Raw genomic sequence first — 229480 nt, 5'->3', positions numbered from 1 at the left:
GCTGGCCGCGAAATGAGCGGGCGTAACCGGCCTGAATGTCTTCGTTCATGGTGCACTCCTTGAATGGCGTTGAGGAAGTGCACTCTGGCGCCAGGGCTGGGCAGCCCATCAGATCGAAAACATTCCCCGCTGGCCTCAGGTGCCGGCTTCACCTTCCAGCAACATGAACAGGCGATACAGCACCACCGTGCTGAACAGTTGCAGGAAGCCGCTGAGGCTGTCCATGGCCAGTTCCATCCCAGGTGATGGCTCGGGGAAGGCCATCAGCAGCAGCCCGTCGATCAGCCAGATCGGCGCCAGCACGCTTACAACGCAGATCATGATGCGCATGAAGTGCCCGGTGGTCATGCTTGCGCTTTCGCGCATCGCCTGCACCACCGGCCGGCCGCGCAGTACCAGCAGGTACTCGGCGAACACCAGGTTGATCATGATCCACACCCCCGGGAAGATGAACAGCGCAAGGCCGGCCATGATCAATAGCGAGCTGATCAGGATCAGCAGGGCCAGTTGCGGCCACAGCTGCAGGGCGCGGGCGAACAGGTCGCGCTTGGCGATTTCCTGGCCGTTGCTGCGTGTGTCCAGGTACAGGATCAGGGCTGCGCTGTACAGCGGGTAGAACAACAGGCTGACCAGCATGCCGTAGGCCGGTGATGCCTGGTCGCCCATCTGCCGGTACAGCAATTGGGTGAGCAGGGCTTCCACCACCACCAGCGGCAGGCACAGCTGGAGGATGTTTGGCAGGTGACGGCGGAAGAAGTACAGGGAGTCGCGCAGAACGCTCAGCGGATTCATCAGTCAACATCGCATGGCAGTAAAAACAGGGGCCTAACTTTAGCCCAAAGCAGGCCTGGGGCTGTCACTTGCTGAAAAAAGTTTCACCGCAACAGTGATTGAATCCCGCGCCTGTACGCCCCATCTTTGACGCTGTCCGTTGTCCCGCTACCCCACGAGGTCGCCCCATGAACACTGAAGAACAAACCCTTATCGACGGCCTGTTCGGCCGCCTCAAGCAAGCCGAAGACCCGAGCCAGCCGCGTGACGCACAAGCCCAGGCGTGCATCGAGCAGCATGTGCGTCAGCAACCGGCAGCGCCTTACTACATGGCCCAGGCGATTCTGGTGCAGGAGGCCGCGATCAAACGCCTCGACGAACAGAACAAGCAGCTGCAAGCCGAGCTGCAACAGGCCCGTGCCCAGGCTCAGGCGGCACAGGCTGCCAGCAGTGCGCCGAGCAATGGCGGGGGTGGTTTCTTGTCCAGCATCTTTGGTTCGGGTGGGCGCAACGCAGCGCCGGCGGTGCAGCCACAGCGTCCTTCGGCGCCCCCGGTAGCGTCCGGTGGTGGCTGGCGCGAGCCGTCGGCACCTGGTTTTGGCCAACCTCAGGCGCCGCAGCCTGGCTATGGTGCCGCGCCTGCGCGCAGTGGGGCCAGCAGTTTCCTTGGCGGGGCCATGCAGACCGCTGCCGGCGTGGCCGGTGGTGTGTTGCTGGCGCAGGGTATCAGCAGCCTGTTCAACCACAACTCGCAACCGGAAGAAGTGGTCGAGGTCATCAAGGAAGAGCCGGTGCCAGCCAGCGACAGTGGCGGCTGGAACGATCAGGGCGGGCAGCAGCAAGTGGCTGATAACGGTGGCTGGGGTAACGACCAGGGCAGTTACGCCGACAGTGATTATGGCAGCGATGATGGCGGGTTCTTCTCGGACGACGATTCTTACGTCTGACAGGTCTGGCATACTGCTGGCATTTCCGGGGGCGCTTTGCGCCCCTTCGCGGGCACGCCCGCTCCCACAGATATACGCGTGATACCTGTGGGAGCGGGCGTGCCCGCGAAGGGCTGCGGAACTGCCCCCCAGCACTCCAGGCCATAAATAAGGTTCCCAGGTGAAAAAGATCGCGTTGTTCGCCGATGTGCAGAACCTCTACTACACCGTGCGCCAGGCTCACGGCTGCCATTTCAACTACACCGCCCTGTGGGCCGACGTCAGCCGCGAAGGCCAGATCGTCGAGGCCGTGGCCTATGCCATCGACCGTGGCGACAGCAAACAGCAGCAATTCCAGCAGATCTTGCGCAACCTCGGTTTCGATGTGCGCCTCAAACCGTTTATCCAGCGCAGCGATGGCTCGGCCAAAGGCGACTGGGATGTGGGCATTACCCTGGATGTGATCGACGCGGCCAGCCGGGTCGACCAGGTGGTGCTGGCCTCCGGTGACGGTGACTTCGACCTGCTGCTGGAACGGGTAATCCAGCGCCATGGCACCGAAGCGGTGGTGTATGGCGTGCCGGGGCTGACGGCGTTGTCACTGATCCGTGCTGCCACCCGCTACGTGCCCATCGAAGGCGCGCTGTTGCTTAAACACTAAGGTCTTTTTCATGGAACGTATCGCTGTCATCGACTTTGAAACCACCGGCATTTCCCCCGCTACCGGCTGCCGTGCCACCGAGGTGGCGGTGGTAATGCTTGAGGGGGGGCGCATTGTCGAGCGCTACCAGAGCCTGATGAACGCTGGCGTGCCGGTGCCGGCCTTCGTCGCAGGGCTGACCGGCATCACCACCGCCATGCTGCGTAGTGCGCCGTCGGTGGACAAAGTGATGAACGAGGTGGCCGAGTTCGTTGGGAGCACCCCATTGTTGGCGCACAACGCTGCTTTCGACCAGAAGTTCTGGGACTATGAGCTGGGCCGTATTGGCCGCAGCCGCAGTCAGCCCTTCGCGTGTTCCTTGTTGCTGTCACGGCGCCTGCTGCCCGCGGCGCCAAACCACAAGCTGGGCACTTTGACGCGCTGGGCTGGGTTGCCTGCCACGGGCACCGCGCACCGGGCCATGGCCGATGCCGAAATGGCCGCCAACCTGCTGCAGCATCTGGCGGGTGTGTTGCACCAGGACCACGGGGTTCAGCAGCTCTCGCACGATCTGCTTTGCCGGCTGCAGAAAACCCCGGCTGCAAAGGTGCGCGAAGCGCTGGCCAAGTACCGTCAGGGCTAGCAGGTGATCGTCTGGGGTGTCGCCTACGCCGCACGCCCCCGAATTGTGCCGCTCATTTGCACCCGTTCTGTAACGTCCCTTCACCCAGGCAGGCCGTTAAACTGAGCCACCCGTAAACGGATTTCGAGTTTTCCCCATGCCTGCCTCCCGTCGTTTCCCGCTGTTGCTGATTGGCGCCTTCCTGGCCCTTTATCTGGTCTGGGGTTCCACTTACCTGTTCATTCGCATCGGCGTCGAGAGCTGGCCTCCGATGCTCATGGCCGGGGTGCGCTTCCTGATTGCCGGGGGCCTGCTGTACGGTTTTCTGCGTTGGCGCGGCGTGCCGGCGCCTACCTGGCCGCAATGGCGGGCGGCAGGGGCGATCGGTTTCTTGCTGCTCAGCTGTGGCAACGGCGGGGTGACCGTGGCCGAGCATGCCGGTGTGGCTTCGGGCGTGGCGGCTTTGGCGGTGGCGACGGTGCCACTGTTCACCTTGCTGTTCGGCCTGTTGTTCGGGCACCGTAATTCGAAGCTGGAATGGGCGGGGATAGCCCTTGGGCTGGTGGGCATCGGCCTGCTGAACCTGGGCTCCAACCTGCAGGCAAGCCCGATAGGTGCGGCGCTGATCATCTTCGCGGCGGCGTCCTGGGCATTCGGCTCGGTGTGGAGCAAGACCTTGCCGCTGCCCCAGGGGCCGATGGCCAGCGCAGCGGAAATGCTGGTCGGTGGTGCGGTGCTGTTGCTGGGCAGTGTGCTGTCGGGCGAACGCATGACCCAGCTGCCGACCGCCGCGGGCTGGGGTGCGCTGGCCTACCTGGTGTTCTTCGGTTCGATCCTGGCGTTCAGTGCCTACATGTACCTGCTCAAGCACGTGCGCCCGGCAGCGGCCACCAGCTACGCCTACGTCAACCCGGCGGTGGCGGTGCTGCTGGGTATCGTCTTTGCCGGTGAGCAGATTGGCGCTGAAGAGTGCGTGGCAATGGCCGTGATCATCGGCGCGGTGGTGCTGATCGGCCTGCCACAGTGGCGCAAGGCGCCTGTACCTGTGCCACCGTTGAAAGGTGAAATCTGCAAGTAGGCAGGGGCGATGCGGTAAACTTGCCGCCTTCGCTGAACCCCCTGACGGTATTGCCATGAATTTCGCCAAACTCGGCCTGATCGAACCGCTGCTGCGCACGCTGCAGCAACTGGACTACACCACCCCGACCCCGGTGCAGGCCAAAGCCATCCCCGCCGTGCTGGCCGGCCGCGACCTGATGGCCGCAGCCCAGACCGGTACTGGCAAAACCGCAGGCTTCGCCCTGCCTGTGCTGCAGCGCCTGGCGCTGGAGGGCGAGAAGGTGGCCAGCAATTCGATCCGCGCCTTGGTGCTGGTACCCACTCGCGAGCTGGCCGAGCAGGTGCACAACAACGTGCGCGAATACGCCGAGAACCTGCCGCTGAGTACTTACGCGGTGTATGGCGGGGTCAGTATCAACCCACAGATGATGCGCCTGCGCCGGGGTGTCGACCTGCTGGTGGCTACCCCTGGCCGCTTGCTCGACCTGTTCCGGCAGAACGCCGTGAAGTTCAACCAGGTACAGACCCTAGTGCTGGATGAAGCCGACCGCATGCTTGACCTGGGCTTTGCCGAAGAACTGCAGTCGGTGTATGCGGCACTGCCACGCAAGCGCCAGACGCTGCTGTTCTCTGCCACTTTCTCTGATCAGATTCGCATGCTGGCGGGGCTTGCGCTGAATGACCCGCTCAGTATCGAGGTGAGCCCGCGTAATGCCACGGCCGCCAGCGTCAAGCAGTGGCTGGTGCCTGTGGACAAGAAGCGCAAGGCCGACCTGTTCTGCCACCTGCTGCGCAAACAGCGCTGGAAGCAGGTGCTGGTGTTTGCCAAGACCCGCAATGGCGTCGATCAACTGGTGGAGCGCTTGCTGGCCGAAGGCGTAAATGCCGACGGCATCCACGGTGATCGCCCACAGGCGACCCGCCAGCGCGCGCTGGACAGCTTCAAGGCCCGTGAGGTGCAAGTGCTGGTGGCGACCGATGTGGCGGCCCGTGGCCTGGATATCGATGACTTGCCGCTGGTCGTCAACCTCGATCTGCCGATCGTTGCCGAAGACTACGTGCACCGCATCGGGCGTACCGGGCGGGCGGGCAACAAGGGCGAGGCGATTTCGCTGGTGTGTGCGGATGAAGTGCAACTGCTGGCGGCTATCGAGGTGCTGACCCGGCAGACCCTGCCGCGTCATGAAGAGCCGGATTTCATCCCCGAGCACCGGGTGCCGATGACCGATGCCAGCGGGCAGGTTATCAAGAAACCGAAGAAGCCCAAGAAGCCGAAAGAAAACAGCGCCAAGCGCGGGCTGGGGCGCTGGATGGACAGCAGTGAAGCTGGCAGTGCGGAGCCAGCGGTGAAGGCTGTGCGCAAGGTGCCGAGCTTCAATAGTGGGCCGCGCAAGCGTAAGCCTTGAGGTTTTGGGGCCGCTTTGCGGCCCCGCAATCCATCAGGCTGACCGCATCAGCCAGTTCGCCGCTGCCCGCCCGGCGCGCAAGCCGCTGGCAAAGCACGCCGTGAGCAGATAACCCCCGGTCGGCGCCTCCCAGTCCAGCATCTCGCCGGCACAGAATACCCCCGGCACGGCCTTGACCATCAACCCCTCATCCAGCCCCTCGAAGCGGACCCCGCCGGCACTGCTGATCGCTTCATCCAGCGGCCGCGTGCGTACCAGAGTGATGGGCAATGCCTTGATGGCTCGAGCCAAGGCATCAACGTCGGTAAAGGTCGCCGGATCCGTCAGCTCGCGCAGCAGTGCTGCCTTGACCCCATCAATCCCCAGCTGGCTGTGCAGGTGCTTGGCCATGGAGCGTGAACCGCGTGGTTTGGCCAGTGCCTGGGCAATCTTGTCCACAGGCTTGTCTGGCAGCAGATCCAGCAACAACACCCCGCGGCCTTCACGGTGGATGGCCTCGCGTACCGGTGCCGACCAGGCATACACCAGGCTGCCTTCCACACCTTGAGCGGTGAGGATGAACTCGCCCTTGCGCGGTGCGCTGCCCGGGACGCTGAGGGCGATGTTCTTCAGCGGTGCGCCCGCGAACTTGTCCTTGAGCAGCGCGCTCCAGCCCTCTACTTCAAAACCGCAGTTGCTCGGCTGCAAAGGCGAGATATCCACAGCCCGCTCTGCCAGCAGCGGTTGCCAGCTGCCGTCAGAACCCAGGCGCGCCCAGCTGGCGCCACCCAGCGCCAGCACCACGACCGAGGCGTTCACCTGCCGTTCGCCCTGTGGATAAGCAATTCGCAAGCTGCCATCGGTGTTCCAGCCCAGCCAGCGATGGCGGGTGTGGATAACTACCCCGTTGTCGCGCAGGCGCTTGAGCCAGGCACGCAGCAACGGTGCGGCTTTCATGTCGGTGGGGAACACCCGGCCCGAGGTGCCGACGAAGGTTTCGATGCCCAAACCATGAATCCACTGGCGCAACGCGTCCGCATCGAAGTCGCGTAGCAGGGCCTCGATTTCGCCCTGGCGTTCGGCATAACGGGCCACGAACGCCGGGTAAGGCTCGGAATGGGTGATGTTCATGCCGCCGACACCCGCCAGCAGGAACTTGCGGCCCACTGAAGGCATGGCATCGAACACCTCGACCGCCAGGCCTGCCTTGGCCAGTGCTTCGGCGGCCATCAGGCCGGCGGGGCCGCCACCGATGACGACAGCGGGGGGATGGGATGCGGGGTTCAGATCGGGCATGGTGGGCAGCAGGCTGTGGAAAAGAGGCGCATTCTACCGCAGCGCTGCCCACGGAAGCACTGGTCAAAAAATAGACAGTGTCACGCAGGCCTTGCCAGTAAAGGGCTACAGCGCCTTTCGCGCAGGTTATCCACAAGCGGTTCCACAGTCATTGTGAACAACCCATGACACGTGCGGCGCTGTGGTGAAGGATGCCGTGGCGTTTGGCCAGGGCTGTGCGGTCCTTGCTGTAGCCACCGCCGATCACGCCCACCACCGGGATATCGCGGCCCAGGCAATGGCGCAGCACGGCTTCGTCACGGGCGGCAACGCCTGCGTCAGTCAGCTGCAGGTAGCCCAGGGCGTCGTCCTTGTGCACATCGACACCGGCGTCATACAACACCAGGTCGGGTTGATAAAGCGGCAGCAGGTAGTTGAGGGCGTCGTCCACCACTTTCAGGTAGGCCGCGTCGCCCATGCCTCGGGGCAGAGGGATGTCCCAGTCGCTTTGTGCCTTGCGGGCGGGGAAGTTCTGTTCGCAGTGCAGCGACACGGTGATGGCCTCGGGCGTGTCATGCAGGATGCGCGCGGTGCCGTCACCCTGGTGCACGTCGCAGTCGAAGATCAGCACCCGGTGTACCCTGCCTGCTTCCAGCAGGTAGCGGCTGATGACCGCCAGGTCGTTGAAAATGCAGAAGCCGGCGGGGTGGTCGTAATGGGCGTGATGGGTGCCACCGGCGAGGTGACAGGCGATGCCGTGCTGCAACGCCATCTCGGCAGTCAGCAGTGAGCCGCCGACGGCGCGTACGGTACGCCGGGCCAGGGCCTCGCTCCAGGGCAGGCCGAGGCGGCGCTGGTCCTCGCGCGACAGCTCGCCGTTCATGTAGCGCTCGATGTAGCTGCGGTCATGGGCCAGGGCGAGGATGTCGTTGGGGCAGATGTCCGGGCGCAGCAGGGCCTGGTCGGTGGTCAGCCCGCTGCCGACCAGGTGGTCGTGCAGCAGTCGGAACTTGTCCATCGGGAAGCGGTGTTCAGCGGGGAACTCCGGGCTGTAATCTTCGTGGTAGATCAGCGGCAACGGCATGGTTGAGGTCGTAATCAGGGCCAGGTCCTGATCTTGCCATGGCCGGGCCAGCTTTGCTGCTCAATCGCCTGCACGGGATTGCTGTGGCCCGTATCACTTTGCGGCGCTGGCCAGTACCCGTTGCCAGTCCGGTTCGTTCAGGCGCCCCAGGATGCGGGCCTTGCCATTGCTATCCACCGATACGAACAGGGCGCTGGCATAGTTGCTTTGACGTTCGCCGCCGGCAACGTGCTGCTGGCGGGCAAAGTGGTCGATGCAGCCGTTGTGAGTCACCAGCACCAGGTTGTGGCCCGCGCGTTTGTGTGCAAGCGCTTCGTTGGCGAACTGGCTGTCGCAGCTTTCCAGCCAGTCTTCGCTGACCACCGCCTGGCCGAGGATGAAGTGCGCGGTTTGCCGGGTGCGCAGTTTCGGGCTGGTGAGCAAGTCGGCGTTGTTCAGGCCCAGCCGGTGCAGCCCCTGGCCAACGCGGGCAGCGGCCTGGCTACCGCTCAGGGTGATACCCGTAGGGTCGTCCAGGCAAGGGCCGGGGGCGCTATCGCAGCGTTCAGCGTGGCGGATCATCACGATCACCGCACCTTCGGCCCAGTCCTGCAGCAGGCCGCTGTCACTCAGTTGTTGCTCGTTGCCAAGGTCCACGATATGCGTCCTCGTCGCCAGCCAGGTGGTCAACGCCGCCACGACCATGCACAGGCCCAGGGCGGCTCCGAGGGCTTTGCGGGTCAGGCGTCGCTTGCGCCGGGCGTGAATGGCAGAGTGCCCCAGGGTATTGCTCGATTGCATGTGTGGCTCCGTTGGCATAGCCGTGCTTGGCACGGCAGGGATGGCGGAATCCTGCCAAGTGGCCTGTCGGGGGCCGGTGAAGGGCGTGTGAAAATTGCATTCGGCTACTACCGGCTGGGTGAAACCCGCGCCCGCGCCTACGCTGTAAACTGCAACACGGCAAAACCGGAGCAGGCCCGATGACCCCTATTCTTGAACTGGAAAGCGCACGGCTGGTGCTGCGCCAATGGCATGACGACGACCTGCGCGAGTTCGCCGCGCTGTGCGCCGACCCGCAGGTAATGCGTTACTTTCCGGCGCCGTTGACGCGTCTTGAGGCCGCTGCGTTGATCGGCCGGGTGCGTGGGCACTTCAATGAATACGGTTTTGGTTTGTGGGCTCTGGAGCGCAAGGACAGCGGCGCGTTCATCGGCATGACTGGCTTGCTGCACGTGGGCTTTGACGCCGATTTCACCCCCGCCGTAGAGATTGGCTGGCGCCTGGCCCGTCGCCACTGGGGCCTTGGCTTTGCCAGCGAAGCGGCGTGGACCTGCCTGCGTTGTGCTTTTGCCCAGTTGCGCCTGGAGGAGGTCGTGTCATTCACTAGCGAATGCAACCTGCCGTCGCAAAAGGTGATGCAAGCCATCGGCATGCAGCAGGACCCACACGGCAGTTTCGAGCACCCCCGCCTGCCCACTGGCCACCCACTGCGCCCGCATGTGCTGTACCGCATTGACCGCGCGCACTGGGAGCGCACCCTGCGCGCCTGAATGCACGGCCATGCCCGGCGCGAATGACAAACGCTGTATCATTTGCCTACTTGGAAGGCGCTTGCCCGTAACACGTTCAGCGCCTGTGAAATCGAGCGCCGCTCGGGCGGCGCATCGCGAGCTAGGCTCGCTCCTACGGAGATCCCCCGATGAGTCATGTGTTGGACGACCTGGTCGACCTGTTGAGCCTCGAATCCATCGAGGAGAACCTGTTCCGTGGACGTAGCCAGGACCTGGGCTTCCGCCAGCTTTACGGTGGGCAGGTGCTGGGCCAGTCGTTGTCGGCTGCCAGTCAGACAGTCGAGGACGCGCGCCATGTGCATTCGTTGCACGGCTACTTCCTGCGCCCGGGCGATGCCAGCCTTCCAGTGGTGTACTCGGTAGACCGCGTGCGCGATGGCGGCAGCTTCAGTACACGGCGGGTGACGGCGATCCAGAAGGGCCAGACCATCTTCACCTGCAGCGCGTCGTTCCAGTACGACGAGGAAGGCTTCGAGCACCAGGCGCAGATGCCTGACGTGGTCGGCCCGGAAAACCTGCCTACCGAAGTCGAACTGGCCCGTGCCATGGCCGACCAGCTGCCCGAGCGCATCCGTGACAAGGTGCTGTGCGCCAAGCCGATCGAGATCCGCCCGGTCACCGAGCGCGACCCGTTCAACCCCAAGCCGGGCGACCCGGTGAAATACGCCTGGTTCCGCGCCGACGGCAACCTGCCTGACGTGCCTGCCCTGCACAAGTACATGCTGGCCTACGCCTCGGACTTCGGCCTGCTGACCACGGCGTTGCTGCCCCATGGCAAATCGGTGTGGCAGCGCGACATGCAGATCGCCAGCCTCGACCATTCGCTGTGGTTTCACGGCAACCTGCGCGCCGACGAGTGGCTGCTGTACGCCACCGATAGTCCCTGGGCCGGCAATTCCCGTGGTTTCTGCCGCGGCAGCATTTTCAACCAGGCCGGGCAGCTGGTGGCATCGTCGAGCCAGGAAGGCCTGATTCGCCATCGCAAGGACTGGGCATGAGCCTGGGCGAGGTGCGCAACTGGGTGTTCGACATGGACGGCACCCTGACCGTGGCCGTGCACGACTTCGCCGCCATTCGGGTGGCGCTGGACATCCCGGCCGAACACGACATCCTCACCCACCTGGCGGCCTTGCCGGCGGCAGAAGCGGCGGCCAAGCATGCCTGGTTGCTGGAACACGAAAGGGACCTGGCAACGGCTTCCACGGCGGCCACCGGGGCGGTGGAACTGGTGCGCGAGTTGGCCGAGCGCGGGTGCCGGCTGGGTATTCTGACCCGCAATGCGCGTGAGCTTGCGCATGTAACGCTGGAGGCCATCGGCCTGGCGGACTGCTTCCCGGTGGAACACATTCTCGGGCGTGACGAGGCTGCGCCCAAGCCGAGCCCGGATGGGCTGCTGAAGATTGCCAGCGCCTGGGGCGTGGCACCGAGCGAACTGGTGATGGTGGGGGATTACCGCTTTGACCTGGACTGTGGGCGGGCTGCGGGGGCACGCACGGTGCTGGTGAACCTGCCGGACAACCCCTGGCCAGAGCTGGTGGATTGGCATGCGGCGGATTGCCGGGCGTTGAAGGTGATGCTGGGCTGACGCTTGTTTTGGCAATGCGGGCCTCTTCGCGGGCATGCCCGCTCCTACAGGTATTGCGCCCGTCTCGGGGCCTGTGGTGCCCCTGTGGGAGCGGGCGTGCCCGCGAAAGGGCCGGATCTGTCTATGCTGAACCCCATTCTTTGCTCTGATACGGAGACCCACCCATGAGCAGCAAGGCCATCTACGTACAACCCGGCGGCGGCTACGACAAGGTCGAGGTCGGCACCTGCGAGGCCCAGGCCCCCCAGGCCGGCGAGATTACCGTGCGCCTGCACGCCAGTTCCCTCAACTACCACGATTTCGCCGTGGTCAGCGGCATGTGGGGCCCGAGCGAGCGACGCATCCCCATGGCCGATGGCGCCGGCGAGGTGGTTGCAGTGGGGGCTGGCGTCACTGAGTTCCAGGTCGGCGACAATGTGGTCAGCACCTTCTTCCCCGACTGGCTCGATGGCCAGGCCAATGTCGAGGGCTTTGCCGGGGTGCCCGGCGACGGCATCGATGGCTACGCCCGTGAGCAGGTGACTGCCCGCGCCACCGCCTTCACCCTGGCACCTCAGGGTTTCAGCCATGCCGAGGCTGCCACCCTGACCACCGCCGGCCTTACCGCCTGGCGCGCGCTGATGAGCGATGATCACCTCAAACCGGGCGACACGGTGCTGGTGCAGGGTACCGGCGGTGTATCGATTTTCGCCCTGCAGTTCGCCAAGCTGGCCGGCGCGACCGTGATCGCCACCTCGTCCAGCGATGCCAAGCTGGAGCGCCTGAAGGCCCTGGGTGCCGACCACCTGATCAACTACAAGAGCACCCCGGCATGGGGTGAGAAGGTGCGCGAACTGACTGGCAACCGCGGCGTCGATCATGTGATTGAAGTGGGCGGCCCGGCGACGCTGGAGCAGTCGATGATTGCCGCGCGCATTGGCGGGCATGTTTCGCTGATCGGCATCCTTACCGGGGTGGCCGGGCAGTTGCCGCTGGTGCAGGCGCTGGTGCGGCAGATTCGGCTGCAAGGGGTGCTGGTTGGCAGCCGGGCGCAGCAGCAGGCGATGGTGCGGGCGATCGACGCCAACGGCCTGCGGCCGGTGGTAGACAAGCATTTCGAGCTGGAACAGATCGTCGAGGCGTTCCGTTACCAGGAGAGCAACCGGCACTTCGGCAAGATCTGCCTGACTTGGTGAAGTGAGGGCAGGGTAGCTGGATGTGACGGCCACCCTGCACGCCACTCTATTCGTAGCATCAAGCCCGAGTGCCTTGCACTGCCTGACAGTCAGTCTGGCAGTAGCCGGTCGCGGCTGTTGGACAGGTGCAGGCACACCGCCGCCCGCGCCGCATCCGGGTCTTGTCGGCGGATGGCATTGAGGATCGCCTCATGCTCCAGGTTGGCCAGGTACGCTTGCCGCGCCAGCTTGGCCCCCGCGCGCTCGGCCTGGGCCATGCGGTTGCGCGGAATCAGGCCGTTACCCAGTTGCTGCAGCATCTCGGTGAAGTACAGATTGCCGGTGGCCTCGGCAATCAGCAGGTGAAAGCGCCGGTCGGCTTCGATGCAGCTGTCGCCGGCAGCGGCCAGGTCCTGATAGTCATCCAGCGCCTGGCGCATGCGCGCCAATTGCCCCTCATCACGACGCAGTGCGGCCAGCGCGGCAGCCTGGCCCTCAAGGCCAATACGCAGCTCCAGCAGATCGCGCACATTCGCCGCGCTCTCCGCCGCAACGCGCAGGCCGGCCTGGGCCTGGCGCTCCATCACGAACGTACCGATCCCGTGGCGCGGCTCCACCAGCCCAGAGGCCTGCAGCTTCGACAAGGCTTCGCGGACCACTGTGCGGCTGACACCGTGCTCGCGTACCAAGGTGTTTTCCGAAGGCAGTTTGTCGCCTGGTTTGAAGGTGCCCAGCAAAATCTGCTGGGTCAGGCTGGAAACCAGGTCATGGGCGCGGCTATGGCCGCGTTTGCGAGCGTGTTGCGGTTCCATGCGTGATCCGCTTCTTGATTAGCTTGTACGACAAGTTAATCGATAGAAATATTTTTTGCCGATTTTTCGCGCATCCTAATCAGCATGTAGTTGAGCTGTTTTTGCACGTTAGGATCAGATTGGCATTATGACAGCTTGTATTTTGCTATTTTGCCGACGTTAATGATCTTGTCGTACAACCTCGCTGCGCATAAGCTCCTCCCCACTGCCATGTCAGACAACCCGACCCGCACAAAAACAATTAGTGGGAGATCCGCAAGTGAACGACACCCTCGCTCCGTCTGCCCGGCATGAAGGCGACGCGTTGGCCAGTGCCGTGGCCAAGGTCAAGCGCCACGTCCTGCCGCTGTTCGTCATCATGTTCATCGTCAACTACCTCGACCGCGTCAACATCGGCTTCGTCCGCCCGCACCTGGAAAGCGACCTGGGCATCAGCGCTGCGGCCTTTGGCTTTGGTGCCGGGCTGTTCTTCATCGGTTACGCGCTGTTCGAAGTCCCTTCGAACATGCTGCTGCAGAAGGTGGGGGCGCGGCTGTGGCTGACCCGCATCATGTTCACCTGGGGGCTTGTGGCCACGGCCATGGCCTTCGTGCAGAACGAAACCCAGTTCTACGTGCTGCGCTTTCTGCTCGGTGTTGCCGAAGCGGGCTTCTTTCCGGGGGTGATCTACTACTTCACCCGTTGGCTGCCGGCGGCTGAGCGCGGCAAAGCCATTGCCATCTTCCTCAGTGGCTCGGCGCTGGCCTCGCTGATTTCCGGGCCGCTGGCCGGGGCGTTGATGCAAATCCAGGGCCTGGGCCTGCATGGCTGGCAGTGGATGCTGTTCATCGAAGGCATGGCCTCGGTAGCACTGTGCTTTTTCGTGTTTTTCTGGCTCGACTCCAGGCCGCAGGACGCCAAGTGGCTGAGCAAGGCCGAGCAGGACGCGCTGGTCGCCACCATCGACCGCGAGCAGCAAGCGCGTGAGGCCATCGGCGCGGTCAGGCCGTCGGCCTGGAGCCTGCTCAAGGACCGCCAGATCGTGCTGTTCTGCCTGATCTACTTCTGCATCCAGCTGACCATCTATGCCGCGACCTTCTGGCTGCCCAGCATCATCAAGCGCATGGGCGACCTCAGTGACATGCAGGTCGGTTTCTTCAACTCGATCCCTTGGCTGATCTCGATCCTGGCCATGTACGCCTTCGCCGCCGGTTCCGCTCGCTGGAAGTTCCAGCAGGCCTGGGTGGCCGGCGCCCTGCTGGTCGCTGCCACGGGCATGTTCATGTCCACCACGGGTGGGCCGGTGTTCGCCTTCGTCGCCGTGTGCTTCGCCGCGATCGGCTTCAAGTCAGCGTCGTCACTGTTCTGGCCAATCCCCCAGGGCTACCTGGACGCCCGCATCGCTGCGGCGGTGATTGCCCTGATCAACTCGGTCGGCAACCTCGGCGGCTTCGTTGCCCCCACCACCTTCGGCTTGCTGGAGCAGCAGACTGGCTCGATCCAGGGCGGGCTGTACGGCCTGGCGGTGACCTCGGTGCTGGCGGCGATTGCCATCTTCTTCGTACGCATTCGCCCCAAGGGCGTCCCTTCCGATGACCTCAAGGCCCCTTCGGCCTTGGGCCAGACCCACTGATGACTGCGAGACAACAACCATGAATCTGCAGACCAATCCCGCCGTAAATGCCAGCACCCCGGTGGTCACCGACCTGCGCGTGGTCCCCGTGGCCGGCCATGACAGCATGCTGCTGAACCTCAGTGGCGCCCATGGCCCGTTCTTCACCCGCAACGTAGTGGTGCTGCGCGACAGCGCCGGCAATACCGGCCTGGGTGAAGTGCCCGGCGGCGAGAACATTCGCCAGACCCTGGAGGACGCCCGCAGCCTGGTGGTCGGTCAGCCGATCGGCCACTACCAGCGTGTGCTCAATGCCATGCGCCAGACCTTCGCCAACCGCGACTCGGCAGGCCGCGGCCTGCAGACCTTCGACCTGCGCATCACCGTGCATGCGGTAACGGCCATCGAATCGGCATTGCTCGACCTGCTCGGCCAGCACCTGAACGTGCCGATGGCGGCACTGCTGGGCGAGGGGCAGCAACGGGATGCGGTGAAGATGCTCGGCTACCTGTTCTACATCGGCGACCGCCAGCAGACCGACCTGGCTTATCGCAACGAAGCCGACAGCGATGACGACTGGTTCCGCCTACGCCACGAAAAGGCCCTGACCCCGGAAGCAGTGGTGCGGCTGGCCGAGGCCGCCAAGGCGCGCTATGGCTTCAGCGACTTCAAGCTCAAGGGCGGCGTGCTGCGCGGTGAACAAGAGATGGAGGCCGTGACAGCGCTGGCCGAACGCTTCCCCGAAGCGCGCATCACGCTCGACCCCAATGGCGCGTGGTCGCTAAAGGAGGCCATCGCCCTGTGCCGCGACAAGCACGATGTACTGGCGTACGCCGAAGACCCGTGCGGCGCCGAGAATGGTTACTCGGGCCGCGAGGTGATGGCCGAATTCCGCCGCGCCACCGGCCTGCCTACCGCGACCAACATGATTGCCACCGACTGGCGACAGATGGGCCATGCCATTCAGTTGCAGTCGGTGGACATTCCGCTGGCCGATCCGCACTTCTGGACCTTGCAGGGTTCGGTAAGGGTGGCGCAGATGTGCAACGACTGGGGGCTGACCTGGGGTTCTCACTCCAATAACCACTTCGACATTTCGCTGGCGATGTTCACCCAGGTAGCGGCTGCGGCGCCGGGTGAAATCACGGCGATCGACACCCACTGGATCTGGCAGGATGGCCAGCGCCTGACCCGTGAGCCGCTGCGCATTGTCGACGGGCATGTGCGGGTGCCGGCGCGCCCGGGCTTGGGCGTGGAACTGGATGAAGACCAGCTGGCCAAGGCCCATGAGTGCTACCGCAACATGGGGCTGGGGGCACGGGATGACGGCGTGGCGATGCAGTACCTGATTCCGGGATGGCGCTTCGATAACAAACGACCCTGCCTGGTGCGTTGAGGCTGCTGGCCTCTTCGCGGGCAAGCCCGCTCCTACATCAACCGGTGGTGTCGCTACGCACCCTTGTAGGAGCGGGTTCACCCGCGAATAGGCCCGACCTGCCGGCCAATCCCCCCAGTCATCCACCGCCCCCACCGCATTCATCAATCGGTACCGTCGCCACGCACCATCGTAGGAGCGGGTTCACCCGCGAAAGGGCCGGCACAGACAACACACATTCAAATGAAAAACAAAAGCTCCATTTGGGCCTGTGGCGCGTTCGGATATGCCATTCGCGACATTTGGCGTTGATGGAAATGCCCTGTCGTGATCGAACAGTTTCGGGGCGTTCTCGTGTAATTCCCTACAGCCATGCGGGGATTAAATGAAGCCCGCCCTGCACTGACACGTTGCTCTGTGAAGCGCTCCAAATATCAACAAAAGAGCGCGAGTAACGTGTCGACTTATTGATTTCAAAGGAGATATTTTTCGCCTACGCCTGCCCGTCCTTCCTTGTGTCAGCAAAAAGAGAACAACATCAATGAACACCGTGGGATCTGATGGCAACCTTGCACAAGGTTTCAAGCCACGTCACGTAACGATGCTGTCCATCGCCGGCATTATCGGCGCCGGACTTTTCGTAGGTTCTGGCCATGCCATCGCGGCAGCCGGGCCAGCAACCATAATTTCCTATTTCGTGGCCGGAACCTTGGTGGTACTGGTCATGCGCATGCTCGGCGAAATGGCCGTGGCACACCCCGACACCGGATCGTTTTCCACCTACGCTGACCAGGCCATTGGCCGCTGGGCCGGCTATACCATCGGCTGGTTGTACTGGTGGTTCTGGGTACTGGTCATTCCTATCGAAGCATTGGCCGCCGGGCATGTGCTGAACGCCTGGTTTCCGCAGGTGGACAGCTGGATCTTCGCCCTGGCTTCGGTGTTGCTGCTGGCAGGTACCAACCTGTTCAGCGTGGCCAAGTACGGCGAGTTCGAGTTCTGGTTCGCCATCCTCAAAGTCACTGCCATTCTGGGCTTCATCGGCCTGGGCTTTGCCGCGCTGATGGGCTGGCTGCCCAACCGCGAGGTCAGTGGCCTGAGCACCTTGGTTGCCGAGTACGGCGGCTTTGCGCCGAAAGGCTGGTCGGCAGTGGTGGGTGCATTCATCACCGTGATGTTCAGCTTCATCGGCACCGAGGCGGTGACCATCGCCGCGTCCGAGTCCAGCGACCCGTCGCGCAACATCGCCAAGGCCACTCGCTCGGTGATCTGGCGTATCAGCACCTTCTACATCCTGTCGATCTTCGTGATCATTTCGGTGGTGCCGTGGAACGACCCGCAGCTGGCGGTGGTGGGTTCGTACCAGCGTGCGCTGGAAATCATGAACATCCCCAACGCGGCATTCATGGTCGACCTGGTGGTACTGGTAGCTGTTACCAGCTGCATGAACTCGTCGATCTACATCGCTTCGCGGATGATGTTCTCGCTGGCCAAGCGCGGTGACGCCCCGGCCTTCCTCAACAAGACCTCCAAGGTCGGTGTACCGCGTGCTGCGGTGTTCGGCAGCACCTTGATCGGTGCGGCCATCGCGGTCCTCAACTACTTCGCACCGAAGGGCGTGTTCGAGTTCCTGCTGGCCAGCTCTGGCGCCATCGCCCTGTTGGTGTACATGGTTATCGCCATCTCGCAGCTGCGCATGCGCCGCCGTCTGGAGCGCGAGAACACCGAACTGAAGTTCCGCATGTGGCTGTTCCCGTACCTGACCTGGGCGGTGATCATTTTCATTGCCGGGGCGCTGGCGGTGATGATGTACACGCCTGAGCATCGGGCGGAAGTGAGCTCGACATTGGGCCTGGCGATCGTGATTTCCTTCCTAGGGATCGTGACGTCGAGGGGCCATGCGCAACCGGTAGGCGCGCGATCGATGGGGTGATTCAGTTCACCTGGCTGTAAGGCAAAGGGCACCCGAGGATGGGTGCCCTTTGTTTTTTGGGGTTTGAGCGTGCTTTTGGGTTAACAGGTGCTGGCAGGTACCCGCCCGGCAGCGCGTTTCATTGAAAATAAATGAGGTGTTTTCTCATTCTCGTTCGGCAGGTAGAGAAGGCCGGATTACAGGCCAGCCCGCCGACCCCCGACACGGAGCGAGAGAATGAGTTTTACCCCGGTTCCACAGCGCCACCCCTTGAGTCGTGCCCTGCATGCTGCACTGTTGGGCCTGGCAGTCAGCACCTACGCACTGCCGTCGCTTGCACAGCCTTTGAGCGCTGATCACAACAACCCGCTCAAGCAATGGAGCATTCCTGCGGGCCCGCTGGCGCCGGCACTGGACCGCTTTGCGCGCGAGGCGGGTATCAGCCTTTCGTTCGATGCGCAGAACGTAGCCAACCGCAATACCAACGGGGTGCAGGGCGCACTGGATACACGCTCGGCACTGTCGTCGCTGCTGCGCGGAACCGAGTTGCAGATTGAGCCGCAGGGCCCGAATGCCTACCTGGTAATACCGCAGCCTAAACCTGCCGGCCCGCTGGAACTGGGCGCGACCGAGGACTACCGCCTGGCACCTGTCATCATCAATGCCAAGGTCAAGGCCAGCGCCGACGATGACGCCAACTCGGTGGTTGCCAAGGAGCTGTGGGTAGGGGGCAAGGTGGCGACCAGCATCCTCAACACGCCCGCGTCCGTGTCTGTGGTGACCAACAAGGAAATGCAGCAGCGCAGCGTCAGCACCACCGAAGAGGCGCTGCAGTACACCCCCGGCGTGGTCAGCGACTATTACGGTTCGGACGACCGCAACGACTACTTCCTGATCCGCGGTTTCCAGGCCACCACCTATCGAGACGGCCTGACCCTCAGCTCGATGCGCGGTGTGCGCGAAGACCCTTACGCCTACGAGCGTATCGAAATTCTGCGGGGTGCCAACTCCACCCTGTTCGGCCCGGCAGACCCGGGTGGCTCGGTCAACTTCGTGACCAAGCAACCGCGCTTCGAGAAGTTTGGCCAAGGCTACGTGACCTACGGCTCTTATGACCATGCCGAAACCGGGATCGATGTAGGCGATGCGCTGAACGACGAACAAACCTTGGCCGGCCGCTTCACGGCCAAGATGCAGAACAGCGACCGCGAGTACGACCACTCCCAGGACGATAACCGCTTCGTGATGGGCGGCCTGACCTGGGCGCCAACCGATTTCACCTCGGCCACGGTGGTGCTGGATTACCTGAAGACCAACAGCTCGCCGAACAGCGGTGGCTACCCGCTGGACAAGGAGTACGACCGCAGCGACTTCTATGGCGAGCCCGGCTACAACTTCCATGATGTCGAGCGCACTAGCCTCAGCGGCAACATCACCCACGACTTCGACAACGGCTTCACCCTGCGCAGCAACCTGCGCTACAGTGAGCTGACCGATGACTTTGGCTACGTCTACCTGAGCGACAGCGCCTCGCGTGTTGGCACCACCATTCCGCGTTACGTCTTCGGCACCGACAGCGATGCCGATCAGCTCAATGGCAACCTGATGCTGCAGTACGATGCCCAGTTCGAGCACATCGACAGCAGCACACTGGTGGGCGTCGAGTACCTCGACTCGACGACCAAACAGATCTCGGTCTACGGCCTGGCGCCCTCCATCGACATCGCCAACCCGGTGTTCACCGGCGTGCCAGGCGGCATCACGCCCTATACCCGCAAAAAGAATGACGCCACCACCAAGGCGGTTTTCCTGCAGCAGAACCTGTCGTTCTTTGACCGCGTCATCGCGACCGCAGGCGTGCGTAACGACTCGATGGACCTGTCGAGCAAGGAATACATCGGTGGCGAGCAGACGGAAAAGGACAACTTCTCCGAAACCTCCTACCGCGCGGCACTGACCTATATCGTCAACGATGAAGTGTCTACCTACGTGAGCATGGTGGAGTCCGTCTCGCCCCCGCAAGTAGGCGTTACCCCGCAGACCGGCAAGCAATACGAAGTGGGCATCAAGTATTCGCCCATGGGCATGGACGCACTCTTCTCCGCCGCTGTTTACGACCTGACCCAGGAGAACGTCACCATTGCCGTGGTGTTGCCAAGCGGCATCATCGAGCAGCAGACGGTGGGCGAGTCACGCGTGCGTGGCCTTGACCTGGAAGCCAAGGCACAAGTCACGCAGGACATCAGCGTGATTGGTGCTTACTCCTACATGGAGTCCGAGGTGCTGCGCGGATCGCTGTATGACGGCTCTTCCTTGAAGGGCAATGAGTTCACCACTGCGCCCAAACACACTGCATCGCTGTGGAGCTACTACGACATACCGGGCACTGACGTGAGCGTCGGCCTGGGCGCGCGGTATGTGGGGGCGTACTACATGGATGCTGCCAATACCAAGAAGAGCGATGGGACCACGTTGTTCGATGCGGCGCTGAACTACAAGATCGCCAAAGGGACCGACTTGGCGCTGAATGTGAGCAACCTGTTCGATGAGCAGCATGTGGTTGGGTCGGGGACGGCGAATTACTACAACCCGGGGCGGGAGGTGACGGCGAAGGTGAGTTATAGCTGGTAAGGCGGGTGAGGGGCACGGTCTTCGGCGGTGTTCGCGAGTAAGTTAGCCCCACTGGTGTGCCAACCTGAGGGGGCAACTGCCTTGCTCAAAGTCTGAAAGTTTGCGTGATCATTGTGGGAGCGGGCGTGCCCGCGAACACCGGCACAGCCGATGCCAAACACCGCGTCGCGTTTTTTGCGGGAAGGCCAGCTCCCAAGGTTCGTCCCGGGCGACCCTAGTCCAAGCACGGTCACTGAGCTAAACGACCACGGGATAACATGCATCACCCCACAATGTATCCGGGTTATCCAGCATCAGCAGAATGATGACCGGAACCAGCTTGCCGAGCAGGCTGGCGCAGTCGCGCAGTTGATCTCGATTGACGCTGCTGTTCCAAGTGGCACCGCCATGCATGATCTGGTTGCGTAGGGTGTAGATCCGGTTGAACAACACCCCTAGCACGGCCGCGGTGTTGCGGTTGGCCAGAGCTTGCTGCGCGGTTTTACGACCTTTGGCAAAGCGTTCGGTCCAGAGTGGCTCACTGATCTTGCCGTTCTGATAATCCCAGAAACTCTGAAACACATAAGGGTTGTTAAGCAAGACGCGAATACTGCCAGAGAACTCCGACCACACCAGATTTTCGATCAGGTTGCTTTTGTCCAAGGCACAGAGTTTTTCGAGGAATGCCTTGAATGTGGCTTGTTCGGACAGGCGGAACTCTTCATCAATGTCCGTCGCGTATGCCGAGTTGAAGGCGATCCACAGAAAGATAAAGCGCCCATCAATATCATCCGTCTGTTCGGCGCGGTTCAGCCAGCTCAGTGCTCGATGAACACGCAAGGTCAGGTTGGGGTGATGGCCCTCACGTTCCTGGCGGTGTCGGGTCTTGAGTGCTTGATGGTCCATGAGGTGATGATCCTTGAGGGGGCGCACGGTCCGTAAAGAGATGATGTGTGTCTGAAAACTTTACAGTTTAATGAGCGACTCACCGTTGGCGCTGGAAGCTGTCTGGTCGAGGCACTGGAACCTGCTCCAATTGTTTACCTGTATGAACAGACAACGTGGACGCGGCCCGTCATTTTGCTTAGGGTATGGCCATTCGACATTACCCGCAAGGCGGCTGGCATGAAGCGTGATGAGTTCTTGGCACAACCCGAAGTCGAGGCGTTCATTGAATGGCTGGCAGCCAACCTGCCGGTGCTCACCTTCAAACTGCGATTCAAGTCCAGCAAGTTCGTACCCGGTGGTTTGACGGTCGATGTACAGGGGATTGAGCAGGTCCTTGAGCATTACCGCTGGAAAGCAAGCTGGCGCGACAGCCGCCAGAGCGCGGTCGACTCTGAAACCTGGAGGCAGACCCAGGGCTCGCTTGGGCAATTGCGTGAGTGGTTGTCGGCTGGAGTCAGCGCCGGTGATGATCAGCAAGCGCTTCAGGCCTGTTTGCAGATTCTGCGCTGGGGCGGTGTGCGGGGTGCCATTCCATTCTTGCATCGGCTGGCTACCAGCGGCGAGTTGTCGAGCTACCTGAAGAAGATGGCTGGGCTCATGGCGCTCGATGCCGACAATGATCTGGATGACCTTGGCAGTGTCGAGCGTTTCGATTCGGGCCTGACCAAGATTCACGCCTTGCTCGACTTGTCCGGTTCTCCCATCTATGACAGCCGTGTGGGCGCCGCGATTGCCATGTTCTATGCGCTCTTTCGCCAGCAGTGGGCTGGGCGTGGCAAACCTCTGCTGAGGTTCCCGTCCGGCGGCGCGCGTGGCGACCAGATCCGCAACCCAGGAGCGTTTGCCAACTGTCTGGCAGCACCGCAGTTCTCGGCGATCGAGTACGCCGAGTGGGCGCGCTGGCAGGTCCGTTTGGGTTGGATTGTCCGCGCTTTGCTCGGGCGCACAGGCTGGTTTGCCGACCAAGGGGCAATGCCCGCGCGATGCCATGCATTCGAGGCGAGCCTTTTCATGCTTGGCTATGACCTTCGCTGCTTTGGCCTGACGCCAGTACCTGAGGCCCAAGCAGTTGGCGAGCACGGCGATATATCGCTGCGCGAGTCTGGCAATAGCGGCTGGGTGCCCACGGGTCATCCTTTTGGCCAGGTGCTCAGTGACTACCTGGCCTTCCGTCACAGCGGTGCGCCCGACGATAAAGATGCGTTCGTTGACTGGCTGGTGGCTGAGCCGCGCAACGGAAAAACGCTCTCACGCGCGACTGCACAGAGCTACTGCTTCCCGTTTTCTATTGACGAGTTTGACTTGTTCGGCCGCCCGCTTGCTGCCCTTGAGCGCATTGTTGCCGGTGGTGAGGACGGACTGCGGGCAGCCTTGTCTGGCGAAACGCTCGAGCCGTTCACGGTGGGGGACGAGCGCGTCAGTGTCTGCCTGGTTGATGTATTGATCACCGGCAATGCCTATGCCCGCGCGGAGAGCGACAAGGAACGTGTCGACTACGTCGTCAGCGCTGGCTATGCCGGTACCGAGAACTCCGCAAGAACAATCATGGCCGTAGGGCGCAATGTAGGTAAGCACTTCGGCCTGCTCAATGCGCAGCATCTGCCGACGCCCCTGTTCGAGCAGTTCTACCAAGGTTGCTCGCTCGACGCCTGAGTCACGCTGGAGGCAATACAACCATGCAAACTCGAAACGGGACTCGGCTGTATTCCGCCTCGGACATCTGTGGCTTCCTGGAATGCCAGCATTTGACGGCGCTGGACCTGAAGCACCTGGTCGCGCCGATGGAGAAAGCCCCGGCAAGTGAGCAGAACCGCTTGATCCAGGACAAGGGGCTGGCCCACGAAGCGGCATTTCTTGAACAGCTCAAAAGCAGCCATGCCCAGGTAGTCGACGTCGCTGAGGGCAATCCGAGCTTCTCTCGGCGGGTGGAACTGACCATTGAGGCCATGCGCGCCGGCGCGGACATCATATTCCAGGCGTCGCTTCAGGAAGGCGCCTTTATCGGGCATGCCGACTTCCTGCGCAAAGTACCACGGCCGTCGGCGTTGGGGGGCCACAGCTATGAAGTGATCGACACCAAGTTGGCCAAGAGTGCAAAGGCCAAGTTTCTGGTGCAGGTTGCGCTTTATTCGCGGATGCTGATTGCGATTCAGGGCGTACAGCCTCAGTTCATGTACATCGTGCTGGGTGATGCTACGCGTACCGAGCAGGCCTATCGGGTTGCTGACTACGCGGATTACCTAGAGCAGGTGCTGCAGCGATTCAGTGCGTTCGTGAACACTGAGGGGCCATGGCTCACCTACCCGGATCCGTGTGGGCATTGTGGTTTTTGTGGGTGGCGTGATCGCTGTACTGAACAACGCCTGCAGGATGATCATCTTTCGGCAGTCGCCGGTATCAGCCGCTCGCAAATCAAGAAGTTGCAGGTTGGCGGTGTGACCACGCTGGAACAGTTGGCAGCCAGTGGCGATGACTTGCGTATCCATAAGCTGCAAGTGGAGTCGCTGAACAAGCTACGTCACCAGGCGCGCCTGCAGTTTCAGGGGCGCTCCAGCGATACCCCTCTGTACGAGCTGTTGCCGGTCATGGGGCAACGGCGTGGCTTTGGCCGCATGCCTCCTGCGGTCGAAGGTGATCTGTTCTTCGATATGGAAGGTAATCCTCTGGAGGAGGGCGGCCTGGAGTACCTCTTCGGCCTGTATATAGACGAAGGCGGTGAGCAAACTTTCAAAGCTTTTTGGGCGCACAGCCGGGACGAAGAAAAGATTGCATTCGAGCAGTTCATCGACTGGATCATCGCGCACCTTGAGCGTTACCCGAATGCGCATGTCTACCACTATGCCAGCTATGAAGAAACGGCCATCAAGCGCCTGATGAGCCAGCACGGCACTCGCGAGGCGCAAGTGGATTGGCTGCTGCGCAATGGCAAACTGATCGATCTTTACAAGGTGGTGCGCGAAGCGATCCGCGTGTCGGAACCCAGCTACTCGATCAAGAACATCGAACACTTCTACATGGCAAAGCGTGACGGCGACGTTACCAATGCCGGTGCGAGCATCGTGTTCTATGAGCGCTGGAAAGAGACTGGTGACCCAGCATTGCTTGAGCAGATCGAGCGCTACAACGAAGACGATGTGCTCTCTACGTACCTGTTACGCAACTGGCTTGCGAGCATTAGTCCATTGCGCGCAGGGGTTCCTGTCGTGTTGCAAGCCGAAGGCGAGAAAGCCGTAGCGGAGCAAAAGGAGATCGAGGTTCGGCTGGCAAAATACCGTGACCGATTGCTTGCGGGCTTGCCGTCCGACGATTGCGTCCTGAGCGACGAGGATCAGGTCCGGGTATTGACCTTCCAGCTACTCGACTTCTACCGCAGGGCGGAAAAGCCGGTGTGGTGGCAGTTGTTCAGCCGCCAGGACATGACTACCGAGGAGTTGCTGGACGATATCGAGAGCCTCGCCGGTTTGCAGCGCACAAAAACACCGCCGGTACCGATCAAGAATTCGTTCCTGTTCGAATACAGTTTCGAGCCTCAGGAAAGCAAGATGCGCTCCGGCTCAAAAGGTGTCATCCCTGAATCGTTGGCCAGTGTGCACCTGGTCAGCCTGGATAATGACGCATGCCTCGCGACATTCAAGGCCACCGCGAAAAAGGCGCCACCGGAAGCCTTTGACATGATCCCCGGCAGGCCGATCCCGTCAGGCATGCTGCGCGAGGCGTTGTTTCGCTATGCCGACAGCGTATTGTCCGGTGAGCAACGATTTCAGGCGGTGATGGACTTTCTTCATCGACGCGCACCACGGGTGAAAGGTATCGAGCCGGGTGCGCCTTTGCTTGATCCGCACTTGGCAACGACCGATGGCATCAAGCAGGTGGTACGTAACCTCGAGAACAGTGTGCTATTCATTCAGGGGCCGCCAGGGGCCGGGAAGACCTACACCGGCTCACACGTGATTGTTGACTTGCTCAAAGCCGGCAAGCGCATCGGGGTAACCTCCAATTCGCACTATGCCATCAATAACCTTTTGGCAGCAGTCGAGGCGCGTGCACAGGTGGAGGGCGTTACCTTCAAGGGACTGAAAAAATCATCGGAAGGCGAGGGCACGGAATTCAATGGCCGTTGCATCCGCTCTATCGAGGACAAAACGGAGTTACTCGACAACTGGGGCCCGGCTATCGACCTGACTGCCGGCACTGCCTGGTTGTTTGCCGATGCGAGCTTCACCGAACAGTTGGATTATCTATTCATTGATGAAGCAGGCCAGGTGAGTGTGGCGAACCTGGTCACCATGGGCATGGCGGCACGTAACATCGTGCTGATGGGTGACCAGATGCAGTTGTCGCAGCCTGTGCAAGGTGTGCATCCGGGCCGCTCCGGTGACTCCGCCCTCGACTACCTGCTGGACGGCACACCTGCCATTGGACCCGACCGAGGTGTGTTCCTGGCGCAGACCTGGCGGATGCATCCACAGGTTTGTTCGTTCATTTCCGATGCTGTATACGAAGGGCAACTTTCGTCCGCGCCGGGTACCGAGCGGCAAGTATTGCACCTTGATGGGCAGCGGCCAGAAATACCGGCAAGCGGGCTGATGTTCTGCCCAGTAGAGCATGACGGCAACGGCCAGAGCTCCGATGAAGAGGCTGCGTACATCAAGGCGTTGTACATGTACTTTCTGCGCCAGTGGTACGAGGATAAGAACGCTGAGAAACACGCGATTTCCCTCGAAAATATCTTGGTGGTGGCGCCTTATAACTTGCAGGTACAGCTGTTGAAACAAATGCTGCCTGCGGGAGCTCGCGTTGGTACTGTGGACAAGTTTCAAGGACAGGAGGCTGAAATTGTAATTGTCTCGATGACCACATCGAATGAAGACTACCTGCCCAGAGACATTGGGTTCCTTTACTCGAAAAACCGTTTGAATGTTGCTGTCAGCCGCGCCAAGTCGTTGGCTTGCATCGTTGCCAGTCCAGGGCTTACGGCGATTCGCTGCCAGACACCAAAGGACATGAGCCTGGTCAATGGCTTGTGCATGGCAACGCGGTACGGACAACAGCAAGGCCTGCCCTCTGCGTGTGAATAAGGGTCGTGAGGAGTTGGGGCATGAGCTATCCACCTGCCTTGCTTGCCGTGCTAGATGAGACATTGAAAATCTCGCGTTTCAGCGTCGACGATCTGCCCGCGCTTGAAATTGGAGGCTGGCATGTCGCCGTGTTGCTCGATGATCTGGCGCACCTGCGGTCCCTTGCGGCTGCGGCGATGAATGACCGCGACGGCGCCGAGAGCACGCCACTGGACATCGCCTACCAGCTTGGCCGAACTGCCTGGATTGAGCGGTTGGAGGCGCTGGGTGCAGAAGGGGACAAGGAGCTGCTGGACTGGAAAGGCCTTGGCAGCTTCCTGAGCCCGGACAACTTTGCCCGTTTGCCGGGCAGGCAAGGCATCATAAAAACGCTTGTTAGGCGTTATCAGCAAGGCCGTAGTCTGAACGACCGTGACGCGGCGGGTAATACGCCACTGCATTGGCTAGCCGCGAACGGGCATAGCAAGGCGGCGAACTATTTTGCCAAGCACTTCAGCAAGTACTGCCTCGATCTGAATGCGAAGAACAACGAAGGGCATACGGCCCGAAACGTGGCCATTCTGGCGGGGCATCACGATATTGCGGCGCGGCTTCTTATCGGAGAAATCGACAACTATCTGCAGGCGGCACGTACCTGGCAGCAGATGCTCGCCACGATGAGCGGCCACTGGCGCAACTGAGTGAGAATTTCCCGGCCAGCGACGCGGGGCTCCAAGCCCCTCGTCGCGAGTTTCAAAGATTAGTCATTCAACAGCCAGGGCTTCAGTTCCTTGAGATTGCTCACTACCAGTTGCTGCGCCTCAGGGAGAACCGCGAGGTTACGGTGGTCGATTTGGTAACGCTGCAGCACATACTTCACCAGTGCCCTTCGGCTAGGCACTACCAGTTGCCCCTGCGTCATGCCGAAGTCGGTCTCGATGATCGCCTTCTGCGCCGCGTTCAATCGCCCATCAGGCTCGAATATGACCGGTACCTCGACATTCCAGTCTTCATCCTCTTCGCGTGTGTTCGGCGATTGGTCGAGCAAATCCGGCTGGCCTCGCAGGCGGCTGAGCACGAAATCCCGATACTGGCCGTTCTTCTCGCAATACGCCCTCACGTGCCAGCGCATGCCGGTGTAGACCAGCGTGTGCGGAGCAATCAGGCGCACCTCTACGTTCGGAGTGTTAAACGACACGTACTCGGTTTCCAGCCGCAGGCCTTCGCGACAGGCCTTGAGCAAGGGGCGCAGGACTTCCGGCCGGATCGGGCGATCAGGGACTTCCAATACCCGGGTGTGCGCATAGGCCAATGCCAGCCCGTCGATGTGTGGTGCACGTTCATTGTTCTGATAAAGCAGGTGCAGATAAGCGCTGGCACTGTCGTCGATGAACAACGGCTTGAAGTGCTTGCTCGGTACGTAGCCCTTGAGCTGCTTGTCATATGTCAAGTTTTTGGGCGCATGCTCGGTGATGTAGGTATTGATGTCCTTGGAGGCCTGCTGGCGACTGATACCAAAGCTCTGTATCAGGTGGCCCGTGGTCAGCCGGCCTTCCCACCAGGCAACGGTCTCGATCAAACGATAGCGAAGTGCCAGGTCCCAGCGGACCTGCTCGATGGATTGCTTGCGTTTCATACCCGCTCCATGTGCGCGATTACTTTACCTGTATAAGTCTACATTCTAGACCTGTCGTAAATCACTACATATCTTGTCTCTGTCTTCGAAATAATTTGAAGCCAGGAAAGGAAGTGGACATGACTATGTCTGAAGTGGTTTCGACAGGGGCGTTGGTGTTGATCGGGGTGATCCTGGCGGTGCTCCTGTTGCAGTACATGAAGTTGCGCGAGCTCTGGCAGATAGCGCTGGCATGCCGCCACAACGCGCGTTGGGCGCGGATCTGGGAGATGGAGAACCGTGAGCTGCGGTCGGCACGGCGTGCTGACCAGGAGCACATCGCCCAGCTGCAGCGCAAGCTGGTGCTGTTGCAGAACCTTATTGCAGCACAAGAGCGATAAGGAACGGCATGAACAGACTTGAACGGATCAGAGGCTGCCTGCTGGGCGGCGCTGTAGGCGATGCACTTGGCGCCCCGGTTGCTACGCTTGGGTGGCCTGCCATCGAAGCCAGGTTCGGGCCGAAAGGGATAACGGACTTTATCCCAGCTCATGACATTACCGGTGCGATCAGCAGCGCTACGCAGATGACGCTGTTTACCGTTGAGGGCTTGCTACGGGCCTATGTTATTGGGAGTTCAGGGCAGGCATGCCATGTACCCAGTGTTATTCACCACGCGCTGCTGCGCTGGCTGACGACTCAGGACTATCCCCCGGCGATACAAGTCGCCACCGATGGTTGGTTGATCAAGCAGTCGCAGCTATGGTCGCGTCGAGGCCCCGACACAACGAACTTGAACGCACTGAAGGTCAGTGGGCGGTTAGGTGCGCTTGCTGAAAACAACAGCAAGGGCTGTGGAGCCCTAGTGCGGGTCGCACCCTGTGCATTCTTTGCCAATGCGTTTGACTACGCGGCGCAGTCCGGGCGTCTGACGCACGGGCATCCGACGGGTTATCTGGCGGCAGGGCTTTTCGCTGACATCCTCCAGCGGGTTGTCGATCGTCAAGATGGCCTGGAGCACGCTGTGACTCAGAGTCTGGCCAGGTATGGGCACGTACCTGGTATGGAAGAAACGCGCAGTCTCATCGAGCGCGTGCAGTTCTTTTATAACGAGGGGTACATACCTACACCCCAGCGCATCGACGATTTCGCTTCTGGTTGGGCCGCTGAGCAGGTGCTGGCAATTGGATTGTGGTGTGCGCTGACGGCACGGTCGTTCGAGGAGGGGGTGGCCATGGCGGTGAATCACAGTGGCGACAGCAGCACGGGCCTGGTCGCCGGGCAATTGCTTGGTGCGCAATATGGTGCTGCCGCTATTCCTGCTCGCTGGCTCATGCGCCTGGAATTGCGCCGGGTGATGGCTCAGATGGCGGAAGATATCGAGCGCGTGCCGCGGGAGTATTGCGGGGTTGGCGGGGAGTTTGATGAGCAGATTGAACTGGCTTATCCCCGGAGTTGAACGTAGTGGTGACAATGAGTTTGTGCAGTGAACAAGGAGTTTGAAAATGCCGATCAAACCTAGGCCCTTCACTTTTGAATGTGAAGATTGTGGTTGGACGAAAACAGTGGCGCCTCGCAGTGATGCGCTGGCGCCGGGTGAATGGGTCGACCACTGCCCGAAGTGTGGGGGTATGAAGTTGAAGGTGCGTGCTGCGGGGCGGTTGGCCCGCGCGGTGGCGAAACTGCTGGGAGCGCGGCGGTTTTAGGGTGTGGGCGGAAAAACCATTAAACAGGAGCATTCAGCCATGAAGAATATCTTTGCCGTAGTCGGATTTATCGTGATTGTTACCAAGGGGTATGAGTTATACCGGGAATATAGCGAGATGAAACGTGAGAAAGCGGCGCGGGAGGCAGGTGGCAGTTCGATTTGACGCATGTCGAGTAGTGGCATTGACGACTCGTTCGAGGGTGTCGGGATGACGGCACCGCAGCACACCGACTGGGTGCGACCTGATTACGAGTCTATCGCGATGACGAGGGCCTTCTTCGGTGAGTACTGGCCGCAATTGGAGCTGATCGGCACGTTCCACTGCGGGTTATGTCGTTAGCGCCGACAAACGCAAGCTGTGGATCAAGGGCTACACATCCGCGCTGTCCGAAGAGGTCGACGAGGATACGCCCTTCGATGAGGCGCTCATGACGGGAGAGATTGAGATGGCGCGCTTCTACGATGTCTACGAGGATGAAGATGTCCTGTTGGAAATAGCCTCCTTGGAGGCGCGCCTCCGGTATCAGCTACTGCGCAAGTGAACATAAGCTGTTCATGCTGGTAAAACACCTGCGGCTGGCTGGCGAGCACATGAGTCTAGTCTGATCCAGCCGGGCTGGGGCTCATGTTCGAGCCCCTTTTCGCCTGAGCTGGCTAGTGGGCTTATGCAGCTTCGAGCGTTGCCATACGGCCATAGGGCAACGTGAGCAGTAGCTGATTCTCTTGCGATTGAATCAGGTGACGAGCCTTGTCTTCGATGCGCTGCAGGACCACGGTTTTGTCACCCATGTTACCCCGTACCAGTTCGCGATGTTGGGCATTGAGGAATGCTTTGTATTGTTGCATTGCGCCTTGATAACGCTCTGCACCATCTTCCAATATCAGTTGGGCGAGCATCGGTTTGCCTACCCGGGCCGCCAGCAAATATTCTGTATGAATGCCGAGTGGCATGACCTCCAGCATCATGTGCGCGAAGTTGACTACCAGCTCGTAGTGCTTGCTGCTCAACTCGTTGCGGCTCTGCGCCAACGCCAGAATGTTGTCGATGAATGACATCGCATGGTTGCGCTTGGCTGCGGCTGTTGCCAACAAGGGGAAGGCCACCTCCTTGATTTCACTAGCCAAGCTGCGGTCCTTGAGCAAGGTGCGGGCTACTTCGATACTGCCGATGTAGTCGGTGACCTTGTCCATGTAATAGACGATGTTTTGGGTATGCAACTCTTTAGCTATTTCGTCGACTGTGTTCTGGATCTTGTCGAGTTTTGCCGCCAGGTATTTGGTCTGGATGATCAGCGCACCGAGAATCACGCAGGTGGACGCGGCGGTAGCCATCACGGTGGTCATCTGCGCGGCCTTGAGTGCTTCTTCGGCGGACTTGAATACGGTTTCCTTGAACGGTAGGTGCTGGATGACACCCGTCTTACCACTGCCTGCCGCGTAATAAGCCACGCCGTCATGAATGACTGCCTTGCCTGCTGCCAGCGCATCGATAAGGGCCTTTGAAAAGGCGGCCTCGTCGAGCACCCAGATTTTTTCGAGAAGTTCTGCTGCTGCTTGCATTAGAAGTGATCCTCTTTTTCATACTGCCGCCGCATGAACGCGATTTGAATGACAGCCGGGATAGTGACCCGGTACGCCGTACCGCTGAGTAGAGGAACGGTGACGGCGATCGCTGCCAAAGGCCCGGCGATGGCCGCTACCGCGCGCCCACCTACCAGAGCCGCAGCGCCACCGAGGGTTACCCCTACTGCATTGCTGAAAGACGCAGTAGCCCCCCTTGCAAGCCAGGATGACCACTGCAGTGAGCCCAGGCCACCTGCACGAATGGCATTGATGATCGCGACTAGCGGCACCGCCCCAAGCGAGCCGTTCAGGTTCATTTCTTCGGCTGTGCTACGCTGTTGTTCCGGCGACATTTGCTCCCAGCTCTTTGCCACCAGCTTTTCGATGAGCTGGTTTTCGATGGCGTAGGCGCTGGCTTTGTTGTCGTACTTCACGTCAGTCTTGTCGCAGACGTCGCAGAGCATTTCCCTGTATAGGACACCCTGACGTCGGAACAGGTTGACGATTGAGTCTCCAGCGAAATGTTGTAGCTCACCAGCAACCAGTTGCCAGCAGCGCCGCCATTGATCTGGCTGGCCTTGCAGCTTCTTGAATTGCGGGTCATCGGCGATTTCGCTTGCTCTGCGCTTTTCTCCGTCCTTGTCGAACATGAGATAGGCCGCCAGGTTGCGGATATCGTCTTCCCGGCAATATTGCAGAAAGGCCAGGTCGTCATCCGCGCGATAGCTAATACCCATTCTGAAGTCCCTATGGTTGTGTGTCGCAGTTGTCTTTAGAGGCCGAGATTGCTCGGGTGTCCTCGCCAACGCCAAGTGCCTGCAATTGCCTGCACCCGGCTTCGTTGATTCTGACAAACGTTTCCCAACTCATTGCCTGGCGATAATGCAACTCGTACTGCCGATCGACGCGGCAGGCGTCTGGCCGCTGGTCATAAATGCGGCAACCGGCGTCGTTTTCATCCAGGTGCCGGCAGACACCGTCGCCGCGGTCCATCGCGGCGGTATCAGCAAGCAGATACACGCGTCGGCAGCATTCCATGCAGCGGCTGCAGGCAAAGGGAAGGGGAGTGTCAGGCATACTCACCCATTGCGGCTCGGCACTGGACAAGGCGTTCGCGGTCCTCGCTGAGGCGGCGCTGGTCCTGGCCGAGGCTGCCACGCAGGCTTTGCAGCTTGTCCTTGATCTCGGCGAAGTTGCTCTTCAGGTGGGTATCGACCATGGTGTTCAGCGACCGCGAGAATTCCCAGGCAGTCTCATCGGCGAATGCCTGGATCGCCTGGTCGCGACGCTCGCGCTCTTGGGCCTCGCGTTTGGCCTGTTCCTCCAGGCGCTGCTGGTCAGGGTCGCCAGCGAAGGCGGAGTACAGCGTGCTGCCTACCTGGAAAGCAATACCGATGACCGGGATGACCTTACCGACGATCTGCTCGGCAACCTTGCCCATGGTGACCGGGCCGACGCCCTTGAACAGTGTCGGCAGCCACTGCTTGCCAACTTTTAGCACGCTGACGACATGCTCGGCCTTGAGCATGCTGCTGGCCTGGCGGACGCCGGATTCGAGCAGGCTCAGGTCGATGCCCTGCGATGCGGGCGCCTGGTCGTAGAGGGCTTCAGGCGTATCGAGGGCCGGTGCAGCCTGGGCATTGTAGGCCTGTGGCTGTACCTGCACGTCTCGAATGACTTCGTCGAGCATCTCTGAAGCGTCCAGACCAAGGCGAGTGAGTGCGTCTTCGAGCTCGCTGCAGACCTGTTCGTTGGCCTGCCCGATAAGCTGCTCGATCTTGCCCTGAGCGCCATCGATGTTTTGGTTCAGCGCAGTGATCGTGCTCTTGCCGATGTAGGCGGCCTTGGCTTCGATCAGCGATTTCAAACCGTGGCGAATATCGATCTCGCGACGCGCAATTTCGCCATAGAAAGCGTCCAGGCGTTTGATCGAGGCTTGGTCCTGGTGTTTGTCCAGCTCGGCTACCGTTGCATCGAGGAAGCTGCACAGTTCGGTGGCGACACGCGCGACGATGGCCTTCTGCTCCACGGATGCAAAGAATCCGGCCAGATCGCTTTCGAACTTCGGAAAGCCTGAGCTGTTCAGCAGGTTCTGCTTGTTCTCCAGTTTCGCCTTGAGCGCGGAGCGGGCGTTGACCTCCACGATCGGGATATGCCCAAGCACTTTCTGGTTACCGGCCTTCTGTTGAATGCGTTCGCTGAGTTCGTCTTTGATGCGGGCCAGGTCGATGGGGTCGAAACGGCTCTTGCAGTTGAGTACCAGGAAGATCATCTTGCCGGCAAGTACCAGCTCAAGCAGCACATCGAGGGTTTTCTCTTCCTCGACCACGCCCAGCGGATTGACTACGAAGATCACCACATCCGACTGCACCAGCTGCTCTCGGGTGATGGCTTCATGCTCGAGCGGCGCGTCGATGCCGGGCGTATCGAGCACTTCGAAATCGCCCCAGCGATAGCCTTGCACACGGGCGGTTTCCGGCACATCGGCTACCGCGGCCAGCTCTTGGCCGAGCAAGGCGTTGATCAGCGTGCTTTTACCGGCGTTGTAGACGCCGTACACCATGATGCTCGCGCCGGCCTGGGCCTTCTTCGCCCGGCTCAGTTCGCGAATGCTGGCGACAGCCTGCGGGTTGTAGGTTTCACACAGTCCATCCACTTCCTCATAGAGGGCCAGCAGTTGGGTCATCGGGCCTGGTTGGGTCATTGTGCAGTGCTCGTTTCGAGGGTGATGAGTGCCTGACGCAGGCGCTCCATTTCGATCGTCAGGATTTGGCAGTACTCGAGCATGGAGTCCCTCAGCGGCTCGTAGATGCCCCGTACCTGCTCGGTCAGATAATCTGGTAGGGCATTGGCGTACTGCTCGATGGCCACCTGGCGTTGTTCTTCCAGGTTGTCGCCGACGACCACGTTGTGTTTGGCGCGGATGACCTCGGCGCCGCGGCCAATCATGCTAGCGGCACTCCCCAGCGAGGCCCCCGCAGCTGCGCCCGCGGGGCCGCCAACGAAGAAGCCAATGACGCCACCGAGAACCGCCCCGCCAGCGCCCCAGGCAGTTTTGGTGCTGCTGCGGGTGCCGCTGGTGTATTCCTTCTCGACCGTAACTTCCCGGTAAGCAGGGATGGCGCCGAGACGGCTGGTGTCGAACGCACGCTGCAGCGTATTTTGCTGGCTTTCACCGATGCCTTTTATGGCCTCGCCAGTCAGCTTGCCTAGCACCGTGGCCAGGCGCTCGCGCAGCTGAAGCTGCGCGTCGTCGGTGCGGTGCCCGTTGAACAGCTGGTTGACGAAACTGCGCATTTCGGTGACGCCCTTCTGGCTCAGAGTTCGCAGCTCGCGCTCTACCGCCTGCTCCTGCTTTTGGATCTGCTGGTCGAACGTCTCGGTCAGCTCCTTGATTAGGCTCAGGTCGTCGCAGGTTTCAGCTATAGCCTTGCGCAGGTTGTTCAGAGGGGTAGTCAGCTTGAGATCGACACCTGGGCCTTGCGCCAATGCCTTGAGAGTTTGGTACAGGGTACCCAGGCCACTTTCTTGCAAGTTCGAGGGGTGGCGCTCGGCAAAACGGGTCGAGATAGGCAGGATGGTGACATGGTTGGCAGCGTCATGTTGCATCTCCACCAAGTTGCCGGTGACCTCCAGGATTTGCCGCTGCTGGGTTTCCTTTGACTTCATCAATACTTCGGTGACGAGTTGCCCATCGTCGTCCTCGTCTTCATCGGTGATGTCGCTGCCGGTCAGCAGAATCATCAACGTGCGCTTACCATCGAGCAGGCTGCTGACCTCGCTCATGTCGGATTGGCGGCCCGGAGCTTGCGAGTTCATGGTGTAGAGAATCAGGTCCGCCTGGTCGACATACTTGCGCGCCAAGTCGCCATTGGCCGAATTGGTCGAATGCAACCCTGGAGAGTCAACCCAGGTGAACCCAGGCAGCTTGAAGCCTTGAATAGAACTGGTGGCCTCGGTGGCGCCGACCCTGAATTGCTTGGAACTGTACGCCTCGCCTTCTTTGTCGCCGCTGGCGACGTCGGTTCGGTCATGGGAGAAATACGTGGGTTTCAGAGTGGCGTGGTCTTTGAGTTGCGCAGTTGGCTCACTGTGCCCCCAGGCCACGTAGTTGCCCAGCGAGCTCTTGCCCGACTTGACCTTGCCGTACACGAACACCAGCAGGGAATCATTGTAGTTTTCACGAAACTCTGCGCCTTTCGCACGTACCTCGGCGCGTTCTTCCCAAACGCTGAATTGATCCGTCAGGCGTCGCGCCATCTGGGTCGCGCCTTCCTTGAGCGGGTTATTGTCGCTGACCGCGCTAGCCATGCTTTCGGTTTGTTGGCGCAACAGGGTGACGAAGCCCGTGCGCAGCGTATCGAAGCGTTGTTGGGCCTGCGCTAAGTCTTGCTTCTTACTGGAAAACTGACCCTGCAGTTGTTGAAAGACCTGCATCAACTCATCGCGAGTAACAGTGCTCATGGATCAATTACGCCTGAAGGAGAAGTTGACGTTTAAGCTGCTGCAGCCGCTCGATACGTGCCTGGGCCGCTTGCGCCTGGGCGAGCGCTGCCTGGTCGGCGGCAGATGCCTCGGCGGGCGCGGACACGGATTCGAGCAGATTCACGCCCTGCATGAAATGAACGATGTGGCCGCCTTCCATGGCGGGTGACGCCTGAAGAATGGCTTTAACCGTCTTGCCGTAACTCGATGTCGACGATGCGGTGCTGCGGATGCGTTGTTCGAGCTGATCCCCCGGCACCCCTTCAAGCGTCAGGCGGGTCATTTTGCTGATACCTTCAGAGACCGGGTTGTGTTTGTCCGATGAGGCGGCCAGCGTAGATGCCGCACCCCTGAGCTGAGCCTTGAGTTGTTCCCGTCGGTCGCCTGCAAGTGACTGCACTCGGGCTTTCAGGTTTTCGCGTTCCCGCTGGCGCTTGGCTTCCTGCTCCTGCTGACGCCGTTCACTATCGTCGGAGTGCGTGGTGCTGCTCGAAGATGACGGGCTGTCGTCACTGACCGCTTTGGCAATGGCGGCGGCGGCAGCGACTGCCGCAACGCCGATCAACCAGGGTAGAGGCATTGCAAGTCTCCTTACTTGAGGCTGTCGAGTTTGGTGCGTGCTTTTTGCATGTCGGACGTATGAGCTTTGAAGGTGCGGCGAGCGCCGTCGATGTGCTCTACGAAGGCTTTGGCCTTGACCACATACGGCTCGGTGATCTGCTCGATCAGCTTGAGGTCCCGTTCGATCTCAGCGTCGATCCGCTCGCCCAGCTCCAAAGCACGCCGTGCCAGGCGCTTATGCCGGGCCTCTGCCAGAGACTGAGCGAGGCTTTTCGAAAGTGTTTGCAGATGCTGCGCCAACTGTGGAATGCCGCTTTTCTCGCAGAGCCCTTGCTTGTTCTTCTCTACACCGCTTTTGAAGCGCGTGTTGGAGATGACGAAGCATTCAGGCGCCGTACCCAGATGAATCAAGGCCTGGCGTTCGATGGTGTCCTTGACTGCGGCGAGGTCGGCGTCCTGCAGCTTGTCCAGCTGGCTGATCACTAGCACCACCCGCTCGCCAACATCCTGGCCAAAAGCGCTGCGCAGCTGGTCGAGTAGGGCCACTTCTTCCTGGTCCAGTTCACCAGGCGGGGCATGAACGAACAGCACAACATCAGCAGCATCGAGGCCCTGGTTCGCTTGTTGAGTGTCATTCTGGTCATAGCCCAGACCTGGGGTGTCCACCAGTACGTAGTTGTCCAGTTCCAGCGCTTGGTTGGTACGGGTGGTACGCACATCACCGGTTTGGAAATGCTCGTCGCTGGCGTGGCCGCTGAGCATATTGAGCAGGGAGCTTTTCCCTGCCTTGACCAGGCCCCAGGCGGCAATGCGGGGCTTGCTCGGGGGGGCGTTGTCGCGCTGGCTAACAAACAGCTGGTACTCCGCCTCCAGCGCCTCAAGTCGTTTGGTTCGGTCCATCAGCTAGCGTCTCCTGTCGCATCACTGTTGCTGCAGTGCATCTGCCCACTGCCAGGCTTGGGGTGCTGAGCATGATGTCATACGGCTATTAAATATGCATTCTGACTATGTTGCCGAGCGCGATCGGTAGACATTGGCAGGGGAGTTACGGCTTTAACATTGAAATGGTAAGCCCTGGGCAAGCTCACAATGGGTCCGGACTATCCAGCTTCATAGGATTAATGACCAAAACCGTTTGCCTAGTAGGTTGGCGCTGTTGCCCAGTTGATCTGGCATGACGCTGCTGCACCAGGTGGCGCCCCATGACACTAGGTTTGAGGAGGGATGGTAGAGTTTTAACATGCCGTGGTGGCATTATGCCCTCTCAACCGTGCGGTTTTTGCAGGGGAAGGCTGTGGTCGCACTTTGAGCTCATCTCCAACGTTTGCAATCGTGGCAAACCAGCTCGTTATACCCACCCAAGGTCCCGCTCAAGGAATGAAGGCAATGATCAAGAAATCGGTGACGGAGCTCGCGTTCGTCAACAGTAAATCGCCCCTACCCACAGTCGAGGTCGATTCGCAGTCCATCGAGGACGCAGGTTTCAGCATCTACCGCACGGTGATGCAGGTACTCACCCAATTGGCTGAGCAGGACGCATCACTGCGGGCGACTCTCTATATGTACGGTACTGTCAGCGTCAACTTCCGCGAGCCGTGCTGGTCTGAATTTTTGCTGGTTGCAGGTCCAGAAAAAGTGCTGCGTGCCTTGGGGGCTGGCTTTGAACGTTTGCCGGCCGTGAAGTCGCGATTCAGTGATTACGTTCCGTCTTCCGCAGCCCTGCGCACCTTCCATGTCCAGGATGGCTTAGTGTGGGAACAAGAGGATGCCAGCACATGGTACTCCCATGCCCAGACGCTTGCTGCCCTGACCGCTGAGGTCGACGAGGCTGAAGAGGCCGACGACGATGGCGAGCTGATTGAGGAAGATGAAGCGGAAGAGACCTGGGATACCGAGGACCTGGAGGCTTCGGATGACCAAGAAGAAGACTCAACGGTCGTTATTGGAAACCGGAAGGCGGCTCGCTATCGGGCCGCGCGTTCCGATGCGAAAGTGAGCACCATCCGGGCAAGGATCGAAGACGTCTTCGGATTACCGGAAGGTTCTGTCGCACTCTGTGGGCCAGACGGCCGCGCCTTGCGAGGAAACGCGCTGATCAGGACGCTGCGTAAGCGTTGGGACGAAAATTGATCCCGAAATTTCTACACGCCAAGCCGAGTTCGCTTGTATGGGGCAGTACTCTGTCTTTCGCCCAAGCGATTGGCCGCTGGCATTGGACAGCTATCAGCGGGGTTTCGTCTGGGGGCCAGATAAGCTGACGCAACTCGTCAGTGACCTAGCAGCATATGTAGAACAGGCGGATACCACCTTGCCTTACTACAGGGGTGAGCGGCGTTGATGAGCAGGCAATGCGCGGGCTCTGATGGTTTTTCAGCGGGCTGAATTGCGATTATGGAGAAGGAACCAGGATGTCGATTCCGGATTTTCAAAGCGTCATGCGTCCGGTGCTGGAGGCGGTTCGAGACGGTGTAGCAATTCCGCTCAGCGTGTTGCGCGAAAGCATCGCTGAGGTATTCCAGTTAACCGAGGAAGAGCGCAAAGAGCGGCTGCCGTCGGGGCAACAAACGGTGATCAACAACCGAGTGGGCTGGGCCAGGACCTACCTGAACAAGGCCGGTCTGCTGACTATTCCGAGCAAGGGCTTGGTGCAGATCACTGCCCGTGGGCGGGAAGCACTGGCCAACGGCCCGGAGCGCATTACCGTTGCCTGGCTGAAGCAGTTTCCGGAGTTTGCCGACTTCCATGCCGCTAAACCGCAGACCGTTGATGTGCTTGGAGTGCTTGATGTCGAGGCTGCCGAGACCACACCGGATGAGCAATTGGCCGAGGCTCATCAGGCACTGGTGCAATCACTGGCCGATGAGCTGTTGGCGCAGGTCAGGGCGGCCACGCCAGGGTTTTTCGAGCAACTGGTGGTAGATCTGATGTTGGCCATGGGCTATGGCGGCTCGCGCAAGGAGGCGGGCAAGGCAACCCAGTCCACCAACGATGACGGAATCGACGGCATCATCAAGGAGGACAAGCTCGGCCTGGATGTGATCTACCTGCAAGCCAAGCGCTGGACCAATACGGTGCATCGTCCCGAAATCGACAAGTTCATCGGCGCGCTGACTCGGCAGCGGGCACGCAAGGGCGTATTCATCACTACGTCGGAGTTTTCCGCAGGCGCTCGCGAGGCGGCACTAGGCCTGGATATCAAAGTGGTACTGATCGACGGTGTCGAGCTCGCGCGGTTGATGGTCGAGAACAACCTAGGCGTGAGCGTTAAGCAGGTGTACGAGGTGAAGCAGCTCGACAGCGATTACTTTGCTGGAGAGTGACTCACGACCTTGGTGGCTTGGTTCAGTCCGCCGGGTAGTTTGAATCTAATCGGCAAGCTATTGATTTATAACGTCTATTTAGATTTCCATTTTCCGCTGGAATACCAGTTGGAATACTGCTCACCGTTTGCTCACCTGCACTTATGCGATTCGACGAGTACGTATCGGAACCATGCTTGGTAGCGAGGATACGTTGAAGCCTGTCATTAGCGGTTGTAGTCAGCTAGAAAATGCTGCAAGGGTAAAGGTAGGACGATGAGGTTTACCGTCCCAATCGCTACCAATGAAACACCGCGCTTCAGCTGATTCTCAATACGTTGAGAGAAGCTGCTTCTGTGACCGATCAGGCCTGCGCTCTGGCTGTGCACCGTGCCCAAGTAGCTGCTTGGCTGGTTCTGACGTCAATAAGCCACTAGCGTCATCGTGGGGTGGCCGTTATCCTGACTCGAAGATTTCTGTCGTTCTCCCCGGTGCGCACATGAGCCACCTCGACCAAGGATGCGTCATGGAACTTAGGGCTTTCATTGCCGCTGCTATTTTTGTCGGATCATACCTCCCACTTAGCGCGATTTTGCTTGTGCAGGACTTGAAGGTTGACCTCCTCGACCGCCCGTTCTGCTCAACGCTTTGGTCTGCACCTTCGAAGTGCGAGCTGCCCCTAAATAACCCGGGCTATTCCATCGGATTCGTAGTTTTTTGCCTGCTCTGCTTTTCAATTACGCCCTTCGTGATGTCGAGCGGGCAGATTCCACAACGCATTTCTATCAAGGAATCGAAGCAGATTCCTACCGATCTCATAAACTATGTCGTTCCCTACGTCGTCTCATTTATGAGTATTGAATACGGTCAGTTGAACAAAGTTCTGGGTTTCATCCTATTCATGGTCTGGATTTTCTGGTTGTCCTACAAAACCGGGCAAGTTATTCTTAATCCCATCCTAATTATCAAGGGGTGGAAGCTGTATGAGGTCAAGTATACTTACCAGAATAGTACGACTGAGCGAGTCGATAAAGCTTTTGGTAAAACGGAGTTTGTTCCTAAGACGGATGTTGACGTCGAGTTTGTTCAAGAAATCATCATGAAAAAGGATTAGCGATGGCAGTACTACGGGATCTGCACGACTACGACCTCGATCAGGCGGTAGTCAATTTCTGGATTTTTAAACGCTCCACCAAGGGCACCCCTCCTGCGCCTAAATACACTGGCAAGTGGGTGAGTGTGGACGACGACCTCAGAGACGCATTGAAGACCACCGCCCTGGCCTTCAAAACAGCTATCACCGAAACCTTTGAATACAGCCTGCTTGCGGAGAATAACCCTTCTAGCGCACTAACGATCCCGCAGGACGAGACCCATGCTGCCAAGTTCGTAGCGGAGTCCCAAGACCAAATTCCGGCCAAGCGCATCTCCAAGATGGAGGAGCTGGCAAACGCAGATTTCTACGCGGTGAAATTCTCAAGTGCGCAGGGAAACCTATACTGTGTTCGAAAAACTGACTCGACTTGGAAAACCGCAAAGCGAAAAGGCGCCATTCACACCTTCTTCAAGTCCAAAACGCTCAAGCTGGACGAGGCGCCTAGTTTCCATATCGCCAAAGACTTTGATATGGCAGTGCTTGATGACAAGGTCTTCATCAAAAATAAGAAAGGTTTTGAGTCTATTTTGAGCCATAAAGCTGCGCATCAAGAGGACTTCACTCAACTGCTCGGAGAGCAAGCATTTCAAGTACTATTCACAGCCACGGAGCCGGTAAGTAGCTACGTGGGTACCAATGCTATGCAACTGCGCCGAGCTTCAGCCATCAAGATGAAGGGGCATTATCTCGACGAAAGATTTATGAACAACCTTCGAAAGGAGTCCGCGAATTTTGGGCTTAACATTACATTTGAAGCTGACGGCAGAATTACACCGACAGTCGAAAGCTGTCCGGATATTTTCAAAGCGCTGTTAGATCACCGGCTTAAATCTCATTTCTCCGAGAGAATCTACGATGTCCAGAATACCGAGGTGGTCAACTAAGTGCGGCCAATTTTGGTGGAGTTGCGCCTCGTACAGATAAGTACTAAGCCTAAAGCCCGAACGTCCTGTTGAGGTAAGGGTACGGCGATGCACATTGTCCGAACGCTTACGCTGATCTGGCTGGGGCTGCGAGCATTGCCACTGACTGGGGCGCGCAGTCAGCGATTGAAAGGTGCAATGAATAAATTCGCGATCCTTTACGGTGATCGCTTTAGAAGGCCAACCTGGTGTTTTTTGTTATCTGTCAGGACGGGCGTTACACGCCCGTACACTAAAAAATCTGACAGTCTCCACTAAATTTTAACATGCCTCAGTCCAGCATGCCCCTCATGCTCTGCTGTAAGGAAGACTTGAGTGCCGCATCACTGGCTACCAGGCGGTAAAGCTCTAGGTCCTGGCGGCGACGTATTAGCATGACTTCCTCGAAAATCTTCTCGAAGGCAAGTGCACGATGGTCTTCGTCTTGGCTATTTTGGTACTTGGGCTCAAAGTCGGGATGCTCCTGAATGCCCTTCAGAATGCTCAGAAATTTTACGCGCTTTTCTTCCGTGGTAACCCCCCAGCCCTGGAACCAACGCTCGTTGAAACTCTGGATGATTTGGTCCAGCGGGTCTTTTACCTGTTCACCGCCATGCACCCCACGCGGATTGGGGTTTGCTGGGTCCAGCTCGGTTTCTGCGTCATCCAGCCCAATGCTGTGGTTCAACTTAACCCGTTCCAGCCCATAGGACGCCAGGTCAACCGAGTTGAGCAGAGCGTCGATTTCGTCGGAGTCTTTGTGATGAACTTTGAGTTTCGGAATCAGGAACTTAAGGAACCAGAACAGCTTTTCCCAGGCCACAATCTCGTACGGCATGATCGAGGCCATCTGACCGTAGATCTTCACAAACTGCTTGGCCTTGATCTTGAAATCGACCTTGGCCTCATCCTCTAGCTGCAGTTCTACGTCGAAACGCTCAGCGGCGATATCGATCAGCGCAGCCAGCTTTTCAGCATCGACGTTGTCGAAATACTGCGTGGCAAATGCCTCTACTTCTGGCCACTCGTAAACGCCGACCTCGTCCAACTGGTCCTTGAGTTCGTGCAACACATTGATATCCGTTGCTCCGGACAGGCTGGTAGCCGTGTAGAACGGATCGAAGGAGGCTTTGATGTCCTCCACCTGGTTGAAGAAATCGAGAACGAACAGATCTTCGGTCTTCTTGCCCCACTTCGGCGCGGCACGATTAAGGCGCGACAGCGCTTGCACGGCGAGTACGTATTGCAGCTTCTTGTCCACGTACATGGCACACAGCTTAGGCTGGTCGAAGCCGGTCAGGTACTTGTTGGCCACCACTAGCAAGCGGTATTCGTCAGTGTCAAATTTGTCTCGCGTATCCGCTTCGGCGAAGCCGTTGATGCCGGCCTCGGTATGCTCGATACCATGAACCAATTTTTCGCCTGAGAAAGCAATTAGCGCCTTGAACGGATTGCCGCGCGCCGCGAGCAAGCGGCTGATGGCTTTGTGATAACGGATGGCGGCTTCAATGCTCTGGGTGATGACCATGCCCTTGGCCTGGCCCTTGAGCTTTTTCGGCGTGACCACCTGCTCAATAAAATGCTCCAGCATCACCTCGGCCTTAACATCGATGGTCTGCTGGTCGCGTTCGACATACGCGCGTAGCTTCTTCTGTGCTTTCAGCGTGTCAAACAACGGATTGTCCTCGATGGACTTCTGAATTTCGTAGTAGCTGCGGTACGTGGTGTAGTTGGCCAGAACATCGAGGATAAAGCCCTCCTCAATGGCCTGTTTCATCGAGTACAGGTGGAAGGGCGCGAAGCGGCCATCGGACTGCTGCTCGCCGAACTTCTCCAGCGTGCTGTTCTTCGGCGTGGCGGTGAAGGCAAAGTACGAGGCATTGCCGCGCATCTTGCTATTCTTTATGGCGCTGAGGATCTTCTCCTGAGTGTCGTCTTGCTCGTCGCCGCCCATCACTTTGTTCATCGTGCCGTGGCTGCTACCGTCCTGTGAGCTGTGTGCCTCGTCGATGATCACGGCAAAGCGTTTCCCGGCCATGTCGTCAATGCCATCCACGATCACCGGGAACTTCTGGATGGTGGTAATGATGATTTTTTTCCCCTGCTCCAGCGCATGCTGGAGGTCGGAGGACTTCAGCGCCGGAGCGATGATGTTTTTCACCTCGGAGAACTCGCGTAGGTTCTCGCGCAATTGCTTGTCCAGCAGGCGGCGGTCGGTCACCACAATCACCGAGTCGTACAGCGGCACATCCAGAGCGCGCGCGCCGGTAACCTCCAGTGAAACCGGATATGTTTCTATCAACTGATAGGCCGCCCAGGTGATGGAGTTCGATTTGCCCGAGCCGGCCGAGTGCTGGATTAGATAGCGCTGGCCCACACCATGCTGGCTGGCATGCGTCACTAGGCGGCGTACCACATCCAGTTGGTGGTAACGCGGGAAGAACAGCGTACGCTTGGCCAGTGGCATCTTGCTGCTGCCGTCCAGGCGGACAAAGTGCTGGATAATGTTAGCCACACTTTCGCGGCTGAAGATCTCCTGCCACAGGTAGGCGCTCTTGTGCCCGGCGGGATTGGTAGGGTTGCCTGCCCCGTGGTTATGGCCCTTGTTGAATGGCAGGAAGAAGGTCGCTACACCGGCTAATTTGGTGGTCATGTAGACCTCGTCGGTGTCTAACGTCATGTGCACTAGGCAGCGGCCGAATTGCAGCAACGGCTGGCCCGTGTCACGGTCCTGCTTGTACTGCTTTTGCCCGTGATAACGGGCGTTTTGGCCCGTCCAGGGGTTCTTCAGCTCCAGCGTGGCGAAGGGCAAACCATTGATAAACAGCACCAGGTCGATCTCTTCCAGCGGATTACTCAGCGAGTAACGCACCTGGCGGGTGCAGCTAAAGATATTCGCCGCAAACTGCCGTTTGACCCGCTCCGAACTGCTGGCAAGCGGCGCGGGGTGCATCAGGTTGAAGTGCACATCGTCGATGGCCAGGCCGCGCTTGAGCAGGTGCAGCGCGCCGTACTTCTTCGTCAGCCGGTCTATGCGTTCGAGGATGCGCAAATCCCAATCATCGTAGCGCTGCTTGAGACGTTCCAACTCATCGCCCTGACTGGCCTCAAGAAATTGCCACAAGCAACGGCGATCCACGGCATAGCGGGCATCGAAATCCTGAGCGCGGCCCAGTTGATACCCGTGGTTGAGGCCCGTCGGTACGGGCACCGCGCTTTCACGGAGCACCGCCTGCTCTTCTAGGGAAGTGCCGGTCAGGTATTTCTCGATGCTAGCTTCCAGCGCCTGTTCGTTGGTCTTGCTTACCATGCCGGCTTCCTTGTGCCTGTTCTGCATTATCTCTGCCAGGCGAGCCCGGCGCGGGAGGCAAATGTCTAAAATTATCCAGCCAATGGGGGCAGACATTCGCCGCTAGCCACCTGACTTACCACAAACCCATTGATTCACCTGACAGCACAACTACTAACAGAGCTGCGGCTCCACTACTCCCGGCGCCTTGATCTTGCCGGTAACGGCACTATTGATTAGGGTGGACTTGTATTCTTTAAGTTTGGTTATTTGTTGCTCCAGCAGCGCCACGGCTACGTCCTGCCTTTCCGTTTCGGTCTTGATGAGCGCAACGATAGCTCGCTGCTCCTCAATCGGGGGCACGGCCATAAAACGGGAAGCCAGATTATTGAAACGGATGCGGACGGCTCGCTGGCGAACCGCGTTGCAGATTACCTGGATAAACCGAGCCAGGGCCATCTCTCTGAGCAGATAGGCGAAATACTCGGGCAAATAGTCACCAGACCGAGAGTCGCAAACGACATACTCCGGGGTGCATTTTCCATCCGACTCCGAAACGCCAATGGCCCCTTCAAACGCATCCATTGAGTTCAAAACCAACTGGCCTTTACGAACTCCTTGATAGCCACCTTCAAGAATCGCTTCCGTATAGCCTGCAAGTCGACGATTGGAGCGTAGAGTAACCTGCCCATCGCGATACGAGGTGACGACACCATCATCGGGGCGCACAGGTAAGTGGCTCTGTGAAAATAGGTACTTGAATCGTCGCGTTTGCCAATGGGCCGGAATTTCCCCAATCCACTCGATACCGGAATCCCGCATGGAAGCACGCGGATCAAGGCCACGGGTTACTGACTGCTGGATCAGTATCTGCTTACGCTCCTTAAGTAGCTCGATCTGGCGCTCCTTGATTTGAATCGCTTGATCGATTTGAGTTGACTTCTGATCGAGATAATCAGCAATTAGTAGCTGCTCGCTATAAGGAGGTCTTAATACAGGTAAGCGCTTGAAATCATCAAAGCTCAGATTCTGCCTGAGTCCACTGCCCAGCTTATAAATAGCCTTCGAGATATCCAGCAAATGAAGAAGGTAATGTAAATATCGGAAATCAAATCCCTGCTTAGCGGATAAACAAATATAGGCAGAGGTGATTATGCCGCGGTCTTTCACAAGGCCTGAGCGTAAGCTGGATTGATCGTTTTGCAAATCCGTGCAACGGATTATTATGTCGCCCGGCACAGTTAGCTGATAGGTTTCAAAGGACTCCGGTACTAAGCCAGCCAGTTTTTCTTCTGCTTTGACGACTATCTGCCCATAACTAAGGGATAGAACTTGGCTCTCCTTCATTCCCTTATTATCTCGGTGGTTTTCAGTCATGGCAAGCATGCCGGGCACTACCAGCCAATGCGAAGGAGCAGCCTCAAAATAGTCTGCGGCCGAAGGTAGGTATGAGCGATAAGCCTGCAAGCCAAAATGCGCTTTACGCAATCTCCACCCCCGAAATATCCTTAACTTCCAGCCCCAAAATCTCCGCAATCAACCCCTCGGCCTGGTGCTCCAGCGCTACAATCTCCCGCGCCACCTCGTCCATACTTCGCAACGGCTGATGCTTGTAGAAATGTTTGTTAAAGCTGATCTCGTAGCCGATTTTTACCGACTCCAAATTGATCCAGGCTTCTGCCACATGGAGCTGCACTTCGGCCTTGAAAAAGCGGTGGATGGTGTCGGCCAGTGGGATGCTTTCACTGTCGCGCAAGTCGCTGTTGGATTCGTAGGTGATAAATTCGCCGGCCTTGTCGCTCGGGTAGTAGCCGAAATCGGCCAGGTCGGCCTCGCGGCAACCCAGCCGCTTCAGCAGGGTGGCCAACTCGGCACGGTCGAATTTCTCCACCTTGCGGATGACCTTGGCGGCGTTTTCGTCGTACCAGCTCACTGCATTGAGCACCTGATTGCGCTCGCTGGCACCGAGCTTAATGCCGGCCTCTTTGCTCAGTTGTTTAAGCGCCTTGTCCACCAGTTTGGCGAACAGGTTGAAGTCGTCATATTCCTCGCTGCCGATGGCTTGCATCAGGTAGTTGGCCACCGTGACCAGCAGGGACTGCTTGGCCCAGGTTTCCAGACTCAGCAGCTTTTTGCGCTGCTTGGCGTTGAGCTCCAGGCCTTGTTCTTCACACCAAGCGAGGATGGCTTTTTCATTGGTGGCCAAGGTGGCGTCTTGGTACACCGCCTCGCCCCACTCTTGGTAAATCCGCTGCATGGGTTCGCGTAGGGCCTTGTCGAAACGCAGGGTTTCGATGCGCTCGGCGCTGAACTGCGCCTTGCGCCGGTCTGGCCGTTCGATGCTGACCTTGTGGTAGCCGAAGTCGCGGTTATCAAATACCTGCGCAGCAATGCCGTCGCCACCGGCCGGGCGGTCGAAGCTTGCCAGGTCGAGGTAGGTTTGGGTGATCCGCTCGATATGCTCGGGTGCAAATTCACAGTTTTTGTTGCCGAGGTTTTTGCGCAGTTTGCGGTACAGCAGGCTGGCGTCGATCAGTTGCACCTTGCCTTGGCGCTGCGCCGGCTTGTTGCTGGAGAGCAGCCAGATATAGGTGGTGATGCCGGTGTTGTAGAACAGGTTGTTGGGCAACTGGATGATGGCATCGAGCAGATCGTTTTCGATCAGGTGGCGGCGGATATTGCTCTCGCCACCGCCGGCGTCGCCGGTAAACAGGCTGGAGCCGTTATGCACCGAGGCGATGCGCGAGCCGAGGCCGCTGTCACCGGGAGCTTTCATTTTGTTGACCATTTCCATCAGAAACAGCAACTGGCCGTCGCTGGAGCGGGGGGTGGCGTCCTGCAACTCGGCGTTTCCCCAATAGTCCGCGAGGCTGACCTTGAAGCGCGGGTCGATCACGTCGCCGCCGTCTTTGATGAACTTCTGCTCGCTGGCCCAACTTTTACCGTAGGGCGGGTTGGACAGCATGAAGTCGAAGTGGCTGCCGGCGAATTCGTCTACCGAGAGGGTGGAACCGGGGCGGATATGGGCAGGGTTGTTGCCCTTGATCATCATGTCCGACTTGCAAATGGCATAGGTCTCGTCGTTGATCTCCTTGCCATAGAGGTGGATGTCGCGCTTGATAGTCGAGTCCGGGTACTTTTCTTCAATAAAATTCTGCGACTCGGTGAGCATGCCGCCGCTGCCGCAGGCCGGGTCGTAGATGGTCATCACTGCGGGCAGGCGATCCTTGATTGGGTCGAAAACCAGGTGTGTCATCAGCTCGATCACTTCGCGAGGTGTGAAGTGTTCGCCGGCTTCCTCGTTGTTCTCTTCATTGAACTTGCGGATCAGCTCTTCGAACACATAGCCCATGCCCAGGTTGCTCAGGGCTGGCAGGCGGTTGCCTTGTGGGTCTTCGCTGTCGTGAGGGGTGAGGTTGATGGTGGGCGATGTGAATTTTTCCAGTACATCGAGCAACACGTCTTTGCTGGCCATGTGGCGCATCTGCGACTTCAGATTGAAGCGCCGGATGATGTCTTTGACGTTGTCGCTAAAGCCGTCGAGGTATTCCTCAACGTTGCTCAGGAGGATCTGTTGGTTGTTGGTGGCAGTCTTCTGCAGTTGGCTTAGCGTCCACTTGCTGGTGTTGTAGAACACATAACCGGAAGCGGCACGCAGGGCGCTGTCGTCCAGTTCGGTCTGGCTCATTTCACGTTGCTGAAAGGCCAGCTCTTCCATTACCTTGACCTTGCTCGCCTCCAGCAGGGCATCGAGCCGGCGCAGCACCACCATAGGCAGGATGACGTCACGGTATTTTCCGCGCACATATACGTCGCGCAGGCAGTCGTCGGCAATCGACCAGATAAATGAAACCAGTTTGTTGTGGGCCGCGTGGTTCAACTGCAGATACTCCAAATCAAAGCGCTGAATGGCAGCGCTGCTAGCGCGGTTTTACCGCACCCATATGTAAGCTAAGGAGCGCATCTTAACCAATGCAGAGGGGCTTTTGGTGGTGGCGATGCAAGCGGATGGGGAACCGCCTGCTAGGTTAGGGGGGAGAGGATGCTCGTAACCAGTTGTTGGATAGCTTGGAGAAGCGGTTCGGTGATCAACTATCGTGAGTGAGCATTCGCCCAACTCACGTTGAATCGCTCTAACGGGGAAATATCCATGATTTTTCTAGTCGACGAGCGAGCAGCAGCACTGTCAGCAAGTAGTAGTACCGGGTTGCCTGACTGCGCTCGGCTAAACGATGATCGAGAAACCAAGCAACGTGCTTTCTCTGCCAAGCCCAAGGCGTTTTTCGCTGCCAGCGCTTTGCAATTTCAGCCTCGATGATTTTTGCCTGTCGCACATGGCGTTGCCGCGTCGTGTGGGACCCGGTCAGCACGCCAGCCAAAAATAACTCCATATCGAATGGCTTGCTCATGACCGTCCTCCAATGTAGGCCGCGACCACATCGATCCGACCGTGCCCCAGCTCATAGCTGATTTGCTTTCTGGCCTCACGATCTAGGTGCCTATCTACCTGGCAAGATTGGCCGCCACTGATTGGCGCGGGGTGTTGGGTGATTTGCTCGTAGCGCTCACATGCGTACGCCGCTCGTAGCTCATGGAAGCCTTTGAAGTTCTGTGCATGCAGGATGTCCCGTGCCGGACGGACGATGTTCTGCAGAACGTCAACGTAGCGTTCGCGTGGCGCAATCAGGTTGCGGCTGCATTCAGGCGAGACCCGCTCTGCAAATCTAAGCGCACCTAGAACATGCTCATCCATCGAAATCCAACGTGGTGCCGAGGCGCCGGCGCGGCCGCCCTTGGTGCCATCCTGAATGTTAATCCTGCCTAGGTCGTTAGCCTCACGGCTTAGCCTTGGCAGGTCAGCCAAGATAGCCTCACGCAAGCGCATGCCGGTGGCTCGCGCCAACAGAACGATCGCAGCGGCTCGTAGCTGATCACGATTCAAAAGCGCATCGACGATCTGCCTAACCCGCTCGCGGTCTTGACCCTGCGGCACCGACTGGCGAACTCCGGTGCGCTGCATTCCCAATGCCTTGCTCGGACTGGGCAATTTCACGCACTGATCACCGCGCAGCGCTGCCATGGTCCTGTTAACGCTGGATAGCCGATTTTGTGCGGTGCTGACCGCGAGGTCACCGCGCTTAACCACGTCGCGCAGGTACGCCGCATAGTCGGCCAACACCTTTCGATCAATCTGCCGCGCATCATTGATACCGGGCCCCTGTTCTGAGCGGCACCACTTCACGAATGACTGCCACCGATCACAATGCGCTTTGACCGTGCCGTAATGGCCACCGCCAAACATGTCTTTCAGCGCCTGCGGTCCTGCGTAGCTCAGTTGCCTGCCATAACCGAAATTGCGGCCATTGCGTCTACCCACCAATGCCATGTCAGTCACCTCATCTACCGTCCTCCGATCCTTGCCCCACGTCATCCCGCCAAGAATGCTGAGTGTTATCAGGGATCAAGGCCCCTGCGACCTGTGGGGGTGTCCTCTAACGCGGGACTGGCGGCTCTTTACGTCCGGGAGCAAGGGCATCTCATGATCTGGCCTCCTGAACACCGTTACCGGTGGGCGGGTGGAGGCAGCACTGGCTGACTAGACCAGCGCCTGAAGATCCTGAGCCGGGTGAACGCAGCACTGCGATGACCGGGGCGTGCCTGACTGTCAGTCAGGTGCAGCCCATTCCCTGGTCTGCGGCACCATCATCTACAGCGCTGTTGCTGGTGACATCGGCGTTTGTCACGCCGATTGTCACGAGGGGGATTGCCGCAAAACCATGTGCGATCAGGGCTGCAGCAGTGGTAGAAGTGCCCGTCTCTTTCCAGAAGAAAGAGACGGGCACAGGTTGGCGCAAGATTCGGCCAAACGGATAGGTTGCTGCAGGGCAGCGAGGTACGGTGTATCTGGCGCACGAGCGCTATATGTGTAAGAGCATCCATCACATGGGTAGTGACCGTACGAGCTGCCGGATGCGAATCGTACTTGGGCTGAACCACCGGGTTAGCGGCATGACCTTGAAGGCTCTGGTCATCTGGGGTGCTGCCTAAGGCAGCGCTTTGAATCTTCGTTCTATCGGTCACCGCGGCACGGGTCAATTGGTGAAGGGCACATGGAAATGCGCCAGATTCCACCTCTGGCGTGCTTTGGAAGTCGGTGGGTGTCAGTGGCAAAGTGGCCGTTTGTCGCTTTTCTAGTGTTAGCCCGTGAGCATGGGGATGCGAAGCCTCCCCATGCTCACGGGCTTAGCCGGAGAAACCAAAATCGAGGCGAGTTGGCGACTGTCGCCATACGCTCAGACGGCAAGGATGTAGATGGCACGCGGTCTGTCGCCAGTGTCGCCGTTGTCGCCGCCCTATCGGATGGGTACTACGTTCCGATCCCTAGCCACATTCATCGCGCTGGCCGAGAGATTGCCCGTCGACGCCCTCAGAATGTACTCGCTCCACCAAGCCATCATCGGCCGCCGTCGCTCGATGTAGTCGGCTCGGTTGTAGGCACTGCGCACCTCATCCTTGTCGACGTGCGCCAACGCCACTTCGATGAGCTCCGGGTCCCACCCATGTTCATTCAAAATGGTGCTGGCCATCGAGCGCATGCCGTGGCTGACCAAGCGGTCCTGGAAGCCCATACGTTTCAACGCCATGTTGGCGGTCTGGCTATTGGCATGAGTACGAGGGTTTCGGTCTGCCGGGAAGACGTATTCCCGATGATCACTGTGGGACTTCAGTATCTCCAGCAATGACATGGCTTGATCGCTCAACGGGATGCTGTGCGAGCGGCGCTTCTTCATCCGCTCCGGCGGGATGGTCCAGACACGCCTTTCAAAGTCGATGTCTGCCCAGCGAGTAGTCGCCGCTTCGGCGGGGCGAGTCATGGTGTGCAACTGCCATTCGATCAAGCAGCGGGTGGTGCGTTTGATGCTGGCGTTCGCAATTTCCAGCATGAGCTCAGGAAGCTCCTCGGGCGGTAGCGCCGCCATGTTTTCTTTCTTCGGTTTCTTGAATACCGCCCGAATCCCGCTGAGCGGGTTCGCGAAAATCATTCCCGAATTGACCCCATAGGTCATGATCTCGTTGAGGCGCTGGCTAAGCCGTTTCACCGTTTCCAAGCTGCCTTTGGCTTCGATAGGGCGAAGGATCTTTATCACCATCGGTGCGCTCACTTCCGAGATCGGAGTCGACTTCAAGCTCGGGAAAACGTGCAGCGTGAGTGAGCGCCAGATGTCCTCGGCATAGGCCGGCGTGACCGAGTCCTTTTTTAGCTCGAACCAGGCGCTAGCTACTTTCTCGAACGTATGCTCCGTCTCGGCTAGCTTGGCCTGCGCGAGATCATTGCGCTGAGCTTTGGGGTCGATCCCCTGTATCCGTCCGGCCAACACACCTCCCTGACTCAACCGCCGAAGGCCATGGTGTCCACATAATTCAAGTGGACATCATTTCTAGCCCATCAAGCGGATTTTCCATGCCCTCTCAGCGCCGCACCTACAGCAAAAAAATTCCAAAGCCAAGGTCATCCAGGAGTGCTCCGAGCCCGGTGCCTCCATCGCAAACATCGCCTTGAGCTACAGCCTCAATGCCAACCTCGTCCACAAATGGATTCCCCTGATGGCTTCAACCGGCGTATAGAGGCATACAAATCGGGATCGCTGTACTGGCTTATTGATGTCACTGGCTCTAAAATCGTTGTTTTGCCAGACTTGGAATGGATGCTGATTGATGAACACCGAAGTGCAGACTGGTTTTCACAAGTCGTTTCAAATCGAAAAATTCCGGAAATCGGAGCAGGCAGTCCTGAGGAAGCTTGCCCAGCACTGGTACCTGACGCGCTCCGGTGGTGAAATCAAGGTCGCTAACGCTCGCTACTCCTACTTCCTGATGAAGCCACTGCAGGGCTTTTCGGAGATGTTCAACATCGACAGGGAGATTCTGTGCGTTTTTAGCGAGTACCCTCAATTTGAGCCACGAACCATCGATGTTTTTGATCACATCCATTCGCTGCACAGCGGCGCGAGACTGGAAAATGTCTGTCATATCTTAGTCAGCCGGGATCCAGAAGTGGCTGAAAAGGTGGCCAAGGTCGTCGACGAAGACCCCGAAAGCCCCTTTGTCATCTCGTTCACGTACACGGAGCTGTACGAGAAATACAACGAAAACGTCATCTCCAACAAATTCAGAAAGAACTATTTTTCTAGGAACCTGTTCGACTACCGGAATCCGCTGAAGAAAGAGATTTTCTTCTTTGGTCGGTCTGAGCTAGTCAATGACGTCGTCGACCGACACAAGTCTGGAGAGCACTCTGGCCTATTTGGTCTGCGTAAGAGCGGCAAGACCTCGATTGTCTACGCGATTGAGCGAGCGCTGCGCTACCAAGGGTACATCAGTCTGGCTTTTGACTGCGAAACACCCGCCACGCATGGCCTTCGCTGGTACGAGCTCCTGCAGCGCGTGGTCTCAAAGTACAAGGAAACGCGTGGTTCTACCGTCAGAATCGATTTCCCAGATCGCTACACGGAATCCAATGCGGCTGAGAGTTTCCAACAGGATATGTTGGCCATCTACAACTCGAAAAAACGTATCCGTACTTTGCTGATTTTCGATGAAATCGAGCGCATCACCCCTGGCACCGCATCCTCGTCCCATTGGAATGACCAGCCGGACTTCATCTACTTTTGGCAAACGCTCAGGGCCTTCTACCAGCTTCACACTGACGTCATCACCTACCTAGTTGTGGGCACAAACCCCAAAAGCGTCGAGGAGGTTCGTCTCGTTGGCCACGACAACCCACTCTTTGCTTCCATTCCCCCCAAGTACATCCCCTGCTTTGACGTCGACCAGGTTTCAGAGATGGTGCGAGGCCTAGGCGCTTACATGGGGCTCAAATTCTCGACGGACATCTGTGCACGGTTGACCGCCGAATTTGGCGGCCATCCATTCCTCATCAAGCTGATGTGCAGCCATATCCATAAGAAGATCAAAGGTGATCGCCCTGTAGAAGTCGACAAATCGGTCTACCGAGTCTCTCGCGAAGAGTACGAACTGTTTGCAGAGGAATTCCTGGAGATGATGATCGGGGTACTCCGAGAAAGCTTTTACGTGGAGTACGAAATGCTAGTTTACCTCGCCGGCGGTGATTACGACACTTTCAACGAGATCTCTGCAGAGCATCCCGAATTGGTCAGACACCTGATTGGCTACGGCCTAATCCAGCGTGGGCAGCATGGTTACGAATTCAATCTGGAAATCCTTAGAGAATACGTACTGAAAAAGGAGCGGAAGATTTCGCTTTTAAAGACAAATGACCAACAGGTCTCACACATCTCGGGGCTGCGGAACAAACTGGAACGCGACTTGAGGGACACCATCAAGACAGTCCTCAAATCTGTCCACGGGACGGTTAAAGCCACCGAAAAGGTGTTGGCTGCTATTCCTAGCACCCGGCGTGCGGGCCTTGTGGGGATGCCCCTCAATGACCTTCTGGATAGAACCCGGTCGCCCTTATTCTTCCTGGATCTTGTTCATCTCCTGACTAAGGAATGGGAGCATCTGGCGAAGGTTTTCGAAGGCCTCACCAAGGATACCGTGTTGTTCCACCTCAGTTACATTAACGAACACGGTCGGCCAGATGCACACGGCAAGGAAGTATCGAAGGATCAGGTCAACCAACTTGACTGTAGTTTTCCTGCCCTACAGATCCCGCTGGATAACTTCTGACCGAAAGAGCAAGCGGTGGACGGCTTGCTGACGTACAGCAACGCCGTCAGCGCTACCCCTACGGGGGTTCTAGCTTGCTGAAGCCGTTGACCAGAGGCGTCCCTACTATGGCAGGTGTAAGTAGTAGTCTAGTAACCCGCTGACGGAGAAAACGTATGCCCGATGATTCTGAGTTTTCAAACATCCCGAAGACACCTTGGCAAAAGGCACTTGAGGAGTTGGATGGAGGGCCGCAACTAAGGCCATTGAACCCTGATGAAAAATTCTATGTGCTCACAATGCAGGTAGCAGATGCTATTGGCAAGCTATCAGTTGAGGAGTTAAACCTACTCAGGGACCATTTTGATGTGAAGGAGATGAGCCTGTCCGAGGCGATCTCGTTGATTCGATCTCACCGCCATAAGCCGCTTGTACAAACTCATGCCGCGCCTCAAAACCCACGCAACAAGTCTAAGCACGATGAGGATACCCCCTCTGGTTCCAAGTTCTAGCTTTTAAAGGTAAGCGTCTGCCAAGCACACCTTCAGAATCACCATATGAAGGGCGATGGTGTCCACCTAAAAATACGCGGACACCATCGCCCTTAAAGCTGCAGTTCGGAAGGTGAGTTCACCGGACGCTTACCCAAAATCGAGGCGAGTTGGCGACTGTCGCCATCTGCTCAGACGGCAGGATGTAGATGGCACGCGGTCTGTCGCCAGTGTCGCCGTTGTCGCGTAAGCGCTCCATGAACCCCACATTCAAAGCGCTTACCTGATCCCCGATGCTGTGCTCCCGATTTCTTTCTGGAGCTCGCCGACCATGATGCGACCCGACGCCAAAGTCGAAAAAGTGTACCTCTACCCCAAGCCTGTCGACTTTCGAAAATCCATCGATGGCCTGGCCGCATTGGTCGAACTCGATATCAAGGTGGCGGTGTTCGACCCAGTGCTTTTCGTCTTCCTCAACAAGCCGCGCAACCGCGTGAAGATCCTGTATTGGGAACGCAACGGCTTCTGCCTCTGGCTCAAACGCCTGGAGTCCGAACGTTTCAAAACTTCACCTGATCCGACTGACGTCGCCATTGTCCTGACCGTTCAGGAACTGAACTGGCTGCTCGATGGCTTCGACCTCTGGCGCAACCGTCCGCATCAGGTTTTGACGCCTCGATACGTCGCCTGATTCGGTATAATCCGCGGCATGATTTCCATGCCCGAAAACCTCCCTGACGATCCTGTTCTGCTCAAGCAACTGCTTGAGCAGATGATCCACGAGCGCGCGTCCGACAAGGGCAAGATCGTTCATCTCGAAGAGGAAGTTGCGCTGTTGCGCCAGCGCTTGTTCGGGCGCAAGACCGAGCAGACTGGCGATACGGCGACACCACAGTTGCCACTCTTCGACGAAGCGGAAAGCCTGGCCGAGCCCTTGGATGAGGCTGACGACGAAGAAGTCGTTGCGCCAACCAAACGCCGTGGCAAGCGCAAGCCGCTGCCAGCTGATTTGCCGCGTATCGAAGTTGTCCACGAACTGCCGGAGCATGAACTGACCTGCGCTTGTGGCTGCCGTAAACATGCCATCGGTGAAGAAGTCAGCGAACAGCTTGAAATCGTCCCGATGCAGATTCGCGTCATCAAGCATGTTCGCAAGGTGTACGGCTGCCGGGACTGCGAGTCAGCGCCCGTAACGGCGGACAAGCCCGCCCAGATGATCGAGAAAAGCATGGCCAGCCCGAGTGTGCTGGCCATGCTGCTGACCACCAAATACGTAGACGGCTTGCCGCTTCACCGCTTCGAAAAAGTGCTGGGGCGTCACGGTATCGATATCCCGCGCCAGACCCTGGCACGCTGGGTGATTCAATGCAGCGAGCACTTTCAGCCGCTGCTGAATCTGATGCGCGAAAGCCTGTTGAACAGTCGGATCATCCACTGTGATGAAACACGTGTGCAGGTGTTGAAAGAGCCTGGTCGTGAGCCCAGCAGCCAATCCTGGATGTGGGTGCAAACCGGCGGCCCACCTGATCGCCCGGTGATCCTTTTCGACTACGCCACCAGCCGAGCGCAGGAGGTGCCGGTGCGCCTGCTGGACGGCTATCGCGGCTATGTCATGACCGACGACTACGCCGGTTACAACGCGCTGGCCGCACAGGACGGGCTGGAGCGATTGGGCTGCTGGGCGCACGCGCGCCGCAAGTTCGTCGAAGCGCAGAAAGTACAGCCCAAGGGCAAAACAGGACGCGCTGACATCGCATTGAACCTGATCAATAAGCTCTATGGCGTCGAGCGCGACTTGAAGGACAGTGACGACGAAGATCGTAAGGTTGCCCGCATGGAGCGCAGCCTGCCATTGCTGACTCAGCTGAAAAACTGGGTAGAGAAAACGCAACCTCAGGTCACGACGCAGAATGCCTTGGGCAAGGCCATCGGTTACTTGGCCAGCAACTGGAGCAAGTTGGAACGCTACGTCGAGCACGGCTACTTGCCGATGGACAACAACGCGGCCGAGCGTGCGATCCGCCCGTTTGTCATCGGGAGAAAGAACTGGTTGTTCAGTGACACGCCCAAAGGTGCCACTGCCAGCGCACAACTTTACAGCTTGGTAGAAACGGCCAAAGCCAACGGCCAAGAGCCCTATGCGTGGCTGCGCCACGCACTGGAACGCCTGCCGCAGGCGTGCTCAGTGGAAGACTACGAAGCGCTACTGCCATGGAATTGCACACCTCACATACACAGCTAGGTGCGCTGCCCATCTTTGGTTAGGTGGGGTTTATGGAGCGCTTACGTTGTCGCCGCCCTATCGGATGGGTACTACGTTCCGATCCCTGGCCACGTTCATCGCGCTGGCCGAGAGATTGCCCGTCGACGCCTTCAGAATGTACTCGCTCCACCAAGCCATCATCGGCCGCCGTCGCTCGATGTAGTCGGCTCGGTTGTAGGCACTGCGCACCTCATCCTTGTCGACGTGCGCCAATGCCACTTCGATGAGCTCCGGGTCCCACCCATGTTCATTCAATATGGTGCTGGCCATCGAGCGCATGCCGTGGCTGACCAAGCGGTCCTGGAAGCCCATGCGTTTCAACGCCATGTTGGCGGTCTGGCTATTGGCATGAGTACGAGGGTTTCGGTCTGCCGGGAAGACGTATTCTCGATGACCACTGTGGGACTTCAGTATCTCCAGCAATGACATGGCTTGATCGCTCAACGGGATGCTGTGCGGTCGGCGCTTCTTCATCCGCTCCGGCGGGATGGTCCAGACACGCCTTTCAAAATCGATGTCTGCCCAACGAGTAGTCGCCGCCTCGGCTGGGCGAGTCATCGTGTGCAACTGCCATTCGATCAGGCAGCGGGTCGTGCGCTTGATACTGGCGTTCGCTATTTCCAGCATGAGCTCAGGAAGCTCCTCGGGCGGTAGCGCCGCCATGTTTTCTTTCTTCGGTTTCTTGAATACCGCCCGAATCCCGCTGAGCGGGTTCGCGAAAATGGGAAAATGTGCAGCGTGAGTGAGCGCCAGATGTCCTCAGCATAGGCCGGCGTGACCGAGTCCTTTTTCAGCTCGAACCAGGCGCTAGCTACTTTCTCGAACGTATGTTCCGTCTCGGCTAGTTTGGCCTGCGCGAGATCATTGCGCAGAGCTTTGGGATCGATCCCCTGCGCAAGTACTTCCCTAGCTTCAACCGCTTTCCGCCGAGCTTGCGCCAGGGAGACCTCTGGATAGGAGCCGAGCGCCATGTTGATTCGATTCTTGGTGACCGGATGCCTGTAGTTGAAATTCCACTGCATCGAGCGGTTGACCCGCACTCGGAGCTGGAGGCCGTCACCATCCGTGAGGACGTAGTCCTTGTCTTTGGGCTTGACTACCTTGAGCTGGCGGTCGGAGAGACGAGCTGTTTCAGCGCACATGGGAGATGCTCCATGACACCATTTGGTATTCCCAAGATTAGCCCCAGGTAGGCGGGAATACCACGGGGAATACCGGGATGGCTGGAACTCAAAAAACCATTGTGGCCCTTGAAAGAGCTGTAACCCCTTGATTTAGCTGGATTCCAGGCACAAAAAAAGACGTCCGTGGACGTCTTTAGATGATAATTTGGTGGAGCCGGGGGGATTTGAACCCCCGTCCGCCAGTACTCCGCTGTCGGTACTACATGCTTAGCCGTGTCTACTGATTTAATCCGCAGCCGCCCGACGGGCAGGGTGCTTTGGATGAGTTGTGTAAGTTTTAGTCACTTCGCCCACAACGTGCTACGCGACGATCCTGTTCTGTATGACAATCAGTTCGGGTTTACAGGCATCCCCTAGTGATTGCTGGAGCCGAAGCTACCAGAAGCAAAGGTCACTTACGCTGCGAGAGCGTAGGATTCCTCGCCGTAGGTTTCGTCATTGGCAACTATAGAAGTTGCAACAGTGGATTTACGAGTTCTGTTACCAACTCGGCATGCACCTAGAGTTTCGCTACCGGCGTCGAATCCTAATCGGCCCCGCACTAGCTCTTGGCTAACGCACCTTACGGCGCGTGGGATGGAGTATACGCCATTGCGCGGGCGACGTCGACAGCCGGTCCAGTCGCCCGCTTTGGGGCTTATGCGCCGCCGTTGCCGCTACTGCTGCCTTTCTCGGTTTTTTCCAGGCGCTCCAGCACTTTGCTGGTAATGGCGATGCATTCCTTGGTGTCGCCCGAGGCCTGGGCGGCCTTGGCTTTGTCGACGTGCTCGGTGATGGCTTTGTCCAGGCCCTCGGAGGTGGCGCCGGCGGTGGCCATGCTGTTGTCGATTTTTTGCAGGTTGGTGGTGCAGAGGTCATCGGCGGCGAACACCGGCGAAGCCAGCAGGGTGGCGGCCGCGAACAGGGCCGAAAGTGCGGTACCTTTCATGGGTGTCTCCTCTGGGGCCTCTGGAAGGTGGGCCTGTAAGGTGGACTGTGGGGGATTGGCGGGGGTTCAATCGGGATGTGTGGGGGGGGCAGGTGCTCGGCGTGGGATGTTCGGGGCCTGGGAGATCGAGCGCCGCCCGCGCGGCGCATCGCGAGCTGCGCTCGCTCCTACGTTTGTTTCGGGCCAATTATTCCTGGGGGAATTGCGCGCGATCCCCTTGGCGCATGACGCGATATCGCGTCGTACAAACAAGGCGGTCGCGCGCGGCTGTCACAGGCATGGCGCGATATCGCGTCGTACAAACAAGGCGGTCGCGCGCGCCTGTCACAGGCATAACTGGCCCGAAACAAACGTAGGAGCGAGCGCAGCTCGCGATGCGCCGCGCGGGCGGCGCTCGATCTCCCAGGCGCCACACCCCCCACGGCGAACGACCCCCACGGCGAACCCCCCGCCCTAAATACTGCGCGGCCGGGTGACGCGGTCTACCAGGTAAACCAAACCGTGATAGTCGATACCACTGTGGCTCGACAGGCCAATCTCGCAGGTACGGCTGGTAGAAATACCTTCGCTGCAATACTGCACGGCGTCCTTCAGGCTGCGCAGCGAGTGGGCGTTCAACTCGGGGGTGGTAAAGCCTTTGTCACCGGCAAACCCGCAGCAATGAATGCCTTCCGGAATCACCACCTGTTTGCTGCAGCGCCGCGCCAGGTCGATCAAGGCCTGGCTTTCGCCCAGGTGCTGGGTGCTGCAGGTTACGTGCACGGCTACCGGTTCGTCCTGGGGGGTGAACTCCAGCCGGTCGAGCAAGTGAGTGCGGATGAAGCGCACCGGGTCGTACAGGTCCAGCCGGGTGTCGCCCAGGTCCTGCACCAGGCGCAGGGTGCAGGGGCTGGTATCGCAATAGATCGGGTCGAGGCCGCCACGGCTGGCGTGCAGCAGGGCGGTGATCAGCTCCTGGCGCTTGTGTTCGGCCTGCTCGGGGTAGCCCTTGGAGGCGAACGGCTGGCCGCAGCACAGGCTGTCGGCGTTGTCGGGGAACACCACCTGGTAACCGGCCTTTTCCAGCAGGGCGCGGGTTTTGTCCAGCAGCGAGCTTTGCTCGCGGTCGGCATAGGCCGGGCCCATTACCCGGGAGACGCAGGCAGCCAGGTACACCACGCGGGGGCGGGCGTCGTTGCTGGTGGCGCCGAAGGCCAGCGGGCGCAGCGGTTGCGGCATGGCCGGGGTCCATTGGGGCAGGCGGCCTTTGCTGGCTTTGCTCAGCGAGGCGCTCAGGCGGTCCAGGCGTGGGGCGCCTAGCAATTTGCGTGCGGTGTTGGCGGCGGTCAGGGTGAGGCGCGCACCGCTTAGGGCGGTGTGGAAATGCTCGGCCAGCCAGTCGGCGGTTTTAGCGTGGTCGGCGGCCTGGCTGCGCAGTTTCTTCACCAGCTCGCCGGTGTTGATGCCGACCGGGCAGCGCTGGGCACACAGGCCGGTAGCGGCGCAGGTGTCGATCCCCTGGTACTGGTAGCTTTGCATCAGTGCGCGGGTATCGATGCCGGCGCGCTGCTTGGCCTGGATGTCACGCCACATGACGATGCGCTGGCGTGGGCTGAGGGTCAGGCCCTTGGACGGGCACACCGGTTCGCAGAAGCCGCACTCGATGCACTTGTCGACGATTTCGTCGGCGGCAGGCAGCGGCTTGAGGTTTTTCAGGTGGATATCCGGGTCGTCGCTCAACACCACGTCGGGGTTGAGGATGCCGTTGGGGTCGAGCAGGCGCTTGAGCTTCCACATCAGCTGGTAGGCGTCGTGCCCCCACTCCAGCTCCACGAAGGGCGCCATGTTGCGCCCGGTGCCGTGCTCGGCCTTGAGCGAGCCGCCAAACTCCACCGCCACCAGCTGCGCCACGTCGTCCATGAACGCCTGGTAACGGGCGACTTCTTCGGCGCTGTTGAACCCCTGGGTAAAGACGAAGTGCAGGTTGCCTTCCAGCGCGTGGCCGAAAATGATCGCTTCGTCATAGTGATGCTTGTCGAACAGCTGGATCAGGCGGTTGACGCCTTCGGCCAGTTGCTCGACGGGGAAGGTCACGTCTTCGATGATGACCGTGGTGCCGGTCTGGCGCACGGCACCGACGGCGGGGAAGGTGTCCTTGCGGATTTTCCACAGCTGGTTGTACACGGCCGGGTCTTCGCTGAAGTCCACCTGCTGTTCCAGGGGGAAGTCGGCGATCGAGGCCATGATCTGCTGCAGTTGCTCGTGCAACAGGCTTTGGCTGGCGGCGCGGGATTCGATCAGCAGGGCGCAGGCATTGTCCGACAGGCCTTTTACCCACAGCGGCATGCCGGGCATGTTCTGCACCGAGCGCAGGCTGCGGCGGTCGAGCAGTTCCACGGCCGAGACCGGCTGCTGCTTGAGCACGGGTACCGCGCGGCAGCAGCTTTCGACGCTGGGGAACACCAGCAGGGCGCTTGCCTTGTGCGGGTGGTCGGGCACGGTGTCGTACGTGACGGCGCTGATGAAGCCCAGGGTGCCTTCGGAGCCGACCAGCAGGTGCTGCAGGATGTCCAGCGGCTGGTCGTAGTCCACCAGTGCGTTCAGTGACAGGCCCGTGGTGTTCTTCAGCCGGTATTTGTGCCGGATGCGTTCGGCCAGCGCGGTGTTGGCGCGGGTTTCGCGGCCCAGGCGGGCCAGTGCTTCCAGCAGTTCGGCGTGGCTGCTTTCGAAGGCGGCCACGCTGGCCGGGTCTTCGCTGTCCAGGCGGGTGCCGTCAGCCAGCACCAGGCGCAGGCCCGCCAGGGTGTGGTAGGTGTTTTGCGCGGTGCCGCAGCACATGCCACTGGCGTTGTTGGCGACGATGCCGCCGATCTTGCAGGCGTTGATCGAGGCGGGGTCGGGGCCGATCTTGCGCCCGAAGGGGGCCAGCCAGGCGTTGGCCTGGGCGCCGATCACGCCGGGTTGCAGGCGAATCTGCTCGCCCTGGCGACGGATTTCGCGGCCGTTCCAGTTATCGCCGAGCACGATCAGCACCGAGTCGCTGATGGCCTGGCCAGACAGGCTGGTGCCGGCAGCGCGGAAGGTGACCGGCACCCGCTCGCGCTGGGCCAGTTTGATCAGGCCAACCACTTCGTCCTCGGACTCGACGCGCACCACCAGCTTGGGGATCAGGCGGTAGAAGCTGGCGTCGGTGCCGAAGGCCAGGGTGGAGGTGGGGTCGTCGAAGCGGCGTTCGGCGGGGATCAGGCGCTCGGCATCACGCAGGAACGCGGCGGGCAGGCTCATGCAGTCTCCTCGCGGGGCTGTGGCGTCTGTGCGCTACATGCCCCGGGTCATTCAGGCGGTGGTTCTTGCAGGCGTTCAGGCGCCCAGTTCGCGTACCAGCGAGTCGCGGGTGATCTCGCTGATCGACTTGGCACCGGTCAGCACCATGGCCACGCGCATTTCCTTTTCGAACAGCTCAAGCAGGTTTTTCACGCCGGCCTGGCCATGCACGGCAAGGGCATAGAGGAAGGCGCGGCCGATCAGTACGGTGTCGGCACCCAGGGCGATCATGCGCACCACGTCCAGGCCACTGCGAATGCCCGAGTCGGCCAGGATCTTCAGGTCGCCTTTGACCGCGTCGGCAATTGCCGGCAGGGCGCGGGCGCTGGACAGCACGCCGTCGAGCTGGCGGCCGCCGTGGTTGGACACCACGATACCGTCGGCACCGAACTTGACCGCATCGCGGGCGTCATCGGCATCGAGAATGCCCTTGATGATCATCGGGCCGTCCCAGAACTCACGGATCCACTCCAGGTCTTTCCAGGAAATGGACGGGTCGAAGTTGTTGCCCAGCCAGCCGATGTAGTCGGCAAGGCCGGTGGGGTTGCCACGGTATTTGGAGATGTTGCCCAGGTCATGCGGGCGGCCCATCACGCCCACATCCCATGCCCACTCGGGGTGGGTCATGGCTTGCAGCACGCGGCGCAGCGGGCCGTTCTTGCCGCTCATGCCAGAGTGGGCGTCGCGGTAGCGGGCACCGGGCACGGGCATGTCGACGGTGAACACCAGGGTCTTGACGCCAGCGGCCTTGGCGCGCTCCAGGGCATTGCGCATGAAGCCGCGGTCCTTGAGCACATACAGCTGGAACCACATTGGCCGGTCGATGGCGGGCGCCACTTCTTCGATCGGGCACACCGACACGGTAGACATGGTGAACGGGATGCCATGGGCGGCTGCCGCGCGCGCCGCCTGCACTTCGCCACGGCGGGCGTACATGCCGGTGAGGCCGACCGGGGCCAGGGCCACCGGCATGCTCAGGGTTTCGTCGAACAGCTTGGTTTCCAGGCTGAGCTCGGACATGTTGTTCAGCACGCGCTGGCGCAGGGCGATGCCGGCCAGGTCCGACACGTTGTGGCGCAGGGTGTGCTCGGCGTAGGCGCCGCCGTCAGCGTAGTGGAACAGGAAGGGGGGCAGCTTGCGTTGGGCCGCGGCGCGATAGTCGGTAGAGGCAGAAATGATCATGGATTCTCGCAGCGTTGCTTGTGGGAGTGCCGGGCGCGCTATGGCGCCCGGCCCCTTTCACTTTAGTGATGAACCAGCATGCCGGTCAGCCAGTAAGCCTGGATCAGGGTGATCAGGCCGACGATGGTGGCGAAGAACAGGCTGTGCTTGACGGTGAAGCGGAACAGGTCGGATTCCTTGCCGACCAGGCCGGTAGCGGCGCAGGCCACGGCGATCGATTGCGGCGAGATCATCTTGCCGGTTACGCCGCCGCTGGTGTTGGCTGCCACCAGCAGGGTGTCGTTGACCCCGATCTGGTGCGCGGTGGTGGCCTGCAGCGAGCTGAACAGGGCGTTGGACGAGGTGTCCGAGCCGGTCAGGAACACGCCCAGCCAGCCGAGGAACGGCGAGAAGAACGGGAACGCGGCGCCGGTACCGGCCAACACCAGGGCCATGGTCGAGGACATGCCCGAGTAGTTGGTGACGAAGGCAAAAGCCAACACCATGCCGATCGACAGAATTGGCCAGCGCAGTTCCCAGAAGGTTTCTTTGAAAGTGGTAAGACCAGTTTTGAAATTGATCTTCAGCACCGCCATCGAGATCAGCGCCGAGAGGAAGATCGCGGTGCCGGTGGCGGAGATCGGGTCGAGCTTGAACACCGCTGGCATGGCGGTTGGCGCGGCAACGATCGGTGCGGTCTTGATCACCAGTTGGTCGAGGTGCGGGATGGCGAAGTTGAACACGAAGTTGTACATCGCGCCGCCCGGAGCGAAAGCCGCCTTGAAGGGCTTCAGGGTCCAGATGGTGACCAGCACGGTGAGGATCAGGAACGGCGACCAGGCCTTGAAGATCTCGCCAAAGCTGTACGGGCTAGGCTGGCTGCCGCTTGGCTGCACAACGGCTGCGCCGACACTGCCTTTGGCCTCGCTGAACGCACGCTTGGGCTGCCAGACTTTCAGGAACAGGGTGAGGCAGATCAGGCTGGCCAGTGCCGAGGTGATGTCTGGCAGTTCCGGGCCGATGAAGTTCGAGGTGAAGTACTGGGTGACGGCAAAGCTCAGGCCGGCGACCAGGGCGGCAGGCCAGGTTTCCTTCACGCCACGCAGGCCGTCCATCATGAACACCAGCCAGAACGGCACGAACAGCGACAGCAGCGGCAGCTGGCGGCCGGTCATGGCGCCGATGTGGAAGGCGTCGATACCGGTGACCTGGCCGGCCACGATGATCGGGATGCCCAGGGCGCCGAAGGCCACTGGCGCGGTGTTGGCGATCAGGCACAGGCCGGCAGCGTACAGCGGGTTGAAGCCCAGGCCCACCAGCAGTGCGGCAGTGATGGCCACCGGTGCGCCAAAGCCCGCTGCACCTTCGAGGAAGGCGCCGAAGCAGAAGCCGATCAACAGCACTTGCAGGCGCTGGTCGTCGGTAATCGACAGCACCGAGCTGCGGATCACTTCGAACTGGCCGCTCTTGACCGTGAGTTTGTACAGGAACACCGCGGCAACGATGATCCAGGCAATTGGCCAGAGGCCGTAGAGGAAGCCGTAACCCGCGGCGGCGAGGGCCATGTCGACAGGCATCTGGAAGGCGAAGATCGCCACCAGGATCGACAGCGCGAGGGTGATGCTGCCCGCTACGTGGCCCTTGAGGCGGAACACGGCGAGGGCCAGGAAGAAGAACACGATAGGGATGACCGCCGCCAGTGCGGACAGGCCGAGACTACCAAGCGGGGTATAGAGTTGTTGCCAGGTTTGCATATGGGGTGGCCCCTAATTGTTGTTGGTCAGGCACTGGCATTGGATAATTGGTAAGACCAATTTACAATGGCTGGACGCTAGGTTAAAAGCGCTGTCGTGGGTGTGTCAATTTGTCCTGTGCAAAACTTTGGTCGCGTACCGATGAGCGGGCATCTGATGTGGTGGGAAAATCGCGGCTTGATGGGTGTTTGCGTGGCCTGGATCGGCGAGAATAGACACCCCCTGAAATTTGCCGGGGGTTTGTGGAGAGCATGTGATGGTTTTTGATCAGGTACGCCAACGGCGCCTGTCCGACGACATTGTCGATCGGCTGGAAGGGATGATTCTGGAAGGCACGCTGACCTCGGGGCAGCGGCTGCCGGCCGAGCGCGTCCTGGCCGAGCAGTTTGGTGTGTCCCGCCCGTCACTGCGTGAGGCGATCCAGAAGCTGGTGGCCAAGGGGCTGCTGGTCAGTCGTCAGGGCGGGGGCAATTTTGTGGCGGAGTCGTTGGGGTCCACCTTCAGCGACCCGTTGCTGCAGTTGCTCGAGCACAGTGCCGAAGCGCAGCGTGACCTGCTCGAGTTCCGCCATACCCTGGAGGCGTCCTGCGCCTATTACGCTGCCCAGCGTGCCACCGAGCCGGACCGGGCGCGCTTGAAGGCGGCCTTCGATACGCTGCAGGACTGCTATGCCAGGTTCGACGAGGTAACCCGTGCGGAGGAGGGCGCGGCTGATGCGCGCTTCCACCTGGCGATCGCCGAGGCCAGCCATAACGCGGTGTTGCTGCACACCATCCGGGGGTTGTTCGACCTGCTCAAGCGCAACGTGGTGACCAACATCGGCGGCATGTACCAGCAGCGCACCGAAACCCGGGACATGCTGATCAGTCAGCACCGGGAACTGTACCTGGCGATTGTCGAGGGCAGGGCGGAGGATGCGCGGGAGGTGTCCAGCCGGCACATTTTGTATGTGCAGGAGGTGCTGGAAGAAGCGCACGAGGAAGCCCAGCGGGTGGCGCGGGCGGAGCGGCGCAGCGGGCGCTGAGACTTTTATGGGCAGTACCTGCCTCTTCGCGGGCAAGCCCGCCCACAGGATAGGCGCCGGGCTTGAATCTGGTGCTCTTCCTGTGGGAGCGGGTTTACCCGCGAAGAGGCCGGAACAGGCTAGAGACCAATTAGTCTTCCTTGCCCTTGTTCCGCACAGCCCGCTGCAGCTCGCGGTTGGAATCGCGTTCGCGCATGGTGTCGCGCTTGTCGAATTCCTTCTTGCCCTTGCCCAGTGCGATTTCGCACTTGATCAGGTGCTTGCTCCAGTACAGCGCCAAAGCCACACAGGTGTAGCCTTTTTGCGCCACAGCCGCTTCCACGCGCTCTAGCTCGCGCTTGTTCAGCAGCAGCTTGCGGGTGCGTGTAGGGTCGGCGATGACGTGGGTGCTGGCCGTGGTCAGCGGGGTGATGTGGCTGCCGAACAGCCAGGCCTCACCGTCCTTGAGCAGCACGTAGCTGTCAGTCAGGTGCGCCTTGCCGGCTCGCAGGCTTTTTACTTCCCAGCCGGACAGGACCAGCCCGGCCTCGAACTTATGTTCGATGAAGTAATCGTGTCGCGCTTTCTTGTTTTGCGCGATGGTCCCGGTCGGATGTTTTTTTTGCTTAGCCATAGGGGCGGCATTATAGGCAAGTCCGCGCGTCGTCCGCTATGGGATTTCGGTGTGCTTGAGCCACTGGAATGAATACCGGACAATACAAACCCTGTCATACGCACAGAACCTGTTTTCGGCACGCTGCGAAGCGTCGCCACCCAGCCTTGGAAGTGACGCCTGGATGACTACCCATATTCAACGCTCCGCCCTGCTGCCATACCCCGCCCAGGCGCTTTACGATCTGGTCAACGATGTGGCCAGCTACCCTGAGTTTTTGCCGTGGTGCTCGGCCTCGACGGTGATCGAAACCAGCGATACACACATGCGTGCCAAGCTCGAAGTGGCCAAGGGTGGCATGAGTCAGCACTTCGTTACGCGCAACGTGCTGGTGCCGGGGCAGTCCATCGAGATGAACCTCGAAGAAGGGCCATTCACCCAGCTGCATGGTGTTTGGGTGTTCAAGCCACTGGGTGAAAAGGCCTGCAAGATCAGCCTGGACCTGTCCTTCGATTACGCCGGGCCGATTGTGCGCGCCACGTTGGGCCCGCTATTCAATCAGGCGGCGAATACGCTGGTCGATGCGTTCTGCCAGCGTGCCAAGCAATTGAATGCCTGACGGATAAGGCGCAAACAAAAAGCCCGGACCAGGTCCGGGCTTTTTTGCATCTGCTGTTCCCGCTTAGCGGGTTTCCAGCGGTGCGGGGGTCGGGACCGGGGTGGTCTCGATGGTGTCGATCTCGCGCTGGATGGCCTCTTCGGTCGAACCTGGCTTGGCCGGTTTTTCTTCAGGCTGCGCTGCCGGCTGTTCGGTCTGGCCTGGCTCGGTGGCCGGGCTGACGGTGGTGTCGCTGCTGCCACCGAGGATTTCCTGATCGCGGCTGACGCCTGGCATGAAGTCGCCAGACAGGCTGACCAGTTGATCGCTTTCGTTGAAAAATACACTCATGCGTTCTTGCTGGCGCTTACCGCCACCAGGCTGCAGGCTGTACAGGTAATCCCAGCGATTGGTGTTGAAAGTGTCCTGAATCAGCGGGTTGCCCATGATAAACCTTACTTGCCGGCGGGTCATTCCCGGGCGTAATTGGTCTATCATGTCTTGCGTGACGACATTGCCCTGCTGGATGTCGATTTTGTAAACCCCGGGAAACGAGCAACCGGCGAGTGCGAGCAGTCCCACTAGGGTGAGGCTGGTTAGCAAGAGCTTGGTGTTTTGCATCGGTGGGCGACTTCCACTATCTTGGCTGGACAACGTAAACCCCGATCATACCCGTATTAAGAGAAGCTGCGAAGCAGCATCGGCGAGAAAGCTGACCATGGTTGAAAATAGCGAATTGCGCAAAGCCGGTCTCAAGGTGACCCTGCCTCGAGTCAAGATCCTTCAGATGCTCGACTCTACCGAGCAGCGTCACATGAGTGCAGAGGATGTCTACAAGGCGCTGATGGAGGCTGGCGAGGACGTAGGCCTGGCCACCGTCTATCGCGTGCTGACCCAGTTCGAGGCGGCGGGTCTGGTGGTTCGCCACAACTTCGACGGCGGTCATGCAGTGTTCGAACTGGCCGATGGCGGTCACCACGACCACATGGTGAACGTGGATACCAGTGAAGTCATCGAATTCATGGATGCCGAGATCGAGAAGCGCCAGCGCGAAATCGTGGCCGAGCATGGCTTCGAGCTGGTGGACCACAATCTGGTCCTGTACGTGCGTAAGAAGAAGTAACGATTTTTCGTTATGAATAGCAAAGGCGACCTTCGGGTCGCCTTTGTGCTTTCTGGGATTGAACGATGTGTTGTCTGTGCCGGCCTCTTCGCGGGCACGCCCGCTCCCACGGGTACACCTCAGGTTTCAGACCCTGTGATCACCCTGTGGGAGCGGGCGTGCCCGCGAATCGTCCTGGAAAAGAAGGGGTCAGGCCTTGCCGCTCACCACCATCTTGCGCGCATGGGCCAGGGACTCCTTGGTCAGGTCGATGCCGCCGAGCATCCGCGCCACTTCTTCCACGCGCTCACGCTTGCCAAGGCTAGCCACGGCGGTGTGGGTGGTGTCGCTGTTGCGCACCTTGTGCACGAACAAATGGTGATGCCCCTGCGCCGCCACCTGCGGCAGGTGGGTCACGGTCAGTACCTGCCCGCGCTCGCCCAGGCGCCGCAGCAATTGGCCGACGATTTCTGCCGTGGGCCCGCCAATACCCACGTCGACTTCGTCGAACACCAGGGTAGGAATGCGCGAGGTCTGCGCGGTAATGACCTGGATCGCCAGGCTGATACGCGACAGTTCGCCACCCGACGCCACCTTCGCCAGGCCCTTGAGCGGCTGGCCCGGGTTGGCACTGACCAGCAGTTCGATCTGCTCCAGGCCATGGGGTGACAGGTCTGTGCCTTCGTTGGGTGTCAGCTCTATGCAGAAGCGACCGCCAGGCATGCCCAGACGCTGGATTTCCTGCTCCACCGCGCCCGCCAGCTGCTGCGCCGCTTGCTGGCGAAGGCCGCTGAGCTCACGGGCTTTCTCTTTATAGTGCTGGGCAAAGGCGCCAAGCTCTTCGCCCAGCCGCTCGATCGACTCGTCGCTGGCATTAAGGCCTTCCAGCTCTTCCATCAATTGCTGTTGCAGGTGGGGCAGTTCGGTGGGGTGCACCCGGTGTTTGCGCGCCAGGGTATAGATGGTATCCAGGCGCTCTTCCAGGGCTTGCAGGCGCATCGGGTCGGCGTCGAAGTTGTCGAGGAAGCGGTTGAGTTCGCCCACGGCTTCTTCAACCTGGATCTGCGCGCTGGCAATCAGGTTGGCCGCTTCGCTCAGCGCCTTGGGCGAGTTGGTGGCGGCACCCAGGCGGTTGAGGCTGGAGGTGAGGGCGCTCAGCACATTGCCCGAATCGCTCTCGCTGCATTGGTCGATAACCTGGCGGCAGATGCCGAACAGGGCCTCGGCGCTGGTCAGGTTCTTGTGTTCCTGTTCCAGCTGCTCCAGTTCGTGCTCGCCCAGGCCTAGGTTGTCCAGTTCTTCCAGTTGGTAACTGAGCAACTGGTGGCGGGCGCGCTGCTCGTCGCCCGAGTTGGACAGGCGCTCCAGCTCCAGGCGGGTCTGGTTCCAGCGCTTGGCTGCAAGCTGGACCTGGCGGGCCAGGTCGACGGCGCCGGCATATTCGTCAAGCAGGCGGCGGTGGGTGTCGGTCTTGAGCAGTGACTGGTGCTCGTGCTGGCTGTGGATATCGATCAGCAGCTCGCCCAGCGCCTTGAGATCGCCGAGCGGGCAGGGCGTGCCGTTGATGTAGCCGCGGCTGCGGCCTTCGGCGGTGATCACCCGGCGCAAGATGCACAGGCCTTCGTTGTCCAGGTCGCGCTCGGCCAGCCAGGCGTGCGCTTCGGGAATGTCCACCAGGTCGAAGGTGGCCAGGATGTCTGCCTTGTCGGTGCCGGGGCGCACCACGCCGCTGTCGGCGCGGTCGCCCAGGGCAAGGCCGAGGGCGTCGAGCATGATCGATTTGCCGGCACCGGTCTCGCCGGTGATGACGGACATGCCACGGGCGATTTCGAGGTCGAGGTGCTCGACGATGGCGTAGTTGTGAATGGACAGGTGCACCAGCATGGGGGCGGCTCCCGGAAGTCAGGTCTGGTTATTTATACAGTACTTTTTTCAGGCCTGCCAATGCCCCTTCGCAGATTCTGTTGCAGCCTTGAAAACCACCTTGCCCCTTGAACCTGGTTTTTCCGGCCCCATATAGCCGACATCCAAGGCGAGCCTGGCTCGCAGTCCACAAAATTGCGCAGGAGAGACCCCATGGCTGATGAGCAGCTGAACGAGAAAGACCTTAACGTGGAAGAAACCGGTGCAGGCAATGCAGCTGATACCCGTGTTCTGGAGCTCGAGGAACAGCTGGCCGCAGCCAAGGACCAGGCGCTGCGCGCCGTTGCCGACCTGCAGAACGTACGCCGTCGTGCCGAGCAGGACGTGGAAAAAGCCCACAAGTTCGCCCTGGAGAAGTTCTCCAGCGACTTGCTGCCGGTGATCGACAGCCTGGAGCTGGCCCTGGCTCACTCCAGTGCCGACGATGAGCACGTCAAGCAGATCCGCGAGGGTGTCGAGCTGACCCTGAAGATGTTCCAGGACACGCTCAAGCGCTACAACCTTGAAGCGGTCGACCCGCACGGCCAGCCGTTCAACCCTGAGCACCACCAGGCCATGGCCATGCAGGAAAACGCCGAGGTCGAGCCAAACAGCGTGCTGAACGTGTTCCAGAAGGGTTACCTGCTGAACGGCCGCCTGCTGCGCCCCGCCATGGTGGTGGTCAGCAAGGCGCCGAGCGCGGCGCAACCCTCGATCAATGAAAAGGCTTGAAATCCTTCCGGGCATCCCCATCTAGGTGTCAAGCCTTCAAGTATTACCGCAGTTGGCCAAAGTAGTCGCTGCTACCAAATTCAAGTTTCGGGAGAGTTAACATGGGTAAAATCATCGGTATCGACCTGGGGACCACCAACTCGTGCGTCTCCATTCTGGAAAACGGTAACGTCAAAGTCATCGAAAACGCCGAAGGTGCGCGTACTACCCCTTCGATCGTGGCCTACGCCAACGATGGCGAAATCCTGGTTGGCCAGTCGGCCAAGCGCCAGGCCGTCACCAACCCGCACAACACCCTGTTCGCAGTGAAGCGCCTGATTGGCCGCCGCTTCGAAGAAGATGTCGTGCAGAAAGACATCAAGCTGGTGCCGTACAAGATCGTCAAGGCAAACAACGGTGACGCCTGGGTCGAGGCTGCTGGCAAGGAAATGGCTCCGCCGCAAATCAGCGCCGAAGTCCTGAAGAAAATGAAGAAAACCGCCGAAGACTACCTCGGCGAGCCCGTAACCGAAGCGGTCATCACCGTTCCGGCCTACTTCAACGACAGCCAGCGTCAGGCGACCAAAGACGCCGGCCGCATCGCTGGCCTGGACGTAAAACGCATCATCAACGAGCCGACTGCCGCTGCGCTGGCTTACGGCATGGACAAGGCCAAGGGCGACCACACTGTCATCGTTTATGACCTGGGTGGTGGTACCTTCGACGTCTCGGTCATCGAAATCGCCGAAGTCGACGGTGAGCACCAGTTCGAAGTACTGGCTACCAACGGCGACACCTTCCTGGGTGGCGAAGACTTCGACATGCGCCTGATCGACTACCTTGTCGACGAGTTCAAGAAAGAGTCGGGCATGGACCTGAAGAACGATCCTCTGGCCCTGCAGCGCCTGAAAGAAGCCGCAGAAAAAGCCAAGATCGAGCTGTCGTCCGCTCAGTCGACCGACGTCAACCTGCCGTACATCACTGCAGATGCCACCGGTCCTAAGCACCTGAACGTGAAGATCTCCCGCGCCAAGCTGGAGTCGCTGGTCGAAGACCTGGTCAAGCGTACCATCGAGCCTTGCCGTATCGCCCTGAAAGACGCCGGCATCGACGCCAGCAAGATCGACGACGTGATCCTGGTCGGCGGTCAGACCCGCATGCCGCTGGTGCAGAAAGAAGTTGCCGACTTCTTCGGTAAGGAAGCGCGCAAGGACGTGAACCCGGACGAAGCCGTTGCCATGGGTGCTGCCATCCAGGGTGCGGTACTGGCCGGTGACGTGAAAGACGTACTCCTGCTGGACGTCAGCCCGCTGACCCTGGGTATCGAAACCATGGGCGGCGTGATGACCGCGCTGATCGAGAAGAACACCACCATCCCGACCAAGAAGTCGCAGGTGTTCTCGACTGCCGACGACAACCAGGGCGCCGTGACCATTCACGTGCTGCAGGGTGAGCGTAAGCAGGCTGCGCAGAACAAGTCGCTGGGCAAATTCGACCTGGCTGACATTCCGCCAGCACCGCGTGGCGTGCCGCAAATCGAAGTGACCTTCGACATCGACGCCAACGGCATCCTGCACGTAGGCGCGAAAGACAAGGCTACCGGCAAGACTCAGTCGATCGTGATCAAGGCCAACTCCGGCCTGTCGGACGAAGAGATCGAGCGCATGGTGCGTGACGCCGAGGCCAACGCCGAGGAAGACCGCAAGTTCGAAGAGCTGGCTGCTGCCCGTAACCAGGGTGACGCGCTGGTACACTCGACCCGCAAGATGGTCGCTGACGCAGGTGACAAGGTTACCGCTGAAGAGAAAACCGCCATCGAGGCCGCCGTTGTTGCCCTGGAAGCCGCTGTCAAAGGCGACGACAAGGCTGCCATCGACGCCAAGGTAGAAGAGCTGTCCAAGGTCTCTGCCCCGGTTGCCCAGAAGATGTACGCCGAGCAGTCGGCTGAACAGCCTCAGGGTGGCGCGCAGCAGGCCGAGCCGGAAGCCAAGCACGATGACGTGGTTGACGCCGAGTTCGAAGAAGTGAAAGACAACAACAAGCAGTAATCCCTGCATGTTGTCGGCCAGTTCACCGTCGTTTGTCGGTGAGCTGGTAGGATGTCGCCGCGCGGGGGCTTGCTCCCGCGTTGGCGTATCTGGAATTCGAGAATTTTTACAGCATCTGTCAGCGGCTCTTATGGGGAGCGGGCGGGTGCTGATGGCGTGGCGCAGATGCCAGACGCCCAACAAGGTGCAAATGACCTATGTCCAAGCGTGATTATTATGAGGTCCTGGGTGTCGAGCGCGGCGCCACTGAATCGGATCTCAAGAAGGCTTACCGCCGTTTGGCGATGAAGTATCACCCGGACCGCAACCCGGGCGATAAAGAATCGGAAGACAAGTTCAAGGAGGCCAACGAGGCCTACGAAGTGCTGTCGGACGCGAGCAAGCGTGCGGCCTTCGACCAGTATGGCCATGCGGGTGTCGACCCAAGCATGGGTGGCGGTGGTGCCGGCTTTGGTGGTGCCAACTTCTCCGACATCTTCGGTGATGTGTTCAGCGACTTCTTCGGTGGCGGCGGCCGCGGCGGTGGTCGAGGCGGTGCCCAGCGCGGCAGCGACCTGCGCTACACCCTGGAGCTGAACCTGGAAGAAGCGGTGCGTGGCACTACGGTCAGCATCCGCGTGCCTACCCTGGTCAACTGCCAGCCTTGCGACGGTTCCGGTGCCAAGAAGGGTTCGACCCCGTCAACCTGCCCGACTTGCGGTGGCATCGGTCAGGTACGCATGCAGCAAGGCTTCTTCTCGGTGCAGCAGACCTGCCCGCGCTGCCATGGCCAAGGCAAGATCATTACCGACCCGTGCAATTCGTGTCACGGTGAGGGGCGTGTCGAGGAATACAAGACGCTGTCGGTCAAGGTGCCGGCAGGTGTCGATACCGGCGACCGCATCCGTCTGTCGGGTGAGGGCGAGGCGGGTACTCATGGTGGCCCGACTGGCGACCTGTACGTGGTGATCAGCGTGCGTGAGCACGAAATCTTCCAGCGTGATGGCAAGCACCTGTACTGTGAGGTGCCGATCAGCTACACCGATGCTGCCCTGGGCGGCGAGCTGGAAGTGCCGACCCTGGATGGTCGTGTGAAGCTGAGGATTCCGGAAGGCACCCAGACTGGTAAGCAGTTCCGTCTGCGTGGCAAGGGTGTTGCCCCGGTGCGTGGCGGTGGTGCGGGTGACCTGCTGTGCCGTGTGGCCGTAGAAACCCCGGTCAACCTCAGCCGTCGCCAGCGCGAGTTGCTCGAAGAGCTGCGTGATTCGCTGGAAGGCGACAGTTCCCACTCGCCCAAGGCCAGCGGCTGGTTCGATGGTGTGAAGCGCTTCTTCGGCGATCTCTGACAAGGAACAGGTTATGCGACGTATTGCAGTGATGGGCGCGGCGGGGCGGATGGGCAAAACCCTCATCGAAGCCGTGCAACAAACTCCAGGTGCGGGGCTGACCGCGGCGATCGATCGCCCTGACAGCTCGTTGGTCGGGGCTGATGCCGGAGAGCTGGCGGCACTTGGCCGAATTGGCGTGCTGTTGTCCGACGACCTGGCCAAGGTTGCCGACGAGTTCGATGTGCTGATCGATTTCACTCACCCCTCGGTGACCCTGAAAAACCTGGCGTTCTGCCGCAAGCACGGCAAGGCGATGATCATCGGCACGACCGGTTTTACAGTCGAAGAGAAGCAGCTGTTGGCTGAGGCTGGCAAGGACATTCCAATCGTGTTCGCCGCCAACTTCAGCGTGGGTGTCAACCTTAGCCTCAAGCTGCTGGATATGGCTGCGCGGGTGCTGGGTGATGATGTCGATATCGAAATCATCGAGGCGCACCACCGGCACAAGGTCGATGCCCCGTCGGGCACTGCACTGCGCATGGGTGAAGTGGTTGCCAATGCGCTGGGCCGTGATCTGCAGGAAGTGGCCGTGTATGGCCGTGAAGGGCAGACCGGCGCGCGGGATCGCAAAACCATCGGTTTCGCTACCGTGCGTGCCGGCGATGTGGTGGGCGATCACACCGTATTGTTCGCTGCCGAAGGCGAGCGCCTGGAAATCACCCACAAGGCCTCCAGCCGCATGACCTTCGCCAAGGGTGCCGTGCGTGCGGCGCTGTGGCTGGATGGGCGCGAGCCGGGGCTGTACGACATGCAGGATGTGCTCGAGCTGCGTTGAGCCGTTCTGGCGGTGCTGGCTGCTTCGCGGGCTTGCCCGCTCCCACAGGTATTGCGCGGGTCTTGTGGCTTGTGGTGGGCCTGTGGGAGCGGGCGAGCCTGCGAAGAAGCCAACACAGATGTCAGTCTGTCGCATTGATGTGTTTTAGAGGCACATCCGCGGTAGACCGAAAACACACTTTTCTGTAAGCTACAGCTTTAGTGTGTCCACTAAAAGCGCGCAGCGAATTGAATTCAGCACATGAAAGCGGGGTGACGTGTCCATACGTCACTCCGCTTTTTTGCAACCTGCGATCGCCCTTTCATGCTTGATTTACGGGAGGTCTTCTTGACAAAGCCAGCCATACTCGCCCTTGCCGACGGCAGTATTTTCCGCGGTGAAGCCATCGGTGCCGACGGTCAGACCGTTGGTGAGGTGGTATTCAACACCGCTATGACCGGCTACCAGGAAATCCTTACAGACCCTTCCTACGCGCAGCAAATCGTTACCCTGACCTACCCGCACATCGGCAACACCGGCACTACCCCGGAAGACGCCGAGTCGAACCGCGTCTGGTCCGCTGGCCTGGTCATCCGTGACCTGCCGCTGCTGGCCAGCAACTGGCGCAACACCCAGTCGCTGCCTGAGTACCTCAAGGCCAACAACGTCGTTGCCATCGCCGGCATCGACACTCGTCGCCTGACCCGTATCCTGCGTGAAAAGGGCGCCCAGAACGGCTGCATTCTGGCGGGTGACAACATCAGCGAAGAAGCCGCCATCGCTGCTGCCCGCGGCTTCCCGGGCCTTAAGGGCATGGACCTGGCCAAGGTCGTCTCCACCAAGGAGCGTTACGAGTGGCGCTCCAGTGTGTGGGAGCTGAAAACCGACAGCCACCCGACCATCGACGCTGCCGACCTGCCGTACCACGTGGTTGCCTTCGACTACGGCGTCAAGCTGAATATCCTGCGCATGCTGGTAGCCCGTGGCTGCCGCGTGACCGTGGTGCCAGCCCAGACCCCGGCCAGCGAAGTGCTGGCACTCAACCCGGACGGCGTGTTCCTGTCCAACGGCCCTGGTGACCCCGAGCCGTGCGACTACGCGATCCAGGCGATCAAGGAAATCCTCGAAACCGAGATTCCGGTATTCGGCATCTGCCTCGGCCACCAGCTGCTGGCCCTGGCCTCCGGTGCCAAGACCGTGAAAATGGGCCACGGCCACCACGGTGCCAACCACCCGGTCCAGGACCTGGATACCGGCGTGGTCATGATCACCAGCCAGAACCACGGTTTTGCCGTTGACGAAGCGACCCTGCCGGGTAACGTTCGCGCCATTCACAAGTCGCTGTTCGACGGCACCCTGCAGGGTATCGAGCGTACCGACAAGAGCGCGTTCAGCTTCCAGGGCCACCCTGAAGCGAGCCCAGGCCCGACCGACGTCGCGCCTCTGTTCGATCGTTTCACCGATGCCATGGCCAAGCGCCGCTGAGCATCCTGCTTCAAGGCCCCGGGCCGGCATCTGTCGCGCCCGGAAGCGCCTGACCCAGATTGTTCAAAGCGGCTTGCCGACTGACCCCGGATTTGAGTGACCACCATGCCAAAACGTACAGACATCAAAAGCATCCTGATTCTCGGCGCTGGCCCGATCGTGATCGGCCAGGCCTGCGAATTCGACTACTCCGGCGCCCAGGCCTGTAAAGCCCTGCGCGAGGAAGGTTTCCGCGTCATCCTGGTGAACTCCAACCCAGCCACCATCATGACCGACCCGGCCATGGCCGACGCCACCTACATCGAGCCGATCAAGTGGCAGTCGGTGGCCAAGATCATCGAAAAAGAGCGCCCGGACGCCGTTTTGCCGACCATGGGTGGCCAGACCGCACTGAACTGCGCCCTGGACCTGGAGCGCCACGGCGTTCTGGAGAAGTTCGGCGTAGAGATGATCGGTGCCAACGCCGACACCATCGACAAGGCTGAAGACCGCTCGCGCTTCGACAAGGCGATGAAGGACATCGGCCTGGAATGCCCGCGCTCCGGTATCGCCCACAGCATGGAAGAGGCCAATGCGGTCCTCGAGAAGCTTGGCTTCCCATGCATCATTCGCCCGTCGTTCACCATGGGCGGCACCGGCGGCGGTATCGCGTACAACCGTGAAGAGTTCGAAGAAATCTGCACCCGCGGTCTGGACCTGTCGCCGACCAAAGAGCTGCTGATCGACGAGTCGCTGATCGGCTGGAAAGAGTACGAGATGGAAGTGGTCCGCGACAAAAAGGACAACTGCATCATCGTCTGCTCGATCGAGAACTTCGACCCGATGGGTGTGCACACCGGTGACTCGATCACTGTTGCCCCGGCACAGACCCTGACCGACAAGGAATACCAGATCATGCGCAACGCCTCGCTGGCGGTGCTGCGTGAAATCGGTGTGGAAACCGGCGGTTCCAACGTCCAGTTCGGCATTTGCCCGAACACCGGCCGCATGGTCGTCATCGAGATGAACCCGCGCGTATCGCGTTCGTCCGCCCTGGCCTCCAAGGCCACCGGCTTCCCGATCGCCAAGATCGCCGCCAAGCTGGCCATTGGTTACACCCTCGACGAGCTGCAGAACGATATCACTGGCGGTCGCACCCCGGCGTCCTTCGAGCCGTCGATCGACTATGTCGTCACCAAGCTGCCACGTTTTGCCTTCGAGAAATTCCCGAAAGCCGACGCTCGCCTGACCACCCAGATGAAATCCGTGGGTGAAGTCATGGCCATCGGCCGTACTTTCCAGGAATCCCTGCAGAAAGCCCTGCGCGGTCTGGAAGTCGGCGCCTGCGGCCTCGACCCGAAAGTCGACCTGGCCAGCCCGGAAGCCGCCAGCATCCTCAAGCGCGAACTGACCGTGCCGGGTGCCGAGCGTATCTGGTACGTGGCTGACGCCATGCGTTCGGGCATGACCTGCGAAGAAATCTTCAATCTGACCGGCATCGACATGTGGTTCCTGGTGCAGATGGAAGACCTGATCAAGGAAGAAGAGAAGGTCAAGACCCTGGCTTTGTCGTCGATCGACAAGGACTACATGCTGCGCCTCAAGCGCAAGGGCTTCTCGGACCAGCGTCTGGCAGTACTGCTGGGTATCACCGACAAGAACCTGCGCCGCCACCGCCACAAGCTGGAAGTGTTCCCGGTGTACAAGCGCGTCGACACCTGCGCCGCCGAGTTCGCCACCGACACCGCCTACCTGTACTCCACCTACGAGGAAGAGTGCGAGGCCAACCCGTCGACCCGCGACAAGATCATGATCCTGGGTGGCGGCCCTAACCGTATCGGCCAGGGTATCGAGTTCGACTACTGCTGCGTACACGCAGCCCTGGCGCTGCGTGAAGACGGTTACGAGACCATCATGGTCAACTGCAACCCGGAAACCGTCTCCACCGACTACGACACTTCCGACCGCCTGTACTTCGAGCCGCTGACCCTGGAAGACGTGCTGGAAGTCTGCCGCGTCGAGAAGCCGAAGGGCGTGATCGTTCACTACGGCGGCCAGACCCCGCTGAAGCTGGCCCGCGCTCTGGAAGAAGCTGGCGTGCCGATCATCGGTACCAGCCCTGACGCCATCGACCGCGCCGAAGACCGTGAGCGCTTCCAGCAGATGGTTCAGCGCCTGAGCCTGCTGCAGCCGCCAAACGCTACCGTGCGCAGCGAAGAAGAAGCCATCCGTGCTGCGGGCAGCATCGGCTATCCGCTGGTCGTGCGTCCGTCCTACGTACTGGGCGGCCGTGCCATGGAGATCGTCTACGAACTGGACGAGCTCAAGCGCTACCTGCGTGAAGCAGTACAAGTGTCGAACGACAGCCCGGTACTGCTCGACCACTTCCTCAACTGCGCCATCGAGATGGACGTGGATGCGGTGTGCGACGGCACCGACGTGGTCATCGGCGCAATCATGCAGCACATCGAACAGGCCGGTGTTCACTCCGGTGACTCGGCGTGCTCGCTGCCACCTTACTCGCTGAGCAAGGAAGTGCAGGACGAAGTCCGCGTTCAGGTCAAGAAAATGGCCCTGGAGCTGGGCGTGGTCGGCCTGATGAACGTGCAGCTGGCCCTGCAGGGCGACAAGATCTACGTGATCGAAGTCAACCCGCGTGCCTCGCGTACCGTACCGTTCGTGTCCAAGTGCATCGGCACGTCCCTGGCGATGATCGCAGCCCGTGTCATGGCGGGTAAAACCTTGAAAGAGCTGGGCTTCACCCAGGAAATCATCCCGAACTTCTACAGCGTCAAGGAAGCCGTCTTCCCGTTCGCCAAGTTCCCAGGGGTTGACCCGATCCTCGGCCCTGAGATGAAATCGACCGGTGAAGTGATGGGTGTCGGTGACAGCTTCGGTGAAGCCTTCGCCAAGGCCCAGATGGGTGCAAGCGAAGTGCTGCCGACCGGTGGTACTGCGTTCATCAGCGTGCGTGACGACGACAAGCCACAAGTGGCTGGCGTTGCCCGCGACCTGATCGCCCTGGGCTTCGAAGTGGTTGCCACTGCCGGTACCGCCAAGGTTATCGAGGCGGCTGGCCTGAAAGTGCGCCGTGTGAACAAAGTGACCGAAGGTCGCCCACACGTGGTCGACATGATCAAGAACGACGAAGTGTCGCTGATCATCAATACCACCGAAGGTCGCCAGTCGATCGCCGACTCTTACTCGATTCGTCGCAATGCGTTGCAGCACAAGATCTACTGCACCACTACCATTGCGGCTGGTGAAGCCATCTGCGAAGCGCTGAAATTCGGTCCGGAAAAGACCGTTCGTCGCTTGCAAGATCTGCATGCAGGACTGAAAGCATGAGCATTACCAAATACCCGATGACCGTCCAGGGCGCTCGCGCCCTGGAAGAGGAACACCTGTTTCTGAGCAAGACCGAGCGCCCGCGCCTGAGTCAGGCCATTGGTGAGGCACGTGAGCTGGGTGACCTCAAGGAAAACGCTGAATATCATGCAGCCCGTGAGGAGCAGGGCATGGTCGAAGCGCGTATCCGTGACATCGAAGGCCGTCTGCAGAACTCGGTGGTCATCGATGTGACCACTATCCCTCACACCGGCAAGGTGATTTTCGGTACCACCGTGGTACTGGCCAACACCGAAACCGATGAAGAGGTGTCCTACCAGATCGTTGGCGAGGATGAAGCCGACGTGAAGCAGGGCAAGCTGTCGAGTGGCGCACCCATTGCCCGTGCCATCATCGGCAAGGAAGAAGGTGATACTGTCGTCGTCAAGACGCCTAGCGGCACGGTCGAGTACGAGATTGTCGAAGTCAAGCACATCTGACCGGCGCCTGCGGGCGCCATCCCTTGAGGGGATCCTCTGGCAGCTGGCCCAGGTTTTCTGGGTCGGTGGCCTGTGGGTGTTCCATGTGGGGCTGGTGCCTGCGCTCAAGGTCAGTGGCCTGGCGCCGCTGCTGGTGCAGGATGTTGCCGGGCAGATCGACCGCTGGTTGATCGGCGTGGCGATGCTTGGCTTGTTGACTCAGCTGGCGGTGCTGGCGAGGGTGGACGGCCTGGCTGCCTGGTGGCGGCAGTTCCGCGGCCAGATGCTGTTGCTCGGCTTCGGTGCCTGCGTGGGGTATTACACCTTGCGCTACGGTATTTCCGTGGGTGAGCGCTGGCAGATGTTCTGCTTCCTGGTGCTGGGTTTTTCCGGCATCGTGCTGGTGGCCCAGCCGGTACCGGTCAGGGCGCGTTCACCGCGCCACTGATCGGAGCTACCGTTACTTGTAACGGTGGATGTTGGACAGCTGCTTGTTCGGCTGTGGGTTCTTGCGGTAGATCAGGGCTTTCTTGCCGATGGTCTGCACCAGCTCGGCGCGGCCGGCCTTGCACAGCTCGGCGATGGTTTCGGCGCGTTCCTCGCGGTCTTCCGAGCGAATCTCGACCTTGATCAGCTCATGGTCGACCAGCGCGCGCTCCAGTTCGGCGATGACGCCTTCATTCAAACCGTTGCCAGCAACGATCAGGACCGGCTTCAGGTCATGACCAATGGACTTGTATTGCTTCTTCTGCTCGTTATTGAGCGGCATAATCTGACCCTTTCCGTCTGATTCTGTAAAATTGACCGGCATTTTACCCGAGGGCCACCGGCTCCGCCCAGTCAATCACGACGCATATCATCGAGGTGCCCCGTGGTACAACGTTCCAAAAGCAGCGCAAACTGGCTGCGAGAGCATTTCAACGACCCTTTTGTGAAGCAGGCGCAGAAGGATGGCTATCGCTCGCGTGCGAGCTACAAACTGCTGGAGATCCAGGAGAAGGACCGCCTTATCCGCCCAGGCATGAGCGTGATCGATCTCGGCGCGGCCCCTGGTGGCTGGTCCCAGGTGACCAGTCGTCTGATTGGTGGCCAAGGTCGGCTGATCGCTTCGGACATTTTGGAAATGGACGCGATCGCCGACGTGACCTTCATTCAGGGGGACTTCACCCAGGACGAAGTGCTGCAGCGCATTCTCGAAGCGGTCGGCGATTCGCATGTAGACCTTGTGATTTCCGACATGGCCCCCAATATGAGTGGTACGCCCGCGGTAGACATTCCGCGTGCCATGTTCCTCTGCGAGTTGGCCCTCGATCTGGCGACCCGTGTACTCAAGCCCGGGGGCGACTTCCTGATCAAGATTTTCCAGGGCGAAGGTTTTGACGTGTACCTGAAGGACGTGCGCAGCAAGTTCGACAAGGTGCAAATGCGCAAGCCGTCGTCGTCGCGGGACCGTTCCCGGGAGCAATACCTGTTGGGCAGGGGCTTCAAAGGGTAATGAAAGGTGTGAAGCGGGGTGGTCGATAGTTAATTCCAATCGGCCGCTGCGTCAGGATCGTCCGAACTTCGTGTAGTCTAGCTTTCACAAAGGGTTACAGACGGTGCCTGCGGCTGCGTAGGTAATGTAGTAAGTTAGGGCGATGAATATCATGCGAGGCACGGCTGCGTCGTGCGCCGGCCTCAGAGGGTAGCTAATTGAACGACATGGCAAAGAATCTGATCCTGTGGTTGATCATCGCAGCTGTCCTGGTGACAGTGATGAACAACTTCTCCAGCCCTAACGAGCCGCAGACCCTCAACTACTCCGACTTCATCCAGCAGGTCAAGGATGGCAAGGTCGAGCGTGTGACCGTCGATGGCTACATCATTACTGGCAAGCGCACCGATGGCGACAACTTCAAGACTGTGCGCCCGGCCATCACCGACAACGGCCTGATCGGCGATCTGGTCGACAACCACGTGGTCGTCGAAGGCAAGCAGCCTGAGCAACAGAGCATCTGGACGCAGTTGCTGGTGGCGAGCTTCCCGATCCTGGTGATCATTGCCGTGTTCATGTTCTTCATGCGCCAGATGCAAGGTGGTGCGGGCGGCAAGGGCGGGCCGATGAGCTTCGGCAAGAGCAAGGCGCGCCTGCTGTCCGAAGACCAGGTCAAGACCACCCTGGCTGACGTTGCCGGCTGCGACGAGGCCAAGGAAGAGGTTGGCGAGCTGGTCGAGTTCCTGCGCGATCCGGGCAAATTCCAGCGTCTGGGTGGCCGTATCCCGCGCGGTGTGCTGATGGTTGGCCCGCCCGGTACCGGTAAGACCCTGCTGGCCAAGGCCATTGCGGGCGAAGCGAAAGTGCCGTTCTTCACCATTTCCGGTTCGGACTTCGTGGAAATGTTCGTGGGTGTCGGTGCCAGCCGTGTGCGCGACATGTTCGAGCAGGCCAAGAAGCATGCCCCGTGCATCATCTTCATCGACGAAATCGACGCCGTTGGTCGCCATCGTGGCGCCGGCATGGGCGGCGGTCACGACGAGCGTGAACAAACCCTCAACCAGTTGCTGGTGGAGATGGACGGCTTCGAGATGAACGATGGCATCATCGTCATCGCCGCTACCAACCGTCCGGATGTGCTCGACCCGGCGCTGCTGCGCCCGGGCCGCTTCGACCGCCAGGTGGTGGTTGGCCTGCCGGACATCCGTGGCCGCGAGCAGATCCTCAAGGTGCACATGCGCAAGGTGCCGATCGGCGAGAACGTCAACCCGGCGGTCATCGCACGTGGTACCCCAGGCTTCTCCGGCGCCGACCTGGCCAACCTGGTCAACGAGGCTTCGCTGTTTGCCGCGCGTTCCAACAAGCGCCTGGTCGAAATGAAGGAGTTCGAGCTGGCCAAGGACAAGATCATGATGGGCGCCGAGCGCAAGACCATGGTCATGTCCGAAAAGGAAAAGAGAAACACCGCCTATCACGAGGCCGGCCACGCCATTGTCGGTCGCCTGGTGCCTGAGCACGACCCGGTCTACAAGGTTTCGATCATCCCGCGTGGTCGTGCCTTGGGTGTGACCATGTTCCTCCCGGAAGAAGACCGCTACAGCCTGTCCAAGCGTGCGCTGATCAGCCAGATCTGCTCGCTGTATGGCGGCCGTATCGCCGAGGAGATGACCTTGGGCTTCGATGGCGTTACCACAGGCGCGTCCAACGACATCATGCGTGCCAGCCAGCTCGCTCGTAACATGGTGACCAAATGGGGCCTGTCCGAGAAGCTCGGCCCGCTGATGTATGCAGAGGAAGAGGGCGAGGTGTTCCTCGGCCGTAGTGCTGGCAGCCAGCACGCCAGCGTGTCCGGCGAGACTGCCAAACTGATCGACTCCGAGGTGCGCAGCATCATCGATCAGTGCTATGCCACTGCCAAGCAGTTGCTGATCGACAACCGCGACAAGCTCGAGGCAATGACCGAAGCGCTGATGAAGTATGAAACCATCGATGCCGATCAGATTGACGACATCATGGCTGGGCGCACACCACGTGAACCGCGTGATTGGGACGACGACAAGCACTCGGGCACGCCTGCTGCCCAGGATGATCGTCCGGAATCGCCAATCGGCGGCCCAGCGGCAGAACACTAAGGGCATCTATGAGCTCAGTGCAGTACCCGACCCGGTTGCCTTGCGGCAACCGGGTTCTTGATTTGTCGCATACCCATGTCATGGGTATTCTCAATATCACCCCCGATTCCTTCTCCGACGGTGGTCGCTTCAGTCAGCGCGACGAGGCCCTGCGCCATGCCGAGGCCATGCTTGCCGCCGGTGCAACGCTGATCGACATCGGTGGCGAGTCCACGCGCCCGGGTGCGCGTGCAGTGTCGGTCACCGAGGAGCTGGAGCGTGTGGCGCCAATGGTCGAGGCCATCAACAGTCGCCTCGATGTGGTCATTTCGGTCGATACCTCCACACCTGCCGTCATGCGCGAAGCTGCACGCCTTGGTGCCGGGCTGATCAACGACGTTCGGGCCCTGGAGCGCGATGGCGCCCTGGACGCTGCAGCGGACACCGGTCTGCCGGTGTGCCTCATGCACATGCGTGGCGAGCCAGGTAACATGCAGGATGATCCGCATTACCAGGACGTGACCGCTGACGTCACGCGTTATCTTGAACAGCGGATGGCCGCCTGCGCAGCAGCGGGCATCGACGCGGACAGAATCATCCTTGACCCGGGCTTCGGTTTCGCCAAGACACTGGCGCACAATCTGAGCCTGTTCAAGCACATGGAAGCGCTCTATCGCCTTGGGCGCCCACTGCTGGTGGGCGTTTCACGAAAGAGCATGATCGGCCTGACGCTGGAACGTCCGGTCGGCGAGCGCTTGTACGGCAGCCTTGCGCTGGCGGCGTTGGCCATGACCAAGGGGGCGAGCATCCTTCGTGTACATGACGTGGCTGAAACCGTCGATGTGGTGCGCATGATCGCTGCAGTGCAAAACGCCGAATAAGAATATTGGAGTCCCTATGAGCAGAAAATACTTTGGTACCGACGGCATTCGTGGCCGCGTCGGGGAATACCCGATCACGCCTGAATTCATGCTGAAGCTCGGCTGGGCGGCCGGCATGGCCTTCCGCAAGCAAGGCCATTGCCGCGTGCTGGTGGGCAAGGACACGCGTATCTCCGGCTACATGTTCGAGTCCGCACTCGAAGCCGGCTTGTCCGCAGCAGGTGCCGATGTGCTGCTGCTCGGGCCGATGCCGACACCGGCCATCGCTTATCTCACGCGCACCTTCCACGCAGAAGCCGGCATCGTCATCAGTGCCTCGCACAACCCACACGATGACAACGGCATCAAGTTCTTCTCGGGCCAGGGCACCAAGCTGCCGGACGAGGTCGAGCTGATGATCGAGGAACTGCTCGACCAACCGATGACCGTTGTCGAGTCGGGCAAGCTGGGCAAGGTTTCGCGTATCAACGATGCCGCCGGCCGCTACATCGAATTCTGCAAGAGCAGCGTGCCGAGCAGCACCAGCTTCGATGGCCTCAAGCTGGTGGTCGACTGCGCCCATGGTGCTACCTACAAGGTTGCGCCCAGCGTATTCCGTGAGCTGGGTGCCGACGTGACCGTGCTGCATGCGCAACCGGACGGCCTGAACATCAACGAAGGTTGCGGCTCGACACACATCGAATCGCTGCAGGCCGCTGTACTGGTCGGGCATGCCGATCTCGGCATTGCCTTTGACGGTGACGGCGATCGCGTGCTGATGGTCGACCACACGGGTGCCATCGTCGACGGTGACGAACTGCTGTTCATCATTGCTCGCGACCTGCAGGAGCATGGCAAGCTGCAAGGCGGGGTGGTCGGCACGCTGATGAGTAACCTGGGCCTGGAGCTGGCGCTCAAGGATCTGGACATCCCGTTTGTGCGGGCCAAGGTCGGCGACCGTTACGTCATGGCCGAGCTGTTGGAGCGTCAATGGCTGGTCGGCGGTGAAAACTCCGGTCACGTCGTGTGCTGCAACCACACCACAACCGGCGACGCGATCATTGCCGCGCTGCAGGTGCTGATGGCGCTCAAGCGCCGTGGCGAAACCCTGGCTCAGGCCCGTCAGGCACTGCGTAAGTGTCCGCAGGTGCTGATCAATGTGCGCTTTGGCGCCAGCAAGGTCGACCCGCTGGAGCATCCCGCCGTCAAGGAAGCCAGTGCCAAGGTTACCGAAGCGCTGGCGGGGCGTGGTCGTGTGCTGTTGCGCAAGTCCGGTACCGAGCCGTTGGTGCGGGTCATGGTTGAGGGCGAAGACGAAAGCCAGGTGCGGGCCCATGCTGAAGCGCTGGCCAAACTGGTCAGCGAAGTTTGTGTCTGAAGGCGCTTGCCAGCGCAGATCTGGTTGGGTAAGATCTGCGCCCACTTTGACCGACGAGGTAAAGCATGCGTCGCCCTATGGTAGCTGGTAACTGGAAGATGCACGGTACCCGCGCTAGCGTCGCTGAGCTGACCAAAGGCTTGAGCAATCTCGCCTTGCCGAGCGGAGTGGAAGTCGCCGTATTTCCACCGTCCTTGTTCATCAATCAAGTGATCGATGGGCTGGCAGGTAAAGAAATTACTGTCGGCGCACAGAATTCTGCTGTACAACCCGAACAGGGTGCGCTGACCGGGGAAGTTGCTCCCGAGCAGCTGGTTGAAGCAGGTTGCAAGTTGGTGTTGATTGGTCATTCGGAGCGTCGCCAGATCATTGGTGAAACCGACGAAGTGCTCAATCGCAAGTTTGCAGCGGCCCAGGCCAAAGGCTTGAAACCAGTGCTTTGCATAGGGGAAACCCTTGAAGAGCGCGAAGCTGGCAAAACGCTCGAAGTTGTCGGGCGTCAACTAAGCAGTATCATCGAAGCATTCGGTGTTAAGGCTTTTGCCGATGCAGTAATTGCCTATGAGCCTGTATGGGCCATCGGTACAGGCCTTACGGCCACGCCGCAGCAGGCTCAGGATGTGCACGCAGCCATCCGCAGCCAGTTGGCGGCAGAAGATGCTGAAGTGGCTGCGAAGGTGCAGTTGCTATACGGCGGCAGCGTGAAGGCGGCCAATGCGGCCGAACTGTTCGGCATGCCGGATATCGATGGGGGGCTCATTGGTGGGGCTTCCCTGAACGCAGACGAATTCGGTGCAATTTGTCGCGCCGCAGGAAACTGAACAAATGCTGGAAACAGTCATCGTTGTTTTTCATCTGTTGGCAGCGCTGTCGCTTGTAGTGCTGGTTCTGTTGCAACAGGGTAAAGGTGCTGAAGCAGGTGCATCTTTCGGCGCGGGTGCCTCAAACACCGTGTTCGGGAGCCAAGGCTCTGCAACGTTCCTAAGTAAATTAACTGCTATACTCGCTGCCACTTTCTTTTTGACAGCACTTGGGTTAGGATACTTCGCGAAGCAACAAGCTCACCAGCTTAGCCAAGCAGGTCTTCCAGATCCAGCAGTGCTAGAAGTGAAAGAGCCGCAGAAACCGGCAGTTAATGATGATGTACCGGTGCTCCAACAGCAGAAGAGCGAAACCACCAATAATACGGGTGATGTACCTCCTCCGGCTCAAGAGCAGAAGTAACGGGTTTCAAGTAGTAGTATTGCCGAGGTGGTGGAATTGGTAGACACGCAACCTTGAGGTGGTTGTGCCCATAGGGTGTAGGGGTTCGAGTCCCCTTCTCGGTACCAATTAAAGCTTGAGAGCCCGCTTTAGCGGGCTTTCTTGTAGGTGAATGTTTGGATTTGACCCTCAACAGGGTTCGGTCTTATACTTTTGCCCCAGCTTTGTCGCGGGGTGGAGCAGCTTGGTAGCTCGTCGGGCTCATAACCCGAAGGTCGTTGGTTCAAATCCAGCCCCCGCAACCAGCTTCAGCGGAGCCCCTTTTCAGGGGCTTTTTGCTAACCGAACAGTTTCGGCGTCGTTGTCCTACGGCGCTTTCAGGGATGGGCGCTTCGCCCATTTTTTATTTGCACAGCATGCACGAGGGGGTTCAGGTGTCGAGCAAGCTAGAACAGTTGCAGGCCTTGTTGGCCCCGGTTGTCGAGGGTCTGGGCTATCAGTGCTGGGGGATCGAATACGTTTCCCAGGGTAAGCATTCGGTACTGCGCATCTACATCGACAAGGAAGGCGGTATTCTGGTGGACGACTGCGAAGCAGTCAGCCGTCAGGCCAGCGCAATCCTCGATGTGGAAGATCCAATCAGCAGTGAGTACACCCTCGAGGTGTCTTCTCCAGGCATGGATCGCCCACTGTTCACGCTGGAACAGTTTGCCTCGCATGCCGGCGAACAAGTGAAGATCAAGCTGCGCTCACCCTTCGAGGGTCGTCGTAACTTCCAGGGCCTTCTCCGCGGTGTGGAGGAGCAGGATGTGGTGGTCCAGGTGGACAACCAGGAGTTCCTGTTACCGATCGACTCGATCGACAAGGCCAATATTATTCCCAGTTTTGACTGAGACGTGCCGGGCCCGGCGGACTATCCGGGCCCAATGGCTTGCGCAAGGCGAGGCGTACGATGAGCAAAGAAGTACTGCTGGTTGTTGAATCGGTATCCAACGAAAAAGGTGTACCGCCCGGCGTCATTTTCGAAGCGCTGGAAGTGGCCCTGGCCACTGCAACCAAAAAACGTTTTGAAGACGAAGTCGACCTACGTGTGGAAATCAACCGCCACACGGGTAGCTACGAGACTTTCCGTCGCTGGACCGTGGTCGACGAAGCCGATCTTGATGATCCGGCGATCGAGACCTGGCTGGACAAGATCAAGGACACCCACCCTGAAGCCAAGGTCGGTGACGTGATCGAAGAGAAGATCGAGTCCATCGAGTTCGGTCGTATTGCCGCCCAGACCGCCAAGCAGGTCATCGTGCAGAAGGTCCGTGAGGCCGAGCGTGCCCAGGTGGTCGATGCCTACCGTGAGCGCGTTGGCGAGATCATCTCCGGTACCGTAAAAAAGGTTACCCGCGACAACGTCATCGTTGACCTGGGCAACAACGCAGAGGCCTTGCTGGCCCGCGAAGACATCATTCCGCGCGAAACCTTCCGTGTTGGCGTGCGCCTGCGTGCGCTGCTCAAGGAAATTCGCACTGAAAACCGTGGCCCACAGCTGATCCTGTCGCGCACTGCGCCGCAGATGCTGATCGAGCTTTTCCGCATTGAAGTGCCGGAAATTGCCGAGGGCCTCATTGAAGTCATGGCTGCTTCCCGTGATCCGGGTTCGCGAGCCAAGATTGCCGTCCGCTCCAAGGACAAGCGTATCGATCCGCAAGGTGCCTGCATCGGCATGCGTGGTTCGCGCGTCCAGGCCGTATCCGGGGAGTTGGGTGGTGAGCGTGTGGATATCGTCCTTTGGGACGATAACCCGGCGCAGTTCGTCATCAACGCCATGTCGCCGGCTGAAGTCGCGGCGATCATCGTTGATGAAGATGCCCATGCCATGGACATCGCCGTCGCCGAGGACAACCTGGCCCAGGCCATTGGCCGTGGCGGTCAGAACGTTCGCCTGGCCAGTCAGTTGACCGGCTGGACCCTGAACGTGATGACCGAAAAGGACATCCAGGCCAAGCAACAGGCCGAAACCGGTGACATCCTGCGCAATTTCATCGAGGAACTGGAAGTCGACGAGGAGCTGGCCCAAGTGCTGGTCGACGAAGGCTTCACCAGCCTTGAAGAAATTGCCTACGTACCGTTGGAAGAAATGCTCAACATCGATGGCTTTGACGAAGATATCGTCAATGAGCTCCGCGCTCGAGCCAAGGACCGTTTGTTGACCAAGGCCATCGCTACCGAAGAAAAACTGGCAGACGCCCACCCGGCCGAAGACCTGCTCTCCCTTGAGGGCATGGACAAAGACCTGGCGGCTGAACTGGCGGTGCGCGGCGTGGTTAACCGCGAAGACCTGGCCGAGCAGTCGATCGACGATCTGCTCGACATCGACGGCATCGACGAAGAGCGTGCCGGCAAGTTGATCATGGCCGCCCGAGCCCACTGGTTCGAGTAATTAGGCGCGGCCTGAGGAGAGAAGTGCATGACGCAAGTCACGGTGAAAGAACTGGCCCAAGAGGTCGAGGCACCGGTAGAGCGCCTGCTGCAGCAGATGCGTGAGGCAGGTCTGCCGCACACCGACGCCGGTCAGGTAGTGACCGACAATGAGAAGCAGACCCTGCTGACTCATTTGAAAAGCAGCCACAAGAGCAAGGCGGAAGAGCCGCGCAAGATTACCTTGCAGCGCAAAACCACCAGCACCCTGCGTGTCGCCGGTAGCAAAAGCATCAGCGTAGAAGTACGCAAGAAGAAAGTTTTCGTTCAGCGCAGCCCTGAAGAAATCCAGGCTGAGCAGAAGCGTGAGCAAGATGAGCGCCGCGCGGCTGAAAATGCCGCTCGCGACAAGGTCGAGGCCGAAGTTCGCCAGCGCAACGAAGAGCAGGCTCGCCGTCAGGCGGCCGGCTCCGCAGCCGCCGCTCCTGCACCTGCCGCCAAGCCAGAGCCGGCGCCTGCCGCTGCTCCGGCCCCGGTAGTCGCAGACGCCCCGGCCTCTGAAGACGCCGCAGCCCGTGCTGCAGAGCGCAAGAAAGACGAGACCCGTCGCAACGAAAGCCGTACCCGTGATGACGACCGTCGTCGTGGCGAAGCACCTCGTGTGTCGATCAAGGTCAAGGTCAAGGAGAAGGAAAAAGCGCCGACTCCACGTGCGGCTCCGCGCACTACCGACGAAGAGAGCGATGGCGCTCGTCGTGGCCGCGGTGGCAAGAGCAAGCTGAAAAAGCGTAATCAGCACGGCTTCCAGAACCCGACCGGCCCCGTCATCCGTGACGTGACCATCGGCGAGACCATCACGGTCTCCGAGCTGGCTAACCAGATGTCCGTCAAGGGCGCTGAAGTGGTCAAGTTCATGTTCAAGATGGGGACCCCGGTCACCATCAACCAGGTGCTCGACCAGGAAACCGCTCAGCTGATCGCAGAAGAGCTGGGCCACAAGGTCACGCTGGTCAGCGATACCGCCCTGGAAGACTCCCTGGCCGAATCGCTGAAGTTCGAAGGCCAGACCGAGTCGCGTGCGCCGGTGGTTACCGTCATGGGTCACGTTGACCATGGTAAGACCTCGCTGCTCGACTACATCCGTCGTGCCAAGGTTGCCGCTGGCGAAGCCGGTGGTATTACCCAGCACATCGGTGCCTACCACGTGGAAACCGACCGCGGCATGGTCACCTTCCTCGATACCCCAGGTCACGCTGCGTTTACCCAGATGCGTGCCCGTGGTGCCAAGGCGACCGACATCGTCATCCTGGTGGTGGCGGCGGACGACGGTGTGATGCCACAAACCCGCGAAGCCGTTCAGCATGCCAAGGCAGCCGGTGTTCCGCTGGTCGTTGCGGTGAACAAGATCGACAAGCCAGGTGCTGACCTCGATCGCATCCGTAACGAGCTGTCCGTCGAAGGCGTTACCTCCGAGGACTGGGGTGGTGACACGCCGTTCGTCAAGGTTTCGGCGAAGATGGGTACCGGTGTCGACGAACTGCTCGAAGCCGTTCTGCTGCAGGCCGAGATCCTCGAGCTGACCGCTACCCCGACCGCCCCAGGTCGTGGCGTGGTCGTCGAATCGCGCCTGGACAAGGGCCGCGGCCCGGTGGCGACCATCCTGGTTCAGGACGGTACCCTGCGTCAGGGCGACATGGTCCTGTGCGGTTCCAACTATGGCCGCGTACGCGCCATGCTCGACGAGAACGGCAAGCCTGTGAAGGAAGCCGGCCCGTCGATCCCGGTCGAAATCCTCGGCCTGGACGGTACTCCGGAAGCCGGTGACGAGCTGTCCGTGGTTGCCGACGAGAAGAAAGCCCGTGAAGTTGCCCTGTTCCGTCAAGGCAAGTATCGCGAGGTCAAGCTGGCCCGTGCTCACGCCGGCAAGCTGGAAAACATCTTCGAGACCATGGGTCAGGAAGAGAAGAAAACCCTCAACATCGTTCTCAAGACCGATGTGCGTGGTTCTCTGGAAGCGCTGCAGGGTTCGCTCGGCGGCCTGGGCAACGACGAAGTGCAAGTGCGCGTGATTGGTGGTGGCGTCGGTGGTATCACCGAGAGCGATGCCAACCTGGCGCTGGCTTCGAATGCAGTACTGTTCGGCTTCAACGTGCGTGCCGATGCCGGTGCGCGCAAGATCGTCGAGCAGGAAGGTCTGGATATGCGTTACTACAACGTGATCTACGACATCATCGAAGACGTCAAGAAGGCCCTGACCGGTATGCTCGGCAGCGATGTTCGCGAGAACATCCTGGGTGTCGCCGAAGTACGTGACGTGTTCCGTTCGCCGAAGTTCGGCGCCATCGCTGGCTGTATGGTCATCGAGGGTACCGTGTACCGCAACCGTCCGATTCGCGTACTGCGTGATGACGTTGTGATCTTCGAAGGCGAGCTGGAATCGCTGCGTCGCTTCAAGGACGATGCCTCCGAAGTCCGTTCGGGCATGGAGTGCGGTATTGGCGTCAAGAGCTACAACGACGTCAAGGTCGGCGACAAGATCGAAGTCTTCGAGAAAGTCCAGGTGGCTCGTACCCTTTAAGGGCGAGCGAGCCGCAAGCGCCTGCTACAGGGCGGCTTGCGGTACCTCTTCAGGTAGCGCCCGGTCAGGCATTCGTCTGTCCGGGCGTTTGCCGCTTTAAGTTACAGGTAGCAAGAATGGCCAAAGAATATAGCCGTACCCAACGTATTGGCGATCAGATGCAGCGCGAGCTGGCCGAGCTGATCCGTCGCGAAGTCAAGGACCCGCGTGTCGGTCTGGTGACTATCACCGCCGTGGACGTGAGCCGTGACCTGGGCCATGCCAAGGTGTTCATCACCGTCATGGGCGAGGAAACCCCGGATGCCGTGCAGCAATCGCTCAAGGCATTGAATAGCGCCGCCAGCTTCCTGCGTCTGCACCTGGGGCGTTCGATGCAACTGCGCAGCGTGCCGCAGCTGCACTTCCATTTCGATGAAAGTGTCAGCCGTGGTGTGCACCTGTCGGCGCTGATCGAGCGTGCAGTGGCCGAAGACCGCCTGCACAAGGATGCCGACGAGTCGGACACCAAGGAGTAAGCGGTGGCCCAGGTCAAACGTATCCGCCGCAATGTCAGCGGCATCATCCTGCTCGACAAGCCGCTGGGCTTCACGTCCAATGCCGCCTTGCAGAAAGTGCGTTGGCTGCTCAACGCGGAAAAGGCCGGCCACACCGGTAGCCTCGACCCGCTGGCAACCGGCGTGTTGCCGCTGTGCTTCGGTGAAGCGACCAAGTTTTCGCAGTACTTGCTGGATTCCGACAAGGGCTACGAAACCGTCATGCAGATGGGGCAGACTACCAACACCGGCGATGCCGAAGGTGAGGTGCTGCAGACCCGCGACGTGACCGTTGGTCGCGCCGACATCGAGGCGCTGCTGCCACGTTTTCGCGGCCCGATCAGCCAGATACCGCCTATGTACTCGGCGCTCAAGCGTGACGGCCAGCCGTTGTACAAACTGGCACGTGCAGGAGAGGTAGTGGAGCGCGAGGCGCGTTCTGTTACTATTAACCGCTTGGAGTTGCTCGAGTGCGAAGGCACCCGTGCACGGCTGAGCGTAGGATGCAGCAAAGGCACCTATATCCGCACGCTGGTGGAGGATATCGGTGAAGCCCTTGGTTGCGGCGCCTATGTCGCCGAGCTGCGCAGGACCCAGGCTGGGCCCTTTGCGCTGGCACAGACGGTCACCCTCGAGGAACTCGAACAGGCCCATGCCGAAGGTGGCAACGAAGCGCTCGACCGCTTCCTGATGCCATCGGACAGCGGGCTGCAGGACTGGCCGTTGGTCAGCCTGTCGGAACACAGTGCGTTCTACTGGCTGCATGGGCAGGCTGTACGCGCGCCGGACGCGCCACAATTTGGCATGGTCCGGGTACAGGATCACAATGCGCGCTTCATCGGTATCGGTGAAGTGAGCGAAGACGGGCGCATTGCGCCGCGTCGGCTGATTCGGTCGGAATGACCGAAACCGCGGGGCCAGGCAGTTGCCGAGCCCCACGGCATCAAGGGTGGCTGTCAGTAGGCACGGTCACACCTTTTTTATTAATACAGGGATTTGTCCCTGGCCTATTGGACCCCGCATGCGGGATCCGTTATCAGGAGAAGCCAAATGGCCCTCAGCGTTGAAGAAAAAGCTCAGATCGTTGCCGAATATCAGCAAGCCGCCGGCGATACCGGTAGCCCGGAAGTGCAGGTTGCTCTGCTGACCGCCAACATCAACAAGCTGCAAGGCCACTTCAAGGCCAACGATAAAGACCACCACTCCCGTCGTGGTCTGATCCGTATGGTCAACCAGCGTCGTAAGCTGCTGGATTACCTGAAGGGCAAAGACACCACTCGTTACAGCGCCCTGATCGGTCGCCTGGGCCTGCGTCGCTAATAGCGGCCTGGTCAGTGGTGTGCGTGGGGTGTCGCAGGCTTCGGCAGGGCTGTTTTGCAGCGCTGCCGTTGGACATGCCACGCGTATCTCCGAGGTTGGCAGCCTGGCAATGCTGAGCGGTTTTTCCGCTTGGTGCCAGGCTCCCAGCCTCGTGTTGTATCTGGACGGTCAATGGGGCCGATTCCCCGTTCTGCCCAAGAATTCGCAAGAAACCAGTTCCCCCAAGAGCCACTGAAAAAGGTAGGAAACCGTGAACCCGGTAATCAAGACTTTCCAGTTCGGTCAATCGACCGTCACTCTCGAAACGGGCCGTATTGCCCGTCAGGCAACCGGCGCCGTGCTGGTTACCGTCGACAACGACGTCACCGTGCTGGTGACTGTGGTAGGCGCCAAACAGGCTGATCCAGGCAAGGGTTTCTTCCCGCTGTCGGTTCACTACCAGGAAAAGACCTACGCCGCTGGCAAGATCCCAGGTGGCTTCTTCAAGCGTGAAGGCCGTCCTTCCGAGAAAGAGACGCTGACCTCGCGCCTGATCGACCGTCCGATCCGTCCGCTGTTCCCGGAAGGCTTCATGAACGAAGTGCAGGTCGTCTGCACCGTGGTTTCCACCAGCAAGAAGACCGATCCGGACATCGCTGCGATGATCGGTACCTCGGCTGCCCTGGCCATTTCCGGTATTCCGTTCGAAGGCCCGATCGGCGCTGCCCGCGTTGCCTTCCACGAAAGCACTGGCTACCTGCTGAACCCGACCTACGAGCAACTGGCTGCCTCGAGCCTGGACATGGTCGTTGCCGGTACCTCCGATGCTGTACTGATGGTTGAGTCGGAAGCTCAAGAGCTGACCGAAGACCAGATGCTGGGTGCCGTACTGTTCGCCCACGACGAGTTCCAGGCTGTTATCCAGGCTGTCAAAGAGCTGGCTGCCGAAGCTGGCAAGCCGACTTGGGACTGGAAACCTGCCGTTGCCAACACCGAGCTGTTCAATGCTATCCGCGCCGAGTTCGGCGAAGCGGTTTCGCAGGGCTACACCATCACCGTCAAAGCCGACCGCTATGCGCGTCTGGGTGAGCTGCGCGACCAGGCGGTTGCCAAGTTCTCCGGTGAAGAAGGCCAGCCTTCGGCTTCCGAAGTCAAAGACATCTTCGGCGAAATCGAATACCGCACCGTTCGCGAAAACATCGTCAACGGCAAGCCACGTATCGACGGCCGCGACACCAAGACTGTACGCCCGCTGAACATCGAAGTAGGTGTGCTGCCGAAAACTCACGGTTCTGCACTGTTCACCCGTGGCGAAACCCAGGCCCTGGTCGTTGCGACCCTGGGTACTGCCCGTGATGCCCAGCTGCTGGACACCCTCGAAGGCGAGAAGAAAGACCCCTTCATGCTGCACTACAACTTCCCACCGTTCTCGGTAGGTGAGTGTGGCCGCATGGGCGGTGCTGGCCGTCGCGAAATCGGCCACGGCCGTCTGGCCCGCCGTTCGGTTCAGGCCATGCTGCCTGCTGCTGACGTGTTCCCGTACACCATCCGTGTGGTTTCGGAAATCACCGAATCCAACGGCTCCAGCTCCATGGCTTCGGTCTGCGGTGCTTCCCTGGCCCTGATGGACGCCGGTGTGCCGATGAAGGCGCCGGTTGCCGGTATCGCCATGGGCCTGGTCAAGGAAGGCGACAAGTTCGCGGTCCTGACTGACATCCTGGGTGACGAAGACCACCTGGGCGACATGGACTTCAAGGTAGCCGGTACCGCCAAAGGCGTCACTGCGCTGCAGATGGACATCAAGATCAACGGCATCACCGAAGAGATCATGGAAATCGCCCTGGGCCAGGCCCTGGAAGCGCGCCTGAACATCCTCGGCCAGATGAACCAGGTCATTGGCCAGTCGCGTACCGAACTGTCGGCCAACGCCCCGACCATGATCGCGATGAAGATCGACACCGACAAGATCCGCGACGTCATCGGTAAAGGCGGCGCCACCATTCGCGCCATCTGCGAAGAGACCAAGGCTTCGATCGACATCGAAGACGACGGCTCCATCAAGATCTTCGGCGAAACCAAGGAAGCGGCAGATGCTGCCAAGCAGCGCATCCTGGGCATCACCGCTGAGGCCGAGATCGGCAAGATCTACGTCGGCAAGGTTGAGCGCATTGTCGACTTCGGCGCCTTCGTCAACATCCTGCCTGGCAAGGACGGCCTGGTGCACATCTCCATGCTGAGCGATGCTCGCGTCGAGAAAGTCACCGACATCCTGAAAGAAGGCCAGGAAGTCGAAGTGTTGGTACTGGACGTGGACAACCGCGGCCGTATCAAGCTGTCGATCAAAGACGTTGCTGCGGCCAAGGCCTCGGGCGTCTAAGCGACACACGCTACAGAGAAAGGGCCCCTCGGGGCCCTTTTTTCATGGGCGACGGGAACCTTTTGCGGACTTGCATCTTGCATGCAGGTTTACCGCGCTGATTGCAAAATGCACGACCATCGAAGTGATGGCTGTTTGCTAACTTATTGATTTAAAAGAGAATAATAGAAGCGGCAAAGCTGGCACAGCCCGTGCAACTACCTTCATACCTGCCGCCAGGACATACGGCGCAGACCTTTCGAAAAACAGGAGTGACCCACATGAAGAAGTTCGCCATTGCTGCCGCTACTGCTACCGCTCTGACCCTGACCATGGCTAACGGTGCATTTGCCGCTGAGCCAACCCAGGCTCCAGTCATGTTGGCGGCCAACACCGTCGACAACGCCAAGCAAGAAGGCTCCGACACTTGGATCACTACCAAGGTGAAAGCTGACCTGCTGACTGAAAAAGGCATCCCAGGCAGCGACATCAAAGTCGAGACCAGCCAAGGTGTTGTGTCCCTGTCTTCTGATGTGAAGGTTACCGAATCGCAGAAAGAAGAAGCGGTACGCATCACCAAGAACATCAAAGGCGTCAAGAGCGTAATGTCTGACGGCCTGAAAGCCGAATAAGGAATGTCCCGTCGGCCAAATGGATTTGGCCACTTTCATCAAAGCCCTGGCCCGTGCCAGGGCTTTGTCTTGCGCTCAATACGCCGGGTTGCGTGTGATGACATCGCTTTCGAAGCATTCCTGCTCAAGGATCAGAGGCTCTACCAATGGGCGGCTGTCGCGAAAATGCGCGGTCTGGGTATGTGCTTCATACGCAGCATCATCGCGGTAGATTTCGTACAGGTAGATCACCTCCGGATCGACTCGGTCCTGTGACACATCGAACACCAGGCAGCCTGGCTCACTCGCCACGGAAGCTGCAGCATTGACCTTGATTGCACTCAGAAAAGCGTCGGCGCATCCAGGCTTCACTCGGGTCTTGATGAACAGGCTATACACAAATGGCTCCTTTTGTTTTAAATTCAATAATGAATTGTATACAAAAATGGAGCTTCGCCAATGTCCGAATTGCCTGCACGCCCTGGCCGCCTGAATGGCCTGCGCCACATCGCCCTGCTGGTGCCCAACCTGGAGGAATGTGAACGCTTCTACGTCGATGTGCTGGGCATGGAAGTGCTGAATCGCGCCAATGAGGACCTGGTGTATCTCACCTGCGGTAACGACAACCTGTCGCTTGGGCGTGGGGCAGGGGCGGCCAACGGGTTACAGACCCTGGATCACTACGGATTCATCGTCGACAGCGTGGAGGAGCTGGAAGCCTGGTACCAGTACTTCAAGGCTCATGGTGTGACCTTGCTCGACCGGCCGTTCAATCATGGTGACGGCGCGCGTAGCTTCCACCTGCTGGACCCGGCTGGGAACAAGGTTCAACCGCTGTATCACCCGGCGGTGTCGGGGCAGCGGTTGGTTTGAAGCCCGTACTGGCCTCTTCGCGGGCACGCCCGCTCCCACAGGTATTGCGCAGGTCCGAGGTTGTGCGCCATCTCTGTGGGAGCGGGCGTGCCCGCGAAGAGGCCAGGCCTGCCAGAGGGGATTACTCGGCATCCAGGTGCATCGGCGTAATCACTCGCCCATCGTCCTCAGGCTGGCCCAGGCTGGTATCGATGAAGTACACCCGGTCATCTTCCAGCTTGCCCTTGTCCACCAGGTAATCCTTGATGCTGCTGGCCCGCTCCTGGCCCAGTGTACGCAGCAAGGCGCTACTCTCAGCCCATGACTTGATCACCGCCTCGCGCAGCTTGGCGGTACGCTCGTCACGGCTCAGTTGCTCCCATTCTGCGGGGGGCTGCTTTTTCAGGCGGCTGCGGTAAATGCCTTCGAGCATCGCGGGCTTGTCGCTGTCGTCGACCACCAGCATCGAGGCATTGGCCGGCACCTTGTCACCCCGTCGCTGCAGGATTTTGTACCAGGTGGCCTGGTACTCACGCTCCAGACGCTGTTGGGCGATCAGCGGGCCGTCGCTGGCCTGGGCGCTGGTGCCTTCGATTTCCAGGCGCAGTCCCGGGCGCTCTTTCAGTGCGGATGCCAGCTTGTCCAGGGACGCCTGGGCATCGCCGCTGAGTTCGCTGGAGCCCGGGGCGAACGCCACGTTGCCAAGGTCTTCCGAGCCGCCGCCGCTGATCAGCCCGCCAATGAATTTGAATGGCGCCTGCGCCGCGCGCAGTACCAGGTTGCGTAGGGTTTGCCAAACGATCGGCATCACGCTGAATTGCGGGTTGTTGAGGTCGCCAGACACCGGCAGCTCGATCGAGATCTTGCCCTCGGTATCCTTCAGCAGTGCTACCGCCAGGCGGATAGGCAGGTCGACCGCATCCGGGCTGTCGACTTTCTCGCCCAGCTGCAGTTGTTCCACTACCACCTTGTTCTCGGCCTTGAGCTGGCCGTTGGTGATCAAGTAGTGCAGGTCCAGGTTCAGCCGGCCCTTGCGGATTCGGAAACCGGCGAACTTGCCGGAGTAGGGCGTCAACGTGGTCAGTTCGACGCGCTTGAAGCTGGTGGCAATGTCCAGGCTGGCCAGTGGGTTGAACGGGTTGAGTGCGCCCTTGATGGTAACCGGAGCGTAGCGGTCTACCTTGCCCTTGACGTCGACCTTGGCCGGCAGCGGCTTGCGGTTGTCGATGGTGCCGATCTGGCCGTTGAGTTGCTGGATGGCCGTGGCGAAGTTGGGGGTAAGCGACAGGTCGGCAAAGTTGGCCGAGCCGTCCTTGATGTCGATCTGGCCGATATGGATGCCGAGCGGCTTGCTGTTGCTGGCCGTGGTCGGCTTGGCCTGGCTGCTCGTCGGGGCGCCGGCCGGTTGCGGGATCAGCAGGTCATTGACGTTGGTAGTACGGTCTTCGTTGATGATGAAGCGTGCATAGGGCTGCAGCAGGGTCACCTTGTCGATCGACAGTGCATCGCCGTGCACGTAGGACAAGCCGTCCACGTTCACCTGTTGCCATTTGACGAAGTCGCGGCTCTTGATGGTGTCGAGGGTATGCAACTGGCTGACCTGCGCCTTGCCGGTAACATTGAAGGCCAGCGGTGCGGTGTTCTTCAGGTCGACCTTGAGGTCGCTGGAGAGCATGCCACTGCGCAGCTCCAGCAGGATGAACGGGCTGATGTAGGCCTGGGCCACACGCAGGTCGATGTCGCGGGTGCTCACATCCAGCTTTGCCCATATCGGTGCCAGGTTGACTTGGCCTGCGGCCTGCAGCTTGCCTTGCTTGCCCACACCAGTGTCGAGTTTGACGGTGAAGGGCGACTGGTTGAGGCTGTCGAAACCTTGCAGGTCGGCATTGAGAGGGCCAATGTCCAACGCTACCGGCTCCTTCTGGCTGCGATCTGCCAGGTGCACCAGGTAATTGCGCAACTGCACGTCCTTGAGCAGCACTTGCCAGGGTTTGCTTGGCTCCTTGGCAGCTTTCTCTTCAGGCGTAGGTTCTGCGGCAGCTGGCTCGGCCTTTTCCTTCGGCGTGGCCTTGGCGGGTTGGCTGGCGAACAGCTTCTGCCAGTCGAGCTGGCCGTCTTTTTCCAGCGCCGCCCAGGTTTCGAGTTTTTCGCTACGGACCTTGCCCACGATGACCTGCTGTTTGACCAGATCAATGGAAGTTTCGCTAACCGCCAGGCTGGCCAGGCGTGCCAGCGGTCGGCCATCCGGCGCCTTGATGGCGAATGGCGCGATCTGTACGGAAGCGTTATCCAGCAGCAGCTCGGTCTGTTTGGCGAGGTTGAGCGTGTAATGCGTATCGAGGTTGAACACGCCGTCTTCCAGCACCAGAGGCACGGCATCGCGCACGTAGGGCCAGAACAGCTTCATCTTGCCGTCAGTGACCTTCAGTGTGCCTTCGGAGGCGATCGGCGACAGGCTCAGTGTACCCTTCCAGTCCACGCGTCCGCCGTTGGGGCCGCTGGCCACCAAGGTCATGTCGGCGCTGTCGTTGGGCAGGGTGCTGAGGTTTTTCAGCTCCAGACTCATGTTGTCGTAGAGGAACTCGATCGGCTCGCTGGGGCGCAGGTCCTCGAAGTGCAGGTAGCCTTCGACGAGCTTGATGCTGCCAATACGTAGCGGGAACGGGTCGCTGGGTGGCTCTTCGGGTTTGGCTTCGCTGGCCGGTAGTTTGAACAATCCGGTCAGGTTGAGGGTGCCGTCTTTGGCGAACAGCACTTCGTTGCGCGGTTTGTCGAGTTCCACTGCTTCCAGATGCAGGGCTTTGGTCCACAGGCTGTCGAGCGAGGCGTTAGCGTAAAGACGCTCGAAACCGACCTGCTCCTTGCCCGGCTCGCCGATCTGCAGGCCCCACAGCGTCAGCTCGAGGCTGAAGGGGTTGAGTTCGATCCGCTCGAGGTGGGCCGGCACGGTGGCGTATTGGGCCAACTGCTGGTTGGCGATGCGCAGTGCAACACCGGGAAGAATGAGAAAGCCGAGCAGGCTATACAGGGCTACCAGGGCCACGATTGCGCCAGCGGCGCGAGTCAATCCTTTGTACATGTGTCGCTTCGTCTGTCTAAGCCGGAGTGCTTGGAGTATGGCACGTTAAATCAGTTCCGCAGGGGCGACCTTTTGCGCTCAATCAATGCCCATGCGTCGTTTGGCCCGGTGTGCCGAGCCGTCGCGCATTGCCCAGCGCAGAACCGGCGCGGTGCCGCGCAGGCCCAGGCGGATCAGGCGCTGCTGCAGGGGCCCGTGCTGCAGCCCGAGCATGGCCTGGGCCCAGCCGGGCAGTAAGTCGATACCCGCGTGCAGCATCAGTTTGCCAACCGGCTGTGCCAGGCGGCTGGGGGCCGGGGCGTCGAGCAGGATCTGTATGACCTCATGGCTGCGCGCATCACAGTGCAGCTGCGGGCGCATGTGTTGCAGATAGTCTTCAACTTGCTGGCACGAGCGCGGTACGTCACGGGCACCAAGGCGCTCGGCGATCAGGGCGATTTCGTTGTAATAGGCATTTTGCTCGGCGCGTGGCAGGTGTGGGTTGCGGTAACGTAGGTGGGCGGCGAGGAAACTGCTGACCTCCGCTACGTGCACCCAGGTCAACAGATCCGGGTCGCTGGCCGCATAGGGGCGGCCATCTGGTGCCGTGCCGGTGACCTGCAGGTGAATGGTGCGCACTTTGTCGATCAGCCACTCGGCATCGCCGGTGGCGCCGAAGGTGGTGCCGGAAATGAACTGGCTGGTGCGGCGCAAGCGGCCGAGCAGGTCTTCACGAAAATTGGAGTGGTCCCATACACCGGCCAGGGCCAGAGGATGCAACAACTGCAGCATTAGCGCGCTGATGCCACCGACCAGCATGCTAGGGAAGTCGCCATGTACCCGCCAGCTGATGCTGTGTGGGCCGAACAGGCCGGGGTCGCCCTTGGGCGACTCCAGGTCGAGCTGGCCGAGGGCCAGCCCAGTGAGGCTCATGACCTGGGTTTCGATGCGGCGACGAAGGGCTTCCATGGCGACCTGTTGTGCAGGGCGGCCATGGTTGGCGGCCGCCGGTTACTGGTTGAGGCGTTTGTCGATCAGGCCCTGTACCACGCTTGGGTCGGCCAGGGTCGAGGTATCGCCCAGGTTTTCCAGCTCGTTGCAGGCGATTTTGCGCAGTATACGCCGCATGATCTTGCCTGAGCGCGTCTTGGGTAGCGCTGGCGCCCACTGAATCAGCTCAGGCTTGGCGAAACTGCCGATTTCCTTACTGACCAGGGCAAACAGCTCGGCCTTGAGTGCGTCATCCGGCGACACGCCATTCATGGTCGTGACGAAGGCGTAGACGCCCTGGCCCTTGAGGTCGTGGGGGTAGCCGACCACTGCGGCTTCCGCCACGCTGTCATGCAGCACCAGTGCGCTTTCTACTTCCGCGGTGCCGATGCGGTGCCCGGAAACGTTGATCACATCGTCGATGCGCCCGGTGATCCAGTAGTCGCCATCGGCGTCGCGGCGGGCACCGTCGCCGGTGAAGTAGTAGCCAGGCAAAGGCTTGAAGTAGGTGTCGACCATCCGCTGGTGGTCGCCGTAGACACTGCGGATCTGCCCGGGCCAGCTGGCCTTGATTGCCAGCAGGCCGGCGCCGGGGCCTTCGATCAGTTTGCCTTTTTCATCCAGTAGCACGGGTTGCACGCCGAACATTGGCTGGGTGGCGCAGCCGGGTTTGAGCGACTGCGTGCCGGGCAGTGGGGTGAGCATGATGCCGCCGGTTTCGGTCTGCCACCAGGTATCCACAATCGGGCAGCGCTTCTGCCCGACCTCCTCGAAATACCATTCCCAGGCTTCCGGGTTGATCGGCTCACCGACGCTGCCCAGCAGGCGCAGGCTTTTGCGCGAGGTGCTCTGCAGTGGCGCGGAGCCCTCGCGCATCAGGGCGCGCAGGGCGGTCGGGGCGGTGTAGAAGATGTTCACCTGGTGCTTGTCCACCACCTGCCAGAAGCGCGAGGTGTCCGGGTAGTTGGGCACGCCTTCGAACATCAGCGAGATTGCGCCATTGGCCAGCGGGCCGTAGACGATGTAGCTGTGGCCGGTCACCCAGCCGACATCGGCGGTGCACCAGAACACTTCGCCGTCACGATAATCGAACACCACCTTGAAGGTCATCGTTGCCTGCAGCAGGTAGCCGGCGGTGGTATGCAGCACCCCTTTGGGTTTGCCGGTACTGCCGGAGGTGTAGAGGATGAACAGCGGGTCTTCGGCTTCCATCGGCTCAGGAGGGCAGTCGTCGCCGGCGGCCTCCGTCGCTTCGTGGTACCAGAGGTCGCGGCCCTCGGCCCAGGCCACATCGCCGCCAGTGCGGCGCACCACCAATACACTACTGACCGCTGGGCAGTTGGCCAGGGCCTTGTCGACATTCTGTTTCAGCGGGATGCGCTTACCGCCACGCACACCTTCATCGGCAGTGATCACGGTGCGGCAGTCGGCATCGAGAATTCGGTCACGCAGGGCATCGGGGGAGAAACCGCCGAACACCACCGAGTGGATGGCGCCGATGCGGGTGCAGGCAAGCATGGCGAAGGCGGCCTCGGGGATCATTGGCATGTAGATGCACACCCGATCGCCTTTCTTCACACCACGCGCTTTCATTGCATTGGCCAGGCGGCAGACCTGACGGTGCAGTTCGCGGTAGGTGATGGCCTTGGAGTCCTTGGGGTCGTCGCCCTCCCACAGCAAGGCCGGTTGCTCGCCGCGCTGGGCCAGATGGCGGTCGATGCAGTTGTAGCTGACATTGAGTTGCGCACCGTCGAACCAGCGGGCCTTGCCGGTATGCAGGTCGCATTGCTGCACGCTCGACCAGGGCTTGATCCAGTCCAGACGTTTGGCTTGTTCGGCCCAGAAGGTGTCTGGGTCTTCGACCGACTGGCGGTAGAGGCGGCGGTAGTCTTCGGGGGTGAGGGCGGCGGACTGGCTGACAGCCAGGGCCTGGGGGTATTTGCGGATATCGAACATGGCGGGTGGTCCTGCTCTTGTAAGGGGCGATGGACTGCAACGGCTATTCGATAAGACAGTGTAGCTGGGAGCGGTGTTCAACCTGGGCAGGCCTCTTCGCGGGCTTGGCCGCTCCCATAGGTACTGCACAGTCGTCGAGGGCTGTGTTGTACCTGTGGGAGCGGGCAAGCCCGCGAAGAGGCCGGCGAAGGTATCAAATCACCCGCGGTGACGGCCGCGGAAGTAGTTGATCAGGCCCTGGGTAGAACCGTCTTCGGCGCTGTCTTCCAGGCTGCCGACCAAGCGCTGGTAAACGCCCTTGCCCAGTTCCTTGCCCAGCTCGACGCCCCACTGGTCGAAGGCGTTGATACCCCAGATAACGCTCTGGACGAACACCTTGTGCTCGTACATGGCCACCAGCGCGCCCAGGCGGCGCGGGCTGATGCGCTCGACCACCAACGTGTTGCTCGGGCGGTTACCCGGGATCACCTTGTGCGGGGCCAGCTTTTCGATGTCCGCTTCGTTGAGGCCTTTGCCGCGCAATTCGGCTTCGGCTTCCTCGCGGGTTTTGCCCAGCATCAGCGCCTGGCTCTGCGACAGGCAGTTGGCGTACAGCCACTGGTGGTGGTCGGCCACTGGGTTGAAGCTCACCACCGGCACGATGAAGTCGGCCGGAATCAGCTGGGTGCCCTGGTGCAGCAACTGGTGGTAGGCGTGCTGGCCGTTGCAACCCACGCCGCCCCAGATTACCGGCCCGGTGTCGGTCTTCACCGGGGTACCGTCTTGCAGCACGCTCTTGCCGTTGGATTCCATGTCCAACTGCTGCAGGTGCTTGGTGATGTTGCGCAGGTAGTGGTCGTACGGCAGGATCGCGTGGCTGTTCGCGTCCCAGAAGTTGCCATACCACACGCCCAGCAGAGCCAGTAGCACCGGCATGTTCTTGTCGAACGGTGCGGTCTGGAAGTGCTGGTCCATGGTGTAGGCACCGGACAGCAGTTCCTTGAAGTTGGCAGTGCCGATGGCCAGGGCGATCGGCAGGCCGATGGCCGACCACAGCGAGTAGCGCCCGCCCACCCAGTCCCACATCGGGAAGATGTTTTCTTCGCGGATACCGAACGCTACAGCAGCGGCCTTGTTGCTGGAAACTGCAATGAAGTGGCGGTACAGCTCGGCTTCCGAGCCGCCTTGGGCCAGGTACCAGGTCCGCGCGGCCATGGCGTTTTTCAGCGTCTCGAGCGTATTGAACGACTTCGACGAGACGATGAACAAGGTGGTTTCGGCGCGCAGGTTGGCCGACAGTTCGTGGAACTCACTGCCGTCGATGTTGGCCAGGTAATGGCAGCGTACGCCGCGCTGGGCGTAGGGTAGCAGCGCTTCGGAAACCAGCTCGGGGCCAAGGAAGGAACCGCCAATACCAATGTTGACCACGTCGGTGATTGGCTTTTCGCTGTAGCCGCGCCACAGGCCATCGTGAATGCGGCCGACCAGTTCGGTAATCTGGTTGAGCACCTTGTGCACTTCCGGCATGACGTTCACGCCGTTGACACTGAGTTTGTCACCTACAGGCCGGCGCAAGGCGGTGTGCAGCACCGGGCGGCCTTCGGAGGCATTGATGATCTCACCACCGAACATCGACTTGATGGCGTCCTGCAGGCCCACTTCATTGGCCAGGTTGACCAGCAGATCGCGGCTTTGCTCGGTGATCAGGTTTTTCGAGTAGTCGAGGAACAGGCCGCAAGCGCTGAGGGAAAACTGGTCGAAGCGCTTGGCATCGGCGGCGAAGGCTTCGCGCATGCTGAAGCTTTGCATGGCGTCGCGGTGTTTCTGAAGCGCCTGCCAGGCGGGCAGGGCCGTCACATCGTGGGGTGTACGGTAATACGCCATTGCGCGGGGGTCCCTTGGTGCGTGGTGAGGGCTTGGACACGGCAGTCATTGCCGGGTTCAGGCTGGCATCATTATAGGCAAAGGCCACGCGCTGGGAATGGGTATGGCAGGGGGATTTTGGGGGACTTTGTAAGCAAATCCGCTCCTGCAAGTGAATATAGGAGCGGGCTTGCCTGCGAATGGGCTGCAGGCAGCCCAAGGCCATTATGCGGTCTTCTCTTCCACATGCAGGTAGAGGTTGTCGATCAACCGCGTGTTACCCAGGTAAGCCGCCGCAATCACCACCAGGTCTCGATCATCGATCACTGCCGGGCGCAGGCTTACGGCATGGCGTACTTCCAGGTAATCCGGGCGGAAACCCGCTGCGCTCAGTTGTGCCTGGCCTTCAGCGACCAGCGCGGCAAAATCCCGCTGGCCACGGCCGATGCCCACTGCGATGTGTTGCAGCGTGCGGTACAGCGCTGGCGCAGCAGCACGCTGCTCTGGCGTGAGGTAACCATTGCGCGATGACAGCGCAAGGCCATCCTCGGCACGCACAGTGGGTTCGCCGATGATCTGGATCGGCATGTTCAGGTCGCGCACCATGGCGCGGATCACCGCCAGCTGCTGATAGTCCTTTTCGCCGAACACGGCGAGGTCTGGCTGGACCATGTTGAACAGCTTGTTCACTACGGTGGCCACACCCTCGAAGTGCCCAGGCCGGCTGGCGCCGCACAGGCCTTCGGAAAGCTGGGGCACGCTGACACGGGTTTGCACGCTCATGCCGTCGGGGTACATCTCTTCCACGGTGGGCGCGAACAGCAGGTTGCAGCCGGCCTGCACCAGGCGCTCCTGGTCGGCTGCCAGGGTGCGTGGGTATTTGTCGAGGTCTTCGTTGGCGCCAAATTGCAGCGGGTTGACGAAGATGCTGGCGACCACGAAATCGGCGCGCTGCGCCGCCTTGGATACCAAGGCTGCGTGGCCACTGTGCAGGTTGCCCATGGTCGGCACGAAACCGATGCGTTTGCCTTCACCGCGAGCGCGGGCCACTGCCGCGCGCAGTTCGCGGACGGTCTTGACTGTATTCATGCACTGAACCCGTGTTCGCTGCCTGGGAAACTGACTTGCTTGACTGCCTCGACGTAAGCGACGAGGGCACTGTGGATATCCGGTTGGCCCTGCATGAAGTTCTTCACGAACTTCGGTACCCGGCCGCTCAGCGACAGGCCGAGCATGTCGTGCAGTACCAGCACCTGGCCATCGGTGGCGTTGCCGGCGCCAATGCCGATTACCGGGATGCCTACGGCGTTGGTGATTTCCGCCGCCAGTTCGCTGGGGACGCATTCGAGCAGCAGCATGGCCGCACCGGCCTGTTCCAGGGCAATGGCGTCGGCGCGCATCTGCCGGGCCTGGGCTTCCTGGCGGCCCTGCACTTTGTAGCCGCCCAGCACGTTGACGGTTTGCGGGGTCAGGCCCATGTGCGCGCACACTGGCACACCACGTTCGGCCAGCAAGCGGATGGTTTCGGCCAGCCAGGCTGCGCCTTCGATCTTGACCATGTGGGCGCCGGCCTGCATCAGTGTGGCGCTGTTGGCAAAGGCCTGCTCCGGCGTGGCGTGGGCCATGAACGGCAGGTCGGTGAGGATCAGCGCGCCGTCGTTGCCGCGTTTGACGCTGGCGGTGTGGTAGGCCATTTCCGCCGTGGTGACCGGCAAGGTGCTGTCGTGGCCCTGCAGGACCATCCCCAGTGAGTCGCCCACCAGCAACACTTCAACGCCGGCCTGGCTGGCAGCCTTGGCGAAGGTCGCGTCGTAGCAGGTCAGCATGGTGATTTTTTCACCCTTGGCCTTGAGGCCGTTAAGGGTGGTAAGGGTTACTTCAGGCATGTAGGAAATTCCTCGTTCAGGCGCTGTAAAAAACGACTGCATTCAACGCGTGTAGTCATCTTCCGGAGCGGCACATCATCGCGCGTGATGTTCGGGCACAGGTCCGTCCGGGCCTAAATACGGGTATGCGGCACTTTGGTGCCACACGGGACGCCTATAGTCGTGAGCGAGGTGTGGGAAGTCAATCACCCTGTTACCGCATTGTTACGATCAGGGTGTTACTGGCGTTACCGAGGTGGCAATGCAGGCTGGAACGCCCGGTTTACAGGCGTTCCAGGCCGACGAACGGGCATTCGTCGAGCAGTTGCGCGAGGGCGCGGCCATCGGCCAGGCGGAAATCGCCCGGTACCAGTTCGGCCAACGGATACAGCACGAAGGGGCGGGCATGCATGTGGTAATGCGGCACTTTCAGGCGTGGCTGGTCGAGCACCTGGTCACCGAACAGCAGGATGTCCAAATCCAGCGTGCGCGGGCCCCAGCGCTCTTTGCGCACGCGGCCCTGGTCGTTTTCGATGGCCTGCAGCGCATCGAGCAATGCCAGTGGTGCCAGGGCGGTGTCCAAGGCGGCGACAGCATTGGTGTAGCGCGGTTGGCCGGGCAGCAGCGAATCGCTGGTATACAGGGCCGAGGCGGCTACCAGGCGCGTGGCTTCGACCTGGTCCAGCGCCTGAAAGGCGCTACGCAGCTGCTCGGCAGGTGCGTCCAGGTTGCTGCCCAGACCTACGTAGGCGCGAATGGTCACTCGAACGCCTCGTCGCCACTGCGCTTGCGTTTGCTGCCGCTGCGCTTGCGCTTGCGCGGGCCGGCGCTTTCGTCGCGGCTGCCAAGCTCACGGATCATCTCGCGGCGCTCGCTGTCGTTTGCGTCCTGGTAATCGGTCCACCACTGGCCCAGGTCGTCGGTTTCTTCCCCGGCGCTTTCACGCAGCAGCAGGAAGTCGTAACCGGCGCGGAAACGCGGGTTGTCCAGCAGCATGTCGGCGCGTTTGCCGCTGCGGCGCGGCAGGCGCTCCTGCATGTCCCAGATTTCGCGGATCGGCAGGGTGAAACGCTTGGGGATGGCAATGCGCGCGCACTGCTCGGCGATCAGGTCGTGGGCCGCACCGTTCATGGCCGGGATCGGCGGTACGCCCTGGTTCTGCAGGTGCAGCACACGGGCCGGCAGAGCTGGCCAGAGCAGAGCCGCAAACAGGAAGGCTGGCGTCACCGGCTTGCCCTGCTTCACGCGCAGGTCGGTGTTGTTCAGCGCCTGGCTGATCAGCGTGTGGGTGTAGGTCGGCCGCTCGTCCAGCGCGTGGGCACTGGCCGGGAACAGCGGTTCGAACAACTCCAGATCGACCAGCATTTCGAAGGCCATGGCACCTTGGCCGCTGAGGAACAGCTTGAGGCATTCCTCGAACAGGCGTGCGGGTGGAATCTCGCGCAGCATCGGGGCCAGACCGCGGATCGGCAGGAAGGTGTGCTTTTCGATGCCAAAGTCGAGCTTGGCAGCAAAACGCACCGCGCGCAGCATGCGCACCGGGTCTTCCTGGTAGCGGTGGGTCGGGTCCCCGATCAGCCGCAGCAGGCGATTGCGCACGTCGTGCACACCGTTGGCGTAATCGAGAATGCGTTCGCTGACCGGATCGTAGTACAGGGCGTTGATGGTGAAGTCGCGGCGTTGCGCGTCCTCTTCCAGGGTGCCGTACACGTTGTCTCGCAGAATGCGACCACTGGCGTTATGCGACGAACGGTGGGCATCGCCCTGATCGCCCTCGGAGTGGTGGGCGCGGAAGGTGGCGACTTCAATGATCTCACGGCCGAAATGCACATGGACCAATTTGAAGCGGCGACCAATGATGCGGGCGTTGCGGAACTCGGCACGGACCTGTTCGGGGGTGGCGCTGGTGGCCACGTCGAAGTCCTTCGGCGTAATGCCCAGCATCAGGTCGCGGACACAGCCACCGACCAGGTAAGCCTGGTAGCCGGCGCTTTGCAGGCGCTCCACGATGTTGACCGCATGACGGCTGAACTGGTGGCGCTGCAGCGAATGCTGGCTCTTGTTGATCACCTCGGGCGTGGTGCGCCTGTGGTGCGGGCCCGGTACGGGCGGGCGGAAAGACTGGAACAGCTTCTTCAGCATGGGATGCACTGTGTGAAGGAATGTTCGGCCAAGAATAGGAGAATGGCCGCATGATGGGCGGGGATTCTAGCATTTACTCGGGGAATGGTGTAGGCGGGTAGCAGGATGCCTGCCAGAAGGGTAGAAATGACAAGGGGAGCCTAAGCTCCCCAAGAAGTCATTGCGTGCTCTTATTGTTTTTTTGCTGGGCTTCTTGTTTTTGTTGAGTGCCCTGTCCACAAATCTCGAAGCTTGTGGACGACCCCCAAACCGGGGGTAAAGAGCAAACGGATTGCTTTGGCCGCTGATGACACGTTGATCTGTCGATCCAACCAGTTCAGGCGCTGCTTTTTAGTGCAGTTTTTGTTGTTCTCTGCCTGGTTGTGGGGCAAGCCCCAAACACGCATCCTCTCCAAAAGAATCAGTTAGCTGCGCCTCCGCCGTCTTGTTTTTATTGTGCGTGAGCCGTTTCGTCTTGTTCTTATTCTGAGTTGCAGTGCTTGTTATTGTTCTTGTACCAAACATATAGCAGGTGCCGTGCCAACTTTTCAAAATCCAGTAGAATCAAGGGGTTGAGCGGGTTCCGCAATTTTTGGAAGGTCGAAAATGTCGGAATTTCGTTACCGTACGCCTCGGGGGCTGTTACGGCGGAAAGCGTGGGTAACAGATTTTTACGGGAGGTGATGTGTTACCTGGGGTGTTCCCAGGCCAGATGTGTTCGCCACACCCCGTTCAGCGCCTGTGCCATTGGCGCGCATCCCCCTCGGTGCACGACAGGATATTGAAGGGGACTCACAAGGGGCCGCGCGCCAATGGCTCAGGATTGATTGGCCCGAAACAGATGTAGGAGCGAGCTTCGCTCGCGATGCGCCGCGTGGGCGGCGCTCGATCTCACAGGCGCCGCACTTGCTGCGGCGAACACTGGGCAGGTTGAATTACTCGCTGGTAGCGTTGCTCTTGCGTCGTGGTATGCCCAGGCGTTGGCGGCGTTCCCACAGGCACTTGCGGCTGACGCCGAGCTTGCGTGCCAGTTCGGTCTCGGTCATGTGGTCCTGGTGCTCAAGCACGAAGTGCTGGAAGTAGTCTTCCAGCGACAGGTCCTCGGTCGGCTCGTGGCTCGCATTGGCCGCGCCGGCAACCACCAGGGTATTGTCGAGGAGGTCGTCCTCTTCCAGGTCGCTCAGTTCGATGTCGATGCCCAGCAGCTCGGCGGAAATTTCTGCGCTCTCGCTGAGGATCACCGCGCGCTCCACGGCGTTTTCCAGTTCACGCACGTTACCGGGCCAGCTGTAGTGGCGAATGGCTTGCTCGGCCTCGGCCGAGAAGTGCAAGTCGTCGCGGCCGATGCGAGCGCTCTGGCGGGCGAGGAAGACGCTGGCGATCTCGTTGACGTCGCTGCCACGCTCGCGCAGTGCTGGCAGCTTCAGGGCGATCACGTGCAGGCGGTAATACAAGTCTTCACGGAACTGGCCGGCCTTGGCCAGGTTTTTCAGGTCGCGGTGGGTCGCGGCAATCAGGCGCACATCGACCTTTTGCGACTGCACCGAACCTACCCGGCGTATTTCGCCTTCCTGCAGCACACGCAGCAGGCGAGCCTGGGCTTCCAGCGGCAGTTCGCCAATCTCATCGAGGAACAGCGTACCGCCATCGGCGGCTTCCACCAAGCCGGCGCGCCCGGCGCTGGCGCCAGTGAAAGCGCCTTTTTCGTGGCCGAACAGTTCGGATTCGATCAGTGTTTCGGGGATGGCCGCGCAGTTCACCGAGATCATCGGTGCCTTGGCCCGGCGAGACAGGTTGTGCAGGGCGCGGGCCACCAGCTCTTTACCGGTGCCCGACTCGCCCTGGATCAGCACATTGGAGTCGGTTGGGGCGACTTTGCGGATCTTGCTGTACATGTCCTGCATGGGCTGGCACGAGCCGATGATGCCGATTTCGCCATTGGCCGTTGCCGCGCTGCCTTTGTCGGAGGCTGCAACCTTGCCATTGCTGGCGCGTGGCTCGGCAGGCGGTGCAGCAGCCGGGGCGTTCTGCCGGTCGCGCAGAATACGCGCCACTGCCTGCAGCATCTCGTCATGGTCGAAGGGCTTGGCGATGTAGTCCACCGCGCCCATTTTCATCGAGTCCACCGCTGAGCGCAGGCTGGCGTAACTGGTCATGATCAGCACCGGGGTGCCCTGGCCGAGCTTGATCAGCTCGGTGCCGGGCGCACCTGGCAGGCGCAGGTCGCTGACGATGAGGTCGAAAGTGGCAATGCTGAAGCGTTCCTGGGCTTCCTGCACCGAGCCGGCCTCGCTGACCTGGTACTGGTTCCGCTCAAGTAGACGACGCAGGGCCGAGCGGATGATGGTTTCGTCTTCGACGATCAGAATGTGCGGCATTGATTCAATTCTCTCGACGGTCTCGAATTTCAGGGGACGTCGCTACGACATGCCGGGGCAGGGTCACGCGGATCCGGGTGCCTCGTTGCCGTTCGATATCGGCCGGGCTGTCGATGGTGATTTGCCCATAATGCTCTTCCACGATGGAATAGACCAGAGCGAGCCCCAGTCCGGTTCCTTCGCCCGGGTCCTTGGTGGTGAAGAAGGGCTCGAACAGGCGGTCCATGATGTTCTTCGGAATCCCGCTGCCTTCGTCTTCGACGATCAGGTCGACGGTGTGCTCGCTAACCTCGCTGCGCACGCGTACGGCGCTGCCGGGCGGCGAGGCGTCGCGGGCGTTGGAGAGCAGGTTGATCAGCACCTGGGCCAGGCGCTGCGGGTCGCCTTCAGCCCAATGGTCCGGGTCGCAAAGGTTGAAGAACTGTACTTCGAAATTGCGCCGGTTCAACGCCAGCAGACCGATGGCATCTTGTGCCACTTCGGCCAGGCACACAGGCTCCTCGCTGTTCTGGTGGCTGCCGCCGGCATGGGCGAAGCTCATCAGCGACTGGACGATGCGCGATACGCGCTTGGTCTGGTCAAGGATCTGGCTGGACAACTCGATGATTTCGCCATCGTCTTCGCGTTCCTCGCGCAGGTTTTGCGCCAGGCAGGCGATGCCGGTGATCGGGTTACCGATCTCGTGGGCCACGCCGGCGGCCAGGCGGCCGATACTGGCCAGGCGCTCGGAGTGCACCAGCTTGTCTTCCAGTGCCTGGGTTTCGGTAAGGTCTTCCACCAGCAGTACCAGCCCGCTGTTACCGGGGGCCAGTGGCTCGTCGATGGCTGCCTTGTGCAGGTTCAGCCAGCGCGGCTGGCCATCCAGTGCCAGGCGCTGCTTGTGCAGATGCTCGTCGGGCACGTTGATGAAGCCTTGCAGCAGGCCGCGCCAAGGCTCGTCGATGGTGACCAGGCGCGAGCCGACCACATGCTTGGCGGCAATGCCGGTGAGCTCTTCCATGGCTTTGTTCCACATCAGGATTTCCTGGTCCTTGGCCAGTGAGCAGACGCCCATGGGCAACTCCTGCAGGGTCTGGCGATGGTAGCGGCGCAGGGCATCGAGTTCGGCGGCCAGCCCGGTCAGGCGCGAGTGGTAGTCCTCCAGGCGGCTTTCGATGAAGTGAATGTCTTCGGTCACGTAGTTTTCGTTACCGGACTTGTACGGCAGGAAAGTCTCGACCATGTCCTGAGCCACGCTCGGCCCCATCAGGCCGGACAGGTTGGCTTCGATGCGGTCGCGCAGGCGGCGCAGGGCATAGGGGCGGCGTTCGTCGAACGGCAGGTAGAGGTCGCGCAGTGCTTGCTCCACTTCCTTTTGCGCGGCCTTGGCGCCCAGCGGCTTGGCCAGTTGGGTGGCAAATTCCTGCGGCGAGGCGGCGTGCAGCTCGCGGCGCTGTGGGCGGCGCACGTTATCCACGGCACAGGCTTCGGCCGCGCTGACCTCTTCGTTGCTGGCGTTGGTGAACAGCGAGATCAGGGTGAACAGCAGCACGTTGGCCGCCAGCGAGGCGATGGCTGCCATGTGCCAGCTGGTGTCGTCCAGCACATAGATCATGTCCAGCAGCGGGATGTAGAAGCCCTGCAAATTGCCGAGAAGCGGCAGCAGCATGGTCACCATCCACACCAGGGTGCCGGCCAGCAGCCCGGCGATGAAACCGCGGCGGTTGGCGGTTGGCCAGTAGAGCACCGACAGCACCCCAGGCAGGAACTGCAAGGTGGCGACGAACGCAACGATGCCCAGGTTGGCCAGGCTCTGGTGGTAGTTTTGGCTCAGGTAGAACATGAAGCCGGCGGTGATGATGGCGACGATCAGTGCACGGCGGGTCCACTTCAGCCACCGGTAGATGTTGCCTTCGGCCGGGGGCTGGTAAAGCGGCAGCACCAGGTGGTTCAGGGCCATGCCCGACAGCGCCAGGGTGGTGACGATGATCAGGCCGCTGGCTGCCGACAGGCCGCCAATGTAGGCCAGCAGTGCCAATGCCTGGTTGTTGGCGGCGATGCCCAGGCCCAGGGTGAAGTACTCGGGGTTGGTGCTGGCGCCCAGGCGCAGGCCGGCCCACAGCACCAGCGGCACGGCAAGGCTCATCAGCAGCAGGAACAGCGGCAGGCCCCAGCTGGCGCTGACCAGCGAGCGCGGGTTGAGGTTTTCGGTAAAGGCCATGTGGTACATGTGCGGCATGACGATGGCCGATGCAAAGAACACCAGCAGCAGGGTGCGCCATGGGCCTTCCTGCAGGGGGGTGTGCAGGGCGGCGAGGGCGGTCTGGTTCTGCAACAGCCAGACTTCCAGCTCGTGCGGGCCGCCGAATACGCCATACAAGGCATACAGGCCAATACCGCCCAGGGCCAGCAGCTTGATCACCGACTCGAAGGCGATGGCGAAAACCAACCCCTCATGCTTTTCGCGCGTGGCGATGTGCCGCGAGCCGAAGAAGATGGTGAACAGAATGATCAGCGTGCAAAAGGCAAAGGCCACCCGGGCCTTGACCGGCTCACCGGTAAGGATGCTGATCGAGTCGGCCACCGCCTGGATCTGCAGGGCCAGCAACGGCAGCACGCCAATCAGCATGATGATGGTGGTCAAGGCCCCGGCCCACGTGCTGCGGAAGCGGAAGGCCAGCAGGTCGGCCAGCGATGACAGCTGATAGGTGCGGGTGATCTTGAGGATCGGGTAGAGCAGCACCGGCGCCAGCAGGAATGCGCCAGACACCCCCAGGTAACAGGCAAGGAAGCCGTAGCCATACTGGTAGGCCAGGCCAACCGAGCCATAGAAGGCCCAGGCACTGGCATAAACGCCCAGCGAAAGGGTGTAGGTAAGTGGGTGGCGAATGATCGAACGCGGGATCAGCCCGCGCTCGCTGATCCAGGCCACGCCGAACAGCACCATGAGGTACCCGGCGCTGATCAGGATCATCTGGGTCAGGCTAAAGCTCATCGGCATCTCGTTGGCTCTGCAGGATGAAGGTGACGACGATCAGGATCAGCCAGAGCAGGTAGGGGCGGTACCAGGCTCCGGTCGGTTCGATCCACCAGTCCATGATGGCCGGGGAGAACAGGTAGATCCCCACGACCAGAAGCAGGACCAAACGATAGATGTACATGCTGGCCTCGATGGTTGGGCGCTGCGGGCTTGAACTTATTATTGGCGCAAATGGCAGGGGGGATGCTAGCGGGAATCCACAGTGTTAGCCAAGGGTTTGAATTTACTGGGCTTTTGTTTTTGAGAGGAGGAATGAATGTGCCGGCCTCTTCGCGGGTGAACCCGCTCCTACAGGTAAAGCGTTGCCTCTAGGTTTATTGAGGACACTGTGGGAGCGGGCGCGCCCGCGAAGAGGCTGGTAAAGGTTCAGCGCAAATCAGCCTCCGGCACCGTGGTCCGCTGCGCGATCGCTTCCGGCCGCCACTGCGTGCGCGCGACTGCCAGCACCTCTGCTGGCGTCGCCAACAGCAGTTCCGGATCCGTCTCCTGCCCCAGCGCCCGCAGTGCCCGCAGCAGCAGGGGGGTAGCGTGTTCCGCCTGCAGTGGCGGGGAACGGTACGACTTGCCCAGCTTGTGCCCATCTGGCTGCACGATCAGCGGAATATGCAGGTAACGCGGCTGTGAGAAGCCCAGCAGTTCCTGCAGGTACAGCTGGCGCGGGGTATTGTCGAGCAGGTCGGCGCCACGCACGATGTCGGTAACACCCTGCCAGGCATCGTCCAGCACCACGGCCAACTGGTAGGCGTACAACCCGTCACGACGCTGGATGACGAAATCGCCCACCTCACGCCCCAGGTGTTGCTGGTATTCACCCTGCACACGATCGGTAAAACGGTAGATCAGCTCCGGCACCCGCAAGCGGATGGCTGCCCCTTGACGGGCATGCCCGGCGTTGCGGCAAAAGCCCGGGTAAATGCCGTTGTAGCTTTCCAGTTGCTTGCGCGAGCAGGTGCAAGCGTACGCCAGGCCCATGTTGAACAGGCGGTCTACCACGGCAGCATAGGCATCGTGGCGCTGGCTCTGGAATACCACCTCGCCATCCCAGTGCAGGCCGTAACGTTCCAGCGTCTGGAGGATGGCATCGCGGGCGCCGGGCATTTCCCGGGGCGGATCGGTGTCTTCCATGCGCAGCAGCCAGCGGCCGTTGACGGCGCGGGCATCGAGCCAGGAGGCGAGGGCGGCGACCAGCGAGCCGAAGTGCAGGAAGCCGCTGGGGGTGGGGGCGAAGCGCCCGATGTAGCTGGAGTCGGTCATGGTCAGGCTGGGCATATAAATGAAACGGGGCGCATGATGCGCCCCGTTCAGGTGGAAGAAAGATCAGCCTTTGCCGACCGTTTTTTCCTTTTTCTCGGCAATTTCCTTGCAGTCGAAGCACAGGTCGGCGGTTGGGCGGGCTTCCAGGCGGCGCAAGCCGATCTCGATGCCGCACGACTCGCACCAGCCGTACTCTTCGTCCTGAATCTTCTGCAGGGTTTTATCGATTTTCTTGATCAGCTTGCGCTCGCGGTCGCGGTTGCGCAGTTCGAGGGCGAATTCCTCTTCCTGGGATGCCCGGTCTGCGGGATCTGCGAAGTTGGCTGCCTCTTCTTTCATATGGTCAACGGTCTTGTCGACGCCGACCATCAGCTCTTGCTTCCAGCCAGTGAGGATCTTGGTGAAGTGCTTGCGCATGGGCTCACCCATGTACTCCTCACCCTTGGTCTCCTGATAGGGTGCAACCCCATAAAGATTCTGGTTGGCTTTTTGCTTTTCTAGGGTGGACATGAATAGACCGCCTCTCACTCATCTGATCCAATGCGCAGGATGCTCCATCTCCGGCGACCGCCGGCCCTGCGACTGCGAGCCGCCGAACTTACCAGATAGATCGGGGGTGCGCTACCCCGCCCGATCCTGCTAATTGACACTGGCCTGAGCGGTACGTTCGGTGGTGTGCAGAGGTAGAATCTCCAGTTTAGACCCAATTGAGAGAAGGTCATGGCCCAACCCTACAGTGCGCGCAGCCGCGCCATCGAACCTTTCCACGTCATGGCGCTGCTGGCCCGGGCCAACGAGCTGCAGGCGGCCGGGCACGACGTGATCCACCTGGAAATCGGCGAGCCGGACTTCACCACGGCTGCACCCATCGTCGCTGCCGGCCAGGCCGCGCTGGCCGCCGGGCACACTCGCTACACCGCCGCACGCGGTCTGCCGGCACTGCGTGAGGCAATTGCCGGCTTTTATGGGCAGCGCTATGGCCTGAATATCGACCCGCAGCGCATCCTTGTTACCCCGGGTGGCTCCGGCGCGCTGCTGCTGGCCAGCAGCCTGCTGGTGGACCCGGGCAAGCACTGGCTGCTGGCCGATCCGGGTTACCCGTGCAATCGTCACTTCCTGCGCCTGGTCGAGGGCGGGGCCCAATTGGTACCGGTGGGCCCGGACGTTAACTACCAACTGACTGCCGAACTGGTTGAGCGCTACTGGGACAAGGACACCGTCGGCGCTCTGGTCGCTTCGCCGGCTAACCCGACTGGAACCGTGCTGGGGCGCGAAGCGTTGGCCTGCCTGGCCAAATCCACCCATGAGCGGCATGGTCATCTGGTGGTGGACGAGATCTACCACGGCCTCACCTACGGTATGGACGCGCCAAGCGTGCTGGAAGTCGACGACTCGGCCTTTGTCCTGAATAGTTTTTCCAAGTATTTCGGCATGACCGGTTGGCGCCTTGGCTGGCTGGTGGCCCCGCCCGGTGCGGTGGCCGACCTGGAGAAACTGGCGCAGAACCTGTACATCAGCGCGCCGAGCATGGCCCAGCATGCCGCGCTGGCCTGTTTCCAGCCCGAGGCGCTGGCCATTTTCGAAGAGCGCCGCGCCGAGTTCGCCCGCCGTCGCGACTACCTGCTGCCTGCCCTGCGTGAACTGGGTTTCCGCATTGCCGTCGAGCCGCAAGGCGCGTTCTACCTGTATGCCGATATCAGCGCTTTTGGCGGTGACGCATTCGCATTCTGCCGACACTTCCTGGAAACCGAGCACGTGGCGTTCACGCCGGGCCTGGACTTTGGTCGCCACCTGGCCGGGCACCATGTGCGCTTCGCTTATACCCAGAGCCTGCCGCGCCTGGAAGAAGCGGTGCAGCGTATTGCCCGTGGCCTGCGGAGCTGGCAAGGCTGATGCGTTTCTCTCCGTCACTCGAGCAGGGCCGCCTGCTGCGTCGCTACAAGCGCTTTCTGGCCGATATCGAACTGGCCAGCGGCGAGCAGATGACTATCCACTGCCCGAATACCGGCTCCATGCTCAACTGCATGCGTGAAGGTGGGCAGGTGTGGTTCAGCCGCTCCAACGACCCCAAGCGCAAGCTGCCAGGGACCTGGGAAATCAGCGAAACCCCCCAGGGGCGGTTGGCCTGCGTGAATACCGGGCGGGCCAATGCATTGGTCGAAGAGGCCCTGCGCGCCGGCACTATCACTGAACTGGCCGGTTTCACTGCACTCAAGCGCGAAGTGGCCTATGGCGAGGAAGGTAGCCGTATCGACTTTCGGCTGGAGTTCGAGGGTGCTCCGGCCTATGTCGAGGTCAAGAGTGTGACGCTGGGCTACCCCGACACTGCAGTTGCGGCCTTCCCTGATGCGGTGACTCAGCGCGGTGCGAAACACCTGCGCGAGCTGGCAACGTTGGCCCGGCAGGGCGTGCGGGCCGTGCAGCTGTATTGCGTGAACCTGACCGGTATCGACGCTGTGCGCCCGGCCGAGGAAATCGATATGGTCTACGCCCAGGCGCTGCGCGCTGCAGTAGCGGACGGGGTGGAGGTGCTGGCCTATGGCACCCGGCTGGACGCCGAGGGTATCGTCATCGATCGCCGCTTGCCGGTGCTGCTTACCCCTTGAACCAGATGCCCTGGCTGTCTTCGTGGCAGCCCAGGGGCTGCAGTTGCTCACCCTCGCAGGGCCCTGCCACGCATTCGCCGCTTTCTATCAGGAACAGCGCACCGTGATGGGCGCAGTGGATGAGGCTGGCGCTGTCATCCAGAAACGCGTCGTCTGCCCAGTTCAGTGGGATGTCCCGGTGCGGGCAGCGGTTGCGGTACAGGTACACCTGACCTTGGCGGCGTACGCCGAACAATTCGAGGCCGTCTACGCTGAAGGCGCGGCTTTGGCCCTCGGCCAGGCCGAGGGATGTACAAAGGAAGTGCATGGCAAGGATGGCTCGTGGAACATATGTTGGCTTGACGCTTCAATGCGAATAATTATCAAATTGATCGCGTTCGCTGCGCCTGGCTGTCTATGGTGCGCAGTTCCGCCGCTCGCCACAAGGCGTGTAGCCGTCTTCAGAAGGAACCCGATGATGCGCTGTCCAACTGCTTTTCTCGCTTTGTGTGCAAGCCTTGTGCTCTCTACCCAAGCCTTGGCAGCCGAGCTGCCGCAACGCTGGGTTAGCGCGGGTGGCGCCTTGAGCGAGTGGATAACCGCATTGGGGGGTGAAGCGCGCCTGGTCGGTGTGGACACTACCAGCCAGCACCCGGCCTCGTTGAAATCGTTGCCCAGTGTGGGTTATCAGCGACAGCTGTCGGCCGAAGGCATTCTCAGCCTGCGCCCGGATGTGCTGGTGGGCACCGAGGAAATGGGCCCGCCACCGGTACTGGCGCAAATCCGCAAGGCCGGCGTGCGGGTTGAGTTGTTCTCCAGCAAAGCCGAGCTGCCGGCGGTAGATGAAAACCTCAGGCATCTTGGGAAGTTGCTCGGCTCAGAGCAGCAAGCGTCCACGCTTGCAGCGGACTACCGCCAGCGGCTCGATGCGTTGCATGCCAACGTCAAGCTGGCCCAGGCCGGGCAGCAGGCTCCTGGGGTGTTGCTGCTGGTCGGCCATGCCGGGGCCAAGCCGCTGATCGCGGGGCAAGGCACTGCCGGTGACTGGCTGCTGAGCCAGGCGGGTGGGCGTAACCTGGCCGCGCACCAAGGTTACAAGAACTTCTCCAACGAAGCCTTGGCGGCGCTTGACCCGGATGTGATCGTGTTTTCCGACCGGGCGCTGGCCGATGAGCAGGCGTTGCAGGCGCTGTTGAAAGAAAACCCCGCACTGGCGGCCTCGCGGGCCGTGCGTGAGAAACGCCTGGTCTCACTGGACCCGACGCTGTTGGTCGGCGGGCTTGGGCCTCGGCTACCGGCGACCTTGCAGTCGCTGGCAGCCACCTTCTACCCCCTTGCTCAGGCCAGCTTCGCGCAATGAAACAGCGGGTCCAGCCACGTACGTTGTTCATTAGCCTGAGCCTGTTGTGCCTGTTGGCGATCTGGCTGTCACTGGCGTTGGGGCCAGTCAGCCTGCCGATGTTTGATACGCTGCGCGCTGGCCTGCGTCTGCTGGGGCTGCCTGTTTCCGAAGATGGCCTGCAGCAGGCCGAGATGATCCTTGGCCAGATCCGCCTGCCGCGCACCCTGTTGGGCTTGGCGGTGGGCGCGGTGCTGGCTCTGTCCGGGGTGGCCATGCAGGGGCTGTTCCGCAACCCGCTGGCCGACCCCGGGCTGGTAGGTGTTGCCGCCGGTGCCGCAGTGGGGGCTGCGGTTGCCATTGTTGGCGGCGCCTGGCTTGGCGGCATGCCGGATGCTTTCGCGCCTTATCTGCTGTCGTTCTGCGCTTTTGTCGGCGGGCTTGGGGTAACTGCGCTGGTCTACCGCCTGGGGCGCCGCGATGGCCAGACCAACGTTGCCACGATGCTGCTGGCTGGCGTGGCCATGACCGCGCTGGGTGGCGCGGCCGTGGGGCTGTTCTCTTACCTGGCCGATGATGCCACCTTGCGCACGCTGACATTCTGGAACCTTGGCAGCCTCAATGGCGCCAGCTATGAGCGACTGTGGCCATTGTTGCTGGTGGCGACAGGGGTTGCGGTGTGGTTGCCGCGCCGGGCCAAGGCGCTGAATGCCCTGTTGTTGGGTGAGTCTGAGGCGCGTCACCTGGGCGTTGACGTGGAGCGGCTCAAGCGTGAGCTGGTGTTCTGCACGGCACTGGGGGTTGGGGCGGCAGTGGCTGCAGCCGGGTTGATCGGCTTCATCGGCCTGGTAGTGCCGCACCTGGTACGCCTGCTGGCCGGCCCCGATCACCGTGTGGTGCTGCCAGCCTCGCTGCTGGCCGGCGGTGTGCTGATGTTGTTCGCCGACCTTGCGGCGCGGCTGCTGTTGGCGCCTGCCGAGCTGCCGATTGGTATCGTCACGGCCTTCATTGGTGCGCCGTTCTTCCTGTTCCTGCTGATGCGAGGACGCGGCTGATGTTGCAAGTAGAGGGCCTGTATCTGCGCAGGGGTAGCAATGAGGTGCTTCACGACATTCACCTGCAGTTGCCTCCGGGGCAGGTAGTGGGTGTGCTTGGTCCCAACGGTGCCGGCAAGAGCAGCCTGCTGAGTGTGCTGTGCGGTGAACTGGCGCCCGGCCGCGGGCGGGTGACGCTGCAGGGCCGCCCCCTGGCCGATTGGGCTGGGCAGGAACGGGCAAGGCGCCTGGCAGTGTTGCCACAGGTGTCCAGCCTGAGTTTCTCGTTTCGGGTCGAGGAAGTGGTCGGTATGGGGCGCATGCCTCATGGCACCGGGCAGCGGCGTGATGCGGAAATTGTCGAGGCGGCGTTGCAGGCGGCAGATGCCTGGCACCTGGTGGAGCGCAGTTACCTGGCGCTTTCCGGTGGCGAGCGGCAACGGGTGCACCTGGCCCGCGTGCTGGCGCAGCTATGGCCGGGCGAGGAGGGGGCCACGTTGCTGCTCGACGAACCGACCTCGATGCTCGACCCACTGCATCAGCACACCACCCTGGAAGCCGTACGTCGTTTCGCCGACTGCGGTGCTGCAGTGTTGGTGATCCTGCATGACCTGAACCTGGCGGCGCGTTACTGTGATCGCATCCTGTTGCTGGAGCAGGGGCGTTGCCACGCGTTTGCCACACCCGACGCGGTACTGACCCCGGCGGCACTGAAGGCGGTGTACGGTATCGACGTACTGGTGCAAGCGCACCCCGAGCGCGGGCATCCGCTGATCATCACCCGTTGATTCTCAAGCCATGCACGGCCTGTGTGGAAGCGGCCTTGTCTCGCGACAGATCCGCCCCCTCGGGGAAGGCCATTCAAATTGTGGATGACATGGAGTAACTGCCGATGCGACACCCGCTGCTGTCTGGTTTCTCGCTGTGCCTGGTACTGGCGCTGGGCGGTTGTCAGGCCAGCCTGCCGCCGTTGCCCGCCTGGCAGAGTAGCGAAGGTCGCACCCACGCCGAGCTGGGTAAGATTGTCGATCTGTCCAATGAGCAGGTCATAAGCCCCGAAAAGCTGGTGCATCGCCTGGCTGTCGCCCCCCGCGTGCTTGTCGGCGAGAAACACGACAACCCTGACCATCACGCGCTGCAGCTATGGCTGCTGCGCGCTCTTCAAAGCCAGCGTACTCAGGGCAGCCTGTTGCTGGAAATGCTGCAGCCCGAACAGCAGTCACGGGTGGACAAGCTGATGGGGCAGCCTTTGCCGGAAGACTTGCCCAAGGCGCTGGCCTGGCAGGAGGGCTGGGATTGGCAGTTGTACGGGCCGATTGTCACCGAAGCCTTGCAGCATCGGGTGACGTTGCTGGCAGCCAACCTTTCGCCCGCCGAGATGCGTCAGGCCTATCGACAACCGGCTCCGGTGCAGGGCGAAAAGTCCAATGCACCCGCGGTAAAGGCTGCCTTGCTGGAACAGGTGCGCGCCGGGCATTGCGGGATGCTGCCGGAAAGCCAGTTACCGGCGATGTTGGCCGTTCAGCAGCAGCGCGACCGGCGCATGGCCGAGCGTTTGCAGGCGGCGCCGCAACCGGCACTGTTGTTTGCCGGGGCTTACCACGTGCGCAAGGACTTGGGCATACCCTTGCATCTGGCTGACCTAGAGGCATCGGGGGAGAGCAAGGTATTGCTGCTGGCTGAGGTAGGCGAGCGAATCGAGCCTGGCGAGGCTGATTATGTGTGGTACACGGCAGCGATGCCGGAGCAGGATTATTGTGCGCAGTTGCGGCGTTGATCCTTGAAAAGCACAGGCAAAAAAAGACCCGGCAAATTGCCGGGTCAATAACCGTGATTAGCCTGATGAGGAGATAATCTGAGAGTCCGAACCAAGGTCTCTTAGCTTATCCAACCAGTCTCGCGACCAGTTGCGATAATCATAACAATTCTCATTTAGCCGTCAATCCCTTTACCCTGATTATTTTGGTTTTTCTGCGTAGGTTTTTTCGCGTCCAATTGTTGGTTGAGTGCTTCCTTGCGTTCGAGCGGCAAATCGTTCCAGTGCATGTCCAGCAGGGCGCCTTCAATGGCATACAACAGCACCTTCGATGCACGGAACCCTCGTGTTTTCACGGCCTGGTACGCACCCACCGCGCCCAGGCGGCGCAAATCCGATGCACTGTGGATGCCGGCTGCATGCAGCCACTGCGCAGAAGTCTTGCCAAGGTTCTTCAGATGCTGCAATTCATCGTTCATCGAGCCTCCTTGCGATGGCTGAACGGGAATGGGGGATAAATCGCGAGCAGGGTCAGAGAGGAGTGTAGCGGGGGTTCGGGAATACGCGGCTTTTTGCCATCGGATGATGAGCGGCCTGTGCCTGCCCTTTTGCCGGCAGGCACAGGAAGATGACGAACTTACAGGCCAGGCAATCGCTGGCGAATCTGCTCGATCACCTGGTCCATGCTGCCGGCAGTTTGGGTATCGACGCGTGTGCTGTGCACCAGCTCCTGCGCATCCAGCGCCTCACGGCCTGCCTGCTGGGCCTTGATCACCTCCAGCGTGGCATCCGACGGGTCGCTGTTTTCGGCCTGGCGCTGCTCCAGCCAACTGGCGATGACCGCCTCTGGCGCGTGGCAGTCAAGGATGAGGAACGGCACTCCGGTCTGGCTGGCAACGTCTGCCGCAGCCTGGCGCTGCTCATGCTTGAGGTAGGTGGCGTCCAGCACCACCGGGAAGCCGGCGCGCAGCACGGTCGCAGCTATCTCGTGCAGGCGCAGGTAGGTCGCAGCGCTGGCGTCCTGGTCATAGATGCCCGTGCTCAGTTGGCCGGCGTCGGCCTGTTGTTGTTCGCCGAACAGGCGCTTGCGCTCCACGTCCGAACGCACGCGCACAGCACCCAAGGCCTCGACCAGGCGCATGGCCACGTGACTTTTGCCCACCGCCGAAACGCCATGGGTGATGGCCAGCAGCCGCGACGGGATGGCACTGTAGCTTTCGGCCAGGTTGGCGTAATTGCGGTAGGTGCGCAGGGTGGTGGCACGTTGCACGCCATCAGCATCGGCCGGCATGCTGAACAGTGCGACCTTGGCCCGCACCAGCGCACGGTAGGCCTTGTAGAAGTTGAGCAGTTCCAGGCCTTCATAGTCCCCCGTCAGTTCCAGGTACTGGCTGATGAAGCGCCGGGCCAGGCATTTCAGGCCTCGGTCTTCCAGGTCCATGGCCAGGAAGGCGGTGTCGGCGTAGACGTCGGTCAGTCGGAAAGGCTCGTTGAACTCGATGCAATCGAAGATCACTACCTTGCCATCGATCAAGGTGGCGTTGCCCAGGTGGATGTCACCGTGGCACTCACGGATGAAGCCATTGGCCTTGCGCTTTTCCAGCAGGCCGTGCAGGCGCTCGAAGCTGCTGCGGGCCCAGGCCTGCAGGGCGTCGAGTTGCTGCAGATCGGCTTTGTCGCTGAGGAATGGGCGGATTTGCTCGAAGTTCTGCTCCACCGGGGCCATCACGCTGTCTGGCGTGCCCAGCGGGTGCTCCATCGGCACACGTGGGGCCTGCAGGTGAAACTCGGCAATCTGCCGGGCCATCTGGTCGATGTGCGTGGCGTTCAGCTCGCCATTGGCCTGCAGGGTGTTGAGCATCTGGCCCTGAGGGAACTGGCGCATCTTCAGCACGTACTCGATGGCTTCACCTTCGCCACCGAACTGCGGTGCGTCGACGCTACCGGTGATCGGCAGCACTTCCAGATACAGGCCTTCGGTCAGGCGCTGGTTCAGGCGCAACTCTTCGTTACAGAAATGCCGGCGCTGGTCCAGCCCGGTGAAGTCCAGGAAGCCGAAATTCATCGGTTTCTTGACCTTGTAGGCGTACTCGCCAGTGAGCAGGACCCAGGAGATATGCGTCTCGATGAGCTGAAACCCATCCACGGGGTGAGGGTACAGGGCAGGGTTCTGCAACGCAGTAATAAGAGCTTGGCTCACGGCAAATCCTTCCGGGGCAAGGGAATTCGAATGCGCCATTATGGTCAATGGTGCCGTCCCTGCCTACCGCCGGGCCGTCTGCCCAGCCTTTATAAAGTGCGTATAATCCGCCGCCATGACCCGAACCCGAAATTCCCGTACCCCTCAGAAACGCCCGACCGGCCGCTCCCGCGCCTGGCTGGGCTGGGCTTTGAAGCTCAGCCTGGTAGGCCTGGTGATAGTCGCCGGCTTCGCGGTTTACCTCGATGCCGTCGTCCAGGAAAAGTTCTCCGGCAAGCGCTGGACCATCCCGGCCAAAGTGTATGCCCGGCCGCTGGAGCTGTTCACCGGCCAGAAGTTGAGCAAGAGCGACTTCCTCACCGAGCTCGATGCCCTCGGCTACCGTCGCGAGAGCGCGGCTAACGGCCCCGGCGCTGCGTCCGTCAACGGCAATACCGTCGACCTCAATACCCGTGGCTTCCAGTTCTACGAGGGCATGGAGCCGGCGCAGTTCGTCCGCGTGCGCTTCTCTGGCGACTACGTTGCGGGCCTTTCCGGCGCCAACGGCAAGGCGCTTGACGTGGTGCGCCTGGAGCCGCTGATGATCGGCGGCATCTACCCGAAAAACCTTGAAGACCGCATCCTGATCAAGATCGATCAGGTCCCCAAGTATCTGCTCGAAACCCTGGTGGCCACGGAAGACCGCGACTTCTACAGCCACTACGGCGTGTCGCCCAAGTCCATCGCCCGGGCCATGTGGGTCAATACTTCGTCCGGTTCCATGCGCCAGGGTGGCAGTACCCTGACCCAGCAGTTGGTGAAGAACTTCTACCTCAGCAGCGAGCGCAGCCTCAGCCGCAAGCTGACCGAGGCGATGATGGCGATACTGCTCGAACTGCATTACGACAAGCGCGAAATCCTTGAGGCCTACCTCAATGAGGTGTTCGTCGGTCAAGACGGTCAACGCGCCGTGCACGGCTTTGGCCTGGCTAGCCAGTTCTTCTTCAGCCAGCCGTTGTCCGAGCTGAAACTGCATCAGATCGCCCTGCTGGTGGGCATGGTCAAAGGGCCGTCCTATTACAACCCGCGGCGTCACCCCGAGCGCGCCCTGGCGCGCCGCAACCTGGTGCTCGACCTGGTGGCCGAGCAGGGCGTGGCCAGCCAGGCAGAAGTCGATGCGGCGAAGAAAATGCCGCTGGGCGTAACCAAGCGTGGCAGCCTGGCCGACAGCTCGTTCCCGGCCTTCCTTGACCTGGTCAAGCGACAGCTACGTCAGGACTACCGCGACGAAGACTTGACCGAAGAAGGCCTGCGCATCTTTACCAGCTTCGACCCGATCCTTCAGATGAAGGCCGAAACCTCGATGAGAGAGACCTTCAAGCGCCTGGCGGGCCGCAAGGGGGCTGACGAGGTGGAAGCGGCAATGGTCGTGACCAACCCTGAGACCGGTGAAGTACAGGCGCTGATCGGTAGCCGCCAGGCAGGCTTCGCCGGCTTCAACCGGGCCATCGATGCCGTGCGGCCGATCGGCTCGCTGGTCAAGCCATCGGTATACCTGACTGCGCTGGAGCAGCCGAGCAAGTACACCCTGACCAGTTGGGTGCAGGACGAGCCATTTTCGGTCAAGGGGGCTGACGGCCAAGTCTGGCGCCCGCAAAACTATGACCGTCGCCCGCACGGCACTATCTACCTGTACCAGGGGCTGGCCAACTCGTACAACCTGTCGACCGCCAAGCTCGGCCTGGAAGTGGGCGTGCCGAACGTGATCAAGACTATTGGTCGGTTGGGGGTAAATGTCGACTGGCCAGCGTTCCCGGCCATGTTGCTGGGCGCTGGTGGCATGTCGCCGATGCAGGTGGCAACCATGTATCAGACCATCGCCAACGGTGGCTTCAACACGCCGATGCGCGGTATCCGCAGCGTGCTCACCGCCGAGGGCGAGCCGCTCAAGCGCTACCCGTTCCAGATCCAGCAAACCTTCGACCCGGGTGCCATCTACCTGGTGCAGAACGCCATGCAGCGCGTAATGCGCGAAGGTACCGGGCGCTCGGTGTACAACACCTTGCCACGCTCGCTGACCTTGGCGGGCAAGACCGGTACCAGTAACGACTCGCGTGACAGCTGGTTCTCCGGCTTCAGTCAGGATCTGCTGGCCGTGGTGTGGATGGGCCGTGACGATAACGGCAAGACACCGTTTACCGGCGCCACCGGAGCCTTGCAGGTGTGGACCAGTTTCATGAAGAAGGCCGACCCGCTGCCACTGGATATGCCGCAACCGGACAACGTGGTGCAGGCCTGGATCGACCCGTACACTGGCCATGGGTCTGATGCCAGCTGTCCGGGAGCGGTGCAGATGCCGTATATTCGCGGGAGTGAGCCGCCGGCCGGCGCAACCTGTGGCGGCGAGCAGGATCCAGTCGAATCGGTAATGGACTGGGTCAAGGGCTGGATGAATTAAGCACAGGCTGCATTGATGAGGTGTGACGTGAACAAGTGGCTGTTTCCTGCCGTGACGGCGTTGGCTGTGCTCCAGGGGTGCTCCAGCGTCCCGCGTGGCAATATTCCGGTGGTCGATTCGAGCACCCGCGTGTCCAACAGCGAGCGCGTGACGGCCAACCGCTCGGCGGGTGGCTATAACACCGGCACCGCCCAGGCGCAGACGCTGCCGGAGGATTCCGGCGTCACCGTGATGATCCCGCAGGGCGCAGGTGCTTCGGGCATCCAGACGTTCCCGGCGAACAATGGCGCAGCGCCGATCACTCCAGGGCCCATCACTCCAGGCCCTGTCAGTTCGGCACCGATGACCACCAATCCCAACCCGATTGCCGATGAACCCTTCGACATTGCCGCGATGAATAACACCCCGCAAAGCGCCAGTGCGCCCACCGGTATTCCGCGCAGCGCTGCCGCCGGTGGTCTGTCGGCCGACGAGCAACTGGACGGCCCGGTGCTGGCGTTGCTGACCACTGCGCAGACGCAGCAGGGCAGTGGCGACTTCAACGGTGCCGCCTCGAGCCTGGAGCGTGCCCAGCGTATTGCTCCGCGTGAGCCGCAGGTGCTGTATCGCCTGGCCCAGGTGCGCCTCTCGCAAGGTGATGCAGCGCAGGCCGAGCAGTTGGCGCGTCGCGCTCTGACCTACGCCAACGGCCGCCCAAGCCTGCAGGCAGAGCTATGGAACACGATCGCCCAGGCGCGTGAAAAGCAGGGTGACAGCGCTGGCGCTGCGCTGGCCCGGCAAAAGGCGCGGGTCAATTCGTGATGATCGAGCAGCGCATTCTGGATATTGCCGACCACCTGCTATTGATCGAGCGTGAACTGCAGGTGCAAGGCTGGTGGGATGACGAGCCGCCAAGCGACGAGGCGCTGGCCAGTACGGTGCCGTTCGCCGTGGATACCCTCAATTTTGAGCAGTGGCTGCAATGGATCTTCCTGCCCCGCATGAAGATCATCATCGAGCTGGGCCACCCGTTGCCCAATGCATCGAGCATCCTTGTCATGGCCGAAACCGTGTTTACCGACCGGCCGGAGCAAAGTCGTGAGCTACGGCGCCTGTTGGCAGCTTTTGATCAATTGATCGCTCCTTCCGCCTGATTTCTTCAGTTTTTCCTTCTAGGGCCGCAGATTGTGGCCCTTTTTATTGGAAATCTTCTTAATTCTGCTGCTGAAGCGATTTTTAGTGGTGGCAGGAATTCATCTTGGGGAAAAATTGGCAATAATTTTTCTTGACTTGTTGGCGCCGAATCACAAGAATCCAACTTCCGCTGTAGAGGGACTGCCAGAAGCAGACCCGCTAAGCAGATCATGAGGTGCACACCCGCGCCGACCTGTTACACCCCGCAACGCGTTACCTCGCGCTGGGTGGGAAACCCCCGCAACACTCTGGGGATCTCCCAATACTTGCTCAGTCAGTGCTGACGTTCGCTCATGCTCTGCTTGGCAGTAAACCTATTAAGACCCGTCCAGTGAGGGCGGTATTCTGGCGTTTTAGAGGTGAACAACGTGGAGCTTTTATCTGGCGCTGAGATGGTCGTCCGCTTCTTGCGTGACGAAGGCGTTAAGCACATCTACGGGTACCCTGGTGGTGCTCTCCTGCATGTTTACGACGCACTGTTCAAAGAACCGGAAGTGGAACACATCCTGGTTCGTCATGAGCAGGCGGCAACCCATATGGCGGACGGCTACGCTCGTGCCACCGGCAAGGCCGGTGTGGTACTGGTAACCTCCGGTCCTGGCGCGACCAATGCCATTACCGGCATTGCCACCGCCTACATGGACTCGATTCCGATGGTCATCCTGTCCGGCCAGGTGCCTAGCACCATGGTGGGCACCGATGCCTTCCAGGAAACCGACATGATCGGTATCTCGCGGCCGATCGTGAAGCACAGCTTCATGATCAAGAACCCGACCGAGATCCCTGAAATTCTGAAAAAAGCTTTTTATCTGGCGCAATCCGGTCGCCCAGGTCCAGTCGTGGTCGACATTCCAAAAGATATGACCAACCCGGCTGAAAAGTTTGAATACGTCTACCCGAAAAAGGTCAAGCTGCGCTCCTACAGCCCGGCGGTCCGCGGTCACTCCGGGCAGATCCGCAAGGCTGCCGAGATGCTTCTGGCTGCCAAGCGCCCGGTTGTCTACTCCGGTGGCGGTGTGATCCTCGGCGGTGGCTCCGAAGCCCTGACTGAAATCGCCAAGTCGCTGAACCTGCCGGTCACCAATACCCTGATGGGGCTGGGTGGCTTCCCGGGTACCGACCGCCAGTTCCTCGGCATGCTTGGCATGCATGGCAGCTACACCGCCAACATGGCCATGCACAATGCCGACGTCATCTTTGCCGTCGGTGCGCGTTTCGACGACCGCGTTGTAAACGGCCCGGCCAAGTTCTGCCCGAATGCCAAGATCATCCACATCGACATCGACCCGGCGTCGATCTCGAAGATGATCAAGGCCGACGTGCCGATCGTCGGCCCGGTCGACAGCGTGCTCAGCGAAATGCTCGGCATCCTCAAGGAAATCGGCGAGCAGCCTGACAAGGCGGCGCTGGATGCCTGGTGGAAGCAGATTGACGAATGGCGTGGCAATGGCGAGTTGTTCCCTTACGACAAGGGCGATGGCAACGTCATCAAACCGCAAAAAGTCATCGAGACACTGTGCGAAGTGACCAATGGCGATGCCTTCGTCACTTCCGACGTGGGCCAACACCAGATGTTTGCCGCGCAGTACTACCGCTTCAACAAGCCAAACCGCTGGATCAACTCCGGTGGCCTGGGCACCATGGGCTTCGGCTTCCCGGCGGCGATGGGCATCAAGCTCAACTTCCCGGATCAGGACGTGGCCTGTGTGACCGGCGAAGGCAGTATCCAGATGAACATCCAGGAGCTGTCCACCTGCATGCAATACGGCCTGCCGGTGAAGATCGTCAACCTGAACAACGGTGTGTTGGGCATGGTCCGCCAATGGCAGGACATGGCCTACAACGGTCGCCATTCGCACTCATACGTCGAGTCGCTGCCTGACTTCATCAAGCTGGCCGAGGCCTATGGCCATGTGGGTATCCGCATTACCAGCCTGAAAGACCTCAAGCCGAAGCTGGAAGAAGCGTTTGCGATGAAGGACCGTCTGGTGTTCATCGACATCGCGGTTGACCGCAGTGAGCACGTCTATCCGATGCAGATCAAGGATGGCTCGATGCGTGACATGTGGCTGAGCAAGACGGAGCGTACCTGATATGCGGCACATCATTTCCCTGCTGCTGGAAAACGAACCAGGTGCGTTGTCCCGTGTGGTCGGCCTGTTCTCCCAGCGCAACTACAACATTGAAAGCCTGACTGTAGCGCCGACCGAAGATCCGACCCTGTCGCGTCTGACGCTGACCACCGTTGGCCATGACGAAGTGATCGAACAGATCACCAAGAACCTGAACAAGCTGGTCGAAGTGGTCAAGCTTGTCGACCTGTCGGAAAGCGCTCACATCGAGCGTGAACTGATGCTGGTCAAGGTCAAGGCCACCGGTGCCCAGCGCGCCGAGATCAAGCGCACCACGGATATCTTCCGCGGCCAGATCGTCGACGTGACCGCCAGCGTGTACACCGTGCAGCTGAGCGGTACCAGCGACAAACTGGACAGCTTCATCCAGGCGATCGGCACTGCATCGATTCTGGAAACCGTGCGCAGCGGCGTTACCGGCATTGCCCGTGGCGACAAAGTGCTCAGCATCTAAATTTAAAAATTAGCGATGGCTCCGCAGGGGCCGAGATATAACCAGGGGTATTTTCATGAAAGTTTTCTACGATAAAGACTGCGACCTTTCCATCATCCAGGGTAAGAAAGTCGCCATCATCGGTTACGGCTCCCAGGGCCACGCTCAGGCGTGCAACCTGAAAGATTCCGGTGTAGACGTTACCGTCGGTCTGCGTAAAGGTTCGGCTACCGTTGCCAAGGCTGAAGCTCACGGCCTGAAAGTTGCTGATGTTGCTACCGCTGTCGCTGCGGCTGACCTGGTCATGATCCTGACCCCGGACGAATTCCAGGGCACTCTGTACAAGAACGAAATCGAGCCGAACATCAAGAAGGGCGCTACCCTGGCCTTCTCGCACGGTTTCTCGATCCACTACAACCAGGTTGTTCCGCGTGCCGACCTCGACGTGATCATGATCGCGCCGAAAGCCCCGGGCCACACCGTTCGTTCCGAGTTCGTCAAAGGCGGCGGCATCCCTGACCTGATCGCTATCTACCAGGACGCTTCCGGCAACGCCAAGAATGTCGCGCTGTCCTACGCTTCGGGCGTGGGTGGTGGCCGCACCGGCATCATCGAAACCACCTTCAAGGACGAAACCGAAACCGACCTGTTCGGTGAGCAGGCTGTTCTGTGTGGCGGTACTGTCGAACTGGTCAAAGCCGGTTTCGAAACCCTGGTCGAAGCTGGCTACGCGCCGGAAATGGCCTACTTCGAGTGCCTGCACGAGCTGAAGTTGATCGTAGACCTCATGTACGAAGGCGGCATCGCCAACATGAACTACTCGATCTCCAACAACGCCGAATACGGTGAGTACGTGACTGGTCCGGAAGTCATCAACGAAGAATCCCGCAAGGCCATGCGCAATGCTCTGAAGCGCATCCAGGACGGCGAGTACGCGAAGATGTTCATCTCCGAAGGTGCTACCAACTACCCATCGATGACCGCCAAGCGTCGCAACAACGCCGCTCACGGCATCGAAATCATCGGTGAGCAGCTGCGCTCGATGATGCCGTGGATCTCGGCTAACAAAATCGTCGACAAGACCAAGAACTAAGTCTTATCGAAAGATGAAAAACGCGGCTTTGGCCGCGTTTTTTCGTTCTGGCATCCCGCTTCTGGTATAAAGCAGACCAGTGGCTCGCTGTCAGAACCTGTTTCGCGGGCCCGTGTCGAACATTTTCCATCCTGTTGCAAGGTACCCTCCATGAGCGAACGTCCCGAAGAGCCGAACAAGCCCTCCGACGCCGAAAGCCTGCTACCTGTCGATGAGCACGTTGAAGAAGGGCATGACGCCGAAGGCCGTAAGGTGCGCCACCGCGGCATCTACCTGCTGCCCAACCTGTTTACCACCGCCAACCTGTTTGCCGGTTTCTATTCCATCATCAGCTCGATGAGCGCACAGAGCGCCCTGAGTGCCGGCGACCCGCGCGAGGCGAGCAAGTACTTCGCTTTTGCCGCTATCGCCATTTTCGTGGCCATGGTGCTCGACGGTCTGGACGGCCGCGTTGCGCGCATGACCAACACCCAGAGTGCCTTCGGTGCCGAGTATGACTCGCTATCGGATATGGTCGCCTTCGGCGTGGCCCCGGCTTTGCTGGCCTTCGGCTGGGCGCTGGGTGACATGGGCAAGGTCGGCTGGATGGTTGCATTCATCTATGTGGCCGGTGCCGCGTTGCGCCTGGCGCGTTTCAATACCCAGGTCGGTACCGCCGACAAGCGCTACTTCATCGGTCTGGCCAGCCCGGCTGCCGCCGGTGTGGTGGCGGGCACCGTATGGGCGTTCAGCGACTATGGCATTCAGGGCTCCAAGCTGTCGTTCCTGGTGGCGCTGTTGGTGGCTGCTGCTGGCATGCTGATGGTCAGCAACATCAAGTACAACAGCTTCAAGGAGCTGGACCTCAAGGGGCGCGTGCCGTTCGTGGCGATCCTGGCGGTGGTGCTGGTGTTTGCCGTCGTGTTCAGCGACCCTCCGCGTATCCTTCTGTTGATCTTCCTTGCCTATGCAGCATCGGGGCCGATCCAGTTCCTGCTGAAGGCACGCCGTCGCAAAGTGTGAAAATCACTTAACGCTGGAATAACCTCACGGCTCCATAGTCTTACTGGTACATCCGTTACTCAGTGCTATGGAGCCGTTCATGCTTATCAAGCTTCCCAGGTCTTCCGAGTGCAAGGCGTCGGAGATCACCCCCGAAGGCATTTACCTTTCCCGTCGTACCCTGCTGGGCGGCTCATTGGCTGGCTTGGCGCTAGGCGCATTACCGGGCGGGGTGGGCGCGGCGCAAGTGTCCCGTTATGCTGATGTGCAGGCTGGGGTCGCACCAGCCTGGTTCACTGAAAAGCTCGCGGCCACGCACTGGCAAGCGGTGACGGTGAAGGACGAGGCGATCACGCCATTCAAGGATGCCACTCACTACAACAACTTCTACGAGTTCGGGCCCGACAAGGGCGACCCGGCGGCCAATGCCGACAGCCTGAAGACCGAACCGTGGTCTGTTGTGGTGGATGGTGAGGTTGGCAAACCCGGACGCTATGCACTGGAGGACTTCGTCAAACCCTATCAGCTTGAGGAGCGGATCTATCGGCTGCGCTGTGTTGAGGCGTGGTCGATGGTCATTCCGTGGCTGGGGTTCCCTTTGGCTCAGGTGCTCAAGCAGGTCGAGCCTACTTCCAAGGCGCGTTATGTGCGTTTCGAAACGCTGAACGATCCGCAGCATATGCCCGGGCAGCGCTCAGGATTCGCCTTGATCGACTGGCCTTATAGAGAAGGGTTGCGCCTGGATGAGGCGATGCACCCGTTGGCAATTCTCGCGGTGGGTATGTACGGCCGGGAGTTGCCCAACCAGAACGGCGCGCCGTTGCGTCTGGTGGTGCCTTGGAAGTATGGCTTCAAGAGCATCAAGTCGATTGTGCGCATCAGCCTGGTAGCGGAGCAGCCCGGTACTACCTGGGAAGGGCTGGCGCCGGATGAATATGGCTTCTATGCCAATGTGAACCCTACAGTCGACCACCCGCGCTGGAGTCAGGCGCGCGAACGTCGCTTGCCCAGCGGACTGTTCAGTCCCAACGTGCGGGAGACCCAGATGTTCAATGGCTATGCTGATGAAGTGGCGTCGCTCTATGCCGGGCTCGATCTGCGGAAGAACTACTGATGCGTTACCCCTGGTTTCGTTTGGCCATCTTCGTCGTAGGCTGCCTGTTTCCGATGTGGTGGCTATATGAAGCAGCGATGAACCTGCTGGGGCCTGACCCCGGGAAGATCATGATGGACCGCCTTGGGCTCGGGGCGCTTACCTTCTTGCTGGTGACCTTGAGCATGACCCCTCTGCAGAAGTTGACGGGCTGGTCTGGCTGGATCGTGGTTCGCCGGCAGCTGGGGTTGTGGGTGTTCGCTTATATAGTGCTGCACATACTGGCTTACCTGTTTTTCATTCTTGGGCTGGATTGGGGGCAGTTGGCGGTGGAACTCAGCAAGCGGCCCTACATTATTGTGGGGGCGCTGGGCTTCCTGGGTTTGCTGGCGTTGGCGGTTACCTCTAACCGGTACAGCCAACGGCGGCTGGGGGCGCGGTGGAAGAAGCTGCATAGGTTGGTGTATGCGGTGCTTGGGTTGGGCTTGCTGCATTTCCTCTGGATCGTGCGTTCCGACCTTCGGGAATGGTCGATCTATGCGTTTATTGGGGCTGTGTTGATGGTGTTGCGGATACCTGCTGTTGCGCGGGCTCTTCCCAGGGTTGCCAGGAGGCAGGGTAGGGCGGTTTGAGAGGGGGTGGGGCTGCCACGGGCCTGTCTTGAGATAGCAATGGCTGTGGAGGGGGCCCGCCTTTGTTTCTCTGGTGTCTGTGAGATCGAGCGCCGCCCGCGCGGCGCATCGCGAGCTGCGCTCGCTCCTACGTTTGTTTCGGGCCAGTCACGCCTGTGATAGGCGCGCGCGACCGCCTTGTTTGTACGACGCGATATCGCGCCATGCGCCAAGGCGCTCGCGCGCAAATCCCCAGAAATAATAGGCCCGAAACAAACGTAGGAGCGAGCGACAGCTCGCGATGCGCTTGTTTGTACGATGCGATATCGCGCCATGCGCCAAGGCGTTCGCGCGCAAATCCCCCAGAAATAATTGGCCCGAAACAAACGTAGGAGCGAGCGCAGCTCGCGATGCGCCGCGCGGGCGGCGCTCGATCTCACAGGCGCTGAATGTGTTGCGGCGAGCACCTGGTGGCTTTGATACGGTCTTCACCTGGAATATTCCAAATAAATGAAATTAAAGGTTGACGCGCTTTCGAATCCCCTTATAATGCGCCCCACTTCCAGCGACATCGGAACGAAAAACTCCTTGATATTCAACGAGTTAAGTAGTTAAGGCAAAAACTGGAGGGGCTACGATCGAATGATCGAAAGCGGTTGAAAAGGTGGTTGACAGTGCTTCTAAGTGCTGTATGATTCGCCTCCCGCTACGAGAGATCGCAGCGAGCCAAGTGTTTGAAGCTAAACGAGTTTCTCGCAAAAAACTTCAAAATAAACGCTTGACAGGCTCTGAGGAAAGCGTAGAATGCGCGCCTCGGTTGAGACGAAAAGCTCTTAACCAAACGCTCTTTAACAAATCGAATCAAGCAATTCGTGTGGGTGCTTGTGAGTACGGACTGATAGTCAAAAAGATTATCAGCATCACAAGTGACCATGCGAGAAATCACATAGTCATTTGAGATTGCTGAGCCAAGTTTAGGGTTTCTTAAAAACCCAAGCAGTATTGAACTGAAGAGTTTGATCATGGCTCAGATTGAACGCTGGCGGCAGGCCTAACACATGCAAGTCGAGCGGATGACGGGAGCTTGCTCCTTGATTCAGCGGCGGACGGGTGAGTAATGCCTAGGAATCTGCCTGGTAGTGGGGGACAACGTTTCGAAAGGAACGCTAATACCGCATACGTCCTACGGGAGAAAGCAGGGGACCTTCGGGCCTTGCGCTATCAGATGAGCCTAGGTCGGATTAGCTAGTTGGTGGGGTAATGGCTCACCAAGGCGACGATCCGTAACTGGTCTGAGAGGATGATCAGTCACACTGGAACTGAGACACGGTCCAGACTCCTACGGGAGGCAGCAGTGGGGAATATTGGACAATGGGCGAAAGCCTGATCCAGCCATGCCGCGTGTGTGAAGAAGGTCTTCGGATTGTAAAGCACTTTAAGTTGGGAGGAAGAGCAGTAAGCTAATACCTTGCTGTTTTGACGTTACCGACAGAATAAGCACCGGCTAACTCTGTGCCAGCAGCCGCGGTAATACAGAGGGTGCAAGCGTTAATCGGAATTACTGGGCGTAAAGCGCGCGTAGGTGGTTTGTTAAGTTGGATGTGAAAGCCCCGGGCTCAACCTGGGAACTGCATCCAAAACTGGCAAGCTAGAGTACGGTAGAGGGTGGTGGAATTTCCTGTGTAGCGGTGAAATGCGTAGATATAGGAAGGAACACCAGTGGCGAAGGCGACCACCTGGACTGATACTGACACTGAGGTGCGAAAGCGTGGGGAGCAAACAGGATTAGATACCCTGGTAGTCCACGCCGTAAACGATGTCAACTAGCCGTTGGAATCCTTGAGATTTTAGTGGCGCAGCTAACGCATTAAGTTGACCGCCTGGGGAGTACGGCCGCAAGGTTAAAACTCAAATGAATTGACGGGGGCCCGCACAAGCGGTGGAGCATGTGGTTTAATTCGAAGCAACGCGAAGAACCTTACCAGGCCTTGACATGCAGAGAACTTTCCAGAGATGGATTGGTGCCTTCGGGAACTCTGACACAGGTGCTGCATGGCTGTCGTCAGCTCGTGTCGTGAGATGTTGGGTTAAGTCCCGTAACGAGCGCAACCCTTGTCCTTAGTTACCAGCACGTAATGGTGGGCACTCTAAGGAGACTGCCGGTGACAAACCGGAGGAAGGTGGGGATGACGTCAAGTCATCATGGCCCTTACGGCCTGGGCTACACACGTGCTACAATGGTCGGTACAGAGGGTTGCCAAGCCGCGAGGTGGAGCTAATCTCACAAAACCGATCGTAGTCCGGATCGCAGTCTGCAACTCGACTGCGTGAAGTCGGAATCGCTAGTAATCGCGAATCAGAATGTCGCGGTGAATACGTTCCCGGGCCTTGTACACACCGCCCGTCACACCATGGGAGTGGGTTGCACCAGAAGTAGCTAGTCTAACCTTCGGGAGGACGGTTACCACGGTGTGATTCATGACTGGGGTGAAGTCGTAACAAGGTAGCCGTAGGGGAACCTGCGGCTGGATCACCTCCTTAATCGACGACATCAGCCTGCTGATGAGCTCCCACACGAATTGCTTGATTCATTGTATAAAGACGATCAAGACCCAAAGTTTTACCCTTAGGTCTGTAGCTCAGTTGGTTAGAGCGCACCCCTGATAAGGGTGAGGTCGGCAGTTCAAATCTGCCCAGACCTACCAATTTTGGTTGGAATGTTGAGCACCCCATGCCTCTGGATAAAGAGTGGTGAGGACGGCTCTTCTGCAGTTCAAATCTGCCCAGACCTACCAATATGCGGGGCCATAGCTCAGCTGGGAGAGCGCCTGCCTTGCACGCAGGAGGTCAGCGGTTCGATCCCGCTTGGCTCCACCACTTGCTGTACCTTGATCAAACTCAGAAATGAGCATTCGTATCGAATGTTGATTTCTGACTTTTGTCAGATCGTTCTTTAAAAATTCGGATATGTGATAGATATAGACTGAACACCAGTTTCACTGCTGGTGGATCAGGCTAAGGTAAAATTTGTGAGTTCTGCTCGAAAGAGCAACGTACGAATTTTCGGCGAATGTCGTCTTCACAGTATAACCAGATTGCTTGGGGTTATATGGTCAAGTGAAGAAGCGCATACGGTGGATGCCTTGGCAGTCAGAGGCGATGAAAGACGTGGTAGCCTGCGATAAGCTTTGGGGAGTCGGCAAACAGACTGTGATCCAGAGATCTCTGAATGGGGGAACCCACTCAGCATAAGCTGAGTATCTTGTACTGAATACATAGGTGCAAGAGGCGAACCAGGGGAACTGAAACATCTAAGTACCCTGAGGAAAAGAAATCAACCGAGATTCCCTTAGTAGTGGCGAGCGAACGGGGACCAGCCCTTAAGTTGATTTGAGATTAGTGGAACGCTCTGGAAAGTGCGGCCATAGTGGGTGATAGCCCCGTACACGAAAATCTCTTATCAATGAAATCGAGTAGGACGGAGCACGAGAAACTTTGTCTGAATATGGGGGGACCATCCTCCAAGGCTAAATACTACTGACTGACCGATAGTGAACCAGTACCGTGAGGGAAAGGCGAAAAGACCCCGGAGAGGGGAGTGAAATAGAACCTGAAACCGTATGCGTACAAGCAGTGGGAGCCTACTTTGTTAGGTGACTGCGTACCTTTTGTATAATGGGTCAGCGACTTATATTCAGTGGCGAGCTTAACCGAATAGGGGAGGCGTAGCGAAAGCGAGTCTTAATAGGGCGTTTAGTCGCTGGGTATAGACCCGAAACCGGGCGATCTATCCATGGGCAGGTTGAAGGTTAGGTAACACTGACTGGAGGACCGAACCGACTACCGTTGAAAAGTTAGCGGATGACCTGTGGATCGGAGTGAAAGGCTAATCAAGCTCGGAGATAGCTGGTTCTCCTCGAAAGCTATTTAGGTAGCGCCTCATGTATCACTGTAGGGGGTAGAGCACTGTTTCGGCTAGGGGGTCATCCCGACTTACCAAACCGATGCAAACTCCGAATACCTACAAGTGCCGAGCATGGGAGACACACGGCGGGTGCTAACGTCCGTCGTGAAAAGGGAAACAACCCAGACCGTCAGCTAAGGTCCCAAAGTCATGGTTAAGTGGGAAACGATGTGGGAAGGCTTAGACAGCTAGGAGGTTGGCTTAGAAGCAGCCACCCTTTAAAGAAAGCGTAATAGCTCACTAGTCGAGTCGGCCTGCGCGGAAGATGTAACGGGGCTCAAACCATGCACCGAAGCTACGGGTATCATCTTATGATGATGCGGTAGAGGAGCGTTCTGTAAGCCTGTGAAGGTGAGTTGAGAAGCTTGCTGGAGGTATCAGAAGTGCGAATGCTGACATGAGTAACGACAATGCGAGTGAAAAACTCGCACGCCGAAAGACCAAGGTTTCCTGCGCAACGTTAATCGACGCAGGGTTAGTCGGTCCCTAAGGCGAGGCTGAAAAGCGTAGTCGATGGAAAACAGGTTAATATTCCTGTACTTCCAGTTATTGCGATGGAGGGACGGAGAAGGTTAGGCCAGCCTGGCGTTGGTTGTCCAGGTTTAAGGTGGTAGGCTGGAATCTTAGGCAAATCCGGGATTTCAAGGCCGAGAGCTGATGACGAGTTGCCTTTAGGCGACGAAGTGGTTGATACCATGCTTCCAAGAAAAGCTCCTAAGCTTCAGATAACTGGGAACCGTACCCCAAACCGACACAGGTGGTTAGGTAGAGAATACCAAGGCGCTTGAGAGAACTCGGGTGAAGGAACTAGGCAAAATGGCACCGTAACTTCGGGAGAAGGTGCGCCGGCGAGGGTGAAGGACTTGCTCCGTAAGCCCATGCCGGTCGAAGATACCAGGCCGCTGCGACTGTTTATTAAAAACACAGCACTCTGCAAACACGAAAGTGGACGTATAGGGTGTGACGCCTGCCCGGTGCCGGAAGGTTAATTGATGGGGTTAGCGCAAGCGAAGCTCTTGATCGAAGCCCCGGTAAACGGCGGCCGTAACTATAACGGTCCTAAGGTAGCGAAATTCCTTGTCGGGTAAGTTCCGACCTGCACGAATGGCGTAACGATGGCGGCGCTGTCTCCACCCGAGACTCAGTGAAATTGAAATCGCTGTGAAGATGCAGTGTATCCGCGGCTAGACGGAAAGACCCCGTGAACCTTTACTATAGCTTTGCACTGGACTTTGAATTTGCTTGTGTAGGATAGGTGGGAGGCTTTGAAGTGGGGACGCCAGTTCTCATGGAGCCATCCTTGAAATACCACCCTGGCAACTTTGAGGTTCTAACTCAGGTCCGTTATCCGGATCGAGGACAGTGTATGGTGGGTAGTTTGACTGGGGCGGTCTCCTCCCAAAGAGTAACGGAGGAGTACGAAGGTGCGCTCAGACCGGTCGGAAATCGGTCGTAGAGTATAAAGGCAAAAGCGCGCTTGACTGCGAGACAAACACGTCGAGCAGGTACGAAAGTAGGTCTTAGTGATCCGGTGGTTCTGTATGGAAGGGCCATCGCTCAACGGATAAAAGGTACTCCGGGGATAACAGGCTGATACCGCCCAAGAGTTCATATCGACGGCGGTGTTTGGCACCTCGATGTCGGCTCATCACATCCTGGGGCTGAAGCCGGTCCCAAGGGTATGGCTGTTCGCCATTTAAAGTGGTACGCGAGCTGGGTTTAGAACGTCGTGAGACAGTTCGGTCCCTATCTGCCGTGGACGTTTGAGATTTGAGAGGGGCTGCTCCTAGTACGAGAGGACCGGAGTGGACGAACCTCTGGTGTTCCGGTTGTCACGCCAGTGGCATTGCCGGGTAGCTATGTTCGGAAGAGATAACCGCTGAAAGCATCTAAGCGGGAAACTTGCCTCAAGATGAGATCTCACTGGGATCTTGAATCCCCTAAAGGGCCGTCGAAGACTACGACGTTGATAGGTTGGGTGTGTAAGCGCTGTGAGGCGTTGAGCTAACCAATACTAATTGCCCGTGAGGCTTGACCATATAACACCCAAGCAATTTGCTGACGCAGATTGCGGTGGTGAAGACGAAAGACCCGAAAATTCGTAAGACCACAAATATCGCATATCCGGATTCGCTGGGCTGTCCATCTGGACATTCTGGCTACAGAATTTCTTGACGACCATAGAGCATTGGAACCACCTGATCCCATCCCGAACTCAGTAGTGAAACGATGCATCGCCGATGGTAGTGTGGGGTTTCCCCATGTGAGAGTAGGTCATCGTCAAGATTCATTTCGCAAAACCCCTATCTGCACATGCAGGTAGGGGTTTTGTCTTTGTGGGCAAAAAAGCCTGTGCCTGCTCGAAGCCCTGCGAGCACGCCCGCTCCCGCGGCCTGATGGCATTCGGCCGTTTCATGTACGCGTGATATCGTTCCCCTCTCAGCCATCAGCGCCTCCAGAGACCTTCCGATGCTCAACACCGCCCATCTCCATCCAGGCTTCATGATCGTTCACGGCAACCGCCTCGACGACCTGCGTAGCCTGGTAGTGAGCTGGATGCGTCGCTACCCGCTGGCGCCTCTGGAAAACGAAATTGCCCTGGTGCAAAGCAACGGTATCGCCCAATGGCTCAAGCTGGCCCTGGCTGAAGATCCGCTGGAGGATGACCTGGGCGGCTGCGGCATCGCCGCTGCAATCGATGTGCAACTGCCCGGTAGCTTTATGTGGCAGCTCTATCGCAGCGTGCTGGGCCGTAGCGAAATTCCCGAAGTGTCTCTGCTCGACAAGGCACCACTGACCTGGCGCCTGATGCGCCTGTTGCCAGCACTCATCGAGCGGCCGTATTTCGAGCCACTGCGGCGCTTCCTCACCGACGACAGTGACTTGCGCAAGCGCTACCAGCTGGCCGAGCGCCTGGCCGACCTGTTCGACCAGTACCAGGTCTACCGCGCCGATTGGCTCAAGGACTGGGCCACTGGCGAGCATGTCATCAACACGGCCCGCGGCGAGCGCAAAGTCCTGCCGCCAGGCAACCGCTGGCAAGCCGAGCTGTGGCGAGCATTGCTGGAGGATGTTGGCGAGCAAGGCATGGCACAGAGCCGCGCCGGAGTACACCAACGCTTCATCGAGCGCATCAACAGCCTGGAGCAGGCGCCTGCAGGGCTGCCATCGAGGGTGATCGTGTTCGGTATCTCTTCGCTGCCGGCCCAGGCCCTGGAAGCGCTGGCAGGCCTGTCGCGTTTCAGTCAGGTTCTGTTGTGCGTACACAACCCATGCCGTCATCACTGGGCCGATATCGTTGCCGACAAGGACCTGTTGCGCCATCAGTACAAACGCCAGCAACGCAAGCAAGGCATGCCCTTGCAACTGGACGACCAGACGCTGCACCAGCATGCCCATCCGTTACTGGCAGCCTGGGGTAAACAAGGCCGCGACTACATCAACCTGCTCGACAGCTATGACGACCCGGGCAGCTACCAGGGCGTGTTCAGCGACGGCCGCATCGACCTGTTCAGCGACGGTTCGCCCACCACGCTGCTCAACGAGCTGCAGGATGACATTCTGGAGTTGCGCCCGCTCGCCGAGAGCCGCGAACTGTGGCCGCCAGTCGACACCACAAAAGACCGCTCGATCCGCTTCCATATCGCGCACAGCCCGCAACGTGAAGTGGAGATCCTCCACGACCAGCTGTTGGCCCGCTTCAGCGCCGACCCTAGTTTGCGCCCGCGCGACGTGATCGTCATGCTGCCGGACATCGACACTTACGCGCCACATATCCGTGCCGTCTTCGGCCAGTTGCAGCGCAACGACCCGCGATACATCCCGTTCACCCTGACAGACCAGGGCCAGCGTGGCCGCGAGCCTTTGCTGATCGCGCTGGAGCACCTGCTCAAACTGCCTGACAGCCGCTTCGCGGTCAGCGAAGTGCTCGACCTGCTGGACGTGCCGGCAGTCCGCGCCCGCTTCGGCATCCGCGAAAACGACCTGCCCACGCTGCACCGCTGGATCGAGGGCGCTGGCATCCGTTGGGGCCTTGACGCCGAGCAGCGGGCGAGCCTGGGCTTGCCCGCCGGGCTTGAACAGAACAGTTGGCGTTTCGGCCTGCGCCGCATGCTGTTGGGTTATGCGGTGGGGGTGGGTGAGGCCTGTGATGGCATTGAACCCTACGATGAAATCGGTGGCCTGGACGCGGCACTGATCGGCCCGCTGGTCGCGTTGCTTGATGCGCTCGAAGTTGCCTGCCAGGCCTTGTCCGAGCCTGCTACCGTCAGCCAGTGGGGCGAGCGACTGCATGCCTTGCTGAACGTGTTCTTCCTCGCCGACGACGAAGGTGATGAATTCCTGTTGATGCAGTTGCAGGATCTGCGCGACAGCTGGCTTGAAGTGTGCGAGACCGTCGGCCTGCACGACCCGCTACCGCTTACCGTGGTGCGTGAAGCCTGGCTGTCGGGCCTCGATCAAGGCAAGCTGTCGCAACGTTTCCTCGCCGGCTCGGTCAACTTCTGCACACTCATGCCCATGCGCGCCATCCCGTTCAGGGTGGTCTGCCTGCTGGGCATGAACGATGGCGACTACCCGCGTGCGCAGCAACCGCTGGACTTCGACCTGATGGCCAGCGACTATCGCCCCGGTGACCGCTCACGCCGCGAAGACGACCGTTACCTGCTGCTTGAAGCGCTACTGTCGGCACGTGACCAACTGTATGTCAGCTGGGTGGGGCGCAGTATCCGCGACAACAGCGAACGCCCGGCCTCGGTGCTGATCGGCCAGCTGCGCGATCACATTGCTGCGGGCTGGCATTTGGCCGACGCGCAGCAGGGGCAGCCCGCGAAACCGGGCGAGCAACTGTTGCACGCACTGACCCAGGAGCACCCGCTGCAGCCATTCAGCCCTCGGTACTTCCAGAAGGGCAGCCCACTGTTCAGCTATGCCCATGAATGGCAGGTGCTGCACCAGCAGGGCGAGGCAGACGAGCAGAGCGAGCCGGGCCTGCCGCCATATCAGGACGCTGAAGCCCTGAGTCTGCACCAGCTGAATGATTTCTTGCGCCACCCGGTGCGGCACTTCTTCAGCCAGCGCTTGAAGGTGTACTTTGAGGCGCTGGAAGCGCCCACCCCGGACGAAGAGCCCTTCGTCCTCGATACCCTGCAACGCTACGGCGCCAGTGAAAGCCTGCTTGGCGCCGCCTTGGCCGCACCTGACAACGCCGAACAGGCCTTGCGCGCCCAGGCCCGACGCCTGCAGGCCTGCGGCTTACTGCCACTAGCCGGTTTCGGCGAACTGCTGCAAAACGAGTTGATCGAACCGCTGCCGGACCTGCTGCAACGTCACCAGCAATTGCTGCAACGCTGGCCACAGCTGGTCGAGGGCGCTTTGCCGGTGCATTTCGAGCACGGTCAGCACCGTCTGGAAGGCTGGCTGGGCCGGGTGTTCCAGGCGGAAGACCAGAGCCTGCTCAGCATCACCACAGTACCCAACACCATCAGTGCCGGGCGCAACAACCTGAAGTGGCACCGCCTTATCGCGCCCTGGGTTACGCACCTGGCGGCCTGTGCAGCGGGCTACCCCTATAACAGTGCATTGGTAGCCAGTGACCTGACCCTGTTGCTTGCGCCGCTGCCGCAAGCACTGGCCGCGCAACTGCTGGGCGACCTGTTGGTGGCCCGTCAGGCGGCAATGAATGCGCCGTTGCCAGTCGCGGCCAAGACCGCGTTCGCCTGGTTGGCCCAAGACGATGCCGATAAAGCCATGGCCGCAGCAGCTCGTGCCTACGAAGGCGACGAACGCACCAGCTTTGGCGAACGGAGTGAAAGCATTGCCTTGGCCCGCCAGTTCCGGGACTTTGCAGCACTCACCGCTGACGAAACGTTTGAAGGCTGGTGCGAGACCTTGTACCGCCCGTTGTTCACCGCCCCTTGGCAGACCTTGGGCAACCCGGAGAAAGGCGCATGACCCAGGACCGTCCGCTGGCACTGAGTTTCCCCCTGCACGGTAGCCAGCTGATCGAGGCCAGCGCTGGCACGGGCAAGACTTTCACCATTTCGGCGCTGTACCTGCGCCTGATCCTCGGGCACGGTGGCGAGCAGGGCTTCGAGCGTGAGCTGCTGCCACCGCAGATCCTCGTGGTGACCTTCACCGACGCCGCCACCAAAGAGCTGCGCGAGCGCATCCGCGCCCGCCTGGCTGAAGCCGCACGGTTCTTCCGTGGTGAGCTGGAAGGCGCTGATCCGCTGTTGCACCAACTGCGTGACGATTACCCGCAAGAGACTTGGCCGCGCTGCGCCGGCCGGTTGGAAATCGCCGTGCAGTGGATGGACGAGGCTGCGGTATCGACCATCCATGGCTGGTGCCAGCGCATGCTGCGCGAGCATGCCTTCGACAGCGGCAGCCTGTTCACCCAGACCTTGGAAACCGACCACAGTGAGTTGTTGGGCCAGGTCATGCGCGATTACTGGCGGCGCTTCTGCTATGGGATGCAAGGTGACGCTTTGACCTGGGTACGCGGCAACTGGGGGAGCCCCGACGCCTTGCTGCCGCACATTCGCCCGCTGTTCGGCCGTGTGCGCGTCCAGCAGGATGGGCCAGAGCCCGCCGCATTGATCCAAGCGTCGCTGCAGCAACGTGGCGCGCAGTTGGCGCGGATCAAGGCGCCATGGGCGCAGTGGGCCGAGGAGCTGCGGCAAATCTGCCGCGATGCGCTGGCTGCCAAGCAGGTCGACGGCCGCAAGATGCAAGCCCGTTACTTCGAGCCCTGGTTCGACAAGCTCTGCGCTTGGGCCAGCGATGAGCAACTGGTAGAGCTCGACTTGGGCACCGGCTTTACCCGGCTGACCCCGGCGGGCATGGCCGAGGCCTGGAAGGGAGAACCTCCCGAGCACCCAGCCCTCAACGCCATGCAGCACTTGCAGCAACAATTGCAGGCCCTGGACAGCCCGGATGCCCCGCTGCTCGAGCACGCGGCCAGTTGGGTATCGGCGCGTTTCGAAGTGGAGAAGCGCCGGCGTGCAGAAATGGGCTTCGACGACATGCTCGTGCGCTTGCAGCACGCACTCGCCAGCGAGGCCGGCGAGCGCCTGGCCAGTCTGATCCGTGAGCAGTTCCCGGTAGCGCTGATCGACGAATTCCAGGACACCGACCCGGTTCAGTACGGTATTTTCGAGCGCATTTACCAGATCAGCGAAAATCGCGCAGAAACCGGCCTGTTCATGATCGGCGACCCCAAGCAGGCGATCTACGCCTTCCGGGGTGCCGACATCTACACCTACCTCGCCGCGCGACGTGCCACCAGCGGCCGCCTGCACAGCCTGGACACCAACTACCGTTCCAGCAAAGCCATGGTGGCGGCGGTCAACCAGGTGTTCCTGCAGGCCGAGGCGCGTGAAGCGGGGCGGGGTGCATTCCTGTTCCGCGAGGCCGATGACAACCCGCTGCCATTCATCGAGGTGCGCGCCAAGGGGCGTGGCGAACAGCTGCTGATTGACGGTGAAGTCAGTGCAGCCCTGCAATGCTGGCAGTTGGAAAGTGAAGAGCCAGTCTCCAGCAGCGTTTACCGCCAGCAACTGGCCGCCAGTTGCGCCAGCCATATTGTTGCCTTGCTCAATGGCGGCCAGCAGGGCACGGCGGGTTTCCAGAATGCCGAAGGCGAATTGCGCGCCTGCTTGCCCTCGGACATCGCCATTCTGGTGCGCGATGGCCATGAGGCGCAGATGGTCCGCGCCGAACTGGCCGCTCGCGAGGTGCGCAGTGTGTACCTGTCCGACAAGGACTCGGTGTTTGCCGCCCAGGAAGCCCACGACCTGCTGGTCTGGCTCAAGGCCTGCGCCGAGCCTGACTCGGAGCGCCTGCTCAAGGCTGCTCTGGCCAGCCTGACACTGGGCCTGTCGCTGGCCGCGCTGGACCGGCTTAACCAGGACGAGCGGGTCTGGGAGAGCTGGGTGATGCGTTTTCGTCTTTACCGCGACACCTGGCAGCGCCAGGGGGTGTTGCCGATGTTGCGCCACCTGCTGCATGACTTCCAGCTACCGCGCACGCTGATCCGCCGCAGTGATGGCGAGCGGGTGCTGACCAACCTGCTGCACCTGGCCGAGCTGCTGCAGCAGGCTGCTGGCGAGCTGGACGGCGAACAGGCGCTTATCCGCCACCTGGCCGAGCACCTGGCCAGTTCCGGGCAGGCCGGTGAAGAGCAGATCCTGCGCCTGGAGAGCGACGAACAGTTGGTCAAGGTGGTGACCATCCACAAATCCAAGGGCCTGGAATATCCCTTGGTCTACCTGCCATTCATCTGCACCAGCAAACCGGTGGATGGCAGCCGTCTGCCGCTGGCGTGGCATGACAGCGAAGGTAACGCCCACGTCACCCTTACACCTGACCAGGAGCAGATCGAGCGCGCTGACGACGAGCGCCTGGCCGAAGACCTGCGCCTGCTCTACGTGGCCCTGACTCGCGCCCAGCATGCTTGCTGGCTGGGTGTCGCCGACCTCAAGCGCGGTAATCAGAAGAGCTCGCAGCTGCACCGCTCGGCTTTTGGCTACCTGCTGGGGGGCGGCCTTGCCTTGGCTGGCTCGGCGCAACTGACGGACTGGTTGCAGGCTTTGGCGGCAGGTTGCCCGCACATCACTTGCCCAGGCTTGCCGCAGGCGGACGAGCAGATGTATCGCATGCCACACGCCGAACGTGAACTGCTGCCAGCACGCAGGCCACGCCGTGCGGCTGCCGAGCACTGGTGGATCGCTTCCTACAGTGCCCTTCGTGTTGGTGATCAGACCCTCGGCGCCGACAGCTCGCAGGCCCAGCAACTGCTGGATGACGAGGTGGCCGATGCCCAGATGTTGCGTGAAGTCCCGGCCGACAGCGGCGATATCCATCGCTTCCCGCGGGGGCCTAACCCCGGCACCTTCCTCCATGGTTTGCTGGAGTGGGCGGGCCGTGAGGGCTTCTGCGAGGTCAGCGGCAACCCTCAACTGATCGAGCGTACCGTTGGCCAGCGCTGCAACCGCCGTGACTGGGCCGGCTGGATCCCCACCCTGAGCCACTGGATGCAACGTTTGCTGGGCGAGGCGTTGCCGCTGCCGGGCGGCGACCAGAGCGTAACCCTGGGCCAGCTGCGTCATTACCAGATCGAAATGGAGTTCTGGTTCGCCAGCCACCGGGTCGACGCAGAACAACTCGATCGCCTGGTGGCGCGTCACACCCACCCCGGTCTGGCGCGCCCGGCTGCGCAGCCGACAGTGCTCAACGGCATGTTCAAAGGGTTCATCGACCTGGCGTTCGAGCTGGACGGGCGTTACTACGTGACCGACTACAAGTCCAACTGGTTGGGTCCGGACATCCAGGCCTACGATGCCATGGCCATGGAAAAGGCGATTCTTGAGCACCGCTACGACCTGCAGTATGTGCTGTACCTGCTGGCCCTGCACCGCCAGTTGCGCGCGCGGCTGGCGGACTACGATTATGACCGCCATGTTGGCGGCGCCCTGTTCATCTTCCTGCGCGGTGCCAGCAGCAGCGGCCACGGTGTGTACCACGCCAAGCCACCGCGTGAGCTGATCGAAAGCCTCGATGCGCTGTTCCGTGGCGAGCACGCGCCGGTACAGCAGGACCTGTTTGCCGGAGTTGCGCCATGAGCCGAAGCCTTGTCGACCTGTTGCCCACCCCGTTGCACGCAGAGCACCTGCTGGCGCTGGCACCACAGCACAACAGCGCTGACCTGCTGCAATTGCTCGACCGTTGGGTTGAGCGGGGCTGGCTACGAGCCCTGGACCGCGCATTCGTCTCGTTCCTGGAAGAGCGCGCCCCCGGCAGTGATCCCTTGCTGTTGCTGGCGGCAGCGCTGGCCAGCCACCAACTTGGGCACGGGCATGTCTGCCTCGACCTGCAACAAACCTTGGCCGAGCCAGATTTCGCCCTGTCGTTGCCGCCGGAAGGTGATGCCCTGATCGGCCCTTTGCTACTGCCATCGCAACTGCTGGCCAACCTCGACTTGAATGCCTGGCTTCAGCGCATCATCGCTAGCCCGCTGGTGGCCGCAGGTGATACGCCTGGCCAGCAAGCGCGGCCACTGGTACGCAGTGGCGAGCGCCTTTACCTGCGCCGTTACTGGAGTTACGAACGGCGCATCGACCAGGCCCTGCGCCAGCGCCTGAGTCAGGCCGAAGCACCGCCTGCAGACCTGCCAGAGCGCTTGGCGCAACTGTTCGAGGGCGGCGCACCAGCTGGCCAGGTGGACTGGCAGAAGCTCGCCTGTGCCTTGGCCACCCGTGCCGGTTTCAGCATCATCACTGGCGGCCCCGGTACTGGCAAGACGACCACCGTGGTGCGCCTGCTGGCGTTGCTGCAGGCACCGGCAGTGGAGCAGGGCAGGCCACTGCGCATCCGTCTGGCTGCACCGACCGGCAAGGCCGCTGCGCGCCTGACCGAATCCATTGGCCAGCAAGTCGAGCGCCTGCAAGTCAGCGCCGAAGTACGCGGGCAAATCCCTACTGAAGTCAGCACCGTGCATCGCCTGCTCGGTAGCCGCCCGGGCTCGCGGCACTTCCGCCACCATGCTGGCAACCCGTTGCCGTTGGATGTGCTGGTGGTCGACGAGGCGTCGATGATCGACCTGGAAATGATGGCCAACCTGCTCGATGCCTTGCCGCCGCGGGCGCGTCTGGTGCTGCTGGGCGACAAGGACCAGTTGGCTTCGGTTGAGGCCGGCGCGGTGCTGGGTGACCTGTGCCGCGATGCTGAGGAGGGCTTTTACTCGCCGGCGACTGCAGCGTGGCTTCAGCAGATCAGTGGCGAGTCGCTGGCCGGCAGTGGCCTCAAGACCGGCGATGAGCAGCGCCACCCATTGGCGCAGCAAGTGGTGATGCTGCGGTTCTCAAGGCGTTTCGGTGAAGGCAGCGGTATCGGCCAGTTGGCCAGACTGGTCAATCGTCAGGACGCTCACGCGGCGCGCAACCTGCTGGCCACGGCGCCGGCCGACGTGCACAGCCTGGCGCTCAAGCACGAGCAGGATCGTGCTTTCGACCGCCTGCTACTCGACGGCCTGAACCGCGGGACCGATGGCCCGCAAGGCTACCGCAGCTACCTGCGCACCCTTGGCCGTTACCGGCCGGCACTTGATACCGCCTTTGACGATCCCGCCTGGGAGCAATGGGCGAGCAAGGTTTTGCGCAGTTTCGAAGATTTCCAGTTGCTGTGCGCGGTGCGCCGGGGTGCCTGGGGTGTCGAAGGCCTCAACGAGCGGGTGGCGCGGGTGCTGCACAATGCCGGTCTGATCGACAGCCAGCAGCCTTGGTACGAAGGGCGCCCGGTGCTGGTGACCCGCAACGACTACGGCCTGGGTCTGATGAACGGTGACATCGGCATTGCCCTGCGCCTGCCGGATGAGCATGGCCAGCCGCTGCTGCGTGTGGCCTTCCCGCGCAACGATGGCAATGGTGGTGTGCGGTTCGTTCTGCCGAGCCGGCTCAACGAAGTGGAAACGGTATTCGCCATGACCGTGCACAAGTCCCAGGGCTCGGAGTTCAGCCACACTGCCCTGGTGCTGCCGGATGCGCTCAACCCGGTGCTGACCAAGGAACTGGTGTACACCGGCATCACCCGGGCCAAGCACTGCTTCAGCCTGGTTGAGCCACGCCAAGGCATCTTCGAAGAAGCGGTGGCGCGCAAAGTACGGCGTATTTCCGGGTTGATGCTCGAACAGGTCTAGGGCCATGAAACCCATTACACGTGGCCGCATGTTCATACAATAAAGCGGCCATGTGCTATCGTTGCGCCGATATCGGAAGGGGCTTGAAGGGATTTCCCACATGAACGTGGCCGCAAGGCGAGTGACAAGCTGTGCGCTTTCGCTATTGCTGGCCGTCCTGTTCCTTTCTGCAGGCGCTGCCCAGGCAGACCCCGGTACAACTGCCGCCCAGGCACAGCAACGCGCCAAGGCAGTCACCCAGGTAGTACTGGGTATCTTCAGCTACGCCCGCTGGCCCGTCGAACCTTCTCCTTTGCGCCTGTGCCTGGTCGGCCCGACCGAGTACGCCGACGATCTCATCAAGGGCCATGTCCAGGAGTCTGGCCGGCCGCTGCAGGTGCGGCGCCTGCTGGCAGAAGACACCCAGGTCGCCCAGGCCTGCGATGCCATCTACATCGGCAAGCTTGACCAGGGCCAGCGGGATCGACTGTTCCAGCGTATCGGCGGCCGCCCGGTGCTGAGCATCAGCGAGGCGGATGACCCCTGCACGGTCGGCAGCCTGTTCTGCCTGCGGGTCAGCGACCAGCAGGTGGCCTTTGAAGTCAATCTCGACTCGGTGGCACGCTCTGGCGTGCACATTCACCCCAGCGTGCTGCAATTGTCGCGGCGCCGGGCGGAGCAGCCATGAAGCCGACCCGCAAGCGTACCGTGCGCCCGACCCTGCGCTCGGTGCTGGGCCGTGGCCACCTTAGCGTCGCCTTGCTTGCCGTTGGCCTGGCGGGTATCTCTCTTACCCTGCTGGGCGTGCTCGCCCTGCGTGTCTATGCCAACCATAACCTGCAGCTGATCGCCCGCTCGATCAACTACACCGTAGAAGCGGCGGTGGTGTTCGATGACAGCGCCGCCGCCAATGAATCGCTGGCGTTGATTGCCAGTACCGAAGAAGTGGCCGAGGCCAAGGTCTTCAACAACGAGGGCGAGCAACTGGCGCACTGGCAACGCGACAATACCGGCATGCTCGCGCAGCTGGAGGTGCAGGTTGCCACTGCCTTGCTGGAAGAGCCGGTCATTCTGCCGATCGTGCACCAGAACCAGCAGGTTGGGCACATCGAGCTGGCAGGCCAGGGCAGGAGCCTGTTGCTGTTCCTGTTCAGCGGCTTGGCCGGCATTCTGTTCTGCACGGTCCTCAGCGCCCTGGCTGCCCAGTATCTGTCGCGGCGCCTGCTCAGCGATATCACCCGCCCGTTGCGTGGCCTGGCCAGTGTCGCCCATGCCGCCCGCCGCGAGCGCCGCTTCGACCGGCGCGTACCAGAAGCGCCGATTGCCGAGCTCAACGAACTGGGTAACGACTTCAATGCGCTGCTGGATGAACTGGAGGTGTGGCATAGCCACCTGCAGAGCGAAAACCAGACCCTGGCCCACCAGGCCAGCCACGACAGCCTGACCGGCTTGCCCAACCGCGCCTTCTTTGAAGGGCGCCTGAGCCGCAGCGTGCAAAATGCGGCGCGCCAGCAAGACCACCTGGCAGTGCTGTTCCTCGACAGCGACCACTTCAAGCAGATCAACGACACCCTTGGCCACGCCGTGGGTGACGAGGTGTTGATCAGTGTGGCCGAACGTGTGCGCGCCCAGCTGCGCGAGCAAGACCTGGTGGCGCGCCTGGGGGGCGACGAGTTTGCCGTGCTGTTGACGCCTTTGCATTCGCGCGAGGACGCCGAACACATTGCCGAGAAGATCGTTGCCAGCATGAAGTTGCCGGTGCAACTGGACAGTGGCCGCAGTATCGCCACCTCGCTGAGCGTCGGTATTGCCTATTACCCGGATGACGGCGCTGACCCGGCCAGTCTCCTCAATGCCGCCGATGCGGCAATGTACCAGGCCAAGCGCAAACGCCGTGGCCATTGGCAAGTGGCGCAGACGGAACGGTCCGCCAACGAAATCAGGAACAGGAGTTGAACCCGTGATGCAAGCCTTACGATTCCCGCTTTGGGCCTTGTTGCTCGCCATGCTGGCGCTGACCGGTTGTCAGAGCGCACCCCCCAAGGGCCTTACCCCAGAACAGATTGCTGTGCTCAAGCGCGAAGGTTTCACCCCGACCGATGAAGGTTGGGCCTACGACTTGTCTGGCAAAGTGCTGTTCGGCAGCGATCTGGACAGCCTCAACGGCCAGAGCCAGGCGATTGTCGAGCGCATCGGCAAGGCGTTGCTCGGCGTTGGTATCCAGGGCGTGCGGGTGGACGGGCATGCCGACTCGTCGGGCAAGGCGGCATACAACCAGCAACTGTCCGAGCGCCGCGCGCAAAGCGTGACCAAGGCGCTGGTGGGGGTTGGCATGCAGGCGCAGAACATTCAGAGCCGCGGCCTGGGCAGCAGCCAGCCGGTGGCGGACAACCGCACCAGCGCCGGGCGTACCGAGAACCGTCGGGTGTCCATCGTGGTAGCGTCCTACTGATCGTTGACGCTCGGGCTGTCACATATCCCCTGTAAGCGTGGGCAACGCGGCCTGGCACCGGCTTCGCCGGTGTTCGCGGGCAAGCCCGCTCCCACAGGGTCTGTGCTTGTCCTTGGAAATGCGCAGGCCCATCAGTCACATATCCCCTGTGGGAGCGGGCGTGCCCGCGAAGCAGGCAACGCGGTGTGTGGTACCGGCTTCGCCGGTGTTCGCGGGCAAGCCCGCTTCCACAGGGTCTGTGTCGCTCTCTGAATTGCGCAGGCCCATCAGTCCTGGGCAAAGCGTATCTCGCGGGTTTGCCCCATCAACAACGGCGCATTCGCCTCGGTCACCCCACGGATGTAATCCCACAGCAGGGTAATGCGCTTCAACTTGCGCAAGTCCTCCCGGCAGTACATCCAGAATTGCCGCGTCACCTCGATCTCCTCCGGCAACACCGTGACCAATCGCGGGTCCTGCGCGGCGAGGAAGCACGGCAATATCGCCAGCCCGCGCCCCTGCAGCGCTGCCGTGTACTGCGCGATCACGCTGGTACTGCGCAGATGCGCGCTGGCGTTGGGGATCAGGTTGGCCAGGTACAGCAGCTCGGAGCTGAACGCCAGGTCATCCACGTAACTGATGAACGGGTGTTTGGCCAAATCCCCCACCTGGCGGATCGGCGCGTGGCTGTCCAGGTAATCCTGGGTCGCGTACAGGCGCAAGCGGTAGTCGCACAGCTTGCAGCACACATAAGGTCCATGCTCGGGCCGCTCCAGGGCAATGACGATGTCCGCCTCACGCTTGGACAGGCTGATGAAGTGCGGCAGCGGCAGGATGTCTACCGAAATCGCCGGGTAGGCGTCGACGAAGTGGCTTAGCTGCGGCGTGATGAAAAAGCTGCCAAAGCCCTCCGTGCAGCCCATGCGCACATGGCCCGACAACGCCACCCCCGACCCGGACACCTGCTCGCACGCCATGTGCAGCGTGCTCTCGATCGATTCGGCATAGCCCAGCAGGCGCTGGCCCTCGGCGGTCAGCACAAAGCCGTTGGTGCGCGACTTTTCGAACAGCAAGGTGCCCAGCGCACCCTCCAGCGAGCTGATGCGTCGCGACACGGTGGTGTAGTCCACGCTCAGCCGTTTGGCAGCACTGCTGGCCTTGCGGGTGCGAGCCACTTCGAGGAAGAACTTCAAATCGTCCCAGTTGAGCGCGCTCAGGGATGTGAGGTCTTTTTGCATGATGATCCGGTTTTTTTGTGCGTTCTTGTTGGATGTTTGCACATCTATACTCGAAACAAGCCTCAGGACGCCACCTCGCGTTTGCCCGGCGCTGGCGATCTCGTCCCGACAATAATTCCAAGGAGAACGCAGATGAACGCACCGCAATCCCCTAACAGCACCAAGGTTGAGCAGGTCAAGCTGCTGATCGACGGCCAGTGGGTCGAGTCCAGAACCACCGAATGGCGTGACATCGTCAACCCGGCCACCCAAGAGGTGCTGGCGCGCGTACCGTTCGCCACCGTCGAGGAAGTCGATGCAGCCGTGGCCGCCGCGCACCGCGCATTCCAGACCTGGCGTGACACCCCGATCGGCGCGCGCATGCGCATCATGCTCAAGCTGCAGGCGCTGATCCGCGAACACACCAAACGCATTGCCCAGGTACTCAGCGCCGAGCAGGGCAAGACCCTGGCCGACGCCGAAGGTGATATCTTCCGCGGCCTGGAAGTGGTCGAGCACGCGGCGTCCATTGGCACCCTGCAGATGGGCGAATTCGCCGAGAACGTCGCCGGCGGTGTCGATACCTACACCTTGCGCCAGCCGATCGGCGTGTGCGCTGGCATCACCCCGTTCAACTTCCCGGCGATGATCCCGCTGTGGATGTTCCCCATGGCCATCGTCTGCGGCAACACCTTCGTGCTCAAACCATCCGAGCAGGATCCGCTGTCGACCATGCTTCTGGTCGAGCTGGCGCTGGAAGCCGGCGTACCGGCCGGCGTGCTGAACGTGGTGCACGGCGGCAAGCAGGTGGTGGATGCCATTTGCACCCACCAGGACATCAAGGCGATTTCCTTCGTGGGCTCTACTGAAGTCGGTACGCACGTGTACAACCTCGGCAGCCAGCATGGCAAGCGTGTGCAGTCAATGATGGGCGCCAAGAACCACGCGGTGGTGTTGCCTGATGCCAACCGCACGCAAACCATCAATGCGCTGGTCGGTGCGGCCTTCGGCGCGGCGGGCCAGCGCTGCATGGCGACCTCGGTGGCAGTGTTGGTGGGCAAGGCCCGCGAATGGTTGCCGGATATCAAGGAGGCTGCCAGCAAGCTCAAGGTCAATGCTGGCTGCGAGCCGGGCACCGACGTTGGCCCGGTGGTTTCCAAGCGGGCCAAGGAGCGTGTGCTGGGCCTGATCGAAAGCGGTATCAAGGAAGGCGCCAAGCTGGAACTCGACGGCCGTGACGTCAAGGTACCGGGCTATGAGCAAGGCAACTTCGTCGGCCCGACCCTGTTCTCGGGCGTGAAGACCGACATGCAGGTGTATACCCAGGAAATCTTCGGCCCGGTGCTGGTGACCCTGGAAGTCGACACGCTCGACGAGGCCATCGCCCTGGTCAACGCCAACCCGTTTGGCAACGGCACCGGCCTGTTCACCCAGAGCGGCGCGGCAGCACGCAAGTTCCAGAGCGAGATCGATATCGGCCAGGTCGGCATCAACATCCCGATCCCGGTACCCGTACCGTTCTTCAGCTTCACCGGCTCGCGTGGTTCCAAGCTCGGTGATCTCGGGCCGTACGGCAAGCAAGTGGTGCAGTTCTACACTCAGACCAAGACTGTCACTGCTCGCTGGTTCGATGACGACAGCGTCAACGACGGTGTGAACACCACCATTAGCCTGCGCTAAGGAGTACGTTATGCGTATCGCATTCATCGGCCTGGGCAACATGGGCGCGCCCATGGCTCGCAACCTGATCAAGGCCGGGCATCAGCTGAACCTGTTCGACCTGAACAAGGCCGTGCTGGCAGAGCTGGCAGAACTGGGCGGGCAGATCAGCCCCTCGCCCAAGGACGCGGCGGCCAACAGCGAGCTGGTGATCACCATGCTGCCGGCCGCAGCCCATGTACGTAGCGTGTATTTGAACGAGGACGGCGTACTGGCCGGCATTCGCCCTGGCACGCCGACCGTTGACTGCAGCACCATCGACCCGCAGACCGCACGTGATGTGTCCAAGGCCGCAGCGGCGAAGGGCGTGGACATGGGTGATGCGCCGGTTTCCGGTGGTACTGGCGGCGCCGCGGCGGGCACCCTGACGTTCATGGTTGGCGCCAGTACCGAGTTGTTCGCCAGCCTCAAGCCGGTACTGGAGCAGATGGGCCGCAACATTGTGCACTGCGGGGAAGTCGGTACCGGCCAGATCGCCAAGATCTGCAATAACCTGCTGTTAGGCATTTCGATGATCGGCGTATCCGAGGCCATGGCCCTGGGTAACGCGTTGGGCATCGATACCAAGGTGCTGGCCGGCATCATCAACAGTTCGACCGGGCGTTGCTGGAGCTCGGACACCTACAACCCGTGGCCGGGCATCATCGAAACCGCACCGGCATCGCGTGGCTACACCGGTGGCTTTGGCGCCGAACTCATGCTCAAGGACCTGGGGCTGGCCACCGAAGCGGCACGCCAGGCACACCAACCGGTGATTCTCGGTGCCGTGGCCCAACAGTTGTATCAGGCCATGAGTTTGCGAGGTGAGGGTGGCAAGGACTTCTCGGCCATCGTCGAGGGTTATCGCAAGAAGGATTGATGCAAGAGGTGGATTTCATCGCGGGCCAGGCGGCCTTCCCTCTGTAACTGCGCACCAGAGGGAAGGGCGTCTGCTTCGCGATTTTTTTTGTCCACGCTTACAGGTATTGCGTGGCCGTTGCAGGAGCGGGTAAACCCGCGCCTACAAGTCAGGCGAAGACGAAATACTTGCGTACAGTCTCGACCACTTCCCAGGTACCTTTCATGCCTGGCTCGATAACGAACACATCACCCGCTTTCAGGTGCTTCGGCTCTTCGCCTTCCGGGGTGATGATGCAGTAGCCATCGAGGAAGTGGCAGAACTCCCATTTATCGTAGTTGACCTCGAACTTGCCTGGGGTGCAGATCCAGGTGCCCATGATTTTGCTGCCGTCGGCCGACAGGTAGGCATTGAGGTTGACGGTGTGCGGATCGCCGCCGATGCGCTTCCACTTGGTGGCGTCCACGACCGGCGTCGGGCAGGTTTCGCGCAGGACGGTGATGAAATCGGACATGGCACAACTCCTGGTGACTGGCTGAATGACTGGTCACCATAGGCCCAACGGCCGCGCCGCAGTTGCCTGGGCTCGACGTCCAGGTGTCTGGCCGCGCTATGGCAGGCGGTTTACCTCGACAGTGATGTGCGCCAACTCTTCGTGCACGGCCAGGGCCTGGCGCACGCCGTCGGCATTCAGTGTGGCCTGGGTGGCCAGGCCAAGAATGCAGGCGTACTGGTCCCTGCCCACCCGCCAGACATGCAGGTCGGTGATACTGGCCGGCGCCGGCAATTGCGCTACCACTTCTCGGATTTCCGCCACAACTGGGGCGTCCATCTCGGCGTCCAGTAACACTCGCCCGGTATCGCGCAGCAGGCCACGGGCCCACAGCGCGACCAGCAGCGCACCGACGAGGCCCATCGCTGGGTCGAGCCAACTGGCGCCCCAGAACTTGCCGGCCAGCAAGGCAGCAATGGCCAGCACCGAAGTGGCGGCATCGGCCATCACATGCAGGTAGGCCGAGCGCAGGTTCAGGTCGTGGTGGTGATGGTGATGGTGATCGTGGCTGTGAGGGTGATGGTCATGATGATGGTCATCGCGTAGCAGCCAGGCGCAGATGAGGTTGACGGCGAGGCCCGCCACGGCAATCAAGATAGCCTCGTCATAGTGGATCTGTCCCGGCGCCAACAGCCGTTCCACCGACTGGAACGCCATCAGTCCGGCCACGCCCAGCAATAGCAGTGCGCTGGAGTAGCCGCCGAGAATTTCGATCTTCCAGGTGCCGAAGGCAAAGCGCCGGTCACCTGCATAGCGCCGAGCGGCAGCGTAGGCCAGCAAGGACAGGCCAAGTGCCAGGGCGTGGGAGCTCATGTGCCAGCCGTCGGCCAGCAGCGCCATGGAGTTGAAGTACCAGCCTCCGGCAACCTCCGCCACCATCATCACTGCGGTCAGCCAAACCGCCAGGCGGGTTTTGCGCTCAGCGCCCAGGTTGCTGGTGTGGAACTGGTGGCTGTGCTGCCAGCGGTCTGAGGTTTGTGTCGCCATGGTTTATCATGCTCCCGGAAGATCGAGACAAATACTATACCCCAGTATACCTAGCATGGTGTTAAGCCCAATGGCACATACCCTGAAGAGCAAGAAGCAGCTGTTGACCCGGGTGCGCAAGATCAAAGGCCAAGCCGCCGCCCTGGAGACGGCGCTGGATCAGGACAAGGACTGTCTGGCGATCCTGCAGCAGATCGCTGCCGTGCGCGGCGCGGTGAACGGGCTGATGGCCGAGGTGATGGAAGGGCACATCCGCGATCACCTCGTGGCGGACGGCCTGAGTGCCGAGGAACGGCAGGACGAGGCAGACAAGGTGGCGGCGTTGTTGCGTTCTTATCTGAAGTAGGGGGTCGCCGTACCCTTTCACGAATACCCCAGGGGGTATCAATACCCTCACGGTCCGAGCGGTACGCGAACGAGTTTGTGGAAGCAGTCGTGCCAGCGAAGGCTGTCAATGGGTAAAGGTGGCTACCAGTTCTGCGGCATAGCCCGGCAATGTCGCAAAATCCCGCGCGCACACCAGCAACCGGCGGTTGGCCCATGGCTCCTGCAGCGCAACCCAGTGCAACGGCAGCATGCCTTGCCAGCGCTGTACTGCCGCCAGCGGCACGACCCCGATTCCGGCCCCGCCCGCGACCATGCGGATCACCCCATCAAACCCCTCGGCACGCACCCGGACCTGCATGCGCTGCCCCTCGTGCAGCGCTTGCTCTTCCAGATACAACCCCAATGCACTGCCGGCCCCCAGGCCTACATAGCCATGGGCCAGGCTGTCGACGAAACTTGGCGCCAGCGCACTGGCCAGGGGGTGGCCCTGGGGCGTCACTAGCACCAGCGGGTCGTCTCGAAACTGCCGGGTCTGCAGGTGCTCGCTGGGGGCGGCTGTGGAAACGATACCCAGGTCGGCCATGCCTTGGGTAATTGCCTGCACGATGCGCAAACTCGGCAGCTCTTGCACATCCACGCTGACGCCCGGGTTTTCAGCCAGGTAGCTGGCCAGCAGTTCGGGCAGGTATTCGGTCAGCGCTGCGGTGTTGCACAGCAGGCGCACTTGGCCTTGCTGCCCTTGCGCGTATTGGCCCAGGTCGAATTGCAGGCGTTCGACCTGCTGCGTTATCAGCCGTGCATGCTGCAAGAGTGCCTGGCCAGCCGGCGTTGGTTGTACGCCACGGCGGTTACGTTCCAGCAAGGGAATGCCCAGCGATGCTTCCATGGCGCGAATGCGCGCACTGGCTGCCGGCAGCGACAGATGGCTGCGGCTGGCGCCGGCGGTAATGTTGCCGCACTCCAGGGTGTGCAGGAACAGCTTGAGGTCGATCAGGTCGAAATGCATGTGGCTCTGTCCTGGCAAGAGGCTGGCTGAGTATATGGCAGATTCTCACGTTGCCTGGGGTGCGCCATCATCGGCCCCATGACTACCTTGCTCGCGTTCTACCAGAACATTGGCCCGGCACTGTCGTTGCTGGTTGTACTGACCTTCCTGCTGGCTGGGGCAGTGAAGGGGGTCATTGGCCTGGGCCTGCCGACCATTGCCATGGGCCTGTTGGGCCTGGCTATGCCGCCAGCGCAGGCTGCCGCTTTGCTGATCGTGCCCTCGACCCTCACCAACCTGTGGCAGTTGGCCTGCGGCGGGCACTTGCGAGGGTTGTTGGTCCGCCTGGGGCCGATGCTGGTATTGATCTTTGTCGGCACCTTGCTGGGCAGCGCCTGGGTGGGAATCAACAGTGGCCCATGGGCTGCGCACGCGCTGGGGGGCGCCTTGCTGGTCTATGCGTTGTATGGGTTGGTCGGCTTGGGCTTGCATGTGAAACCGGCACACGAGCGCTGGCTGGGACCGCTTTGCGGGCTGGTCACGGGTGTGGTCACCGCGTCGACCGGGGTGTTCGTGATGCCAGCGGTGCCTTATCTACAGAGCCTGGGTTTGAACCGCGAGCAGATGATCCAGGCCCTGGGCTTGTCGTTTACGGTGTCGACCCTGGCCTTGGCCCTAGGTCTGGCCGGGCAGGATGCCTTGGGTGGCCAGGCGCTAGGAGCGTCGCTGCTGATGCTGGCGCCGGCCTTGCTCGGCATGCTGGCGGGGCAGTGGCTGCGTCAGCGGATCAGCGCGCTGCTGTTCAAGCGTTGCTTTTTCATCGGCCTGGCCGCACTCGGCGGCCATCTGCTGATCAGCGGCTAGCGGACGAAGCGCTGAGCATGTCGACCCTCTGGATATCGAAATCGCGCTCCAGGTAGTCCATGCGCTTTTCGAAGAAGGCGGCCATGTGCGGGAGGGCCGAGTGCACGTCCAGCGCGGCCTTGTCGGCCCACACTTCGAAGAACACAAACAGGCTCGGGTCCTGCTGGTCGCGCAGCATGTGGTATTCGATGCAGCCGGGTTCCTGGCGGCTTGGCTCGACGTAGGGACGGAACAGGTTTTCGAACGCATCAGCCATTTCCGGGCGGGTCTTGGCTTTGAGGATAAAGGCGAACGGCTCACTCATGGGGCGCTACTCGGTGATGGGGGGTGACGCTATTCTACGGCAATAATGTATTGCTCATTCGTGACTTCTGGTCAATTGTATTTTGCCCCGTCACCGCTGTATCCCGCCCCCGCGAGCCTCTAACCTGCCGGCATCAATTTTTGATTCGGCCGTGGAGGCCAGCATGAAAAAGATCCTTCTGCTCAATGGTGGTAAACAGTTCGCTCACTCCGAAGGCCGTCTCAACGCGACCTTGCACGAAGCGGCCATCGCTCATCTGGACCGCGCCGGTTTCGATGTGCGCCAGACGTTCATCGATGGCGGCTACGATGCCCAGGAAGAGGTGGAGAAATTCCTCTGGGCCGATGTGGTGATCTATCAGATGCCCGGCTGGTGGATGGGCGCGCCGTGGACCGTTAAGAAGTACATCGACGAGGTATTCACTGCCGGCCATGGCAGCCTGTATGCCAATGATGGCCGTACCCGTTCGGACCACTCGCAAAAATACGGCAGCGGTGGTTTGGTGCACGGCAAGCAATACATGTTGTCGCTGACCTGGAACGCGCCGCAGCAGGCGTTCGATGACCCGAGCGATTTCTTTGAAGGCAAAGGGGTGGATGCCGTGTACTTCCCGTTCCACAAGGCCAACCAGTTCTTGGGTATGACCGGCCTGCCGACCTTCCTGGCGGTGGATGTGATGAAGCGCCCGGATGTGCCGGCGGCGTTGGCAGCTTATGAGGCGCATCTGGACAAGGTGTTTGGCAAGGCACAGTAATTTTATGCCTGTACGGGCCTATTCGCGGGCTTGCCCGCTCTCACAGGTATTACACAGGTTTCAAGGACTTTGCAGTACTTGTGGGAGCGGGCAAGCCCGCGAATAGGCCCGTACAGGCGCCGCTGGACTTGGCCTCGACAAGCGGTTATCTAATCCTTGCACAGACCAACCACAGGCCTAGATGTGAAAACCCGATCCGAAGAACTCCAGGTATTCGTCGCCGTCATCGACTGCGGCTCGATTTCCGCTGCTGCCGAGCAGATGGGCCAGACCCCGTCTGCCGTCAGCCGCACCCTGTCGCGCCTGGAGGGCAAGCTGGGCACCACGCTGGTCAACCGCACCACCCGGCGCATGGACCTTACCGAAGAGGGTCGTTATTTTCTTGAGCGCTCGCGGCTGATCCTGCAGCAGATGGACGAGATGGAAGAGCGTCTTTCGATGAACCGCCAGACCCCGACCGGGCGATTGCGCATCAATGCTGCGGCGCCGTTCATGCTGCATGCCATCCTGCCGTGGATCGGCGAGTTCCGCCGCCAGTACCCGGGCATCGAACTGGAACTCAACACTGACGACCTGATCATCGACCTGCTGGAGCAGAGCACCGATGTGGCGATCCGCATCGGTGAACTGGCCGACTCCAGCCTGCATGCGCGCAGCCTGGGTTGCAGTCCGGTGCAGGTGCTGGCCAGTCCGGCCTACCTGGAGCAGCACGGCACGCCAAGGCAGGTCGAGGAGCTGGCCGACCACTGTCTGCTCGGCTTCAGCCAACCTGAGTCGCTCAATCATTGGCCGCTACGCCACGCTCAGGGCGATCGCTGGAGCATCCGCCCGACGCTGGTCGCTTCCAGCGGCGAAACCCTGCGCCAGCTGGCGCTGGCCGGGGAGGGCATCGTCAGCCTGTCGCACTTCATGACCCACGAAGATATCCGTACAGGGCGCCTGCAGGTGCTGCTGAGCGAGGCCAATAATGGCTACCGTCAGCCGATCCACGCGGTGTATTACCGCAACACCCAGTTGGCGCTGCGCATCCAGTGCTTCCTGGATTTCATCCAGCGCAAGCTGGCCATGTACGCCTGCTGAGTTGCCTGAACGCGACAAATTCTGTCCACAGGCGGCGAAACTTCCGACGGTTGATTGCACAGTCGAAGCGCTTCGGCCTTACTGAGTGCTCGACAAAAACAACACCAAGGAAGTGTCATGCGCATTGTCCCTTTCCAGTACCTGGCTCTCGCAGCCGCGATCCTGAGCTGTTCCTCGGTTTACGCCGCCACGCTGGAGGGCGGCGCGGTGGCCGCCCCCGATCAATATGGTGCACAGGTGGCCGCCGATATTCTGAAAAAGGGCGGCAACGCGGTAGACGCGGCAGTGGCGACCGCCTTCACCCTGGCGGTGACTTACCCGGAGGCCGGTAACATCGGCGGTGGCGGCTTCATGACCCTGTTCGTCGATGGCAAGCCTTACTTCCTCGACTACCGCGAAGTCGCGCCCAAGGCCGCCACACGCAACATGTACCTGGACGACAAGGGCGAGGTCATCGAGAACCTCAGCCTGGTCGGGGCACGTGCCGCAGGTGTACCCGGTACGGTAATGGGCCTGTGGGAGGCGCACCAGAAGTTCGGCAAGCTGCCCTGGAGCGAGTTGCTGACCCCGGCCATCGGCTATGCGAAAAACGGCTTCAAGGTGGCAGAAAAGCAGTACCAGTACCGCAACGATGCCCAGGGCATGTTCAAGACCGCGACCAACTTCAACGATTACTTCGGCAACATGAAGGTCGGCGAGCTGTTCAAGCAGCCGGAAATGGCCCAGACCCTGGAGCGTATAGCCGACAAGGGCGTGAGCGAGTTCTATCAAGGCAAGACCGCCGATTTGCTGGTGGCGCAGATGCAGGCTGACAAAGGCCTGATTACCAAAGACGACCTTAAGGATTACAAGGCGGTATGGCGTGAACCGATGGCTGTGAGCTGGCGTGGCAATGTGGTGTATACCGCGCCGCCACCGAGCTCCGGCGGTGTGGCGCTGGCCCAGTTGCTGGGCATCAAGGAAGACCGCGCGGCCGACTTCAAAGGGGTGGCGCATAACTCGGCGCAGTACATCCACCTGTTGGCCGAGATCGAGAAGCGGGTGTTCGCCGACCGCGCCGACTACCTGGGCGACCCGGCCTTCACCAAGGTGCCGGTGGACCAGCTGGTGGCCAAGGATTACCTGGCCAAGCGCGCAGCCCAGGTCAACCCGAAGTCCATCTCCGAGACCGACAAGGTCGAGCCGGGCCTCGAACCGCACCAGACCACGCATTTCTCGATCATCGACAAGCAGGGCAACGCGGTCAGCAATACCTACACCCTCAACCTCGACTACGGCAGTGGTGTGGTGGTGAAGGGCGCCGGTTTCCTGCTCAACGACGAGATGGATGATTTCAGCGCCAAACCGGGGGCGGCGAACGCCTTTGGCGTGGTCGGCGGTGATGCCAACGCGATCGAACCGGGCAAGCGCATGCTGTCGTCGATGAGTCCCAGCCTGATGACCCGCGATGGCAAAGTCGAGCTGGTTATCGGTACCCCGGGTGGTTCACGGATCTTTACCTCGATCTTCCAGGTGATGAACAACCTGTACGACTACGGCATGCCGCTGGACAAGGCGGTGGCGGCGCAGCGCGTGCACCATCAGTTGCTGCCCAAGGACACCATCTACTTCGACAGCTATGCGCCGCTGACCGGTCCGGTAGCTGACGAGCTGAAGAAGATGGGCTATGTGCTGGAGGACCAGGGCTGGGAGATGGGTGACATCCAGGCGATTCGAGTCGATGGAGCGAAGCTTGAGACCGCTTCTGATCCACGTGGGCGTGGGATGGGGATGATCGTCAAGTGATGCTGTGCAAGCCGAGCTGACGCATTCTCGGGTAAACCCCCTGCTACATCTGTAGGGGCGGGTTTACCCGCGAATCCAGGCGGTCGGTCAGACGCGGAACTGGCTGACCAATGTCTGCAACTGCCCACCCAACCGCGCCAGCTCCACACTCGACGCTGCCGTCTCGTCACTGGCTGCCGCGGTTTGCTCTGACACATCGCGCACATTCAGGATGCTTCGGCTGATCTCTTCAGCCACCGCACTCTGCTGCTCTGCCGCCGCAGCAATCTGCTGGTTCATCGACTGGATGCTCGATACCGTACTGGTAATGCTCTCCAGCGATGACCCGGCCTTGCGCGCCAGTTCGACGCTGCTGTCGGTCAGGGTACGGCTGCCCTCCATGGCACTCGCCACTTGCTGGGTACCGTGCTGCAGGCCGGCAATCAGCTCTTCGATCTCTTCGGTAGACTTTTGCGTGCGCTGGGCCAAGCCGCGCACTTCGTCGGCAACCACGGCAAAGCCACGGCCTGCCTCGCCGGCGCGTGCCGCCTCGATCGCCGCGTTGAGCGCCAGCAGGTTGGTCTGTTCGGCCACCGACTTGATCACGTCCATCACGCTACCAATCTTCTGGCTTTCCTGCTGCAGCAGGTTCATCGCCTCGGTAGAGCGGTGCATGTCTTCGGCCAGGCGTTCGATCTGGCCAATCGCTTCGCCTACCACGCGGTCGCCGGCCCGGGCTTCGTCATCGGCACCGGTGGCTGCATGTGAGGCCTGCTCGGCATTGCGCGCCACTTCCTGTACGGTGGCGGCCATTTCGTGCATGGCGGTGGCCACCTGGTCGGTCTCGACCTTCTGACTGTTGGCGCCCGCGCTGGTCTGTTCGGTGACTGCCGACAGCTCTTCGGCAGCGCTGGCGATCTGGGTGACGCCATCGCGGATGCCGCTGATCAGCTCGCGCAGGGTGGTGCCCATGCGCGCGATGCCTTGCTGCAGCACACCCAGTTCGTCGCGGCGGGTGACGCGCATGTGCTGGGTAAGGTCGCCGCTGGCGATCTTTTCCACGGCCGCCAGGGTGTCTTGCAAGGGGCGAGTGATCTGGCGGGTGATCAGTACCGCCGCCAGCACGCCGACCAGCAGCGCCAGCAGTGTGGCAATGGCCTGCAGGCTACGGGCCTGGGTACTCTCGATGTCACGGCGCTCTAGCTGGATCTGGTACAGCGCGTCGCTGCGCTTGACGATGTCGGCGCCCTGCACGGTCATTTCGGCGCGCGAGGTGGTGATGTTGGCAACCGCGTCGCGGAACTGGCGTACCGCGTCACGATAGGCCAGTACCGCGTTTTCGAACTGCTGCAGGCGCGCGTCTTCGCTGGGCAGCTGGCGCTTGAGGTTGTCGGTATCGGCCAGTGCTGCATCCAGCTGGCGCAGCGCGGCCTGTTCGTTGGCGCTGCTGTTTTCGGCGATGTAACCACGCACATCAATACGCACCTGCAGCAGTTGCTGGCGGGCCTTGCTGATCAGTTGGTACTGGGCCAGGCGCACGCTGTCAGCCTCGGGGCGAGCCATCACTTCCTGACTGAGCGCATCCATGGCCTGGTCGGCGAGGATGGCCGATTTGTCCATGGAAACGCGCGCCGCGCGGGTGGCGTCGTAGCCCTGGCGCATCTTGTTCAGCGACAGCTTGTAGGCGCTGATGGTTTCGCCCAGCTCACCCAGCAGCTTGACATTCTCCGGGCTTTTGAAAGTGGTGGCCAGGTAGGCCTGCTGCTTGCTGAATGCGTCCAGCTTGGCCAGGGTGTTGGCGGCGGCGGTATCGTCGCCGTTGGCAATCATGTACTGCAGGCGCGCAATGCGCAGATTGGTGAGGTCCTTGTTCAACTGGCCGATGTCGCCCATCCAGTTGCTGCGGTCGATCAGGCTGCCCAGGCTGGTCCAGCCGGTGAGGGCCAGCAGGCCGGTGAGGACCAGCACCAGGCCAAAGCCCAGGCCGAGTTTAAGATTGACGCTGATGTTGGCGAACCAGCTGTTCATGCACGCTCTCCAGAAGTTGATTTCGCTCTCTTGATCTTCGATCGCCAGGCGTTATTGTTCTGGATGCCCGCTGATTCGTGCAGGTGTTATCGGCAATGATTGAGGAAGCTGAAACGCTTTTTCAGCAAAAACATCAGCACGCGCTTTCACTCGTTCGCTGTTGGACCGGGTATCAGAGGGTGCGCGCGCTGAAGGTATCGCAGCGGTTCACTTCACCTTCGGCAAACCCGGTCTTGAACCAGCGCACCCGCTGCGCCGAGGTGCCGTGGGTGAACGAGTCCGGCACCACGCGCCCGCGGCTTTGCTGCTGCAGGCGGTCGTCGCCAATGGCATTGGCCGCATTCAGGGCTTCCTCGACATCGCCTGGCTCCAGCCAGTTCAGGCGTTTCTGCGCCTGATAGGCCCATACGCCGGCCAGGCAGTCGGCCTGCAACTCCTGGCGCACCAACAGGCCGTTGTCGCCCTCCATGCGCTGGCCGGCGCGTCGTGCGGCATCGACCTTGGCCGAAACCCCCAGCAGTGTCTGCACATGGTGGCCGATTTCGTGGGCGATCACGTAGGCCTGGGCGAAGTCGCCAGCTGCAGCGAAGCGGGTTTCCATTTCGCGGAAGAACGACATGTCCAGATACACCCGCTGGTCCGCGGGGCAATAGAACGGCCCGACCGCTGCCGAGGCAAAACCACAGGCCGAGTTGACCTGGCCGCTGAACAGCACCAGTTTGGGGTCGCGGTATTGCTTGCCGGCTTCGGCAAAGAGCGCTTTCCAGGTGTCCTCGGTGTCGCCCAGCACAGAGGCAACGAACTCGGCTTGCTGGTCGTTAGCCGGTGGCGCCTTGCCGCCCGCACCACTGGGCGCCGTCTGCTGTTGTTGCTGCTCCATCTGGCCGGCAAGCTGGCCAAGAATCTGCAACGGGTCCTGGCCGGTGAGCCAGCCGATACCGACGATCAGCAGGATCGCCCCGAGGCCCAGCCCCTTGCCGCCGCCGAAACGCATGCCGCCGCCACCACCTTCGCCTCGGGCATCGACCACGTTGTCGCTGCGTCGGCCTTTTCGCCATTCCATGAATGCTCTCCCGAGCGTGAAACAAGAAGACAAAGATTAGTTCACGAAGGCGGTACGTGTCAGGCTGAGGTGTTGATCCATAACCATTTGGTTATGGATCAGGTGGTCGATTTCAGTATTCATCACGTACCGTCTGCCGGAAACTGCAAGTCCGCCTGCCACGCCCAGGCGTTCTCACAATTCCAAGAGAGGAAACCGGCATGCCCGCCCAGGACAACAGCCGCTTCGTGATCCGTGATCGCAACTGGCACCCTAAAGCCCTTACGCCTGACTACAAGACGTCCGTTGCCCGCTCGCCGCGCCAGGCACTGGTCAGCATTCCGCAGTCGATCAGCGAAACCACTGGTCCGGACTTTTCCCACCTGGGCTTCGGCGCCCACGACCATGATCTGCTGCTGAATTTCAATAACGGCGGCCTGCCAATCGGCGAGCGCATCATCGTCGCCGGCCGTGTCGTCGACCAGTACGGCAAGCCTGTGCCGAACACCTTGGTGGAGATGTGGCAAGCCAACGCCGGCGGCCGCTATCGCCACAAGAACGACCGCTACCTGGCGCCACTGGACCCGAACTTCGGTGGTGTTGGCCGATGCCTGACCGACCGCGACGGCTACTACAGCTTCCGCACCATCAAGCCGGGCCCGTACCCATGGCGCAACGGCCCGAACGATTGGCGCCCGGCGCATATCCACTTCGCCATCAGTGGCCCGTCGATCGCTACCAAGCTGATTACTCAGTTGTATTTCGAGGGTGACCCGCTGATCCCGATGTGCCCGATCGTCAAGTCGATCGCCAACCCGCAAGCCGTGCAGCAGTTGATCGCCAAGCTCGACATGAGCAACGCCAACCCGATGGACTGCCTGGCCTACCGCTTCGACATCGTGCTGCGCGGCCAGCGCAAGACCCACTTCGAAAACTGCTGAGGACCCCGCCATGCCAATCGAACTGCTGCCGGAAACCCCTTCGCAGACTGCCGGCCCTTACGTGCACATCGGCCTGGCCCTGGAAGCCGCCGGCAACCCGACCCGCGACCAGGAAATCTGGAACTGCCTGGCCAAGCCGGACGCCCCGGGCGAGCACATTCTGCTGATCGGCCACGTATATGACGGGAACGGCCACCTTGTGCGCGATTCGTTCCTGGAAGTGTGGCAGGCCGACGCCAACGGTGAGTACCAGGATGCCTACAACCTGGAAAACGTCTTCAACAGCTTTGGCCGCACGGCTACCACTTTCGATGCCGGTGAGTGGACGCTGTACACGGTCAAGCCGGGTGTGGTGAACAACGCTGCTGGCGTGCCGATGGCACCGCACATCAACATCAGCCTGTTTGCCCGTGGCATCAACATCCACCTGCACACGCGTCTGTATTTCGATGATGAGGCCCAGGCCAACGCCAAGTGCCCGGTGCTCAACCTGATCGAGCAGCCGCAGCGGCGTGAAACCTTGATTGCCAAGCGTTGTGAAGTGGATGGGAAGACGGCATATCGCTTCGATATCCGCATTCAGGGGGAAGGGGAGACAGTCTTCTTCGACTTCTGAGGTGAAGCTTGGGGCCGCTCTGCGGCCCATTCGCGGGCAAGCCCGCTCCTACAACGATCTGCGTACACCGACGCCGATCAATGTGGGAGCGGGCTTGCCCGCGAATGGGCTGCAAAGCAGCCCCGGCGATACAACGATCAGCGCCGAACCAGCAGAACCCCGCTTTCCATATGGTGGGTATACGGGAACTGGTCAAACAATGCACAGCGCTCGATACGGTGGGTGTCCTGCAACTGGGCAATGTTCGCTGCCAGTGTTTCCGGGTTGCACGAGATGTACAGGATGCGTTCGAAACGACGGGTCAGCTCGCAGGTATCTGGGTCCATCCCCGCACGCGGAGGGTCGACGAACACTGTACCGAACTGATAACTCTTCAGGTCGATGCCTTCCAGGCGCCGGAACGGCCGCACCTCATTCAGTGCCTGGGTCAGTTCCTCTGCCGACAAACGTACCAGCCGCACGTTATCCACAGCGTTCTCGTCGAGGTTGCTCAGTGCGGCATTGACCGATGTCTTGCTGATTTCGGTGGCCAGCACCTGGCGTACACGCGTGGCCAGCGGCAGGGTGAAGTTGCCGTTGCCGCAATACAGCTCCAGCAAGTCATCCTCACGCTCGCCAATGGCCTCGAAGGCCCAGCTGAGCATCTTCTGGTTCACTGCGCCGTTGGGCTGGGTGAACGCACCCTCCGGCTGGCGGTAACTGAACACGCGGCCAGCCACATCGAGTTTTTCCACCGCGTAGTCACGGCCGATTACCAGGCGCTTGCCCTTGGAACGGCCAATGACGCTCACGCCCAGCGCGTCAGCCAGTTGCCGGGCTTCCACTTCCCAAGCCTCGTCCAGCGGGCGGTGATAGCACATCGTGATCATTGCATCGCCAGCCAGGGTGGTGAGGAACTCTACCTGGAACAGGCGATTGCCCAGTTCTTCGCTGGCCTGCCAGGCCGCTTTCAGGCGTGGCATCAATGCATTGATGCGCTGGCTGGCAATGGGGAAATCGTCGATCAGGATTGCCTTGTGCTTCTCGCCCGGGGCGAACATGGCGTAATGGCGCTGGCCATCCTCGCGCCACAGGCGGAACTCGGCGCGCAGGCGGTAATGCTCGCGCGGTGAGTCGAAAACAGTCGGCTCCGGCGCGCCGAACGGCGCCAGCAGCTCGCGCAGCCGGGCCACTTTGGCATCCAGCTGGGTCGCGTAGGAGGAGGGGTCGAAAGCAGCACTCATGCGTTGAACCAGCCTAGCTTGATGACGAACAGGATGGAAAGGATCACCAGGGCCGGGTTCAGGTCGCGACGGCGGCCGGAAATCAGTTTGACGGCGGTCCAGGCGATGAAGCCGAAGGCGATACCATTGGCGATCGAGTAGGTCAGCGGCATGGCCAGGGCGGTCACGACAACCGGCGCGGCTTCGGTCACGTCGTCCCAGTTTATTTCTGCCAGGCCCGAGGCCATCAGCACGGCGACGAACAGCAGCGCCGGGGCCGTGGCGAAGGCCGGTACGCTACCGGCCAGCGGGGCGAAGAACAGCGCCAGCAGGAACAGCACGGCAACCACGATGGCAGTCAGGCCGGTACGGCCACCGGCGCTCACACCCGCAGCAGATTCGATGTAGCTGGTGGTGGTCGAGGTGCCCAGCAGGGAGCCGGCCATGGCGGCGGTGCTGTCGGCGATCAGGGCGCGGCCCATCTTCGGCATGTGGCCGTCCTTGCCCATCAGGCCGGCGCGCTTGGCCACGGCGATCAGGGTGCCGGAGTTGTCGAACAGGTCGACGAACAGGAACGCGAAGATCACGCTGATCAGGCCCACATCGAGGGCACCGGCGATGTCCAGCTGCAGGAAGGTGGGTGCCAGCGAAGGTGGCATCGACACGATCCCGCCGAACGGCGTGACGCCCATGGCGATCGACGCGACGGTGACGGCCAGGATGCCGATCAATACCGCGCCGCGCACCTTCAGCGACTCAAGGCCGACGATCAGGAAGAAGCCCAGCGTGGCGAGAATCACCGAGGGCTGCTTGAGGTCGCCCATGCCCACCAAAGTGGCTGGGTTATCGACGACGATGCCAGCGTTATGCAGGGCGATCAGTGCTAGGAACAGGCCGATACCGGCGGCAATCGCCGAACGCAGCGGCAGCGGAATGCTGTTCACGATCCACTCGCGAATGCGGAAGATCGACAGCAGGAAGAACATCACCGCAGACAGGAACACGGCACCCAGCGCCACCTGCCAGGTGTGGCCCATGTGCAGCACCACGGTGTAGGTGAAGAACGCGTTCAGGCCCATGCCCGGTGCCAGGGCGATCGGGTAGTTGGCAATCAGGCCCATGGTGGCGGAGCCGATGGCCGCTGCCAGGCAGGTGGCGACGAAGATCGCGCCCTTGTCCATGCCGGTCTCGCCGAGGATGCTCGGGTTGACGAACAGGATGTAGGCCATGGCCAGGAAGGTGGTGACGCCCGCGAGAATCTCGGTGCGCACGTTGGTGTTGTGTGCTCTTAGTTGAAACAGCCTTTCCAGCATGCCCGCTCCCCAAGGCGCCCCCGGCGCCATGAATGTATCGACCCCATCAGCAAAGCACAGACCGTACCGGATGCCGTGGTTTTGTGTGGGGAGGAAAAAAGCCGCGCATCATACCAGCATGCATGGCGGGGGCCTATGGCCGTTGGGGAATGGGTTTTTCTTGCTCTTCGCGGGTAAGGTCCCCTGTAGGCGGGGCATGCCCGCGAAAAGGCTGGCACAGGTAACGATCACCCGCTATGCAACCGATCCCGCTTGGCCAGGGTAGGGAACAGTTTTATCCACACCCCGGTCACCACCAAGGTGCCCACCCCGCCCAGCACCACCGCCGGCACTGTACCAAACCAGTGCGCGGTCACCCCCGATTCGAACTCGCCGAGCTGGTTCGAGGCACCGATGAACAAGCCGTTCACTGCGCTCACCCGCCCACGCATTTCATCCGGTGTCTCCAGCTGTACGAACGAACTGCGAATGACCATGCTGATCATGTCTGCCGCACCCAGTACCACCAGTACTGCCAGCGAGAACCAGAAGGAGGTCGACAGGCCGAAGGCGATGGTCGCCACGCCGAACACGCCGACCGCAGTGAACATCGTCCGCCCGACGTTGCGCTGGAACGGGAAGCGCGCCAGCCAGAGTGACATCAGCAACGCACCCACCGCTGGCGCCGAGCGCAACAGGCCAAGGCCCATCGGGCCGGTCAGCAGGATGTCCTTGGCAAATACCGGCAGCAACGCGGTGGCCCCACCCAGCAATACGGCGAACAGGTCGAGCGAGATGGCGCCGAGGATGTCGGGCCGGCTGCGAATGAAGCGGATGCCAGCCAGCAGCGACTCGATGCTGGCGCGCCCGCGCTGGGCGACCTGGCCACGCGCCTGCAGGCTCAGGGTCAGCACGCAGGCAATGGCGTACAGGGCCACCGTCGGGCCATACACCCACATGCTGCCAAAGGCATACAGGAAACCGCCCACCGCCGGCGCCACGATGGTCGCCGACTGGGTGGCCGAGGCCGACGCCGCCACTGCCCGCGGGAACAGCCCGGCCGGTACCACATTGGGCAACAGCGCCTGGGTTGCCGGCATTTCGAACGAGCGGCTGGCGCCGAGCAGGAAGGCCAGGGCAAAGATCAGTTCGCGGGTAACGTTGTCGGTGGCACTGCCCAGCGCCAGCGCCAGGGCAATCAGGCCCTGAAGGCTCTGGCACAAGGCGGCGACCTTGCGCCTGTCATAGCGGTCGGCGACATGGCCGGTGTGCAACATGAACAGCACCCGTGGGGCGAACTCGACCAGGCCGACAAGGCCCAGGTCCAGTACGTTGCCGGTCAATTGGTAGAGGTGCCAGCCGATGGCCACGGTGAGCATCTGGAAGCCGCTGGCGGTGAACACGCGAGCCAGCCAGAAGGCCAGAAAAGGACGATGGTGACGCAACAACTGCGGTGCGGAATCGGACATCGGAAACCAGGGGCCTCGGCGCAGTAGAGGGGGGGCGCAGCGTATCATCTGTTTGTAACAAACAGTTACTGTTTGCACGGCGCGGCACTTTTCTATTGTTAATCAAAGAGGGTGAGGCAACAGGTCACGCGGCAATCCACCACACGGCCCACCGGGCCATTCGGGACTATGCTTCCTAGCATTCATTGATCTGGGTCAATCGTTCCAGATCAATGAAATGGCCGTCTGGCCGGAATCCCTGCGATCGAACAGAACAATTCCAACACGCCGTACTCGACCCAGTGGGGGCAGTGGGCGACTGGGGCCACAAGCCCGGACGCCGGATTATCTGAAGAGGAAGCACCATGTTCGGAATAGAGGCCTTAGAGCTCGCCCGAATGCAGTTTGCCTTTACCGTATCGTTCCACATCCTGTTCCCGGCCATCACCATTGGCCTGGCGAGCTACCTGGCAGTCCTTGAAGGCCTCTGGCTGCGGACCCACAACCAGGTCTACCGTGACCTCTATCACTTCTGGTCGAAGATCTTCGCCGTCAACTTCGGCATGGGCGTCGTCTCCGGCCTGGTCATGGCTTACCAGTTCGGCACCAACTGGAGCCGCTTCTCCGACTTTGCCGGCGCCGTCACCGGCCCGCTGCTCACCTACGAAGTACTGACCGCGTTCTTCCTCGAAGCCGGCTTCCTGGGCGTCATGCTGTTTGGCTGGAATCGCGTCGGCCGTGGCCTGCACTTCTTCTCCACAGTCATGGTTGCGCTCGGTACATTGGTATCGACCTTCTGGATTCTTGCCTCGAACAGCTGGATGCAAACCCCGCAAGGTCACGAGATCATCGATGGTCGGGTGGTGCCGGTGGACTGGTTTGCGGTGGTGTTCAACCCCTCCTTCCCCTACCGCCTGATGCACATGGCCACTGCTGCGTTCGTTTCCACCGCGTTCTTCGTCGGTGCCTCGGCGGCCTGGCACCTGCTGCGCGGGCGTGACAACCCGGCCGTTCGCAAGATGCTGTCGATGGCCATGTGGATGGCACTGATCGTCGCCCCGATTCAGGCAGTGATCGGCGATTTCCACGGCCTCAATACACTCAAGCACCAGCCGGTAAAAATTGCCGCGATCGAAGGCCATTGGGAGAACGTGCCCGGTGAGCCGACTCCACTGATCCTGTTCGGCATTCCCGATATGAAGGCTGAGACTACCCGGTTCAAGATCGAGATCCCGGCGCTCGGCAGCCTGATCCTGACCCACAGCCTGGACAAGCAGGTGCCGGCGATGAAGGAGTTTCCGCCCGAGGACCGGCCTAACTCGACCATCGTATTCTGGTCGTTTCGGATCATGGTCGGGCTTGGTTTCCTGATGATCTTCGTCGGCCTGTGGAGCCTGTGGTTGCGCAAACGCGGCACGCTGTACAGTTCGCGACCGTTCTTGTATGTGGCGCTGTGGATGGGCCCATCCGGGCTGGTCGCGCTACTGGCCGGTTGGTTCACCACCGAAATTGGCCGCCAGCCTTGGGTGGTGTACGGCCTGATGCGCACGGCGGACGGTGTTTCCAACCACAGTTACGCCCAGCTCGGCTTCACCCTTGTGGCGTTCGTGGTGGTGTACTTCGCCCTGTTTGGCACCGGCCTTGGCTACATGATGCGCCTGGTGCGCAAAGGGCCGCAGACCGGCGAGGGTGACGAGCACACACCGGGAGGCCCAGGCCAGAAACGCACGCCGGCACGGCCTTTGTCCGCCGCCGATGATGGCCGCGAGGCCACCTCTGCCAGCCTGAACGAGGGGAACTGAACCATGGGTATCGACCTTCCGCTGATCTGGGCCGTGATCATCATCTTCGGCGTCATGATGTACGTGGTGATGGACGGATTCGACCTGGGGATCGGCATGCTCTTCCCCTTCGTCAAGGGCAAGCAGGACCGTGATGTCATGATGAACACTGTCGCGCCGGTATGGGACGGCAACGAAACCTGGTTGATCCTGGGCGGTGCCGGACTGTTCGGGGCCTTCCCGATGGCCTATGCCGTGGTCCTTGAGGCCCTGTACCTGCCCCTGATCCTGATGCTGATCGGCCTGATTTTCCGAGGCGTGGCCTTCGAGTTCCGCTTCAAGGCCAAGGCCGACAAGCGGCACATCTGGGACAAGGCTTTCATCTGGGGTTCGCTGATCGCCACCTTCTTCCAGGGCGTGGCGCTGGGCGCGTTCCTGGAGGGCTTCAAGGTGGTCGACCGGCATTTTGCCGGTGGCACCCTGGACTGGCTGACACCGTTCAGCCTGTTCTGCGGGCTGGGGTTGATCGTGGCCTACACCTTGCTGGGTTGCACCTGGCTGATCATGAAGACCGAAGGGCCGCTGCAGCAGAAGATGCACGATATGGCCCGGCCGCTGGCGCTGGTGCTGCTGGTGGTGATCGGTATCGTCAGCCTGTGGACGCCCATTGCCTACCCGCAGATTGCCGACCGCTGGTTCAGCATGCCCAATCTGATCTGGTTCATGCCGGTACCGCTGCTGGTGCTGGTGACGTTCTACGGGTTGCTCAAAGCGGTGGCGCGCAACGCGCACTACACGCCGTTCCTGCTCACTCTGGTATTGATCTTCCTTGGCTACAGCGGCTTGGGAATCAGCCTGTGGCCTAACATCATCCCGCCGTCGATCTCGATCTGGGATGCCGCAGCGCCACCGCAAAGCCAGGGCTTCATGCTGGTGGGTACCCTGTTCATCCTGCCGTTTATCCTCATGTATACCTTCTGGAGCTACTACGTGTTCCGCGGCAAGGTGACCCACGAAGACGGCTATCACTAGGAGGGCCGCATGATGACTGGCAAGCATGGCTTGGAAGAAAAGAAACCGCTGTGGCAGCGACTGGGTTGGCTGTTGCTGATCTGGGCGATGAGCGTAGCAGCGCTGGGTGTGGCGGCCTGGGTGATGCGGCTGTTCATGGGGGCGGCGGGATTGACCACACATTGATAAAGAGCGGCAGCGGGCTTGCCCGCGAAGCAGGCAACGCGCTAGATGGCACCGGCGTTGCCGGTGTTCGCGGGCAAGCCCGCTCCTACTTGCGGGCTTTCAGGATTACGAACTTGGGCGTAGCCGCCACCTGCTCAACGCCGCGGAACAACCGCGCCAGCTTGCTGTGATAGCCCAGGTGCCGGTTACCCACGATATACAGCGCCCCGCCTACCACCAGCGCTTCACGCGCCTGCTGGAACATGCGCCAGGCCAGGAAATCACCGACCACCTGCTGTTGGTGGAACGGCGGGTTGCACAGCACCACGTCCAGCGACTGTTTCTCCAGCCCGGCCAGGCCATCGGCCGCGACGAAGGTCGCCGGGCGCTCGCCCAACGCGGACTGCCAGTTCTCCTGTGCTGATTGCACCGCCATGTACGACTCGTCGACCAGGGTGTACTCGGCGTCCGGGTTGGCCAGGGCGCTGGCAATCGCGAGTACGCCATTGCCAGCGCCCAGGTCAGCCACCCGTGCACGGCCAAGGTCGCGTGGCAGATGAGGGAGGAATGCCCGGGTACCAATATCCAGGCCTTCACGGCAGAACACGTTGGCGTGGTTGACCAATTCCAGTGCCGGCACGTCGAGGCGGTAGCGGCTAGGGTAGGGGGACTTGGCGTGCGGCCGCTCGGCAACCGTTGCTGTCAGCAAGCGGGCCTTTTTCAGCGCCAGCGAAGCCTGTACGGGGCCGATGTACTTCTCCATCAGGTCGCCGGCCGCCCGTGGCAGGTGCTTGATCATCGCCCCGGCAATCACCTGCGCACCGGGGGCCAGCTGGCCTTGCAGGCGGATCAGTTGTTCTTCGAGCAGGGCCAGGGTCTTGGGTACACGCACCAGCACCCGGTCGAACGGGCCTTGCCAGTGTTGGCTGGCTGGTACGAACGGGACACTGTCGAATGGCAGGCCATTGCGCGCCAGGTTTTTTTCCAGGGCCAGGTGCCCCAGGTGCGAGTCACCGCTGCTGACCACCTGCAGCTGGCCCGCAAGGCTTGCGGCCAGGGCACCGAAGCTGTCATTGAGCACCAGTACCCGGCAATTGGCGTCAGGTGCCTGATCGTGTAACTGCGCAAGCAGGTACTCGTCGGCGGCATCGAAAGCCTGCAGCGGGTCGTTGGCCTGCTCCGGCTGGCGGATCAGGTCGAGTTCGGCGTAGGGGGTGGTCAACAGGGGCATGGCGTCTGGCTCGGGTACGAAACTGCCCGCTGCGGTTCGCGCCGGGCTTTGCCGGACGATTCTACAGGGCTTTGCCCAAGGTCGCAGGTTTGAAGGTCAGATCCAGCCACGCAAGGCGGCAATGGCGATGGCTCCGGCTTTGTTGGCTGCATTGGTCTTGGTGATCACGCTGCGGATATGGAAGTTGACCGTGCTTTGCGACAGCGAGAGGATGCAGGCAACATCGGCAGCGGTCTTGCCGGCGGCAGACCATTTCAGCACTTCCAGTTCACGCTCGCTCATTTTCGGTTGCGGTGGGCACAGCGCGTTCAGGTGGTGCTCGCCCAGTACCGCGTGAAGGGTGTGGCACAGCCACTGCACACTACCGGCTTTGTCGTACAGCTCGAACGCATCGATGTGGCCGTTTGGCCGAGCGACACTGATCTGGCTTTCGTTGTGCTGCTGATCGTGAAGCGACTGTGTCCAGCCGTGGCGCAGGCCATGCTGGCAGGCCATTTCGCGAAATTGCGGGGCTTCCTTGTACAGTTCATCGGTCCAGAGCACCGGTGTCGTGGAGCTGTGGCTCAGGTTCGCTGCCGGGTCCTGCTTGTAGAAGTCGTCGCGCTGGTAGCGCTCGATCCACTCACTTGGGTAGTTGCTGTAGAGGTACAGCTTTGGCGTTTGCGTAGCGATCTGAATGCGGATGTTCAGCCCAAGGTAATCCATGTCCAGGTCCCGAGCCAGATGGACTGCGATGTCGAATAGCTTTTGTGGGCTGCGTTCGCTGACGAATGCATGAAGATGTTCAGGTTTCCAGTGATACATCTGAAGCACTCCTTGATGCGCGCAGAATCCAATCCGTTTGAGTACCCGGAAGATTGTAGGAAAAGACCTACCATCCTGTTGGGAATTTTTTGTTATAGCGATCAGGAATTTCTGCGACTTTGGCCCGATTGCACTTCATGAGGCCCTACAAAGCGGTGGTTTTTATCCTGGCCACTTTAGGCGACACTGTGCACACGCCAACCCTGGAGCCCGATATGACCGCTAGCGCCGAAAAGTTCACCCGCCAGACACTGCTCGATGTTCAGCCACTGACGCCGAACCTCTTCAGCCTGCGGGTCACGCGCGATGCGGGGTTCCGCTTCCGTTCCGGCCAATTCGCCCGGCTAGGTGTGACCAAGGCCGATGGTAGCGTGGTGTGGCGCGCCTATTCCATGGTCAGCGCGCCTCATGATGAGTATCTGGATTTCTTTTCCATCGTGGTGCCAGGTGGTGAGTTCACCAGTGAGTTGAGCCGTTTGGGGGCAGGCGATACGTTGCTGATCGACCGCCAGGCGTTCGGTTTCCTCACCCTCGACCGCTTCGTCGGTGGTCGTGACCTGTGGTTGCTGGCTACCGGTACCGGCATCGCGCCCTTTATGTCGATCCTGCAGGACTTCGAAGCCTGGGAGCGCTTCGACAGCATCAAGCTGGTGTATTCAGTGCGCGAAGCCAAGGAGCTGGCCTATGTGGATGAAATTGCCGGGCTGGAACAGCGCGATTATCTGGCTGAGTACGCGGGCAAGTTGCAGTTCATTCCCGTGGTGACCCGTGAACAGCACCCGGGTGCGTTGAATCAGCGCATTACCACGTTGATCGAGAATGGCGAGCTGGAGAAGGCGGCGGGGCTTGAACTGTCACCAGAGCATTCGCGGGTGATGCTCTGCGGTAACCCGGAAATGATCGACGAAACCCGCAAGGTCCTCAAGGCGCGAGACCTGCAACTGAGCCTGAGCAAGCGGCCCGGGCAGGTAGCAGTCGAGAACTACTGGTAAGACTACTGGGGCAGTTGTGGGGGCGGGCATGCCCGCCCCCACAACGGCCCCGGCAACTTCAAGGCAAGCGGTTCTGGTTCTGCGTCTTGAGCAAATCGCGGATCTCGGTCAGCAGCGTCTCTTCAGCCGAAGGCACAGGCGGCGTAGTCGGCGCCACGGCTTCTTCACGCTTGAGCTTGTTGATTGCTTTCACGCCCATGAAGATGGCAAAGGCCACGATCACGAAGTCGATCACGGTCTGGATGAACTTGCCATACGCCAGCATCACCGCTGGCACGTCACCTTCGGCAGCCTTCAGGGTAATGGCCAGGTCGCTGAAGTCCACGCCACCGATCAGCAGGCCCAGTGGCGGCATGATCACGTCGCCGACGAAGGACGAGACGATCTTGCCGAAGGCCGCGCCGATGATGATACCGACCGCCATGTCGACGACATTGCCTTTGACTGCGAAAGCCTTGAACTCGTTGAGCATGCCCATGTTTGGTTCCTTGTAACAAAAGGTAAGGTTAAGGCAGTGTAAGCCACTAAAACGCTTCATGCGTTGTGTCCAGGGCTACTGACTGCAGTTAGAACGAATAGTTTTGTCGCATCCCGAGGCGTTCGAGACACGTCCTGCTCGGCTATCATGGCGAATTTTTCCAGGAGACCCCACCCATGGCCAAGGCCAAGCGCTTGTATGGCTGCACTGAATGCGGCGCGACTTTCCCCAAATGGGCTGGCCAGTGCGGCGAATGCGGGGCCTGGAACACCCTGGTCGAAACCATGATCGAAAGCGGCGGCGCTGCTGCACCCAGCAGTGGCCGCGCTGGCTGGACGGGACAGCAGGCGCAGATCAAGACCCTGGCCGAAGTCAGTGTTGAGGAAATCCCGCGTTTCACGACCAGCAGCACCGAACTGGACCGCGTGCTGGGCGGCGGCCTGGTGGATGGCTCGGTGGTGCTGATCGGCGGTGACCCCGGCATCGGCAAATCGACCATTTTGCTACAGACCTTGTGCAACATCGCCGTGGGCATGCCGGCACTGTATGTCACAGGGGAGGAGTCGCAGCAGCAGGTGGCCATGCGCTCCCGGCGGCTGGGGCTACCTCAGGACCAGCTCAAGGTGATGACCGAAACCTGCATCGAGACGATCATTGCCACGGCGCGGGTCGAGAAGCCGAGGGTAATGGTGATCGACTCGATCCAGACCATTTTCACCGAGCAGTTGCAATCGGCCCCGGGCGGCGTGGCTCAGGTGCGCGAAAGCACAGCGTTGCTGGTGCGCTACGCCAAGCAAAGCGGTACGGCAATCTTTCTGGTCGGCCACGTGACCAAGGAAGGCTCGCTGGCTGGCCCGAGGGTGCTGGAGCACATGGTCGACACTGTGCTGTATTTCGAAGGTGAGTCCGATGGCCGTCTGCGCTTGCTGCGGGCGGTCAAGAACCGCTTTGGCGCGGTCAACGAACTGGGCGTGTTCGGCATGACCGATCGTGGCCTCAAGGAGGTATCGAACCCGTCGGCGATCTTCCTCAACCGTACTCAGGAAGAGGTGCCGGGGAGCGTGGTGATGGCAACCTGGGAGGGGACCCGGCCAATGCTGGTCGAGGTGCAGGCGCTGGTCGACGATAGCCATCTGGCCAACCCGCGGCGGGTGACCTTGGGCCTGGATCAGAACCGCCTGGCCATGTTGTTGGCGGTACTCCACCGTCATGGCGGCATCCCGACCCATGACCAGGATGTGTTTCTCAACGTGGTCGGCGGGGTGAAGGTGCTGGAAACGGCTTCGGACCTGGCGCTGCTGGCGGCGGTGATGTCCAGCCTGCGTAACCGGCCACTGGCCCATGGTTTGCTGGTGTTTGGCGAGATTGGCTTGTCGGGCGAGGTACGGCCGGTGCCCAGTGGCCAGGAGCGCTTGAAGGAAGCGGCCAAGCACGGCTTCAAGCGTGCCATCGTACCCAAGGGCAATGCGCCGAAAGAAGCGCCGGCGGGGTTGCAGGTGATTGCCGTTACCCGCCTGGAACAGGCGCTGGATGCATTGTTCGAATAGTGTGCAGGAGCGAGCAAGCTCGCTCCTGCAATCAGTCAGTGCTCGGCAACGGCCGTGCGCCTGACTGTTTCATTGCCATGCTCGTCCAGTTCCAGCATCGGCACTTCGTTACCCTCGGCATCGAACAGCTTGCCATCCTTGAAGTAGTCCCCATCACGCAGCGCGGAAATGTCCGAATACTGGATGGTCCGCTCGTAGGCTGCAGCGAACACTGACTGGTTTTCCGAGTTGCCGGTGGTGAAGTGGTTGAAGATCAGGTTCAGCAGGATGGCCATGATCGCCGCCGAGCTGATGCCGGAGTGGAAGATGGTCTCGAACCAGTTCGGGAAGTGGTGGTAGAAGGTCGGCGCGGCAATCGGGATCATGCCGAAGCCCAGCGAGGCAGCAACAATGATCAGGTTGACGTTGTTCTTGTAGCTGACCTTGGACAGGGTGCGGATACCGCTGGCCGCCACGGTGCCGAACAGCACGATACCGGCGCCGCCCAATACCGGGGTAGGCACGGCAGCAATCACCCGGCCCATGACTGGCAGCAGGCCGAGTACCACCAGAATCACGCCGCCGGTAGCCACCACGTAGCGGCTCTTGACCCCGGTCACCGCCACAAGGCCAACGTTCTGGGCGAACGCGCTCTGGGTGAACGAACCGAAAATCGGCGCCAGGATGCTAGATGCCATGTCGGCGCGCAGGCCGTTGCCCAGGCGCTTGGAGTCCACCTTGGTGTCGATGATCTCACCCACGGCGAGGATATCGGCCGACGTTTCCACCAGGGTCACCATGATCACGATGCACATCGAAAGGATTGCGGCGATGTGGAACTCTGGCATGCCAAAGTGGAACGGCGAGGGGAAGGCGAACATCGGGCCTTCGCTGACCTTGCTGAAATCGGTCATGCCCAATGCCCAGGCGATCAGCGTGCCGACCACCATGGCCAGCAGGATAGACAGCCGTGAGATGGTTGCGTTGCCAAGCTTGCTGAGCAGCAGCACGATGGCGAAGGTCAGCCCGGCCAGGCCGATATTGGCCATGCTACCGAACTCCGGCGAGGCGCTGTTGCCACCCATCACCCAGCGTGCGGCAACCGGCATCAGAGTCAGGCCGATGGTGGTGATGACGATGCCGGTCACCAGCGGCGGGAAGAACTTGGTGATGCGCGAGAACACCGGCGTGATCAGAAAGCCGATCAGCGAAGCTGCCATGACCGCCCCGAGCACCCCAGGCAGGCCACCGCCACCCTCGCTGCTCAGAATCGCCCCCATGGTCGCCACACCGGCGAACGACACGCCTTGTACCAGTGGCAACTGGCAACCGAAGAACGGCAGGCCAAGGGTCTGCAGCAGGGTGGCCAGGCCACCGGCAAACAGCGAGGCGGCGATCAGCATGCCGATTTCGGCACCATTCAGGCCCGCGGCCTGCCCCAGGATCAGGGGTACTGCGACGATTCCACCATACATGGTCAGCACATGCTGCAGACCATAGGCCAGGTTGGCACCAAGGCCGAGGTTTTCATCCTCGGGTCGCTTGGCGGGAGACGTGCTAGGGGACGTAGTCATGGAGCAGGCTCTCTGTTTATTGTTGTGCCGCTACTGTAGACACTTCCTACAAATGATTGCTACAAGAATTGTATACAATATTTTGATCGGAGCGCGAACAGATCCGGCCGCAGGGCGTGCTAGAACCCAATGCAGAAGGCGTACCAACTTGGCAGAAGCTGTATTAGAGGGGTGTGTACAAAGCAACGCTACCCAGGCTTAAAGCTGTCTGGGTAGACAAGAAACACCAGGCGGGAAGGCTATTAGCTAGCTAAGAGATTCCATTATTCGATGAGTTCGCGCAGCTCACGCATCATTTCGGTGCTGTCAGCCACGTTCAATTCCACAAGACGGTGCAAATGGCTCATCGAGTCGAGGTCTATGTACAGGCAGATGAAGCCCAGACGGTCCGGTTCTTCATGGCGCAGTTCGACCTGCATCTGCACGCGGGCATCGTCGCCCAGGTGAATGATGGCGTCGAAGTCCTGCGTCAGGTCGGCATCCCAATCTGCCGGGCGTTCAATGAGCAAGCCTTTGAGTGAAAGGTCCAGCAGTTTTGCAGGCCAGCAGTTCAGCCCCTGGCGCAGCTCGGTGGGGGCATCGAAGTCGATGCGTTGAAAGCGGCGGCGTTCGTCGTGATCGCTCATGGCATGGATCCTCGAATAGATCATCAGGTGTCGTCCTGACTATAGTTAGAATTGCACGTGCATCAGGTGCTGCAATGTGGCCGCAGAGGCTCTAGAACAAAGCAAGTGTGGCAATGCCGCTTGACTGGCCCTAGACTCGGTGGGCGGTCTTTCCAATCCACCAGCTGGAAGCTAACCATGAACAACAATAATAGCCTGCTACGCCATATTCCGTGGCTGGCGCTGGCAGTCATAGGTGCCTGCGCACTGGGTGTGGTTGCCCTGCGTCGCGGCGAGGCGATCAACGCCTTGTGGATCGTGGTCGCGGCGGTGGCCATCTACCTGGTCGCCTATCGTTACTACAGCCTGTTCATCGCCACCAAGGTGATGCAACTCGACCCGCGCCGTGCCACCCCGGCGGTGCTCAACAACGACGGCCTGGACTACGTCCCGACCAACAAACACATTCTTTTCGGTCACCACTTCGCCGCCATCGCCGGCGCAGGCCCCTTGGTCGGGCCGGTGCTCGCGGCGCAAATGGGCTACCTGCCCGGTACGCTGTGGCTGATTGCCGGCGTGGTGCTGGCCGGTGCGGTGCAGGACTTCATGGTCCTGTTCATGTCTACCCGCCGCAATGGCCGCTCACTGGGCGACATGGTGCGCGAGGAGATGGGCAGAATCCCCGGTACCATCGCCCTGTTCGGCTGCTTCCTGATCATGATCATCATCCTTGCGGTGCTGGCGCTGATCGTGGTCAAGGCACTGGCCGAAAGCCCATGGGGCATGTTCACGGTGATGGCGACCATCCCGATCGCGATGTTCATGGGCATCTACATGCGCTACATCCGTCCGGGCCGTATTGGCGAAATCTCGGTCGTTGGCGTGGTACTGCTGCTGGCCTCCATCTGGCTGGGAGGCGTGATCGCTGCGGATCCGGTGTGGGGCCCGGCGTTCACGTTCACTGGCGTGCAGATCACCTGGATGCTGGTGGGCTACGGTTTTGTCGCCGCCGTGCTGCCGGTATGGCTGGTGCTGGCGCCGCGTGACTACCTGTCGACCTTCCTCAAGATCGGCACGATCCTTGGCCTGGCCATCGGTATCCTGATCATCGCGCCCGAGTTGAAAATGCCGGCGCTGACCCAGTTCACCGACGGCACGGGGCCGGTGTGGAAGGGGGCCCTGTTCCCGTTCCTGTTCATCACCATTGCCTGTGGTGCGGTGTCCGGCTTCCACGCGCTGATTTCCTCGGGGACCACGCCAAAGCTGCTGGATAACGAAACCAACGCCCGCTACATCGGCTACGGCGGCATGCTGATGGAATCGTTCGTCGCCATCATGGCCATGGTTGCGGCCTCGGTGATCGAGCCGGGCGTGTACTTTGCCATGAACAGCCCGGCTGCCGTGGTCGGTTCCGATGTTGTGTCGGTAGCGCAGACGGTCAGCAGTTGGGGCTTCCTGATTACACCTGAGCAGCTCGAAGCGGTCGCCCGTGACATTGGCGAGCACACCGTCTTGGCCCGTGCCGGCGGTGCGCCAACCCTGGCGGTCGGTATCGCGCAGATCCTTCACCAGGTGTTGCCAGGTGAAAACACCATGGCCTTCTGGTACCACTTCGCGATCCTGTTCGAGGCGCTGTTCATCCTTACCGCGGTGGACGCCGGCACCCGTGCCGGGCGCTTCATGTTGCAAGACCTGCTGGGCAGCTTCGTGCCGGCGCTCAAACGCACCGATTCGTGGGGGGCCAACCTGCTCGCCACCGCTGGCTGCGTGGCACTCTGGGGCTATCTGCTGTACCAAGGGGTAATCGACCCGCTGGGTGGCATCAACACCCTGTGGCCGCTGTTTGGTATCTCCAACCAGATGCTGGCCGGTATCGCCTTGATGCTCGGTACTGTGGTGTTGATCAAGATGAAGCGTCAGCAATACATCTGGGTCACCCTGCTGCCGGCTGTGTGGCTGTTGATCTGCACCACGGCTGCAGGCCTGATCAAGCTGTTTGACCCGAACCCGGCTGTGGGCTTCCTGGCCCTGGCCAAGAAGTACAGCACTGCGCTGGACGCCGGCCAGGTACTGGCCCCGGCCAAGGACATCGGGCAGATGCAGCACGTGATCTTCAACGCATACACCAACGCCGGCCTGACGATCTTGTTCCTGCTGGTGGTCTTCAGCATCCTGTTCTTCGCCATCAAGGTCGGCTACGTCGCCTTGGGCCGCAAGGAGCGCAGCGACAAGGAAACCCCGTTCCAGGCGCTGCCTGACGCGTAATCGAGAGGACTGCAATCATGTTCAACGACTTGGGTCGACTGGGAAAATACCTGGGGCAGGCAGCCCGCCTGATGGTCGGCATGCCCGACTACGACAACTATGTCGAACACATGCAGAAAACGCATCCGGACAAGCCGGTGATGAGCTACGAGGCGTTCTTCCGCGAACGCCAGGAAGCACGTTACGGTGGCAAATCCGGGCCCAAGTGCTGTTGAGCCTGCGGTACGTGTAAACCTGTGGGAGCCTGGGTAACCGGCTCCCACAGTCATTTCAGATTCAGGAGTATTTTTGCGTGCAGACGCCCATTCCCGTAACCGTCCTCACTGGCTTCCTCGGTGCCGGCAAGACCACCTTGCTCAGGCACATGCTAAAGGCCGAGCATGGCCTGAAGCTCGCTGTGATTGAAAACGAATTCAGCGAGGCGGGCATCGACAGCCAACTGCTGGGTGATCAGCCGGTACAGGTAATGACCTTGGCCAACGGTTGTGTATGCTGCAGCATCCATGGCGACCTGACCCGCGCTCTTTACCTGCTGCTTGAACGCCTGGATGCCGGGGAGATTGCCTTCGATCGCCTGGTGATCGAATGCACCGGCCTTGCCGACCCTGCGCCGGTAGCGCAAACGTTCTTCATCGACGAGGAGCTGCGTGAGCGCTACATCCTCGATGGCATCATCACCCTCGTCGATGCCGCGCATGCCGAACTGCACTTGACCCAGACCATTGCTCAGGCCCAGGTCGGCTTTGCCGATCGTCTGCTGCTGAGCAAGACCGACCTGGTCGAGCCAGCTGCGGTTGAAGCCCTGCGCGAACGCCTGGCCCGCATCAATAGCAGGGCTGCGATCCGAGTGGTCGAACACGGCTGCATCGACCTGGCTGAACTACTGGATGTACGCGGTTTCAACCTCAACCCTGACCTTGGGGTAAACCTGAAACCGATGTTGCGACCCGTGCTCAAGCCTGCCACCCCGGACCGCATTTCCACGATGGTGCTGCGTACCGAAGCCCCGCTGGATATCGACCGCCTTAGCAGCTTCATGAACGAGCTGCTGGAAACCCACGGCAAACAGCTGCTGCGCTACAAGGGCGTGCTGAACATTGCCGGCGAGGAGCGCAAGCTGGTGTTCCAGGGCGTGCTCAAGCTTTATGGCTTCGACTGGGACGCCGAGTGGGCCGCAGGCGAAGCGCGCGAGAGCGTGATGGTGTTCATTGCCGATGAACTGCCCGAGGCTACGATTCGGGCTGGCTTCGAGGCAATGGCTGCGGGCTGAGCCGCTGCGGTGCCTGCCCTGCGAACCACTGCGGCCATGAGCTGCGGTGGCGGGTTTCGACCTCGATGCACGGGATCAGGCGCTCGGTCAGCACAGCGGTTTGCCGCACGGCTTTGGCGGTGCGGTATTTGATGCTGTGGATGCACTCGCGGTCGCCGAACTCGCAGCGGTTCAGGGCGGTTCCGCCGCAAGGGCCATTGGCCAGGCCTTTAGGGCAGGTTTCCGGGCAGGTGTACAAGGTGTCTTCCAGGCGGCAACGGCCGCAGGTGTCGCAACCCACCAGCGGGCGCTTCACACTGCGCTCCAGCGTGTGCAGCACTTGTGCGCCAGCGCGTGTTGCCCACAGAGGCTGGCGCACTGCCCAACCGAAGGCTTTGCTCAGGCCGTTGCGCCGGCTGAACAGCAGTGAATGCATGCCATGCATCAGGTGATAGCGGGCTTTTTCCTTGAAAGAGGCATCGACCCGTGACTCGCCCAGGCGCCAGCCCGCCTGTGGCGGATGGAAGGTTACCGCTGGTAGGCCGGGCATCTGCCAGCTGGCGTGCCAGGCCGGTGTCCATTGCTCCAGGGACTGAAGCTGGGTTTGCCAGTGCTCGATACGGGCCTCCAGGGCCAGCAGCTGTTCGAGTGTGTGAACCCCTGACAGGTGCACTCCGGCGTAACCCATCAGCTTTGTACCGATAATCTGCAGGGCCAGGCGGTCAACACTGCGTGCCTGGGCAAAGGCCTTGGACTGCGCCGTCTCCGCTTCAAGCATGTCGCGCATGGAGGGCGTGACAGTGACGCCGGCCACGTGGTCGAGCATCGTCGCGCGCCCGTGGGTGAGGCTCATGAGGCAGGCCAGCATGGGCTTGGGTGAGGCCTGGCGGTACATCCAGTGTATGGCTTCCTGGTGCTTGGCGGCATCGAAGCCCAGCTGCAAGGTGAAGAAGTCAGCCCCCGCTGCCAGCTTTTTCTCGGCCTTGAAATACTGGGCGCCGCCTTCTTCCTCGTGGTACTTGAACGGGTTCAGCGCCGCGCCCAGCAGCCAGTGCGGGCAGGCCTGGCGGGCAATCTGCAGGGCGGCGACCGATTCCAGATAACGCACCGGGCGCTGGCCAGGTTCATGGCCGGGCAGGCGGTCGCCAGTCAGCAGTAACAGCTGGTCGAGGCCGGCGGCGTCCATGCGCTGCAGTTGGGCGAGCAGGTGGTGGCGTTCGCGATCCTTGCCTGAAAAATGCGGCAGGGCAGGCACCGGGTTGCTGAACGAGGCGAGGGCGTCCAGCGGTGACATGTCCAGCGGGCTGCCGACACGATCACCGATGGCCACGGTCATAGGCCAGCCGCACAGGTGCGCACGGGCCATGATCGCTTCCATGGCGGCAAAGCGTTCTGCGGAAGGTTTGGGGACGAACTCCATGACGCAGACGAAGTTCTTTTCGCGCAGGGCGGTTTTCAGCAGGCTCATGTTGGCCGGGCACCTGGTGTGGTCAGGGTGGCATTGTGCGACAGAAGGCGAGTCGGGTCATGTCCGGATGCGCAAGGTGGTGATCTGAATGAGACATGGGAGCGCGAAGTTCATGACAGCATGATCATGAAGATTTCTTGGGTTCATCTCAAATTTAATGAGTTTGTCTCAATACCCCCACCAGCTGGAGAATCCCCCTCATTCATTCAAGCATGCTGAAGGGACAAGACATGGCACTGGCACATAACCTGGGCTTTCCACACATCGGCCGTGACCGCGAGCTGCGTGCCCGCCATTGGCAGGTGCAGAAAGACGCCGGCATCGAGCTGTTGCCGGTCGGCGACTTCGCCTGGGACAGCCACGTGCTTAGTGCTGGCGATCAGCCGTTCGTGCTGAACTGGGAACCACTGTTCGAAGAAGTGGAGCACGCCAAGGCTCTGGGTCATGCAGTCAAGCCGGTAGTGATCGGCCCCTTGACCTACCTGTGGCAGGGTCAGTCCTTGGACGGTGACTTCGACAAACTGGAGCTGCTTGACCGCCTGCTGCCCGTGTATGACCAACTCCTCAACCGCCTGGCCGCCCTGGGCGTTGAATGGGTGCAGATCGATGAGCCAATCCTCGCCCAGGACCTGCCTCAGGACTGGAAGAATGCCTATGAACGCGTCTACAACATCCTTCAACGCGCACCGTTGAAGAAGCTGATCGCCACGTACTTCGGTGGCCTCGAAGGCAACCTCGGCCTGGCCGCCAACCTGCCGGTCGATGGCCTGCACGTCGACCTGGTTCAGGCGCCCGAGCAGTACCAGACCATTCTCGACCGCCTGCCTGCCTACAAGGTACTGTCGCTGGGCCTGGTCGACGGTCGCAACGCTTCGCCTTGCGATCTGGGCAAAACCTTGGGGCTGCTGCACGAGGCCCATGAGCGCCTGGGTGAGCGGCTGTGGTTGGCGCCGGCCTGTTCGTTGCTGGAAAGCCCAGTGGACCTGGCCGTGCAGAAGTGCCAGGAAGTGGCGGTGCTGGCCGCTTCGCTGGAGCAGGACCGAGTCGCGGCTTGATCAATTGCTGCCTGTGCCGTCCTCTTCGCGGGTAAACCCGCTCCTACAACGGCCTGCGCCCGATCACCGATGTGTGTCCACCACCGACCAGTGTAGGAGCGGGTTTACCCGCGAATACGGTGGCGGCTGCAACAGTGAACGGCTGGTGGAAATTGGCCAGCAGGTCCAGCCCTTTCGCGGGTAAACCCGCTCCTACAACGGCCTGCGCCCGATCGCCGATGTGTGTCCATCACCGATCAGTGTAGGAGCGGGTTTATCCGCGAAGAGGCCGGGCCTGCTTGAATCAATCAGCGCTCGATGGCCAACGCCACCCCTTGCCCACCGCCAATGCACAAGGTCGCCAGGCCTTTCCGGGCATCCCGTTTGATCATTTCGTGCAGCAGGGTCACCAGCACCCTGCACCCGGAAGCACCAATCGGGTGGCCCAGGGCAATCGCCCCTCCATTGACGTTAACCCGCTCGGCATCCCATGCCAGCGCATTGCCCACGGCCAGCGCCTGGGCGGCGAAGGCTTCGTTGGCTTCGATCAGGTCCAGTTCGGCCAGTTGCCAACCGGCCTTGTCCAGGCAACGTTGGGTCGCCGAAACCGGACCGATACCCATGATCGCGGGGTCTACCCCGGCACTGGCATAGGCGGCGATCTTCGCCAGCACCGGCAGGCCCAACGCCTCGGCCTTCGCTGCGCTCATCAAAAGCACGGCGGCGGCGCCGTCGTTCAGGCTGGAGGCATTGCCTGCGGTAACGCTGCCGTCCTTCTTGAAGGCCGGGCGCAGTTTGCCCAGAGACTCGGCGGTGGTGTCCGGGCGTGGTTGCTCGTCACGGGCAAAAACCTTGGGCTCTCCCTTTTTCTGCGGCAGCACGATAGGGGTGATTTCAGCGTCGAAACGGCCGGCCTCCATCGCCGCCACTGCCTTGCGCTGCGACTCGGCAGCAAAGGCATCCTGCTGCTCACGGCTGAGGCCGTACTTGTCCACAAGATTTTCGGCAGTGATGCCCATGTGGTAGTCATTGAAGGCATCCCACAGGCCGTCCGTGATCATGCTGTCGATCAGTTGGCCATGGCCCATGCGTTGGCCGGTGCGGGCGGAGGGCATCACGTAGGGGGCAAGGCTCATGTTCTCCTGACCACCTGCAATCACCACCTCGGCATCGCCGCAGCGGATCGCCTGGGCGGCCAGGTGCAGGGCCTTGAGGCCCGAGCCGCAGACCTTGTTCAGGGTCAGGGCCGGTACGCTGAAGGGCAGGCCAGCCTTGATCGCCGCCTGGCGTGCCGGGTTCTGACCGGCACCGGCAGTGAGCACTTGGCCGAGGATGACTTCATCGACCTGCGCCGGGTCCAGCCCGGTTTGTTTCAGCAGTTGCTTGATCACGGCGGCGCCGAGGTCGACCGCAGGCACTGTGGCCAGGGCGCCCTGGAAGCTGCCGATGGCGGTACGGGTTGCGGCGACGATCACCACGTCGTTCATGTTGTTGTTCTCCGTGCAATGGGCGTAGTGCCGCCAGCATCGGCGGGTTCGGCTTATTTGTTAAGTTTGTTTTTCTTTCGGATTGATGTGAAAAACAAATCAATGGGTGGCGAAGGTTCTAACCAGCCAATCTGGATTCCGTGCAGCTGTGAGCCTCCTGCACATAAGAACTCTGGTTTTGCATCCCTCTGATCACCCCGTAATATGTGTCGGATAACCTGCGGGGGTAGTCTCACCCTCTGATCAATCGGAATCGCCCCAAGCGGCGCTTCCCCGGCATAAACCTGACGAGGTACAGACATTGGCCATCATTCATCCTAAGGTTCGCGGTTTCATCTGCACCACGACTCACCCGAAGGGCTGCGAGCTCAACGTCCGTGACCAGATCGAAGCCACCCGCAAGCTGGGCGTACGCGAGGATGGCCCGAAGAAGGTCCTGGTCATCGGTGCTTCCAGCGGCTACGGCCTGGCAGCCCGCATCACGGCGGCGTTCGGCTTCAAGGCCGACACCCTGGGCGTGTTCTTCGAAAAGCCAGGCACCGAGACCAAGGCCGGCACTGCTGGCTGGTACAACGCTGCTGCCTTCGACAAGTTCGCCAAGGCCGAGGGCCTGTACAGCAAGTCGATCAACGGTGACGCCTTCTCCGACGAAGCTCGCGCCAAGGTTATCGAGCTGATCAAGAACGAAATGGGTGGCAAGGTCGACCTGGTCATCTACTCGCTGGCGTCGCCCGTGCGCAAGCTGCCGCAGACCGGTGAAGTCATCCGCTCGGCACTCAAGCCGATCGGCCAGCCATACAAGTCGACCGCCATCGACACCAACAAGGACACCATCATCGAGGCCAGCATCGAGCCGGCCACCGAGCAGGAAATTGCCGACACCGTCACCGTCATGGGTGGCCAGGACTGGCAGCTGTGGATCGATGCGCTGGCTGGCGCCAATGTACTTGCCGAAGGCGCTCGCACCGTGGCCTTCAGCTATATCGGCAGCGATATCACCTGGCCGATCTACTGGCACGGTGCACTGGGCCAGGCCAAGCAGGACCTGGATGAAACCGCCCTGCGTCTGAACCAGAAGCTGGCCGGTGAAGTGAAAGGCGGCGCCAATGTGGCGGTGCTCAAGTCGGTGGTTACCCAGGCCAGCTCGGCCATCCCGGTGATGCCACTGTACCTGTCGATGGTCTTCAAGATCATGCAGGAGAAAGGTGTTCACGAAGGCACCCAGGACCAGCTTGACCGCATGTACCGCGACCGTATGTACCGTACCGACGGTGCGCCGGCAGAAGTCGACGAGAAGGGTCGCCTGCGTCTGGATGACTGGGAGCTGCGTGACGACGTGCAGAACGCCTGCAAGGCCCTGTGGCCACAGGTGACCACCGAGAACCTGTTCGAGCTGACCGACTACGCCGGTTACAAGAAGCAGTTCCTCAACCTGTTCGGCTTCGAGCGCGCTGACGTCAACTACGACGAAGACGTGGCCACCGATGTGAAGTTCGACTGCGTCGAGCTGTAATCGGGTAAGCCTGTACCGGCCTCTTCGCGGGCAAGCGCGCTCCCACAGGTTCTCCCCCTGCAGGAGCGGGTTCACCCGCAAAGAGGCCGGTACAGGCTACAAAATCTTTGCTAGTTTTGGCGCACAACGACAGGAAATGCGCCATGAGTAGCCTCATCCAACCCGCTACCCCATTTCGCCACCCTGCGGCCGACGGATACAGCCTCGGCGGCTTCTGCTGGCGTCACGCCCAACCTGACCCCAAGCGCCCGCTGGTGATCATCAACGCTGCCACTTCGGTACGCTGCCGCTATTACGCCCGCTTTGCCGACTACCTGTTCGCCCACGGCTGCGATGTGCTGACCTATGACTACCGTGGCATCGGCGAATCCCGGCCTGCGTCGCTGCGCGGGTTCCAGGCCTCCTGGAGCGACTGGGGCCGGCTGGATTTCGAAGCCATGCTGGCGCATGCGGCAGAGCATTTCCCAGGTCAGCCGGTGGACGTGGTAGGGCACAGTTTCGGCGGTTGTGCAGTAGGCCTGGCACCGTCGGCTGGCCAGATACGTCGGGTCGTGATGGTCGGCGCGCAGTTCGCTTACTGGCGCGACTACGCGGCCAGCCAACGCTGGCAACTGTTCGGCAAGTGGCATGTGGTCATGCCGCTGCTGACCCGGGTATTCGGCTACTTTCCCGGCAAGCGCCTGGGTTGGCTGGAGGACACGCCATCCGGCGTGGTGCTTGACTGGACCACACGTACCCCGCGTTATGAGCACCGCCCCAGCGGGCGGGCGTTGGCGGCGCTACCGTTCGCCCAGGTACGTGCGGCGACGCTGGCCATCAGTCTGACTGACGACCCTTTCGGGACCGTAGCGGCAACCGAGCGTTTATTGGGTTATCTGCAAAGTGCCGAGCGCCAGCACTTGCGCATTGCACCTGTGGATATCTCGGTCGAGGAAATTGGCCATTTCGCGTTCTTCCATGACCGGTTTCGCGAAAACCTGTGGCCGGTGGCCTTGCAGTGGTTGCGGCAGGGGAGGCTGGAAGGTGGGGGGCCTGGCACCATTATCGATTGATGGTGGGCGCTGGATCGTGGGGCCGCAAAGCGGCCCCGGCAATCTCAAGCCTTGCGCGCAAGCGGCTGCGCAGCAAACTTCACACCCGCCAGACCGTGTTTGATCAGCGCACGGATGTTGCCATGGTCGCTACCCTCAGGCGTGGCCACCACATCACGGTAGTGCTCGCCGAAGGCCAGCAGCGCTTCCTGGTCGCTCAGCCCTTCAAGCAAGGCCAGGCCCAGGGTTTTGCACGAACCTTCGTTCTGCCCTGCCGCATTCTCCACGCCGCCATTATTGAAGGCCTGCGGCTGGTAGCTGTAATTGTCGGCAATGAACGCCAAGGTATCGGCAAATGCATGTTGGCCGCTGGCCAGGCTTGCGCGCAGGGTATTCAGATCAGTCACGAGGTTTTTCCTTTTTCGAACGCCGCTTGTTGTTCGGCGCTGGCTTCTTTCTGGTATTGGGCTTTCCACTCGGCGTAGGGCATGCCGTACACCGCTTCGCGGGCATCATCCAGGCTCAGGTCCAGCTGACGCTCGTCAGCGGCGGCCTTGTACCACTTGGACAGGCAGTTGCGGCAGAAACCGGACAGGTTCATCAGGTCGATGTTCTGTACATCGGTGCGCTTTTGCAGGTGTTCGACCAGGCGCCGGAATGCGGCGGCCTCGAGCTCAAGCTGTTGTTGTGGGGTCATGGTCTTCTCTCAAGTCATGCGGTTCTTCAGGTGGCGGCCACCGTTGATGACCACCTGGCTGCCGGTGCTGTACTGGCTGGCGAGCAGGTACTTGACGGTCTCGATCAGCGGGCCGGCGCCGGGTTCGAATTCCAGCAGAGCCTTTTTCAGGGTTTGCTGGCGGTAGGCTTCGTCCCCCCCTTCCTTGAGGATCAGCAGCCCGGGCAGGATACCGTTCACATGCACCTTGGGCGCATATTTTTCGGCGAATGACAGCACCATGTTCTGCAGTGCGGCTTTGGTGGCGGCATAGCCGATATGGCTTTTACTGCCGCGCGAAGAGGTTTCGTCGCAGATGTGGATGATGTCGGCCTTTTCCACCTTGGCCAGCAGGTCACCCAAGGCCAGGTTGAGGTGGTAGGGCGCTTCGACGTGCAGGCGGAACATGGTCTCGAGGTTGTCGAGGCCGTCGTCGAGCCACAGCGAGGCGTTGTGGATGATGGCGCGCAGTCCGTCGTAACGGTCGTGCAGGTGATCGATCAGCGCCTGGCGGTCGCCCGCGTGGCACAGGTCGGCCTGAAACTGCACGATGTTGGGGTGGGCTGCCTGTGGCTGGATGCTGCGGCTGGCACTGACCACCGTATGGCCGGCCTGTGCCAGTTCGAGGGCCAGGGCCAGCCCGACACGCTGGCTGGCTCCGGTAACGAGAATGGGGCTGTTCATGTTCGGGGTGGTCAACTTGTCTGTCCGTTGGTTGCCACCCAGCATACCCGAACTGTTTCCCTGTTGTATGGCCTAGCCTCAGCGGCTGCGCAAGGCGCCGGCAGTGGCCGGGGAGGCCTGCAGCCAACTGGATAGCAGGCGGGTGGACAGCGGGATGAACAGGTACACCATCACCGGCGTCAGGGCCAGGGTGCTGAGCAGTACCCGTGGCACGAGGTCGAGTGCCGTCAACCAATGGCCGAACAACAGGTTGAAGGCCAGCGAGACTGGGAAAAACGCCAGCCAGATAGCCACGGCCTGCTTCCAGCGTGGCGGTTTTTGCACCTTGTTGGTGCCAAACCAGTCGTCGATACCGCTGACACGCGCCTCTTTGGGGCGTTCGAACAGGCCGTTGCCGCGTTGTAACCATGCGCGGCGAGAGGCGGAGTGCTCCCAGGCATGCAGGGTCGGCTCGTCGCTGAAGCGGAAGATGATCTGAAATTCGTCGCCATCCCTGGGCGGGGCAAGGATGCCCGAGCCGAGGTAGCCAGGGAAGTCGGTGGCCAGCTGTTCGCCTTCGTGCAGCCAGGCCAGCAGGTCCTGGTAGCGGCCATGGGCGGCGCGGCGCGACACCATGAGGGTAACGGGTGGGGTAGACATCGTGTATCTCCTGGCAACGGGGCTGGCGGGTAGCTGGCCCTTTGGCTGTGTGGCCCGGGGTGGTGGGCGACGCAGTCGTGCATGCAAGAATCGGGCGCACATTATCGCGCAGTTGCGATCTTCGGCAAACTATCTGCTGGCAAACGGTGGCATCAACAGAACAGCACAGTCGTAGTAAGCTATACGTTCGGTTTTTTCGCACTCAGGGTATTTTGTGCAGATGAGCGAACAGGGACGTAAACCGTTGATCGATGCAAGCTTCGAGCAGCAGGAGTTATTTCCGATTCGTGAAGTGTCACGCTTGACCGGTGTCAACGCCGTGACCCTTCGTGCCTGGGAACGCCGTTATGGACTGATTCAGCCCATCCGCACCGACAGTGGTCACCGCCTGTATTCCCAGGCTGATATCAATGAAATCCGCCGTATCCTTGGGTGGCTGGAGCGCGGCGTGGCGATCAGCAAGGTCGGCAGTATTCTGGCTCGCGGCGATGCCCTCTCCGGGCAGGCTGGCGGCGCGGTGGACGCCTGCCTGCGCTGGCAAAACCAGATTCGCCTGGCGGTACAGCACTTCGACGTGGCGGGCCTGAATCGCCTTTATGACGAGGTGTTCGCGGCCAGCACCCTGGACCAGGTGTTCGCCGATGTGTTCATGCCAGTGTGGCATGACATGGTAGTCCGGCAAGGCGGCTACGGGCAGGCCAGCGAATGGCTGTTCTATGACCAGTTCCTGCGCGGTCGGGTTTTCGCCCGCTTGCAGCTGGCCCGTGTACCGTGTAACCGCACCGTGCTATTGGCGCCATTGCCGGGGCAGTGCCATGAGCTTGAGTTGCTGGTAACCAGCCTGATCCTGGGTAACGATGAAACACGCGTGATCCCGTTGGCGAACGGGCAGCCGCTGCAAGAGCTTGCGCTGGTCTGCGAACGGCTGAAGCCGGACGCCCTGGTGCTGTTTTCCCATCAATCGCCCACAGCAGAACTCGCCCGGCACTTCAAGCGCCTGGCATCGATGCTGGAATGCCCATTGTTACTGGCCGGTGAAGCGGCGGAAGCGGTACAGGACAACCTGGCTGGCAGCCCTGTAGCCTGCCTGGGCGCGCAGGGCAGTGTGATGCGCCAGCGCTTGCGGCAGTTTCTGGCCCGTCAGCTCGATACCTGAGTGTGCAGCTCGGGGTGGGCGCGGCGGTGGGCCTGGAGGATGTAGTCGCGCAGGCGTTCGATTTCTTCGGCTGGGCTTTGGCCGAGGTCGTAGGCAGCCAGGTCCGTGCCGATGCGCCGGCCCAACACACCATGCAGTTCGATCGGGGTGATGCCGCCCGGGGCGAAGCGCAGCTCGAAGCGGGCGGGTGCTGTTGGCAAATCACGGACTTCCAGCAGTACACCTTTGAAGGAAATTTCGCGTACCCACAGGCCGCTTGCCTCGTCATGGGCATCAAGCAGTGCGCTCGGCTGGTCCATCGACAGACGCCATGGGCGCAGCATGGGGCCGTCTTCGTAGATTTCCGGTGAGCCCAGCTGAAGGTGCAGGGCGTGGAACTCGTCCTCTACCAGTTGCAGCGGGAAACTGATCTGCTGGTTGTTGAACTGGGCCTGTAAGGTCACCTGCTCATTAGACACCAACCGGGTGAGCAAGCTTTGTATGCGGCGGTCGCCATTGACCAGCAGGCTCGACATGGTGTCAGCCAGGTTCAGTTGCGGCGAGTGCTGCATATTCTGTATGAAATCCAGCTCGTCCTGGGTCAGGAGCGCGTCTGCTTGCATGATCGAACTCGGTGGTGGCGATTTCTTCAACGGAATTGACCGTGCGTGGCGAACTTGGTTCAGGCGCGTTCGTCGGGTTTCGGACGAGCGCGCAGTGCTGCCAGCTCCCGTTCCAGTTCGACCTGGCGGCTGACGTCTTTCTGGATGCCGATGAAGTAAGTGCGCTGGTCGAAGTCGCTCCTCACCGGCGTGATCGACAGCTCGTTCCAGAAGGCGCTGCCATCCTTGCGATAGTTACGCAGCACTTCGCGGCATGGGCGGCCCTCGGCCATGGCCTTGCGGATACGTGCGCGGCCAAGCTGGTCACGGTCGTCAGCCTGCAGAAACCGGCAATCCTGATAGAGAATCTCGTCACGGCTGTAGCCAGTGAGGCATTCGAAAGCGGCGTTCACGTAGATCAGGATGGTGTCGTCGCCTTCCTGTTCGGCAACCACGATGCCGTCATTGGACGCATCGACCATCGATTGCAGCAATTGCGCATTGATCATGTCCGGGCCATAGGTGAAGGAAAACGGAAGATGGCGACTTTGGTAAGGGCGGCCTTTTGCCAGCGTTGAATGCTAGTATCCTACTTTTTCACTCAGTTTCGGAATCCTCTACTCGATGAAAGTCGCCATTATTTCCGGCTCGGTCTATGGCACCGCCGAAGAAGTCGCCCGTCACGCTGAATCGCTGCTCAAGGCGGCGGGTTTCGAGGCTTGGCATGCTGCGCGTGCCACCCTTCAGGATCTTCAGGGTTTTGCCCCCGACGCCTTGCTGGCCGTGACCTCGACCACCGGTATGGGTGAGCTGCCGGACAACCTCATGCCGCTGTACAGCACCATTCGTGACACACTGCCCGCAGCCTGGCGTGGCCTGCCTGGCGCGGTGATCGCGCTGGGCGACTCCAGTTATGGCGATACCTATTGCGGTGGTGGCGAGCAGATGCGTGAGCTGTTCGCCGAACTGGGCGTGCGCGAAGTGCAGCCAATGCTGCGCCTGGATGCGAGCGAGACGGTGACCCCGGAAGCGGATGCCGAGCCTTGGCTGGCTGAGTTGGCGAGCGCACTGAAAGCCTGAACCGGCACCTGGGCAGGCGTGTTAGCTGTGCGGCTCGCGCAACAAGGCCAACCACGCCTGCGCTGCCCGTGACAGGTAGGCGCCGCGTCGCCAGATAAACGCGATGTCCCAGCGCAAATCTTCCTGCGTATTCAACGGCACACGCACCACCCCGGGGCGCTCCAGCGCTTTTGCCACTACCCGGGGCAGCATCACCACGCCCTGGCCCGCTGCAACCAGCGCTGCCAAAAAATCCGCCTGCCCGCTGCGTCCGCCTTCCTTGGGGGTGAAGCCCTGCTGCTGGCACGCCTTCAGCAGCCGGTCGTTGAGCACAAAACTGCGCTGGTACAGCAGAAAAGGTGTATCGGCCAGTTGCTCCAAGGCCACCGCGTCCAGGCCCGCCAAGGCATGGCCAGCCGGCAGCAACGCATCCAGCCGTTCGTTGCAGAAGGGCTGGTAGTCGAATGCCTCGTCGGTAGGCGTCAAACAGCCGCCCAGTTCCAGTTCGCCACTTCTGACCGCCTGTTCGATGCTGCGGCTGCCGCCTTCCAGCAGCTGGATGGCGATGTTCGGATGGCGCCGCCGGTACTCGGCGAAAAAGCCGGCGAACAGCGTGTCGCTGCCAAGCATCGGCAAGCCCAGGCGTAGTTCGCCACGCTCCATCTGGCTGAGATCGTCCAGCTCGTTGAGTAGCGCCTGGCGCTGACGCAGCAGGGCTTCGCCACGCTCCAGCACGATGCGGCCGGCAGCGGTCAAGTGCAGTTGCGAAGCCTGGCGCTCCAGCAGCGGCTGGCCCACATCTTGCTCAAGCTGGGCCACTTGCTTGCTCACGGCCGACTGGCTGATGTGCAGGGTCTGTGCCGCCTGGGTAAAACCGCCACGGTGGACCACTTCGATGAAGCTGCGCAGTTGTTTGAATTCCATGCTTAGGATTCCATTTTGGAATGGTGAGCAGTCTAACAATTCGCTTCTGGCCTAGGCAGCCAAATCTTAAAATGAGGGCCTGTCGAGGAACCCCGCCATGAAATCTGCATTATTGAAAAAAGCCCTGCGCCTGCTTGTCGAGCTGGCGGTTCTCTGTGCGCTGTTCCTGTTAGGTGGCCAGATTGCCAGTTGGCTGGGCTGGCCGATCCCCGGTGGTGTGATGGGCCTGGCACTGCTGTTGATACTGTTCGCTTCGGGTGTGCTCAAACCGGCCATGCTGCAATTGGGTGCTGGCTGGCTGATGGCTGAGATGCTGTTGTTCTTCATCCCAGCGCTGATGAGCCTGCTCGACTATGGCTCACTGATCCGTGATGAGGGCTGGCGCATCTTGCTGGTGATCGCCGTGAGCACGCTGATGGTGATGATAGTGACCGCCATGACCGTTGAGCTGGTGTGCCGCTGGAGGTTGCGCCATGAGCCTTGAACCCATGCCGCTGTTCTGGTTGGCCTTGACCTTGCTGGCTTACCTGGGCAGCCGCTGGTTGTACCGGCGTAGCAAACGCTACCTGCTGTCACCGTTGATCCTGGTGCCGGTGTTGCTGTTGGCTGTGGCCGTGCCACTACATACAGCCTATGCCGAGTATGCGCGCAACACCCACTGGTTGATGAGCGTGCTCGGCCCGGTGACCGTAGCCTTCGCGGTGCCGATCTGGCAGCAGCGGGCCATGCTGGCGCGCCACTGGCCGGCCTTGATGGTGGGCATGGTCGCTGGCAGCAGTGCCTCGATCGCCAGCTCCTGGGGGCTGGCGCACCTGTTGGCGCTGGACAGCGCAACCAGCCTGTCGCTGGTGCCGCGCTCGATCACCACGCCATTTGCCATGCCCTTGGCCCACGACCTGGGTGGGGTGCCAGAACTGACCGCGGTGTTCGTGATGTTCACCGGCGTGCTCGGTGCCATGTTCGGCGGTGTGCTGTTGCGTTGGTTGCCGCTGCGTACGCCGCTGGCACGAGGTGCGCTGTTCGGTGTTGGCGCGCATGGTGCCGGGGTTAGCCGGGCGCAGGAAGTGGGCCGTGAGGAAGGCTCGGTGGCCGGTCTGGTGATGGTCCTGACCGGGCTACTCAACCTGTTCGCGGCCCCCTTGTTGGCCTTGCTCCTCTGACCGTTCGTGCCACTGACTCGCTCAGTCATCAAGCTGGCTGGCAACGCAAGTTCCAGCCAATGGGCTGCTGGCTAGACTTTGCCTCGACATAGAGAGCACATGTAAGTGCCGAGGTGACATGCAATGAACGCAGCCTTGCCCTATTCCGCCAACACCACAACACCGGGACCCTTCTGATGCCTATGGCCGAGATTCCATTGTGCGTCTGGCGTACCCGGGCACAGAGTTTCATCTTCCGGGGCCAGAGCATCCGCTACTGGACCGCAGGGCAAGGAGAGCCTCTGCTTCTGTTACACGGTTTCCCCACCGCCAGTTGGGACTGGCACTACCTGTGGGGCCCTCTGAGCCAACGTTTCCGAGTGATCGCTTGCGACATGCTCGGCTTTGGTGATTCGGACAAGCCTGTCGATCACACTTACAGCCTGATGGAGCAGGCAGATCTGCAGCAGGCATTGCTTGCCCATCTGCAGGTCGCGCAGCCAGTGCATCTGTTGGCCCACGACTACGGCGGCAGCGTGGCTCAGGAACTGCTGGCGCGACACCATGAGCAGCGTGCCGACATTGGCAGCTGTGTGTTCCTCAACAGCGGGCTGTTCCCCGAAAGCTGCCGCATGCTACTGATCCAGAAGTTGCTGCTCAGCCGGTTTGGCTGGCTGGTCGGGCGCTCGTTCGGGCGTGACGACCTGGTGCGCAATGTGATGCAGGTCTACGGCCCCTGCACCCATCCCAGTGAAAGCGCGCTGGATGACTTCTGGAGCCTGATCGCTGCCAACCGGGGCACGCGCATCCTGCACAAGCTGGTGGGCTACATGCCGGAGCGCAGGTTGCACCGCGAACGCTGGGTAGGGGCGATGCAACGTAAAGGCGTGCCGCTGCGCTTGATCAATGGCATTGTCGACCCGCTTTCCGGCGCGCACATGCTTGAGCGCTACCGGCAACTGGTGCCGGAGCCGGACACCGTGCAGTTACTGGGCATTGGCCATTACCCGCATACGGAAGCGCCAGTGCAGGTACTGCGCCACTACCTGGCCTTTCGTGAGCGGCCGCTGAGCTATTACCCGCCGAAAGTGGCGTGGTCATGACGAGGCCTTTGCGCTGATGAGAGTGACAGCCACCTGACGGGCAGGATGCATTTTCAGACATCAAAAAAAAGGCCGCTGCAAGCCGCAGCGGCCAATCGAGACGTCAGATCAAGGAGCTTCAAAATCTACGTCGGTGAACCTAGCAGGCTTGAAAGGCGGGGGGGAGAGCCCTTCAAGCCGGCCAGTGAGTTAAGAATAAGCGCTTGATCCGTCTGGAAAAATAGCTTCTGTCGACATTCACCTTTACGTTTCGGGCAACAGTGCCAAGTGCTGGGTAAGCTTCCCTGCGCTATTGCCTTTCTCATCCGTTCACTCGAACAGAACCCGGACGCACCTGCGGATTTTCTGATCTACAGCCTGGCCAGCGGTTGCTGGTTCGATACTGAACGCGCGCGCGCTGCCCGTGAACTCGTCCCTGCCTTTGCTGAAAGCAGACCATCATCAAAGGGCACCCCACGTATTACACCTTTTCCGGCTTTGCCCGCATTACTTCGGCTACCGGCCAGGATATCTCGCACCTGGTGGAGTGGGAGATCGTACTGGCCGGCATCCTCAGCGTGCCGTTTCCGCTGGCGGCCATGGCCGTCGGGCTGTTCTGTGCGGCCAGGTCCTGCGTTACCGGGGCCATCGCGTGGAGCGATGGCTACCGTTCGGCCGCCTTGCTGTCGTTCGCGGCGGGGGGGGCAGGAACGGTGGCTTCCACGGGGGGCTTGGTACGGCTCGGTGCCGCGCAGAAATACATCACCGTGCTTTCCCGGGCAGAGGTGTCGCAGCCCACGGCCTTCTCGCGTGTGATCGGGCGGCTATGCGATGACTACGGCGATTTGGTGAGCGAGGTGGCGCCCGCCCTTTATGACGGTTTCTCTCAGGAACTGCTCTGGCTGGTCGAGGAGGAAACGCTAGACGTCGAAGCGCAGTGTGGGTTGCCCGCGTAACCCATGCGCCAGCTCACGGTTCGTGCGGCCGTGAGCAGGCGCTGCGCCGCCGGCCCATGTTCATCGGCATGGAAGATCGACGTCGGCCCGACCACGGTCATCACCGCGGCGATCTGCCCCATGGCGTTGAATACCGGCGCCGACAGCGCATCCACCCCCGGCATCAGCAGGCCATGCACATGGTGCAGGCCCTGTTCGCGGATGCCGGCCAGCAGTGTGTGGTAGTCACTGGCGGTTTGTTGCAAAGCGGCCAGTTCCCTGTCGCGCAGTTCCTGGGTTTCTCGCTCGGGCAGGTAAGCGGCGAATACCAGCCCGGTGGACGAGCTGAGCAACGGCAGCACCGAACCGATCTGGGTCACCACGGTGACCGCGCGCACGGCAGGTTCAATGCTTACCACCGTGGCCCCCTGGTTGCCCCACACGGCGATGAAGCAACTTTCGTTGAGTTCATCTCGCAACTGCGACAACGGCATCCCCGCCACCTTGAGTACATCGATGCTGCCCAGTGCCGCCAGCCCCACCCGCAATGCTTCACGCCCCAGCCCGTAATGGTTGGTGGCCGCATCCTGTTCGGCAAAACCACTGGCAATCAGCGCCTGCAGGTAGCGATGCACTTTGCTCGCAGGCATCTGCACGTGTTCGGCCAGGCGCGATAGTGAAGTCGAGGGTGAGAGTTCGGCGAGGGCCTTGAGGATGTCGGTGCCGACTTCCGCCGAGCGGACCTTCTGCTTGCCGGTGTCGGTGGGGGAGTTGGCTTTGGCCATGGGAGGGGAGGTTCCGGATTTATCGTGTCGCCTTTATAGCTTGACGCCTTGAGCGGAGCAAATTACGTTATTCGTAATCTGATTACGATAAAAACAAAATCCGGAGGCATCGATGAACCGCGACACGTCGCCCGACCTTCACTACCTGAGCGGCTTCGGCAACGAATTCGCCAGCGAAGCATTGCCTGGGGCGCTGCCTGTCGGGCAGAACTCCCCGCAGAAGGCCCCGTATGGCCTGTATGCCGAGCTGCTGTCGGGCACGGCGTTCACCATGACCCGTAGCGAGCTGCGCCGTACCTGGCTATACCGCATTCGGCCTTCTGCCTTTCACCCACGCTTCGAGCGCCTGGCGCGCCAGCCGCTCGGCGGGCCCCTGGGTAGCATCAACCCCAACCGCCTGCGCTGGAGCCCGCAGCCGATTCCTGCTGAACCGACCGATTTCATCGAAGGTTGGCTGCCCATGGCTGCCAACGCCGCCGCGGAAAAACCGGCTGGCGTGAGCATCTACATCTACTGCGCCAACCGGTCCATGGAACGGGTGTTCTTCAACGCCGACGGTGAGCTGCTATTGGTGCCGGAACAGGGCCGCCTGCGCATCGCCACCGAACTGGGCCTGATGGAGGTCGAACCGCTGGAAATTGCGGTGATCCCACGTGGCATGAAGTTCCGCGTCGAACTGCTCGACGGCCAGGCACGTGGCTATATCGCGGAAAACCACGGTGCGCCGCTGCGCCTGCCGGACCTGGGCCCGATCGGCAGCAACGGCCTGGCCAACCCCCGCGACTTCCTCACGCCCGTGGCCCGCTACGAAGAAGCCGAAGGCCCGGTGCAACTGGTACAGAAGTTCCTGGGGGAACACTGGGCCTGCGAGCTGCAGCACTCGCCTCTGGACGTTGTGGCCTGGCATGGCAGCAACGTGCCGTACAAGTATGACCTGCGCCGCTTCAACACCATCGGCACGGTCAGCTTCGACCACCCGGATCCCTCGATCTTCACTGTGCTCACCTCGCCCACCAGCGTGCATGGCATGGCCAACATGGACTTCGTGATTTTCCCGCCACGCTGGATGGTGGCCGAGAACACCTTCCGTCCGCCATGGTTCCACCGCAACCTGATGAACGAGTTCATGGGCCTGATCAATGGCGCCTACGACGCCAAGGCCGAGGGCTTCCTGCCGGGTGGTGCCTCGTTGCACGGGGTGATGAGTGCCCATGGCCCCGACGCCGAAACCTGTGAAAAGGCCATTGCCGCCGATCTGGCGCCGCACAAGATCGACAACACCATGGCCTTCATGTTCGAGACCAGCCAGGTGTTGCGCCCGAGCCTGCAAGCCCTTGAGTGCCCGCAATTGCAGGCCGACTACGATAGTTGCTGGGCGACCTTGCCGAGCACCTTCAACCCGAACCGGAGATAACCCATGAACCACACTGCCAATGCCCGTAGTTGGGTCGAGCACGCCAACGGGCACAGCGACTTCCCGCTGCAGAACCTGCCATTGGGCATCTTCAGCCGGCCGGGTGAAGCCAGGCGCTGCGGCGTGGCGATCGGCGACGCGATCCTCGACCTGGAGGCGGTGCTGGCCGCTGGTCTGTTCGATGGGGCGGCCAAGGCCGCCGTTGAAGCCACCCGCGGCGGGTCTTTGAACGCATTCTTCGCTTTGGGCCGCAATGCCCGCGTAGCCTTGCGCGAGCGTTTGCAGGTGCTGCTTGGTGAGCACAGCGAACACCAGGCGGCCTTGAATCCGGCGTTGTTCCCGGCCAGCGACTGCCAGTTGCATGTGCCGGCGCAGATCGGTGACTACACCGATTTCTACGTTGGCATCGAGCATGCGAAGAACGTGGGTAAGCTGTTCCGCCCCGACAACCCACTGTTGCCCAACTACAAGTACGTGCCGATCGGTTATCACGGCCGCGCCTCCACCATCCGCCCGTCCGGCACCGACGTACGCCGGCCCAAGGGCCAGACCCTGCCGGCCGGGCACACCGAGCCGAGCTTCGGCCCTTGCGCTCGCCTGGACTACGAGCTGGAGCTGGGTATCTGGATTGGCCAGGGCAATGACATGGGCCAGGCAATTCCGATAGGCGATGCCGCCGAGCACGTAGCCGGCCTGTGCCTGCTCAACGACTGGTCGGCGCGCGATATCCAAGCTTGGGAATACCAGCCACTGGGGCCGTTCCTGTCCAAGAGCTTCATCACCACCATTTCGCCCTGGGTGGTCACCGCCGAAGCGTTGGAGCCGTTCCGCTGCGCCCAGCCGGCCCGCCCGGAAGGCGACCCACAGCCACTGTCGTACCTGCTGGATAAGCGCGACCAGGCCAGCGGTGCATTCGATATCGAACTCGAAGTGCTGCTGCTGACCGAGCGCATGCGCGAGCAGGGCATTGCCCCGCACCGCCTGACCCTGAGCAATACCCGCAGCATGTACTGGACCGTGGCGCAGCTGGTGGCGCACCATAGCGTCAACGGCTGCCAGTTGCAGCCGGGTGACCTGTTCGGTTCGGGCACGCTGTCGGGCGCCACGCCGGGTTCGTTCGGTAGCCTGCTGGAGATCACCGAAGGCGGCAAACTGCCGGTCGAGCTGGCCAGCGGCGAGGTGCGTAAATTCCTCGAAGACGGCGACGAAATCATCCTGCGTGCCCGCTGCACACGTGACGGCGTGGCCAGCATCGGTTTCGGTGAATGCCGCGGCACGGTCATCGCAGCCAACTGAGGAGGCAGGGGTATGGAGCTGTACACCTATTACCGTTCCACCTCGTCCTACCGGGTGCGCATTGCCCTGGCACTGAAGGGGCTGGCTTACCAGTCCCTGCCGGTCAACCTGCTGCAGGGTGAGCAGCGCGGCGAGGGCTATGTAGCCGTCAACCCGCAGGGCCGCGTACCGGCCTTGCGCACCGACGGTGGTGAGGTGCTGGTGCAGTCGCCGGCGATCATCGAGTACCTGGAAGAGGTTTATCCACAGCCTGCGTTGCTGCCAGCCGCAGCCGAGGCTCGGGCCAAGGTACGGGGTGTGGCGGCCATCATTGGCTGCGACATTCATCCGCTGCACAACGTCAGCGTACTCAACCGGCTGCGCCAGGCCGGTCAGGACGAGGGGCAGGTCAACCAGTGGATCGGCCACTGGATCAGCCAAGGGCTCGCGGCAGTGGAGCAACTGATTGGCGATCACGGTTTCTGCTTTGGTGAAACACCTGGGTTGGCGGATGTGTATCTGATCCCGCAGTTGTACGCGGCCGAACGCTTCAACATCGACCTCGGCAGCTTTCCACGCATCCTGCGGGTTGCCGCACTGGCGGCCGCGCACCCGGCGTTCGCCAAGGCCCACCCCGCCCAGCAGCCGGACAGCCCGGCTCAGTGAAGTGAGCGGTTCGCCGCCGGAAGCTTGCCGATTCGCTCGGACAGCTTCAGGCGCTGGACCGGGTCTTCCGTCAGTAGCAACGCATGCTCCAGGTCGAAGCGTTCGGCCTGCGGGCAATCCAGATGATGGTAGAGCGAGGCGCGGGTCATGTAGTCGCTCACCTGCACCGGGCCCAACAGCATGATCCGCTCTGCATCGATCAACGCCGCCAAGTGGTTGTCGTTACTGATGTGCAGCTGGCGCAGGTTGCGTGACAGGCGTTGCAGCATTTGCAGCGGGCTGGCGCTGCGCAGGTGCTCTGCTGTCAGCGCCTGGTGCGGGCCGAACTGGCGCGCCAGCAACTCGCGGCAGTCGCTGGGGTACAGGCGCCGGCCGCCGCAGGGGTCGAGCAGGTGGTCTGCACCCGGCACGCGCAGCAGGAAATGGCCAGGGAAGCCCACACCCTCCAGCGGTATGGACAGGCGCCTGGCCAGTTCCAGAGCGAGGATGGCCAGTGTCAGGGGTTGGCCCCGGCGGCGCTGCAGTACCTTGTCCATCATTGCTGCATGCGGGCGCAAGGGGTGGTATTCATCTTGCTGAAAGCCCAGCGCATTGAGCTGGCGCAGCAGTGGCTGGGCCAGTTCGCATAGTGGAAGCATCGGCAGGTTGGCGCTTATCTCGCGCTGCAGGTCGTGCAGCGCAGCAAGGCTGGCCGCGGGCTCGACACCAGGGTCGTGCTCGGCGGCAATCCACAATGCGGCTTCCAGCAGGTCGACAGGCTCGCGTTCCAGGCAGGCCAGGCAGGCTTGACGTGGCTTCATGGGGCATCTCCACACACGCTTGAGTATTAGCCGTGGCGCGCGGTTTCGTCCAGTGGTCCGGCGGCGGCGTCAACGCCGAGGCCGTGCCTATACTGGAAGGAGCACCTCGTAGGGGAGCCGGTCGATGTTCGCGCTGATGCAAAGCACCCGTACCCAGTCACTGCACTTGTTCAATGACCCGCCTACGGGCCTGAAAGCCGTTGTGGCAATCCACAGTGAGCAGTTGGGCCCGGCCATGGGTGGGTGCCGTTACCTGCCTTACGCCGATGACGAAAGCGCCATGACCGACGCTATTCGCCTGGCTCAGGGCATGAGCTACAAGGCAGCACTGGCCGGCTTGCCGATGGGGGGTGGCAAAGCGGTGATCATGCGCAACCCCCATGTGGAAAACCGCGCCGCGCTGTTCGAAGCCTTTGGCCGCTTCATCGATACCTTGAATGGGCGCTTCATCATTGCCGTGGACAGTGGCACCTCCACCTTGGACATGGACTGCATTGCCCACAGCACTCCCTATGTGACCAGCACCACTGCCTCGGGCGACCCATCGCCGCATGCGGCGATGGGGGTATTCGCAGGCATACGTGCCACTACCTCGTTCCGGCTGGGCAGCGATGACCTGAGAGGCTTGCGGGTAGCGGTGCAGGGGTTGGGCAATGTCGGTTATGCACTGGCGGAGCAATTGCATGCGGTGGGCGCGGAACTGCTGGTCAGCGACCTGGACCCGGGGCGGGTGCGGCTGGCGATGGAGCAGTTCGATGCCAAACCGGTGACCAACGATGCGTTGATCAGTACCCCTTGCGATATTTTTGCACCCTGCGGCGTGGGCCCGGTACTGAACGGGCAGAGTGTGATGCAACTGCGTTGTGCGGCAGTGGCGGGGGCAGCCAACAACCAGCTGACTACCTTGCAGGTGGCAGACCAACTGGAGTCGCGCGGCATATTGTATGCACCTGACTACGTGATCAATGCCGGTGGGCTGATCTATGTGGCACTCACCCACCGTGGCGAAGACCAGCGCACAATTACTGCGCACCTGGCGCGGATCCCTTCACGGCTGACTGAAGTGTTTGGCCATGCGCAGGCGGAAAAGCGTTCGCCGGCAAGGGTGGCGCAGATGTTGGCGGAGCGGTTGTTATATGGCTGAAGGTTGATGATGGTGTTGCTGACCACTTCGCGGGCAAACCCGCTCCCGCACCTTCAGATCACTCGGCAGCAGGATCCTCAAGCAACTCGGCCAACGCATCCGGCTGGCTTTTGAACGCCCGGGCGAACACGTCACGGTTCTTTGCCATGTAGATACCGGCTTCCTCGACCTGCTGCTCAGTCAGCGACGGCACCGCCTTGTGCAGTACTTCTGCCAGGCGCTCGGCCAGTTCGAGCATTTTGTCGTGACGGTCTGCTTCGGCCTTATCCATGAACAAGCGCTCCGGGTCGCGGCTGCTGCGGTACACCACTTCGACGGCCATTCATCACCTCTATGCCTTTTTGCTGGTTGTGTTGCGATTTACTGTATCTATATACAGTAATGGCAATGCTGGTTGGTTCGCAAGCAGAAATTGTAGCGTGGCATAGACCGGGCGAATGCGGTGGCGGCTGCGACGGTGAATGGCGGGGGGATATTGGCCGGCAGGTCCGGCCTATTCGCGGGTGAACCCGCTCCTACGGGGGCGTTAACGGCTGGATTTTGCGTCAGGCACGTGATCGCAAGGAAAGCAGTCTGGCTCAAGGCATGCGCTGTAGATGTAGATGCTTTGTTGGCGGTCAAGCTTTTCTGTGGGGGGCTACGGCCGATTGTGTCAGGGCGGCAAGGCGCCTGCCTTGGTTTTTGCGGTGTTGCGTAGATCGAGCGCCGCCCGCGCGGCGCATCGCGAGCAAGCTCGCTCCTACATTTGTTTCGGGCCAATTATTCCTGGCGCAGACGCGCACGTCCCCTTGGCGCTCACCTCGATATCGTGGGGGACAAACAGGGCGGTCGCGCGCGTAGGCACAGGCGATACTGGCCCGAAACAAATGTAGGAGCGAGCTTGCTCGCGATGCGCCGCGCGGGCGGCGCTCGATCTCACAGGCGCTGAAACTGCTGCGGCAAACACATAGAGGCCTTCATCCAACCTGAAGTGAAATCCTCACGGCTTCATACCCAACTCGGCATCATCCATCAGCGCCTTGGCCATGGCACTCAGATAATGGGCCGCCCAGATCATCATGGGCCTCTCCTCCATCAGGCCTGTGATGGTCAACTCCCGCACATAGCCCATCAATTCCGACGACTGCTCGCGGGCGTCCCTGCAGGGGATGCCGGGCTCGATGCGGAACAAAGGATGGGTGCTGTTTTCGCCTTGATAGAAAGTGGTCTTGCCGACGGTGAATTGGGTGTCTTCTGTTGTCATTGTTCAATCCCCTGAAGTTTCTCTAGTGCCTGGGCCGACCCTTTCGCGGGCATGCCCGCTCCCACAGGCTCCCACAGGTACTGTGCAAGTCTTCAAGACTGTGGTGATCCTGTGGGAGCGGGCGAAGAGGCCGGCCCTCCCGGCGCATTAACCAGCCTTAGTGCGAAGTCCTGTGCTCAGCGGGCATCTGCACCTGAACCAGTGCCGACTCAAGCAGAGCCCGCAGCGCCTCCAGTTCATGCATCGAGGTCATCATCAGGATCGAAACCGGTGACTTGGGCTGAAGCAGCAACGCCTGATGCACCACGGTAGCTGCGCACAACGCGTAGTCGGTGGCCTGGATCAGGGTGTCTTCGAGGGAATGGAGAGTATGGGGTGGATCGGGAACTATTTTCAGCATGGTGAAGGCCTGTTCAAAGTTGGGGCCACCACCTCCTGCTGTCAAACAATGAGGCGGCAGCTGTACATGGGTTGACAGACCGGTGAACAGAACCAAAAGCCGGCGCACACGAGGTGCCCCATGACAGCTGCCATAAAGGCAAAGCCATGTGGTTAGTTCAGGGCGGCCTGTCAAAGCCGATCGCTGACTGGCAGCGACGACCCCAGACTAGTGCGCATGCCCGAACGCCACAATGGCAGGGAGTATCTTTGGGAAATGCCCTACAAGGAAGGGGTTAAATCTGATTTTTCCCCAAGCACGGCCGTGCATTTCTGCAATGCTCCATGCCTCAAGGTGCCTTGCGGCAATCGGTCGCCTTCCAAGACAGGGGCTTGGCCCTTTAACTGCATGGCACAAGCGTCACATCAGCGACGCATCATCCTTAAAGACGTATCGGGGAATGGAACATCGTGAACATCAAATGGGCAGAAAAACTGCGCAAGGGCCTGCACGGCTCGGCCGACTCGCTGGGCAACCTGTGCGTTGAGGCGTTCCATTACCTGGCGCTGTTCGGCATTGGCGCCATCACCGCCTACGCGGCAGTCGTGACGTTCCTGGACATGCTGGGCAAGGGCGGGATCAGTGTCGATGACATCCTGCTGTTGTTCATCTACCTGGAGCTGGGGGCGATGGTGGGGATCTACTTCAAGACCAACCACATGCCGATCCGCTTCCTGCTGTACGTGGCAATCACCGCGCTCACTCGCCTGCTGATCGGCGATGTTTCGCACCACAAGGCACCGGACGAAGGGCTGCTGTACCTGTGCGGCGGCATCCTGCTGCTGGCGTTCTCGATCCTGGTGGTGCGCTACGCTTCGTACCGCTACCCCTCGACCAAGGTGCTGGACGCCAATGGCAAGGCAGTGGAGGAGGGCAAGTAGCCCTCAGTTGGCCAGGTCCAGGGGCATGGAAATGCCACCAGGACGTGGGTAGCTTCGATTTCTATTACCGAGGCTTCTGAAAATCGACAGAGCGCGCGTCACCCCAAAGTGCCGCGCCCCGTTCCCAAAGCCCGGAGATTCTCTGGCTTGTGGCTTTTTAATATCGCGCCAGGTGGCGTGTAACCCACAAGGTCCAAGGCCTGCACACGGTTGACACCGTGACCCACAAGCCTATTTACTCGGCAGCTCTCAAGGATGGCAACCTAGCACGTGGATTGAAACCTGACGTGCGTTTTCAGGGAGATGCTGATGATCAGGGCAGGTCATGACGCTGTCGCGAGCCTGTCCGAACTTGGCGAACAGGGGTTATCCTTCATGTTCGAAGCGGCCAGGTTCGGCGACGAGATATCGCACACCAGCGCGCTGGGGGGGCGTCCTGATCGGGGCCGCCCTGGGGATTACGCTGGTGGCCACGGTGGCGATCGCCACGTTAAAGCCACTGACCAGGGCCGCGAAGTCCCGTTCGTGACCCTGCAACCGGGGTATCGCATCTACCAACCCTGTTCTTCTTCGGCGAAGTGTCAGACACCGACACCGAATTGCGCCGTAACGTATCGAGAACGTCCTCGGCCACTTTCTGCTCTTCAGCCGCATGCCCGACGGCACGCTGACCGACATCAGCGCTACCGGTGGCACCCGTGTGCACCTGCACTGCGACAACCCGCTGGGTCGCCTGACCAACCTCAAGCACGTGGTGAACAACGAAGCGGTGGAAACGCTCACCCAATACCGCTACGACGAACACGGCCAGCTATTCAGCGTTCCGCGAGAGAAAGCCTGAAAATAATACGTTTGTAGTGGATGCGATCACTGGGAGGCCTTTGTGAGTGGTTCCAATTATTACGTTTTGCGCTACAACCCACAGGAAAGTGGCTGTCCAATCGTGTTGTCAGGTTTTTTTAATTGTAATGAATTTGAATGGGATCCGTTTGAGTCAAATCCGCTGGAATTAAATATAGCGAAACAATATGTTTTGCAATTGTCCGGGCTAGAAATGGAGTTGTCGGATCTGGAGTTTGATTACTACAGCATCGGTGATACTTTTGTTTCCAGGGAATTTTTAGCGGTTTGCGATAAGGTTGGAGGGAAGTATAAGGCTATTCCCTTGCAAATAACCTATAAGGAGCAGTGTAGGCAAGGGGACTTTTTCATTTTTCTTCCTGGTGAAAGTTTAGCGGCTATGGATAAGGTTGAGTCGGTGTTCGAAACATCCAAGGATCTGGAAACCGGTCTCGAAATTGAAAGTAACATTTATACGGGGGGGTATGAATATTGATGCTATAAGTAGGTTTGTGGTTTCCCCGGAGCTGCAGTCGGATATTTTTAGATGCCAAGAAACCTTGGAATTGTTTTGTAGTGAGAGGTTCAAGTCAGCGGCAACTGGCTTGAAGGGTGTTTCGTTTGAAAAAGTTGATGATAATTATTCGTATGATACATGGGCTGAATTGAGCGATATTTGAAGGTTGTAAGGGTCTTATGCAAGGGGCTAGGGGGACTCCGAACAATTACTCAGTAATCCGCAATAAACCACGTGCTGACCTGCTCGAATGACTTCCATAGGAGCTGACCTAGGGTAGTGCACTGGACTGTGAATACGACCCGCTCAACTACCTGACAGATCATGTGCGCCTGCCGGATGGGCGCCTGAACTAACTGAACTTGGATGGCCGACGAGGTGTTTTAACTCAACGTCCAGATGTTATGGCTGCTGATGTTAACGGGAAGTTCATGATCGGACTTGTATCCAATGCAGGTATGGGCAAAGAGCTTCCTGCGCTTACATCGCGTAATGAAACGGCAATGAGTAACTTGCCTCTTGGTAAGCAAAACGAGATCTTGGTGTCAGAGCATCCATATAGTGCCTCTGATATGAAGGATATGTTTGATGATTTTATTACTGGAATATGGGTCATTTTATGTCCATTTCGTTAGCTTTGTACGGTATTGAGGGCGTCACCCCTAGACTGGCTCTGAAATTTGCCAAACACTATTTTGCTTGTCTGCATTTGTCGATAACGGGTGCGGCTTATCTTAAATACTTGAACGATGGGGATCATGTCGGTGACCATGATTTAGTAATGGTAGAAATAGCCGAGCTCGAAGAGAAAATAAACAACGGTATTGCTACGGCTTTTAGGGTATACAACGAGGCAGCAGGTGCTATCCCATGGTCTGTATCCTTCGGTTACACTACGAATGATTTTGGCGGCTTTTATCATTTTGATGGTCAGTGCTCTGGTGATCTTATTGAATTAAAGGGCATGATAAGTTTTATTAAAGACGTGTGTGCTGATATTGCTGTGCCGTATGGGATGATCTATAAGTGCGAAAAAGTAAGTAAAGCATTTAGTTATGCGGCTGGCAATAATATGGTCACGATGTATTCGTATGAAAATTCGTCGGCGTTCAAGAAGGAAGTTCCCGGCAGATTTCAGGGGCGAGAGCGCTATAAAGAGCATCTATTGCGAATGGTCTATCCCGTTAACGTAATAAGTAATAAGCATTTAGAGATCGACGTTGGGGGCGTGGTGCTGAAAGACTGGATTGGTGAGAGTGTGGGGCGAGGAAAACTCGAAGCTTTAACTTCTTCTACGTGGTTGTGGTATGTAGAGGCTGATCAGCTTGAAGACGTAAATAAGTCTCTGGGTGAGGCAGGTATTCTAATTTCGTGGAAAAAAATGGAAGGCAGAAAGCGGTTTTGAGTTATGTAGAGTAAAGTTTGGTGGCTGCTATTTCGGCGTGATGTCGTAGGTGCAGTTGCTCCTGCTTTCTGTAAAGGTATGTTTCAATAATGTGTCATGAGCGGGTGATCGTTAAAAATGGAAGGAGCGATTGCGGGGCTGTAGTCGCCCCAATTTACCGATATACCACATCGATGATTATCGAAGTGAACTTCAAATCCAAGTACTTATAGTGCAATGACGACGCACAGATCGAGCGTTTTTGATCGTTGTGACAAACGCGCTTGACCAGCCCGCGTCGCTGGAACGCAAGCCCGACGGTGAATTAGAAGCGTATTGAATGGTTCATGCGGATAAATATTGGAGAGTGCAATGAGTGATATTGAAATTGCGCTGAAAGATCTGAGCGCCGTACATGCCAAGTATAATCTTTCTGGGTGGTTTTTAGCGTAGAATGATGTATCTGTTCGCTGGCCTGCAGAACTTCCACGCTCTACTGAACTTGATGTTTTTTATAATGGGTACGAGCCGGACGGGGTTAAAATCGAGACTGGCCTTACGCCTCTGAAACTATTTGACATGGTAGCGCTAAGACAGGCACAGATTGGGGTAGTTATGCGCCGTTGGCGCGGATTGATCAAGTTGAATACCACGCAGCATCTTGGAAGTGGGACCGTTGAATCATATAGTGGTACGGTAGCTAAGTTGAAGCTTGATAATGAAAATGCTCGCGGTAAATAACTTGGTGACAAAGGAGCCCTGCACGATGCAATATTTTACGTCCTTAGGTATCGGTGAGTTATGAGTTCAGAGGATCGGTTGTATTTTGAAAGTGTTTTGCAAGAAGAGCTAAGGGGCGTTGCCTCAAAGTTTGATGGTGTGGTGGCGTCAAAGAATAAGCTGAAATTTAAATATAATAAAAAGAATGTGGCTGAGCTGTTCTTGGATTATCTCGCGCGCGTAGATTCTTATGTGCTTGCTGGGATAGTTTTTGGAGGGGAGCTCTTTGAGTACGCGTCAAAATTCACGCCTCCTTACAAAAGTAATTTATTAAGTGATGGCTGTTTTTCTTTCATCTCGTCAGGTGAGCAGAGTAAACGGTTCAGTGGTGAGTTTGGAGGAGCGATAAGGACGCCGGCTCCTGTTTTGGCGGGTGAAGTTTGTACTCATATCCGGCTTGTTCTGGAGGAGTTCTATGTCCCCCAAATGTTAGCCGCTATCGTGCCGACAGATAGGACTATAAGTGACGTTGTCTTGTCACCAGGTGACTACTCGTATCCCGCTGTATTGATACATTGTGCTGCTAAGTTGGGTGGGTTGGCTGGGAATGAGGTTAAAATAAAAGAGGCGATGTCCTCAAAGAAGATTGTAAAGTGCAAGGCCTACGATGTCCCGTTGCTCGGCGGGCTTTTGTAATGCTTTTGTAGCGGCTTTTTGAGGATGACTGGCTGCGCATTTAGGTATTAATGCAGGAAATTGACTTAGAGAGGGTGGGCTTGGATGAGAATTGGCTCTTTGGATGATCTGAAGTGCAAGATTCAGCAAGATAGTTTTTTTGAAGATGTTGTATCAAGTGTGAATGATTGGAATGAAGCATTAGATAGGCGTGATGACGATGTCTTCGACTCCGTATGGAACGATGCATTTGAGGAATTAAAAAACCTTGAGTACTCATCTGAAAGCGATGAAAAGGCTGTAAGTGAGATTCGAGAGTATGTCTTTAAGAAAATATATGAGTTGGTTCGTAGTCCGGATGTCGCAGGATATATTTCGGATGACATAGGGTTGGTGGCTGAGTCGATATCTAAGTCATGCAGTATTGAATGGGTGGGAAAGTTATTTGATATTTATTGCGCTGGAGAATTTCCTAATTAACGAGTTTTTGAGGCTTTGCGCGTTTTTTTCGTTGAACATCGGAGTGTGGAGGAGCAGGCTAGCGTGATTCTGGTTAGATGATATTTTCGTGCTTTCCGAGTTGTTGCCTGCCTTTTATGGTGGGGCGTCGCCTGGGCAGAAGGCCTGCTACTTTCATACGGATCAGATTGGTACACCGTTGGAGCTGACGGACAGTGATGGTAAGTTCGTTTGGCAAGCGACTTATTGGCCATGGGGGGCATGTTAATGAAGCTGATTGAGCCTGTTGATAATTATCCTGAAAAATATTGGCTTTCCTATGATCATGTATTCAGCATAGATCACCTGAGTTTTCAAGAGTGTAAATTAATTTCGGGCTCTGATTTGCCGGTTCAGCTTTCACTCAAGAAAAAAGTCAGCTTGAGCGCATTTAGGAAGTATGACTATCTTTTCAGTGATGGGCCGGACATTATAACGTCTGACCTTGTCAATATTTTTCTTGGCATGGGGCTTGAAGATGAGATTCAGTTTGTCCCTGCACGTGTTGTGATCAATGGCGATGTGCATAATGATTATTATGCAGTGAATTATTTGGCATCAGAAAGCGCTTTTGATATGGAAGAGTGCATTTATAAGCCGTTAATAAAGTCATTGCCTGGCGGGCCTAAAAAATTCAGTAGGATCGTTCTGCAGGATATCGAACCAACTCATTCGATTTTTCGCGCGCTGGAAAGCATGTCACGCATTGTCGTGTCGAATCGGGTAGCTGAGTCACTTCAGGGTAAGTCTGTGATTGGTATTTGTTTTGTTGAAGGTCGGGATGATATGTGAGTTTGTGTTTTCTAAGGGCATTTTCGGATGTATTAAGGGGCTTGACGTATGGTGACTGTAGAGGATGTACGCGTTTGGGTGAATGATAGAGCATGCGGTGACTTGTTGAGTTTTGTGGCTAAAAAATGCCGTTAAATTTTTAATATGATTCGGTTTCTGATGTTGTTTTGCAGTTTGATGCTAATAAGCTGAATTTGGCGAAGCTGGAGTGGGCCTGCTTGGCCACTGTCGCTCGAGAGGCCAAGGCAAACTATTAGAGAAAATGCTTGGCATCATCAGGAAAATATGAAGACGATACCGGAAGCGCCTAGAAAAACACAATAGGCTTACGTTGTCGGGTGGTGTTAAAAATATGAAATGAAGCTGTTAATAGGATAGAAAAATGCCTGTAGTTTACAAAGCTGGTTTGACTGATGCTGAGATAAACTCACTTGAGGCAGCAGTTAATGTTGCCTTGCCTGTTGCGTATAGAAATATATTGGCACGCATGAATGGTTTTTATTTGACTGAGCCTGACTTTGGGCAGTTGCCGTTGAAGTCTGTTCAAGACGGGCGCGTGAGTTTTGATCGTCTGTTTGGGGTTATACCTGGAGAGGAATGTAATGATCTTATTAGCTTTAATCATGAGTTCATTTCTGAGCTGGCATTTGTTGATGGCGTTTTGGCGTTTTGGCGATTGGGGAAGATGGGGGAGGGAATCCTTACGTGATTGTTACTGAGTCCGGGCGAGAAGGGGTTTATTATTGGGATATGACCCACTTACATGACTCTGACTCTATTAATAAATATGATATAGCGGAGCAAGGTGATAGCGGTCACCTTTATAAAGTGGCACAAGGTATTGATGAGTTTTATTCTTAGCGTCGCTGCCCGATGAGGTTGAAATGGTGGAAGAAAATTGAGGCGGGTGGTGATGGAGTGGCACGTTGACCCACAATGTGACATTGATATAAATGATAAGCGTAATGGGATTTGGCTACCGGATACAACCGCTGCGGCTCACAAAGGTACGGGCGTGCTCGGCAAAGGATATAAGTAATATATATTTGATAAGCTTTCCGTAACCAATGGCCGAAAGGGGTTCCTGAACGCATTTTTCGAGCGTAAGCAGTCGCTGTTTGAGGGTGTTTCATTTAAAACGATTAGGTAGATCTATGCTGATAGAAGATTTGAAGCGTTTTAAAGATGAGGTTGTCAAGAAAGCTGAGGACGCTTCCTTTGTTTTGGCTTCTGATACGAATTGTGCCAAAGCTTCGAGTGTTAAGTGGTCGAAAGGGGGCGGTATTTCTTTTATTCCTTATGAGTTGGAAATGTCGGGTATAAAACCCAGCAGGCTGTCCGCAAAGGAGCCTGTAAGTAAAAAAAATATAAACAAATATTATTATGTGGAGGGGCAGTTAAATAAGGTAGATGTCTACAATGCAAAGGGTGAAATCCATGGGTTCGAATATTTTTTCTATGATGATAGGCGAGCGTATTCACTTAAAATGAATCGGCACGGCGAACGTTTGTGGCTCAAGGTAATTGATATAGAGCAAGGGGAGGTACGTAAAGCTTGCAGGATTGATTTTGACTCGGAATTTTGGACGCTAGGTTACGAGTGGAGTGAAGGGCGTCTCCAGGAGATTCTGACGTTTTCGTCTAACAGTTTGCCTGGCATCAAGATATATCCAGTTTTTGAGGAAAAGAATCTTGTTGGCTTATTTACTTTGCGTGGTGAAGAGAGAATATATGTTTATGATGAGCGGTAAGTTCTAGGTCGCTAAATCGTGACGGCTAATGTTCGGTAATCACTGGTTCGGGATAAGTGCCGGGGTGTTTTTGTAATATTGATGCAGCCCGTTATTTGATCAGTTATGAGGTTGGGGTGAGCCTGATAATATGGGGGTGATTCATGAGTGTCGAGTTTTCTGTGGTTACAGATACGGCGACTTTAGCGATATTTGATTTGAAGGCAATTCGCCATAGAGTGAGTGATTCATTTGATTGGTGGAGTATTCAAAGTGATGAAATTTCTGAGATGAATGAGGGTAATATCGCTTTTTTAAATTTAGGTGAGGATGGTAGGTATAAAGTGAAAGTTGAAGACAGTCTATTAGATCCGAGCGGGGGGATTTACTTGAAGGTTCCTTCCGGGCGAGTGTTCGTAGGTGCAGGGGAAGATACTTCCGGAGGGGGGCTGGAGCCTGATGGCTCGAGTACAATACAAGGCGAGTTTCTTAGTCTCGAAGCAGGTAGCTATTATATGAGTTACAAGGTCGAGAGTGGAGTGATCTGCTTGGCTTTCTCGTCCAGTAGCAAGTTTAGTAATGATCTTACAGACTTGATAAGGCTTGCTATTTAGTTCCTGAAGTGGTTTGAGGTTTTTGGGTTTTAGGAAAGTGCTCTTTAACAGCTGGGATATGAGTAGTTGACGAAAGACGTCAGCCTGGCTCAAAGGTTGGCGGGAGTTGCATAATTATTTGTTGAATTGGTTCATAAAACAAATTAAATCCGCATGAGCAGGTTTACCTGGTGTGCACCGAAGCGGTGGAAACGCTCACCCAGTACCGCTACCCCTCAACCAAGGTGCTGGACGCCAACGGCAAGGCAGTGGAGAAGGGCAAATAGCCCTCATTTGGCAACCAAATGGCGCGGTTCGTGGCGGGCGTCACGGGTCAGCGCGGCCAGCACTTGCAGGGGGTTCTGGCTGAGTTCGATCGCAAGGCCCAGGCGGATGCTGTCGATCACCCGCTGCAGGCGCACCGGGTCGTTGCGTTGGGCCTGGGTGATGAGGCGCTTGGCGACCACGCCGGCGTCGTCGGACAGGGTCAGCATGATGCTGCCGTCAAGGTTGGTAATGCTCAGGTTCACCCGGTATTCGGGGGCGAATGCAGCACTGATTCGTTCGAATGGGCTATTCATGGTCTTGCTTCTGCGTTGAGTGAATGCAGAGGTTGACCGGGACGTTCGCACGTTGGTTCAGCGCCATTGATCGGCACAAACGAAAACGCCCGGCTCCAGGCCGGGCGTTTTGCTATGCCGATCAGGCGTCTGGGTCACTCAGTTCCAAGGCGCCGCGCTTGCTGCGCAGCTTGCCGTAGAAGTGCTCCAGCGCGTGATTGAGCTTGGTGGCGGCACCGTCGACTGCCTGGTCCAGAGAACTGGCGGTGTGGGTCACGGAAATCGGTTGGTGGCCTTTCGGGCGAGCCTCCATCTGGCAGCGTTTGTCATGCGGTCCGGGCTTGACGCCGTTCTCGTCGCGCAGGTGAACCTCGATGCGGGTGAGGTCTTCTTCGTAACGTTCCAGCGAGTTCTGCAGTGTGCTGCGGACCCACTGGTCGAGCCGGGCGTTACCGTCGAAATCGTTGCTGCTGTTGACCTGGATTTGCATGATTCAATCCTTATTCAGCTTGCTCGCATGGAGACGCGCCTAGGCCCTTGAGACCCTTGGAATTTCTGCGCCTCTTGACTCTAAGGTCAGGCAAGCGCGAGACGAATTCAAGCCCTTTTGGAAAATAAATTTCTTGTTGCAGATTGGCGGACTGCGACGCGCCGCTATCGCGGTCAAGCAGGTAGATAGTCCTGAGCTTTGATTATGAGAATTGAAATCATTATTATTGTAATCTCGAAAACGCCCGGACCCCGTCATGACGCGCAAAATCGCCGGCCTCCCGCTCAGCTATCGCCTGGCCGTGACATCCCGTAGCTTCGCCGCGCTGCTGGGCGGTTATCTGCTGGCGTCCCTCGCGAGCGTCTGTATTGCCTTGCTGGCCCCACTGCCAAAGGTCGATGCCACGCTCATCGGCCTGCTGCTGTCGTTCGTCTTCTACCTGCTGGCGTTCATCTGGTGTTTTGCCTGCCGCAGCGCCTTTCGCGCCTGGTTGGGCGTATTGGCGCCAAGCCTGCTGCTGAGCGTGATCAGCGGCGTTGCCTACTGGATGAAAAACGCATGAAAGAAGGCTTCCGCCAGGCCATGGCCTGGCTGCACACCTGGACTGGCCTGATCTTCGGCTGGCTGTTGTTCGCCATCTTCCTTACCGGCACGCTGTCGTACTTCAAGGAAGAAATCACTCATTGGTCACAGCCTGAAGTACGCAGCCATGCTTTGGACCCGATCAATAGCCTGGCAGTCGCTCAACGTTACCTGCAGGACAATGCAGGGCATTCGAGTACCTGGTTCATTCGCATGCCGAACGAACGGGAGGCCGCCTTGAGTGTGGGCTACCGCGACCCCAGTGGCGGCCCGCGTGGCTTCGTCAGAAAAACCCTCGATACCCAGACCGGCCAGCCGGTGGAAGCACGTGACAGCCGCGGTGGTGAGTTCTTCTACCGCTTCCACTTCCAGCTTCAGATGCCTTACCCGGTTGGCCGTTGGCTATCGACGTTCTGCGCGTTCATCATGCTGCTGGGGTTGGTCACCGGCATCATTACCCACAAGAAGATCTTCAAGGAGTTCTTCACCTTCCGCCCTGGCAAGGGGCAGCGCTCCTGGCTGGACGGGCACAACGCCATCGGCGTGCTGGTGCTGCCGTTCCACCTGATGATCAGCTACAGCAGCCTGGTGCTGTTCATGTACATGGTGATGCCGGCGGGCATCATGGCCAGCTACGGCAATGACACCGGCAAATACTTCAATGACCTGTTTGGCCGCAATGATGCGCCCAAGGCGGCCCAGGTGGCCACGCCGCTGGTAGCGCTGCCGAGCCTTTACGGCAAGGTGCAGGAGCTGCAGCCGGGGGCGCGTATCGGCAACATCCAGGTGCAGAACCCGGGCGACAGCAATGCCCGCGTCACCTTCACGCAATCGGCAGCCGACCACGTGGCTTATCGGCGTAGCGCCAACTGGACATTCGATGGGGCCAGTGGTGCGCTGTTGAGCCAGGGCAAGCCAGAGAGCGGGCTAATGATGACCGCCTTCAGTTTCGCCGGCCTGCACATGGGTAACTTCGCCGGGCCTTGGCTGCGCTGGCTGTATTTCTTCTTTGGCGTGGCCGGTACTGCGGTGATTGGTACCGGGTTGGTCATGTGGTTGGGCAAGCGCCAGCTTAAGCACGCCAAGAGCGGAGCTGTGCCAGGTGAGCTGCGCCTGGTCGAAGTGCTCAATATGGCCAGCATGAGCGGCTTGTTGCTGGCGGTGGCGAGCTTCTTCTGGGCCAACCGCCTGGTGCCCATGGCTGTCGAAGGTCGGGCCGACTGGGAGGTGAATGCTTTCTTCATCGCCTGGGGCCTGTCGCTGGTGCACGCCGTGCTGCGTAGCGGGCGCAAGGCCTGGGGCGAGCAACTGGCGCTGGGTGCGCTGGCCTTCGCCCTGCTGCCGTTGCTCAATGGCCTGACGACGGACCGGGGCTTGAACCATTCGGTACTGGAGGGCGACTGGGCCATGGCCGGCTTCGACCTGACAGCCCTGGGGACCGGCCTGTTTCTGGCTTGGCTGGCCCGCAAGATGCTGGCCAGCCCCACGCCTGTAGCCAAGCGCGCGGCGCGTACGACAAAAAAGCCGAGCATTGAAACGGTGGGGGTGAGCTGATGCTGGGTAACGCACTGATCGCCTTTGCAGGCTTCGTTGCGCTGTGCCTGGCGATGGAAAAGCACTTCAGCGACTTGCTCGGGCGCAAGCCGCACCCCCGCCACTTGCACCTGTTGCGTGTTGCAGGTTGGCTGCTGTTGATGCTGTCGCTGGTGTTCAGCGTGCACCAGCGTGGCTGGGCCCTCGGCTTGGTGGAGTGGACCGCGGTGATGATGGCCGGGGTAACTCTGTGGGTGTTCGGCCTGCCGTACCAGCCTCGTCTGCTGCTGGGCCTGGCCGCCGTCAGCGTGGTGCTGGGCCCGATGCTCGCCGTGCTTGCCGTGTGACCCCCGTGAGCGAGCCAAGGGATATCATCGAGCCTGACGCTGACAGCGCAGGCGGGCGTGCACGTTTCGTCCAGGTGTTCCAGGCCCAGCGTGCGCGTATGGAGGCGTTGGTAAGTCGTCGGGTCGGCTGCCGCGCCACCGCTTCGGACTTGGTCCAGGAGTTGTTCCTGCGTTTCTGGCGTCGCCCCGAGGTCAAGGTCGAGTCGCTGGACACTTACCTGCTGCGTTGCGCTGGCAACCTGGCCATAGACCACCTGCGCAGCGAGAGTAGCCGCGAACGCGTGGCCGAAGCGGCTGTGCCGGTGAGCGAGGCGAGCCTGGCCCAGGCCCCTGAGCAGGCCGTGGAGGTCGACCACGACTTGCAGCGTATCGAGGCCACCTTGCGTGCCTTGCCCGAGCGCACCCGGCAGATCTTCCTGCTCAACCGCATTCACGGCTGCAAGTACAGCGAGATCGCCAAAGCCATGCAGCTGTCACAGAGCGCCGTGGAAAAGCATATGATGCGCGCCCTTGAAGCGTGCAAGGCGAGTGTTGCCGAGCCCGCGTCCACCCCACGCCGGCCAGGGAGCGCCCGTCGATGAGCCGTTTACCGCCGATCACCGAAGCGCAGTTTCAGGCTGCCCTGCAATGGTTCAACCGGATCAACGAGCAACCTGGGCAAGCCGAAGGGGCGGCATTCAAGCGCTGGTTGCTGGCCGACCCCGCACACCGCGCAGCCTACGAACAGGCCCAGGTGCTTTGGCAGAAAAGCGCCGCCCCGGCGGCGCGGCTGGCGGACGAAGAACAGGACGCCCTGCAGCGCTACCTCGATGCCATGGCCAGACCACCGGCTGGTGGCGGCTGGCGGCGGGTGGCAGGGCTGGCGTTGGCGGCCTGCCTGGTGCTGGCCGTGGGCGTCGCTGGTGGTTGGCACCCGGGGTACTGGTTGCAGGACCTACGGGCGGACTACAGCAGTGCCGGGCAGATTCGCCAGGTGACCCTGGCCGACCAGTCGCAGGTGACGCTTGATGCAGGTAGCGCCATTGCGGTGGATTTTGCCCAGGGTGAGCGCCGTGTGCGGTTGCTGCATGGTGCGGCGTTCTTCGAGGTTACCCATACCGGTGAGCCGTTCCTGGTGGAAGCTGCCGGCGGTGAAGTGCGGGTGCTCGGCACCCAGTTCGAGGTGCGTGCGCAGGGCGAGGGTGCCCAGGTGACGGTGCGCAGTGGGCGTGTGGGCGTCAGCCCCGCGCAGGGCACTTTGGTGCGAGAACTGACAGCCAACCAGCAGGTGACCTACCGCGCAGGCAGGGTAGGCGACACCTTGGCGGTGGACAGTGACAACCGCCTGGCCTGGCGCCAGGGGTGGCTGAACTATTACCAGGTACCGCTGGCGCAGGTGATCGAAGACCTTGGGCGTTATTACCCAGGGCGCATCCTGTTGCTCGATGGTGACCTGGGGCAGCGCAAGGTCAGCGGCAGCTTCCCGGTGGCCGAGCCGCTGCTGGCGCTGGATTCGCTGGGCAAGGTGATGGGTTTCTCACGGCAGACCGTGTTGGGGCGTTTGACCCTGGTTCGGTAGTTGCCTGTGCCAGCCTCTTCACGGGTAAACCCGCCCCTACAGCGTTGCGCGCCCCCTGTAGGAGCGGGTTTACCCGCGAAGAGGCCGGCACAGCAAAAATATTTCCAGGCACAGGTGAGGTAACAGCACGTGGTATCCGTGTAATGAGTGAAAGTGCGATTGATTCGCAATAATCACCCCTCACAGGTCAGCGTCCATGAAGTTCTCCCCGCGTTGCGTCCCTCTCTGGTTCGGCCTTGCTGCGCTCCCGGCCTTCGCTGTCGCCCCCTTGGCAAGCGCGGCCGAGCAGCTGCAGGCCTATACCTTCGCCCAGCCGGCCCAACCCTTGGCCCAGGCTCTGAACGCCTTCAGCCGTACCGCTGGCCAGAGCGTGGTCTACACCCTCGAGCTGCCGGGCGTGCAAGCGCCGGCGCTGAATGGTCGGTTCAGCGCCGAGCAGGCGCTGCAACAACTGCTGGGCAATGCTGGGCTGGCCTGGCGCCGCGTCGACGCACGTACCTTGACGCTCGAACCTGCAGACACCTCCGGAGCCCTCAACCTGCAGGCCACCACCGTGACCTCGCAACTGGACGACTACAGCTATCAGCCACCGGCCAGCGCTTCGATCATGCGCGGGCAGGGACCGAGCCAGGACATCCCTCAGGCAATCAACGTGGTACCGGCCCAGGTCATCCGCGACCAGGCCCCGCGCAACCTCGATGACGCCCTGGCCAACGTCAGCGGCATTACCCAGGGCAACAACTTCGGCGGCACATCCGACACGGTGATGAAACGTGGCTTCGGCGACAACCGCGACGGCTCGATCATGCGCGATGGCATGCCCGTGGTGCAGGGTCGCAACCTCAATGCCAGCACCGAGCGGGTCGAAGTGCTCAAGGGGCCTGCCTCGCTGCTGTACGGTATCCAGGACCCGGGTGGGGTCATCAACGTGGTCAGCAAGCGTCCGCAGTTGCAGCAGTACAACGCCCTGACCGTGCGCGGCTCGACCTATGGCAGCGGCAAGAACGGCAGTGGTGGCGGGCTCGACAGCACGGGCGCACTGGGCGACAGCAACTTCGCCTACCGCCTGATCGTCGACCACGAAGACGAAGACTACTGGCGCAACTACGGCGTGCACCGCGAATCGCTGGTGGCGCCGTCGCTGGCCTGGCTGGGCGAAGACACCCAGGTGGTGCTGGCCTACGAGCACCGTGAATTTCTCTACCCCTTCGACCGTGGCACCGCGTTCGGCAACAACGGCCACCCGCTGAATATCCCCGCCACACGCCGACTGGACGAGCCGTTCAACGACATGGAAGGGCGCTCCGACCTGTATCGCCTGGAAGTCGACCATCAACTGGCCGATGACTGGAAGCTGCACTTCGGCTACAGCTTCAATCGTGAGACCTACGATGCCAGCCAGGTTCGCGTGACCGGCGTCAACGAAACCCAAGGCACGCTGACACGCAGCATCGACGGCACCCACAATGCCATGAGCCGTGACCAGTTCGTGACCCTGAGCCTCAATGGCAATGTCGAGCTGGCGGGGATGCAGCATGACCTGCTGTTCGGCATCGACCATGAAGACCGCAAGATCTTTCGCGGTGACCTGATCCGCCAGACACCGCAGTCCACGTTCAGTTATCTGGACCCGGTCTACGGACAGGAAGTGGAGGGTTCCAACGTACGCGCCAGCGACAGCGACCAGACCGACAAGCTGCGCACCGATGCGCTGTTCGTGCAGGACGCGCTGCATCTCGATGACCACTGGATCCTTGTAGCAGGAACCCGCTTCCAGCAGTACGACCAGTACGCTGGCCGCGGTCGCCCGTTCCAGGCCAATACCGACAGCAGTGGCCAGGCCTGGGTACCTCACGCCGGTATCGTTTACAAAGTCGACGACCAGCTCTCGTTCTATGGCAGCTACAGCGAGTCGTTCAAGCCCAACTCGACCATCGCGCCGCTGACCGGCAATGTTGTGCTCGACGCCTCGGTGGCACCTGAGGAGGGCAAGGCGTGGGAGCTGGGCGCCAAGCTCGACATGCCGGGCCGTATCACGGGCACCCTGGCGTTGTTCGATATCACCAAACGCAATGTGCTGGTTTCGAACATCGACGCCATCACCCGCGAGACGGTCTACAGCAATGCGGGTGAGGTCAGTTCACGCGGTGTGGAGCTCGACGTGACCGGCCAGCTCAGCGAGCGCTGGAGCCTGATCGGCAGCTATGCACTGACCGATGCCAAGGTAACCAAGGACCCTGATCTTCAAGGCAACCGCCTGCAGAACGTGGCCCGGCACAGTGGCTCGCTGTCGGCGGTGTATGACTTTGGCAGCCTGTTCGGGGGGGACCGGCTGCGCTTCGGTGCCGGGGCACGTTATGTAGGCGAGCGTTCGGGTAACTCGACCAACACCTTCGACCTGCCAAGCTATACCGTTGCCGATGCGTTTGCCACCTACGAGACCCAACTCGACGAACACAACGTGCGCCTGCAACTGAACGTGAAGAATCTGTTCGACAAGGTGTATTACAGCTCGGCGGTGAACCAGTACTTTGTGGCGGTCGGCGATGCGCGGCAGGTAAGTTTGTCGAGCACCTTCGAGTTCTAGGTCATCGGGGGCCGCAGAGCGGACCCGGTTTCAGATGACAAAGGCGCTGCGGTATTCGCCAGGTGTTGCACCCAGGGCCTGCCGAAACCGGTTGCTGAAATGGCTGGCACTGGCAAACCCGCACAACAAGGCAATCTCCCCCAGGGGTAACACGCCCAGCCGCAACAGCTGGCATGCCCGGTGCAGCCGCCGTGCCAGCAGATACTGGTGCGGCGGGAGCCCAAAGCTGGCGCGGAACATGCGCGCGAAGTGGTATTCGGACAAGTTGCAGCGCAGCGCCAGCTCGCCCAGGGTGATGGGCTGGTCCAGGTGTGCCTCGATGTAGTCTGCCAGTTGCCGGCGCAGGTTTGGCGCCAGCCCGCCTTTCAGGCGCAGGCCGTGGCGCAACCCGACCTGGCTGAGCAGCGCATGGTCAACGATCTCGTGCGCCAGGCTGCTGGCCTGCAGGCGCTCGCCGGGTTCGCCCCAATCCAGCTGGATCAATTGACGAAAGCGTGCAGCCTGCTGCGGGTCGTCCAGAAAGGTTGCTTCCTGCAGTTGCAGTTCGCGCGGTTCCCGGTCGAGCAGGCGCACACAGCCCAAGGCGAACTGCGCCTCGCTGACATACAGGTGCGCCAGGCGGATCGCGCCATTGACGACCCAGTTCGATTCCTGCCCGGCCGGCATCACGCACAGCTTGTCGGGTGCACCTTTGTCGGCCGGGCGCTGGCGGCGGAAAGTGCCGGTGCCGTCGGCGATGTAGCACGACAGGGTGTGATGGCTGGGTGCCTGGTAGTCGCGGGCATCGTCACGGTTGCTCCACAACGCCGCCGCCAGGCCGTCGCCCAGGTGCGCGCTCAGCTCCAGCCTGGCGTGGGGCGAGGCATGCATGGCGTTGAACACTTGCAACTGGTTGAGTGGCGTCATTGGCGGGTCCTCTTGCCAGCCATCCTACTGTGCACTGGAGCGAGTGACATCTACCGGTGCAAGAAAAGCGCAAGTTTATGCAAGCAGCCAGAGGCCGATCGAAAGAACACTGGTGATCCCTGTAGGAGCGGGTTTACCCGCGAAGCGCCGGGCACCGATCTCCAAAGGCCCAAGGAACTGCCGCCATGAACCTGTCACTCTATCTGCTCACCGTCCTGATCTGGGGCACCACCTGGATCGCCCTGAAACTCCAGCTAGGCGTGGTCGCGATCCCGGTGTCGATCGTCTACCGCTTCGCCCTGGCTGGCCTGATCCTGTTTGCTTTCCTGTTGTTGACCCGTCGGCTGCAACCCATGAACCGCCGGGGCCACCAGATCTGCCTGGCCCAGGGCCTGTGCCTGTTCTGCGTCAACTTCATCTGCTTCCTCAGCGCCAGCCAGTGGATCGCCAGCGGCCTGATCGCGGTGGTGTTCTCAACCGCCACACTGTGGAACGCGCTTAACGCCCGAATTTTCTTCGGCCAGAAAATCGCCACCAATGTACTTGCCGGTGGTGCCTTGGGCCTGCTTGGCCTGGGCCTGCTGTTCTGGCCGGAGCTCTCGCATCACGCAGCCAGCCGCGAAACCCTGTACGGCCTTGGCTTGGCCCTGTTGGGCACGCTGTGCTTCTCGGCCGGCAACATGCTGTCGAGCATGCAGCAGAAGGCCGGGCTCAAGCCGATGACTACCAATGCCTGGGGCATGGTCTATGGGGCGGTGATGCTGGCGGTGTTCTGTGTGGTCAGCGGCGTGCCGTTCAGCATGGAGTGGAATGCGCGCTACATCGGTTCGCTGCTGTACCTGGTGGTGCCGGGGTCGGTGATTGCCTTCACTGCCTACCTGACCCTAGTCGGGCGTATGGGGCCGGAGCGGGCAGCTTACTGCACGGTACTGTTCCCCTTGGTGGCGTTGAATGTGTCGGCGGTGGCAGAGGGTTACCAGTGGACGGCGCCGGCCTTGCTCGGCTTGGTGGCGGTGATGGCGGGGAATGTGCTGGTGTTTCGCAAGCCCCGGGCCAGGGGGGCTGAGGGTGTAGTGGTCGCCAAATAGGTGATGGGTTGCCTGGGCCGGCCCTTTCGCGGGTAAACCCGCTCCTACAGGGCAGTGCACACCGTTTGTAGGAGCGGGTTTACCCGCGAAGAGGCCAGCACAGGCACTCCAAAACGGTCAGCTCTTCCACACCTGCGGGTTCACCAGGTCCCGCGGCCGCTCGCCCAGCAGCGCCGCACGCA

The 229480-nt window shown here is 60.4% G+C and carries 197 protein-coding genes, 4 tRNA genes, 3 rRNA genes, 1 other RNA gene and 5 pseudogenes (2 of these 210 only partly in view); 129 read left to right on the top strand and 81 right to left on the bottom strand.

Going from position 1 to position 229480, the window contains the following annotated elements:
* Both QCL51_RS21945 and QCL51_RS21940 read right to left on the bottom strand, forming a co-directional pair.
* Positions 1-49: the 5' portion of a hypothetical protein gene (locus QCL51_RS21945; protein WP_338444252.1), read on the bottom strand. The gene continues 470 nt to the left of window position 1, outside the view; only the first 49 of its 519 coding nucleotides appear in the window; the start codon lies at positions 47-49; the stop codon falls past the left edge of the window.
* 86 nt (positions 50-135) lie between these two features.
* A complete protein-coding gene (locus tag QCL51_RS21940) occupies positions 136-792 on the bottom strand; it encodes a YciC family protein (protein WP_021784372.1) in 657 nt (218 codons plus the stop codon).
* Between the two features lie 167 nt (positions 793-959).
* On the opposite strand from QCL51_RS21940, the gene QCL51_RS21935 reads away from it, so the two are divergent.
* From QCL51_RS21935 to QCL51_RS21915, 5 genes are all read left to right on the top strand, one after another.
* On the top strand, positions 960-1718 hold the full coding sequence (locus tag QCL51_RS21935) for a DUF2076 domain-containing protein (RefSeq protein ID WP_021784371.1): 759 nt from the start codon (positions 960-962) through the stop codon (positions 1716-1718).
* Positions 1719-1878: 160 nt separating this feature from the next.
* Positions 1879-2358, top strand: coding sequence for an NYN domain-containing protein (locus tag QCL51_RS21930; RefSeq protein WP_004576858.1), 480 nt, complete (start codon positions 1879-1881; stop codon positions 2356-2358).
* A 10-nt stretch (positions 2359-2368) separates the two neighbouring features.
* The gene (locus tag QCL51_RS21925) at positions 2369-2980 is read left to right on the top strand and encodes a 3'-5' exonuclease (protein WP_028697640.1); all 612 of its coding nucleotides are present in this window, start codon (positions 2369-2371) and stop codon (positions 2978-2980) included.
* A 136-nt stretch (positions 2981-3116) separates the two neighbouring features.
* Positions 3117-4037, top strand: coding sequence for a drug/metabolite exporter YedA (gene yedA, locus QCL51_RS21920; protein WP_084851508.1), 921 nt, complete (start codon positions 3117-3119; stop codon positions 4035-4037).
* 55 nt (positions 4038-4092) lie between these two features.
* Positions 4093-5424: a DEAD/DEAH box helicase gene (locus QCL51_RS21915; protein WP_338444249.1), complete on the top strand. Its 1332-nt coding sequence runs from the start codon at positions 4093-4095 to the stop codon at positions 5422-5424.
* Between the two features lie 33 nt (positions 5425-5457).
* Here the strand turns inward: QCL51_RS21915 and QCL51_RS21910 are convergent, their stop codons facing one another.
* The 3 genes from QCL51_RS21910 to QCL51_RS21900 all read right to left on the bottom strand — a co-directional run bounded on the left by QCL51_RS21910 (position 5458) and on the right by QCL51_RS21900 (position 8542).
* Positions 5458-6699: a TIGR03862 family flavoprotein gene (locus tag QCL51_RS21910; RefSeq protein WP_338444248.1), complete on the bottom strand. Its 1242-nt coding sequence runs from the start codon at positions 6697-6699 to the stop codon at positions 5458-5460.
* 148 nt (positions 6700-6847) lie between these two features.
* Positions 6848-7762 (bottom strand): histone deacetylase, encoded by a 915-nt coding sequence (locus tag QCL51_RS21905; RefSeq protein WP_021784367.1) that lies wholly within the window; start codon positions 7760-7762, stop codon positions 6848-6850.
* Between the two features lie 93 nt (positions 7763-7855).
* Entirely contained in the window at positions 7856-8542 is a 687-nt protein-coding gene (locus QCL51_RS21900; RefSeq protein WP_103463085.1) for a histidine phosphatase family protein, read from the bottom strand.
* Positions 8543-8721: 179 nt separating this feature from the next.
* Between QCL51_RS21900 and QCL51_RS21895 the strand changes: the two genes are divergently transcribed.
* The 4 genes from QCL51_RS21895 to QCL51_RS21880 all read left to right on the top strand — a co-directional run bounded on the left by QCL51_RS21895 (position 8722) and on the right by QCL51_RS21880 (position 12072).
* Positions 8722-9291: a GNAT family N-acetyltransferase gene (locus tag QCL51_RS21895; protein ID WP_021784365.1), complete on the top strand. Its 570-nt coding sequence runs from the start codon at positions 8722-8724 to the stop codon at positions 9289-9291.
* Between the two features lie 149 nt (positions 9292-9440).
* Positions 9441-10310: an acyl-CoA thioesterase II gene (gene tesB, locus QCL51_RS21890; protein ID WP_003249851.1), complete on the top strand. Its 870-nt coding sequence runs from the start codon at positions 9441-9443 to the stop codon at positions 10308-10310.
* Positions 10307-10897 carry an HAD family hydrolase gene (locus tag QCL51_RS21885; RefSeq protein WP_338444246.1) on the top strand — a complete coding sequence of 197 codons (591 nt, stop codon included), beginning with the start codon at positions 10307-10309 and terminating at the stop codon, positions 10895-10897. Before tesB ends, QCL51_RS21885 begins: the two co-directional genes overlap by 4 nt.
* A gap of 164 nt (positions 10898-11061) precedes the next feature.
* Entirely contained in the window at positions 11062-12072 is a 1011-nt protein-coding gene (locus tag QCL51_RS21880; protein WP_028697637.1) for an NAD(P)-dependent alcohol dehydrogenase, read from the top strand.
* An 89-nt stretch (positions 12073-12161) separates the two neighbouring features.
* Here QCL51_RS21880 and QCL51_RS21875 read toward each other — a convergent pair whose 3' ends face one another.
* Entirely contained in the window at positions 12162-12863 is a 702-nt protein-coding gene (locus QCL51_RS21875) for a FadR/GntR family transcriptional regulator (RefSeq protein WP_103443733.1), read from the bottom strand.
* Between the two features lie 259 nt (positions 12864-13122).
* Between QCL51_RS21875 and QCL51_RS21870 the strand changes: the two genes are divergently transcribed.
* The 4 genes from QCL51_RS21870 to QCL51_RS21855 all read left to right on the top strand — a co-directional run bounded on the left by QCL51_RS21870 (position 13123) and on the right by QCL51_RS21855 (position 20372).
* The gene (locus QCL51_RS21870; RefSeq protein ID WP_103463083.1) at positions 13123-14475 is read left to right on the top strand and encodes an MFS transporter; all 1353 of its coding nucleotides are present in this window, start codon (positions 13123-13125) and stop codon (positions 14473-14475) included.
* Positions 14476-14494: 19 nt separating this feature from the next.
* Entirely contained in the window at positions 14495-15850 is a 1356-nt protein-coding gene (gudD, locus tag QCL51_RS21865; protein ID WP_274118856.1) for a glucarate dehydratase, read from the top strand.
* 520 nt (positions 15851-16370) lie between these two features.
* The gene (locus QCL51_RS21860) at positions 16371-17762 is read left to right on the top strand and encodes an amino acid permease (RefSeq protein WP_084851520.1); all 1392 of its coding nucleotides are present in this window, start codon (positions 16371-16373) and stop codon (positions 17760-17762) included.
* Positions 17763-17978: 216 nt separating this feature from the next.
* The gene (locus QCL51_RS21855) at positions 17979-20372 is read left to right on the top strand and encodes a TonB-dependent siderophore receptor (RefSeq protein WP_319298604.1); all 2394 of its coding nucleotides are present in this window, start codon (positions 17979-17981) and stop codon (positions 20370-20372) included.
* Positions 20373-20609: 237 nt separating this feature from the next.
* Here the strand turns inward: QCL51_RS21855 and QCL51_RS21850 are convergent, their stop codons facing one another.
* Complete coding sequence (locus QCL51_RS21850; RefSeq protein WP_021784357.1) at positions 20610-21257, bottom strand: HEPN domain-containing protein; 648 nt, start codon at positions 21255-21257, stop codon at positions 20610-20612.
* 45 nt (positions 21258-21302) lie between these two features.
* Here QCL51_RS21850 and QCL51_RS21845 point away from each other — a divergent pair, with 45 nt between their 5' ends.
* The 3 genes from QCL51_RS21845 to QCL51_RS21835 are packed head-to-tail and all read left to right on the top strand — an operon-like array spanning position 21303 to position 27057.
* The gene (locus QCL51_RS21845; RefSeq protein ID WP_274118857.1) at positions 21303-22952 is read left to right on the top strand and encodes a hypothetical protein; all 1650 of its coding nucleotides are present in this window, start codon (positions 21303-21305) and stop codon (positions 22950-22952) included.
* Positions 22953-22975: 23 nt separating this feature from the next.
* Positions 22976-26377, top strand: a complete 3402-nt coding sequence (locus QCL51_RS21840) for a TM0106 family RecB-like putative nuclease (protein ID WP_103463082.1) — start codon at positions 22976-22978, stop codon at positions 26375-26377.
* A gap of 20 nt (positions 26378-26397) precedes the next feature.
* A complete protein-coding gene (locus QCL51_RS21835) occupies positions 26398-27057 on the top strand; it encodes an ankyrin repeat domain-containing protein (RefSeq protein ID WP_103463081.1) in 660 nt (219 codons plus the stop codon).
* A gap of 59 nt (positions 27058-27116) precedes the next feature.
* Here the strand turns inward: QCL51_RS21835 and QCL51_RS21830 are convergent, their stop codons facing one another.
* Complete coding sequence (locus tag QCL51_RS21830; RefSeq protein ID WP_028697631.1) at positions 27117-27992, bottom strand: WYL domain-containing protein; 876 nt, start codon at positions 27990-27992, stop codon at positions 27117-27119.
* Positions 27993-28111: 119 nt separating this feature from the next.
* On the opposite strand from QCL51_RS21830, the gene QCL51_RS21825 reads away from it, so the two are divergent.
* The 3 genes from QCL51_RS21825 (at position 28112) to QCL51_RS21815 (ending at position 29842) form a co-directional block, all read left to right on the top strand.
* Positions 28112-28372 carry a hypothetical protein gene (locus tag QCL51_RS21825; RefSeq protein ID WP_028697630.1) on the top strand — a complete coding sequence of 87 codons (261 nt, stop codon included), beginning with the start codon at positions 28112-28114 and terminating at the stop codon, positions 28370-28372.
* Positions 28373-28380: 8 nt separating this feature from the next.
* Positions 28381-29430 carry an ADP-ribosylglycohydrolase family protein gene (locus QCL51_RS21820; RefSeq protein ID WP_338444239.1) on the top strand — a complete coding sequence of 350 codons (1050 nt, stop codon included), beginning with the start codon at positions 28381-28383 and terminating at the stop codon, positions 29428-29430.
* 286 nt (positions 29431-29716) lie between these two features.
* Positions 29717-29842: a hypothetical protein gene (locus QCL51_RS21815; protein ID WP_257205338.1), complete on the top strand. Its 126-nt coding sequence runs from the start codon at positions 29717-29719 to the stop codon at positions 29840-29842.
* 500 nt (positions 29843-30342) lie between these two features.
* On the opposite strand, the gene QCL51_RS21810 is transcribed toward QCL51_RS21815, so the two are convergent.
* From QCL51_RS21810 to QCL51_RS21780, 7 genes are read right to left on the bottom strand one after another with little or no spacing between them, the layout of a single operon-like run.
* Positions 30343-31239, bottom strand: a complete 897-nt coding sequence (locus QCL51_RS21810; RefSeq protein WP_021784354.1) for a hypothetical protein — start codon at positions 31237-31239, stop codon at positions 30343-30345.
* Positions 31239-31979: a DUF3944 domain-containing protein gene (locus QCL51_RS21805; protein WP_021784353.1), complete on the bottom strand. Its 741-nt coding sequence runs from the start codon at positions 31977-31979 to the stop codon at positions 31239-31241. Before QCL51_RS21805 ends, QCL51_RS21810 begins: the two co-directional genes overlap by 1 nt.
* Positions 31980-31989: 10 nt before the next feature.
* Positions 31990-32319 carry a YkgJ family cysteine cluster protein gene (locus QCL51_RS21800; protein ID WP_033738470.1) on the bottom strand — a complete coding sequence of 110 codons (330 nt, stop codon included), beginning with the start codon at positions 32317-32319 and terminating at the stop codon, positions 31990-31992.
* Complete coding sequence (locus QCL51_RS21795; protein WP_021784351.1) at positions 32312-33946, bottom strand: dynamin family protein; 1635 nt, start codon at positions 33944-33946, stop codon at positions 32312-32314. The genes QCL51_RS21800 and QCL51_RS21795 overlap by 8 nt, the downstream gene beginning before the upstream one ends.
* Positions 33943-35679: a dynamin family protein gene (locus QCL51_RS21790; RefSeq protein WP_338444899.1), complete on the bottom strand. Its 1737-nt coding sequence runs from the start codon at positions 35677-35679 to the stop codon at positions 33943-33945. The genes QCL51_RS21795 and QCL51_RS21790 overlap by 4 nt, the downstream gene beginning before the upstream one ends.
* 34 nt (positions 35680-35713) lie before the next feature.
* Positions 35714-36307, bottom strand: a complete 594-nt coding sequence (locus QCL51_RS21785; protein ID WP_028697627.1) for a hypothetical protein — start codon at positions 36305-36307, stop codon at positions 35714-35716.
* An 11-nt stretch (positions 36308-36318) separates the two neighbouring features.
* Entirely contained in the window at positions 36319-37188 is an 870-nt protein-coding gene (locus tag QCL51_RS21780; protein WP_028697626.1) for a GTPase, read from the bottom strand.
* Positions 37189-37674: 486 nt separating this feature from the next.
* Here QCL51_RS21780 and QCL51_RS21775 point away from each other — a divergent pair, with 486 nt between their 5' ends.
* The 4 genes from QCL51_RS21775 to QCL51_RS21760 all read left to right on the top strand — a co-directional run bounded on the left by QCL51_RS21775 (position 37675) and on the right by QCL51_RS21760 (position 41627).
* Complete coding sequence (locus tag QCL51_RS21775; protein ID WP_338444236.1) at positions 37675-38418, top strand: hypothetical protein; 744 nt, start codon at positions 37675-37677, stop codon at positions 38416-38418.
* Between the two features lie 278 nt (positions 38419-38696).
* A complete protein-coding gene (locus QCL51_RS21770) occupies positions 38697-39608 on the top strand; it encodes a restriction endonuclease (RefSeq protein WP_338444234.1) in 912 nt (303 codons plus the stop codon).
* A gap of 478 nt (positions 39609-40086) precedes the next feature.
* Positions 40087-40701: a hypothetical protein gene (locus tag QCL51_RS21765; RefSeq protein WP_338444232.1), complete on the top strand. Its 615-nt coding sequence runs from the start codon at positions 40087-40089 to the stop codon at positions 40699-40701.
* Between the two features lie 2 nt (positions 40702-40703).
* Positions 40704-41627, top strand: coding sequence for a Kiwa anti-phage protein KwaB-like domain-containing protein (locus tag QCL51_RS21760; protein ID WP_338444230.1), 924 nt, complete (start codon positions 40704-40706; stop codon positions 41625-41627).
* A gap of 310 nt (positions 41628-41937) precedes the next feature.
* Here QCL51_RS21760 and QCL51_RS21755 read toward each other — a convergent pair whose 3' ends face one another.
* From QCL51_RS21755 to QCL51_RS21730, 6 genes and pseudogenes are all read right to left on the bottom strand, one after another.
* Positions 41938-44955, bottom strand: coding sequence for a type I restriction endonuclease subunit R (locus QCL51_RS21755; RefSeq protein WP_338444229.1), 3018 nt, complete (start codon positions 44953-44955; stop codon positions 41938-41940).
* 153 nt (positions 44956-45108) lie between these two features.
* Positions 45109-46422 (bottom strand): restriction endonuclease subunit S, encoded by a 1314-nt coding sequence (locus QCL51_RS21750; protein WP_338444228.1) that lies wholly within the window; start codon positions 46420-46422, stop codon positions 45109-45111.
* Positions 46415-48814, bottom strand: coding sequence for a class I SAM-dependent DNA methyltransferase (locus QCL51_RS21745; protein ID WP_338444227.1), 2400 nt, complete (start codon positions 48812-48814; stop codon positions 46415-46417). The genes QCL51_RS21750 and QCL51_RS21745 overlap by 8 nt, the downstream gene beginning before the upstream one ends.
* Before the next feature lie 253 nt (positions 48815-49067).
* Complete coding sequence (locus QCL51_RS21740) at positions 49068-49343, bottom strand: hypothetical protein (protein WP_338444226.1); 276 nt, start codon at positions 49341-49343, stop codon at positions 49068-49070.
* Complete coding sequence (locus tag QCL51_RS21735) at positions 49340-50320, bottom strand: integrase domain-containing protein (protein ID WP_338444224.1); 981 nt, start codon at positions 50318-50320, stop codon at positions 49340-49342. Before QCL51_RS21735 ends, QCL51_RS21740 begins: the two co-directional genes overlap by 4 nt.
* Positions 50321-51287: 967 nt before the next feature.
* Positions 51288-52313: pseudogene (locus tag QCL51_RS21730) on the bottom strand (tyrosine-type recombinase/integrase); the annotation flags it as partial.
* A 337-nt stretch (positions 52314-52650) separates the two neighbouring features.
* On the opposite strand from QCL51_RS21730, the gene QCL51_RS21725 reads away from it, so the two are divergent.
* From QCL51_RS21725 to QCL51_RS21710, 4 genes are all read left to right on the top strand, one after another.
* Positions 52651-54645 carry an ATP-binding protein gene (locus QCL51_RS21725; protein WP_338444223.1) on the top strand — a complete coding sequence of 665 codons (1995 nt, stop codon included), beginning with the start codon at positions 52651-52653 and terminating at the stop codon, positions 54643-54645.
* 155 nt (positions 54646-54800) lie between these two features.
* Positions 54801-55136 carry a hypothetical protein gene (locus QCL51_RS21720; protein WP_338444222.1) on the top strand — a complete coding sequence of 112 codons (336 nt, stop codon included), beginning with the start codon at positions 54801-54803 and terminating at the stop codon, positions 55134-55136.
* 310 nt (positions 55137-55446) lie between these two features.
* Positions 55447-55806: an IS66 family insertion sequence element accessory protein TnpB gene (gene tnpB / locus QCL51_RS21715; protein WP_010954006.1), complete on the top strand. Its 360-nt coding sequence runs from the start codon at positions 55447-55449 to the stop codon at positions 55804-55806.
* Between the two features lie 18 nt (positions 55807-55824).
* On the top strand, positions 55825-57357 hold the full coding sequence (locus QCL51_RS21710) for an IS66-like element ISPpu13 family transposase (protein ID WP_029885958.1): 1533 nt from the start codon (positions 55825-55827) through the stop codon (positions 57355-57357).
* Positions 57358-57414: 57 nt separating this feature from the next.
* Here QCL51_RS21710 and QCL51_RS21705 read toward each other — a convergent pair.
* The 6 genes and pseudogenes from QCL51_RS21705 to QCL51_RS21680 form a co-directional block, all read right to left on the bottom strand.
* Positions 57415-58520 (bottom strand): annotated as a pseudogene (locus QCL51_RS21705) (tyrosine-type recombinase/integrase).
* Between the two features lie 188 nt (positions 58521-58708).
* Positions 58709-59100, bottom strand: a transfer-messenger RNA (tmRNA) gene (gene ssrA / locus QCL51_RS21700).
* 99 nt (positions 59101-59199) lie between these two features.
* Positions 59200-59490 (bottom strand): hypothetical protein, encoded by a 291-nt coding sequence (locus QCL51_RS21695; RefSeq protein WP_103469000.1) that lies wholly within the window; start codon positions 59488-59490, stop codon positions 59200-59202.
* Between the two features lie 453 nt (positions 59491-59943).
* Entirely contained in the window at positions 59944-62754 is a 2811-nt protein-coding gene (locus QCL51_RS21690) for an FAD-binding and (Fe-S)-binding domain-containing protein (RefSeq protein ID WP_338444220.1), read from the bottom strand.
* A 75-nt stretch (positions 62755-62829) separates the two neighbouring features.
* Positions 62830-63975, bottom strand: a complete 1146-nt coding sequence (gene lldD / locus QCL51_RS21685) for an FMN-dependent L-lactate dehydrogenase LldD (protein WP_021784340.1) — start codon at positions 63973-63975, stop codon at positions 62830-62832.
* A gap of 62 nt (positions 63976-64037) precedes the next feature.
* Positions 64038-65708: a lactate permease LctP family transporter gene (locus QCL51_RS21680; RefSeq protein WP_053870479.1), complete on the bottom strand. Its 1671-nt coding sequence runs from the start codon at positions 65706-65708 to the stop codon at positions 64038-64040.
* 256 nt (positions 65709-65964) lie between these two features.
* On the opposite strand from QCL51_RS21680, the gene QCL51_RS21675 reads away from it, so the two are divergent.
* Complete coding sequence (locus tag QCL51_RS21675; RefSeq protein WP_021784338.1) at positions 65965-66732, top strand: FCD domain-containing protein; 768 nt, start codon at positions 65965-65967, stop codon at positions 66730-66732.
* A 130-nt stretch (positions 66733-66862) separates the two neighbouring features.
* Here the strand turns inward: QCL51_RS21675 and smpB are convergent, their stop codons facing one another.
* The gene (gene smpB / locus QCL51_RS21670) at positions 66863-67345 is read right to left on the bottom strand and encodes an SsrA-binding protein SmpB (RefSeq protein ID WP_014592415.1); all 483 of its coding nucleotides are present in this window, start codon (positions 67343-67345) and stop codon (positions 66863-66865) included.
* Between the two features lie 163 nt (positions 67346-67508).
* Between smpB and QCL51_RS21665 the strand changes: the two genes are divergently transcribed.
* Positions 67509-67943 carry a type II toxin-antitoxin system RatA family toxin gene (locus QCL51_RS21665; RefSeq protein WP_003249916.1) on the top strand — a complete coding sequence of 145 codons (435 nt, stop codon included), beginning with the start codon at positions 67509-67511 and terminating at the stop codon, positions 67941-67943.
* A gap of 63 nt (positions 67944-68006) precedes the next feature.
* On the opposite strand, the gene bamE is transcribed toward QCL51_RS21665, so the two are convergent.
* Positions 68007-68543, bottom strand: a complete 537-nt coding sequence (gene bamE / locus QCL51_RS21660; protein ID WP_028697610.1) for an outer membrane protein assembly factor BamE — start codon at positions 68541-68543, stop codon at positions 68007-68009.
* 97 nt (positions 68544-68640) lie between these two features.
* Here bamE and fur point away from each other — a divergent pair, with 97 nt between their 5' ends.
* The gene (gene fur / locus QCL51_RS21655) at positions 68641-69045 is read left to right on the top strand and encodes a ferric iron uptake transcriptional regulator (protein WP_003249922.1); all 405 of its coding nucleotides are present in this window, start codon (positions 68641-68643) and stop codon (positions 69043-69045) included.
* 189 nt (positions 69046-69234) lie between these two features.
* Here the strand turns inward: fur and recN are convergent, their stop codons facing one another.
* The gene (gene recN, locus QCL51_RS21650) at positions 69235-70908 is read right to left on the bottom strand and encodes a DNA repair protein RecN (RefSeq protein WP_028697609.1); all 1674 of its coding nucleotides are present in this window, start codon (positions 70906-70908) and stop codon (positions 69235-69237) included.
* A gap of 192 nt (positions 70909-71100) precedes the next feature.
* Between recN and grpE the strand changes: the two genes are divergently transcribed.
* The 8 genes from grpE to QCL51_RS21610 all read left to right on the top strand — a co-directional run bounded on the left by grpE (position 71101) and on the right by QCL51_RS21610 (position 81524).
* Complete coding sequence (gene grpE, locus QCL51_RS21645; protein ID WP_010955367.1) at positions 71101-71658, top strand: nucleotide exchange factor GrpE; 558 nt, start codon at positions 71101-71103, stop codon at positions 71656-71658.
* A 101-nt stretch (positions 71659-71759) separates the two neighbouring features.
* Positions 71760-73685, top strand: a complete 1926-nt coding sequence (dnaK, locus tag QCL51_RS21640; protein ID WP_003249929.1) for a molecular chaperone DnaK — start codon at positions 71760-71762, stop codon at positions 73683-73685.
* Positions 73686-73882: 197 nt separating this feature from the next.
* Positions 73883-75010 (top strand): molecular chaperone DnaJ, encoded by a 1128-nt coding sequence (gene dnaJ, locus QCL51_RS21635; protein ID WP_021784335.1) that lies wholly within the window; start codon positions 73883-73885, stop codon positions 75008-75010.
* Between the two features lie 13 nt (positions 75011-75023).
* Positions 75024-75827: a 4-hydroxy-tetrahydrodipicolinate reductase gene (gene dapB / locus QCL51_RS21630; RefSeq protein WP_003249933.1), complete on the top strand. Its 804-nt coding sequence runs from the start codon at positions 75024-75026 to the stop codon at positions 75825-75827.
* A gap of 327 nt (positions 75828-76154) precedes the next feature.
* The gene (carA, locus tag QCL51_RS21625; RefSeq protein WP_003249935.1) at positions 76155-77291 is read left to right on the top strand and encodes a glutamine-hydrolyzing carbamoyl-phosphate synthase small subunit; all 1137 of its coding nucleotides are present in this window, start codon (positions 76155-76157) and stop codon (positions 77289-77291) included.
* 105 nt (positions 77292-77396) lie between these two features.
* The gene (carB, locus tag QCL51_RS21620) at positions 77397-80618 is read left to right on the top strand and encodes a carbamoyl-phosphate synthase large subunit (RefSeq protein WP_028697606.1); all 3222 of its coding nucleotides are present in this window, start codon (positions 77397-77399) and stop codon (positions 80616-80618) included.
* Complete coding sequence (gene greA, locus QCL51_RS21615; protein WP_013974292.1) at positions 80615-81097, top strand: transcription elongation factor GreA; 483 nt, start codon at positions 80615-80617, stop codon at positions 81095-81097. Before carB ends, greA begins: the two co-directional genes overlap by 4 nt.
* Positions 81075-81524, top strand: coding sequence for a hypothetical protein (locus QCL51_RS21610; protein WP_028697604.1), 450 nt, complete (start codon positions 81075-81077; stop codon positions 81522-81524). The genes greA and QCL51_RS21610 overlap by 23 nt, the downstream gene beginning before the upstream one ends.
* A 12-nt stretch (positions 81525-81536) precedes the next feature.
* Here the strand turns inward: QCL51_RS21610 and yhbY are convergent, their stop codons facing one another.
* Positions 81537-81845 (bottom strand): ribosome assembly RNA-binding protein YhbY, encoded by a 309-nt coding sequence (gene yhbY / locus QCL51_RS21605; protein ID WP_003249945.1) that lies wholly within the window; start codon positions 81843-81845, stop codon positions 81537-81539.
* Positions 81846-81947: 102 nt separating this feature from the next.
* Here yhbY and rlmE point away from each other — a divergent pair, with 102 nt between their 5' ends.
* The 16 genes from rlmE (at position 81948) to QCL51_RS21525 (ending at position 97912) form a co-directional block, all read left to right on the top strand.
* The gene (gene rlmE / locus QCL51_RS21600) at positions 81948-82571 is read left to right on the top strand and encodes a 23S rRNA (uridine(2552)-2'-O)-methyltransferase RlmE (protein WP_021784331.1); all 624 of its coding nucleotides are present in this window, start codon (positions 81948-81950) and stop codon (positions 82569-82571) included.
* 206 nt (positions 82572-82777) lie between these two features.
* Positions 82778-84682, top strand: a complete 1905-nt coding sequence (ftsH, locus tag QCL51_RS21595) for an ATP-dependent zinc metalloprotease FtsH (RefSeq protein ID WP_021784330.1) — start codon at positions 82778-82780, stop codon at positions 84680-84682.
* Between the two features lie 8 nt (positions 84683-84690).
* Positions 84691-85542 carry a dihydropteroate synthase gene (gene folP / locus QCL51_RS21590; protein WP_021784329.1) on the top strand — a complete coding sequence of 284 codons (852 nt, stop codon included), beginning with the start codon at positions 84691-84693 and terminating at the stop codon, positions 85540-85542.
* A gap of 16 nt (positions 85543-85558) precedes the next feature.
* Positions 85559-86899: a phosphoglucosamine mutase gene (gene glmM, locus QCL51_RS21585; protein WP_021784328.1), complete on the top strand. Its 1341-nt coding sequence runs from the start codon at positions 85559-85561 to the stop codon at positions 86897-86899.
* Positions 86900-86964: 65 nt separating this feature from the next.
* Positions 86965-87720 (top strand): triose-phosphate isomerase, encoded by a 756-nt coding sequence (gene tpiA / locus QCL51_RS21580; RefSeq protein ID WP_021784327.1) that lies wholly within the window; start codon positions 86965-86967, stop codon positions 87718-87720.
* A gap of 4 nt (positions 87721-87724) precedes the next feature.
* Positions 87725-88123 (top strand): preprotein translocase subunit SecG, encoded by a 399-nt coding sequence (gene secG, locus QCL51_RS21575; RefSeq protein ID WP_020193781.1) that lies wholly within the window; start codon positions 87725-87727, stop codon positions 88121-88123.
* Between the two features lie 21 nt (positions 88124-88144).
* Positions 88145-88230: transfer RNA gene (locus QCL51_RS21570), tRNA-Leu, on the top strand.
* A 100-nt stretch (positions 88231-88330) separates the two neighbouring features.
* Positions 88331-88407: transfer RNA gene (locus tag QCL51_RS21565), tRNA-Met, on the top strand.
* A gap of 129 nt (positions 88408-88536) precedes the next feature.
* Positions 88537-88995: a ribosome maturation factor RimP gene (gene rimP, locus QCL51_RS21560; protein WP_003249960.1), complete on the top strand. Its 459-nt coding sequence runs from the start codon at positions 88537-88539 to the stop codon at positions 88993-88995.
* Between the two features lie 59 nt (positions 88996-89054).
* Positions 89055-90536 carry a transcription termination factor NusA gene (gene nusA, locus QCL51_RS21555; RefSeq protein ID WP_003249963.1) on the top strand — a complete coding sequence of 494 codons (1482 nt, stop codon included), beginning with the start codon at positions 89055-89057 and terminating at the stop codon, positions 90534-90536.
* Between the two features lie 27 nt (positions 90537-90563).
* On the top strand, positions 90564-93092 hold the full coding sequence (gene infB / locus QCL51_RS21550) for a translation initiation factor IF-2 (protein ID WP_021784326.1): 2529 nt from the start codon (positions 90564-90566) through the stop codon (positions 93090-93092).
* 116 nt (positions 93093-93208) lie between these two features.
* Positions 93209-93607, top strand: a complete 399-nt coding sequence (gene rbfA, locus QCL51_RS21545) for a 30S ribosome-binding factor RbfA (RefSeq protein WP_003249967.1) — start codon at positions 93209-93211, stop codon at positions 93605-93607.
* Positions 93608-93610: 3 nt separating this feature from the next.
* A complete protein-coding gene (gene truB, locus QCL51_RS21540; protein ID WP_003249968.1) occupies positions 93611-94528 on the top strand; it encodes a tRNA pseudouridine(55) synthase TruB in 918 nt (305 codons plus the stop codon).
* A gap of 147 nt (positions 94529-94675) precedes the next feature.
* Complete coding sequence (gene rpsO, locus QCL51_RS21535; RefSeq protein ID WP_003249971.1) at positions 94676-94945, top strand: 30S ribosomal protein S15; 270 nt, start codon at positions 94676-94678, stop codon at positions 94943-94945.
* A gap of 250 nt (positions 94946-95195) precedes the next feature.
* Positions 95196-97301: a polyribonucleotide nucleotidyltransferase gene (pnp, locus tag QCL51_RS21530; protein ID WP_004575780.1), complete on the top strand. Its 2106-nt coding sequence runs from the start codon at positions 95196-95198 to the stop codon at positions 97299-97301.
* Between the two features lie 260 nt (positions 97302-97561).
* Positions 97562-97912, top strand: a complete 351-nt coding sequence (locus QCL51_RS21525; RefSeq protein WP_021784324.1) for a BON domain-containing protein — start codon at positions 97562-97564, stop codon at positions 97910-97912.
* Positions 97913-97987: 75 nt separating this feature from the next.
* Here the strand turns inward: QCL51_RS21525 and QCL51_RS21520 are convergent, their stop codons facing one another.
* A complete protein-coding gene (locus QCL51_RS21520; RefSeq protein WP_021784323.1) occupies positions 97988-98290 on the bottom strand; it encodes a putative quinol monooxygenase in 303 nt (100 codons plus the stop codon).
* A 60-nt stretch (positions 98291-98350) separates the two neighbouring features.
* Here QCL51_RS21520 and QCL51_RS21515 point away from each other — a divergent pair, with 60 nt between their 5' ends.
* Positions 98351-98764 carry a VOC family protein gene (locus QCL51_RS21515; RefSeq protein WP_010955354.1) on the top strand — a complete coding sequence of 138 codons (414 nt, stop codon included), beginning with the start codon at positions 98351-98353 and terminating at the stop codon, positions 98762-98764.
* Between the two features lie 121 nt (positions 98765-98885).
* Here QCL51_RS21515 and QCL51_RS21510 read toward each other — a convergent pair whose 3' ends face one another.
* From QCL51_RS21510 to dksA, 13 genes are all read right to left on the bottom strand, one after another.
* Positions 98886-101822 carry a DUF748 domain-containing protein gene (locus QCL51_RS21510; RefSeq protein ID WP_338444207.1) on the bottom strand — a complete coding sequence of 979 codons (2937 nt, stop codon included), beginning with the start codon at positions 101820-101822 and terminating at the stop codon, positions 98886-98888.
* A gap of 78 nt (positions 101823-101900) precedes the next feature.
* Entirely contained in the window at positions 101901-102770 is an 870-nt protein-coding gene (locus QCL51_RS21505; RefSeq protein WP_021784321.1) for an oxygenase MpaB family protein, read from the bottom strand.
* Positions 102771-102812: 42 nt separating this feature from the next.
* Positions 102813-104747 carry an acetate--CoA ligase gene (gene acs, locus QCL51_RS21500; protein ID WP_021784320.1) on the bottom strand — a complete coding sequence of 645 codons (1935 nt, stop codon included), beginning with the start codon at positions 104745-104747 and terminating at the stop codon, positions 102813-102815.
* Between the two features lie 198 nt (positions 104748-104945).
* Positions 104946-106610 (bottom strand): glucose-6-phosphate isomerase, encoded by a 1665-nt coding sequence (gene pgi / locus QCL51_RS21495; protein WP_021784791.1) that lies wholly within the window; start codon positions 106608-106610, stop codon positions 104946-104948.
* A 204-nt stretch (positions 106611-106814) separates the two neighbouring features.
* Positions 106815-107678 carry a pantoate--beta-alanine ligase gene (gene panC, locus QCL51_RS21490; RefSeq protein WP_021784790.1) on the bottom strand — a complete coding sequence of 288 codons (864 nt, stop codon included), beginning with the start codon at positions 107676-107678 and terminating at the stop codon, positions 106815-106817.
* On the bottom strand, positions 107675-108475 hold the full coding sequence (panB, locus tag QCL51_RS21485) for a 3-methyl-2-oxobutanoate hydroxymethyltransferase (protein ID WP_021784789.1): 801 nt from the start codon (positions 108473-108475) through the stop codon (positions 107675-107677). Before panB ends, panC begins: the two co-directional genes overlap by 4 nt.
* A gap of 262 nt (positions 108476-108737) precedes the next feature.
* Positions 108738-109217, bottom strand: coding sequence for a 2-amino-4-hydroxy-6-hydroxymethyldihydropteridine diphosphokinase (gene folK, locus QCL51_RS21480; RefSeq protein WP_104887044.1), 480 nt, complete (start codon positions 109215-109217; stop codon positions 108738-108740).
* The gene (locus QCL51_RS21475) at positions 109214-110596 is read right to left on the bottom strand and encodes a polynucleotide adenylyltransferase PcnB (protein WP_021784787.1); all 1383 of its coding nucleotides are present in this window, start codon (positions 110594-110596) and stop codon (positions 109214-109216) included. Before QCL51_RS21475 ends, folK begins: the two co-directional genes overlap by 4 nt.
* Before the next feature lie 914 nt (positions 110597-111510).
* Entirely contained in the window at positions 111511-112953 is a 1443-nt protein-coding gene (locus tag QCL51_RS21470; protein WP_338444202.1) for a sigma-54 dependent transcriptional regulator, read from the bottom strand.
* A 4-nt stretch (positions 112954-112957) separates the two neighbouring features.
* On the bottom strand, positions 112958-115933 hold the full coding sequence (locus QCL51_RS21465) for a sensor histidine kinase (protein WP_252460777.1): 2976 nt from the start codon (positions 115931-115933) through the stop codon (positions 112958-112960).
* Positions 115917-116093, bottom strand: coding sequence for a hypothetical protein (locus QCL51_RS21460; RefSeq protein WP_003250005.1), 177 nt, complete (start codon positions 116091-116093; stop codon positions 115917-115919). The genes QCL51_RS21465 and QCL51_RS21460 overlap by 17 nt, the downstream gene beginning before the upstream one ends.
* A gap of 245 nt (positions 116094-116338) precedes the next feature.
* Positions 116339-117226: a tRNA glutamyl-Q(34) synthetase GluQRS gene (gene gluQRS / locus QCL51_RS21455; protein ID WP_338444898.1), complete on the bottom strand. Its 888-nt coding sequence runs from the start codon at positions 117224-117226 to the stop codon at positions 116339-116341.
* Between the two features lie 63 nt (positions 117227-117289).
* On the bottom strand, positions 117290-117736 hold the full coding sequence (gene dksA / locus QCL51_RS21450; RefSeq protein WP_003250009.1) for an RNA polymerase-binding protein DksA: 447 nt from the start codon (positions 117734-117736) through the stop codon (positions 117290-117292).
* 210 nt (positions 117737-117946) lie between these two features.
* Between dksA and QCL51_RS21445 the strand changes: the two genes are divergently transcribed.
* Positions 117947-119119, top strand: coding sequence for a pyridoxal phosphate-dependent aminotransferase (locus QCL51_RS21445; protein WP_021784784.1), 1173 nt, complete (start codon positions 117947-117949; stop codon positions 119117-119119).
* Positions 119119-119832 (top strand): DNA/RNA nuclease SfsA, encoded by a 714-nt coding sequence (gene sfsA / locus QCL51_RS21440; RefSeq protein WP_021784783.1) that lies wholly within the window; start codon positions 119119-119121, stop codon positions 119830-119832. Before QCL51_RS21445 ends, sfsA begins: the two co-directional genes overlap by 1 nt.
* Here the strand turns inward: sfsA and QCL51_RS21435 are convergent.
* Entirely contained in the window at positions 119822-120139 is a 318-nt protein-coding gene (locus tag QCL51_RS21435) for a Rieske (2Fe-2S) protein (protein ID WP_338444201.1), read from the bottom strand. The two genes, sfsA and QCL51_RS21435, sit on opposite strands and share 11 nt — an antisense overlap.
* A 147-nt stretch (positions 120140-120286) precedes the next feature.
* Here QCL51_RS21435 and QCL51_RS21430 point away from each other — a divergent pair, with 147 nt between their 5' ends.
* From QCL51_RS21430 to QCL51_RS21415, 4 genes are all read left to right on the top strand, one after another.
* Entirely contained in the window at positions 120287-121171 is an 885-nt protein-coding gene (locus tag QCL51_RS21430; protein WP_338444200.1) for an ABC transporter substrate-binding protein, read from the top strand.
* Between the two features lie 50 nt (positions 121172-121221).
* Positions 121222-122205, top strand: a complete 984-nt coding sequence (locus QCL51_RS21425; RefSeq protein ID WP_172402780.1) for an iron ABC transporter permease — start codon at positions 121222-121224, stop codon at positions 122203-122205.
* Positions 122205-122972, top strand: coding sequence for a heme ABC transporter ATP-binding protein (locus QCL51_RS21420; protein WP_021784779.1), 768 nt, complete (start codon positions 122205-122207; stop codon positions 122970-122972). The genes QCL51_RS21425 and QCL51_RS21420 overlap by 1 nt, the downstream gene beginning before the upstream one ends.
* A gap of 104 nt (positions 122973-123076) precedes the next feature.
* Positions 123077-123961, top strand: coding sequence for a ChaN family lipoprotein (locus tag QCL51_RS21415; protein ID WP_021784778.1), 885 nt, complete (start codon positions 123077-123079; stop codon positions 123959-123961).
* A gap of 155 nt (positions 123962-124116) precedes the next feature.
* Here QCL51_RS21415 and QCL51_RS21410 read toward each other — a convergent pair whose 3' ends face one another.
* Entirely contained in the window at positions 124117-124419 is a 303-nt protein-coding gene (locus QCL51_RS21410) for a TfoX/Sxy family protein (RefSeq protein WP_021784777.1), read from the bottom strand.
* Between the two features lie 158 nt (positions 124420-124577).
* Positions 124578-126140, bottom strand: a complete 1563-nt coding sequence (locus QCL51_RS21405) for a bifunctional aminoglycoside phosphotransferase/ATP-binding protein (protein WP_103443762.1) — start codon at positions 126138-126140, stop codon at positions 124578-124580.
* Between the two features lie 115 nt (positions 126141-126255).
* Between QCL51_RS21405 and mrcB the strand changes: the two genes are divergently transcribed.
* From mrcB to QCL51_RS21305, 20 genes are all read left to right on the top strand, one after another.
* Positions 126256-128577 (top strand): penicillin-binding protein 1B, encoded by a 2322-nt coding sequence (gene mrcB, locus QCL51_RS21400; protein ID WP_338444198.1) that lies wholly within the window; start codon positions 126256-126258, stop codon positions 128575-128577.
* 15 nt (positions 128578-128592) lie between these two features.
* Positions 128593-129378 (top strand): tetratricopeptide repeat protein, encoded by a 786-nt coding sequence (locus tag QCL51_RS21395; protein ID WP_021784774.1) that lies wholly within the window; start codon positions 128593-128595, stop codon positions 129376-129378.
* Positions 129378-129710 (top strand): YqcC family protein, encoded by a 333-nt coding sequence (locus QCL51_RS21390; protein WP_021784773.1) that lies wholly within the window; start codon positions 129378-129380, stop codon positions 129708-129710. The genes QCL51_RS21395 and QCL51_RS21390 overlap by 1 nt, the downstream gene beginning before the upstream one ends.
* A gap of 408 nt (positions 129711-130118) precedes the next feature.
* Positions 130119-131843: an acetolactate synthase 3 large subunit gene (locus QCL51_RS21385; protein ID WP_028697593.1), complete on the top strand. Its 1725-nt coding sequence runs from the start codon at positions 130119-130121 to the stop codon at positions 131841-131843.
* A gap of 1 nt (position 131844) precedes the next feature.
* On the top strand, positions 131845-132336 hold the full coding sequence (gene ilvN, locus QCL51_RS21380; RefSeq protein WP_003250040.1) for an acetolactate synthase small subunit: 492 nt from the start codon (positions 131845-131847) through the stop codon (positions 132334-132336).
* A 55-nt stretch (positions 132337-132391) separates the two neighbouring features.
* Positions 132392-133408: a ketol-acid reductoisomerase gene (gene ilvC, locus QCL51_RS21375; RefSeq protein WP_021784771.1), complete on the top strand. Its 1017-nt coding sequence runs from the start codon at positions 132392-132394 to the stop codon at positions 133406-133408.
* Between the two features lie 150 nt (positions 133409-133558).
* Positions 133559-134410, top strand: a complete 852-nt coding sequence (pssA, locus tag QCL51_RS21370; protein WP_021784770.1) for a CDP-diacylglycerol--serine O-phosphatidyltransferase — start codon at positions 133559-133561, stop codon at positions 134408-134410.
* A gap of 79 nt (positions 134411-134489) precedes the next feature.
* Positions 134490-135503 carry a protein-methionine-sulfoxide reductase catalytic subunit MsrP gene (gene msrP, locus QCL51_RS21365; protein ID WP_021784769.1) on the top strand — a complete coding sequence of 338 codons (1014 nt, stop codon included), beginning with the start codon at positions 134490-134492 and terminating at the stop codon, positions 135501-135503.
* On the top strand, positions 135503-136114 hold the full coding sequence (gene msrQ / locus QCL51_RS21360; protein WP_084850154.1) for a protein-methionine-sulfoxide reductase heme-binding subunit MsrQ: 612 nt from the start codon (positions 135503-135505) through the stop codon (positions 136112-136114). The genes msrP and msrQ overlap by 1 nt, the downstream gene beginning before the upstream one ends.
* Positions 136115-137097: 983 nt before the next feature.
* Positions 137098-138634 (top strand): 16S ribosomal RNA (locus tag QCL51_RS21355).
* Between the two features lie 87 nt (positions 138635-138721).
* Positions 138722-138798 (top strand) — tRNA-Ile (locus QCL51_RS21350).
* 96 nt (positions 138799-138894) lie between these two features.
* A tRNA-Ala gene (locus QCL51_RS21345) sits at positions 138895-138970 on the top strand.
* 234 nt (positions 138971-139204) lie between these two features.
* A 23S ribosomal RNA gene (locus QCL51_RS21340) occupies positions 139205-142096 on the top strand.
* Between the two features lie 131 nt (positions 142097-142227).
* A 5S ribosomal RNA gene (gene rrf / locus QCL51_RS21335) occupies positions 142228-142343 on the top strand.
* Together the 16S, 23S and 5S rRNA genes with 2 tRNA genes alongside form the textbook arrangement of a ribosomal RNA operon.
* A 183-nt stretch (positions 142344-142526) precedes the next feature.
* Positions 142527-146009 carry an exodeoxyribonuclease V subunit gamma gene (recC, locus tag QCL51_RS21330; RefSeq protein WP_101196264.1) on the top strand — a complete coding sequence of 1161 codons (3483 nt, stop codon included), beginning with the start codon at positions 142527-142529 and terminating at the stop codon, positions 146007-146009.
* Positions 146006-149680 (top strand): exodeoxyribonuclease V subunit beta, encoded by a 3675-nt coding sequence (recB, locus tag QCL51_RS21325; protein ID WP_135192967.1) that lies wholly within the window; start codon positions 146006-146008, stop codon positions 149678-149680. Before recC ends, recB begins: the two co-directional genes overlap by 4 nt.
* Positions 149677-151752: an exodeoxyribonuclease V subunit alpha gene (gene recD, locus QCL51_RS21320; protein WP_021784317.1), complete on the top strand. Its 2076-nt coding sequence runs from the start codon at positions 149677-149679 to the stop codon at positions 151750-151752. The genes recB and recD overlap by 4 nt, the downstream gene beginning before the upstream one ends.
* Before the next feature lie 100 nt (positions 151753-151852).
* The gene (locus QCL51_RS21315) at positions 151853-152419 is read left to right on the top strand and encodes a YfiR family protein (RefSeq protein ID WP_021784316.1); all 567 of its coding nucleotides are present in this window, start codon (positions 151853-151855) and stop codon (positions 152417-152419) included.
* Positions 152416-153687: a diguanylate cyclase gene (locus QCL51_RS21310; RefSeq protein WP_021784315.1), complete on the top strand. Its 1272-nt coding sequence runs from the start codon at positions 152416-152418 to the stop codon at positions 153685-153687. Before QCL51_RS21315 ends, QCL51_RS21310 begins: the two co-directional genes overlap by 4 nt.
* Positions 153688-153691: 4 nt before the next feature.
* Positions 153692-154183 (top strand): OmpA family protein, encoded by a 492-nt coding sequence (locus tag QCL51_RS21305; RefSeq protein WP_021784314.1) that lies wholly within the window; start codon positions 153692-153694, stop codon positions 154181-154183.
* A gap of 266 nt (positions 154184-154449) precedes the next feature.
* On the opposite strand, the gene QCL51_RS21300 is transcribed toward QCL51_RS21305, so the two are convergent.
* Complete coding sequence (locus QCL51_RS21300; RefSeq protein WP_021784313.1) at positions 154450-155400, bottom strand: LysR family transcriptional regulator; 951 nt, start codon at positions 155398-155400, stop codon at positions 154450-154452.
* Positions 155401-155532: 132 nt separating this feature from the next.
* Between QCL51_RS21300 and QCL51_RS21295 the strand changes: the two genes are divergently transcribed.
* Both QCL51_RS21295 and mmsB read left to right on the top strand, forming a co-directional pair.
* A complete protein-coding gene (locus tag QCL51_RS21295; RefSeq protein WP_021784312.1) occupies positions 155533-157059 on the top strand; it encodes a CoA-acylating methylmalonate-semialdehyde dehydrogenase in 1527 nt (508 codons plus the stop codon).
* Positions 157060-157069: 10 nt separating this feature from the next.
* Entirely contained in the window at positions 157070-157957 is an 888-nt protein-coding gene (gene mmsB, locus QCL51_RS21290) for a 3-hydroxyisobutyrate dehydrogenase (protein WP_010955321.1), read from the top strand.
* Between the two features lie 148 nt (positions 157958-158105).
* Here mmsB and QCL51_RS21285 read toward each other — a convergent pair whose 3' ends face one another.
* Both QCL51_RS21285 and dmeF read right to left on the bottom strand, forming a co-directional pair.
* Entirely contained in the window at positions 158106-158450 is a 345-nt protein-coding gene (locus tag QCL51_RS21285; RefSeq protein WP_003251579.1) for a cupin domain-containing protein, read from the bottom strand.
* 96 nt (positions 158451-158546) lie between these two features.
* The gene (gene dmeF / locus QCL51_RS21280) at positions 158547-159476 is read right to left on the bottom strand and encodes a CDF family Co(II)/Ni(II) efflux transporter DmeF (protein ID WP_028698121.1); all 930 of its coding nucleotides are present in this window, start codon (positions 159474-159476) and stop codon (positions 158547-158549) included.
* A gap of 70 nt (positions 159477-159546) precedes the next feature.
* Here dmeF and QCL51_RS21275 point away from each other — a divergent pair, with 70 nt between their 5' ends.
* Complete coding sequence (locus QCL51_RS21275; RefSeq protein WP_021784309.1) at positions 159547-159822, top strand: metal/formaldehyde-sensitive transcriptional repressor; 276 nt, start codon at positions 159547-159549, stop codon at positions 159820-159822.
* Positions 159823-159927: 105 nt separating this feature from the next.
* On the opposite strand, the gene QCL51_RS21270 is transcribed toward QCL51_RS21275, so the two are convergent.
* Positions 159928-160809, bottom strand: a complete 882-nt coding sequence (locus QCL51_RS21270; protein WP_028698122.1) for a LysR substrate-binding domain-containing protein — start codon at positions 160807-160809, stop codon at positions 159928-159930.
* Positions 160810-160887: 78 nt separating this feature from the next.
* Between QCL51_RS21270 and QCL51_RS21265 the strand changes: the two genes are divergently transcribed.
* Positions 160888-161652 (top strand): sulfite exporter TauE/SafE family protein, encoded by a 765-nt coding sequence (locus QCL51_RS21265; RefSeq protein WP_021784307.1) that lies wholly within the window; start codon positions 160888-160890, stop codon positions 161650-161652.
* Here QCL51_RS21265 and QCL51_RS21260 read toward each other — a convergent pair.
* Positions 161642-161956, bottom strand: a complete 315-nt coding sequence (locus QCL51_RS21260) for a putative quinol monooxygenase (protein ID WP_003251589.1) — start codon at positions 161954-161956, stop codon at positions 161642-161644. The genes QCL51_RS21265 and QCL51_RS21260 overlap by 11 nt on opposite strands.
* 163 nt (positions 161957-162119) lie before the next feature.
* On the opposite strand from QCL51_RS21260, the gene QCL51_RS21255 reads away from it, so the two are divergent.
* From QCL51_RS21255 to ggt, 3 genes are all read left to right on the top strand, one after another.
* Positions 162120-162710, top strand: coding sequence for an NAD(P)H-dependent oxidoreductase (locus QCL51_RS21255; protein ID WP_020193400.1), 591 nt, complete (start codon positions 162120-162122; stop codon positions 162708-162710).
* A gap of 183 nt (positions 162711-162893) precedes the next feature.
* Entirely contained in the window at positions 162894-163790 is an 897-nt protein-coding gene (locus QCL51_RS21250) for a LysR family transcriptional regulator (RefSeq protein WP_135192686.1), read from the top strand.
* A 117-nt stretch (positions 163791-163907) separates the two neighbouring features.
* Positions 163908-165575, top strand: coding sequence for a gamma-glutamyltransferase (ggt, locus tag QCL51_RS21245; protein WP_338444189.1), 1668 nt, complete (start codon positions 163908-163910; stop codon positions 165573-165575).
* Positions 165576-165662: 87 nt separating this feature from the next.
* Here ggt and QCL51_RS21240 read toward each other — a convergent pair whose 3' ends face one another.
* A complete protein-coding gene (locus QCL51_RS21240; RefSeq protein WP_028698124.1) occupies positions 165663-167582 on the bottom strand; it encodes a methyl-accepting chemotaxis protein in 1920 nt (639 codons plus the stop codon).
* 172 nt (positions 167583-167754) lie between these two features.
* Positions 167755-168645: a neutral zinc metallopeptidase gene (locus QCL51_RS21235; protein WP_101196261.1), complete on the bottom strand. Its 891-nt coding sequence runs from the start codon at positions 168643-168645 to the stop codon at positions 167755-167757.
* A 200-nt stretch (positions 168646-168845) separates the two neighbouring features.
* On the opposite strand from QCL51_RS21235, the gene pcaH reads away from it, so the two are divergent.
* Together pcaH and pcaG are read left to right on the top strand one after the other, a co-directional pair.
* Positions 168846-169565: a protocatechuate 3,4-dioxygenase subunit beta gene (gene pcaH / locus QCL51_RS21230; RefSeq protein WP_009682255.1), complete on the top strand. Its 720-nt coding sequence runs from the start codon at positions 168846-168848 to the stop codon at positions 169563-169565.
* Positions 169566-169575: 10 nt separating this feature from the next.
* Positions 169576-170181 (top strand): protocatechuate 3,4-dioxygenase subunit alpha, encoded by a 606-nt coding sequence (gene pcaG, locus QCL51_RS21225; RefSeq protein ID WP_021784302.1) that lies wholly within the window; start codon positions 169576-169578, stop codon positions 170179-170181.
* A gap of 137 nt (positions 170182-170318) precedes the next feature.
* On the opposite strand, the gene trmA is transcribed toward pcaG, so the two are convergent.
* The 3 genes from trmA to QCL51_RS21210 all read right to left on the bottom strand — a co-directional run bounded on the left by trmA (position 170319) and on the right by QCL51_RS21210 (position 174144).
* The gene (gene trmA, locus QCL51_RS21220) at positions 170319-171404 is read right to left on the bottom strand and encodes a tRNA (uridine(54)-C5)-methyltransferase TrmA (protein ID WP_021784301.1); all 1086 of its coding nucleotides are present in this window, start codon (positions 171402-171404) and stop codon (positions 170319-170321) included.
* The gene (locus tag QCL51_RS21215; protein ID WP_003251606.1) at positions 171401-172696 is read right to left on the bottom strand and encodes an NCS2 family permease; all 1296 of its coding nucleotides are present in this window, start codon (positions 172694-172696) and stop codon (positions 171401-171403) included. The genes trmA and QCL51_RS21215 overlap by 4 nt, the downstream gene beginning before the upstream one ends.
* A gap of 227 nt (positions 172697-172923) precedes the next feature.
* Complete coding sequence (locus tag QCL51_RS21210) at positions 172924-174144, bottom strand: MFS transporter (protein WP_021784300.1); 1221 nt, start codon at positions 174142-174144, stop codon at positions 172924-172926.
* Positions 174145-174488: 344 nt separating this feature from the next.
* Between QCL51_RS21210 and QCL51_RS21205 the strand changes: the two genes are divergently transcribed.
* From QCL51_RS21205 to QCL51_RS21195, 3 genes are read left to right on the top strand one after another with little or no spacing between them, the layout of a single operon-like run.
* Positions 174489-175925, top strand: coding sequence for a cytochrome ubiquinol oxidase subunit I (locus tag QCL51_RS21205; RefSeq protein ID WP_021784299.1), 1437 nt, complete (start codon positions 174489-174491; stop codon positions 175923-175925).
* Between the two features lie 3 nt (positions 175926-175928).
* A complete protein-coding gene (gene cydB / locus QCL51_RS21200; protein ID WP_021784298.1) occupies positions 175929-176936 on the top strand; it encodes a cytochrome d ubiquinol oxidase subunit II in 1008 nt (335 codons plus the stop codon).
* 9 nt (positions 176937-176945) lie between these two features.
* Entirely contained in the window at positions 176946-177101 is a 156-nt protein-coding gene (locus tag QCL51_RS21195) for a DUF2474 domain-containing protein (RefSeq protein ID WP_016713451.1), read from the top strand.
* An 85-nt stretch (positions 177102-177186) separates the two neighbouring features.
* Here the strand turns inward: QCL51_RS21195 and QCL51_RS21190 are convergent, their stop codons facing one another.
* Complete coding sequence (locus QCL51_RS21190) at positions 177187-178311, bottom strand: methyltransferase (protein ID WP_338444183.1); 1125 nt, start codon at positions 178309-178311, stop codon at positions 177187-177189.
* A 96-nt stretch (positions 178312-178407) separates the two neighbouring features.
* Positions 178408-179115, bottom strand: a complete 708-nt coding sequence (locus tag QCL51_RS21185; protein ID WP_021784296.1) for an autoinducer binding domain-containing protein — start codon at positions 179113-179115, stop codon at positions 178408-178410.
* A gap of 215 nt (positions 179116-179330) precedes the next feature.
* Here QCL51_RS21185 and QCL51_RS21180 point away from each other — a divergent pair, with 215 nt between their 5' ends.
* Positions 179331-180107: a ferredoxin--NADP reductase gene (locus QCL51_RS21180; RefSeq protein ID WP_028698125.1), complete on the top strand. Its 777-nt coding sequence runs from the start codon at positions 179331-179333 to the stop codon at positions 180105-180107.
* A gap of 58 nt (positions 180108-180165) precedes the next feature.
* On the opposite strand, the gene mscL is transcribed toward QCL51_RS21180, so the two are convergent.
* Positions 180166-180585 (bottom strand): large-conductance mechanosensitive channel protein MscL, encoded by a 420-nt coding sequence (mscL, locus tag QCL51_RS21175; RefSeq protein ID WP_021784294.1) that lies wholly within the window; start codon positions 180583-180585, stop codon positions 180166-180168.
* Between the two features lie 176 nt (positions 180586-180761).
* On the opposite strand from mscL, the gene radA reads away from it, so the two are divergent.
* On the top strand, positions 180762-182132 hold the full coding sequence (radA, locus tag QCL51_RS21170) for a DNA repair protein RadA (RefSeq protein WP_003251626.1): 1371 nt from the start codon (positions 180762-180764) through the stop codon (positions 182130-182132).
* Positions 182133-182167: 35 nt separating this feature from the next.
* Here the strand turns inward: radA and QCL51_RS21165 are convergent, their stop codons facing one another.
* On the bottom strand, positions 182168-183685 hold the full coding sequence (locus QCL51_RS21165; protein WP_021784293.1) for a nucleobase:cation symporter-2 family protein: 1518 nt from the start codon (positions 183683-183685) through the stop codon (positions 182168-182170).
* A 263-nt stretch (positions 183686-183948) separates the two neighbouring features.
* Complete coding sequence (locus QCL51_RS21160; protein WP_021784292.1) at positions 183949-184311, bottom strand: PilZ domain-containing protein; 363 nt, start codon at positions 184309-184311, stop codon at positions 183949-183951.
* Positions 184312-184488: 177 nt separating this feature from the next.
* Between QCL51_RS21160 and QCL51_RS21155 the strand changes: the two genes are divergently transcribed.
* The 3 genes from QCL51_RS21155 (at position 184489) to yjiA (ending at position 187825) form a co-directional block, all read left to right on the top strand.
* On the top strand, positions 184489-186555 hold the full coding sequence (locus QCL51_RS21155) for a carbon starvation CstA family protein (protein ID WP_021784291.1): 2067 nt from the start codon (positions 184489-184491) through the stop codon (positions 186553-186555).
* A gap of 17 nt (positions 186556-186572) precedes the next feature.
* Positions 186573-186770 carry a YbdD/YjiX family protein gene (locus tag QCL51_RS21150; protein ID WP_003251633.1) on the top strand — a complete coding sequence of 66 codons (198 nt, stop codon included), beginning with the start codon at positions 186573-186575 and terminating at the stop codon, positions 186768-186770.
* A 77-nt stretch (positions 186771-186847) separates the two neighbouring features.
* Positions 186848-187825, top strand: a complete 978-nt coding sequence (gene yjiA / locus QCL51_RS21145; protein ID WP_021784290.1) for a GTPase — start codon at positions 186848-186850, stop codon at positions 187823-187825.
* Here the strand turns inward: yjiA and QCL51_RS21140 are convergent.
* On the bottom strand, positions 187785-189272 hold the full coding sequence (locus QCL51_RS21140) for a methylenetetrahydrofolate reductase C-terminal domain-containing protein (RefSeq protein ID WP_021784289.1): 1488 nt from the start codon (positions 189270-189272) through the stop codon (positions 187785-187787). The genes yjiA and QCL51_RS21140 overlap by 41 nt on opposite strands.
* A gap of 230 nt (positions 189273-189502) precedes the next feature.
* On the opposite strand from QCL51_RS21140, the pseudogene QCL51_RS21135 reads away from it, so the two are divergent.
* Positions 189503-190306 (top strand): annotated as a pseudogene (locus QCL51_RS21135) (5-methyltetrahydropteroyltriglutamate--homocysteine methyltransferase); the annotation flags it as partial.
* Between the two features lie 308 nt (positions 190307-190614).
* Here the strand turns inward: QCL51_RS21135 and QCL51_RS21130 are convergent.
* Entirely contained in the window at positions 190615-191793 is a 1179-nt protein-coding gene (locus tag QCL51_RS21130) for an acetyl-CoA C-acetyltransferase (RefSeq protein WP_021784287.1), read from the bottom strand.
* A gap of 301 nt (positions 191794-192094) precedes the next feature.
* Here QCL51_RS21130 and fabV point away from each other — a divergent pair, with 301 nt between their 5' ends.
* Positions 192095-193306, top strand: coding sequence for an enoyl-ACP reductase FabV (fabV, locus tag QCL51_RS21125; protein ID WP_003251642.1), 1212 nt, complete (start codon positions 192095-192097; stop codon positions 193304-193306).
* Between the two features lie 143 nt (positions 193307-193449).
* Positions 193450-194358 (top strand): alpha/beta fold hydrolase, encoded by a 909-nt coding sequence (locus QCL51_RS21120; RefSeq protein ID WP_021784286.1) that lies wholly within the window; start codon positions 193450-193452, stop codon positions 194356-194358.
* A 44-nt stretch (positions 194359-194402) separates the two neighbouring features.
* Here QCL51_RS21120 and QCL51_RS21115 read toward each other — a convergent pair whose 3' ends face one another.
* The 4 genes from QCL51_RS21115 to QCL51_RS21100 are packed head-to-tail and all read right to left on the bottom strand — an operon-like array spanning position 194403 to position 196375.
* The gene (locus QCL51_RS21115) at positions 194403-194744 is read right to left on the bottom strand and encodes a HopJ type III effector protein (RefSeq protein WP_021784285.1); all 342 of its coding nucleotides are present in this window, start codon (positions 194742-194744) and stop codon (positions 194403-194405) included.
* Positions 194741-195034 (bottom strand): DUF1244 domain-containing protein, encoded by a 294-nt coding sequence (locus QCL51_RS21110; RefSeq protein WP_003251648.1) that lies wholly within the window; start codon positions 195032-195034, stop codon positions 194741-194743. Before QCL51_RS21110 ends, QCL51_RS21115 begins: the two co-directional genes overlap by 4 nt.
* 9 nt (positions 195035-195043) lie before the next feature.
* On the bottom strand, positions 195044-195781 hold the full coding sequence (gene folM, locus QCL51_RS21105) for a dihydromonapterin reductase (RefSeq protein WP_021784284.1): 738 nt from the start codon (positions 195779-195781) through the stop codon (positions 195044-195046).
* Between the two features lie 33 nt (positions 195782-195814).
* Positions 195815-196375, bottom strand: coding sequence for an antibiotic biosynthesis monooxygenase (locus QCL51_RS21100; protein ID WP_021784283.1), 561 nt, complete (start codon positions 196373-196375; stop codon positions 195815-195817).
* Positions 196376-196595: 220 nt separating this feature from the next.
* Between QCL51_RS21100 and QCL51_RS21095 the strand changes: the two genes are divergently transcribed.
* Positions 196596-197531, top strand: a complete 936-nt coding sequence (locus tag QCL51_RS21095; protein ID WP_021784282.1) for a MerR family transcriptional regulator — start codon at positions 196596-196598, stop codon at positions 197529-197531.
* On the opposite strand, the gene QCL51_RS21090 is transcribed toward QCL51_RS21095, so the two are convergent.
* Complete coding sequence (locus QCL51_RS21090; RefSeq protein WP_338444175.1) at positions 197516-198133, bottom strand: hypothetical protein; 618 nt, start codon at positions 198131-198133, stop codon at positions 197516-197518. The genes QCL51_RS21095 and QCL51_RS21090 overlap by 16 nt on opposite strands.
* 59 nt (positions 198134-198192) lie before the next feature.
* On the bottom strand, positions 198193-198621 hold the full coding sequence (locus QCL51_RS21085) for a PAS domain-containing protein (protein ID WP_021784280.1): 429 nt from the start codon (positions 198619-198621) through the stop codon (positions 198193-198195).
* A gap of 115 nt (positions 198622-198736) precedes the next feature.
* On the opposite strand from QCL51_RS21085, the gene QCL51_RS21080 reads away from it, so the two are divergent.
* Positions 198737-199192 (top strand): flavodoxin, encoded by a 456-nt coding sequence (locus QCL51_RS21080; RefSeq protein WP_021784279.1) that lies wholly within the window; start codon positions 198737-198739, stop codon positions 199190-199192.
* A 21-nt stretch (positions 199193-199213) separates the two neighbouring features.
* Here QCL51_RS21080 and QCL51_RS21075 read toward each other — a convergent pair whose 3' ends face one another.
* Positions 199214-200095: a LysR family transcriptional regulator gene (locus QCL51_RS21075; RefSeq protein WP_101196256.1), complete on the bottom strand. Its 882-nt coding sequence runs from the start codon at positions 200093-200095 to the stop codon at positions 199214-199216.
* A gap of 97 nt (positions 200096-200192) precedes the next feature.
* On the opposite strand from QCL51_RS21075, the gene QCL51_RS21070 reads away from it, so the two are divergent.
* From QCL51_RS21070 to QCL51_RS21055, 4 genes and pseudogenes are all read left to right on the top strand, one after another.
* Positions 200193-200579 (top strand): CidA/LrgA family protein, encoded by a 387-nt coding sequence (locus tag QCL51_RS21070; RefSeq protein WP_021784277.1) that lies wholly within the window; start codon positions 200193-200195, stop codon positions 200577-200579.
* Positions 200569-201255, top strand: a complete 687-nt coding sequence (locus tag QCL51_RS21065) for an LrgB family protein (RefSeq protein ID WP_021784276.1) — start codon at positions 200569-200571, stop codon at positions 201253-201255. Before QCL51_RS21070 ends, QCL51_RS21065 begins: the two co-directional genes overlap by 11 nt.
* Before the next feature lie 176 nt (positions 201256-201431).
* Entirely contained in the window at positions 201432-202337 is a 906-nt protein-coding gene (locus QCL51_RS21060) for an alpha/beta hydrolase (RefSeq protein WP_021784275.1), read from the top strand.
* 518 nt (positions 202338-202855) lie between these two features.
* Positions 202856-203272, top strand: a pseudogene (locus QCL51_RS21055) (hypothetical protein); the annotation flags it as partial.
* Here QCL51_RS21055 and QCL51_RS21050 read toward each other — a convergent pair.
* Positions 203203-204036, bottom strand: a complete 834-nt coding sequence (locus tag QCL51_RS21050; protein ID WP_021784273.1) for an IclR family transcriptional regulator — start codon at positions 204034-204036, stop codon at positions 203203-203205. The pseudogene QCL51_RS21055 and the gene QCL51_RS21050 overlap by 70 nt on opposite strands.
* A gap of 112 nt (positions 204037-204148) precedes the next feature.
* On the opposite strand from QCL51_RS21050, the gene hmgA reads away from it, so the two are divergent.
* From hmgA to maiA, 3 genes are read left to right on the top strand one after another with little or no spacing between them, the layout of a single operon-like run.
* Positions 204149-205450: a homogentisate 1,2-dioxygenase gene (gene hmgA, locus QCL51_RS21045; RefSeq protein ID WP_101196253.1), complete on the top strand. Its 1302-nt coding sequence runs from the start codon at positions 204149-204151 to the stop codon at positions 205448-205450.
* Positions 205451-205453: 3 nt separating this feature from the next.
* Positions 205454-206746, top strand: coding sequence for a fumarylacetoacetase (fahA, locus tag QCL51_RS21040; RefSeq protein WP_021784271.1), 1293 nt, complete (start codon positions 205454-205456; stop codon positions 206744-206746).
* Between the two features lie 12 nt (positions 206747-206758).
* Positions 206759-207391, top strand: a complete 633-nt coding sequence (gene maiA / locus QCL51_RS21035; protein WP_021784270.1) for a maleylacetoacetate isomerase — start codon at positions 206759-206761, stop codon at positions 207389-207391.
* On the opposite strand, the gene QCL51_RS21030 is transcribed toward maiA, so the two are convergent.
* Entirely contained in the window at positions 207385-208191 is an 807-nt protein-coding gene (locus tag QCL51_RS21030; RefSeq protein ID WP_021784269.1) for a tetratricopeptide repeat protein, read from the bottom strand. The two genes, maiA and QCL51_RS21030, sit on opposite strands and share 7 nt — an antisense overlap.
* A gap of 124 nt (positions 208192-208315) precedes the next feature.
* On the opposite strand from QCL51_RS21030, the gene QCL51_RS21025 reads away from it, so the two are divergent.
* A complete protein-coding gene (locus tag QCL51_RS21025; RefSeq protein ID WP_021784268.1) occupies positions 208316-209335 on the top strand; it encodes a Glu/Leu/Phe/Val dehydrogenase dimerization domain-containing protein in 1020 nt (339 codons plus the stop codon).
* A gap of 58 nt (positions 209336-209393) precedes the next feature.
* On the opposite strand, the gene QCL51_RS21020 is transcribed toward QCL51_RS21025, so the two are convergent.
* The 3 genes from QCL51_RS21020 to QCL51_RS21010 form a co-directional block, all read right to left on the bottom strand.
* Complete coding sequence (locus tag QCL51_RS21020; protein WP_101196252.1) at positions 209394-209657, bottom strand: YebG family protein; 264 nt, start codon at positions 209655-209657, stop codon at positions 209394-209396.
* A gap of 657 nt (positions 209658-210314) precedes the next feature.
* A complete protein-coding gene (locus tag QCL51_RS21015) occupies positions 210315-210578 on the bottom strand; it encodes a DUF3077 domain-containing protein (RefSeq protein ID WP_021784266.1) in 264 nt (87 codons plus the stop codon).
* A 157-nt stretch (positions 210579-210735) separates the two neighbouring features.
* Positions 210736-210978 carry a hypothetical protein gene (locus QCL51_RS21010; protein WP_101196250.1) on the bottom strand — a complete coding sequence of 81 codons (243 nt, stop codon included), beginning with the start codon at positions 210976-210978 and terminating at the stop codon, positions 210736-210738.
* A gap of 449 nt (positions 210979-211427) precedes the next feature.
* Here QCL51_RS21010 and QCL51_RS21005 point away from each other — a divergent pair, with 449 nt between their 5' ends.
* The 11 genes and pseudogenes from QCL51_RS21005 (at position 211428) to QCL51_RS20955 (ending at position 219668) form a co-directional block, all read left to right on the top strand.
* Positions 211428-211898, top strand: a complete 471-nt coding sequence (locus QCL51_RS21005; protein WP_003251685.1) for a phosphate-starvation-inducible PsiE family protein — start codon at positions 211428-211430, stop codon at positions 211896-211898.
* Between the two features lie 525 nt (positions 211899-212423).
* Positions 212424-212721, top strand: a pseudogene (locus QCL51_RS21000) (RHS repeat protein); the annotation flags it as partial.
* Positions 212722-212781: 60 nt separating this feature from the next.
* Positions 212782-213234, top strand: a complete 453-nt coding sequence (locus QCL51_RS20995) for a hypothetical protein (RefSeq protein WP_338444168.1) — start codon at positions 212782-212784, stop codon at positions 213232-213234.
* Positions 213235-213686: 452 nt separating this feature from the next.
* Positions 213687-213890, top strand: coding sequence for a hypothetical protein (locus QCL51_RS20990; RefSeq protein WP_135192689.1), 204 nt, complete (start codon positions 213687-213689; stop codon positions 213888-213890).
* Positions 213875-214660 (top strand): hypothetical protein, encoded by a 786-nt coding sequence (locus QCL51_RS20985; RefSeq protein ID WP_028697471.1) that lies wholly within the window; start codon positions 213875-213877, stop codon positions 214658-214660. Before QCL51_RS20990 ends, QCL51_RS20985 begins: the two co-directional genes overlap by 16 nt.
* A gap of 780 nt (positions 214661-215440) precedes the next feature.
* On the top strand, positions 215441-216055 hold the full coding sequence (locus QCL51_RS20980) for a hypothetical protein (protein ID WP_021784080.1): 615 nt from the start codon (positions 215441-215443) through the stop codon (positions 216053-216055).
* Positions 216056-216139: 84 nt separating this feature from the next.
* Positions 216140-216514: a hypothetical protein gene (locus QCL51_RS20975; protein ID WP_021784081.1), complete on the top strand. Its 375-nt coding sequence runs from the start codon at positions 216140-216142 to the stop codon at positions 216512-216514.
* Positions 216515-216724: 210 nt separating this feature from the next.
* The gene (locus tag QCL51_RS20970) at positions 216725-217324 is read left to right on the top strand and encodes a hypothetical protein (protein WP_021784082.1); all 600 of its coding nucleotides are present in this window, start codon (positions 216725-216727) and stop codon (positions 217322-217324) included.
* A gap of 382 nt (positions 217325-217706) precedes the next feature.
* Entirely contained in the window at positions 217707-218033 is a 327-nt protein-coding gene (locus QCL51_RS20965) for an SMI1/KNR4 family protein (protein ID WP_021784083.1), read from the top strand.
* Between the two features lie 445 nt (positions 218034-218478).
* Positions 218479-219075 carry a hypothetical protein gene (locus tag QCL51_RS20960; protein ID WP_021784084.1) on the top strand — a complete coding sequence of 199 codons (597 nt, stop codon included), beginning with the start codon at positions 218479-218481 and terminating at the stop codon, positions 219073-219075.
* Between the two features lie 143 nt (positions 219076-219218).
* Positions 219219-219668, top strand: a complete 450-nt coding sequence (locus QCL51_RS20955) for a DUF6386 family protein (RefSeq protein ID WP_021784085.1) — start codon at positions 219219-219221, stop codon at positions 219666-219668.
* A gap of 269 nt (positions 219669-219937) precedes the next feature.
* On the opposite strand, the gene QCL51_RS20950 is transcribed toward QCL51_RS20955, so the two are convergent.
* Both QCL51_RS20950 and QCL51_RS20945 read right to left on the bottom strand, forming a co-directional pair.
* Positions 219938-220228 (bottom strand): DUF3509 domain-containing protein, encoded by a 291-nt coding sequence (locus QCL51_RS20950; protein WP_021784087.1) that lies wholly within the window; start codon positions 220226-220228, stop codon positions 219938-219940.
* A 121-nt stretch (positions 220229-220349) separates the two neighbouring features.
* Positions 220350-220697: an HPF/RaiA family ribosome-associated protein gene (locus tag QCL51_RS20945; RefSeq protein WP_014592331.1), complete on the bottom strand. Its 348-nt coding sequence runs from the start codon at positions 220695-220697 to the stop codon at positions 220350-220352.
* A 256-nt stretch (positions 220698-220953) separates the two neighbouring features.
* Between QCL51_RS20945 and QCL51_RS20940 the strand changes: the two genes are divergently transcribed.
* The 6 genes from QCL51_RS20940 to QCL51_RS20915 all read left to right on the top strand — a co-directional run bounded on the left by QCL51_RS20940 (position 220954) and on the right by QCL51_RS20915 (position 227304).
* On the top strand, positions 220954-221259 hold the full coding sequence (locus QCL51_RS20940) for a DUF3649 domain-containing protein (protein WP_021784088.1): 306 nt from the start codon (positions 220954-220956) through the stop codon (positions 221257-221259).
* Complete coding sequence (locus QCL51_RS20935; RefSeq protein ID WP_021784089.1) at positions 221256-222833, top strand: PepSY-associated TM helix domain-containing protein; 1578 nt, start codon at positions 221256-221258, stop codon at positions 222831-222833. Before QCL51_RS20940 ends, QCL51_RS20935 begins: the two co-directional genes overlap by 4 nt.
* Positions 222833-223159, top strand: coding sequence for a DUF3325 domain-containing protein (locus tag QCL51_RS20930; RefSeq protein ID WP_021784090.1), 327 nt, complete (start codon positions 222833-222835; stop codon positions 223157-223159). Before QCL51_RS20935 ends, QCL51_RS20930 begins: the two co-directional genes overlap by 1 nt.
* Positions 223160-223164: 5 nt before the next feature.
* On the top strand, positions 223165-223740 hold the full coding sequence (locus QCL51_RS20925) for a sigma-70 family RNA polymerase sigma factor (RefSeq protein WP_031322503.1): 576 nt from the start codon (positions 223165-223167) through the stop codon (positions 223738-223740).
* Positions 223737-224717 (top strand): FecR domain-containing protein, encoded by a 981-nt coding sequence (locus tag QCL51_RS20920; RefSeq protein ID WP_021784092.1) that lies wholly within the window; start codon positions 223737-223739, stop codon positions 224715-224717. The genes QCL51_RS20925 and QCL51_RS20920 overlap by 4 nt, the downstream gene beginning before the upstream one ends.
* A 196-nt stretch (positions 224718-224913) precedes the next feature.
* Positions 224914-227304, top strand: a complete 2391-nt coding sequence (locus QCL51_RS20915; protein WP_021784093.1) for a TonB-dependent receptor — start codon at positions 224914-224916, stop codon at positions 227302-227304.
* A gap of 30 nt (positions 227305-227334) precedes the next feature.
* Here QCL51_RS20915 and QCL51_RS20910 read toward each other — a convergent pair whose 3' ends face one another.
* The gene (locus QCL51_RS20910; RefSeq protein ID WP_021784094.1) at positions 227335-228210 is read right to left on the bottom strand and encodes an AraC family transcriptional regulator; all 876 of its coding nucleotides are present in this window, start codon (positions 228208-228210) and stop codon (positions 227335-227337) included.
* Positions 228211-228395: 185 nt separating this feature from the next.
* On the opposite strand from QCL51_RS20910, the gene QCL51_RS20905 reads away from it, so the two are divergent.
* On the top strand, positions 228396-229298 hold the full coding sequence (locus QCL51_RS20905; RefSeq protein ID WP_021784095.1) for an EamA family transporter: 903 nt from the start codon (positions 228396-228398) through the stop codon (positions 229296-229298).
* Between the two features lie 117 nt (positions 229299-229415).
* On the opposite strand, the gene QCL51_RS20900 is transcribed toward QCL51_RS20905, so the two are convergent.
* Positions 229416-229480, bottom strand: the end of a protein-coding gene (locus QCL51_RS20900; protein ID WP_021784096.1) for a D-glycerate dehydrogenase. The gene runs 910 nt beyond the window's last position; only the last 65 of its 975 coding nucleotides appear in the window; the start codon falls outside the window, past its right edge; its stop codon occupies positions 229416-229418.

Source organism: Pseudomonas sp. LTR0 (assembly GCF_036630035.1).
GTDB lineage: Bacteria > Pseudomonadota > Gammaproteobacteria > Pseudomonadales > Pseudomonadaceae > Aquipseudomonas > Aquipseudomonas putida_Y.
Note: the sequence above shows the minus strand (reverse complement) of the source record. Positions and strands in the feature narration are given on the sequence as shown.

Excerpts from the sequence above, each read along its gene's own strand:
- QCL51_RS21430 (WP_338444200.1), top strand. The coding sequence starts at position 120,287 with ATGATGCGCTGTCCAACTGCTTTTCTCGCTTTGTGTGCAAGCCTTGTG.
- QCL51_RS21285 (WP_003251579.1), bottom strand. The coding sequence starts at position 158,450 with ATGTCCGATTTCATCACCGTCCTGCGCGAAACCTGCCCGACGCCGGTC.
- QCL51_RS20960 (WP_021784084.1), top strand. The coding sequence starts at position 218,479 with ATGCTGATAGAAGATTTGAAGCGTTTTAAAGATGAGGTTGTCAAGAAA.
- dnaK (WP_003249929.1), top strand. The coding sequence starts at position 71,760 with ATGGGTAAAATCATCGGTATCGACCTGGGGACCACCAACTCGTGCGTC.
- QCL51_RS21760 (WP_338444230.1), top strand. The coding sequence starts at position 40,704 with ATGGCAGTACTACGGGATCTGCACGACTACGACCTCGATCAGGCGGTA.
- QCL51_RS21110 (WP_003251648.1), bottom strand. The coding sequence starts at position 195,034 with ATGACCCCACAACAACAGCTTGAGCTCGAGGCCGCCGCATTCCGGCGC.
- QCL51_RS21905 (WP_021784367.1), bottom strand. The coding sequence starts at position 7,762 with ATGCCGTTGCCGCTGATCTACCACGAAGATTACAGCCCGGAGTTCCCC.
- recN (WP_028697609.1), bottom strand. The coding sequence starts at position 70,908 with ATGCTGGTGCACCTGTCCATTCACAACTACGCCATCGTCGAGCACCTC.
- pcaG (WP_021784302.1), top strand. The coding sequence starts at position 169,576 with ATGCCAATCGAACTGCTGCCGGAAACCCCTTCGCAGACTGCCGGCCCT.
- QCL51_RS20920 (WP_021784092.1), top strand. The coding sequence starts at position 223,737 with ATGAGCCGTTTACCGCCGATCACCGAAGCGCAGTTTCAGGCTGCCCTG.
- QCL51_RS21195 (WP_016713451.1), top strand. The coding sequence starts at position 176,946 with ATGATGACTGGCAAGCATGGCTTGGAAGAAAAGAAACCGCTGTGGCAG.
- QCL51_RS21065 (WP_021784276.1), top strand. The coding sequence starts at position 200,569 with ATGAGCCTTGAACCCATGCCGCTGTTCTGGTTGGCCTTGACCTTGCTG.
- QCL51_RS21445 (WP_021784784.1), top strand. The coding sequence starts at position 117,947 with ATGGCCCAACCCTACAGTGCGCGCAGCCGCGCCATCGAACCTTTCCAC.
- greA (WP_013974292.1), top strand. The coding sequence starts at position 80,615 with ATGAGCATTACCAAATACCCGATGACCGTCCAGGGCGCTCGCGCCCTG.
- QCL51_RS21415 (WP_021784778.1), top strand. The coding sequence starts at position 123,077 with ATGCGACACCCGCTGCTGTCTGGTTTCTCGCTGTGCCTGGTACTGGCG.
- pssA (WP_021784770.1), top strand. The coding sequence starts at position 133,559 with ATGAGCGAACGTCCCGAAGAGCCGAACAAGCCCTCCGACGCCGAAAGC.
- QCL51_RS21690 (WP_338444220.1), bottom strand. The coding sequence starts at position 62,754 with ATGAGCCTGCCCGCCGCGTTCCTGCGTGATGCCGAGCGCCTGATCCCC.
- QCL51_RS21770 (WP_338444234.1), top strand. The coding sequence starts at position 38,697 with ATGTCGATTCCGGATTTTCAAAGCGTCATGCGTCCGGTGCTGGAGGCG.
- tnpB (WP_010954006.1), top strand. The coding sequence starts at position 55,447 with ATGATGCGACCCGACGCCAAAGTCGAAAAAGTGTACCTCTACCCCAAG.
- ftsH (WP_021784330.1), top strand. The coding sequence starts at position 82,778 with ATGGCAAAGAATCTGATCCTGTGGTTGATCATCGCAGCTGTCCTGGTG.
- QCL51_RS21210 (WP_021784300.1), bottom strand. The coding sequence starts at position 174,144 with ATGTCCGATTCCGCACCGCAGTTGTTGCGTCACCATCGTCCTTTTCTG.
- QCL51_RS21790 (WP_338444899.1), bottom strand. The coding sequence starts at position 35,679 with ATGCAGGTCTTTCAACAACTGCAGGGTCAGTTTTCCAGTAAGAAGCAA.
- QCL51_RS20955 (WP_021784085.1), top strand. The coding sequence starts at position 219,219 with ATGAGTGTCGAGTTTTCTGTGGTTACAGATACGGCGACTTTAGCGATA.
- QCL51_RS21095 (WP_021784282.1), top strand. The coding sequence starts at position 196,596 with ATGAGCGAACAGGGACGTAAACCGTTGATCGATGCAAGCTTCGAGCAG.
- QCL51_RS20915 (WP_021784093.1), top strand. The coding sequence starts at position 224,914 with ATGAAGTTCTCCCCGCGTTGCGTCCCTCTCTGGTTCGGCCTTGCTGCG.
- QCL51_RS21510 (WP_338444207.1), bottom strand. The coding sequence starts at position 101,822 with ATGTACAAAGGATTGACTCGCGCCGCTGGCGCAATCGTGGCCCTGGTA.
- QCL51_RS20965 (WP_021784083.1), top strand. The coding sequence starts at position 217,707 with ATGCCTGTAGTTTACAAAGCTGGTTTGACTGATGCTGAGATAAACTCA.
- bamE (WP_028697610.1), bottom strand. The coding sequence starts at position 68,543 with ATGCAAAACACCAAGCTCTTGCTAACCAGCCTCACCCTAGTGGGACTG.
- QCL51_RS21830 (WP_028697631.1), bottom strand. The coding sequence starts at position 27,992 with ATGAAACGCAAGCAATCCATCGAGCAGGTCCGCTGGGACCTGGCACTT.
- QCL51_RS21470 (WP_338444202.1), bottom strand. The coding sequence starts at position 112,953 with ATGCCGCACATTCTGATCGTCGAAGACGAAACCATCATCCGCTCGGCC.
- QCL51_RS21130 (WP_021784287.1), bottom strand. The coding sequence starts at position 191,793 with ATGAACGACGTGGTGATCGTCGCCGCAACCCGTACCGCCATCGGCAGC.
- QCL51_RS21805 (WP_021784353.1), bottom strand. The coding sequence starts at position 31,979 with ATGGGTATTAGCTATCGCGCGGATGACGACCTGGCCTTTCTGCAATAT.
- QCL51_RS21675 (WP_021784338.1), top strand. The coding sequence starts at position 65,965 with ATGGTTTTTGATCAGGTACGCCAACGGCGCCTGTCCGACGACATTGTC.
- grpE (WP_010955367.1), top strand. The coding sequence starts at position 71,101 with ATGGCTGATGAGCAGCTGAACGAGAAAGACCTTAACGTGGAAGAAACC.
- QCL51_RS21880 (WP_028697637.1), top strand. The coding sequence starts at position 11,062 with ATGAGCAGCAAGGCCATCTACGTACAACCCGGCGGCGGCTACGACAAG.
- QCL51_RS21080 (WP_021784279.1), top strand. The coding sequence starts at position 198,737 with ATGAAAGTCGCCATTATTTCCGGCTCGGTCTATGGCACCGCCGAAGAA.
- fur (WP_003249922.1), top strand. The coding sequence starts at position 68,641 with ATGGTTGAAAATAGCGAATTGCGCAAAGCCGGTCTCAAGGTGACCCTG.
- folP (WP_021784329.1), top strand. The coding sequence starts at position 84,691 with ATGAGCTCAGTGCAGTACCCGACCCGGTTGCCTTGCGGCAACCGGGTT.
- smpB (WP_014592415.1), bottom strand. The coding sequence starts at position 67,345 with ATGGCTAAGCAAAAAAAACATCCGACCGGGACCATCGCGCAAAACAAG.
- QCL51_RS21525 (WP_021784324.1), top strand. The coding sequence starts at position 97,562 with ATGAAGAAGTTCGCCATTGCTGCCGCTACTGCTACCGCTCTGACCCTG.
- QCL51_RS21185 (WP_021784296.1), bottom strand. The coding sequence starts at position 179,115 with ATGTATCACTGGAAACCTGAACATCTTCATGCATTCGTCAGCGAACGC.
- QCL51_RS21860 (WP_084851520.1), top strand. The coding sequence starts at position 16,371 with ATGAACACCGTGGGATCTGATGGCAACCTTGCACAAGGTTTCAAGCCA.
- QCL51_RS21160 (WP_021784292.1), bottom strand. The coding sequence starts at position 184,311 with ATGAGCGATCACGACGAACGCCGCCGCTTTCAACGCATCGACTTCGAT.
- QCL51_RS21820 (WP_338444239.1), top strand. The coding sequence starts at position 28,381 with ATGAACAGACTTGAACGGATCAGAGGCTGCCTGCTGGGCGGCGCTGTA.
- ilvN (WP_003250040.1), top strand. The coding sequence starts at position 131,845 with ATGCGGCACATCATTTCCCTGCTGCTGGAAAACGAACCAGGTGCGTTG.
- QCL51_RS21085 (WP_021784280.1), bottom strand. The coding sequence starts at position 198,621 with ATGATCAATGCGCAATTGCTGCAATCGATGGTCGATGCGTCCAATGAC.
- yedA (WP_084851508.1), top strand. The coding sequence starts at position 3,117 with ATGCCTGCCTCCCGTCGTTTCCCGCTGTTGCTGATTGGCGCCTTCCTG.
- cydB (WP_021784298.1), top strand. The coding sequence starts at position 175,929 with ATGGGTATCGACCTTCCGCTGATCTGGGCCGTGATCATCATCTTCGGC.
- QCL51_RS20945 (WP_014592331.1), bottom strand. The coding sequence starts at position 220,697 with ATGCAAATCCAGGTCAACAGCAGCAACGATTTCGACGGTAACGCCCGG.
- QCL51_RS21925 (WP_028697640.1), top strand. The coding sequence starts at position 2,369 with ATGGAACGTATCGCTGTCATCGACTTTGAAACCACCGGCATTTCCCCC.
- QCL51_RS21010 (WP_101196250.1), bottom strand. The coding sequence starts at position 210,978 with ATGCTGAAAATAGTTCCCGATCCACCCCATACTCTCCATTCCCTCGAA.
- QCL51_RS21075 (WP_101196256.1), bottom strand. The coding sequence starts at position 200,095 with ATGGAATTCAAACAACTGCGCAGCTTCATCGAAGTGGTCCACCGTGGC.
- gudD (WP_274118856.1), top strand. The coding sequence starts at position 14,495 with ATGAATCTGCAGACCAATCCCGCCGTAAATGCCAGCACCCCGGTGGTC.
- QCL51_RS21940 (WP_021784372.1), bottom strand. The coding sequence starts at position 792 with ATGAATCCGCTGAGCGTTCTGCGCGACTCCCTGTACTTCTTCCGCCGT.
- QCL51_RS21815 (WP_257205338.1), top strand. The coding sequence starts at position 29,717 with ATGAAGAATATCTTTGCCGTAGTCGGATTTATCGTGATTGTTACCAAG.
- tesB (WP_003249851.1), top strand. The coding sequence starts at position 9,441 with ATGAGTCATGTGTTGGACGACCTGGTCGACCTGTTGAGCCTCGAATCC.
- lldD (WP_021784340.1), bottom strand. The coding sequence starts at position 63,975 with ATGATCATTTCTGCCTCTACCGACTATCGCGCCGCGGCCCAACGCAAG.
- radA (WP_003251626.1), top strand. The coding sequence starts at position 180,762 with ATGGCCAAGGCCAAGCGCTTGTATGGCTGCACTGAATGCGGCGCGACT.
- msrP (WP_021784769.1), top strand. The coding sequence starts at position 134,490 with ATGCTTATCAAGCTTCCCAGGTCTTCCGAGTGCAAGGCGTCGGAGATC.
- fahA (WP_021784271.1), top strand. The coding sequence starts at position 205,454 with ATGAACCACACTGCCAATGCCCGTAGTTGGGTCGAGCACGCCAACGGG.
- QCL51_RS20910 (WP_021784094.1), bottom strand. The coding sequence starts at position 228,210 with ATGACGCCACTCAACCAGTTGCAAGTGTTCAACGCCATGCATGCCTCG.
- dmeF (WP_028698121.1), bottom strand. The coding sequence starts at position 159,476 with ATGGCGACACAAACCTCAGACCGCTGGCAGCACAGCCACCAGTTCCAC.
- QCL51_RS21725 (WP_338444223.1), top strand. The coding sequence starts at position 52,651 with ATGAACACCGAAGTGCAGACTGGTTTTCACAAGTCGTTTCAAATCGAA.
- QCL51_RS20905 (WP_021784095.1), top strand. The coding sequence starts at position 228,396 with ATGAACCTGTCACTCTATCTGCTCACCGTCCTGATCTGGGGCACCACC.
- pgi (WP_021784791.1), bottom strand. The coding sequence starts at position 106,610 with ATGGCGTATTACCGTACACCCCACGATGTGACGGCCCTGCCCGCCTGG.
- QCL51_RS21165 (WP_021784293.1), bottom strand. The coding sequence starts at position 183,685 with ATGACTACGTCCCCTAGCACGTCTCCCGCCAAGCGACCCGAGGATGAA.
- mrcB (WP_338444198.1), top strand. The coding sequence starts at position 126,256 with ATGACCCGAACCCGAAATTCCCGTACCCCTCAGAAACGCCCGACCGGC.
- QCL51_RS21235 (WP_101196261.1), bottom strand. The coding sequence starts at position 168,645 with ATGGAATGGCGAAAAGGCCGACGCAGCGACAACGTGGTCGATGCCCGA.
- sfsA (WP_021784783.1), top strand. The coding sequence starts at position 119,119 with ATGCGTTTCTCTCCGTCACTCGAGCAGGGCCGCCTGCTGCGTCGCTAC.
- QCL51_RS20980 (WP_021784080.1), top strand. The coding sequence starts at position 215,441 with ATGAGTTCAGAGGATCGGTTGTATTTTGAAAGTGTTTTGCAAGAAGAG.
- QCL51_RS20950 (WP_021784087.1), bottom strand. The coding sequence starts at position 220,228 with ATGAATAGCCCATTCGAACGAATCAGTGCTGCATTCGCCCCCGAATAC.
- carB (WP_028697606.1), top strand. The coding sequence starts at position 77,397 with ATGCCAAAACGTACAGACATCAAAAGCATCCTGATTCTCGGCGCTGGC.
- acs (WP_021784320.1), bottom strand. The coding sequence starts at position 104,747 with ATGTTCGATATCCGCAAATACCCCCAGGCCCTGGCTGTCAGCCAGTCC.
- mmsB (WP_010955321.1), top strand. The coding sequence starts at position 157,070 with ATGCGTATCGCATTCATCGGCCTGGGCAACATGGGCGCGCCCATGGCT.
- QCL51_RS21755 (WP_338444229.1), bottom strand. The coding sequence starts at position 44,955 with ATGGTAAGCAAGACCAACGAACAGGCGCTGGAAGCTAGCATCGAGAAA.
- QCL51_RS21255 (WP_020193400.1), top strand. The coding sequence starts at position 162,120 with ATGAAAAAGATCCTTCTGCTCAATGGTGGTAAACAGTTCGCTCACTCC.
- QCL51_RS21030 (WP_021784269.1), bottom strand. The coding sequence starts at position 208,191 with ATGAAGCCACGTCAAGCCTGCCTGGCCTGCCTGGAACGCGAGCCTGTC.
- QCL51_RS21025 (WP_021784268.1), top strand. The coding sequence starts at position 208,316 with ATGTTCGCGCTGATGCAAAGCACCCGTACCCAGTCACTGCACTTGTTC.
- QCL51_RS21420 (WP_021784779.1), top strand. The coding sequence starts at position 122,205 with ATGTTGCAAGTAGAGGGCCTGTATCTGCGCAGGGGTAGCAATGAGGTG.
- panB (WP_021784789.1), bottom strand. The coding sequence starts at position 108,475 with ATGCCTGAAGTAACCCTTACCACCCTTAACGGCCTCAAGGCCAAGGGT.
- QCL51_RS20975 (WP_021784081.1), top strand. The coding sequence starts at position 216,140 with ATGAGAATTGGCTCTTTGGATGATCTGAAGTGCAAGATTCAGCAAGAT.
- QCL51_RS21775 (WP_338444236.1), top strand. The coding sequence starts at position 37,675 with ATGATCAAGAAATCGGTGACGGAGCTCGCGTTCGTCAACAGTAAATCG.
- QCL51_RS21910 (WP_338444248.1), bottom strand. The coding sequence starts at position 6,699 with ATGCCCGATCTGAACCCCGCATCCCATCCCCCCGCTGTCGTCATCGGT.
- QCL51_RS21260 (WP_003251589.1), bottom strand. The coding sequence starts at position 161,956 with ATGAGTGAGCCGTTCGCCTTTATCCTCAAAGCCAAGACCCGCCCGGAA.
- QCL51_RS21060 (WP_021784275.1), top strand. The coding sequence starts at position 201,432 with ATGCCTATGGCCGAGATTCCATTGTGCGTCTGGCGTACCCGGGCACAG.
- infB (WP_021784326.1), top strand. The coding sequence starts at position 90,564 with ATGACGCAAGTCACGGTGAAAGAACTGGCCCAAGAGGTCGAGGCACCG.
- QCL51_RS21785 (WP_028697627.1), bottom strand. The coding sequence starts at position 36,307 with ATGCCTCTACCCTGGTTGATCGGCGTTGCGGCAGTCGCTGCCGCCGCC.
- QCL51_RS21885 (WP_338444246.1), top strand. The coding sequence starts at position 10,307 with ATGAGCCTGGGCGAGGTGCGCAACTGGGTGTTCGACATGGACGGCACC.
- QCL51_RS21710 (WP_029885958.1), top strand. The coding sequence starts at position 55,825 with ATGATTTCCATGCCCGAAAACCTCCCTGACGATCCTGTTCTGCTCAAG.
- QCL51_RS21120 (WP_021784286.1), top strand. The coding sequence starts at position 193,450 with ATGAGTAGCCTCATCCAACCCGCTACCCCATTTCGCCACCCTGCGGCC.
- trmA (WP_021784301.1), bottom strand. The coding sequence starts at position 171,404 with ATGAGTGCTGCTTTCGACCCCTCCTCCTACGCGACCCAGCTGGATGCC.
- QCL51_RS21140 (WP_021784289.1), bottom strand. The coding sequence starts at position 189,272 with ATGAGCCTGCTGAAAACCGCCCTGCGCGAAAAGAACTTCGTCTGCGTC.
- recD (WP_021784317.1), top strand. The coding sequence starts at position 149,677 with ATGAGCCGAAGCCTTGTCGACCTGTTGCCCACCCCGTTGCACGCAGAG.
- QCL51_RS21855 (WP_319298604.1), top strand. The coding sequence starts at position 17,979 with ATGAGTTTTACCCCGGTTCCACAGCGCCACCCCTTGAGTCGTGCCCTG.
- QCL51_RS21465 (WP_252460777.1), bottom strand. The coding sequence starts at position 115,933 with ATGCCGATGAGCTTTAGCCTGACCCAGATGATCCTGATCAGCGCCGGG.
- QCL51_RS20935 (WP_021784089.1), top strand. The coding sequence starts at position 221,256 with ATGAAAGAAGGCTTCCGCCAGGCCATGGCCTGGCTGCACACCTGGACT.
- QCL51_RS21720 (WP_338444222.1), top strand. The coding sequence starts at position 54,801 with ATGCCCGATGATTCTGAGTTTTCAAACATCCCGAAGACACCTTGGCAA.
- recB (WP_135192967.1), top strand. The coding sequence starts at position 146,006 with ATGACCCAGGACCGTCCGCTGGCACTGAGTTTCCCCCTGCACGGTAGC.
- QCL51_RS21840 (WP_103463082.1), top strand. The coding sequence starts at position 22,976 with ATGCAAACTCGAAACGGGACTCGGCTGTATTCCGCCTCGGACATCTGT.
- tpiA (WP_021784327.1), top strand. The coding sequence starts at position 86,965 with ATGCGTCGCCCTATGGTAGCTGGTAACTGGAAGATGCACGGTACCCGC.
- QCL51_RS21515 (WP_010955354.1), top strand. The coding sequence starts at position 98,351 with ATGTCCGAATTGCCTGCACGCCCTGGCCGCCTGAATGGCCTGCGCCAC.
- QCL51_RS21810 (WP_021784354.1), bottom strand. The coding sequence starts at position 31,239 with ATGCAAGCAGCAGCAGAACTTCTCGAAAAAATCTGGGTGCTCGACGAG.
- dnaJ (WP_021784335.1), top strand. The coding sequence starts at position 73,883 with ATGTCCAAGCGTGATTATTATGAGGTCCTGGGTGTCGAGCGCGGCGCC.
- QCL51_RS21295 (WP_021784312.1), top strand. The coding sequence starts at position 155,533 with ATGAACGCACCGCAATCCCCTAACAGCACCAAGGTTGAGCAGGTCAAG.
- panC (WP_021784790.1), bottom strand. The coding sequence starts at position 107,678 with ATGAATACAGTCAAGACCGTCCGCGAACTGCGCGCGGCAGTGGCCCGC.
- QCL51_RS21100 (WP_021784283.1), bottom strand. The coding sequence starts at position 196,375 with ATGTCTACCCCACCCGTTACCCTCATGGTGTCGCGCCGCGCCGCCCAT.
- maiA (WP_021784270.1), top strand. The coding sequence starts at position 206,759 with ATGGAGCTGTACACCTATTACCGTTCCACCTCGTCCTACCGGGTGCGC.
- QCL51_RS21275 (WP_021784309.1), top strand. The coding sequence starts at position 159,547 with ATGGCACATACCCTGAAGAGCAAGAAGCAGCTGTTGACCCGGGTGCGC.
- QCL51_RS21665 (WP_003249916.1), top strand. The coding sequence starts at position 67,509 with ATGACTACCCATATTCAACGCTCCGCCCTGCTGCCATACCCCGCCCAG.
- QCL51_RS21315 (WP_021784316.1), top strand. The coding sequence starts at position 151,853 with ATGAACGTGGCCGCAAGGCGAGTGACAAGCTGTGCGCTTTCGCTATTG.
- QCL51_RS20990 (WP_135192689.1), top strand. The coding sequence starts at position 213,687 with ATGATCGGACTTGTATCCAATGCAGGTATGGGCAAAGAGCTTCCTGCG.
- QCL51_RS21460 (WP_003250005.1), bottom strand. The coding sequence starts at position 116,093 with ATGTACATCTATCGTTTGGTCCTGCTTCTGGTCGTGGGGATCTACCTG.
- QCL51_RS21735 (WP_338444224.1), bottom strand. The coding sequence starts at position 50,320 with ATGGCATTGGTGGGTAGACGCAATGGCCGCAATTTCGGTTATGGCAGG.
- gluQRS (WP_338444898.1), bottom strand. The coding sequence starts at position 117,226 with ATGACCGACTCCAGCTACATCGGGCGCTTCGCCCCCACCCCCAGCGGC.
- QCL51_RS21300 (WP_021784313.1), bottom strand. The coding sequence starts at position 155,400 with ATGCAAAAAGACCTCACATCCCTGAGCGCGCTCAACTGGGACGATTTG.
- glmM (WP_021784328.1), top strand. The coding sequence starts at position 85,559 with ATGAGCAGAAAATACTTTGGTACCGACGGCATTCGTGGCCGCGTCGGG.
- ilvC (WP_021784771.1), top strand. The coding sequence starts at position 132,392 with ATGAAAGTTTTCTACGATAAAGACTGCGACCTTTCCATCATCCAGGGT.
- QCL51_RS21680 (WP_053870479.1), bottom strand. The coding sequence starts at position 65,708 with ATGCAAACCTGGCAACAACTCTATACCCCGCTTGGTAGTCTCGGCCTG.
- QCL51_RS21070 (WP_021784277.1), top strand. The coding sequence starts at position 200,193 with ATGAAATCTGCATTATTGAAAAAAGCCCTGCGCCTGCTTGTCGAGCTG.
- yhbY (WP_003249945.1), bottom strand. The coding sequence starts at position 81,845 with ATGCCGCTCAATAACGAGCAGAAGAAGCAATACAAGTCCATTGGTCAT.
- QCL51_RS21155 (WP_021784291.1), top strand. The coding sequence starts at position 184,489 with ATGAACAACAATAATAGCCTGCTACGCCATATTCCGTGGCTGGCGCTG.
- recC (WP_101196264.1), top strand. The coding sequence starts at position 142,527 with ATGCTCAACACCGCCCATCTCCATCCAGGCTTCATGATCGTTCACGGC.
- pcaH (WP_009682255.1), top strand. The coding sequence starts at position 168,846 with ATGCCCGCCCAGGACAACAGCCGCTTCGTGATCCGTGATCGCAACTGG.
- QCL51_RS21935 (WP_021784371.1), top strand. The coding sequence starts at position 960 with ATGAACACTGAAGAACAAACCCTTATCGACGGCCTGTTCGGCCGCCTC.
- QCL51_RS20985 (WP_028697471.1), top strand. The coding sequence starts at position 213,875 with ATGTCCATTTCGTTAGCTTTGTACGGTATTGAGGGCGTCACCCCTAGA.
- QCL51_RS21205 (WP_021784299.1), top strand. The coding sequence starts at position 174,489 with ATGTTCGGAATAGAGGCCTTAGAGCTCGCCCGAATGCAGTTTGCCTTT.
- QCL51_RS21695 (WP_103469000.1), bottom strand. The coding sequence starts at position 59,490 with ATGAAAGGTACCGCACTTTCGGCCCTGTTCGCGGCCGCCACCCTGCTG.
- QCL51_RS21150 (WP_003251633.1), top strand. The coding sequence starts at position 186,573 with ATGTTCAACGACTTGGGTCGACTGGGAAAATACCTGGGGCAGGCAGCC.
- QCL51_RS21190 (WP_338444183.1), bottom strand. The coding sequence starts at position 178,311 with ATGCCCCTGTTGACCACCCCCTACGCCGAACTCGACCTGATCCGCCAG.
- rbfA (WP_003249967.1), top strand. The coding sequence starts at position 93,209 with ATGGCCAAAGAATATAGCCGTACCCAACGTATTGGCGATCAGATGCAG.
- QCL51_RS21265 (WP_021784307.1), top strand. The coding sequence starts at position 160,888 with ATGACTACCTTGCTCGCGTTCTACCAGAACATTGGCCCGGCACTGTCG.
- QCL51_RS20940 (WP_021784088.1), top strand. The coding sequence starts at position 220,954 with ATGACGCGCAAAATCGCCGGCCTCCCGCTCAGCTATCGCCTGGCCGTG.
- QCL51_RS21475 (WP_021784787.1), bottom strand. The coding sequence starts at position 110,596 with ATGCTGAAGAAGCTGTTCCAGTCTTTCCGCCCGCCCGTACCGGGCCCG.
- QCL51_RS21795 (WP_021784351.1), bottom strand. The coding sequence starts at position 33,946 with ATGACCCAACCAGGCCCGATGACCCAACTGCTGGCCCTCTATGAGGAA.
- hmgA (WP_101196253.1), top strand. The coding sequence starts at position 204,149 with ATGAACCGCGACACGTCGCCCGACCTTCACTACCTGAGCGGCTTCGGC.
- QCL51_RS21825 (WP_028697630.1), top strand. The coding sequence starts at position 28,112 with ATGACTATGTCTGAAGTGGTTTCGACAGGGGCGTTGGTGTTGATCGGG.
- nusA (WP_003249963.1), top strand. The coding sequence starts at position 89,055 with ATGAGCAAAGAAGTACTGCTGGTTGTTGAATCGGTATCCAACGAAAAA.
- QCL51_RS21780 (WP_028697626.1), bottom strand. The coding sequence starts at position 37,188 with ATGGACCGAACCAAACGACTTGAGGCGCTGGAGGCGGAGTACCAGCTG.
- QCL51_RS21895 (WP_021784365.1), top strand. The coding sequence starts at position 8,722 with ATGACCCCTATTCTTGAACTGGAAAGCGCACGGCTGGTGCTGCGCCAA.
- QCL51_RS21435 (WP_338444201.1), bottom strand. The coding sequence starts at position 120,139 with ATGCACTTCCTTTGTACATCCCTCGGCCTGGCCGAGGGCCAAAGCCGC.
- QCL51_RS21765 (WP_338444232.1), top strand. The coding sequence starts at position 40,087 with ATGAGCCACCTCGACCAAGGATGCGTCATGGAACTTAGGGCTTTCATT.
- QCL51_RS21410 (WP_021784777.1), bottom strand. The coding sequence starts at position 124,419 with ATGAACGATGAATTGCAGCATCTGAAGAACCTTGGCAAGACTTCTGCG.
- QCL51_RS21050 (WP_021784273.1), bottom strand. The coding sequence starts at position 204,036 with ATGGCCAAAGCCAACTCCCCCACCGACACCGGCAAGCAGAAGGTCCGC.
- QCL51_RS21505 (WP_021784321.1), bottom strand. The coding sequence starts at position 102,770 with ATGGAAGCCCTTCGTCGCCGCATCGAAACCCAGGTCATGAGCCTCACT.
- QCL51_RS21020 (WP_101196252.1), bottom strand. The coding sequence starts at position 209,657 with ATGGCCGTCGAAGTGGTGTACCGCAGCAGCCGCGACCCGGAGCGCTTG.
- dksA (WP_003250009.1), bottom strand. The coding sequence starts at position 117,736 with ATGTCCACCCTAGAAAAGCAAAAAGCCAACCAGAATCTTTATGGGGTT.
- QCL51_RS21215 (WP_003251606.1), bottom strand. The coding sequence starts at position 172,696 with ATGCTGGAAAGGCTGTTTCAACTAAGAGCACACAACACCAACGTGCGC.
- QCL51_RS21180 (WP_028698125.1), top strand. The coding sequence starts at position 179,331 with ATGACCGCTAGCGCCGAAAAGTTCACCCGCCAGACACTGCTCGATGTT.
- QCL51_RS20930 (WP_021784090.1), top strand. The coding sequence starts at position 222,833 with ATGCTGGGTAACGCACTGATCGCCTTTGCAGGCTTCGTTGCGCTGTGC.
- QCL51_RS21800 (WP_033738470.1), bottom strand. The coding sequence starts at position 32,319 with ATGCCTGACACTCCCCTTCCCTTTGCCTGCAGCCGCTGCATGGAATGC.
- msrQ (WP_084850154.1), top strand. The coding sequence starts at position 135,503 with ATGCGTTACCCCTGGTTTCGTTTGGCCATCTTCGTCGTAGGCTGCCTG.
- folM (WP_021784284.1), bottom strand. The coding sequence starts at position 195,781 with ATGCTGGGTGGCAACCAACGGACAGACAAGTTGACCACCCCGAACATG.
- mscL (WP_021784294.1), bottom strand. The coding sequence starts at position 180,585 with ATGGGCATGCTCAACGAGTTCAAGGCTTTCGCAGTCAAAGGCAATGTC.
- QCL51_RS21390 (WP_021784773.1), top strand. The coding sequence starts at position 129,378 with ATGATCGAGCAGCGCATTCTGGATATTGCCGACCACCTGCTATTGATC.
- QCL51_RS21900 (WP_103463085.1), bottom strand. The coding sequence starts at position 8,542 with ATGCAATCGAGCAATACCCTGGGGCACTCTGCCATTCACGCCCGGCGC.
- QCL51_RS21395 (WP_021784774.1), top strand. The coding sequence starts at position 128,593 with ATGAGGTGTGACGTGAACAAGTGGCTGTTTCCTGCCGTGACGGCGTTG.
- secG (WP_020193781.1), top strand. The coding sequence starts at position 87,725 with ATGCTGGAAACAGTCATCGTTGTTTTTCATCTGTTGGCAGCGCTGTCG.
- QCL51_RS21015 (WP_021784266.1), bottom strand. The coding sequence starts at position 210,578 with ATGACAACAGAAGACACCCAATTCACCGTCGGCAAGACCACTTTCTAT.
- ggt (WP_338444189.1), top strand. The coding sequence starts at position 163,908 with ATGCGCATTGTCCCTTTCCAGTACCTGGCTCTCGCAGCCGCGATCCTG.
- QCL51_RS21270 (WP_028698122.1), bottom strand. The coding sequence starts at position 160,809 with ATGCATTTCGACCTGATCGACCTCAAGCTGTTCCTGCACACCCTGGAG.
- QCL51_RS21240 (WP_028698124.1), bottom strand. The coding sequence starts at position 167,582 with ATGAACAGCTGGTTCGCCAACATCAGCGTCAATCTTAAACTCGGCCTG.
- QCL51_RS21835 (WP_103463081.1), top strand. The coding sequence starts at position 26,398 with ATGAGCTATCCACCTGCCTTGCTTGCCGTGCTAGATGAGACATTGAAA.
- QCL51_RS21740 (WP_338444226.1), bottom strand. The coding sequence starts at position 49,343 with ATGAGCAAGCCATTCGATATGGAGTTATTTTTGGCTGGCGTGCTGACC.
- QCL51_RS21850 (WP_021784357.1), bottom strand. The coding sequence starts at position 21,257 with ATGGACCATCAAGCACTCAAGACCCGACACCGCCAGGAACGTGAGGGC.
- rpsO (WP_003249971.1), top strand. The coding sequence starts at position 94,676 with ATGGCCCTCAGCGTTGAAGAAAAAGCTCAGATCGTTGCCGAATATCAG.
- dapB (WP_003249933.1), top strand. The coding sequence starts at position 75,024 with ATGCGACGTATTGCAGTGATGGGCGCGGCGGGGCGGATGGGCAAAACC.
- QCL51_RS21310 (WP_021784315.1), top strand. The coding sequence starts at position 152,416 with ATGAAGCCGACCCGCAAGCGTACCGTGCGCCCGACCCTGCGCTCGGTG.
- QCL51_RS21875 (WP_103443733.1), bottom strand. The coding sequence starts at position 12,863 with ATGGAACCGCAACACGCTCGCAAACGCGGCCATAGCCGCGCCCATGAC.
- QCL51_RS21915 (WP_338444249.1), top strand. The coding sequence starts at position 4,093 with ATGAATTTCGCCAAACTCGGCCTGATCGAACCGCTGCTGCGCACGCTG.
- QCL51_RS21090 (WP_338444175.1), bottom strand. The coding sequence starts at position 198,133 with ATGCAAGCAGACGCGCTCCTGACCCAGGACGAGCTGGATTTCATACAG.